Source organism: Paenibacillus sp. (assembly GCF_031177825.1).
GTDB lineage: Bacteria > Bacillota > Bacilli > Paenibacillales > YIM-B00363 > Paenibacillus_AE.
Genome location: NZ_JAPSKE010000003.1, coordinates 115,343 through 346,028, shown reverse-complemented (window position 1 = coordinate 346,028; position 230,686 = coordinate 115,343). Strand labels below are relative to the sequence as shown.

187 protein-coding genes, 4 pseudogenes, 1 riboswitch and 1 other annotated feature (2 of these 193 cut by a window edge) are annotated in these 230,686 nt (G+C 59.0%); of the genes and pseudogenes, 59 read left to right on the top strand and 132 right to left on the bottom strand.

The window, feature by feature from the left end; genetic code table 11:
- Together RIN49_RS05685 and RIN49_RS05680 are read right to left on the bottom strand one after the other, a co-directional pair.
- Positions 1–405: the beginning of a copper resistance CopC/CopD family protein gene (locus tag RIN49_RS05685; RefSeq protein WP_309119188.1), read on the bottom strand. The gene continues 1,314 nt to the left of window position 1, outside the view; 405 of the gene's 1,719 nt are visible here — the first part of the coding sequence; the start codon lies at positions 403–405; its stop codon lies beyond the left edge, outside the window.
- Positions 406–479: 74 nt separating this feature from the next.
- The gene (locus RIN49_RS05680) at positions 480–893 is read right to left on the bottom strand and encodes a DUF2203 domain-containing protein (RefSeq protein WP_309119187.1); all 414 of its coding nucleotides are present in this window, start codon (positions 891–893) and stop codon (positions 480–482) included.
- Positions 894–995: 102 nt separating this feature from the next.
- Here RIN49_RS05680 and RIN49_RS05675 point away from each other — a divergent pair, with 102 nt between their 5' ends.
- Positions 996–1,901, top strand: coding sequence for a PhzF family phenazine biosynthesis protein (locus RIN49_RS05675; RefSeq protein WP_309119186.1), 906 nt, complete (start codon positions 996–998; stop codon positions 1,899–1,901).
- A gap of 19 nt (positions 1,902–1,920) precedes the next feature.
- Here the strand turns inward: RIN49_RS05675 and RIN49_RS05670 are convergent, their stop codons facing one another.
- From RIN49_RS05670 to RIN49_RS05660, 3 genes are read right to left on the bottom strand one after another with little or no spacing between them, the layout of a single operon-like run.
- Positions 1,921–4,809 (bottom strand): ATP-binding protein, encoded by a 2,889-nt coding sequence (locus tag RIN49_RS05670; RefSeq protein WP_309119185.1) that lies wholly within the window; start codon positions 4,807–4,809, stop codon positions 1,921–1,923.
- A gap of 3 nt (positions 4,810–4,812) precedes the next feature.
- Positions 4,813–5,187, bottom strand: a complete 375-nt coding sequence (locus RIN49_RS05665) for a response regulator transcription factor (protein WP_309119184.1) — start codon at positions 5,185–5,187, stop codon at positions 4,813–4,815.
- A gap of 34 nt (positions 5,188–5,221) precedes the next feature.
- A complete protein-coding gene (locus tag RIN49_RS05660; RefSeq protein WP_309119183.1) occupies positions 5,222–5,950 on the bottom strand; it encodes a glycerophosphodiester phosphodiesterase in 729 nt (242 codons plus the stop codon).
- Positions 5,951–6,099: 149 nt separating this feature from the next.
- Between RIN49_RS05660 and RIN49_RS05655 the strand changes: the two genes are divergently transcribed.
- Entirely contained in the window at positions 6,100–6,897 is a 798-nt protein-coding gene (locus RIN49_RS05655; RefSeq protein ID WP_309119182.1) for a protein-glutamine gamma-glutamyltransferase, read from the top strand.
- 59 nt (positions 6,898–6,956) lie between these two features.
- Here RIN49_RS05655 and RIN49_RS05650 read toward each other — a convergent pair whose 3' ends face one another.
- On the bottom strand, positions 6,957–7,178 hold the full coding sequence (locus RIN49_RS05650) for a small acid-soluble spore protein Tlp (RefSeq protein WP_309119181.1): 222 nt from the start codon (positions 7,176–7,178) through the stop codon (positions 6,957–6,959).
- Positions 7,179–7,326: 148 nt separating this feature from the next.
- Between RIN49_RS05650 and RIN49_RS05645 the strand changes: the two genes are divergently transcribed.
- The 3 genes from RIN49_RS05645 (at position 7,327) to RIN49_RS05635 (ending at position 9,408) form a co-directional block, all read left to right on the top strand.
- Complete coding sequence (locus RIN49_RS05645) at positions 7,327–7,881, top strand: glutathione peroxidase (protein ID WP_309119180.1); 555 nt, start codon at positions 7,327–7,329, stop codon at positions 7,879–7,881.
- Between the two features lie 139 nt (positions 7,882–8,020).
- A complete protein-coding gene (locus tag RIN49_RS05640; protein WP_309119179.1) occupies positions 8,021–8,644 on the top strand; it encodes a cupin domain-containing protein in 624 nt (207 codons plus the stop codon).
- A 20-nt stretch (positions 8,645–8,664) separates the two neighbouring features.
- Entirely contained in the window at positions 8,665–9,408 is a 744-nt protein-coding gene (locus RIN49_RS05635) for a class I SAM-dependent methyltransferase (protein ID WP_309119178.1), read from the top strand.
- A 59-nt stretch (positions 9,409–9,467) separates the two neighbouring features.
- Here RIN49_RS05635 and RIN49_RS05630 read toward each other — a convergent pair whose 3' ends face one another.
- The 18 genes and pseudogenes from RIN49_RS05630 to RIN49_RS05545 form a co-directional block, all read right to left on the bottom strand.
- A complete protein-coding gene (locus RIN49_RS05630; RefSeq protein WP_138195037.1) occupies positions 9,468–9,563 on the bottom strand; it encodes a sporulation protein YjcZ in 96 nt (31 codons plus the stop codon).
- Positions 9,564–9,715: 152 nt separating this feature from the next.
- Positions 9,716–10,204 (bottom strand): annotated as a pseudogene (locus tag RIN49_RS05625) (malic enzyme-like NAD(P)-binding protein); the annotation flags it as partial.
- A complete protein-coding gene (locus RIN49_RS05620; protein ID WP_309119177.1) occupies positions 10,179–10,511 on the bottom strand; it encodes a hypothetical protein in 333 nt (110 codons plus the stop codon). The gene RIN49_RS05620 and the pseudogene RIN49_RS05625, both read right to left, overlap by 26 nt.
- Positions 10,512–11,094: 583 nt before the next feature.
- Positions 11,095–13,764, bottom strand: a complete 2,670-nt coding sequence (gene ppdK / locus RIN49_RS05615) for a pyruvate, phosphate dikinase (RefSeq protein ID WP_309119176.1) — start codon at positions 13,762–13,764, stop codon at positions 11,095–11,097.
- Between the two features lie 30 nt (positions 13,765–13,794).
- Positions 13,795–13,977: a GapA-binding peptide SR1P gene (locus RIN49_RS05610; RefSeq protein WP_309119175.1), complete on the bottom strand. Its 183-nt coding sequence runs from the start codon at positions 13,975–13,977 to the stop codon at positions 13,795–13,797.
- A 5-nt stretch (positions 13,978–13,982) separates the two neighbouring features.
- Positions 13,983–15,005, bottom strand: coding sequence for a type I glyceraldehyde-3-phosphate dehydrogenase (locus tag RIN49_RS05605; RefSeq protein ID WP_309119174.1), 1,023 nt, complete (start codon positions 15,003–15,005; stop codon positions 13,983–13,985).
- 194 nt (positions 15,006–15,199) lie between these two features.
- Entirely contained in the window at positions 15,200–15,880 is a 681-nt protein-coding gene (locus tag RIN49_RS05600; RefSeq protein ID WP_309119173.1) for a helix-turn-helix transcriptional regulator, read from the bottom strand.
- A gap of 26 nt (positions 15,881–15,906) precedes the next feature.
- The gene (glpX, locus tag RIN49_RS05595; RefSeq protein ID WP_309119172.1) at positions 15,907–16,896 is read right to left on the bottom strand and encodes a class II fructose-bisphosphatase; all 990 of its coding nucleotides are present in this window, start codon (positions 16,894–16,896) and stop codon (positions 15,907–15,909) included.
- A gap of 12 nt (positions 16,897–16,908) precedes the next feature.
- A complete protein-coding gene (locus RIN49_RS05590; RefSeq protein WP_309119171.1) occupies positions 16,909–17,709 on the bottom strand; it encodes a pyruvate, water dikinase regulatory protein in 801 nt (266 codons plus the stop codon).
- A gap of 359 nt (positions 17,710–18,068) precedes the next feature.
- Positions 18,069–20,333, bottom strand: a complete 2,265-nt coding sequence (locus tag RIN49_RS05585; RefSeq protein ID WP_309119170.1) for a glycoside hydrolase family 3 protein — start codon at positions 20,331–20,333, stop codon at positions 18,069–18,071.
- A 105-nt stretch (positions 20,334–20,438) separates the two neighbouring features.
- A pseudogene (locus RIN49_RS05580) lies at positions 20,439–20,618 on the bottom strand (fibronectin type III-like domain-contianing protein); the annotation flags it as partial.
- 148 nt (positions 20,619–20,766) lie between these two features.
- Positions 20,767–22,302, bottom strand: coding sequence for a sulfatase (locus RIN49_RS05575; protein WP_309119169.1), 1,536 nt, complete (start codon positions 22,300–22,302; stop codon positions 20,767–20,769).
- 20 nt (positions 22,303–22,322) lie between these two features.
- Complete coding sequence (locus tag RIN49_RS05570; protein WP_309119168.1) at positions 22,323–23,090, bottom strand: MgtC/SapB family protein; 768 nt, start codon at positions 23,088–23,090, stop codon at positions 22,323–22,325.
- 85 nt (positions 23,091–23,175) lie between these two features.
- Positions 23,176–24,726, bottom strand: coding sequence for an ABC transporter substrate-binding protein (locus tag RIN49_RS05565; RefSeq protein WP_309119167.1), 1,551 nt, complete (start codon positions 24,724–24,726; stop codon positions 23,176–23,178).
- 57 nt (positions 24,727–24,783) lie between these two features.
- Entirely contained in the window at positions 24,784–25,671 is an 888-nt protein-coding gene (locus RIN49_RS05560) for a carbohydrate ABC transporter permease (RefSeq protein WP_375295211.1), read from the bottom strand.
- 15 nt (positions 25,672–25,686) lie between these two features.
- The gene (locus RIN49_RS05555; protein WP_309119233.1) at positions 25,687–26,559 is read right to left on the bottom strand and encodes an ABC transporter permease; all 873 of its coding nucleotides are present in this window, start codon (positions 26,557–26,559) and stop codon (positions 25,687–25,689) included.
- A gap of 260 nt (positions 26,560–26,819) precedes the next feature.
- Positions 26,820–28,448, bottom strand: a complete 1,629-nt coding sequence (locus RIN49_RS05550) for a response regulator (protein WP_309119166.1) — start codon at positions 28,446–28,448, stop codon at positions 26,820–26,822.
- A gap of 14 nt (positions 28,449–28,462) precedes the next feature.
- A complete protein-coding gene (locus tag RIN49_RS05545) occupies positions 28,463–30,190 on the bottom strand; it encodes a sensor histidine kinase (protein WP_309119165.1) in 1,728 nt (575 codons plus the stop codon).
- Positions 30,191–30,368: 178 nt separating this feature from the next.
- On the opposite strand from RIN49_RS05545, the gene RIN49_RS05540 reads away from it, so the two are divergent.
- The 5 genes from RIN49_RS05540 to RIN49_RS05520 are packed head-to-tail and all read left to right on the top strand — an operon-like array spanning position 30,369 to position 36,166.
- Positions 30,369–31,373 (top strand): LacI family DNA-binding transcriptional regulator, encoded by a 1,005-nt coding sequence (locus RIN49_RS05540; RefSeq protein WP_309119164.1) that lies wholly within the window; start codon positions 30,369–30,371, stop codon positions 31,371–31,373.
- Positions 31,374–31,403: 30 nt separating this feature from the next.
- Positions 31,404–32,495: an ABC transporter substrate-binding protein gene (locus tag RIN49_RS05535; protein ID WP_309119163.1), complete on the top strand. Its 1,092-nt coding sequence runs from the start codon at positions 31,404–31,406 to the stop codon at positions 32,493–32,495.
- A gap of 4 nt (positions 32,496–32,499) precedes the next feature.
- On the top strand, positions 32,500–34,263 hold the full coding sequence (locus tag RIN49_RS05530; protein WP_309119162.1) for an ABC transporter permease: 1,764 nt from the start codon (positions 32,500–32,502) through the stop codon (positions 34,261–34,263).
- Positions 34,264–34,265: 2 nt separating this feature from the next.
- On the top strand, positions 34,266–35,360 hold the full coding sequence (locus RIN49_RS05525) for an ABC transporter ATP-binding protein (RefSeq protein ID WP_309119161.1): 1,095 nt from the start codon (positions 34,266–34,268) through the stop codon (positions 35,358–35,360).
- Entirely contained in the window at positions 35,360–36,166 is an 807-nt protein-coding gene (locus RIN49_RS05520) for an inositol monophosphatase family protein (RefSeq protein ID WP_309119160.1), read from the top strand. Before RIN49_RS05525 ends, RIN49_RS05520 begins: the two co-directional genes overlap by 1 nt.
- Before the next feature lie 121 nt (positions 36,167–36,287).
- On the opposite strand, the gene RIN49_RS05515 is transcribed toward RIN49_RS05520, so the two are convergent.
- The 6 genes from RIN49_RS05515 to RIN49_RS05490 all read right to left on the bottom strand — a co-directional run bounded on the left by RIN49_RS05515 (position 36,288) and on the right by RIN49_RS05490 (position 42,069).
- Positions 36,288–37,079: a nucleotidyltransferase domain-containing protein gene (locus RIN49_RS05515; RefSeq protein ID WP_309119159.1), complete on the bottom strand. Its 792-nt coding sequence runs from the start codon at positions 37,077–37,079 to the stop codon at positions 36,288–36,290.
- A 153-nt stretch (positions 37,080–37,232) separates the two neighbouring features.
- Entirely contained in the window at positions 37,233–37,829 is a 597-nt protein-coding gene (locus RIN49_RS05510; protein ID WP_309119158.1) for a sulfite oxidase-like oxidoreductase, read from the bottom strand.
- Positions 37,830–37,923: 94 nt separating this feature from the next.
- Positions 37,924–38,940 carry an aldo/keto reductase gene (locus RIN49_RS05505; RefSeq protein ID WP_309119157.1) on the bottom strand — a complete coding sequence of 339 codons (1,017 nt, stop codon included), beginning with the start codon at positions 38,938–38,940 and terminating at the stop codon, positions 37,924–37,926.
- A gap of 193 nt (positions 38,941–39,133) precedes the next feature.
- Positions 39,134–40,684 carry an anti-sigma factor domain-containing protein gene (locus RIN49_RS05500; protein WP_309119156.1) on the bottom strand — a complete coding sequence of 517 codons (1,551 nt, stop codon included), beginning with the start codon at positions 40,682–40,684 and terminating at the stop codon, positions 39,134–39,136.
- Positions 40,672–41,508, bottom strand: a complete 837-nt coding sequence (sigI, locus tag RIN49_RS05495) for an RNA polymerase sigma-I factor (RefSeq protein WP_309119155.1) — start codon at positions 41,506–41,508, stop codon at positions 40,672–40,674. Before sigI ends, RIN49_RS05500 begins: the two co-directional genes overlap by 13 nt.
- A 132-nt stretch (positions 41,509–41,640) precedes the next feature.
- On the bottom strand, positions 41,641–42,069 hold the full coding sequence (locus tag RIN49_RS05490; protein ID WP_309119154.1) for a hypothetical protein: 429 nt from the start codon (positions 42,067–42,069) through the stop codon (positions 41,641–41,643).
- A gap of 211 nt (positions 42,070–42,280) precedes the next feature.
- Here RIN49_RS05490 and RIN49_RS05485 point away from each other — a divergent pair, with 211 nt between their 5' ends.
- A complete protein-coding gene (locus tag RIN49_RS05485; RefSeq protein WP_309119153.1) occupies positions 42,281–42,505 on the top strand; it encodes a hypothetical protein in 225 nt (74 codons plus the stop codon).
- 113 nt (positions 42,506–42,618) lie between these two features.
- Positions 42,619–44,580, top strand: coding sequence for a glycoside hydrolase family 15 protein (locus tag RIN49_RS05480; RefSeq protein WP_309119152.1), 1,962 nt, complete (start codon positions 42,619–42,621; stop codon positions 44,578–44,580).
- A gap of 89 nt (positions 44,581–44,669) precedes the next feature.
- Here RIN49_RS05480 and RIN49_RS05475 read toward each other — a convergent pair whose 3' ends face one another.
- The 7 genes from RIN49_RS05475 to RIN49_RS05445 all read right to left on the bottom strand — a co-directional run bounded on the left by RIN49_RS05475 (position 44,670) and on the right by RIN49_RS05445 (position 52,124).
- Positions 44,670–46,505, bottom strand: coding sequence for a cation:proton antiporter domain-containing protein (locus RIN49_RS05475; RefSeq protein ID WP_309119151.1), 1,836 nt, complete (start codon positions 46,503–46,505; stop codon positions 44,670–44,672).
- Between the two features lie 79 nt (positions 46,506–46,584).
- Positions 46,585–46,965, bottom strand: a complete 381-nt coding sequence (gcvH, locus tag RIN49_RS05470) for a glycine cleavage system protein GcvH (protein ID WP_309119150.1) — start codon at positions 46,963–46,965, stop codon at positions 46,585–46,587.
- A gap of 14 nt (positions 46,966–46,979) precedes the next feature.
- Positions 46,980–47,447 carry a redoxin family protein gene (locus RIN49_RS05465; protein ID WP_309119149.1) on the bottom strand — a complete coding sequence of 156 codons (468 nt, stop codon included), beginning with the start codon at positions 47,445–47,447 and terminating at the stop codon, positions 46,980–46,982.
- Positions 47,448–47,527: 80 nt separating this feature from the next.
- A complete protein-coding gene (locus tag RIN49_RS05460) occupies positions 47,528–48,466 on the bottom strand; it encodes a hypothetical protein (protein ID WP_309119148.1) in 939 nt (312 codons plus the stop codon).
- Positions 48,467–48,643: 177 nt separating this feature from the next.
- Positions 48,644–50,257 carry an extracellular solute-binding protein gene (locus RIN49_RS05455; RefSeq protein WP_309119147.1) on the bottom strand — a complete coding sequence of 538 codons (1,614 nt, stop codon included), beginning with the start codon at positions 50,255–50,257 and terminating at the stop codon, positions 48,644–48,646.
- A gap of 32 nt (positions 50,258–50,289) precedes the next feature.
- Complete coding sequence (locus tag RIN49_RS05450) at positions 50,290–51,159, bottom strand: carbohydrate ABC transporter permease (RefSeq protein WP_309119146.1); 870 nt, start codon at positions 51,157–51,159, stop codon at positions 50,290–50,292.
- 17 nt (positions 51,160–51,176) lie between these two features.
- A complete protein-coding gene (locus RIN49_RS05445) occupies positions 51,177–52,124 on the bottom strand; it encodes an ABC transporter permease (protein WP_309119145.1) in 948 nt (315 codons plus the stop codon).
- A gap of 290 nt (positions 52,125–52,414) precedes the next feature.
- Here RIN49_RS05445 and RIN49_RS05440 point away from each other — a divergent pair, with 290 nt between their 5' ends.
- The gene (locus RIN49_RS05440) at positions 52,415–53,668 is read left to right on the top strand and encodes a DegT/DnrJ/EryC1/StrS family aminotransferase (protein ID WP_309119144.1); all 1,254 of its coding nucleotides are present in this window, start codon (positions 52,415–52,417) and stop codon (positions 53,666–53,668) included.
- 87 nt (positions 53,669–53,755) lie between these two features.
- On the opposite strand, the gene RIN49_RS05435 is transcribed toward RIN49_RS05440, so the two are convergent.
- From RIN49_RS05435 to RIN49_RS05330, 22 genes are all read right to left on the bottom strand, one after another.
- Positions 53,756–56,059, bottom strand: a complete 2,304-nt coding sequence (locus RIN49_RS05435; RefSeq protein WP_309119143.1) for a helix-turn-helix domain-containing protein — start codon at positions 56,057–56,059, stop codon at positions 53,756–53,758.
- A complete protein-coding gene (locus RIN49_RS05430; RefSeq protein ID WP_309119142.1) occupies positions 56,060–56,974 on the bottom strand; it encodes an AraC family transcriptional regulator in 915 nt (304 codons plus the stop codon).
- Between the two features lie 273 nt (positions 56,975–57,247).
- The gene (locus RIN49_RS05425) at positions 57,248–57,796 is read right to left on the bottom strand and encodes a peroxiredoxin (RefSeq protein WP_138195017.1); all 549 of its coding nucleotides are present in this window, start codon (positions 57,794–57,796) and stop codon (positions 57,248–57,250) included.
- 257 nt (positions 57,797–58,053) lie between these two features.
- Positions 58,054–59,133, bottom strand: coding sequence for a 3-isopropylmalate dehydrogenase (leuB, locus tag RIN49_RS05420; RefSeq protein ID WP_309119141.1), 1,080 nt, complete (start codon positions 59,131–59,133; stop codon positions 58,054–58,056).
- A 251-nt stretch (positions 59,134–59,384) separates the two neighbouring features.
- The gene (locus RIN49_RS05415; protein ID WP_309119140.1) at positions 59,385–62,057 is read right to left on the bottom strand and encodes a glycoside hydrolase family 38 N-terminal domain-containing protein; all 2,673 of its coding nucleotides are present in this window, start codon (positions 62,055–62,057) and stop codon (positions 59,385–59,387) included.
- Between the two features lie 44 nt (positions 62,058–62,101).
- Positions 62,102–63,568: a serine hydrolase domain-containing protein gene (locus RIN49_RS05410; protein ID WP_309119139.1), complete on the bottom strand. Its 1,467-nt coding sequence runs from the start codon at positions 63,566–63,568 to the stop codon at positions 62,102–62,104.
- A 40-nt stretch (positions 63,569–63,608) separates the two neighbouring features.
- Positions 63,609–64,751: a hypothetical protein gene (locus RIN49_RS05405; RefSeq protein WP_309119138.1), complete on the bottom strand. Its 1,143-nt coding sequence runs from the start codon at positions 64,749–64,751 to the stop codon at positions 63,609–63,611.
- Positions 64,748–67,405 carry a glycoside hydrolase family 2 protein gene (locus tag RIN49_RS05400; RefSeq protein WP_309119137.1) on the bottom strand — a complete coding sequence of 886 codons (2,658 nt, stop codon included), beginning with the start codon at positions 67,403–67,405 and terminating at the stop codon, positions 64,748–64,750. Before RIN49_RS05400 ends, RIN49_RS05405 begins: the two co-directional genes overlap by 4 nt.
- A 34-nt stretch (positions 67,406–67,439) precedes the next feature.
- The gene (locus tag RIN49_RS05395; RefSeq protein WP_309119136.1) at positions 67,440–68,258 is read right to left on the bottom strand and encodes a carbohydrate ABC transporter permease; all 819 of its coding nucleotides are present in this window, start codon (positions 68,256–68,258) and stop codon (positions 67,440–67,442) included.
- The gene (locus tag RIN49_RS05390; protein ID WP_309119135.1) at positions 68,255–69,142 is read right to left on the bottom strand and encodes a carbohydrate ABC transporter permease; all 888 of its coding nucleotides are present in this window, start codon (positions 69,140–69,142) and stop codon (positions 68,255–68,257) included. The genes RIN49_RS05395 and RIN49_RS05390 overlap by 4 nt, the downstream gene beginning before the upstream one ends.
- A gap of 73 nt (positions 69,143–69,215) precedes the next feature.
- On the bottom strand, positions 69,216–70,529 hold the full coding sequence (locus RIN49_RS05385) for an ABC transporter substrate-binding protein (RefSeq protein ID WP_309119134.1): 1,314 nt from the start codon (positions 70,527–70,529) through the stop codon (positions 69,216–69,218).
- Positions 70,530–70,585: 56 nt separating this feature from the next.
- Positions 70,586–72,580 (bottom strand): carbohydrate binding domain-containing protein, encoded by a 1,995-nt coding sequence (locus RIN49_RS05380; protein WP_309119133.1) that lies wholly within the window; start codon positions 72,578–72,580, stop codon positions 70,586–70,588.
- A gap of 264 nt (positions 72,581–72,844) precedes the next feature.
- On the bottom strand, positions 72,845–73,876 hold the full coding sequence (locus RIN49_RS05375) for a substrate-binding domain-containing protein (protein WP_309119132.1): 1,032 nt from the start codon (positions 73,874–73,876) through the stop codon (positions 72,845–72,847).
- Positions 73,877–74,045: 169 nt separating this feature from the next.
- Positions 74,046–77,039: a PA14 domain-containing protein gene (locus tag RIN49_RS05370; protein WP_309119131.1), complete on the bottom strand. Its 2,994-nt coding sequence runs from the start codon at positions 77,037–77,039 to the stop codon at positions 74,046–74,048.
- A gap of 125 nt (positions 77,040–77,164) precedes the next feature.
- The gene (locus RIN49_RS05365; protein ID WP_309119130.1) at positions 77,165–77,395 is read right to left on the bottom strand and encodes a hypothetical protein; all 231 of its coding nucleotides are present in this window, start codon (positions 77,393–77,395) and stop codon (positions 77,165–77,167) included.
- 360 nt (positions 77,396–77,755) lie between these two features.
- Complete coding sequence (locus RIN49_RS05360) at positions 77,756–78,151, bottom strand: hypothetical protein (protein WP_309119129.1); 396 nt, start codon at positions 78,149–78,151, stop codon at positions 77,756–77,758.
- A 96-nt stretch (positions 78,152–78,247) separates the two neighbouring features.
- Complete coding sequence (gene araA, locus RIN49_RS05355; RefSeq protein WP_309119128.1) at positions 78,248–79,726, bottom strand: L-arabinose isomerase; 1,479 nt, start codon at positions 79,724–79,726, stop codon at positions 78,248–78,250.
- A 27-nt stretch (positions 79,727–79,753) separates the two neighbouring features.
- On the bottom strand, positions 79,754–81,352 hold the full coding sequence (locus RIN49_RS05350; protein WP_309119127.1) for a xylulokinase: 1,599 nt from the start codon (positions 81,350–81,352) through the stop codon (positions 79,754–79,756).
- A gap of 18 nt (positions 81,353–81,370) precedes the next feature.
- Positions 81,371–82,060, bottom strand: a complete 690-nt coding sequence (araD, locus tag RIN49_RS05345; RefSeq protein ID WP_309119232.1) for an L-ribulose-5-phosphate 4-epimerase — start codon at positions 82,058–82,060, stop codon at positions 81,371–81,373.
- Positions 82,061–82,153: 93 nt separating this feature from the next.
- Positions 82,154–83,251: a GntR family transcriptional regulator gene (locus RIN49_RS05340; RefSeq protein WP_309119126.1), complete on the bottom strand. Its 1,098-nt coding sequence runs from the start codon at positions 83,249–83,251 to the stop codon at positions 82,154–82,156.
- 215 nt (positions 83,252–83,466) lie between these two features.
- Positions 83,467–85,164, bottom strand: coding sequence for a hypothetical protein (locus RIN49_RS05335; RefSeq protein ID WP_309119125.1), 1,698 nt, complete (start codon positions 85,162–85,164; stop codon positions 83,467–83,469).
- Positions 85,165–85,178: 14 nt separating this feature from the next.
- Positions 85,179–86,222 (bottom strand): glycoside hydrolase family 88/105 protein, encoded by a 1,044-nt coding sequence (locus RIN49_RS05330; protein WP_309119124.1) that lies wholly within the window; start codon positions 86,220–86,222, stop codon positions 85,179–85,181.
- Positions 86,223–86,377: 155 nt separating this feature from the next.
- Here RIN49_RS05330 and RIN49_RS05325 point away from each other — a divergent pair, with 155 nt between their 5' ends.
- Positions 86,378–87,343: an AraC family transcriptional regulator gene (locus RIN49_RS05325; protein WP_309119123.1), complete on the top strand. Its 966-nt coding sequence runs from the start codon at positions 86,378–86,380 to the stop codon at positions 87,341–87,343.
- Positions 87,344–87,411: 68 nt separating this feature from the next.
- Here the strand turns inward: RIN49_RS05325 and RIN49_RS05320 are convergent, their stop codons facing one another.
- The 16 genes from RIN49_RS05320 to RIN49_RS05245 all read right to left on the bottom strand — a co-directional run bounded on the left by RIN49_RS05320 (position 87,412) and on the right by RIN49_RS05245 (position 111,529).
- Positions 87,412–92,778, bottom strand: a complete 5,367-nt coding sequence (locus RIN49_RS05320) for a CBM96 family carbohydrate-binding protein (protein ID WP_309119122.1) — start codon at positions 92,776–92,778, stop codon at positions 87,412–87,414.
- A 127-nt stretch (positions 92,779–92,905) separates the two neighbouring features.
- On the bottom strand, positions 92,906–94,600 hold the full coding sequence (locus tag RIN49_RS05315; protein WP_309119121.1) for an extracellular solute-binding protein: 1,695 nt from the start codon (positions 94,598–94,600) through the stop codon (positions 92,906–92,908).
- Positions 94,601–94,744: 144 nt separating this feature from the next.
- On the bottom strand, positions 94,745–95,614 hold the full coding sequence (locus RIN49_RS05310; protein ID WP_309119120.1) for a carbohydrate ABC transporter permease: 870 nt from the start codon (positions 95,612–95,614) through the stop codon (positions 94,745–94,747).
- Positions 95,615–95,626: 12 nt separating this feature from the next.
- Positions 95,627–96,508 carry an ABC transporter permease gene (locus RIN49_RS05305; protein WP_309119231.1) on the bottom strand — a complete coding sequence of 294 codons (882 nt, stop codon included), beginning with the start codon at positions 96,506–96,508 and terminating at the stop codon, positions 95,627–95,629.
- A gap of 251 nt (positions 96,509–96,759) precedes the next feature.
- The gene (locus tag RIN49_RS05300) at positions 96,760–98,298 is read right to left on the bottom strand and encodes a response regulator transcription factor (protein WP_309119119.1); all 1,539 of its coding nucleotides are present in this window, start codon (positions 98,296–98,298) and stop codon (positions 96,760–96,762) included.
- The gene (locus RIN49_RS05295; protein WP_309119118.1) at positions 98,295–100,079 is read right to left on the bottom strand and encodes a sensor histidine kinase; all 1,785 of its coding nucleotides are present in this window, start codon (positions 100,077–100,079) and stop codon (positions 98,295–98,297) included. The genes RIN49_RS05300 and RIN49_RS05295 overlap by 4 nt, the downstream gene beginning before the upstream one ends.
- 334 nt (positions 100,080–100,413) lie before the next feature.
- Positions 100,414–102,075 (bottom strand): 2-isopropylmalate synthase, encoded by a 1,662-nt coding sequence (locus RIN49_RS05290; protein WP_309119117.1) that lies wholly within the window; start codon positions 102,073–102,075, stop codon positions 100,414–100,416.
- Between the two features lie 66 nt (positions 102,076–102,141).
- Positions 102,142–102,401: a binding site (T-box leader), on the bottom strand.
- A 52-nt stretch (positions 102,402–102,453) separates the two neighbouring features.
- On the bottom strand, positions 102,454–103,446 hold the full coding sequence (gene ilvC, locus RIN49_RS05285) for a ketol-acid reductoisomerase (RefSeq protein WP_309119116.1): 993 nt from the start codon (positions 103,444–103,446) through the stop codon (positions 102,454–102,456).
- A gap of 259 nt (positions 103,447–103,705) precedes the next feature.
- Positions 103,706–104,188 (bottom strand): acetolactate synthase small subunit, encoded by a 483-nt coding sequence (gene ilvN / locus RIN49_RS05280; RefSeq protein WP_309119115.1) that lies wholly within the window; start codon positions 104,186–104,188, stop codon positions 103,706–103,708.
- The gene (ilvB, locus tag RIN49_RS05275) at positions 104,185–105,903 is read right to left on the bottom strand and encodes a biosynthetic-type acetolactate synthase large subunit (protein WP_309119230.1); all 1,719 of its coding nucleotides are present in this window, start codon (positions 105,901–105,903) and stop codon (positions 104,185–104,187) included. The genes ilvN and ilvB overlap by 4 nt, the downstream gene beginning before the upstream one ends.
- 509 nt (positions 105,904–106,412) lie before the next feature.
- The gene (locus RIN49_RS05270) at positions 106,413–106,670 is read right to left on the bottom strand and encodes a hypothetical protein (protein WP_309119114.1); all 258 of its coding nucleotides are present in this window, start codon (positions 106,668–106,670) and stop codon (positions 106,413–106,415) included.
- A 771-nt stretch (positions 106,671–107,441) separates the two neighbouring features.
- Positions 107,442–107,801 carry a 50S ribosomal protein L20 gene (gene rplT / locus RIN49_RS05265; protein WP_138195009.1) on the bottom strand — a complete coding sequence of 120 codons (360 nt, stop codon included), beginning with the start codon at positions 107,799–107,801 and terminating at the stop codon, positions 107,442–107,444.
- Between the two features lie 36 nt (positions 107,802–107,837).
- On the bottom strand, positions 107,838–108,038 hold the full coding sequence (gene rpmI, locus RIN49_RS05260; protein WP_138195008.1) for a 50S ribosomal protein L35: 201 nt from the start codon (positions 108,036–108,038) through the stop codon (positions 107,838–107,840).
- Positions 108,039–108,065: 27 nt separating this feature from the next.
- Complete coding sequence (gene infC, locus RIN49_RS05255) at positions 108,066–108,617, bottom strand: translation initiation factor IF-3 (protein ID WP_238392499.1); 552 nt, start codon at positions 108,615–108,617, stop codon at positions 108,066–108,068.
- Between the two features lie 189 nt (positions 108,618–108,806).
- Positions 108,807–110,039 (bottom strand): glycosyltransferase family 2 protein, encoded by a 1,233-nt coding sequence (locus RIN49_RS05250; RefSeq protein ID WP_309119113.1) that lies wholly within the window; start codon positions 110,037–110,039, stop codon positions 108,807–108,809.
- A gap of 335 nt (positions 110,040–110,374) precedes the next feature.
- On the bottom strand, positions 110,375–111,529 hold the full coding sequence (locus RIN49_RS05245) for a glycosyltransferase family 4 protein (protein ID WP_309119112.1): 1,155 nt from the start codon (positions 111,527–111,529) through the stop codon (positions 110,375–110,377).
- A gap of 222 nt (positions 111,530–111,751) precedes the next feature.
- Between RIN49_RS05245 and RIN49_RS05240 the strand changes: the two genes are divergently transcribed.
- The 4 genes from RIN49_RS05240 to RIN49_RS05225 all read left to right on the top strand — a co-directional run bounded on the left by RIN49_RS05240 (position 111,752) and on the right by RIN49_RS05225 (position 115,757).
- The gene (locus RIN49_RS05240; protein ID WP_309119111.1) at positions 111,752–112,279 is read left to right on the top strand and encodes a phosphatase PAP2 family protein; all 528 of its coding nucleotides are present in this window, start codon (positions 111,752–111,754) and stop codon (positions 112,277–112,279) included.
- 109 nt (positions 112,280–112,388) lie between these two features.
- Complete coding sequence (locus RIN49_RS05235; RefSeq protein WP_309119110.1) at positions 112,389–113,510, top strand: MGDG synthase family glycosyltransferase; 1,122 nt, start codon at positions 112,389–112,391, stop codon at positions 113,508–113,510.
- Between the two features lie 243 nt (positions 113,511–113,753).
- Positions 113,754–115,322: a methyl-accepting chemotaxis protein gene (locus tag RIN49_RS05230; protein WP_309119109.1), complete on the top strand. Its 1,569-nt coding sequence runs from the start codon at positions 113,754–113,756 to the stop codon at positions 115,320–115,322.
- Positions 115,323–115,337: 15 nt separating this feature from the next.
- Positions 115,338–115,757: a chemotaxis protein CheW gene (locus RIN49_RS05225; RefSeq protein WP_309119108.1), complete on the top strand. Its 420-nt coding sequence runs from the start codon at positions 115,338–115,340 to the stop codon at positions 115,755–115,757.
- Between the two features lie 40 nt (positions 115,758–115,797).
- Here the strand turns inward: RIN49_RS05225 and trmB are convergent, their stop codons facing one another.
- Both trmB and RIN49_RS05215 read right to left on the bottom strand, forming a co-directional pair.
- Positions 115,798–116,526, bottom strand: a complete 729-nt coding sequence (gene trmB, locus RIN49_RS05220) for a tRNA (guanosine(46)-N7)-methyltransferase TrmB (protein WP_309119107.1) — start codon at positions 116,524–116,526, stop codon at positions 115,798–115,800.
- 169 nt (positions 116,527–116,695) lie between these two features.
- A complete protein-coding gene (locus RIN49_RS05215) occupies positions 116,696–116,866 on the bottom strand; it encodes a hypothetical protein (protein ID WP_309119106.1) in 171 nt (56 codons plus the stop codon).
- A 360-nt stretch (positions 116,867–117,226) separates the two neighbouring features.
- Here RIN49_RS05215 and mnmL point away from each other — a divergent pair, with 360 nt between their 5' ends.
- The 4 genes from mnmL (at position 117,227) to RIN49_RS05195 (ending at position 122,115) form a co-directional block, all read left to right on the top strand.
- Positions 117,227–118,195: a tRNA modification radical SAM protein MnmL/YtqA gene (gene mnmL / locus RIN49_RS05210; protein ID WP_309119105.1), complete on the top strand. Its 969-nt coding sequence runs from the start codon at positions 117,227–117,229 to the stop codon at positions 118,193–118,195.
- A 7-nt stretch (positions 118,196–118,202) separates the two neighbouring features.
- A complete protein-coding gene (gene mnmM, locus RIN49_RS05205) occupies positions 118,203–118,781 on the top strand; it encodes a tRNA 5-(aminomethyl)-2-thiouridylate-methyltransferase MnmM (RefSeq protein ID WP_309119104.1) in 579 nt (192 codons plus the stop codon).
- A 39-nt stretch (positions 118,782–118,820) separates the two neighbouring features.
- Entirely contained in the window at positions 118,821–119,798 is a 978-nt protein-coding gene (locus RIN49_RS05200) for a type I phosphomannose isomerase catalytic subunit (RefSeq protein ID WP_309119103.1), read from the top strand.
- A gap of 190 nt (positions 119,799–119,988) precedes the next feature.
- A complete protein-coding gene (locus RIN49_RS05195) occupies positions 119,989–122,115 on the top strand; it encodes a catalase (protein ID WP_309119102.1) in 2,127 nt (708 codons plus the stop codon).
- Positions 122,116–122,194: 79 nt separating this feature from the next.
- Here the strand turns inward: RIN49_RS05195 and RIN49_RS05190 are convergent, their stop codons facing one another.
- The 16 genes from RIN49_RS05190 to RIN49_RS05115 form a co-directional block, all read right to left on the bottom strand.
- Entirely contained in the window at positions 122,195–123,520 is a 1,326-nt protein-coding gene (locus RIN49_RS05190; protein WP_309119101.1) for an FAD-dependent oxidoreductase, read from the bottom strand.
- A 15-nt stretch (positions 123,521–123,535) separates the two neighbouring features.
- On the bottom strand, positions 123,536–125,095 hold the full coding sequence (locus RIN49_RS05185; protein ID WP_309119100.1) for an extracellular solute-binding protein: 1,560 nt from the start codon (positions 125,093–125,095) through the stop codon (positions 123,536–123,538).
- A 33-nt stretch (positions 125,096–125,128) separates the two neighbouring features.
- Positions 125,129–125,989: a carbohydrate ABC transporter permease gene (locus tag RIN49_RS05180; RefSeq protein ID WP_309119099.1), complete on the bottom strand. Its 861-nt coding sequence runs from the start codon at positions 125,987–125,989 to the stop codon at positions 125,129–125,131.
- Positions 125,983–126,891, bottom strand: a complete 909-nt coding sequence (locus tag RIN49_RS05175) for an ABC transporter permease (RefSeq protein WP_309119098.1) — start codon at positions 126,889–126,891, stop codon at positions 125,983–125,985. The genes RIN49_RS05180 and RIN49_RS05175 overlap by 7 nt, the downstream gene beginning before the upstream one ends.
- An 85-nt stretch (positions 126,892–126,976) precedes the next feature.
- Entirely contained in the window at positions 126,977–128,731 is a 1,755-nt protein-coding gene (locus tag RIN49_RS05170; RefSeq protein ID WP_309119097.1) for a sensor histidine kinase, read from the bottom strand.
- On the bottom strand, positions 128,728–130,293 hold the full coding sequence (locus tag RIN49_RS05165; RefSeq protein WP_309119096.1) for a response regulator: 1,566 nt from the start codon (positions 130,291–130,293) through the stop codon (positions 128,728–128,730). The genes RIN49_RS05170 and RIN49_RS05165 overlap by 4 nt, the downstream gene beginning before the upstream one ends.
- 135 nt (positions 130,294–130,428) lie before the next feature.
- A complete protein-coding gene (locus tag RIN49_RS05160) occupies positions 130,429–132,207 on the bottom strand; it encodes a B12-binding domain-containing radical SAM protein (RefSeq protein WP_309119095.1) in 1,779 nt (592 codons plus the stop codon).
- Positions 132,208–132,288: 81 nt separating this feature from the next.
- Positions 132,289–133,497, bottom strand: coding sequence for an MFS transporter (locus RIN49_RS05155; protein ID WP_309119094.1), 1,209 nt, complete (start codon positions 133,495–133,497; stop codon positions 132,289–132,291).
- A gap of 589 nt (positions 133,498–134,086) precedes the next feature.
- On the bottom strand, positions 134,087–134,329 hold the full coding sequence (locus tag RIN49_RS05150) for a YuzB family protein (RefSeq protein ID WP_309119093.1): 243 nt from the start codon (positions 134,327–134,329) through the stop codon (positions 134,087–134,089).
- The gene (locus RIN49_RS05145) at positions 134,326–135,261 is read right to left on the bottom strand and encodes an FTR1 family iron permease (RefSeq protein ID WP_309119092.1); all 936 of its coding nucleotides are present in this window, start codon (positions 135,259–135,261) and stop codon (positions 134,326–134,328) included. The genes RIN49_RS05150 and RIN49_RS05145 overlap by 4 nt, the downstream gene beginning before the upstream one ends.
- A 35-nt stretch (positions 135,262–135,296) precedes the next feature.
- Positions 135,297–136,793 carry a copper amine oxidase N-terminal domain-containing protein gene (locus RIN49_RS05140; RefSeq protein WP_309119091.1) on the bottom strand — a complete coding sequence of 499 codons (1,497 nt, stop codon included), beginning with the start codon at positions 136,791–136,793 and terminating at the stop codon, positions 135,297–135,299.
- Positions 136,794–136,829: 36 nt separating this feature from the next.
- Positions 136,830–137,897: a hypothetical protein gene (locus tag RIN49_RS05135; protein ID WP_309119090.1), complete on the bottom strand. Its 1,068-nt coding sequence runs from the start codon at positions 137,895–137,897 to the stop codon at positions 136,830–136,832.
- 430 nt (positions 137,898–138,327) lie between these two features.
- On the bottom strand, positions 138,328–139,830 hold the full coding sequence (locus RIN49_RS05130; RefSeq protein WP_309119089.1) for a nucleoporin-interacting protein: 1,503 nt from the start codon (positions 139,828–139,830) through the stop codon (positions 138,328–138,330).
- Entirely contained in the window at positions 139,827–140,543 is a 717-nt protein-coding gene (locus RIN49_RS05125; RefSeq protein ID WP_309119088.1) for a glycosyltransferase family 2 protein, read from the bottom strand. Before RIN49_RS05125 ends, RIN49_RS05130 begins: the two co-directional genes overlap by 4 nt.
- Positions 140,540–142,042, bottom strand: coding sequence for an alkaline phosphatase family protein (locus tag RIN49_RS05120; protein WP_309119229.1), 1,503 nt, complete (start codon positions 142,040–142,042; stop codon positions 140,540–140,542). The genes RIN49_RS05125 and RIN49_RS05120 overlap by 4 nt, the downstream gene beginning before the upstream one ends.
- Positions 142,039–143,007 carry a lysylphosphatidylglycerol synthase domain-containing protein gene (locus RIN49_RS05115; RefSeq protein ID WP_309119087.1) on the bottom strand — a complete coding sequence of 323 codons (969 nt, stop codon included), beginning with the start codon at positions 143,005–143,007 and terminating at the stop codon, positions 142,039–142,041. Before RIN49_RS05115 ends, RIN49_RS05120 begins: the two co-directional genes overlap by 4 nt.
- Positions 143,008–143,288: 281 nt before the next feature.
- On the opposite strand from RIN49_RS05115, the gene RIN49_RS05110 reads away from it, so the two are divergent.
- Together RIN49_RS05110 and RIN49_RS05105 are read left to right on the top strand one after the other, a co-directional pair.
- The gene (locus RIN49_RS05110) at positions 143,289–147,632 is read left to right on the top strand and encodes a DEAD/DEAH box helicase (RefSeq protein WP_309119086.1); all 4,344 of its coding nucleotides are present in this window, start codon (positions 143,289–143,291) and stop codon (positions 147,630–147,632) included.
- A 107-nt stretch (positions 147,633–147,739) separates the two neighbouring features.
- On the top strand, positions 147,740–148,564 hold the full coding sequence (locus RIN49_RS05105; protein ID WP_309119085.1) for a prohibitin family protein: 825 nt from the start codon (positions 147,740–147,742) through the stop codon (positions 148,562–148,564).
- Between the two features lie 84 nt (positions 148,565–148,648).
- On the opposite strand, the gene RIN49_RS05100 is transcribed toward RIN49_RS05105, so the two are convergent.
- Positions 148,649–149,743, bottom strand: a complete 1,095-nt coding sequence (locus tag RIN49_RS05100; protein ID WP_309119084.1) for an ABC transporter permease — start codon at positions 149,741–149,743, stop codon at positions 148,649–148,651.
- Positions 149,740–150,687, bottom strand: a complete 948-nt coding sequence (locus RIN49_RS05095) for an ABC transporter ATP-binding protein (RefSeq protein ID WP_309119083.1) — start codon at positions 150,685–150,687, stop codon at positions 149,740–149,742. Before RIN49_RS05095 ends, RIN49_RS05100 begins: the two co-directional genes overlap by 4 nt.
- 178 nt (positions 150,688–150,865) lie before the next feature.
- Between RIN49_RS05095 and rlmD the strand changes: the two genes are divergently transcribed.
- The 3 genes from rlmD to RIN49_RS05080 all read left to right on the top strand — a co-directional run bounded on the left by rlmD (position 150,866) and on the right by RIN49_RS05080 (position 154,591).
- Positions 150,866–152,446, top strand: coding sequence for a 23S rRNA (uracil(1939)-C(5))-methyltransferase RlmD (rlmD, locus tag RIN49_RS05090; protein ID WP_309119082.1), 1,581 nt, complete (start codon positions 150,866–150,868; stop codon positions 152,444–152,446).
- Positions 152,447–152,658: 212 nt separating this feature from the next.
- Entirely contained in the window at positions 152,659–153,126 is a 468-nt protein-coding gene (locus tag RIN49_RS05085; protein WP_309119081.1) for a PH domain-containing protein, read from the top strand.
- Positions 153,113–154,591: a PH domain-containing protein gene (locus RIN49_RS05080; protein WP_309119080.1), complete on the top strand. Its 1,479-nt coding sequence runs from the start codon at positions 153,113–153,115 to the stop codon at positions 154,589–154,591. Before RIN49_RS05085 ends, RIN49_RS05080 begins: the two co-directional genes overlap by 14 nt.
- An 86-nt stretch (positions 154,592–154,677) precedes the next feature.
- Here the strand turns inward: RIN49_RS05080 and RIN49_RS05075 are convergent, their stop codons facing one another.
- Entirely contained in the window at positions 154,678–154,977 is a 300-nt protein-coding gene (locus tag RIN49_RS05075) for a TFIIB-type zinc ribbon-containing protein (RefSeq protein ID WP_309119079.1), read from the bottom strand.
- Positions 154,978–155,399: 422 nt separating this feature from the next.
- Between RIN49_RS05075 and RIN49_RS05065 the strand changes: the two genes are divergently transcribed.
- From RIN49_RS05065 to RIN49_RS05040, 6 genes are all read left to right on the top strand, one after another.
- On the top strand, positions 155,400–156,023 hold the full coding sequence (locus tag RIN49_RS05065) for a GyrI-like domain-containing protein (protein WP_309119078.1): 624 nt from the start codon (positions 155,400–155,402) through the stop codon (positions 156,021–156,023).
- A gap of 79 nt (positions 156,024–156,102) precedes the next feature.
- On the top strand, positions 156,103–156,870 hold the full coding sequence (locus RIN49_RS05060; protein WP_309119077.1) for a hypothetical protein: 768 nt from the start codon (positions 156,103–156,105) through the stop codon (positions 156,868–156,870).
- A gap of 18 nt (positions 156,871–156,888) precedes the next feature.
- Positions 156,889–157,341, top strand: coding sequence for a hypothetical protein (locus RIN49_RS05055; RefSeq protein ID WP_309119076.1), 453 nt, complete (start codon positions 156,889–156,891; stop codon positions 157,339–157,341).
- A gap of 170 nt (positions 157,342–157,511) precedes the next feature.
- Positions 157,512–158,738, top strand: a complete 1,227-nt coding sequence (locus RIN49_RS05050) for a DUF2157 domain-containing protein (protein ID WP_309119075.1) — start codon at positions 157,512–157,514, stop codon at positions 158,736–158,738.
- Positions 158,735–159,241 (top strand): GDYXXLXY domain-containing protein, encoded by a 507-nt coding sequence (locus tag RIN49_RS05045; RefSeq protein ID WP_309119074.1) that lies wholly within the window; start codon positions 158,735–158,737, stop codon positions 159,239–159,241. Before RIN49_RS05050 ends, RIN49_RS05045 begins: the two co-directional genes overlap by 4 nt.
- Before the next feature lie 86 nt (positions 159,242–159,327).
- Positions 159,328–159,504: a hypothetical protein gene (locus RIN49_RS05040; RefSeq protein WP_309119073.1), complete on the top strand. Its 177-nt coding sequence runs from the start codon at positions 159,328–159,330 to the stop codon at positions 159,502–159,504.
- Between the two features lie 61 nt (positions 159,505–159,565).
- Here RIN49_RS05040 and bcp read toward each other — a convergent pair whose 3' ends face one another.
- From bcp to RIN49_RS05020, 4 genes are read right to left on the bottom strand one after another with little or no spacing between them, the layout of a single operon-like run.
- Positions 159,566–160,063, bottom strand: a complete 498-nt coding sequence (bcp, locus tag RIN49_RS05035) for a thioredoxin-dependent thiol peroxidase (RefSeq protein WP_309119072.1) — start codon at positions 160,061–160,063, stop codon at positions 159,566–159,568.
- Entirely contained in the window at positions 160,060–160,845 is a 786-nt protein-coding gene (locus RIN49_RS05030; protein WP_309119071.1) for an ABC transporter permease, read from the bottom strand. The genes bcp and RIN49_RS05030 overlap by 4 nt, the downstream gene beginning before the upstream one ends.
- Before the next feature lie 5 nt (positions 160,846–160,850).
- Complete coding sequence (locus RIN49_RS05025) at positions 160,851–161,645, bottom strand: ABC transporter permease (protein WP_309119070.1); 795 nt, start codon at positions 161,643–161,645, stop codon at positions 160,851–160,853.
- Entirely contained in the window at positions 161,642–162,661 is a 1,020-nt protein-coding gene (locus RIN49_RS05020) for an ABC transporter ATP-binding protein (protein WP_309119069.1), read from the bottom strand. The genes RIN49_RS05025 and RIN49_RS05020 overlap by 4 nt, the downstream gene beginning before the upstream one ends.
- 186 nt (positions 162,662–162,847) lie before the next feature.
- Between RIN49_RS05020 and RIN49_RS05015 the strand changes: the two genes are divergently transcribed.
- From RIN49_RS05015 to RIN49_RS05005, 3 genes are all read left to right on the top strand, one after another.
- On the top strand, positions 162,848–163,891 hold the full coding sequence (locus tag RIN49_RS05015; RefSeq protein ID WP_309119068.1) for an LCP family protein: 1,044 nt from the start codon (positions 162,848–162,850) through the stop codon (positions 163,889–163,891).
- A 278-nt stretch (positions 163,892–164,169) separates the two neighbouring features.
- The gene (locus tag RIN49_RS05010) at positions 164,170–165,486 is read left to right on the top strand and encodes a glutamate-1-semialdehyde 2,1-aminomutase (protein ID WP_309119067.1); all 1,317 of its coding nucleotides are present in this window, start codon (positions 164,170–164,172) and stop codon (positions 165,484–165,486) included.
- A gap of 477 nt (positions 165,487–165,963) precedes the next feature.
- Complete coding sequence (locus tag RIN49_RS05005) at positions 165,964–170,496, top strand: glutamate synthase-related protein (RefSeq protein WP_309119066.1); 4,533 nt, start codon at positions 165,964–165,966, stop codon at positions 170,494–170,496.
- Between the two features lie 82 nt (positions 170,497–170,578).
- Here RIN49_RS05005 and RIN49_RS05000 read toward each other — a convergent pair whose 3' ends face one another.
- The gene (locus tag RIN49_RS05000) at positions 170,579–171,064 is read right to left on the bottom strand and encodes a hypothetical protein (protein ID WP_309119065.1); all 486 of its coding nucleotides are present in this window, start codon (positions 171,062–171,064) and stop codon (positions 170,579–170,581) included.
- Positions 171,065–171,222: 158 nt separating this feature from the next.
- Here RIN49_RS05000 and RIN49_RS04995 point away from each other — a divergent pair, with 158 nt between their 5' ends.
- Positions 171,223–172,170, top strand: coding sequence for an SPL family radical SAM protein (locus tag RIN49_RS04995; protein ID WP_309119064.1), 948 nt, complete (start codon positions 171,223–171,225; stop codon positions 172,168–172,170).
- Positions 172,171–172,181: 11 nt separating this feature from the next.
- Here the strand turns inward: RIN49_RS04995 and RIN49_RS04990 are convergent, their stop codons facing one another.
- Both RIN49_RS04990 and RIN49_RS04985 read right to left on the bottom strand, forming a co-directional pair.
- Positions 172,182–172,634, bottom strand: coding sequence for a DUF441 domain-containing protein (locus tag RIN49_RS04990; protein WP_309119063.1), 453 nt, complete (start codon positions 172,632–172,634; stop codon positions 172,182–172,184).
- 137 nt (positions 172,635–172,771) lie between these two features.
- Positions 172,772–173,797 (bottom strand): ABC transporter substrate-binding protein, encoded by a 1,026-nt coding sequence (locus RIN49_RS04985; protein ID WP_309119062.1) that lies wholly within the window; start codon positions 173,795–173,797, stop codon positions 172,772–172,774.
- 189 nt (positions 173,798–173,986) lie between these two features.
- Here RIN49_RS04985 and RIN49_RS04980 point away from each other — a divergent pair, with 189 nt between their 5' ends.
- From RIN49_RS04980 to nagA, 7 genes are all read left to right on the top strand, one after another.
- Entirely contained in the window at positions 173,987–174,976 is a 990-nt protein-coding gene (locus tag RIN49_RS04980; RefSeq protein ID WP_309119061.1) for a FecCD family ABC transporter permease, read from the top strand.
- Entirely contained in the window at positions 174,966–176,003 is a 1,038-nt protein-coding gene (locus RIN49_RS04975; protein ID WP_309119060.1) for a FecCD family ABC transporter permease, read from the top strand. Before RIN49_RS04980 ends, RIN49_RS04975 begins: the two co-directional genes overlap by 11 nt.
- Complete coding sequence (locus RIN49_RS04970; RefSeq protein ID WP_309119059.1) at positions 176,000–176,878, top strand: ABC transporter ATP-binding protein; 879 nt, start codon at positions 176,000–176,002, stop codon at positions 176,876–176,878. Before RIN49_RS04975 ends, RIN49_RS04970 begins: the two co-directional genes overlap by 4 nt.
- Positions 176,868–177,587: an IucA/IucC family C-terminal-domain containing protein gene (locus RIN49_RS04965; RefSeq protein WP_309119058.1), complete on the top strand. Its 720-nt coding sequence runs from the start codon at positions 176,868–176,870 to the stop codon at positions 177,585–177,587. The genes RIN49_RS04970 and RIN49_RS04965 overlap by 11 nt, the downstream gene beginning before the upstream one ends.
- Before the next feature lie 187 nt (positions 177,588–177,774).
- Positions 177,775–178,635 (top strand): MurR/RpiR family transcriptional regulator, encoded by an 861-nt coding sequence (locus RIN49_RS04960; RefSeq protein WP_309119057.1) that lies wholly within the window; start codon positions 177,775–177,777, stop codon positions 178,633–178,635.
- Positions 178,636–178,642: 7 nt separating this feature from the next.
- Positions 178,643–179,371 (top strand): glucosamine-6-phosphate deaminase, encoded by a 729-nt coding sequence (gene nagB, locus RIN49_RS04955; protein WP_309119056.1) that lies wholly within the window; start codon positions 178,643–178,645, stop codon positions 179,369–179,371.
- Positions 179,368–180,507, top strand: a complete 1,140-nt coding sequence (gene nagA, locus RIN49_RS04950) for an N-acetylglucosamine-6-phosphate deacetylase (protein ID WP_309119055.1) — start codon at positions 179,368–179,370, stop codon at positions 180,505–180,507. Before nagB ends, nagA begins: the two co-directional genes overlap by 4 nt.
- Positions 180,508–181,069: 562 nt before the next feature.
- Here nagA and hisJ read toward each other — a convergent pair.
- Positions 181,070–181,894, bottom strand: coding sequence for a histidinol-phosphatase HisJ (gene hisJ / locus RIN49_RS04945; protein ID WP_309119054.1), 825 nt, complete (start codon positions 181,892–181,894; stop codon positions 181,070–181,072).
- 136 nt (positions 181,895–182,030) lie between these two features.
- On the opposite strand from hisJ, the gene RIN49_RS04940 reads away from it, so the two are divergent.
- The gene (locus tag RIN49_RS04940; RefSeq protein WP_309119053.1) at positions 182,031–182,303 is read left to right on the top strand and encodes a YkgJ family cysteine cluster protein; all 273 of its coding nucleotides are present in this window, start codon (positions 182,031–182,033) and stop codon (positions 182,301–182,303) included.
- A gap of 10 nt (positions 182,304–182,313) precedes the next feature.
- Here the strand turns inward: RIN49_RS04940 and RIN49_RS04935 are convergent, their stop codons facing one another.
- The 4 genes from RIN49_RS04935 to RIN49_RS04920 all read right to left on the bottom strand — a co-directional run bounded on the left by RIN49_RS04935 (position 182,314) and on the right by RIN49_RS04920 (position 185,780).
- Positions 182,314–183,651, bottom strand: coding sequence for an ATP-binding protein (locus RIN49_RS04935; RefSeq protein WP_309119052.1), 1,338 nt, complete (start codon positions 183,649–183,651; stop codon positions 182,314–182,316).
- Between the two features lie 132 nt (positions 183,652–183,783).
- Entirely contained in the window at positions 183,784–184,323 is a 540-nt protein-coding gene (locus RIN49_RS04930) for a DinB family protein (protein ID WP_309119051.1), read from the bottom strand.
- A gap of 5 nt (positions 184,324–184,328) precedes the next feature.
- The gene (locus RIN49_RS04925; RefSeq protein WP_309119050.1) at positions 184,329–184,727 is read right to left on the bottom strand and encodes a VOC family protein; all 399 of its coding nucleotides are present in this window, start codon (positions 184,725–184,727) and stop codon (positions 184,329–184,331) included.
- Between the two features lie 60 nt (positions 184,728–184,787).
- Positions 184,788–185,780 carry a helix-turn-helix transcriptional regulator gene (locus RIN49_RS04920; protein WP_309119049.1) on the bottom strand — a complete coding sequence of 331 codons (993 nt, stop codon included), beginning with the start codon at positions 185,778–185,780 and terminating at the stop codon, positions 184,788–184,790.
- A gap of 125 nt (positions 185,781–185,905) precedes the next feature.
- On the opposite strand from RIN49_RS04920, the gene RIN49_RS04915 reads away from it, so the two are divergent.
- Together RIN49_RS04915 and RIN49_RS04910 are read left to right on the top strand one after the other, a co-directional pair.
- Positions 185,906–186,232 carry an antibiotic biosynthesis monooxygenase family protein gene (locus tag RIN49_RS04915; protein ID WP_309119048.1) on the top strand — a complete coding sequence of 109 codons (327 nt, stop codon included), beginning with the start codon at positions 185,906–185,908 and terminating at the stop codon, positions 186,230–186,232.
- Positions 186,229–187,260: a phosphotransferase gene (locus RIN49_RS04910; protein WP_309119047.1), complete on the top strand. Its 1,032-nt coding sequence runs from the start codon at positions 186,229–186,231 to the stop codon at positions 187,258–187,260. The genes RIN49_RS04915 and RIN49_RS04910 overlap by 4 nt, the downstream gene beginning before the upstream one ends.
- A gap of 105 nt (positions 187,261–187,365) precedes the next feature.
- Here the strand turns inward: RIN49_RS04910 and RIN49_RS04905 are convergent, their stop codons facing one another.
- The 3 genes from RIN49_RS04905 to RIN49_RS04895 all read right to left on the bottom strand — a co-directional run bounded on the left by RIN49_RS04905 (position 187,366) and on the right by RIN49_RS04895 (position 190,700).
- Complete coding sequence (locus RIN49_RS04905) at positions 187,366–188,418, bottom strand: methyl-accepting chemotaxis protein (protein ID WP_309119046.1); 1,053 nt, start codon at positions 188,416–188,418, stop codon at positions 187,366–187,368.
- Positions 188,419–188,439: 21 nt separating this feature from the next.
- Complete coding sequence (locus RIN49_RS04900) at positions 188,440–189,027, bottom strand: hypothetical protein (protein WP_309119045.1); 588 nt, start codon at positions 189,025–189,027, stop codon at positions 188,440–188,442.
- Between the two features lie 269 nt (positions 189,028–189,296).
- The gene (locus RIN49_RS04895; RefSeq protein ID WP_309119044.1) at positions 189,297–190,700 is read right to left on the bottom strand and encodes an MATE family efflux transporter; all 1,404 of its coding nucleotides are present in this window, start codon (positions 190,698–190,700) and stop codon (positions 189,297–189,299) included.
- Positions 190,701–190,844: 144 nt separating this feature from the next.
- Between RIN49_RS04895 and RIN49_RS04890 the strand changes: the two genes are divergently transcribed.
- On the top strand, positions 190,845–191,507 hold the full coding sequence (locus RIN49_RS04890) for an NAD(P)H-dependent oxidoreductase (RefSeq protein ID WP_309119043.1): 663 nt from the start codon (positions 190,845–190,847) through the stop codon (positions 191,505–191,507).
- A 46-nt stretch (positions 191,508–191,553) separates the two neighbouring features.
- Here the strand turns inward: RIN49_RS04890 and RIN49_RS04885 are convergent, their stop codons facing one another.
- Genes RIN49_RS04885 through RIN49_RS04875 form a run of 3 tightly spaced genes read right to left on the bottom strand, consistent with a single transcriptional unit; the run spans position 191,554 to position 194,097 of the window.
- Complete coding sequence (locus RIN49_RS04885) at positions 191,554–192,420, bottom strand: pirin family protein (RefSeq protein WP_309119042.1); 867 nt, start codon at positions 192,418–192,420, stop codon at positions 191,554–191,556.
- Positions 192,421–192,436: 16 nt separating this feature from the next.
- On the bottom strand, positions 192,437–193,648 hold the full coding sequence (locus tag RIN49_RS04880; protein WP_309119041.1) for an MFS transporter: 1,212 nt from the start codon (positions 193,646–193,648) through the stop codon (positions 192,437–192,439).
- Positions 193,649–193,656: 8 nt separating this feature from the next.
- Positions 193,657–194,097, bottom strand: a complete 441-nt coding sequence (locus RIN49_RS04875) for a MarR family winged helix-turn-helix transcriptional regulator (protein WP_309119040.1) — start codon at positions 194,095–194,097, stop codon at positions 193,657–193,659.
- Positions 194,098–194,319: 222 nt separating this feature from the next.
- A riboswitch (PreQ1 riboswitch) is annotated at positions 194,320–194,363 on the top strand.
- Between the two features lie 117 nt (positions 194,364–194,480).
- On the opposite strand from RIN49_RS04875, the gene queF reads away from it, so the two are divergent.
- The 5 genes from queF (at position 194,481) to RIN49_RS04850 (ending at position 199,234) form a co-directional block, all read left to right on the top strand.
- Positions 194,481–194,981 carry a preQ(1) synthase gene (queF, locus tag RIN49_RS04870; protein ID WP_309119039.1) on the top strand — a complete coding sequence of 167 codons (501 nt, stop codon included), beginning with the start codon at positions 194,481–194,483 and terminating at the stop codon, positions 194,979–194,981.
- Complete coding sequence (locus tag RIN49_RS04865; protein ID WP_309119038.1) at positions 194,978–195,517, top strand: VUT family protein; 540 nt, start codon at positions 194,978–194,980, stop codon at positions 195,515–195,517. Before queF ends, RIN49_RS04865 begins: the two co-directional genes overlap by 4 nt.
- A gap of 86 nt (positions 195,518–195,603) precedes the next feature.
- Positions 195,604–197,418, top strand: coding sequence for an ABC transporter ATP-binding protein (locus tag RIN49_RS04860; RefSeq protein ID WP_309119037.1), 1,815 nt, complete (start codon positions 195,604–195,606; stop codon positions 197,416–197,418).
- Positions 197,419–197,421: 3 nt separating this feature from the next.
- Positions 197,422–198,099, top strand: coding sequence for a response regulator transcription factor (locus tag RIN49_RS04855; protein ID WP_309119036.1), 678 nt, complete (start codon positions 197,422–197,424; stop codon positions 198,097–198,099).
- Positions 198,092–199,234 carry a sensor histidine kinase gene (locus RIN49_RS04850; protein ID WP_309119035.1) on the top strand — a complete coding sequence of 381 codons (1,143 nt, stop codon included), beginning with the start codon at positions 198,092–198,094 and terminating at the stop codon, positions 199,232–199,234. The genes RIN49_RS04855 and RIN49_RS04850 overlap by 8 nt, the downstream gene beginning before the upstream one ends.
- 117 nt (positions 199,235–199,351) lie before the next feature.
- Here the strand turns inward: RIN49_RS04850 and RIN49_RS04845 are convergent, their stop codons facing one another.
- A complete protein-coding gene (locus RIN49_RS04845; RefSeq protein ID WP_309119034.1) occupies positions 199,352–199,825 on the bottom strand; it encodes a DUF2243 domain-containing protein in 474 nt (157 codons plus the stop codon).
- A 63-nt stretch (positions 199,826–199,888) separates the two neighbouring features.
- Positions 199,889–201,106 carry an aminotransferase-like domain-containing protein gene (locus RIN49_RS04840; protein ID WP_309119033.1) on the bottom strand — a complete coding sequence of 406 codons (1,218 nt, stop codon included), beginning with the start codon at positions 201,104–201,106 and terminating at the stop codon, positions 199,889–199,891.
- A 130-nt stretch (positions 201,107–201,236) separates the two neighbouring features.
- Here RIN49_RS04840 and pdxR point away from each other — a divergent pair, with 130 nt between their 5' ends.
- Complete coding sequence (gene pdxR / locus RIN49_RS04835; RefSeq protein WP_309119032.1) at positions 201,237–202,724, top strand: MocR-like pyridoxine biosynthesis transcription factor PdxR; 1,488 nt, start codon at positions 201,237–201,239, stop codon at positions 202,722–202,724.
- A gap of 17 nt (positions 202,725–202,741) precedes the next feature.
- Here pdxR and RIN49_RS04830 read toward each other — a convergent pair whose 3' ends face one another.
- Positions 202,742–203,188: a DUF6376 family protein gene (locus RIN49_RS04830; RefSeq protein ID WP_309119031.1), complete on the bottom strand. Its 447-nt coding sequence runs from the start codon at positions 203,186–203,188 to the stop codon at positions 202,742–202,744.
- Between the two features lie 274 nt (positions 203,189–203,462).
- Between RIN49_RS04830 and RIN49_RS04825 the strand changes: the two are divergent.
- Positions 203,463–204,092: pseudogene (locus tag RIN49_RS04825) on the top strand (TerC family protein); the annotation flags it as partial.
- Here RIN49_RS04825 and bioD read toward each other — a convergent pair.
- On the bottom strand, positions 204,028–204,753 hold the full coding sequence (bioD, locus tag RIN49_RS04820; RefSeq protein WP_309119030.1) for a dethiobiotin synthase: 726 nt from the start codon (positions 204,751–204,753) through the stop codon (positions 204,028–204,030). The pseudogene RIN49_RS04825 and the gene bioD sit on opposite strands and share 65 nt — an antisense overlap.
- A 406-nt stretch (positions 204,754–205,159) precedes the next feature.
- On the opposite strand from bioD, the gene RIN49_RS04815 reads away from it, so the two are divergent.
- Together RIN49_RS04815 and RIN49_RS04810 are read left to right on the top strand one after the other, a co-directional pair.
- A complete protein-coding gene (locus RIN49_RS04815; protein ID WP_309119029.1) occupies positions 205,160–205,357 on the top strand; it encodes a chemotaxis protein CheB in 198 nt (65 codons plus the stop codon).
- Positions 205,354–206,433: pseudogene (locus RIN49_RS04810) on the top strand (CheR family methyltransferase); the annotation flags it as partial. The gene RIN49_RS04815 and the pseudogene RIN49_RS04810, both read left to right, overlap by 4 nt.
- Positions 206,434–206,466: 33 nt before the next feature.
- On the opposite strand, the gene RIN49_RS04805 reads toward RIN49_RS04810, so the two are convergent.
- Positions 206,467–206,784 (bottom strand): hypothetical protein, encoded by a 318-nt coding sequence (locus tag RIN49_RS04805; protein ID WP_309119028.1) that lies wholly within the window; start codon positions 206,782–206,784, stop codon positions 206,467–206,469.
- A 1-nt stretch (position 206,785) separates the two neighbouring features.
- Here RIN49_RS04805 and RIN49_RS04800 point away from each other — a divergent pair, with 1 nt between their 5' ends.
- Positions 206,786–208,063: a PAS domain-containing protein gene (locus RIN49_RS04800; protein WP_309119228.1), complete on the top strand. Its 1,278-nt coding sequence runs from the start codon at positions 206,786–206,788 to the stop codon at positions 208,061–208,063.
- A 24-nt stretch (positions 208,064–208,087) separates the two neighbouring features.
- Here RIN49_RS04800 and RIN49_RS04795 read toward each other — a convergent pair whose 3' ends face one another.
- The 13 genes from RIN49_RS04795 to RIN49_RS04735 all read right to left on the bottom strand — a co-directional run bounded on the left by RIN49_RS04795 (position 208,088) and on the right by RIN49_RS04735 (position 230,176).
- Complete coding sequence (locus RIN49_RS04795; protein ID WP_309119027.1) at positions 208,088–210,547, bottom strand: alpha-L-rhamnosidase-related protein; 2,460 nt, start codon at positions 210,545–210,547, stop codon at positions 208,088–208,090.
- Positions 210,548–210,570: 23 nt separating this feature from the next.
- Positions 210,571–211,704 carry a glycoside hydrolase family 88 protein gene (locus tag RIN49_RS04790; protein WP_309119026.1) on the bottom strand — a complete coding sequence of 378 codons (1,134 nt, stop codon included), beginning with the start codon at positions 211,702–211,704 and terminating at the stop codon, positions 210,571–210,573.
- Between the two features lie 60 nt (positions 211,705–211,764).
- Entirely contained in the window at positions 211,765–214,917 is a 3,153-nt protein-coding gene (locus RIN49_RS04785) for an alpha-mannosidase (RefSeq protein WP_309119025.1), read from the bottom strand.
- A gap of 232 nt (positions 214,918–215,149) precedes the next feature.
- Positions 215,150–216,775 (bottom strand): extracellular solute-binding protein, encoded by a 1,626-nt coding sequence (locus tag RIN49_RS04780; RefSeq protein WP_309119024.1) that lies wholly within the window; start codon positions 216,773–216,775, stop codon positions 215,150–215,152.
- A gap of 125 nt (positions 216,776–216,900) precedes the next feature.
- Entirely contained in the window at positions 216,901–217,776 is an 876-nt protein-coding gene (locus RIN49_RS04775; RefSeq protein WP_309119023.1) for a carbohydrate ABC transporter permease, read from the bottom strand.
- Positions 217,777–217,786: 10 nt separating this feature from the next.
- Positions 217,787–218,695, bottom strand: coding sequence for an ABC transporter permease (locus tag RIN49_RS04770; RefSeq protein ID WP_309119022.1), 909 nt, complete (start codon positions 218,693–218,695; stop codon positions 217,787–217,789).
- 245 nt (positions 218,696–218,940) lie between these two features.
- On the bottom strand, positions 218,941–221,208 hold the full coding sequence (locus tag RIN49_RS04765) for a helix-turn-helix domain-containing protein (RefSeq protein WP_309119021.1): 2,268 nt from the start codon (positions 221,206–221,208) through the stop codon (positions 218,941–218,943).
- Between the two features lie 88 nt (positions 221,209–221,296).
- A complete protein-coding gene (locus RIN49_RS04760; protein WP_309119020.1) occupies positions 221,297–224,602 on the bottom strand; it encodes a CBM96 family carbohydrate-binding protein in 3,306 nt (1,101 codons plus the stop codon).
- 291 nt (positions 224,603–224,893) lie between these two features.
- Positions 224,894–225,733 carry an inositol monophosphatase family protein gene (locus RIN49_RS04755; RefSeq protein WP_309119019.1) on the bottom strand — a complete coding sequence of 280 codons (840 nt, stop codon included), beginning with the start codon at positions 225,731–225,733 and terminating at the stop codon, positions 224,894–224,896.
- 148 nt (positions 225,734–225,881) lie between these two features.
- Entirely contained in the window at positions 225,882–226,652 is a 771-nt protein-coding gene (gene fabI / locus RIN49_RS04750) for an enoyl-ACP reductase FabI (protein ID WP_309119018.1), read from the bottom strand.
- Between the two features lie 123 nt (positions 226,653–226,775).
- On the bottom strand, positions 226,776–227,849 hold the full coding sequence (gene uvsE / locus RIN49_RS04745) for a UV DNA damage repair endonuclease UvsE (protein ID WP_309119017.1): 1,074 nt from the start codon (positions 227,847–227,849) through the stop codon (positions 226,776–226,778).
- 121 nt (positions 227,850–227,970) lie between these two features.
- The gene (locus tag RIN49_RS04740; protein WP_309119016.1) at positions 227,971–229,164 is read right to left on the bottom strand and encodes a D-alanine--D-alanine ligase family protein; all 1,194 of its coding nucleotides are present in this window, start codon (positions 229,162–229,164) and stop codon (positions 227,971–227,973) included.
- A 31-nt stretch (positions 229,165–229,195) separates the two neighbouring features.
- Positions 229,196–230,176, bottom strand: coding sequence for an amidase domain-containing protein (locus tag RIN49_RS04735; RefSeq protein ID WP_309119015.1), 981 nt, complete (start codon positions 230,174–230,176; stop codon positions 229,196–229,198).
- Between the two features lie 230 nt (positions 230,177–230,406).
- Here RIN49_RS04735 and acnA point away from each other — a divergent pair, with 230 nt between their 5' ends.
- On the top strand, positions 230,407–230,686 hold the 5' portion of the coding sequence (gene acnA / locus RIN49_RS04730) for an aconitate hydratase AcnA (RefSeq protein WP_309119014.1). 2,426 nt of this gene lie beyond the right edge of the window; the window shows 280 of its 2,706 coding nt (coding positions 1–280); it begins with the start codon at positions 230,407–230,409; its stop codon lies beyond the right edge, outside the window.

The following is a 230,686-nucleotide window of genomic DNA, read 5'->3' as shown; positions in this document are numbered from 1 at the left end:
CTGCTGCGCGTCAGGTTGCTGGGCGTCGGGCGCCGGCGTAACGGCCGGCTCCTGGACGGGCTCGGGCGCCGCGACCTCGAACGCGAAGCCGCCTTCGATCGGATGCCCGTCCGCCGAGATGACCCGGAACGCGACGTCGTACGTCCCGTTCGGGAGCGGCGGCAGCGCCGCCATCAGCGACTTCCCGCCGCTGTCCAGCGCCGGAGGCTCCAGCGGCACCGCCGCCCCGTCCGGTCCGGTCAACGCGACCGAATGCAGCGTCGCCGTCGCCTCCAGCTTGCCGCTGAACGTCAGATGCAGCATCTCGGGCGGCGTCTCCAGCGTCTCGCCGTCCGCGGGCGAGGAGCCGGACAACGACGTGTGCGCATAAGCCGTCCCCCCGGCTCCGCCCAACGCGGAAGCCACTACGATCCATATAAGCGCCGCGAACCAGATCCGGCGAAACCAGCCTTCGCCTCGACGCCCGCCGCCGATTCCGTCTATTCCAATCCTTCGGGAATCGGACGCCGACCGCGAAAGCCGTCGTCCCGTCCGTGATAAAATTCGATGCGTTCCTCTCCTTGTCTCCAACAAAGCAATACCTCTTCTCCATTGATCCTAGCGGGGAAGTCGACCAGACCGTGATCCACGTCCTTCAGCTCGGCGCCCTTGAGCCGAATGCTGTCGGACAACGTCTTCGCCTCCATTTGCAAAAACTCCATGCTCGCTTCCATCTGAAACAAATCGTCTTCCGGCGGCTCCTTCGAAGCTTGCTCATGGGTAATACGCATCTCGCGCAGCTTCAATGCGATCTCCACGAACTCGCGCTTCGTCTTCTGCAAGCGTTCGATGTCTTCGCGAATAAAGGGGAGAAGCTCGTTCGCTTCACGCGGAGTGAAAAACCGTCTGTTCATCGTTTCCACGCTCCTTTGTTCCATTGTACACGATGACTGGGTTATAATGCGATGAACACTGCCAATCCTACACAACTCCATCGGGGAAAAGGGGTCTTCGCCATGACGTTCACCGTGCCATATTATATCGTAGACGTATTCGCCGAATCGAAATACGCCGGAAACCAACTCGCCGTCTTCCTCGACGCGGACGGGCTGACTTCCGAAGAGATGCAGCGCATCGCGAAGGAAGTCAACTTCTCCGAGACGACCTTCGTCGCGAACGCCCCCGAGGCCGACGGCTCGTACCGCGTCCGCATCTTCACGCCCGAGTCGGAGCTGCCGTTCGCCGGCCATCCGACCCTGGGAACGGCGTACGTCCTGCAGCGCATCCGCAGCCGCGAGCCGATTGCCGCGCTGACGCTGCGGCTCGGCGTAGGTCCGATCGACGTCGCGCTCGAGTACGGAGACGACGCCTCCGAAGCGCCGAATCGGCTCTGGATGCGCCAGCTCCAACCGACGTTCGGCGCGAAAGTCCCCCATACGCGAATCGCCGACGTCCTGGGCGTGGACGCCGGCGATATCGAAGACTCGCTGCCTGTGCAAGAAGTGTCTACGGGACTCTCGTCCCTCATCGTGCCGCTTCGTTCGCTGAACGCGCTCCGCTCCGCTCGCCCGAACCGGGACAAGCAGCTCGAACTCGCGCAAGCGCTCGAGTCGAAGGCCATTCTAGCGTTCGCGAGGGAAGCCGTCGAGCCCGGACACGACTTGCATGTCCGCGTGTTCGTCGAGACGCTGGGCATCCCGGAGGACCCGGCGACCGGGAGCGCGAACGGCGCGCTGATCGGGTACTTGCTGCGCCACGGGCTGTACGGCGACGCGTTCGAGCTCCACGCCGAGCAAGGGTACGCCGTCGGTCGCCCGTCCCTCCTGTCGCTGCGCGGAACCAAGAAGAGCGACGGCGCCTACGACATCGTCGTCGGCGGCCGCTGCTTCCTGATCGCCCGCGGCGAATGGTTCGCGGGGTAACGCTAACGCTCCCTCTCGCTTACAGCGGCTCTCCGTCGAGCGCCTGCTTCGCCACCTGCAGCAGCCGTTCCACCGTGAACGGCTTGCGCAAGTAGCGCATCCTCGGCGTCTCGCGGAAGCCTTGCGGCGGATCGAGCACCGTCGTCAAGACGATCGGGACGTCCTGCGCCGCCGGCGCCTCCCGGATTTCCGCGAGGAAGTCCCAGCCGGATTGCCGGCCGCCGAGCTGCACGTCGACGATGCACAGCGCCGGGCGCGCATCGGCGCTCGAACGCCGCAGGGCGAGCGCCGCCGCCTCCGCAGTCGCGAACGGCCGAATCGACAGCCCCAGCTTCTCGAACGCGACGGCGATGAGGCCCGACGCGTTCGCGTCGTCCTCGACGACGACGACGCTGCCCGTCACGGACGGCACCTCGTACAGCGGCAGCGACACCGTGAACGTGCTGCCCGCCCCCAGCTCCGAGACGAAGCTCAGCGCTCCGTCGTGCGCCTCCGCGATCTCCTTCACGACCGACAAGCCAAGACCCGTGCCGCCGATCTGCCGTCGATCCGAATTGTCGACCCGGTAAAACTTCGTGAACAGCTTCGGCTTCGCTTCCTCCGGAATGCCGAGCCCGAAGTCGGTCACGTCGATCACGCACCGGTCCCCTTCGGTTCGCACCCGTACGACGATCCGATCCTGTCCCGGCGAATATTTCATCGCGTTGCTGATCAAATTGTGCATCACTTGCGTCAGCCGGTCGGCGTCCCCGACGACGTAAGGCGCGTCCGTCTCGAGCCGCAGCTCGATCCGATGCGGCCACTGTCCCTTCCAGCCTTCGACCAGCTCTCGAATCCAAGGCTCCACCGCGACCGGCATCAGGCGATACGTCTGCTTCCCGGACTCCATGCGCTGCAAATCCAGGAAGTCTCCGATCAAGTGGGACAACCGCTGCGACTCCTTGTATACCGTCTCCAAGTACTTCCGCTGCTTCTCCTTCGCCACTTCGCGGTGGAGCAAAATTTCCATGAAACCCATAATGCTCGACAGCGGCGTCCGCAGCTCGTGCGAGACGATGCTGACGAATTCATTCTTCGCTTCGTCCGCCTTCTCTTCTTCCGTCCGGTCGCGGAAGACGAGCAGCAGCTGCCGCTTCGACGCGCCGGACGCCAAGACGTTCGCATGCAGCTCGAAGTGCCGCAGCGCCGAGTCTTCGTCCCGCCGGAACGAGAAGCGCGCGTGGAGCTCTTCCGCCGCGCCCTCCTGCAGCGCCGTCAGCTTCCGGGGCAAGCCCGTCAGCGTGCCGTCGCTGCCCCGCTCCAGCCGCTCGCAGAACTGGGCGACCGCGGCGCCGCGATTCGCCGCCATGCCGAAGAACGCTTCGGCCGTCGGATTCGCGAAACGAATGATGCCGTAATCGCACATGATCAAGCCTTCGTGGATCGACTGCACGATCCCCTCGACGAGGTCGCGCTGCGAACGAAGACGCTGTTGTTCGTGCTCCAGCTCGACGTTGAGCGTCTCCAGCTCCGCCGCTTGGCGCCGCCGATCTTCGTTCAGCAGCTGCGCATGGAACGCGATGGAGAACTGCTTCGCGACGCCGGCGATCACGCGAAGATACGCCGGCTCGGCCGACTTGCTTCCGTACCCCGTGAGGAGCAGGAAGCCGATCGGGGCGAGCTCGTCGTCGAGCAGCGGGCAGTAATGATCCACGGCTTCTTCATAGCATCGATGCAGTCCCCGTTCGTCCCCGGCGACCGGGCGGCGCTGCGTCAGGATCTTACGCTCTTTGAAGACGCGGTCCGCGGGACCGTACAACCGCCCTTGCCCGTCCTCCAGGTCCGCGCGCGTCGCCGGGTAACCGACGGCATACAGCAACCGCGCGTCGCTTCCCCCCGCCGGCCGGTGCACGACGAGCGCCGCGTCCAGTCCGAGCGCGTTCAGCATGGCCGAGACGCCGGCTTCGAGGAACGTCTCCATCTCCGTGAAGCCCGTAAGCCGCTCCTGATAGCGGGTTAACAGCTCCAGATCCCGCTCTCGCTCCGTCAGCTGGCGCAGCGTCCGCTCTTGCTCTTCCTGCTGCGCCGTAATTTCTTCGTTCTGGGCCTCCAGCTCGTCCCGCTGCGCGGCGAGCTCCGCGTTGCTCTGCTCCAGCTCGTCTTGGCGCCGCTCGAGCTCGCCGGTCATAAAGTTGAAGCCGCGGTACACCGCGCCGATCTCGTCGTCCCGGTAATCCTCCGGGAGGCGGGCGGGGACGCCGCGGCCCAATTGTTCGAAGGATCGGCCTAGGACGGAAAGCGGCTGGACGACGGAGGTTTGGAAGAAGCGGTGAAGCGACGCGGCGACCCATCCGAACATGACCACCGCGAAAACCAGGACGCCCCAGATCAACCGCTCGGACACCCGGCGGCTCTCCTCCAGCAAGCCGCGGAGCTCCTTCTCCTTCTCGGAGCGGAGCTCCCCGATCAAGGCGTCGATGCGGTCGATCACCGGCGTCGTCCGCTCCCGCGACAACGCCGACAGCGCCACCGCGTCTCCTGCGGCCTTATATCCGACAGCCTCGTCGATCAAGCCGTCGTACTCCCGCCAGAGCGTCGCGATCTCATCCGCCGCCGCCGCATCGGGAGCCGCCGTCGCCAGCCGATTCTCGAATCGAACGCGCTCCAACTCCACGTCCTGCAGGAAGCCGGTATTGCCGTAAGCGATATACCCTCGCACGTTCATCACGACGCGGTCGAATTGCACCTGAAGCTCCTCGAGCGCCTGCTGCTCGCCGAAGCCGGCCTCGATCTCCCGCCCGGTGCGCCGCAGCTCGCCGCCGGCGATCGTCCCTAACGCAACGACGCACGCGATCAGCGCGAACACCGTTCCATAGATGCGTCGATTCGCACGGCGGCCGAGCTTGTCCTTCCCCTTCAGCCAATCCACAGGCTACCGCGCCCCGCCCGCGAGGCGATCGACGAGCTCGAGCAGCTGCAGCGGGCTGAACGGCTTGATCATGTATTCGGTCGCGCCTGCGGCGATCGCTTGATCCTTATCCTTCTGCTGCGCCTTCGCCGTAAGGAGAATGACCGGTTTATCCCGGTTGTCCCCGTCGGTTCGACGCAGCCATTCGCACACTTCGACGCCGGTCAGCTCCGGCATCATGTAATCCAAGATGACGACGTCGAACGACTCGGATTGCAGGAGACGCACCGCTTCCCGCCCGTCCTCCGCCTCTTTCACACCGTAGCCTTCTTCGGCCAACGTCTCCGTAATTAGGAAGCGAAGCGCGGGTTCATCGTCCGCCAGCATGATTTTCGTCAAGGCCTCGTGCTCCTTCCGTTCATCGAAGGCAACGTTAGATGCCGAGCGCTTCGCGCGCCCGATCCGGACGGTTCGTGCAGATGGCGATGGAGGAATCGAGCGCCGCGACGGCGCGAATCCGTTCGACGTCGTCGATCGTCCAGGCGAACAGCCCGATGCCGAGCTCCTTCGTCTCCTTCACGAGCTCCGGCGTAATGTAGGGGTACGCGATCGACAGCACGTCCGCGCCGGTCGCCTCGAACTGGTATTTCATTGCGATCGGACGGCCGCCTACAAGGAGTCCCGTCCGAATGTCCGGGGCGATCGACTTCGCCTCCAACATCACCAGATGATCGAACGACGTGAAGTAGACGTCTTTCTCCATCCCGGCTTCCCGGATGACCTTCACCGCGGCCTCCGCCAATCCGGGGTACATATGACCCGCCGTCTTGAGCTCGATGTTCACCGTCCCGCGCCCTTTAGCGAACGCCAACGCCTCCGCCAGCGTCGGAATCGGCTCGCCTCGGAACGCGTCGCCGAACCAACTCCCCGCGTCGAGCGCCTTCAGCTCCGCCAGCGTCTTGTCCTTCACGAGCCCGGTTCCGTTCGTCGTCCGCTGCAGCGTGAAGTCGTGAATGACGACCGGCACGCCGTCCTTCGACAGCTGTACGTCAAGCTCCAATCCGGCTACGTACGGGGCGTCGAGCGCCTTCCGGAACGCGGCCAACGTATTTTCCGGCGCCTCGGCGGACCAGCCCCGATGCGCAATAATTTCGTTCTTCATGTTCTCTCCTCCTAACGTCTCTCTGCATGATATGTTTCGATGCGATGATTTCGAATTCCTCTCTATTATACCGGGTTTTGCAGGAAAAGGGGGCGCATCTCCCGTTTCGCGGAATAAGATGTGGGTAACCACGCGGAATGAGGTGAAATATGATTCATATATTGCAATCCGACGGCAGCTCGCTGCCCGGCGTCTCGGAGACGCGGCTCGCGCTCCTGACGCTTTTGGCCACTCGGACGAACGGCGCTTATCCGAGCGTACGAGACCTCGACTTCGAGCTGCGGATGCGCGAGGCGACGCTCGAAGCGGCCCGGGCGCTGAACGTCAGCGGCGTCGGGTTCGAGACGTTCGAGCATTCGCGCTGCAACGAGGACTATTGGCGGAGGGAGCCGAACGGCGCTTTCCGGCTGCGGAGCGATCGGAAACCGTCGGAGGCGCTGCGCGACATTTACGACAACGGTCCGGTGTACGGGTTCGAGTGCGCGACGGCGATCGTGATCGTCTTCTATAAAGCGGCGCTCGACATGATCGGCGGCGCGGCGTACGACCGGCTGTTCGCGAATACGCTGCTGTTCCACTGGAACGTCGACCGGGACCTCGGGCTCACGACGATTCCTTCCACGCGATTCGTCCCCGGCGATTGCTTGTACTTCGACAACCCGGACGTCGATCCGGCGACGATGCAATGGCAGGGCGAGAACGTCATCTACATGGGCGGCGACTCCTACTACGGACATGGAATCGGCATTCGCTCCGCCGACGCGATCGTCGCCAAGCTGAACGAGCATCGCAGGCCCGGGGCGTTCCGTTCGGCGTTCCTGCTGCCGCAGACGACGCGGCCTACCTATATGAAGCTGGCGCCGTACGCGCAGCATCCGTCTCCCTCGCCCGGTTCGCCCGGCTTGCCGTTCCGAGCCCGCATCGGCGCGGGGGCATACTGGTTCTGAAGCGAACGTAAAAAAAGAAGGGGGCGCGCAGCCCCCTTCCTCGTTTTCCGATGGACTCGTTACTTCTCTACCCGCCGTTCTTCCTTGATTTCCCCTTCGAGCGCCTCGATGTTCGAGCGGCGACGCTCGTTCTTCGCACGGATCGCCGAGGCTTCCCCCGGGGACAGCTCGTCCGCGTGCTCCTGTAAATACTCCTGCGCTTCGTTCAACTTCTCGATCGTGTTTTTCGCGTGCTTGTTCAGTCTGTCGACGTTCTCGGTTCGGCTATCGGGTCTCGCCATGGGTGACGACTCCTTTGTTCGGAAATTGGTGGTACTCGAGAAGAATCCCTCATGTCGCCTTGTTTTATGCGATTGAAACGCGCGAATGTGAATTGAAAATTCGTTCCGATGACCTTATGATTTCAAATACATTCGAGGAGGTCATCCCATGAGCATCTATCATTATGCGGCGACGAAGATGGACGGAACGCCGACGTCGTTGGAAGAATACAAGGGGAAGACGGTGCTGATCGTCAACGTCGCCAGCCGTTGCGGGTTTACGTTTCAGTATGCGGACCTGCAGCGCTTGTATGAACGCTACAACGATCGAGGCTTCGAAATTTTAGGCTTCCCCTGCAATCAGTTCGCCGACCAAGAGCCCGGGACGGACGAAGAGGTCCATACGTTCTGCACGTTAAATTACAACGTTACGTTCCCGATGTTTCGGAAGGTGAAGGTTCGCGACGAAGGCGCGCATCCGCTGTTTACGTATTTGGCCGGGTCCAAGCCGTTCGAAGGCTTCAATATGTCTCATTCGGTAGCGAAAATATTGACGATGCTCATTCACGAGCGTCATCCGGAATATATGATCGGCGATTCGATCAAGTGGAATTTCACGAAGTTTCTGATCGATCCGCAAGGTAACGTAGTGAAGCGATTCGAAGCGACGACGGATCCGCTCGACATGGAAACGGAAATCGAAGCCTTGCTGCGCAACGAATAGATGCAGCGAAAGGGGGCGACCGGCACGTTCGGTCGGCCTCTTTTTTATCCGCGCTTCGAAATATGTACCGAACGAGATTCTAGCGCATAAGATGCCCATGTATTGCGAATAGCTTACGGAACGAGGCGAAGGAAGGATCATGACCGATTCGATAAATTATGCATCTCCGTCCGCTCAATTCACGTTTGACGTGAACGACAGCCCATTGTTTAAGAAGAACGACGACAACCTCATTAACGTTTTAGGCGTCCAACAATTAAACACATTGGATAACGTGTCTCTCTTGGACATCTATTTGAGTACCGGTAACGTCGTAGAGCCTCACTATCATCAGAACGCCGCCGAGTTAGTCTACTGCATTTCAGGTGCGGCAGCGGTCTCCATGCTGAACCCGTTCACCAAGCAAATCCTCACTTACTCGATTGCCCCCGGCCAAGTAGCTAACGTTCCGCAAGCTTGGTGGCATTATGAAACCGCAACGGCCGACGACACCCATCTGTTAGCCATCTTCAACGCGCCGACGCCCGAGGCGATTTTAGGATCGGATCTTTTGAAGTTCACGCCCGCGAATGTTATGGCGCACACGTACTGTATCGACGAAAAGACATGGAAAGCAGCCGTCGAACCGGTGAAGCCGTCGACGTATATCGGACCCTACGCGGATTGTAAACCTAATGAATATGCGCCCCGGCAGACTCATCCGCAACACCGACGCTATCCTTCCCCTCCGCGACGCTCGCCATATCGGGGTCATCGTTCTTAAGGAAGGAGGTTCGATACGCCATGGAGTACCTAGAGATGTTGGCGAGGTTAGGGATCGGCGACGCCCATCCCGGAGGTTTCGCGGAAACCGTGAAGCAGTTGAGATCGTACCCGCTTCCCGCCGGTTCCAAGGTGCTGGAAGTCGGTTGCGGCACGGGGAGAACGGCTTGTTACGCGGCCGCGCAAGGTCATCGAGTCACAGGAATAGACATCCGTCCGGATATGATCGCGAAGGCGAAAGCTCGAGCCGAACAAGAAAAGCTTCCGGTCGAATTTAGGATCGGCGACGCGACGGCTCTCCCGTTCCCCGACCGATCGTTCGACGTCGTCCTCGTCGAATCCGTCTCGATCTTTACCGATACCGCCCAAGCCCTGCGGGAGTATTATCGGGTCTTGCGGGGAGGGGGGCGATTATTCGACAGAGAGATGGTCCGTCGAAGCTCCATGCCGCCGGAAGCCCACGATGCGATCGCTCGATTTTATGGAATATCGAAGCTTTGGGATACCGAGGATTGGACCGCCGAAGTACGGAACGCGGGGTTTCGCCCTTTTCATATCGACGGCCCTTTCCCGTTCCCGACAGGAATCGTACAGCAATCGAATCACCGGGATGAACACCAACAAGTCGACGCGGGCTCCCTATTCGACGTCGACTTATGGGAAGTTACCAACAAATACAATGCAATCATGGGGGAATCCGCCGAACACTTGGGGTACATTCTCCTCGTCGGATCGAAAGAAACGGTTGCCCCGGCTGCGCAATAACCCCCGATCACGCGAACAAGAGCCCTTCGGCTCTTGTTCGTAGGCTTCTTCAGCTGTAGTTAGACGAAGTAACCTGCCGACAGGATAATGACCAAAAGAATATAGAGGACCAAAATCGCTCCAGTCGAGGTGAATCCACCGCATACTCCGCTCATTGACTTCCCCTCCTTTCTTCAGACCATACATATTACACGCCAAGGCCCGAATTCGCTTGGACGATCGCCTAGACGGATACAAGGAGGAGGAAGCCAAGAAATTCGGAGACGCTTTCACCTCCGGGAACGGCTTTTCGTTTATCCTCCATTTCTCAAAACTCGGGCGGGATCCGTCTTGCGACATCCGTACGAATGGCCGCCTCGATGACGGCTTTCCGCACTTCGGTTACGACGCTCTCGTTGAAGATGCTAGGGATGATGTACTGCTCGCTAAGTTCCTCTTCCTTAATTACGGAAGCGATCGCTTTCGCGGCCGCTAACTTCATTTCCTCGTTAATCCTTGTCGCGCGGCAATCCAACGCTCCGCGAAAGATGCCCGGGAACGCCAATACGTTATTAATTTGATTCGGGTAGTCGCTGCGACCGGTTGCGAAGACGCGTACGGTGTTCATGGCGAACTCGGGGTTCACTTCCGGGTTCGGGTTGGCCATGGCGAACACGACGGCGTCCGGAGCCATCTTCTCCAGATCCGTTGCATCCAGCACATCCGCCCTCGAGACGCCAATGAATACGTCCGCACCCGAAATAAGCTCTTTCAAATCCCCTTTTTCTTCTTCAACTTGATCTTGTTCGGAAAGCCAATTCTATCGCCTTATTTTGCGTGAAGCCGTCGAAATGCGTTTGAAGCTTTGCCGTCGCCTCTTGTTTCTCCGCTTCCGAACCGTGAATCATGGTCTCGATCAGAGGAATATCCGTCCGCAACAAGGCGTTCGCGGTCACATGAATGGCTTCGAGCTCGGATACATATTGTCTTTTTTCCCGAAGGTAACTCACCGTGACGAAAGTCGCGCATAAGAAAACAATAATGAGAAACATGGTTAAGGTTGCATTCGCGACGATGCTTCTCGATGTTTGCGAAATCCGTTGCGTCAGCCGTTTTCGTAACATAGCGCATTCCCCTTATGCAATATTAGATGTCCAGACGTCATACACTACGTTCCCAAGCCTCTTTAACTACATTTATGATAAGGTCTCGTCTAACCCTAGAGTCAACGGATCCACCGAAAAAAAGCCCTGGAAATGATATATCTATCACTTCTAGGGCTCTTGGATCGGTATTTGGATTTCATAATAAGCTTCATCGTATCGATCGGTAATCGATATGTCGATCTGCATGATCCGAACGGCGTCGCCGATAATCACGTAGCCATTCGCGTCGCAATAATGAAGTAACTTTTGAAACTGCGGGAGCATCTTCTCGATGACCAGTCCTCCATAACCATTAGCTTTCGCGTCGTTCCCCTAACCTCTTCTTTCTCCGCAAGAATGAATAATTGGGATTCATAAGCCATTTCTCCTATACTCAGCTTATTTTTCACAGAAAAATAATTCGTCGGCACCGTTGTTTCCTATTATAATGCCTTCCGATCACGAATTGTCTACGGGAAAGCGAAAAACAACAGGAGCCGCTTCCATGGCCCCTGTTGTATCTATGAATCTACCCTCCCATCGAGAGTCTTGCCCTATGCGATTAAGCGTGTACCGGTTCGACTCGCTTCTCGCCTCCCGTCAGCAGCGCGGCTTGCGCCGCCGCAATCCGAGCATACGGGACGCGGAACGGCGAGCAGCTCACGTAGTCGAGACCCACGCGGTGGCAATACAGAATCGATCGGCGTTCCCCGCCATGCTCCCCGCAGACGCCAGCCTTCAAGGTAGGTCTCGTGCTTTTTCCCTTCAGGACCGCCATCTCGATCAGCTGGCCGACGCCGCTTTCGTCCAGCGTTTCGAACGGATTCTCCGGCAAGATGCCTTGATCGATATACTTGTTAAGAAACTTCCCCTCCGCGTCGTCCCGGCTGTACCCGAAAGTCATCTGCGTGAGGTCGTTCGTCCCGAAGGAAAAGAATTCCGCATGTACCGCGATATCTCCCGCGACAAGCGCCGCTCTAGGAACTTCGATCATCGTCCCTTTCTTATAGCGGCAGAGTGCTCTATCCTCCCCAAGCGTCCGTTCCGCGATCGAGTCGATCCGTTCTGCCATGCCTTTCAGCTCGTTGGGGTGTCCCACCAATGGAATCATAATCTCCGGTTTCACCCGGATTCCGCGCTGCAAGCAAGCCTTGGCCGCCAGAAAAATCGCGCTCAGCTGCATATCGTAGATTTCCGGGAACATCAGTCCCAAGCGGCACCCGCGAAGACCGAGCATCGGATTCGATTCGCACATCGCCCTTACTTTGACGATCAATCGATCCATCGTCGCCAAGGCGCTCTCCGCCGCTCCGTTAGCCGACAATTGCCGCCGCTCCCCAAGCAGCTGCTCCAAGTCCGGCAGAAATTCATGCAGAGGCGGATCAAGCAGACGAACGGTAACCGGCAGTCCGTCCATCGCTTCGAATATGCCTTCGAAATCCGACTGTTGCATGGGCAATATGGTATCGAGATGCGCTTGGCGCTCCGTCGAGCATTCCGCTAAGATCATATCTCGAAATACCGCAAGCCTGGATCCCGACATAAACATATGCTCCGTTCGGCACAGCCCGATGCCCTCGGCGCCGAAGTGACGGGCGATCGCCGCATCATGCGGATTATCCGCGTTCGCGTAGATCTTCATGGTACGGATGCCGTCTGCGGTACGCAGCAGCTCCGCCAGTTCTTCCGTCATCTCCGGTTCCCGAATGTCCGCCTTGCCGAGGATGACCCTTCCCGTCGCCCCGTCGATTGAAATCCACTCCCCCTCCCGCACGACAACGGCGCCGATGCGAATCGCGCGGGCCTCCAGATCGACCGTGACCGATTCGCAACCGCACACGCACGGTTTCCCCATGCCTCGGGCGACGACGGCCGCATGCGATGTCATCCCGCCTCGACTCGTCAGCACGCCTTCGGAAGCGATCACGCCATGAATGTCCTCCGGCGTTGTCTCCTGCGTGACGAGAATGACGCGTCGGCCGTCCGCTCTCCATTGAACGGATCGGTCCGCATCCAATACGACAACCCCCGTCGCGGCGCCCGGCGAGGCCGGCAAGCCTGTCGCCGCTACGACCATATCGCTCGATTCGCGGATGCTCGGGTGAAGCAACCGATCCAGATGCATAGGTTCAATGCGTTGAACCGCTTCTTCGCCGGATAACAGTCCCTCATTCATGAGGTCGACCGCAATCTTCACGGCGGCTTGCGCGGTTCGCTTCCCGTTACGGGTTTGCAGCACGTACAGCTCGCCTTGTTCGACCGTGAATTCAATATCCTGCATATCTTTATAATGCCGTTCAAGCCGATTCGCGACATCGCGCAGTCGTTCGTGTACATCGGGAAGGTCACCGGCAAGCTCCTCGATGCGCTTGGGCGTCCGTACGCCTGCGACAACGTCTTCCCCTTGCGCGTTCAGCAAATATTCGCCGTACAACGCTTGTTCGCCCGTCGAAGGGTTCCGGCTGAACAATACGCCGGTACCGCTGCCTTCCCCCAAATTTCCGAATACCATCGCTTGCACGTTGACCGCCGTGCCCTGATCGTCCGGAATGCCGTAAGCTTTCCGATACACCTTCGCCCTAGCGTTGTTCCAGCTTGCGAAGACCGCCTTGACGGCTTGCTCCAATTGTTCCCGAACGTCTTGAGGGAATGCGGCCCCCGTCCTCTCCAAGACAAGGCGTTTATATTGCTCGATAACAGCGGTCCAGGCTTCGTGCGTTACGTCTTGATCCTTCTCTGCGCCGCGCATCTCTTTCTCTTTCTTTACGATTTTCTCGAAGTCGTTCGTCGGGATGCCCAGGACGACGTTCCCATACATTTGGATGAATCTTCGGTAGCTGTCCGAAGCGAAGGCCGCGTTGCCCGTCTGCCTTGCCAGCCCTTGCACCGATTCGTCATTGAGGCCCAAATTCAGAATGGTATCCATCATTCCGGGCATCGACGTCACGGAACCGGAACGGACGGACACGAGCAAAGGCCGCTCCGCGTGACCGAACTTCATCCCCTTGCGCTCTTCCAGGTGCGCGAGCGCCGCAACGATCTCGTCGAACAGTCCGTCGGGCATCCGCATCCCCCCTTCATAGAAGCTCCTGCACGCTTCCGTCGTGACGGTAAACCCTGGCGGGATGGGAAGGCCAAGCTTCGTCATCTCCGCCAAATTGGCGCCTTTGCCCCCCAATAAGGTTTTCATCGTTCTGTCGCCTTCATGAAAATGCACAATCCAGTTCCCCATGACCGTATGCTCCTCGCCGTCGTTATTCGCTTACGCTCCAAGAACCCCCGCGTCGTCGCCGGATTCCATCCGTTCTCCGCATTGCTCTCGTTCGCAAACGCTGTAGTACACGATAGCCCGTTCCGTATCCAACGTTCCGATCGTTTCTCCGCAGCGCTTGCATAGGATCGTGCCCAAATGATTCCTTCCCGTCTCCACGATGTTCCGTTCCATTTTTTTCACCCCGATATAACTGTTGATGGAAGAGCGATCGACTCCGTCATGTCGACAACGCGGCAAGAATAGCCCCATTCGTTGTCGTACCATGCTAGGATTTTAGCCTGATTCCCATAAACCGCGAGCGCCAATCCGTCGATAACGGCGGAACGGGAATCCCCGACGAAATCGACGGAGACAAGGGGCTCGTCGACGAATCCGAGCACATCGCCGCACGCGGATTGTCTTGCAAGAAGCACCCTGCGAAGCTGATCGACGTCGGTCGAACGCTTCAGCGTAACGGTCATATCCGCTATCGAAACATTCGGGGTCGGAACCCTTATCGATAACCCATGAACCGAATCCGCCAAATGAGGCAGCACGTTAGTTAACGCCTTCCCGATGCCGGTCGTCGTAGGCACGATCGATTGCGTGCACGCGCGAGCGCGACGCAGATCGGAATGGGGGTTGTCGAGATGACGTTGGTCGTTCGTATACGCGTGAACGGCGGTAATCCACCCATCGACGACCCCGTACGCCCGATCCAACGCGTGCAGTACCGGCGCTACGCAGTTCGTCGTGCAAGACGCCGTAGACACGAGGCGATGACGCGCGCGATCGAAGTCCTCCTCGTTAACGCCCTTGACGATGGTAATATCCATCCCTTTGCCAGGCGCCGTTACGACCACGTACTCGGCGCCGGCCGATAGATGCTTGCCGGCACCTTCGGCATCGTTGAACTGTCCGGTCGATTCAATGACCGTAGACACCCCGGAGGAAGACCAAGGGATCCGCGTCGGGTCTCTTTCGCATAACACTTCGATCGCCCTTCCATTCGCGAGCAAACGGCCGCCTTCCGCTTTGAGGGACGCATCCAACTTGCCGTGAATGCTGTCGTAACGAAGCAAATGAGCAATCGTTTCCGCCGGATACAGCGAATTGACCGCTTCGACCCGCAGCCCTGTCGTTCGCTCTCGCTCGAGCAATCGCCGAAGCGTCAGCCTCCCGATCCTCCCCAAACCGTTAATTCCAATGCCGCCCCCCATAAAGAAACATCACACTCCATTCCGCATTTATGATTATATATAACATAACGCTCCACTATATACAACGTATTAATACACTATATTTTCATTTAATACGTACTATTTGTGAAATTTTTTAGCAAAATAAAAGAGCCTCAAACGGTTTCGTTTTGGGCTCTCTCTCCTTATATGAACATAAAAATAGGCGAAAGGTTCTAACCCTTCGCCAGCATTTCCAAGAACAACTTTGTGATATGCGTTTTTGTGATTCGTCCTACGACCTGTTGCTTCGCGGCGGATCCCCCATCCCCCGCTGCGGCGGTAACAGGAAGGCTATCGATTTCGTGTTGAATCATTTTACGTGCCGCGTCCACGACCGGATCCTCCGGCGCGACGGTAACGATTTTGGGTTGTCGGGTCATTACAAGACTAACCGGCATTTGATGGAGCGGCTGACTTCCCAGCGTTACTTTCAGAAAGTCTTTGCGAGAAACCATTCCTTCAAGAAGGCCGTCCTGATCCACCACGATTAAAGTACCTACATCTTCAAGAAACAAAGTAAGAATGGCGTCGTGTACCGTCGTCGTGCTTCTCACGACTACCGGAACCCCATGTACGTCCTTTACTTTGAATTCGCGAATCCGTTGTAACGCAACGTGTTCCTCATTAGACAATTTCCCTGGAAAGTAACCGACTTTCGGTTTTGCGTCGATGATTCCGACCATCACCAACACGCTTAAGTCGGAGCGTATCGTCGGTTTGGTTACACCTAGCCGTTCGGCGATCTGGTCCCCGGTAATCGGTGCGTTGCGAAGGACGATATTCGCAATCTCCATTTGGCGAGCCGAAAGTTCGATAACAACCGCCCCTCCTGTTTGATTTCCTTTACCCGGCATTAAGTAAACTCGATTATAACATAATGCTAGGATAATCCAAAAATAGGCGACCGGGCCTGAAGAACCGGTTTCTTCGTTAAATCATGGAGGGAGCGGACGTACCGAATCGTTCGGGTTTGCGCGCGCATGACGACCGACTGCGTCTCCGCTCGCTGATTTGCGAAATACCGAACCCCGCCTAATATTTCGCCGGGCGTTACCCCCGTCGCCGCGAATATCACGTCGTCGTTCCCGACCATATCCCCCATCGCGAGAACCTTATACGGATCTTTCAACCCCATCCGAATGCAACGTTCGTATTCTTCTTCGTTGGCAGGCATAAGCCGCCCTTGCAATTCTCCGTCCAAACAACGCAAAGCCGCAGCTGCGAGCACCCCCTCCGGCGCCCCGCCGGATCCGACGTAGAGATCGATTCCGGCTTCCTCGAAAGCTGGCGCGATGGCGCCGGCGACATCGCCGTCCGATAAAAACTTGATGCGTACGCCTGAGTTTCGCAAGATATTAATTTGCTTTTCATGTCTGGCGCGATCCAAAATCATCACCGTCAAATCCGAGATCGGTTTCCCTAGTTGCTCCGCGGCGATTCGTAGATTTTCCTCAAGGGGAAGCTCGATGCTTAGTTTCCCTTTCAATAAAGGCCCTACTGCAAGTTTTTCCATATACATATCAGGGGCGTGCAACAGATTCCCTTTACTCGCAATCGCGATGACCGACAGAGCGTTGTTTAAACCTCTCGCAACGATCTCGGTTCCTTCCAGCGGATCCACTGCGACATCCACTTCCGGACCTTGCCTATTGCCAACGGCTTCCCCGATATACAGCATCGGCGCTTCGTCCATTTCCCCTTCGCCGATGACGACAGTTCCTCGTATCGAGACGGAATCGAACATGGCTCTCATCGCCGACGTTGCCGCCCCGTCCGCGCCGTCCTTGTCCCCGCGCCCCATCCAAGGCGCGCTAGCTAACGCCGCAAGCTCGGTTACTCGAACGATCTCTAATGCAAGCTCCCGCTCCACACCGCTTGCCCCCTATTCCATCCTATTCAATATCATGCCGGCCGTCTCCTCGATCGCCTTATTCGTTACATCGATGACAGAGCAACCTAATGCACTCATCAAGCGATTCGCATAGTGTATTTCTTCTACGATTCGAGCCATAGAAGCATAAGGCGCGCTTTGGGATAAACCGATTGATTTCAACCGTTCGCTCCGTACCTTCATCATAGATTCGGCAGCCATCGTTAATCCCACGATTCGATGCTTCGAAATCTCGTACAATTCCGAAGGGGCCTTCACTTCGGGGACCAAAGGCAGGTTGGCGACTTTGCATCCTTTGTGAGCCAAGAAGATGCTCAGCGGCGTCTTCGATGTGCGGGACACGCCGATCAACACGATGTCGGCTTCCAATATGCCGCGCGTATCTTTCCCGTCATCGTAATTCACGGCGAACTCCACCGCTTCCACTCTTCGGAAGTAATCCTCGTCCAATCGATGCAATAACCCCGGGACCGAAAGCGGACGGTTATTGAACGTATCGACGAAAGCTTGCATCATAGGGCCCATAACGTCTACCGCCCGAACGGAGAGGGCGATCGCCTCCGCTTTCATGGCCTCGCGCAATTCCGGCTGCACAAGCGTGTAAGCGATAAAAGCTTGTTTGTATAAAGCCTCTTGAACGGCTTCCTTAATCTGCTCTTCTGTTGCGATGTGACTAATCCTCTTAATACGAACCTGTTCCATCTCGAATTGACGCAGCGTTGCGCGCACGACACTCTCCGCCGTCTCCCCGATGGAATCGGAACAAACCAATACCCATTTTTCCTCTTTCATTCGCCCAAACGTCAACCCCCTAAAGATGCTGTGGTTATACTATCCTCGCTAAGAAACTCGTATTCATTATTTGTATCACACATATGAGCGATAGCCAATATATAATACTCACGATAAATTGAAATAGGACACACCATTTTAACGATATGGATGAATATTGATAGGAGGATTTATCTTAAGATGCAACCGGGGCGAAATCCAATCTTTCAAGAATCGTTCATAGGAAATGGCGGGGAAAAGGATTCAGCCCCTTATCCCGGGGGCGACGGGGTCCTCGGCGACGCAAGGACGGTGTTTTTTTTAACGTAAACGATGTGGTTATTGTAAGTAAACTTACTCAGGAACGGTTTCATGACGGATTAACGAGGCTCCTCGCGGTACCTCTTCCTTCTGCCGTCATCGATCGCGCCGCCCCAGTTCAGCCCAAATCCGAAATCATACGCGTTCCCTTGCGCATCGATATGAACGGCCATATCGTGCGGTACATCCTCGAACTGCTCTTCCACGGTCTTCATATCGGCAGGCAACTGGGTCGGCAACAGGGCTGAAGGCTCGGCGGCGCCCGTTGCGATGTCTAGGAGCGCCTGAACCTGTGCGCCGAAGTTAACGAGTATCGCACTTGCCTCGCGCTCGAATTCGGCGACGACGGTCGGATTGCCGAGCGTCAAAGATACGATGACCGGTTTTCCCTCGAGCAGCCGCTTCGTCTCCAATACCATTGCCAAATCCGACGCGTTCGTAACGGTCACCGTCTTCCCTCGATACGTGCGGTTCAGCACGTCCCGAGGATCGCCCGCAATGCTGGTTTCTCGCGCATGTTCGGCCGTATATGGTCGGTATTGCAGACTGATCGGCACGTACCCGTTCCCGCCGGCCTCCACGTCCGCTTCACTGTATCCGTACGTCGTATGCGGGCTTTCGATAAAGACAAGTCCCGCGTCGGCGTCTTCCGGACGATCTACGACTTCGAAATAACGGCCGACGAGTTCGAGGTTTACCGGGTAAGCGTCCACCTCCGGCGTCGGGAACCCGAACCAGTTGAAGCCCGCAGGACGGTAACGCTTAGGGATATACACCTTCGTTCGTTGCGTTAGCGGCAGAACTCCGCCCTCGTTCTTCAGCAACACGATCGATTTCAGCTGCGCCTCGTATCCCGCTCGCATGTATTCGGAGCATCCCACGATGGCGGCGGACTTCTCGGGAATTAAATACGGATTCTCGAACAAGCCGACCCGGAACAGATTTCGCAACAGTCGAACTGCCGATTCTTCAAAGCGACGGCGCATGAACGCTTCGCCATGTTCCTCGACGCCGATGCGGTACGCTTCGAGTATCGGTCCCGCTTCGTTGTTACCCCCGAATTGGTCGACGCCCGCCATCAGCAGCTTGTAATGGCGCTCCGCAACGGAAAGTCCCTCTTCCACTCCCCAGCTTCGACCGCCCGGAAAGAGCTTCGCGATCTCCGCGGGCGGATGATCCGTGATCCCCCAGTCCGTGCATACGACGCCGTCGTATCCATAGGTTCCCCGAAGCAAATCGTTAATTAAAAAAGAGCTATAGGAATTGCCGACGTTTTCCCCATATTTCGAGTCCTGATTATAGGAAATCGTATAGTACGGCATGACGGCGGATGCTTGACCGGTCGGACCAGCCAGCCGAAATGCACCTTCGACGAACGGAATCAAATGCATTTTGAAGTTGTTTCCCGGATAAACCGCGAATTTCCCATAGCCGAAATGCGCGTCTCTCCCCCCTTCGCCCGAGCCGCCGCCCGGCCAATGCTTCGCCATGGCGTTTACGCTGTCGATGCCCCATCCATCGCGGATTTCCGCTTCGCCGGAGGACGTCTGAAACCCGTCGACGTAAGCGCGCGCCATGTCAGCGGCAAGGCGCGGATCGTCGCCGAACGTCATGCCGAACCGGTTCCATCGCGGATCGGTCGCGATATCGATTTGCGGAGATAGCGCAGTCGCGATCCCCAGTGCGCGATATTCCTTCGCCGCGATTTCGCCGAACCCTCTTATGATTTCCGGGTCGAACGTTGCCGCGAGCCCCAACGCTTCCGGCCACATCGAAATGGAGCCGCCGGCACCGGCGTTGAACTCCTTCGACGCGTCCGCGCTATGCCGGGGATCGGAGCTGTTATTCGCGGGGATGCCTAAGTCGGTACTCTCTGCCAGTTGCTGCAGCTTGTTGTTCCACCGGGCCGCTGTCTCGGCGCTCTCCAACGCCGTTAACAGTACGTGACGCACGTGATCCTTCGTGAGGAATTCGATCTGCTGATCGCTCAATTCGTCCGGGGACGCTCCGCTCTCCTCGAATGGCTTTCCGCCATAAGTCGCCGGGAACCATCCTAAGCTTCCCGGGATTGCTTGGTGGCTGCTATACAGCATCAAACCCGCGATTTGCTCAATGCTCATCTTCGAGGCCAAGTCTTTCGCGCGTTCATCCGATGGCAATCGCCAATCCTCGTAAGGGTCGATCTTCCCGTCTTTATTTAAGTCCTTGAATGCTAAGCCGTTCTGATAAATGATCCGGACGCCTGAGCTCCTGGATAACCCTAAAGTGGGTCCCCCTTCATTACCGACGAAATGAATATCGACCGCTTTCACGTTTAAACTCAATTCCCCTACGCCTCCCTAGGATAACCAAGGCCGCAGAACGATCTTCGGCGGTCTCGTTCACGATTACCGTTTCAACTCTTGCAGCAATTCCAACGCTACGTTATCGAACGTTATTGTCTGTTTTTCTCCCGGATTCAGTTCCATTTTGGCAAAGCCTTTCAGCTTCTTCGCCGGCCGAATGACCGAACTCTCCTGATCCTTGACGTACAGCTGAACGATTTCCTTTCCCGCTACGTTGCCCGCATTTTTTACTTTCACCCGAACGGTCAACGTATCCGTATCGGTCCCACGGGCACGCTGTCGAATAGTCCGAATGGTCGGTTCAAAGTCTAATCCGGAGCACATCCCGGCTTTTTCCTCTAAAGTCATCTGCGCAACGATGTCGCTTAGGTTTTTCTCCATTCCGCATGGCCCCCAAACCATAAACTTCTGTTCAGCGCGTAAAGCCCATTCTATGAAATAGCTCCGGCGGCGCTTGCAGCTCCGAGAGGGCCGTGTGCAGCAAATCCCTCATCCTTCCAAGCAATTCAGGCGACTTATCGATCCGATTGTCCTCCTGCCGCGGATCGTTCTCCACATCATACAGCTCCGTGGCAAAGCCGCCCCTCATATATTTCTTGAACTCCGGCGGAATCTTCACTTCATATTTCCATACCGTTGCATCCGTATAAGGCAGAAACTTCCCGCTTTCTACTTCATCCGGAACATATCCGGGTAGAAAAAACGCCGCCGGATTCATATACATGGTCGAATAATTAAATACGGGTACATCGTCTTCCGGGGCAACATGGTACGTATGTTTTCCGTCGGTAATGTTAACGGCTTGACCGAAATATCCGTAAAGCGCCCAATCTCTTACTTTCTCTCTTTGTCCGAGGAGGATCGGGAGCAAGCTGCGGCTATGCACCTTATGCGAAATATCAATATTCATTGCATCCAGTATGGTGGAATAGAAATCTATCGTCGCAGTCAACGCAGAAACTCGACCGCCGTTATGAGCCCCTTTCGGATGCCAGATCAAAAGCGGGATATTCGCCAGCACGTTATAAGTATTACAGAACGGTTTGCCGATCAAATTCTTATCGCCTAAATAATGCCCGTGATCGGATGTAATGATCACCATCGTACGGTCCCACAAGCCGTGTTCATCCAGTTTATCGAATACTTTCCCCAACCATTTGTCCACCAAAGACATTTTTGCCGCATACTGAGATCTGATAAACGATATTTGCCTATCGCTTAACGCGGTGTGCCCCGTGTCCGTTCTCCCGGAATGCGCCCACATCGGCAAATCCGGGTCGTGGATATCCTCTTCCGTATACCTCTCCGCATAATGGTCCGGGTTGTGAAACGGCTCATGTACGTCAAAGCTGTCAACGACAAGCATGAATTTCTCGTGGGAATGGTTTTGCTCCAACCAATCCGCGGCACTCGTAAATACTTTCGGCGCGAAAAAATCCTCTTCCTTCGAAAAGCCTCTGACGTTCCTGGCGTAAGCCGACCGGTCGAACGGCCCCGATTGATTTGGGTTGTAATTGATTTTCCTTAGAAATCCTTGATCCGCTTCTCCAAGAGGTCCCGTCTTCCAAGGATCCAGCTCATGGCCGCGGACGAGGTCGAATCCGCGGTAGTCATCATAATATCCGTGACTGTAGCCTTGGAAAAAATGAAACTGGTCGCTGATGAATTGAGTGACGTACCCATTCCGGCTCGCAGCGCGGGCAATAGGTACGTCATAAGGCTCCACCGGTCCCCATCCGCGCCATAAAAACTCTTGAATCCCGGTGTACATTTCCCTGCGGGCCGGCATACATGGCAAGCTACCGCAATAATGCCTGTCAAACACAGCGGACTTTGCCGCAAAGCGATCCAAATTCGGCGTCTTTACATCGATATCGACCGACTGTCCATAGGCGTTAAGAAAATGTTTGTTCAAGCTGTCGATTGTAATCATAATGACATTCGTCAATGTCGATTCCTCCTAAGACATCATAATGAAGCGGAAGATCCCGTAGATGCGTAGGCTTGAGATTCTCTTGGTATCTTTGGCGTCTCGAAGGAAAGGATCCCTTCTATCTTTGCTAATGCATCGATTGCCTCTATCAATCGCTTGGGGTTCGGTTTATTCAGTACTACCCTAATCATGCAAACCGCCTCGTCAAGTTTCCCTTCCATTTCGCTTTCGAAGGATACATTTGCGATCTGCAAACCATAAAGATCAAAGACTTCGGTAATCTTCCCGACTGCGCTTGAGCCGCGCGCCACTTTCATTTTCACTTCGTTATGATTCCGCCTTCTATGCATCCGTTTTTCTACTTTATTTAACAAAAACAGGATGATCAATACGAGTACCGTGATCAACGTTGCGCCGTAATAAAATCCGGCCCCCGCGCATAAGCCGATCGCCGCAACGACCCAAATCGATGCCGCCGTCGTAAGACCGGAGATGTTGACGCCCGTGCGAATGATTGCGCCGGCACCTAGGAAACCGATTCCCGAAACGACTTGCGCCGCAAGGCGTGCCGGGTCCATCCGAACATTGTATTCATCGGCAAAATCGCTAAAGCCATAGATTGACAAGAGCATGATCGCAGCGGAGCCCACGCAAACCAGAAGATGTGTTCGAAATCCGGCGGCATGGTGATTCCATTCTCGTTCGATACCGATTAAACCGCCTAAAAGCAGCGCGACGACAACGCGAAGCGTCAAATCGAGGTAAGAGATTTGCCAAACACCGGCGGTTTCGATGATGTTCAATTCGTCTTCACTTCCCGTAATGAATCACAATGTAAGGAAAAGAGGGGCAATAACGTCGGTTACGACGATGGCCCCTGCCTTTCTTCTACTTCTGCGCTCCCGCCCAGGCGTTAAGCTGCTTTTGCTTCTCTTCTATCACCTTATCGATTCCGGATGCCTTTAACCGAGAGATGAATTCTGGCAATGTTCTTTCCGGATCCAGCGTTCCCGTCTCCAAACCGATTTTGAATTGTTCGATGACATTCGTAACGGCTCCCACTTCTGTTCTTACGGGCGTTGCGTCGAACGTAAAGCCCAGCGCCTTGGATTTTTTCGCATTCTTATTGAATCGATCCGTTTGTACCCAGATGTCCGGCAGTTGGGTCGGCCAGACATAGTTGAGGAACTGATTGCCGAACATAAAGCTGCTGTTGTTCATGTTATATCCGACGCTTTTTACATCCACGCCTTCCGGATAATCGATGACGCTGTCGGAAACCTTCACATAATGCTCGCCTTCGATCCCCCAGTTGAGCAGATTCACGATTTCTTTATCCGTATAAAGCAAATCCATGAACATCATCGCTCTTTCCGGATCCTCGCTGCCTCTTGGAATCGAGTGCATAAAATTCGTAACGTGGGACGTTGCGGACATGGCATCCGTAAGCGGAACCGCCACCATCTCCATGCCCGTTCTGATGCTTTGGGACTCCGCCGAGCCGACCTTGATCACGTTGAAGAAGGAGAATGCCCGGTTCGCCTTGACTACATCATAAGGTTGCTCTGTGGACGTGGCGGCATCCTTCGAAAAATATCCCGCCCGATACCATTCGTGCATCTTGTCCAGCAGCTCTGCATATTGGGGAAGCTCGTACAAATTTTCAACCTTAAATTCGGCACTATCTTCTTGAAGGATACCCATCCGGTCTTGCAACGGATCATAGAAGGCTAGCATATCAACCGGCGTTGCGGTCGTCATCGTTGCGATCGGAATCAAGGACGGTTCGTTGTCCTTGATCGTCTCGAACACAGCATCCAAATCGTCGATCGTTCGTATTTGATTCACATCGATCTTGTATTTGTCCAATAAATCTTTCCGCATGAGAATGCCGCCTTGCGTAGCCATATCCTTGTTCGTCGGGATCGCATACTGAATGCCGTTGATCTTGCCTGCGTTCAAGTAAGCGGGATCCAGCAACCCCGTTATTCCAGGGCCGTGCTCTGCAAGCAATTCATCAAGAGGAAGAAGATGACCGCTTGCGGCCTGGGTCGTGTAACCTAATAAGGAGGAGGTCGAGATCAAGTCGATTTTCTCGTTGCTTGCAAGCATGAGGTTGACTTGCTGAGCCCAGGCACCGAAGCTGATCGGTTGCAGCTTTACCGTAGCATTGATTTTTTCCTTCGTGATCTTGCTGATTTCCTCCGCAACCCGCGGTATATCCGCAGACTCATTCCCGATGATTACCATATTGATTTCATACGGCTTTAATTCCGGTTTTGCCGGCTGTTCGGCGGTTGGTTCCTTCGTGCCCGCTCCGGCCGGCGCTTCTCCTGCATTCCCCGGCTGACTTCCTCCCGAAGTGCATCCAACGGCAAACAGCGAAATGGCTATGACCGGCGCAAGCCCCCATAAGAACTTCTTTCCTGGTTGATTCATGGACAATCCCCCCGCATTGTAATTTTATGCAAAACCGGCGAAACGCCGGGGAAAGCTTTATCCTTTTACTGCCCCGACGGTGAGACCCTTTACAAAAAAACCTTGAAAAAAAGGGTAAATGACCAAGATGGGGATGACGCCGATGACCGCGATGGCCAGCCGAATCGTCTCTGTAGGAATACCCGCCGTCAGATCGCCCTGCGCTGCTCCGAAGTCCAAACTCGCTAAATATTGAACATCCAGCAAAATCCGATTGAGCAGGTTTTGTACGCTATACAACTTACTGTCGGTCAGAAAGATGAGCCCATTGAACCAATCGTTCCAATAGTTGATCGTCTGGAACAGGCCGATCGTCGCGAGAATCGGAAGCGACAGCGGAAGCACGATTTTAACGAATATCCTCAATTCCCCTGCCCCATCGATTTTCCCCGACTCAATCACTTCATTCGGAATCGTGGTTTGGAAGAAGGTCCTCATAATAATGACGTAAAAGGCGTTGGTCAGCAGGAGCGGGAAGATTAACGCCCAAATCGTATTCTTCAGGTCGAACAACTGCGTGTACACCAGATACAGCGGCACCAGCCCGCCGTTAAACAACATGGTGAAAAAAATAAAGAACGTCACCGCGTTACGCATCGGCAGATCCCTCCTCGATAACGGATAGGCGAGCAGCGAAGTAATCGCCAAGCTTATCGATGTGCCGATCAAGGTTACAAGAATCGTGATTCCATATGCCCTTGCGATCCTGGAAGCGTCATTCCATAAATACGAGTAGGCTTCAAAGCTGAGTTCCTTAGGAATGAACGAGTATCCATCCTGGATAATGGAAGCCTGCGACGTTAAAGACGATGATACAAGCAATAGAAAAGGAAGAATACAAAGAATCGCAAGCAAGGCCATCATCACGTTTATTACCAATTGGTACGAACGTTCCTTCGTTTTCAAATCAATTCCCCCCGATTAGAATAAAGCGTTGTCCTTGTTGATTTTCCTTGTAATATAGTTTGCCGCAATGACAAGGAGGAAACCTACGACCGACTGGTATACGCCGGCAGCCGAAGACATCGCAATGTCGCCCAAGGTAATCAGCGCGCGGAACACGTAAGTGTCGATCACGTTCGTAGTATCCAGCAACGCTCCCGAATCCAACGGCACTTGATAAAACAACCCGAAGTCGGAGTAGAAGATACGTCCGATTTGCAACAACGTCATAATCATAATGACCGGCGCGATCAATGGAACCGTAATGCTCCGAATTTGTTGCCATTTGCTCGCCCCGTCGATCGTCGCGGCTTCATAATATTCTTTGTCAATACCGACGATGGCCGCCAAGTATACGACGCATAAATAACCCGCCGTCTTCCATATGTTTACTATTGGCAAGATGAACAGCCAATATTTCGCTTCGCTGTACCAAAAAAGATCCTCCATGCCCAACATCGGAAGAAGCGTTCTGTTCACGAATCCGGTCTCCATGCTTAACATTGCATATACCAAATAACCGACAATAACCATAGAGATCAGGTACGGAAGCAATATGAAGCTCTGATACAACCGCTTCAGAATCTGATTTCGCACTTCATTCAAGATAATTGCCGAAGCAAGGGCGGCTACTAGATTAAGAATAATGAATGAGCTGTTATACAAAAGCGTGTTCCTTGTAATGATCCACGCGTCTCTCGTTTTGAATAAATATTCGAAGTTTTTGAACCCTGCCCAATCGCTTCCCAAGATCCCCTTCGCAAAATTAACATCCTTGAAGGCGATCACAATCCCGAACATCGGCAGGTAATTATTGAGCGCAAAATAAAGCAGCCCGGGTACCATCATCATGAACAGCACACTATATTTTCGATAACTCTTCAGTTTGTCACCTATCGATATTCGTCTCGCCGCTCCCGCTTTTCCCACTCCCATAACTCCCCTCGTTTAAAGTATCGCCTCTGTTGTTAAGTTTAATAGTATAAAACTCTACTACCCTCATCTATCGCAAACCCGACCTGTTATTGAAAAAATCCGGACCATAACGCAAAGAGGCTGCTCATAAGCGGATGAATATCATCGGCTAATGAGACAGCCCCTCTTCATTGACATTATCGTTCCGCGTTCTTTGCGCGATAATCCTGGGGAGTCAACCCAAACTGAATTCTGAACATCTTGGAGAAATAGGAGAAGCTGCTGAAGCCTACGGAAGCGGCAACCTTACCGATGGAAACTTGGGATTTCGACAGCAGCTGCGCCGCCAACTTCATTCGTTCCTCAAGGATATAGTCATTGATTGACATTCCCGTCCTTTTCTTAAACAATCTCGCCAGATAATCGGGATTTAGATAGACGCTATTGGAAATATCCTTACGCGACAACGATTGTTCCAAGTTCTCGGCAATGTAATGCTTCACCTTATCGATAATGGTCTGCCCTTCTTCTACTTCCCGAATATACTTTGCCGCTTGATCCACCACACGGCTAACCCATTCCATGAGGTGCACGACCGAACGAGTAGCGGCCACCGCTTCTTCAGGCGCTAACAATGGGTCAGAGGATATTTGATGCGCCTTTAGCCCCTTTAATCGAAGCGTGTAATACATCATTTGCGTAAAATCTTGATAAAAATGCTGGAGAAGCTTGGCGCCCATTCCTTTGTTCCGTTTTAACGACCCGAGGTACGCCTCTACATCGGAAAGCAGCTTGTCCTGCTCTCCTTGCTTCAGCAGCTCGGCCCAAACGTTCAGCCGTGTATCGTGAATGCCCGAGTGATCGCCCGTCGCAGTTTCCTCATAGTGATCCTTGATAAGAAACTCGCAGTTCATCGTTGAAACATTATTCTTATGAAATGCGGATAAGGATTCAATTTTGTTGACCATTTGATGGATGTAAACAGGATTTCCAATATAACAAGAAAGATCGCAATGAAAATAATCGTTACAAAATTGAATATATAATCGGCATTGTTCCCTTAAGTCTGTTTCGCCGGCGGTCCCGGCTACCGCGCACGGCAATATGGCTAACAGCTGGCCTCTGTTCCATTGAATCATCTGTCCGCCCTCATAATACTTGAGAAAACTATGCTCGGCTGCGTTGCGCAGAGCATACTCCATGATCTTCTCTTCCCTTAACGTCAATCCTTGACGCCACCGATGAACGCCGATGAAAATCGGCAGAAAGCGCATATCATCCGTATATGGAATCCTTTGATTTTCTAAAACGTTTCGAATTTGTTCCCTATTGGAGGATATCGTTCGGTGTAACAGGTCCAGCCAAAACCGCTCGACGATTAACGGATGGTGCGTTTTCCATAATTGATAGTAGTGCTTGTAATTCAAAATGAAATCATCTTGCTCTCTCTGTTTTTTGATATTGTCTAACGCTTTCTGAACGACGGCTTCCAATTCCGAATATCGAACAGGCTTTAGCAAATAGTCCAGGCTTCCCAATTGAACCGCTTGTTTGGCATATTCAAAGTCGGAATGACATGTCAAAAAAATCGACTCCTTCGAAGGGTAATGCTCCCTTACCCAGCGTAACAGCTCGATCCCGCTCTCCTCGGGCATCTCAATATCGCAAATCATGAGATCGATCGGAAACTTGCCCCATATTTCCTTGGCTTGGCGCACATTATAGGCCGTATGAATCGAGGTGACCTGAAACCGGTCCCAATTCACCCCGGATTGAACACCTTGCACCGCATGATATTCATCGTCCACGATAAGCACCTGATACATGTATATCCCCCATTTTACAATTCGGCTGCGATCGGTAAGCGTATTCGTACGGCGGCCCCTTGTTCCATCCCATTCATAAAGGTAATTCCCGCATTCCCGTTAGGGTACAGCAACCGCAATCTGCGTCTCATGTTCCATATGCCGATATGGTGACCTTGACCCGTTTCTAGATCGATACCTTGTTGCAGCTTGATAAGGACTTCCGCCGGAAACCCTTTCCCCGTATCCTCAATTTGAATCAGCATAAAGCTTAGATTCTCCGGGTCGGCGCAAACTTGAACTGCAATATGCAGCGCATGGTCCATCGAGACAGCGTGTTTCATCGCATTTTCCACAAAGGTTTGACAAACAAGCGGCGGAACCATCCCTTTCAACAGCTCATCCTGGACCAATAGTTCGAAGGTTAGCTTCCCCGGAAATCTCATTTCCTGAATCCGCAAATAATTGCGCGTATGCTCGATTTCATCCTTAAGCGGTACGAAGGTCAGGTTACTCCGAAACATGTAGCGGAAGTACCCTACCAAGCTTAGGGTCATCTCCTGAATCAATTCAAAATTTTTGACCTGCGCAAGTTGATAAATGATATTGAACGAATTCAAGAAAAAATGGGGGTTGATTTGCAGTTGCAGATGTTTCAGTTCTGCTCGCTGATGGTTCAACTGCTCTTCATAGACGCTGATTTTTAACGCTTTGATTTGCGACACCATATGATTAAATGATTCATTCACGATTGCAAATTCGTCGGAGGTTGCCTTGGGCTCGATTCGAGTCTCCCAGTCCCCCGATTTGATTTTTCTCATCGCGGTAACGACACGTCTCATAGGAACAAGTACCGTTTGCCTTAAAAATATATAAACGATCGGTAACACGATAATCGTTCCGATGATAATCATATAGGCGATTCTTCGAAGATAAGGAATATTCTCGAGGATCTGTCTCTCATGAATCACCGCGATCATCGTAAAATTACCCAAGCGTGAGTCCGCGCTCACAGTTATAAATTCGGAGTTAGCCCCCGTCATGTTGTAAGCGCCTTCAACTATCTTCAACTCAATTTTATTTTCGGTAAGGAAGGGATCCGTTTCCACAGGCACTCCATCTTGATTCACCGCCACGATTTTCCCCTTCTCTCCCAGGTGGATCGCATCGAAGGGAACCATAAGCTTATCCATATTAAACAAGGCGCCTACATACACATTCCCATACTTTAAGAGTCGGTAGAGCGAAGGCTCCGCGCGATCGTTATACAGAAACCATCGATCCTCATGTATCGAATCGTTGCTGTTGAAGATGGATAAAATTTCGCTTTTTAATACATGCTGATCTTTGGAAGACAATGGGTGGTTTTCCGCTGTAACCAAATCCTTATTTTTCTCGGAGTAGATAAAGATCATGTCTGCCTTCTCATAATTGACGACATCCTTAGAAAGCTTAATGAACAGTCTTATTCTTGCCATGTTGTATAAGGTGGGATCGTCGACCTCGGGTCGATCCAAAATGAGAAGATCCTGCTCTTGCGCAATCAAGCTGTATAAATATTTATCTACATCCTCAAGATTTTTGTCGACCACTCCCGTATATAAGCTCAGCAAGTTTTTGTTCGAGTAAGCGACCTGGTTCCGAATGACCTCTATGGTATAGACGTTGTAGTAAACTAGCAAAGTAATAAGCGGTAAGACAAGAATGACAAATACGGATAGTATTTTTTGCTGCAACGACGAGAACAGCTTCAGATCGTCCACCCCTTTTCACGTATTCTAAGTGAATGGATATCGATCAGCAATGGGAAAATAAACGAATGTATTTCAAAAAAAGGTTATTGTCAACGCTTTCAGAGGTGTGTATTATAAGGATTAACCCATTTTGGTAACGTTACCGGAAACGTTACCAGGATAAAATTCTAGAATAGGGTGAAACATAGTGGCCACTATTAAGGACGTAGCAAAATATTTGGGCGTATCCGTTTCGACAGTTTCGCGCGCGCTTAACAACCATCCTGATATTCGCGAAGAAACAAAGAAACAAGTCCAGGAAGCGATGGAAACGTTAAACTATACGCCGAATGCGCTTGCGCGAAGCATGATTCACAAGAAAACGTTCACGATCGGACTAATGATTCCCGATATTGCCGATTCGTTTTTCTCCGGCAACGCTAGCGGGGTGGAAGAAGCGATGGCGAAGAGCGGACATAGCGTCGTATATGTAAGCACTTCCCGCGACCCTGAGAAGGAGAAACGGTTTTTAAGCAGCGCGGTAGAACGAAGATGGGACGGATTGATCGTCACGCCCGACAATATGGATGAACGCTTTATCGACATGCTTCAAAAGCTGGAAATCCCTGTTGTATTTCTACGTCGGAAACCGCCGAAGGAACTTAAGTTCCCTTTCGTTGATGCCAACCACTACGACGGGGCTGCTCAACTGACGGAACATCTAATCGGTCTTGGCCATAGGAATATCGGCTTTATTCAATTGCCGTCGCAAATCGGGGCAGAACGTTTCGAAGGATACTTAGATACCATGCGCAAACATGGCCTCCTTCCTCTCCCCAGTCTTATTGCCAAGGGTGGACGTACCTTTGCGGACGGTCGCAGAGCGATGGAATCCTTATATGCCGCCAACTTGGGTCTTACCGCAGTGTTTGCCGGAAATGATTTGTTAGGGATCGGAGCCTTAGAGTGGTTGGCTATTCATGAGATTCCTGTACCCGACCGAATTTCCGTCGTCGGCTTCGATAATCGGGATTATTCCAACCTGCATTGGATCCAATTAACGACCATGGAACAACCGATTATAGAAATGGGGCGAAAAGCTGCCGAATTGCTTCTTCAAATGATCTCGAATAAAGAAAAATACGCGGATTCCGTGCTTATGGAAACACGTATGATCACGCGAAAGACGACCAAATCGGTAAGCGAAGTTTGAATATCGACGATCCTATAAGGAGGATTACCCATGTCTCATTACTTGTCTCAATACTTTCGTAAACCCATGATATTTTTATTTGCCCTTTCACTGCTTATCGTAGCTGGTTGCGGCACCGATCGTACGAACGGCACTGAATCTTCTGCCGTAGGGCCGGATGAGAAGAAGGTGGAGAAGTCCGGCAAACTAACCGTATATACTGCCCTGATCGAGGATGAAGCAGCGTTCCTTCTTGGCGAATTCGAGAAAGCATCCGGAGTGGACGTGAATTTCATTCGTCTGTCTGCAGGGGAAATCTTGGCACGCCTGCAGGCGGAAAAGAACAACCCGCAAGCAAGCGTTTGGCTCGGGGGCTCCTCCGACACATTCATAGCCGCATCGAATCAAGAATTGCTTGAAAAGTATACTGCGGCAGGGATCGATATGATCCCCAAAGAGTATAACGATCCTACAGGCCATTGGACTCCTGTAACCGTAGGGGCGATTGCGTTTGTTTCCAATTCCGACTGGTTGGCAAGCCATAATATGGCCCCCCCGGCGAGCTGGGAAGATCTCAAAAAACCTGAATTCAAGGACCAAATTGCTATGGCGCATCCGGCTACTTCCGGAACGTCCTTTACTACCCTCTCTACTGTAGTTCAATTACTTGGCGAGGAAGAGGCTTACAGTTATCTTAAGGAAATGAATCATAACATCCGGCAATATACGAAGTCCGGCTCCGCTCCGGTTCGAATGGCCGGTCTTGGGGAAGTCGCTGTGGGCATCGCATTTACCCAAGACATCCTTCAAGCGAAGAGTCAAGGATACAAGCTTACCATGTCCTTCCCTTCCGAAGGAACCGGGTTTGAAGTGAGCGCAGCCGCTTTGATTAAAGGGGCGCCTGCCAATGAACTGGAGAACGCGAAGAAGTTCATGGATTGGGTGATTTCGAAGGACGCGCAGAACCTGCTGAAAGAGTCATATCGCTTGCCGGTGCATCCTGCAGCCGATACGCCGGAAGGCGCAGTAAAATTGAGCGAAATTACACTGATTGAATATGACGCAGAGTGGGCCGGTGAACGCCGGAAGGATTTAATTTCAAGATTCGAAACCCAAATCAAAGGAAAAGAAGACGTAAAATAACTTTTTGAAGACGACATCGTTGAATGGGGCTGCTCGCCGCAGCCCCTACTACAGAAAGGGGACTATTATGGTCAACTCGAAGACCACTGATCCCGGTTCAAAGACAAACCCGTATAAGTTGCATTTGGCAATGCTGTGGAAGGAACCTTGGTTGTTCTTGCTCGTTGCCGCGATTCTGCTATCCTTGTTCATTTTTGCGGTGTACCCAATTTATCAGGTGATCAAGGTTACTGTCGTCGATGAAGGGCGATTCAGCCTTGCGGTCATCGGTCAATCGTTGCAAAGCAGCTACTTCCTATCTTCCTTTTGGAACAGTGTGCAACTAGGGATCATCGCCGCTCTTCTAGCCACTTTGCTTGGCTTCGTGTTCGCTTTCGCCATTGCGCGGACCGGCATGAAAGGGAAGAAGTTTTTCCATCTGATTGCAATGCTTCCGATCATATCTCCACCGTTCGTCATTGCATTGGGTGTTATCTTGTTATTCGGAAGGACCGGACTCATTACAAACCGTGTTTTTGGATTGGACAATGTAGATGTATACGGTTTGCCTAGTTTGATTTTCATCCAAACACTGGCATTTTTTCCAATCGCTTACCTCAATTTAAGAGGGGTTCTTGAATCGATCGACTCTTCCGTAGAAGATGCTGCGTTGAATTTAGGAGCTACCCGTTGGCATGTGTTCCGATCGATCACATTCCCGTTAGCGGTTCCGGGAATTTTAAGCGCAATGCTGTTAGTATTTATTAAGTCTATAGAGGATTTCGGTAATCCCATGGTCTTGGGCGGCGATTATAATACCTTAGCGGTCCAAGCCTATCTCCAAATCACAGGGATGTACGACCTCCGGTCCGGCGCATTTCTAGCCATTGCCCTCCTGCTGCCTTCGTTGACGGCGTTTTTCATCCAAAAATATTGGGTGAGCAAAAAATCGTATGTCACTGTAACCGGAAAGCCTTCCAATCTTACCATTCGGTTAACAGACAAAATGATCGTTTGGCCGTTATTCGCTTTCTGCGGGCTCATCACCGTTGTTGTTCTCGTATTTTACATCATGGTTGGATACGTCGCTTTGATCCATTTATGGGGTGTCGATTATTCCATAACACTGAATAATTTCAGATATATATTCACTTTAGGCTTCGACACCGTCAGAAACTCATTAATTTTGTCCGTGATTTCCACCCCGATCACCGCCCTGCTCGGAATGGTGATTGCGTTCTTACTCATTCGCAAGAAGTTCCCAGGAAAAAAGTTGATGGAAGTCGGCTCAATGCTTACCTTTGCCGTTCCGGGAACGGTCATCGGGATTGGATACATTTTGTCCTTCAACGACTATCCCTTGTTGTTAACAGGTACTTCGGCCATTATCATACTCGCTTTAACGTTCCGCAATTTACAAGTCGGCATTGAAGCAGGAACGAATAGCCTTAGACAAGTTGATCCTTCGATCGAGGAAGCTTCAGCCGTCTTAGGGGCGAATAGCTTTACGACGTTTTGGAAAATTTCGCTGCCGATGATGAAGTCCGCTTTATTTTCCGGTCTTGTATACTCCTTTGTGCGATCGATGACTTCCGTTAGCGCTATTATTTTCCTCATATCCGTCAATTGGAACTTAATGACGATCTCCATACTGTCTCAGATCGAAGCTAGCCGTCTCGGCGTGGCTGCAGCATATTGCGTCATTCTCATATTCATCGTCCTAATCGCTTTAGGGATACTTCAATTCATGGTCAATCAACTAGGTTCGACAAAAAGGAGGACGCCGTAAGCATGTCACACGTAAAATTTGATCAAGTCGATAAGAAATTCCCCTCCCATTCGGGGAAAGAAGACATATATGCCGTTAAGAAAATAACGCTGGATATCGAACCCGGACAGCTTGTTACCCTGCTCGGTCCTTCCGGTTGCGGGAAAACCACGACGTTACGGATGCTTGCCGGGTTTGAAACGCCAAGCTCCGGGCATATTTATATCGGCGACAAAGAAATAACGAATACGCCTCCGAATAAACGCGATGTGGGCATGGTATTTCAAAGCTATGCCTTATTTCCCCATCTAACCGTCTATGACAATGTCGCATATGGTTTAAAGCTAAAAAACATCAAGGCGCAGGACCTCGGTCGGCGGGTACGCGAAGTGTTGTCTTTAATGCAGTTGGAGCCGATGCAGGACCGCTTGCCGTCCGCTCTTTCCGGCGGACAACAGCAGCGAGTCGCTTTGGCTCGAGCGGTTGTTACTGAACCTAAAGTGTTGTTGTTTGATGAACCGTTATCCAACCTTGACGCGAAGCTGCGCGAATTTATGCGAGATGAATTAAGAAAAATTCAGCAGCGTCTAGGAATTACCAGTTTATATGTAACTCATGACCAGTCTGAAGCCATGGCGATATCGGACAAGGTTGTCATTATGAATAAGGCTGAAATTCAGCAAGTCGGCTCCCCTACTGAGATCTATTCTAAACCCGCGAATCATTTTGTTGCCGATTTTATGGGGAAGGCGAATTTCGTGAAGGCAGAGATACGACAAGTCGAGGATCAGTCCGTAACGCTTCTGATTTTGAACCAAGCCATCCAAGTCGCCAGAGATTCTTCTCTTCACTTCCGCACAGGAACTCAAGTGGATTGCATTGTTCGCCCCGAGTTTTGGCGTTACGATCCGAACGGGTTGTTCCTGGCAACCGTTACGAGGGTGACTTACTTGGGATCTTTCGCCGAGTATGAAATATCGCTCGGCGACCAAACGGCAACGTTTGTTGACTACGAACATCATGCCAACGGCATTTTCTCGGTTGGATCCCACATCAAATTGCGGCTGCAATCTGAGTTTATACGCTTGCTCCCTCCCCGGATGGAGGTATCCGCTTAATGGGAAATACCGACTACCTAGAGCAGGCATTAGACATTGCGCTTACAGCGGGAACGATGATTAAGTCGAGAATCAGCGATGGAAGTCTTATTTTTCAAAAATCGTCTGCTTACGATCTAGTAACAGAAGTGGATCAAGCTGCTGAACATCTAATAAGAAATCATCTGTACGAGAAATTCCCAACCCATAGGGTATTAGGTGAAGAAGGAGGGGTTTCTTGCGAACAACCCTTAGATATTCAATCGGAACCATACCTATGGGTCGTTGACCCGATTGACGGAACGAACAATTTTATTAACGGGTTACCGGGATATACCGTATCCATTGCCCTGATCAGATATGGAGTAATTCAGCTCGGCGTCGTATATGATCCGACGATTCAGGAGATGTTTTGGGCGGTTCTGGGGAAGGGCGCCTTCTTGAATGGACGTCGGATTCAAGTTTCACCCGTGCAATCCCTCGACGACAGCATTATCGGTACCGGATTTCCGTCGAATATCGCGTCGGATCGTCCCCATATGCTCAATCAAGTCCAAAACATTCGCGATTGTTGCCGTAACATTAGAATCTACGGTTCAGCCGCCTTGCAGTTAGCCTATGTAGCTTCGGGACGATTAAACGCTACTTGGGACCTTTCTCTGCAACTGTGGGATATCGCCGCCGGCGCTTTAATTGTTCAGGAGTCCGGAGGTGTGGTATCCGAAGTAGACGGACGGGACTTCCACTTATCGACACGAAACATACTTGCGTCCAATAAAGAGCTACACAGCCTATTAGTGAAGAAACTTAACCACTCGGACGGGTAAACATTGGGGCTATCTTTCATGGCGTACAGTTACGCAGTTAGATAGCCCCTTGTCCGGTTTATTATTTTACATCCGCATCTTAAGCTTCCACGCCCTTCACCGCGCCTTATAGTCGCTTGGCTCATAAGGATCGGGATGCGAAGATGCCGTCAAGGTACTCGACAGAAACGCGTTCAGCTTCTTTTTTCGGAACAATCTTCTGTGCGTCACGGAGACGTTGATAAAGATTAATCGTATTTTTAAGCGCGCGGTAGCAGCTTTCGAAGCTATGAATCGGGATCGTACCTTTTAGTTCCTCTACTACTTCGGCAGCGGTATATGTTTCTAGCTTTCTGACTCCTCGCGGGAGATGACCGTAGCGAATGAGTGCCAGTGGGCCCAATACGGCGTTCCGCATAAAGGTGATCAGATCGATCACTTCGAACAACTCGCCCCTCCCTAATTTTACGGCACCGTAATGCACCCACACCCAGAATCGGTCCTCCATCCATTGCGGATCGGGGTAAGGGAAAGATGGAGTCGACTCGCTTAGTATCGTTGTAATGTCGGAACCTCGTTCCCAGAGGATCAATGGATTCTCAATTCGGGATCTAAATTCCTCCGGTTGTATGAATTTAAGATCGACATGAAGCGGGGCTGGGCCATATAAACAAATGATCAGCCGGGGTTCGCCGACATGCTCGCCTGTAAACGCTGAAAGAAGGTTGCCCATCCCCTCCGCGATTCGAAGGCGTTGGTTCATGATCTCATGGCGGGACTCCGAACGATAAACGATGATTAGATCTAGATCGCTATATTCATCCATCGTTCCGTACATCATGGAACCACCCGCTAGTAGACCTATGAATCGTTGATCTTGGCTGACGTACCTAATTGCCTGCTCAATGAATTGTTCATGGACAGGTAACTTCATGCCGAACACTCCTTAGATTATGACCCATAAAATGGGTATTACTACAGAATAACCGTTTGCGTGAATTTATGTCAATCTCATTCCGTCCCGGACTCGAAGCGCCGCTTTCCTTCAATCGGTACAAAATAAAAAAGAAGGGGTTTCCCCCTTCCTTCAATCGAAGTCGTATCTTTGCTCTTTCCACGGGTCGCCATACATATGATACCCGTTGCGCTCCCAGAAGCCCGGCTTATCCTTCGTCATAAACTCGATGCCGCGCAGCCACTTGGCGCTCTTCCAGAAGTACAAGTGCGGGACGACCATGCGGACCGGATATCCGTGCTCCGGCGTCAGCTCCGCCCCGTTGTGCTTCAGGCCGAAGAACGTCGTCTCCCGAAGGAAATCCTCGATCGGCAAGTTCGTCGTCCAACCATGCTCCGCATGCAGCATCACGTACTTCGCTTCCGGCTTGATCTTCACGCGGCCGATCACTTCTCCTACGGCCACGCCTTCCCAGACGTTGTCGAGCTTCGACCACGTCGTGACGCAGTGGATGTCGTTGCCGAACTCGCGGCGCGGCAACGCCATGAATTCGTCGTACGACAGCCGAAGCTCCTCCTCGACCAAGCCGAAGACGCGGAGGTTCCATTCCGTTCTAACATCCTTATATCGCGCCACGTCCCCATGATGCAGCACCGGGAAACCGGTCGTCAGCGTCTGCCCCGGGGGAACGCGGTCGCTCGTCGGGACATCCGTCTTCTTGAAAAACATACCCTTCGACCTCCGTATCCATCGTGCTCCCATTATAGCAAACCCTCCCGTCGTCTCCAAACGCGAGGGCGACGAAGCGCGAATCCGCGTTCTCCTATGCCAACGTGGCCGCGGTTTCCTGAATCGTCCGCTGCATCGGCAGATGGTACGGGCACTTCTCCTCGCACAGCGGCTTCTCCCGGCACGGCTCGTAGTCGGCGCAGGAGACGATCTTGCTCTTGTGCTTCTCGTAGAACGCCTGTCCTTTCGACAGCAGCCCCAGTTCCCGACGGACGACGCTGGAGATCATCATGTCGGGGATCGGAATTTCGAGCGGGCAGGAGCAGTAGTTGCAGCGGCGGCAATTGTGCGTGGATAAGTTCGCCGCCATCGACTCCAGCTCCCGCTTCTCCTCCGCCTCGACCTCGCGCTCGAGGGCGGCCAGATTTTCCTTCACCTCGTCGACGCTTACCATGCCGGATATCATCGTATGGACGTCCTGGCTGTAGGTGTAGCGGAACGCCTTCTCGACCGGCTGCACGAAACCGCCGGATAACGGCTTCATCGCCGTCTTCGCCATGCCGAGCCGGTTCATGACCGGAATGAGTTCGTCGAGCGCGAACGGCTGCACGAGGCTCAAGTGGAACAACACCTGGTCGAATTGGCCCGGCGCGATCCACTTCGCGAGCAAGTCCGGGCGATGGCCGGAGATGCCGATGAAGCGAACCTTGCCTTCCCGCTGCGCTTCGAGCGCCGCGCGGTAGGAGCCGTTCTCCCCCATAGCCTTCTGGAACTCCTGCACCGTATTCACATAATGAATTTGGAGCAGGTCGACGTAGTCGGTCTTCATCCGCTTCAGGCTGCGATCGATCTCTTCTTTCGCCTTCTCGTACTCGCGTTGGGCGGTCTTCGTCGCGAGGAAATATTCGCTCCGGCGATGGCTGATGCTGTCGCCGATAATCTCTTCGCTGTTCCGATACCCCGCCGCGGTATCGATATACGTAATGCCCCGATCCAGGGCGTAATTCAATGCGTCGCGCGCCTGCTCGAACGGCACGCCGGGCAAATTCATCGCGCCGAAGCCGAGAGCGGAGACGGTATGACCGGTTCTGCCGAACACGTGATATCGCAAGCCTCTCAAATCCTTCCGCTGTAAGGTTGATCGAACAGATGAATCGGAATCTCGGATCCCTTCCCGATGCGGCTGTCGTCGCCGCTATGCAGCGCGTTCGCCAGCGCTCGGACGGAAGAAGCCGCTTCGGCCGCCTCCGTGCGAATCGATACTATTTTATCACAGGGCAAAGGCCCCGGCGATGCCGGAGCCCTTATTTTTCCTTATCTTTTTCGTTCTTTTCTTTGGATTCGACCTTTTCGTTCTCCTTGTTTTTCGCTTTGTCTTTCTCTTGGTCTTTCTCTTTGTTTATTTGTTGATTGTTATCTTTGTCCTTGTCCTTTTCGTTCGGACGCGCCGAGACGGACCCGTCGTCGCGACGCGGTCCGTCCTCGTCTTTCTCTCTTTCGTTCCGATCGTCGTCGTCCCGGTCGCGCCTGTCATCCTTCTTCCGGCCGTCTTCGCGGTCGTCTCGATCGTCGTCGTCTTCCTCGTTGCCGCCGTCCCAATCTCCCCAATTTCCCCAATCGAAATCGAATTCAAGGTCGATCTTCGGATTGCGGCCGTCGTCGGCGGCTTTCCCGTTGCCTGGACCGCCGGCATTTCCGGCGTTTGCATTCCCGGCATTTCCATTCCCGGCATTCCCGGCGTTTCCGGCATTTCCTTTGTTCCCGGCGTTCCCGGTGCTCCCGCCGTTACCGGCGGCGCTGCCGTTTCCTTTCCCGTTGCCGTTCCCGTTTTCTTTCCCGTTGCCCGAATTTCCGTCGTCGCCGCGATCGTCGTCCTTCTCGTCGTCATCGTCTTGCTCCGACGCCTTGATCTGTGACTTCATTTGCTTCAGCAGCTCCTTCATCGTCTCCTTCGTCCACGTCGGATCCGCGTCGAGCAGCTTCTTATCCGCGTATTGCTTCGCCACGTCGTGGATCGACGACTTCTGCAGCTCCTCGGCGGTCACCTGCACGCCGTTCGCCTGCGCCTTCAGAAGGAACGCCATCTTGCCCGCCGACAAACCGGACTCCTTCGCCTCCTCGAGCACTTCCTTCGGCGCGGACCATACCGTTACGCGATACGCCTCCGCGGTTTCCGCATGGTGCTCCTGGATGACGCGGTCCACTTCGCTCTTCGCGCGAGCCTGCAGTTCCTCTTCCTTCACCGGCGCCGTTTCGTCGACGACGACGCTCGTAATGACGATGTCCGCCTCCGTTCTCGCGCTCAGAAGCTTCGTCTCCGCCGCCTCCATCACCTGCGCGACGGCCGTCTCCAGCGTCAGGCCGACGAGCTCGAGTCCGTCCAGCAGCTCCGTCGCATCCTCGTTCCGTCCGCTCGCCTTCACGACCGTCCCCGCCGCGTCGAGGCCGAGTTCGACGCTCGGATTGATGTCGATCGAGACGTACGCGACAAGCATCGGCGCCGGCGGCGGGTCGTTCGCCGGCGGCGTCGCGTCCGTAGATCCGGGACCGACCGACGGCGTCTCCGTCACAGCGATCTTGTTCAAATCGTCCGGTTCCGTCGCGACCGGCGGCCCGCCTCCCGGCAGCGCCGAGAAGAGGAACATGGCGAAGATCAGCGCGGCGGCAGCCGTCGACGACAAGGCGTACCACGCCCTGCGCGGCAGTCCCCTCCGGGCGGCGGGGAGCGGTATCTCTTCCCCGACGGCGAACGTTCGTCCGCGCTTCGCCAAGCGAACGAATGCGCCGGAATCCGTCAATACGACCGCATGACGCTCCCCGACTTCCATGACGACGCCCTTTTTCAATCTTCCCACCCCTTGTTCTCGCCGCGATGCGCCGCAGCCCCGGCTCCGCTCGAAACCGATGCGGACGGCGCTACGAAGGATTGCAAATGCGGATAATTTCCTAAATGAATCAAAGCGACGGCAATAATATATTTCCGTCCCCGTTCCAACGTCTTCCGAGACACATCGACACGTTCCGACAATTCTTTCAGAGGCAGCGACTTCTTGTTCGTCAATGGCCCGTACAAGGCTGAATCCCGGCTGATGAGCGCCCCGATGCCGATCAGCGAACGCCGGGTGTCTTCATGCTTCGGGCTGCCGTCGACGAGATCGCCGAACGTGATGCCGTAGTCGGCGAGCTCCCGGTTCAGCGTCTCGATCTCGAGCTTGCGCTCCTCGTTTTCCCGATCCAGCTTGTATCGATCCACGGAGGCGTCGACCTCGATCGGATCGTACGTCTCCCCCTCGTCGTCTTCCATGAGGAAGGCGCTCTGGGGAATGTGAGACGCGTGACGCTGCTCCTTGCGCACGTAGTCGGTCAACCGCCTGCGGATGACCGTCTCCGCGAAGCTGAGGAACGCGCGGCCCGCCTGCGGGTCGAACGCGTCGATCGCTTCGTTGAACGCCGAGAGCGCGATGCTGTATTCGTCGTCGGATTCGGGGTGTATGTAGCGTTTGCAGAAGCGTGACGCGGTCTTGGCCACGTACGGCTGATACCGAGCGATGACGTCGCCCCGAAGCGCTTCGTCTCCCGCGCGGATCGCGGCCACCTCGTCTTCGATCGGCGCGCCCGCGGACGACGTTTTCGTCTTGTCGGTGCGCTTCAACCACTTCTGGATGAGCAGCAAGATCACCCGGTTCACCTCGGTTCCTAATCTATTCGATGCGGCTTCGAGCTTTGTGGGGGTACTCCCGATTGGAAAAAGAAAAGAAGCGCCCCATTCATGAGACGCTTCTCCCCCCCGCTTTGTTTCGCTGGGTTCGCATTATCGATAGCCGCCCGTCGTCTTCTTCCTGCGCAATTTATCTCTTCGGCCGCTCATGACGCGCAGCCGATTCTTCAACTGATATTCCCATTCGACGTCGTCGAGGCCCTTGGCGATGCGAAGCAGGTCGAGCGCCATATCGATCTGGTTCGTAACGAGCGCGAGCGGATCCTCGTGCTCCTGATTGACGCAGTTTTCGAACAACGCGTCGTGCAGCGGAGCGTCCGAATAATCTTCGAAGTCCACTTCGGATGCGCCGTCTCCTTGCGCGTATTCGGCCAGGATTTCGTATTCGTCCTCGACGAGATAATGCACCTCGATCCGGTGACATACCGGACAAAACAGTATCGGAACGTTATGAATCTGCGTCCGAAGGTGGCGGATGCTGCCCTTCGTGCCGATCATGCTCGCGCCGCAGCAAAAGCTCATCTTGATCCCTCCCGGTACGTTTCGTTTCGGATATCTTCTTCTTATTCGAGTTCGACTCGTACAATTCCTTTTTCCCGAAGACAAGCACTTTTTAACAGAAAACCCGCATCGGTCCAAGCCTTGCGGACCTGCGGAACGTTCTATTCCATACTATTAACGCATATCATAAAAAGCTACCATCATCTTCCCGCGAGAAAGGGGTTCGGTACTAATGGCGCATGTCGTCCCGCTGGAACATAAGCAGATCGCCTACGTGTCTTACGATCCGGAGGAACGTTCCCTTGTCGTCGCCTATCACCGCGGCGCATCCATCCGTCATCTCTCGATCGATTGGGAGCAATTCCAACGCGTCCTGGACGCGAGCAACAAGGTCGACGAGCTGATCAAGCTGCTGCCCCGCATGTCGGTCGAGCCGCCCCGGATCGGATCGCAATGAATCGAGGCGACGGAAACCGATGACGAATCTGATGCGTAATCGACCGTTTCCGGTTATACTGTATGAAAATATAAGCTTCATATAGAGAATCGAAGACGATAGGAAGTGGTAGCGTGCCAAGGCATCTCGTAACGGGAAACGGCAAAATGCTCATCAACCTGGATCGGAACGGCTACATTCGCGATTTGTATTATCCTTATGTCGGACAATTGAATCATGTGAGCGGTTATCACTGCCGCGTCGGCGTTTGGGCCGGGGGCGAGTTCGCGTGGCTCGCGGACGACGAATGGCGGCGCACGCTCGATTACGAGGAAGATTCCCTCGTCACTTGCGTCACCGCGACCCATCCGAGACTCGGGCTGACGCTCACGATCAACGACGGCGTCCACCAACGCGAGGACATCTTCATTCGACGCTTCGCCGTCAGGAACGACACCGAGCACGAACGGGAAGTCCGCCTCTTCTTCCACCAGGATCTCGTCATTAACGAAACCGAAGTCGGCGATACCGCCGCCTACTACCCCGCGAACAACACCGTCTTTCACTACAAGCGCGACCACTACTTCATGTTCAACGGTTCGACCGGTCAAGAAGGCATCTATCAATATACTACAGGCGTCAAGCGATTTCATCAAGCCGAGGGCACCTGGAAAGACGCGGAAGACGGCCATCTGATGGGCAACCCGATCGCGCAAGGCTCCGTCGACAGCACGATCTCGTTCCGCCTGTTCGTCCAGCCGTCTTCCACGCACACGATGTATTACTGGATGACCGCGGGTCATACGCTCGACGAGGTGAAGAAGCTCAATGCCTACGTTCGGGAGAGCGGCCCCGGCAACTTGCTCGATCGGACGAAAATTTACTGGCAGCGCTGGGTCAACAAGCAGGAGCGCGACTTCGGGGATTTGCGCGACGACGTCGTCGCCATGTATAAACAAAGCTTGCTTACGGTGCGCACGCAGATCGACGAGCGCGGCGCCATCATCGCGGCGAACGACACCGACATTCTCAATTACAACCGGGACCATTACAGCTACATGTGGCCGCGCGACGGCGCGTTGGTCGCTTACGCGATGTCGATGGCCGGCTATCAAGGCATGGTCGTCCCGTTTTTTCACTTCTGCGCCCAGGCGATCACGGACGAAGGGTATTTGCATCATAAGTACAATCCGGACGGCACCGTCGGGTCCTCTTGGCATCCGTACGTACATAACGGGCAACAGCAGCTCCCGATCCAGGAAGACGAGACGGCCCTGGTATTGTTCGCGCTGTGGGCCGACTTCGCGAAGCACGGGGACATCGAGCTGCCGCAGTCGCTGTACCCGAGCTTGATCCGCAAGGCCGCCCGATTTCTATATTCCTACGTCGATCCCGAGCTGCAGCTGCCGAAGCCCAGCTACGATCTGTGGGAGGAACGGTACGGCATCTATACGTTCACGGCGTCCGCCGTCTACGGCGGTATGGTCGCGGCGGCGAACTTCGCCCGCTTGTTCGGCGACGACGCGCGCTGCAGCCGGTATGAGCAGGCCGCGGAGCGCATCAAGAACGGCATTCTGACCCATCTCTGGGACGAGGAAGCCGGCCGCTTCGCCCGCGGACTGCAGCAGCAGGACGGCAGGTGGGTTCGCGATATGACGCTCGAGAGCAGCATCTACGGCATCTTCGAGTTCGGCGTACTGCCGGCGTCGGACGAACGCGTCGTCCGCACGATGCGGCAAATCAAGGAAGGGCTGTCGATCAAGACGGAAGTCGGCGGCATCGCGAGATATTATCAGGACTACTACTTCCAGATGTCCTCCGATCTCGACGTCGTGCCGGGCAATCCGTGGATCATCTGTACGCTTTGGATGGCCGAGTTCGAGATCGAGACGGCGGAGTCGCTCGCCGACCTCGAGTCGCCGCGGCGCACGATCGAATGGGTGGTCGACCATGCGATGGAGAGCGGCGTGCTGTCCGAACAGGTCGATCCGTTCGACGGCAGCCCGATCTCGGTCGCGCCGCTCACCTGGTCGCATGCGACGTTCGTGCTGACGGTGCTGAAGTATATGGAACGGTATCAAAAGTTGAAGGCATAAATGGTTTCCGACGCGAAAGCCTTGCCCCGCGAACGATTGACGTCGCGAAGCAAGGCTTTCGTCTTTTTCCATATCCGTTTCGGTTCGGCTTACGCCATCTCCCGTTTCACCGCGGCGATCTCTTCGACGTCTCCGCTGACGAGAAGCCGGTCGCCGAGCTTGATTTCCGTATTGCCGTGCGGCACGACGAACGAATCGCCGCGGAAGATGCGCATGACGAGCACGTCGCCGAGGAACGGTAAACTGCGCAGCGCCATGCCGTCGTACGCCGGGTTGCGCAGCTCCGCCTCTTGGATCGAGTCGTCGTGCTGCGTAATGAGCTTCACCGCGCTCGGATGCTCGATGACGGCCTTCAGCAGCGTACGGGTCGCATACAGCGACGAGAGGAGCTGCACGTCGGGCGGGATCTCGCCACCGGTTACGTCCAGCCGGTCGGGTTCCTCCACCCGGGCGATGATCCGCGCCGTCCCCCGCTCCTTCGCTTCGCGAGCGAGCGACAAATTCACGTCGTCGTCGGCCGTCGCGAACACGATGACGTCCTGATCGAACAAGCCGGCCGCGGCCAGCGCCTCGGGCTCGAGCTTGTCCACCTCGCGAAGGGGGAATCGGCTCGACTTCGGCTCCCTCGCCGCCTCCTCCGCCGAAGCGGCGCTATAGAGCCGAACGTCGTACTGCTCCCGCTCCAGATCGAGCGACACCGGCAGCGTAATATGGTTCGCGCCGACGATGCCGATGGACAGCCGCTTCGGCGTCGCCTTCGGGAAAAACCGCGAGAACAGAATCGGCGAAATAAAGCACGACAAAATCGCGACGAGGATGAGCGCGCCCCGCAGCTGCTCGTCGATGATGCCGAACTTGACGCCCACCTCCACCGCGGCGACGACGAGGCTCAGATTCGCCGACAGCAATACCCCGGCCCCGATCGCCTCCCGCCAAGCGTACCATCGCCGCAGCAGCAGCGAAGGCAGCATCTTCGCGACGTAGAAGCACGCCAGTAGCACGGGAATCAGCGTCAGGACGCTCGGCTCCCGCAGGAGCGCTCCGAGCTCCAGATCCGCGCCGACCATCACGAAGAAGATCGGGATCAGGAAGCCGTAGCCGAACGTCTCCAGCTTATGCACGAAGTCCTTCTTGGGCAGCATGAGCGAGACGATCGCGCCTGCGAGGAAGGAGCCTAAAATCACTTCGACGCCGAGCGTCTCGGACAACACCACGAAGAACAAGATCAGCGCGAATACCGCTCTCGTGCCGATCTGGATCGTACCCGCCTTGATCGCTTCGGATACTTTCCGGTTTAACGTCCGGCGGATGAGACGATAAGCGACGTACGCCGCCGCGAAAAACAACACGAGCTGCAGCATGACGTACAAATCCTGCGATCGCAAACTGATGTAGAATGCCAATAGAATCATCGCGGTAAAGTCGAGCACGACGGTGATGAACAGGATGACTTGTCCGATCCGGCTTTCGATCAAGCGCTTCTCTTTCAGCACCGGGACGACGACGCCAAGCGAGATGGCCGCCATCACGATAGCGAAGAAGAACGGCTCCTCGATCAGCCCCGCGCCTTGGAGCCCGAAGGCCAGTCCCACCGCCAGCAGCAGCGCCCCCGCCGAGACGGCGAGGCCCACCTTCATGACGTTAGGCCCGCTCGTCTTCGCGCCGGACTTCGAGGAGAGCAGCGAGAAATCCAGCTCCAGCCCGCTTAGAAACATAAGGTAAATCAAGCCCAAGGAAGAAAGCATCTCTAGGTACGGATCTTCCGCGACCCAATTCAGCCCGCTCTTGCCGATCGCGATGCCGACGATGATTTCCGCCACGACGACCGGCAGAAACCGCAGCCTGAAGCGATGCAGCAGCACCGGTACGAGAAACGCGACGCCGACGACGATCATCAGCGACGTTAGCGACGTGCCATGTTCCATTCTTTCATCGATCCCTCCGTTCTCTCTCGGAAACGCGAACCGGGTGAGCTTTCGAGCCCACCCGGCCGCCTGTGCCCCGTTATACCCCGTAGGTTTCTATGTACTTCTCCGGCGTCCACAGCTTGTCGAGCTCGGTCGGGTCCGACATCTCCACGACGACCATCCAGCCGCCCTCGTAAGGCGCTTCGTTGATGCGCTCCGGCGCGTCGTTCAGCTCCTCGTTCACCGCCACGACCTTGCCGCTGACCGGCGCATACAGCTCCGACACCGTCTTTACGGATTCGACGCTGCCGAACGGGTCGCCGAACTTGATCGTGTCCCCTACCTTCGGCAGTTCCACGAAGACGATGTCGCCGAGCTCCCCTTGCGCGAAGTCGGTGATGCCGACGGTCGCGCGGTTCTCCTCCACCTTCACCCATTCATGCTCTTCGCTGTACTTGCGGTTCTCGGGTACGTTCACGTGTACCAATCCTCCTATTCGGATTCCTTCGTCGACAAGAGCTTGCGGATCCGCTGCTCCAACAAGCCGAGCCCTCGCTCGCCGGTTTGGTAATGGCGCAGGCGGCCTGCTCGGTCGAACACATAATACGCCGGCACGCATTCGTTCCGGAACGCCGCCGCCGCCGCCCGATCGCCGTCGAGCAGCACCGGATGCGAGATAGCGTACCGAACGATACGCTCGGCCGCCGCCCCGACATCCTCGTCCTCCGCCGTGCGGGGCACATGGACGCCGATCGTCTGCAGCCCGGCTCCGTCGGGTCCGCCGTATGTCCGATGCCATTCGTTCACCAGCGGCAGTCCTTCCCGGCACGTCTTGCAGCTCGCCGCCCAGAAGTGAACGAGCGTCGGCTTGCCCGTCAGCTGCGCCTTCGTCCGCTCGCCGTTCACCCACGCGCCCTTGCTGGGGAAGTCCGGCAATAATTCGCGCCATCTTATGGGCATTATGGTATCATTCCTCCGCATATTAGTCTACGTTCGCGCCCGCCCCGCCATACCCTCAGCCGCGCGATCGACCCGGCTCGTTACGCGTTCTCGATCAACGCCGATCTCCGACGGCGCAGCGTCTGCAGCTCCGCCTCCGCTTTCCGCCATTCGCTCTCGACCTCGGCCACGATGCGGGCGATTCGCGCGCGCTTGCTCGACACCTGCGTCAGCGAATCGGTAATGCGGCCCTGCACGATCCAATCCGTAATGAACCCGTCGAAAAAGTAATCCGCGAACGTCAACATCTCCCCGACGTCGATCTGAATCGAGACGTCGCGCTGCACGTCCGCCAGCTCGGTCTGGAATCGACGCAAGGCGCTTTGCGCGTGGTGGATCGCGGATCGCGCCTCGTCGATGCGGCCGTGCTTCACCGCCGTCGAGATCAGACCTCCGCCGAGCATGTCGTACGTGCCCCAGTTTTTCGCCGAACCAAGCCGATCTTCAGCGCGGTCCAGGGCGTTCATCACGGCCCGGCCGGCGGACACCGCCTCGCTCAGCTCCTTCACGTTCGCTTGCGCTTCCGCCTCGCGGTCGGTCAACTCCTGCAGCTCGGCCGCCAAGCCGGGATGCGAGGCGAGGATCAGCCGCCTCTTCTCCTCCAGCGCCGCCTGGATATCGCTTTCGATGAAGCGAACCTCGCCGAGCCGCCGCTTCGCTTCGTCCAGCTCCGCCTCCAATTCGGCGACCGTTTCCGCCGCCTCGTCGAGCTTGAGCTTCGCTTGAAGAACTTCGGTTTCTTCCTGGGTCAGCTTCTCGTCCCGTTTGCCTATAAGCGCGTAAAATAATGCCCCTAAGCTGAGGCCGGTCAACCGGTCCACGTCCTTCTGCTCGGCGCGCAGCTGCTCTTCCCATTGCCCGCGCTCATGGCGCTTGCGCTCGAGCTCTTTCGCCAGCTCCTGCTCCTGTCGCTCCCAGGCGGCCTTCTGTCTAGCCTTGCCCTTCAATTCCGCCAACCGGTCGTTCCGTTCTTGAAACATGCGGCACGCCCTCCTTTAGGTTTACTAACAATACGGGTCGGGGGCTTGATTTGTTCCTGTTCTGCGAAAACAAAATCGAGTAGGCCCATGCGTAATTGCATGGGCCTCTCACAGTACCCCGGCCGAAAAAGAGGGATGAAGCGGAGAGTGCTATCCGCTTCATCCCTTCCCACCCGGTCATTGTTTCGCTTTAATCCCTTCATTAATTTCTTTAATGTAGTCCGCTCCTCCGCGGTCCTTCCATTCCTGAACCATCTGATCCCATTCCGATACGGGGCGGTGGCCGGAAATCATCTTCGTAATTTCTCCGTTGAGGTAATTGGTAAGCTCTAACCCATGTTGCGCCCAGGTCTCGGAATAAATACCCCTGCTCGGATCAGCGTACGGCGTTTTATTATGATCTACTTCCATCGCTTCGATCTTGCTGATAAACTCCTGCATGCGCGGATCCTTGTACACCATCTTGGAATACTGGTTCGCTTCATTGTTCGGAGCCCACGGCCTCCATTCCTCCCGCGCGAACATGTAGCCGACGGGCGCAATGCTCTCCGCGCCTTCCCGGACGACCGCCCTGCCGTCCGTCATGTCGTATCCGTTCCCTTCCCCGCCCATCAGCCAGTCAAAATGTTCGTTGTCGGGCGTTCTGTCCTTCGGATCGAAGAAAGTACGGCCATAATCCAGAATGGTCAAGATCTTCTTCACCTTTGCAGGATCGTCCGCCAGCTTGGAGGACAAGGTCGTCAAGCCGAAGTAGCCTTGGTTCAGCAGCGAGCCTTGCGAGCCGTCCGGGGCGACGAAATAAGGGATCGACGTGACCACGGCGTCAGGATTTACCTCAAGTAAGCCCATATAGTAGCTTTCCTCCATGCCGTTCGGAATGCCGATGAAGATGCCCGCTTTCCCGGAATAGAATTCTTGGTTGGCCTGCGCCCAATTCAGCACGGCAAAATCCTTCGTCACCGCCCCTTCGGAATAAGCCTTGGAGAGGGTCTCTACGACTTCCCTGCGTCCCGGTCCGACCGTCCCCGGAATATAGTTGCCGTCTTGATCTTTATGGTACCAACCGCTGGACCAGTAAGCGCCGGCCGAAAATTCGGGCGAATTTTTCTCCGCCATGGCAAAGCCGTACGTATCGTTCTTGCCGTTCCCGTCCGGATCGTTATGGGTGAAGGCGATGGCTGCCTCCAGCAGCTCTTGATAGCTGGTCGGCACCCTCAAGCCAAGACGATCGAGCCAGTCTTGGCGAATCGTAATACTTTGCATGTACGTCGGGGAATACATCGGTATGCTGTAAATTTTTCCGTCTACGCGAAACTGGTTCCATACGGCATCCGGCACAAGCTTGAAGGTTTCGTATTGCTGGATGTAATCGTCAAGCGGCAGGAAGGCGCCTTCCCTCGCCCATTTGATGTAATTGGCGTCGGCGCTCTGGATATGTACGACATCCGGCATATCGCCGGAAGCCATGACAACCGACAGCTTCGTATTAAAGTCCGAGGCGAGGATAAACTGGGATTGGATGTTCGCTGCAAACTGATCTCGAATCGCCTGCACGCCCGGGCTTTCCGGCTCCGGAAACCTGACGTAGGAATAGCTCATAAAGCTGATGTCGTGCATCCTTTCCGCTGACGGCTGATCCGACGGTGACGGCGTCGTCGTAGTCGGAGTGGAAGAAGACGAGGGTGCCGGCGGTTCGCTGCTCCCATGGTTAGAGGTGCAGCCGGCGATCGGTACGGCTATGGCGCTGATCAGGATGAGATAACGTATGACGGAAGATTTTCGCAAAAACATTGAAATCGGAACCTCCCTTAATTTTGATGTTCTTATCCTTTCACCGATCCCAGCATCACCCCCTTTGCGAAATGCTTCTGCAGGAAAGGATACACGACAAGAATCGGAACGGTAGCTAGCAGGATTGCCGCCATCTGGATCGTTTCGGCCGGCGGCGCCTCTACGAAACCCTGCTGTTCCAGCAGTGCCGTATTATCGTTCACAATGACGATTTGTCGCAGCAGCACTTGGATCGGCCAATTCGACGGATTGTTAATATAGAGCAGGCCGCTGAAGTAGGAATTCCAGTGCGCGACGGCATAGAACAAACCGAATGTCGCCAGCGCTGGCTTGGACAACGGCAGGATGACGCGGGTGAAGACCGTTATCGGATTCGCGCCGTCCATCGTCGCCGCTTCCGTCAACTCCTCGGGAAGGTTGCGGAAGAATTGCCGCATGACAATCATGTTCCACGGACTGACCAGCACCGGAATGATCAATGACCAGAGCGAGTCGATCAGCCCAGTTTCTTTTACGATCAAATACGTTGGAATAATGCCGGGGGAAAATAAAAAGGTGAACAGCACCATGAAAATCATCGTTCTCTGGCCGAAGAAAGGACGCGACAGCCCGTACGCCATCGTTGTCGTGAACAACAGATTCAATAAAGTTCCTGCTGCCGTAATAAACAAGGAAACGAAGACGGAGCGGATAAATCGGTTGTTTCCTAGGATATATTGGTAGGCATCCGTCACCCACGTTTTCGGCCAGAGCAAAAAGTCATGTTCCAAATAATCCCTCATCGACGAAAAGGATACGGAGAAAATATACAGAAACGGAAAGAACATCATCCCCGCAATCCATATAAGCAATACGATGTTTACAGTATCCAATAAACGGTCCGACGTAGATCGGTACAGCACGGTGTTCCCTCCTCCTTTTAATAAATGCCGTCTTCCCCGAACTTCTTCGCCAGCCGATTGGCGGCGATGACAAGAATCAGGCCCACGACCGACTTAAACAATCCAACGGCGGTGGCGAAGCTGAAATCCGACTGCTCAATCCCCTTATAGTAGACGTATGTATCCAAAACATTGCCGACATCCATCACATAGGGATTCAGCATCAGAAATACCTGCTCGAAGCCGTTGTCCAATACGCTCCCAAGCCGCAGAATCAACAGGATCACGACCGTGCTGCGAATGGCCGGCAGGGTAATATGCCAAATTCTGCGAAGCCTCCCGGCTCCGTCCGCCACCGCCGCTTCATACAGTTCAGGATTAACGCCGGCAAGCGCGGCGAGAAAGATAATCGTGCTCCAGCCGGTTTCTTTCCATATCACCTCAAGCACGAGCAGCGGCTTAAACAATCCCGGCATTTGCAGAAACGGGATGGATTCGATCCCGAACCATAAACCTAGTAGATTATTGACCAAGCCTTCCCCGCGCAGAAAAATCGTAACGACGCCGACAACAACGACCCACGAGAGGAAATGAGGAAGGTAAACAACCGATTGAATGATTCGCTTTACCCATTCCAAGCGTACTTCGTTCAGCATTAAGGCGAGCAGAATCGGGGCAGGAAACGCGAACGCGATTTGCAGAAACGATAACACAAGCGTATTTACCAGCACTTGAACGACTTCCGGATTATCGAATATTCGCTCGAAATGCTTCAAACCCACCCAAGGACTGTTCTGAAACCCCCGAAATACACTGTAGTCTTTGAAGGCGATGACGGAGCCGAGCAGGGGGAGATATTTATAGATCAGAAAGTACAATAGCCCCGGCAGCACAAACAAATACATGTATCTGCTCTTCCATACCTTCTTACGGATCCGAATCCATCGGTTAGGCTGTACAGTTGGGCTTACGGCCGGCTTCAGCATGAGGCTGTCTCCTCCTTTCCCCCAACAATAAAGCGGATTCCAACAAATCGAAAGGCTCTATTTTTGCAATATATGTTATCAATAATAACACTTAATACATTACAGGAATGATACATGTACGCAAAAATTGATACTCATACACCGGTAGTTCGAACATATCCGACATGTTTAATAACATAAATATAACGCAGGAACAGGTCAATTTTTGACTGCATTGCTTCAACGGATGGCGAGATCTTTGTTCCATCGATAGATATGATGAACGTAGATGGTTAAAGGAGTGATGCGATATGGAACAGGGGAAGCTTGCGCTCATGGGCGGCGACAAAACCAAAACAACTCCCTATGGCACGGGAAAAAGGTTCGGAGAAGAAGAATTAAAAGAACTATCCGAGGCCTTGGAGCAAAATACCCTCTTTTATCACCACGGCCGGAAGGTGAAGCAATTCCTTCAGGATTTCAATGAGATCTACTGCGTGACCTACAGCGTCGCCGTCTCCTCCGGCACGGCTGCCATTCATACGGCGCTGGGCGCAGCGGGTATCAGCGTCGGGGATGAAGTCATCACCTCGCCGATTACCGATCAAGGGACCTTAATCGGCATTTTGTATCAGAATGCAATCCCGGTATTCGCCGATCTGGAAGCAGATACCTATAATATGTCGCCCGCTTCGATCGAATCCAAAATCACTTCAAGGACCAAGGCGATCGTCGTCGTTCATCTAGCCGGCAATCCTTGCGATATGGACCCGATCATGGACATCGCCCGATGGCACGGCCTGAAGGTGATCGAGGACTGCGCGCAATCCTATCTAACCTACTATAAGGGGCGGTTGGCCGGGACGATCGGCGACTTCGGCTGCTTCAGCACCAACGACTTCAAGCATATCTCCACCGGCGATGGCGGCATGGTGACCGTCAATTCCGGGGACGAGGAGTTGTATTTGCGTACCCATGCGTTCGCGGACAAAAATTTCCGGCGGTTCGGCACGGACGTCGTCGTGAAGGACCTGCACGGACTCGCGCCGAATTATCGGATGACCGAGCTCCAAGGCGCTGTCGGGATCGCCCAGCTAAAGAGGCTGAAATGGGTTTGCGAGCAGCGTGGCCGGTATGGCGAGAGCATCAGCGCCGGCATTCGCGATCTCCCCGGCATGATTCCGCATCGCGTAACGGACGGCGCCCGCTCTTCTTTCTGGTTCTACATGTTTAGGGTAGATGAATCGGTGCTCGGCGTCTCGCGCGACGAGTTCTCGAAAGCGTTGGCCGCCGAAGGCATTCCAAACCAGGCGGGCTATATTCCGCGGGCGATGTACCTGCAGCCGATGTTTCTGAAGAAAGAAGCTTACCTGGGAAGCCGCTTTCCTTTCGATTTGTCCGATATCGAGTACAAACCGGGAGATTGTCCGGAGGCGGAGAACATTTTGGAGACGGCCGTCAGGCTGCAGGTCTCGGAATTTTTCACCGAGCAAGATGCGGAAGAAACCGCCCGCGCCATCCGAAAGGTTGCCTTATATTACGCGGCTAAGGCGGCGAATCCATGATCATCGATGCGCATAACCACTATAAATCCCGCTAACAAAGATCCCCCCGCCAAATTGATATTGGAGAGGGGATCTTTCCGGTTCGATTCAGCTGTTGCGGTGCATGCTCCGGTAATTACCGGGAGGCATACCGGTAATTTGTTTAAATACGCGCGAGAAATTTTGCGTCGTCGTATAACGCAGCCGCTCCGTAATTTCTTTAATCGATTGATCGGTATGAACCAGCCACTCCTTCGCTTTTTCCATTCGATAACGAATCAAATATTCCACAAAGTTGATTTGCTTATATTCCTTAAATAATCGGCTTAATTGAAACGACGAACAGCCGAAATGATCGGCAATCTGCTGAAGCGACAAATCCTTTTCGAAATGCTCGTGAATATAGGCGATGACCTGCTCGATCAGCATATGCCGCTTGTCTGCATCGCTTGATTCCCCGGTAGCCGTCTGACGAAGGCGTTGATGAATGACAGGAAACAGACGGCCCACGAACCAGTCTTTCGCCTCATGGAGATCCCGGGCCGCGTAAAGCGACCGGTACAGGTCGTCATCCAACCAGGCGTTAAGGTCATAGCCTTTGCGGCGGATGGCCTCTTCGATATCCCCTAGCAAGAACACAAGCATGCCGATCATGCTTTCGGAGGTGACAAAATAGCGTGAAGCCTCATCCGTCATTTTTACGAAATACTCGCCGGCTAGCTCGGCTTGATTGTTCGTAATGCTGGCTACGATGGCCTTCTGGCTTTGGATAAACGACTGGGTATATTCGTGGATGGACGCCGGATGCTCAACGCTTTCCGAAGTGAGCGTGATGCCATGCCCGAGTAAAGGCCGATTGCGAAGCAGCTGGAGCGCCTGCTCATAAGCATGGGGAATGTCGGTTATGGAAGGAATCCCTTCGCTAACGGCCGCCGTGATCGAAACGTTGAAATGCCCGCTCACTTTACAACGAATCATATCGCATAGCTCGACCATTCTTTCGCGCGGATCCCCGTCCTCCCCATAGGCGCCGAAGAGGATGACAACCTGACCGGGCACAGGAATGACGGCCTCGCAGCTCTCCATTTCCCTGCTAATTTCCTCGACTAATCTGGAGAACGCGTAGGTAACCAACGTCCGGTCTTTGGCCTGAAAGCTCCGTCGATAAACGATCGGGTCGTCGATTTTCAAAACGCACACATAATAACAGTTTCCCTGCAATGATATCGAATACGGATCCGCTATAGCATCGTATTCCCGCTCGCTCATGTCGCCTCTAAGCAGCTTCAGCAGCGCATTGTCTTTCAGATTCGGCAGCTGCTCGTTCCACCGATCCTCCAAACGGGTGTTGTTGTGAACCATGTTATCTATATAATCGCCGAGGAGCTTCAAGTCCCCTTTCCCGCGGTCTCCGACCGAAAGCCGGGCAAACAGCATGTGAATCGGACGGTACAGCTTTCTTGATCCGAGCAAAGCAATCAGCATCCACAGAAGGATGATGCAGCAGACGATCAACCCGGTCAAAAGTCGAATTTGATCCGATTTGGCCGTTGTTTCCTTCAGCGGCGTTACAGCTATATAAGCCCAATGGTTGTACGACGATTGCTGCAAGGAAAGATGATGCTCCTCCCCGTTCAGGCGGTAAATCGTTGTTCCCGGATTTTTCCAGTAATGATACAGATCGCTTGCCTGCGGCAGCTGTGTGCCGATCTCTTCCAGGTTAGAGCTGATCGCGATCCTTCCTTCGCCGTCAATGGCCACAAGCTCGCGACCGGCACCCAAATTTGCCGAATGGAAAGCCTCGTAGATGAGCGAAAGCTTGATATGAAGGACCACTCGTCCGATCGGCCGGACGCTCGTGTCGGAGCTAACCGGACGCATGATCAGATATTCATTTTGCCCGGCATAGGTATTCGGAGGAATGATGAATGATCCGGCGGTGTTAACCATTTCGGTCTTGAGCAGTTCCGCATAAGGAAAATCGGACAGCTTCAGCACGCCGTGTTGACTTGAATAAACCTGGCCGTATTTCTCATAAATCAGAGACAGGTTCGAAATCGACCCGTTGTAGCTGCGGTAGAGGCGAACGCTTTCCAGCATCTCGAGCGTGGCCTCCAGCGTTTCCAGCTTTTCCATGGAGATGCCCCGCTCCATCGATCTAGCGATGGCCGGGTCATTGGCCAGCTGCAGAGATAACGTATCCAAACCGACTAATATGTTATCGATTTGGCGCTGAACCTGCCGTAGAATGATCTGGTGGTTACGGTCGGTTTCCTCCTGAATGCTTTTCCCGGAGAGGTATGCCGAGACAATCCCCAGCATGATTACCGGTACCGTGCTAATAAACAGGGAGAATAGCATCAGTTTTCGCTTAAAGGTCCAATGACGCAGGAACCGAAACCGCTCCCTCATTCATTTCACTCCCTCCACAGGCTTTATATGTGACGCTTTGCGATATTCGCTTGGCGTCTGTCCATAGATCTCCCGAAATACACGGGAAAAGGTGCGGAGCGAATCGAAGCCGACGGAGACTGCAATATCGGTAACGGACATTGTCGTAGCGGAGAGCAGGCTCGCGGCGTTATTCGTTCGAAGCAAATGAACATAATCCATAAAGCTGTATCCTAAATGCCGTTTAAACGAACGGCTAAGGTGGGAAGCGCTCATGTGAAATCGCTCCGCCAGCTGCCGCAGGGTGAACGGTTCATGGTAATGAACGCGGATGTATCCGAGAATGGTCCAGAACGTCGTCTGGATCAATCTGTCATTGCGATCAGCGGCAGAGATCCGTTCTTGAATCTGTCTCCCGTCCCCGCAAGCCGCTCTCATAAACAGCAGCAGCGCTTCCGTCAGCTTCGCCCGAATCAACAGCGGCTGACCGATGGCTGCGGGACCTTGAAGCTCTTCCTTCATATGTTCGAACAGCATTCGTATACGGTTGATTTGTTCGGGGCCGATATCCGCCCAGGAAGAAATCGTCGTGCCGACCTGCAGCAGCATGGCGAACAGCTCGGCGTCCTCCGCGGCACGGGAAAACAGATCGAGATTGAACATGCAGCAATATTTGCGAATCGGCGCGATTGACGTGGAGTGAATTTGGTGGATATGATGCGGGAGAAGAAAGGTGGCGGTCCCTTGGCGTAAGCGATGGCTGATTCCGTTGACGGTTTCGACGCCGTCCCCATCCGTCACGAAAGCCAGCTCGACAAATTCATGGTGATGAAGCGGTGTTCGGATCACTTCGTTTTGGGTCAGGCTGATGTGAAAGTCTTCATCGATCCGCCTGAGATGATGCGGCGCTTCCTGATATATCGGAGATATACGCATGTATCTTCCCCTCTCGACCCATGATCACCGGGAACCACAAATATGGAAGAATCTTCTTTCCAGTGAGTATATCATAAAGAATTAATAAAAAGGTCAGGCTATGTGATTCTTATGCTTATATTCTCCTGATATATACGCAAAGCCCCGCTCATGGATCGCCATGAACGGGGCTGCAGTTCTGATTCGCGATGACGTTCCTCGCGATGCGCCGCCAAACGCAATAAACTCCGACAGCGATGATGCCGTCGGAGTTCGGGATTCGAACGTTGCTTCTTATTGTGCCGTAAGGTGCTTCTGACCCGGCTTCCAGTTCGCTGCGCACAATCCGCCGGATTGGAGCGCTTGAAGGATGCGAAGCGTCTCTTCTACGCTGCGGCCGACATTGTCGTCCGTAACGACTTGGTACTTCACGACGCCTTCCGGATCGATGATGAACAGGCCGCGAAGCGCGATGCCTTCTTCTTCGTTCAGGACGCCATACGCTTCTGCAACCGACTTATGAATGTCGGACGCCAGCGGGTAGCTCAGCTCGCCGAGACCGTTCTGGTCGCGCGGCGTGTTGATCCATGCGCGGTGGGAATGCTTGCTGTCCGTGCTCGCGCCGAGGATTTCGCAATCGTAGTCTCTGAACTCCGCAGCCGCGTCGCTAAGAGCCGTAATTTCCGTCGGGCATACGAACGTGAAGTCGAGCGGATAGAAGAAAAATACGAGCCACTTGCCCTTATAGTCGGACAAGGAAACTTTGCCGAACTCTTTGCCGTTGCCGAGGGCCGTCTCCATTGTAAAATCCGGCGCCTTCTTGCCTACCAAACGTTCTGCCATGGGGATTCCTCCTACCGATGATTTTATTTAGCCGAGCTTGTCTAAACTCACAAAAATTATCTTATCACCGGCGGAAATTGAAGTCAATGTATAGCGATTATTAAATTAGAATGATGATAATCATGATCCGACTTGTTCGCCAATGAGCGGCCTAATCCTCCTTCTGGCTCCGAAAAGCTCCCCCTTCCGCCCCATGCGAACGCAAAAAAACCGACCGGGCGCGGCGGCCCAATCGGTTCCGTTCTTGCGAGTATGCCTTACTTCGCGATCGCGGCGGCGATAAGATCGCCCATCGCGACCGTGCCGATCGCCTTCGACTTGTCGACGGCGATGTCGCCCGTGCGGTGTCCCGCGTCGAGCACCGATTTCACGGCGGCTTCGATCGCGCTCGCCGCGTCCTCGTAGCCGAACGTCAGGCGGAACATGAGCGCCACGGAAAGAATCGTCGCGATCGGGTTCGCGATGCCTTGGCCGGCGATGTCCGGCGCGGAGCCGTGCACCGGCTCGTACAAGCCGAAGCTGCCTTCGCCCATCGACGCCGAGGACAGCATGCCGATCGAACCCGTCAGCATCGCCGCTTCGTCGGACAGAATGTCGCCGAACATGTTCTCGGTCACGATGACGTCGAAGCTCGTCGGACGGCGAAGCAGCTGCATCGCGCAGTTGTCGACGAGCACGTGCTCGAGCTCGACTTCCGGGTAGTCCGCAGCGATGCGGATGACCGTCTCGCGCCACAGGCGGGACGACTCGAGGACGTTCGCCTTGTCGACGGAGGCAAGCTTCTTGCCGCGCTTCATCGCGATCTCGAACGCTTGACGCGCGATGCGCTCGACTTCCGGCACGCTGTAGACGCAAGTGTCGACCGCTTCTTGGCCGTTCGGACCTTCGCGGCGGAACTTCTCGCCGAAGTAGATGCCGCCCGTCAGCTCGCGCACGACGATGAGGTCGGTGCCGCGAAGCACTTCCTCCTTAATCGTCGACGCTTCGATCAGGCAATCGAACACGAACGCCGGGCGCAGGTTCGAGAACAAGCCGAGCGCCTTGCGAATGCCGAGCAGCCCCGTCTCCGGACGCAGTTCCTTCGGATTGTTGTCCCACTTTGGACCGCCGACGGCGCCGAGCAGCACCGCGTCGGCGTTCTTGCACAGCTGCAGCGTGTCGTCCGGGAGCGGCGTGCCGCGCTCGTCGATGGCGACGCCGCCGAACAAGCCGTGCTCGAATTCGAACTTGTAACCGAATACTTCTTCCGTCTTGCGAATGACTTTGATCGCTTCCGCAACGACCTCCGGGCCGATGCCGTCGCCGGCGATGACCGCAATTTTCTTCGTCTCAGCCATGATTACGATTCCTCGTTTCTATTTGAAATATATATAGTTCGGTTGTAACATACTTCCGCTTATTTGTGAAGAATATGAATCCTATCGTCGCTATAGGTTTCACCTATTCGGCGCTGCGGCAAATTTCGGATCGCGCGTCTTGCGCTCTTCCGACGGAAACGCGCGTCGCTTCCCGGACCGCAGCTGGCGCCGCCAGACAGTATAGGAAGAACGTAGAAAACCAGGTCCCAGCGGGACCCGGTTCTCTTTGTTCAAAATGCGAAACGCAGCGTCATCGTCTTCCAGGCCGGCAGCTCTAGGGCCGCCTCGCGTTCCCCGTGCGGCGCCGGATGCAGCGGCTCTTCGTTCAAGTCGACCGCTTCGGCGCGGCGAATCGCGCGAAGGCTCCGCAGCGTGCCGGTCGCCGGTCGATCCGACATATTGTACAGCCGCACGATCGCGTCGCCGGTCCGGCCGTCGGCCGGACGCTTCAGCACGCTCATGCACAGATGCTTCCCGTCGAGGACGAACAAGCTCTCGGGTTCCGCCGGCGTATACGACTCGTCCACGCCGTACACAACGTGTTCCGTGCCCGCTTGCAGCGATTCCTGCAAGCGGATCAAGTCGGCATAGTCATCCTCCGGACGAAGCGGGACGAGCCGGTAACGAAAGTCGAGCTTGCCGAGCAGCTGTCCGCCCGCCTCGCCGTTCGTCATGACCGTTCTGCCGAACGAGCGGAACAGCGTGACGAACAGCGCCCCTTCCTCGTCCTCCGGCGCGGCGCACTCGTGCAGCCCGTACGCCGAGACGAACGCGAATCCGGACCCGTCGGCCGCGCGAACGCCGACGATGCCGCCCATCTGCTTCTCGAGCGCGTCGCGCTCCTTCCAGTTTTCCGTGGCGAGATCGAACCCCCGCTTCCGCTCGACGAACGCGAACGGTTGATTGACGAAATACGAAGAAGAGCGAATGCCTGTCGGCAGCTTGAGCCGCAGGCGGTGATCGGCGGCGGCGTTGTCGACGACCGTCCGGACGTCGACGTGCCGCGCCCCTTTCGACAGACTGACATACGTGTCGATGACGAGCTCGACCTCGTCGTCGGCCCGTCGGATGCCGCGCTTGCGCTCGTCGATCGCCCGCGGCACGCGCATGCGCCGGCACACCCGGAACGTCGTACGGACCGGCCCGTCCTCGACCTTCTCGATCGCGCAGGGCGTGCCTGCGCTCGAGACGACCCGATCCTCCGCTGGATTGACGTGGTACCACCCGTCGCCGATTTCTCCGTCGTCGAGATAGTCGAGCAGCCGATCGTAGACGACGCCGGTCGCCTTGTCCGTCAGCGCGATCGTCCCGTTCTCCCGGACCGCGAGGCGGACGAAGTCGTTCTCCGTCTCGCGCTCGTGCTTGGACAGGGCGTTCAAGTACCGCGTCGCCCCCTTGCGCGGAACGATCTTGTATTCGACTCCGCCCATTGCGGGCATGTCGGCTTCGAATGAAATCGTATACAGATCGACGAAATCGCAAGCTTGTCGATGCCGCCGCTGCAGCCGATTCCGGTCGATCCGGACGATGCCGTACGGCAGCTCGTTCCCGAACCGGTCGACGAGGATGAAGCTGTTCTTAAGCTCGTACCCGAACGGCTCCTGGAAGCGCTGCGGGTAATCGAGGGGGAAGTCCACGTCGACCGTGACGACTTCCTTGCGCGGGAACGGAAGCGGGTTCCAAAGCAGCAACGCTCTCGTCGAAGAATTTGGCGCCGTACCGCGCCGCTCGCGCTCGAACCGCTTCCATTCGTCGACGACGAGCCGTCCGAGCAGCTTCGCCTGATCGAAGCGATACGTCATGTCTTTGTGCACCTGATCGATCGAGCAGCCCCCGATCGAGTCGTGGGCGTGATTCTGGAGCAAATAGCGATAGGCTTTTTCCACGTACTCCGGCTGCACCCGGCGCCCATGCGATTCGAGGTATACCGACAGCGGCTCCGTCCATTTCTCGAGCAGGGTCTGGCAGATATCGTTTTCCCGCTTCAACGGATACCGACTGGACAGCACATGGGGGATGACGTGGATGTATCCGCCCTCGTTTTTGCCCGGCTCGTAAATTTCCCCGCATTTGACGGGCATTCGATCCCGGTACGGCTCGAGCTGCCGTCCCATCTCCTCGAGGTTGACGTGGCGCACCTCCGCGTCCGGATAAAGCTCCTCGATCCGCTGCATATATTGGACTGACTCCGGATGGATCGGCTCATGGTCGATGCCGTCCATCGCGACGCCGATCGGGATATCGGAGCGGCCGAACTCTTCGTCGATCGCCTCCCGGATGCGCCGATCGAGTTCTTCCGGATGGTTCGGCACGTCGACCTGAGGCCAGCCGGACAGCTTCACCCAAAACGAGCCGTACCCGTCCCGGTCCTGCAGCTTGTACGTAATGCATTCGCTGCCGTCCGGAGCCGCCCAGCGGAAATGGGCGGGGCAGTCGTGTTCGTTCGTGCCCCGGCCGAGCGCCGCGTACCGGATGCCGAAGCCGTTGAACAGCTGCGGCATCTGGGCGATGTGGCCGAACACGTCGCACACGTACCCGTATTTCCACGGCCGGCCTCCCCACCGCTCCGCCAGCCGATGCCCGACCATCAGATTGCGGATCAAACTTTCGCCCGACAGTAACAATTCGTCCGGCATGACGTACCACGGTCCGACGACGAGGCGGCCGTCCCGGATCAGCTTGGCGAGCCGTTCCCGCTTGTCCGGTTCGATCTCGATGTAATCCTCCAAAAGAATCGTTTGCCCGTCCAGATGGAAGACGCGGAAGTCGTCTTCGGCTTCTAGCGTTTCGATCGCTTCGTTTAACATGTCGACGAGTCGATAGCGAAAGCCCTGGAACGGTTCATACCATTCGCGGTCCCAATGCGTATGCGAAAAATAATAAATCGTCCGTTTCTTCTCCATCATGCGTCCCTCCCGCTTGTCGGTTCATTGCAACTCTCGCATTCTCAGCATGCGCCTTCCGGCGCGCGCAAGACGCGCGTTCCCGCCAGCGAAGGAAAGAAGAGCGATGTCGAGATGATCGTCTCCCCGACGTTCCGAACCGCGGACCAGACGACGCGGTCGCCTTCGAAGCGGCACGTCGCCTCGTCGACGAACGGCGTCCGGGTCCAGCAGATCGTCATGGCGAAGGCGCCGTCCGGCCGCCACCCTCCACGAGCCCATACCGGCTCGGCGAAGCCGCCTCGCTCGATGCGGCTCTCGAGCCACTCGCCGTAACCGCATCGGAGCACGATCGGCTCGCCGCCTCCCGTCAACGCGATCATCGCGCGGTCGTCGATAAAGCGGAACGCCGCGTGCCGCAATCCGAACCCGTTGTCCTCCAGCTCGTAGACGTTCCCGGATACGCGGCGAGCCGTTGCCGAGTCGGCATCCCCCGCGACGGCGGGAATCGCCAGTTCGGCCTGCCGACGGAGCAGCGCCGCATATGCGGCGTCATCCTCCGCCGCGTCTTCTTGCAGTCCCGGCAACAACCTAGTCCAGACGAGAGAAAGAATGCCCTGCATGTCGCCCGTCCCCGCGGTGATCGCCAGAACGGCGTCGAACGGCTCCAGGACGACGCAAAACTGCCCGAAAGCGCCGTCCCCCCGATACGCGCCGTGGCGGCAACGCCAAAACTGGAAACCGTAGCCCTGATGCCAATCGTTCGCGGCGTCGTCGCCGTTCGAGATGAGATCGGCGGTCGCTTCGCGGACCCACGCTTCGGAAAGCAGCCTCCGCCCGCCCCACATGCCTCGCTGCAAGTACAGCTGTCCGAACTTGGCGATCTGCTCGGTCGTCGCTCGCATGCCCCATCCACCGACCTCGACGCCGTCGGGACAAGTCTCCCATAGGACGCCCTCGATGCCGAGCGGCCCGAACAGGCGAGGCGTCAAATACTCGATCAGCGACTGTCCGGTCGCTTTGCGCAGAATGGCGGACAGCATGTACGTGGCGCCGCTGTTGTATACGAACTGGACGCCCGGCGGGTAGGCGAGCGGCGTCTCGAGGAAGGCACGCGCCCAATCGCCGCTTCGGCGGCGCAGCAGCGTTTCCAACGTGTCCTGGGCGTGGCCGGAAGACATCGTGAGCAGATGTCGAATCCGCATCTCGTTTACATAAGGAAGTGAGGCAGCGTCCGACGCTTCCGGGAAATAGGACGCTACGATGTCTTCCGTCGACAACAGCCCTTCCTCCGCGGCGATGCCGATCGCGGTCGCCGTGAAGCTTTTGCTTAACGAATTCAGAATGTGCGGCTCCCCGGGCCCGTACGGGGCCCACCAGCCTTCCGAGACGACTCGCCCTCGCCGCAGCAACATGAAGCTGTGCAGCTCGAGCTTCTCTCGTTCGACGGCGTCGAGGAACGCCAAGACGGCCGAGGGCGATACCCCCTCCGCTTCCGGCCGGCTTCTCGGCAGCCTTTTCGTATTTTGCATGTTCGCTACGCACCTCTCTCGAGTATGCTGAATCGTCCCTTTACTTTGCCGTCTGCCCCGGACGTTTCTCCATCCGGCTCCGAAGCTCCTCGTAAGCCGGCGACTTCGTCCCGTCCGGGCGAATCAGCCAATACCCCATGACCGAGTAGTTCGACGGCCGATCCGCATACGATTGCCTCGCTTCGTTGCAATATAGCTGCCAGTAAACGGCGTACCTGACGCCCCAAGCGATCGCCGCGTCGACGACCTGCCGGACGTGCAGCTGCTGGAGTTCCGCGCCAAGACCGTTCTCCGGCAAGCCGAACTCCCCGATATAAATGTTGTTCGCCCCGAAGACGCCGCTGTCCGGCGCCTTCGATCGCAAGTAGTCGAGGTTGGCGGCGAGCGCCGCCGGGTCGACCGGCACCCCCGCGTCGTAGATCGAATACGAGTACAAATCCATCCGCGTATGCGGCAGGACGTCGTTCGTCACCGTGACGGCCCCGTCCCGGGCTTTCGATACCCAATTCACTTCGGCCGCGCCGTACACCGCCACGTCCGAATCGCCGGACAGCTCGGCCCGGGCGCGTTCGATCCCGTCCTGGCGCGCATGGAGCCAGTCGATCATGCCGCGGACGCTCGCCGCGTCCGGGTTTTCGCCGATCGCGTTATCGCCTTCCCAGTTTTGGAGCACGAACGTTTTGCCCGTCCCCCGATACGTCGTCATCAAGTGTTTGGCGAATGAAAAAAACTCCTCGCGCACCCGCACGCGTTCTTCGTCCGACAAGCCGTCCTGCCAATAGGTATCCGGAAATTCGTAAGCTTCCAATATATAGGTGTGAAAATCTTTGCGAAAGACGGCGTCGTAATACGGAGTTTGCGCCAGCTCGACCATACTGCCGGCGGCCGGCCACGGCGCCGCCCCGTTGTAGTTCGGATAATCCTCCGCATAGCGAGGCGTAAACCACAGCTTGACGACGCGGCTGCCCAGCTCCGCGACGGCGTCCGCCCCTTCGTTCAGGAAGTCTTGCGAGTCGGAAAAGTGGTACAGCCCGTGCACATGCGATACGCCGACGATGTCCGCGTACCTCCTGCGGTCGTCCGACCCCGTCGGCAGCGGCAGCAGCCCCGAGCCGACGGCGGCGATCGCCGCGGCAACCGCCGCGACGGCCGCAAGACCGCCATAGACGAGCCGCCCGTTCATCGCGCCGGCTCCGACGCCGACACCGTCCCCTCGGACGAAGCCGACGTTCCGGCCGCATCGCCGAAGCGCCGGATGACGACGGACGGCGGCGCGTCCTCGGGTCGGACGGCCGAGAACGCCTCTTCTTTCGCGAACAGACCGCCGGTCCGCCTAGCAATGCAGCGGACGACGATGTCCTTCGTCTCGCCCGGGAACAACATCTCGTAAGCGCCTTCCGCCTCGAGCCAATACCGATCCGACGTCTCCTCCGGATAGACGTAGAAGGCGACATGCCGGCCGCGGTTCGTCACCCGATACGTCCGCTCCCACAGGCGGATGCCCGACGGCTCTTCCCGTTCCCGCCACGCGCCGAGCGCGGCCGCCTCGACGTCGGGCGAGAGCGTGAGCGCCCCCGCCAGCGCGCGCTCCGTCTCCGTCGAAAACGTATAGACGTTCTCGAACATCGCGCGCCCGTCGGCGTCGAGCAGCTGCAGCCGGACGAAGAACAGCCCTTGCTCGTACGCGCCGACGGTAAAGTCCAGATCGCCCAGCGTTTCGCTCCGGTACGCAGGCGCGACGCCTTCGAAGCGCCGATCGTCCACCGGCTGCCCCGCCGCGTTCAGCACCGTCGCCCGAACGACGATCGGCCGCTCCTCGCCGCTGCCGGAGACGACGATGCGTCCGGCGAACGACTCCCCGGGCGCGAAGCGCAGCCGGCGGTAATCGAGCGACGCATGCACCGGCGCGAACGCCTTGCGCACCCAATAGTAAGCCATCTTCGCTTCGCCGTAATAATCGACCAAGCTCGTGCACGATACGTTCGGCCAAGGCTCGTTCATTTGCCAGATGATGCTGCCGCTGTTCCGGAACGCGCGCCGACGGTTCGCCTCCACGATAAACCGGAGCCCGTCGGCCTGCAACCACTGGCTGCACTGGACGAATGTCTCCACCTCGTCGAGCGGGCCGAACCACTCCTCGTCCCGCGACTTCGTGTCCCACCACTCCCCGCCGTGATGCCGCCAGACGAGCGACTCCCGGCTCGACAAGGGTCTCAAGTGCGGCTCGGTCAGAAATTTGCGCAAGCTCTTCGCCGGACTGGCGCCGTCGACGCCGAATTCGCTGTGGAACAAACTGTCCGATTCGCCGTACAGCTCATAGTGCTCCGGGTCCCCCAGATGCTTCCAGTTCCCGTGCACGTCGTGGCTGACGCCCTTCTCGCGAGTGACCATCTCGACAGGCCCTGAAGCCGACGTCGGCAAAAACAAGCGTCGGGAGTCGTGCGCGGCGACCAAATCGCGCAGCATCGCCAAATTTTCGTCCTCGTACGTGCTCGGCGTGTTCGGCCCGCTCATCAATTCGTTGCCGCCGCTCCAGACGGTCAGCGACACATGGTTGCGGCGCTCCTTCAGAGCGGCTTCGGCCGTACGTCCCAGCAGCGCGAGAAATTCCGGTATTTTGCTCGGCTCGTTGTCCACGCCCGAGCTCGACTGGATGAATTCCTGCCAAATCATGATCCCGTAACGGTCGCACAGGTCGTAGAACGTCTCCTTCTCGATCAAGCCGCCTCCCCACACGCGCACCATGTTGACGCGAGCCGACCGCATGAGCCGCACGAGCCACTCGTACCGTTCGGGGGTGACGTTGCCGTACATCAAATCGAGCGGCGTCAGATTGACGCCCTTGATATAAATCTTCTTTCCATTCACGACGAACGTATAAGGAAGCGAATCGTCCGGGCTGTCCTCGTTGCGTGCATACTCCAGCTTACGGATGCCGACCTTCAGCTCCCGTTCGTCGAACGGCAGGCCGTCCCGCAGCGCCTGCAGTTTCAGCCGGTACAACGGCTGCGCGCCGTATCCGTTCGGATGCCATAGCTCCGCGTCGTCCACCGCCAGGCGGCAGCGACATTCGAGGCTGCCGTCCGCCGGCACGTCTTGACGGAGAACGACCTTCCCTCGCGGATCGGCGCATTCGACGCGAACGACGATGCCTTCCGCTCCGACCCCGTCCTCACGATCGGCGCGAAGCGCCGCGCGCACGTCGATGATGCCCTGGCCGCCGTTCGTATCCGTATGCACCGCAATCTCGTCGATGGAGACGTCCTCGCACACTCGCAAGTACACGTCGTCCCATAGGCCGATGTTCACCATGCGGGTGGAGAAGTCCCATTTGTAACTGAATCGGCTTTTCTGCGTCCGAGTCAGCGACGTCTTTCCGATCTGTCCCATCTCGTCGGGCGCATGCTCGAACAGAACGCCCAGCTCCAGCGTCTCGTGTTCCCGCGCCATCGCCGTAATGTCGAACGCGGCGGGATGGAACATCCCTTCGTGCTCTCCGATCTTGACGTTGTTCAAGTACACCGACGCGCGGTAATCCAGTCCGCGGAAGACGAGCTCCAGCTTCGCGCCGAGCCGTTCCAGGCGCGGAAGCCGCGTCCGGTACAGCCACCATCGGTTTTCCACCCATTCGCAAGCGATGCTGTTCCGGTCGATATGCGGATGCTCGATATGGCCAGCGCGGTACAAGTCATGATGCACGCCGCCCGGGACCGTCGCAGGAATCCAGTCGATCACGCCTTGCAGCGGGGCGCCCGTCTCCATGCTGTTGCCGAGCAGCGGCACCCACGGATGAAACCCGGTCACCGTCCATTCGGCGTCGTGTAGCGAGATTCGCATCGTTCTCCACCCCAATCTGTTCTCTCTGAACTCTTTATCCTTTTAGCGCGCCGCTCGTAATGCCGGAAATGATGAACCGCTGCAAAAATACGAAAGCGACGATCAGCGGAAATGCGACCATAATGATGCCTGCGGCCAAAATCGTCCAGTTCGTGCTGTATTGGCCGAAAAACAAGTACAAGCCGGCCGTCAGCGGCCTCATCTCTTTGTACGTCAGGAACAGGAACGGCGAGATGAAGTCGTTCCACGTACCGATGGCGATCAGCATGCCGACCGTGAAGGCGGCCGGTTTGATCAGGGCGAACACGATCGTGAAAATATACCGGAGATAGCCGCAGCCGTCGATGGCGGCCGCCTCGTCCATTTCTTTCGGTACGCTCTTGATGAAGCCCGTCAAAATAAAAATCGAAATCGACAGGGACGACCCGATCTTCAACAGAATGAAGCCGGGATACGAGTTCATGAAGCCCAAATATTGCATGACGTACAGCAGCGGTACGAGGCCGACCGGTAAAAACAACGACGACAGAAACAGGAGGTAGAAAAAATTGGCCCCCTTCATATGATTTCTGGCGATCGGATAGGCGGCCATCGTGGCGATGACGCACGTGCCCACGGCGACCAATACGGTAAACAGCACGCTGTTTTTAAAATAAATTTCCATGTCCGCCTGCACCCAAGCGAGCCGAAAATTTTCCCACTGCAGGGATTGCGTCAGCGTGAGCGGCGTCCGCAAAAATTCGGTGTTCGACTTCAAGGCGACGTTGAGCACGAGCAGCATCGGGCCCAGCATTCCGAGCGCGACCAGCATCAGGACCGCGTTCGCCCACAGATGATTTTTGTTTATTTTCATAGCTCCGTCTCCCTGCGCCGCATGAAATATTGAGCGATCAGGACGACGACGAAGACGATGGCGAAGTGGATCATCGACAGCGCCGCGACGAAGCCTTGGCTGTCTCCGCCGAAAATCGTGTTGAAAATGTACATGCTGAGCGTCGAAGTCGATTTGCCCGGACCGCCGTTCGTGAGCACCTTGATAATGTCGAATAAGCCCAGCGTCCCGATCAGACAAATCAGCACGTTAATGGTGATGGCCGCTTGAATGAGCGGAATCGTAATGTAACGAAGCATGCCCCAGTTGCTCGCCCCGTCGATGCGCGCCGCTTCGTACAGCTCTCCCGGAATGTTTTGCAGCCCCGCCAAATAAATGATCATGCCGTAGCCGACGTTCATCCACATCGTGACGAATATGACGAGGTACAACGCGATATCCGGATCGCCGAGCAGCGCCGAGTTGCGGTCGAACTGCTGGAGCAGCAAATTGACGGGACCCGACATCGGATCGAAAACCAGCGTCCAGACGAGGCCGACGACGACGACGCCCAAGATGTTCGGCAGGAAGATGACGGCGCGGTAAAAATTGCGCAGTCGCAGCTTCGCGTTGACGAGCACCGCCAGCAAGATGCCTGCGACGTTCTGCAGCACGGTGATGCTGATCGAGAAAATGAACGTCACCCGGATCGCGTCCGTCAAATATTTCTGATCCGAACCGAACGCCCGCGCGTAGTTGTCGAGCCCGACCCAGCGGATCGGCAGGCGGATGTTGCCGGTAAAATCCGTGAACGACAGCACGACGTTGCCGACGGCCGGAACGAGAACGAACAAGGCGTAGAGCGCCAGCGCCGGGAGCAGCACCAGATAGGGCCACAACCGCGAAAAACGACTTTTAAATACCATGCCGATCCCCCCTTGCCGATCGAGAGGCTACGTCGGGCGGCTCTCGATCGACCTTGTGGTTACGCTGTCGCGTTTATTTCCAGTTCGGTTTCGACTGGATGAAATCTTTTTGCATGTTTGCGGCGGCTTCCTCCGGCGCAATCTTGCCGAAGATGAGCTCCATCGCGTAGAAGGTGTGTTGGTACGCCGCCCCCGGCATGAACGTGTTCTCCCAGAGCGACTGCTGCTTCTCCATCAGCTTGTCGACCTCGTTGATGATCGGCGATTCCGTGACGACGTCCTTCATGACCGGCAGCATGCGCACCATGTTCGTGTATTGCTGATAATTATCTTTTTGCGTCAGGAACTCCAGGTACTTCATCGCGGCGTCCACGTTCTCGGAATCTTTGTTCACGTACCAGCCGAAGCCGTATTTGGTCGCCGCCGTCCCGTTATCCTCGGGTTTGTTGCCGCCCGGCAGCAGGAAGACGCCGGTTTCGAAAGACGGAGACGCGTCTTCGATTTGCGCGAGGCTCCACGAACCGTCGATCATCATCGCGGCCTTGCCTTGGGCGAACAAGCCAGGAGCCTGGCCGTAGTCGAGTCCCGTCGCGTTCGGCTGGAAGTAGCCGCTCAGCTGCTGCAGTTTCGCGAACACTTCGACCCAACGCGGATCGTTAAAGCCGGTTTCTTCCGTCTTCAGCTTTTCGTAAAAATCCTGATTCGTTCCGCCCGGACGAACCAAGCTCTTCTCCAGTTCGCCGATGATCATGTTGACCGGCCATTGGTCCTTGCCGCCGAAGATGATCGGATCGATGCCCTTCGCCTTGAGCGCTTCGCACACGGCGATGAATTCGTCCCACGTCGTCGGCACCGCCAGTCCGTGCTCCTCGAACATCTGCTTGTTATAGAACGTCACCATCGCGGTCGTGTTCATCGGCAGGAAATATTGCGCGCCTTCGTACTGACCCGCCTTCAGCGCGTCGGGGTAGAAGTTGCCGAGGAACGGCTGGTCCTTCAGATCGTACATGATCGCCCGCAGGTCGGGATCCTTCAACTCGACCTCGCCGCCGCTGGCGAACAAGTCCAGGTCGCCGGTCGTTAGCCGCGCCGTCCGCAGCTGCGCGTAATCCTTCGTCGGCACGGCGTCGTATCGGAGGCGGATGTTCGGGTACGCTTCCTGAAATTTCTTATTGATTTCGTCGTAGAATGCAGTATCCTCCACGCGGAAGTTGATGACGTTCAGCTCCACGACTTCGTCCTTCCCGGACGTCTGGGGCGCGGCGTCGGTTCCGGTCCCGGCTTCGGTTTCGTTCCCGCTCGAGGCGGAGCATGCCGACAGGACGAGGCTGAGCGCCGCCATGCACGCGACCGTCCATTTCCAAGATTTCCACGATACAGCTTTCATCGGCCAATCCCCCATTTGTAATCGAATTGTTTCCACCGCGAATTTCTTAGCGTTTCTTATTCGCTCTTGAACAACTTCACGTCGTCCATCATCGCCCACTCAAAGCCGCCGCCCCCCGCGGAATGCAGGCCGATCGTCGCCTGCCCGTTCGCGACGACGATGCCGTCGATCCAGACGAACGTCCAGTCCGGCGAAGCGCCGACCGGCGACGACAAGACGGTGGAAGTACCGTCAAAATCTTTCGCCAAAAACCGGACCTGCTGCGCGCCGCCGTTCGACTTCACCCACGCCGTCGCCGTATAAACACCGTCGTCCAATCCGGTCGCCGTCTGGTACGTAAACACCTCGTACTGCGTGCTGTCCTTCCAATGAGTCAAATGGTAGCTCCCGGCATGCGAACCGCCCGTTTCCGAATAATTCGCATCGGCATCGCCGTTCGGCGCCCACGTGCTCCACCCCGCCGGCGTCTGCGTTGCGGCGCCGTCGGCTTCGAAGCCGGGGTTCGTCAGCGCGTTCGACCGGTACAGTCCGGCAAAGTAATGCCATGTGCCGGCATAAGCGCCGGAAGGGCGGATCAGCCAGTATCCGTTCAGGTCGGCGTCCGCGAACGGCCGGTGCGGTCGCTGGTTAATCACGACCTGGCTGATTTGCGGCGAGTAGACGTCCGCATCGTCGTCTAGGACGATTTTCAAATAGGTATACCCGTCCGGAAGCAACTCCGCCGAGCCGACCGAAGCCTTGTGCCAGACGTGGATGCCGTCGGTGTTGACCGGACGCGACACGCCGATGACGGCGGGAATCCAGTTCACGTTATCGGCGGAGTAGTAGACGGCCACTTTGTCGTGCAAGCTCGATCCTGTGTAATAAAAGCTGATGCCGAAGCTGTGGATCCCGCCCTGCGTCTTGTACGTCATATGCTCCGGCGTATCCGACGTTCGCTTTAGCCGCGAGGCGTCGCCTTCGAAGTACGGCGTCGGCGAAGACGCATCGAGCGTCCAATTCGCGCTGCGGTCGTATATTTTGCTGTAATCGTTCAGCATGTCTTTCACCTGGCTCAGTCCGGCCAAGTCCTCGTTGCTGTACAACTGCCAGTAGAACATGTACGGGACGCCCCACGCCAACGCCGCGTCCACGTTCGTGTGCACCGCTCGAACCGTATCCGCTTCGGTCGTCCAGTTTTCCGCGCGGCCGAATTCGCCGACGAAGACGTTCTTGTCTCCGTGCCCGTATCGAGCGTCGTCCGGCGCCTTCGCGGCGATGTCGTCCAGGTTTGCGGCCAGCTGCTCGCCGTCGAAGTACACCTCGTAGTTCGAGTACGAGTACAAGTCGCAGTAAGTGTACGGGACGACGACGTCCAGCAGTCGGGGCTCCCCGAAGACGATCGACACGCGGTTGATTTCGAAGGCGCCCATCACGCGCACGCCGTGCTCCCCGACTTCGTCGCGCGCCTGAATGATGCCGTCCTGCCGGGCGTTGATCCAATCGATCATCCCTTGGGCCGCCGTCGTCGAGTATCCCGGACCGCCGTACTTCATCTGATTATCGCCTTCCCAGTTTTGAAGAATGAACGTCTTCCCGGTCCCCTCGTACGTCTCCAGCAAATACTTCGCAAGCTCGTAAAACTCCGCCTGAATGGCATCCCGATCCGCGGAACTTACCCCGTAATGCCAGTCGCCGCTGTCATGGAATTCGTAAGCTTCCAAGGCGATGACGTCGAACTTGGCGAAAGCCTCCTCGTAGTACGGCGTCGCCGCCAGCTCCGCGAGGCCCCATACCGTCGGCCAGCTGGAGTTGAGGTAATAGTCGAGCTTGTAATTGGGCGTCAGCCACAGCTTTACGGCGTCGGCGCCCAGATCGGCAATCACGTCCGTCCCTTCCGTCAACACGTCCTCCGTACCGTCGAAGGCATACTGGGAGTTGACCGTCGTTATGCCGACTTGATTCGGGTAGTCGAGTGAAGCGCTTACATAATGCGGCCGGTACGCAATGACGGCACTTACGATCAGTAACGCGCCGAGCAGCGTCGACGCAATGCTTCTTCTGCTATGCATCCGCTCTCATGCCCCCCTCGATCCTAACGTCGCTCGTTTCAACTGTTTCCGACACTGCTTCAACTTTTCGGCATCTCCCTGCCTCGAGCCTCCTCCCCCGAAACTCCGTTATTCACGCTTCACCTTAAATATATCGGATACAAACAGTTAATTCAACCTATTTATTGAAATTTGTTTCCGTTTTTAATGAAACTTTTAATGAAAATGAATGTAAGAAAAGTCTTGTTCGCCAACGCACGTTGGGACAAGACTTCCTTCTTTTTATTATAAACTTCTCACCGATTCCCGTTCGATGATTTCCGTCGTGATCCGAACATGCTCCGCGCGAAAATCGGTCTGCTGCATTCTTCGGAACAGCATCTCCGCCGATCGGGTGCCCATCGTCTCTTTGCAGGCGTCTATGGATGTCAAAGCAGGAGTCACCCACTGGCACTTCTGCACGTTGTCGAAGCCGATCAACGAGACGTCCTGCGGGCAGCTCAGCCCGACCCGCTCCAGCGACTGCATCACTTCGAACGCAACGGGGTCGTTGCCGCAGACGAGCCCCGTCAATCCCGTCTCGCGGATGCGCTCGATGTCCGCATCGCCTAAGGAATACGGGATGATGCTGTCCCCGCGGGCGTCCGTGAACGAAACCGCTTCGATCTCGACCTCGCGCTCCGTCTTGAAATCTTTCACGGCGTCTAGAAACCCTGCGTGACGCGCCGCGAAGCTCGACGCGTACGAGACGTCGCCGACGAATCCGATGCGCCGGTGGTTTCGATCCAGCAAATACTTGGTGGCGTCGTAACCGCCTAGATTGTTTTCCGCCAGCACGTGATCCAGCTTCATCTGCACGAAGTGAGGCACGTCGACGAGCACGACCGGAATGCCCGTCACCTGAATCGCGAGAATATACGCCAGCGGAACGGCGCCGAGGACGAGCGCGCCGTCCACCTTCCGGTCCGTGACGCAGCTCGGCAGCCCTTCGCTCGTCGCGACGTTCGGGTCGATGCCCGATAAGATCATGCTGAACGACTTCTCGCTGAGCGCTTTCTCGATCCCGTGCAAGATCCGTCCCCAATATTCGAAGTCTTTCAGGTCGCTTCTCGGCACGACGACGGCGACGTTGCCCGTGCGTGAAGCGGAGATGGACAGCGCCGACGAGTTGATCATGTATCCCATATTCATGGCCGTAAGCCGGACTTTCTCTTTCGTCTCTTCGTTCACGCCTTTCTGGTTGGCAAGCGCTTTCGAGACGAGCGATTTGGAAATTTGCAATTGATCCGCGATCATCTGCAGCGTTACTTTCTTCATGCGGCAGCTCCCCATAACGTAGTTACGGGTATCATAGCACCCAAGGAAACAAAATTCAACATGTTTCATAAACTAGTGTAAATGGGAGAGAAGGAAAACAAGCCGCATCCATAGGGATGCGGCTTGCGGGATGGGACTCGCGCGAAGTCGATTCTTTTCTAACCTGCCGTTACCGATCGATCGACAGCCGGGACAGCTGCGTTCCCCACTCGTCCGTACCGCCGGATAACTCCACTTTCAAGTATCGGTGGTCCGCCGGGATCGCCGATTGCGGCAGATACGTCGCTCTGTACCAACCGTCGGCCGTCGGCGCGACCGACGAAGGCGAAGACGGGATTTCGGTCCAGGCCGTCTGGTCGCTCGATGTATAGAACTTTACGGTCGCCGGCTGTACGAAGTAGTACATTCGGGCTTCGAACCCGCCGATCGTGCCGACGTCGTAGATCAGATGCTCCGTCGACAGCCCCGTCCGCGTCGCGCGCGCGGCGTCGCCGTCGAAGTACGAAGCCGCGCCGGCATCGTCCAGCCGCCAGCCCGCGGATTGGCTCACCGTCGCCGTCCAGTCGTTCAGGTCGTCGACGAGGTCCGACGGCGCGTACAGCTTGACGTTCGCGATCTGCGGCGAATACCCGGACGGATCGTTCTTCAATTCGATCTTCAAGTAGTTCGCGCCCTGCGGCATCGGCGACATCGGCTCGAAGTACGTCCGGTACCAACCGTTGCCGATCGCGTCCGACGTCATCGTCGGCTTGACGGCGATCGGATCGAAGGCGACCCCGTCCGGCGACGCATAGAAGGCGACCTGTCCCGCCGGATACGGATTGCCGTACGAATGAACTTTGACTAGGAAGCCTTCGAGATCGAACGCGCGATACACGAGATGCTCCGTCGTGTTGCCGATCCGCTTCGCCCGGCTCGTATCGCGCTCGGCCCATTCGGGAGCGACGGCGTCGATTTCAAGCCCCGGCGTGCGGCTGTCCACGGACGTCCAGCCGGCCAACGGGTCCGTGACGACGTTCGACGCGTAGCGAATCAGCACGCGGCCGAGCTGCGGCGTCCACACCTGCTGCGCGTCCGTCGGAAACCGTATTTTTAAGTATCGGCTCCCCTCGGGCACGTCATGAAGCTCGTATTGCATTTTGCGCCAGACGAAATTTTTAAATGGATTTTTCAACGGCGTCACTTGCGTGAACGTCTGGCCGTCGTTCGAGACGAAAAACTGGAATTCGCCGATAACGTCCCCGGTATAGAAGAACGCGTCAGCCATGATATGCTCGATGTCGCCCGTCGTCTTGTACACGATCGTTTCGTTCGTCTTGGTCGTCTGCGCCAATCGGGAAGCGTCGCCCAAAAATTGCTCCGGCTGCGAGCCGTCCAACGTCAAATTGTCGGATTTGGCGTGCAGCCGGCCGTAATCGTCGAAGTTGTCGATCATCGTCGTCGTCCGGCCGGCGTGAACGCCCGGCTCCATCTGCGGGATCGACAGCGACGTCCCTCTCCCCATTACGCTGGATACGGCGACGCCGTTCGCGTCGGCGACGTAAGCGAACCAATCGGCGTTCGCCGAAGGCACGACGGCTTCGAACGCGTCCGCACCGACCGCGGTCGCGTTCACGCCGACCCACTGTCGTTCGGTCCATGCCTCCCCGTCGGGGGATGCGCTGTAGTACACTTTCGTCTCCGTAAGCGCCGTCGACGCCGTTACGTCGAACGTCACTTTGACGCCCGCGCCCTCCGGCGCGGCTCCGGTCGCCTGCGCCTTCGGCAGCGGCGGCCCCGATCCTTTCAGATGATAATCGAAAAATTGCGGCGACGAATCTCCCCCGCACATCGCCACCGTATGGTCGGCGTTCGGGCACCAGAGCAAGTTCTTGTCGCTGCCGATCAACGCGAATTGAGCCATCAACTGCGGCGGCCAGAAGGCAAAGTCGTTCGTATTGTAATATCCGAAATAGTGAGCGGTCATCCCGCCGATGCGGCGAGCCGGGTCCAAATACCGGAACATGGCGGTGACGCCCGCCGGATCGGCGTATTGATAGTCGTCTCCGAAAATAGTGCCGCGGTCGAAGAAGCCGCCCCCGAATACCGGGAATACCGCCTTCACCTGAGGGCCGGCCAACGAAGCGACCGCCGTCGCCATATAGGAGCCCCAGGAATATCCCTTGACGCCGATATTGGCGGGATCGACCTCCGGCAGCGAGCGGAGCAGGTACAGCGCCTGCAAACTTGCGAGCTGCCCGTCGAACAGCGTATGCAGCGACATGTTCGTCCCGAAATACTGCCGCGTCTGCCAGTCGCCCGTGGAGCGCGTCGTCGCCGGGTCCGCGATGGACGGAATGTCGATCGTCAGCGCGACGTACCCGCGGGCTGCCCAGTCGGACGCCTCCGCCGTCATGGCGGCGCCGCCTCCCCCGTGCAGGACGAGAATGCCGGGATATGTTCCCGCGGCGGCAGGGGACGCGATGGACGCATACACGAGGGTGTCGACGCCGTTTACCGTTCGCGACTTAAATTTCAGCTCCCGGATACGAATGCCGCCGTTCGTCTGGTCGCCGATCGTCTGAACGATCGTTGGAGCGACGCCCGTCAAATAGCCTTGGAACGGATCCGCGGCGTCCATCTCCGCGGAAGGAACGAATAGCGCCGTAGAGGGAACCGTCTGCTTCGCCAGCTCGTCGCCCGACCAAAGCAGCCGCATGACCGAGCCTCCCGCGCTATAGGCGTATTCGATTCGAATGGCATACGTCGAATCCGCCGAGAGGGCGATCGTGTTGCTGTCCTCCGCAAGGGCATGATCGTTCCCATGGTCGATCAGCAGCGTCTCGTTCACCCATAACCGCACGCGGCCGACCGACTCGGTATAAAACGTATACATACCGGTAAACGGCGCTTTCACGCGGCCTTCCCATCGAACCGAGTACGTGTCCGGATCGACGGAAGGCGCCGGCGACCCGGCGCCCCAGGCGAAGTCGACCGCCGCGTCCGTTCGGGTCGTCGCCAAATCCGTAAAGCCGATATCGTTATAGTATTGCGCTTGCAACCCGTTCGCGGCCGCTTCCGCCGCGGGGAGCGGCAAGCTCGTCCAAAACATGGCCGCGATCGCGAACCAAATCGTCGCTTTCCTCTTCAAGACACCCCATTCGCTTCGAATACGTACCTTCAAGCCGAACACCTTCCCTCTTCAAAAGATTGGCGTTTCGTACCGCCGGAAGCAAGCGCTTCCATTGCTTTCAGCGATATTATATATGTCGAACTCAAGGGAGGTCAATTGATTTATTGAAATTTGTTTCATTGTTTCATGAAACTTTTATCTCGGAATACGTTTTCCGAACCCAAAACAAAAAGACCGCCCGGCGTGAAGCGACCCCATAAAGTTAGACCTCTTTTCCCCTGATGTATCGAGCTGTCCGGGTCGGCGTCGTCCCCTTCCGGCGATACGTGGTAGATCGCGGCTCCGGCGACGACGGGTTCCACCGTCTCCGCGCTTGCAGGCGTCACAGGCAACAGCCCGGCCAGCAAAGCTAACCACCCTTTCGAAATATACGGAGCCCAAAACAAAAAAAGTGCAAGAACTGCACTTTTGCCGCCTCCGAAGGTATTCGATTCGCATTATTATGAACCTGAGGACTTCAAGCCAGCGCTCCGCCGGCGAAGCCCGAGTATTCGTCTAGAAACCACTCGGCCGCCTTCAGCATATGAACCGATATTTTATTTTCCGTAAAGGAAAAGGACATTTTAGTCGTACCTAAATCGATTCCAAAGTCGAACCGATGCAAACCCGATTCATTTTCGTATTCCCAACGTCCTTCTTCGCCTTCGAATAGGAACCGCATCCGAGGGATGTTCATTGGGTTTTCGTGTAACCGGTACCACTTCCCGTTATTTCTCGACATAGGAAGAGGTCAGGCTGCCCTGTTGCGGAATGAGGTTTAGGCTGTCGAGCTTGATTTCAAGCGCCTTCCCTGCGGCATCGTCGGCAGGCAGCGGTCGGTCTTGGATTTTCGCCAAGAGTTCTTCCCGGAACACATTCCTCAGTAGAATCCGTGCGATGTGCCCCATCATTTGGGTGTCCGAGTTACAGGCAAACGCCAACTCTCTCTCCGGATAAACGAGGGCGAATTGAGATCCCATGCCGCGGAAGGAGAACCCGTTATCTTCCTCGCACCAGATTTGGTAGCCATAGCCGACATCCCCGGTCAGCGAGTTATCGATTTGCTTCGAAGTGGCCGCGCGGATATACGCCTCCGAAATTTCGAATTCCGCTTGAATCATCATATCGTTAATCATTCTTTGGCTGTTCATCGGGAGCGGAAAAAGCCCGCGACGCGAGCGTTAGTCGCGTAGCGGGCTTGGATTGCGGTTCAGGATTCCTTAGTTCTTCCAGGCCGTTTGGCTTAACCGAAGTTGGTTCGGAAAGCTGACCCGATCCGTCCGTTCATCGATCGTGACGGCCTCGATCCCGCACATCTCTGCAAAGTCCAGCATTTGCTCCGTCGTCACCTCGTACGAGAACCCGGTATGGTGAGCGCCGCCCGCCAGAATCCACGCTTCGACGCCATCCTTCAGGTTCGGCAGCACTTGCCACAGCACCCTTGCCACCGGAAGCTTCGGCATCGCTTCGGTCGCTTCTACGGCATTGACTTTGTTGACCAGCAATCGGAACCGGTTCCCCATATCGATGATGCTTGCATTGATCGCCGAACCGCCGCGGCCGTCGAATACGATGCGCGCCGGGTCCGCCTTCCCGCCGATGCCGAGCGGATGAACCTCGATCCGAGGCTTGTCGGCCGCGATTGTCGGGCAAATCTCCAGCATGTGGGCGCCCAACACCAGCTCGTTGCCTTCTTCCAGATGGTAGGTGTAATCCTCCATGAACGAAGTGCCCTTGCCGCCGGCCATGATCTTCATCAGTCGCACGAGCGCCGCCGTCTTCCAATCTCCCTCGCCTGCAAAGCCGTAACCTTCCGCCATGAGCCGCTGCGCCGCCAAGCCGGGCAATTGCTCCAGACCGTGCAGATCCTCGAACGTCGTGGTGAACGCCGTGAACCCGCCCTCTTCCAGGAAGCTTCGGATCGCCAGCTCAAGCCTCGCTTGATAATCGATCGCCTGCCGTTTTTCTACTGTATCCGCCACTAAGGTATAATGCTCTTCATATTCAGCCATCAGCCGATCCACCGCCTCTTGCGACACGGCGTTCACGCGTTGCGCCAAATCGCCGACGCCATAGGTGTTCACGGACCAGCCGAACTTGATTTCCGCTTCTACCTTGTCGCCTTCCGTCACTGCAACCTGTCTCATGTTGTCGCCGAAACGAGCCACCTTTAAGGTCTTGCTCTCGCAGAAGGCGACAGCCGTCCTTTGCCAGCTGGCGATTTGCTTGCGTACCTCGCCGTTCTGCCAATGGCCGAACACGACTTTGCGGGAACGCCCCATCCGCGTGCCGATAAAGCCATGCTCGCGGTCGCCGTGCGCCGCTTGGTTCGTGTTCATGAAATCCATATCGATCGTACTCCACGGGATTTCGCGGTTATACTGCGTCGCGAAGTGCAGATGCGGCTTGTTCAACTGCGACAAACCGCCAATCCACATTTTGGAAGGCGAGAAAGTATGCATCCAGGTGATGACGCCGGCGCACCGTTCGTCGCTATTGGCCCGAATCAAGGTACTCCGGATTTCTTCCGGCGTCGTTAAAAGGGACTTGAACACAATCTTATAAGTAACGGACGGGTCCTGATTCAGCCCTTCGACCATCTCCAAGGAGTGAGCCTCTACCTCCTTCAGCGTTTCAGGTCCGTACAGATGTTGGCTCCCGGTCAAAAACCAAAATTCATAAGGTTTAACGTTAAGCACGTCACATACCCCTTCCATGAATAATTTTTATTGTAAATAATCGACCGCCGCTCTTTCGATGGCCAATCCTTTGATGTAGCGCTGCATAAACACTTCGAATCCTTCCACGTCCTTAGGGTCGGGGGAGACGGACGTTCCTGCTTTTCCGGCGAATACTTTGCGGTCTAGGTACTCATCCAAGCTTTCGTCGTCCGACTTCCGGATGAGATAGGAGGCAAGCAACGCGATCCCCCATGCGCCTCCCTCGCCTGCCGTCTCCATCACGGAAACCGGAACGTTGAGCGCGCCGGCCATGATCTTCTGGCCTACGCCCGCCGTCTTGAACAAGCCGCCGTGGCCTAAGATTTCATCCAACTTCACGGCTTCTTGCTTGAGCAGAATATCCATGCCGATCTTCAAGGCGCCGAGCGCCGTGTAGAGATGGACGCGCATAAAGTTCGCCAGATTGAAGTTGCTGTCCGAAGACCGCACGAACAAGGGTCGCCCTTCTTCGAAATGGGTCATGTGTTCGCCGGACAAATACCCGTAAGCGAGCAGTCCGCCGCAATCCGCGTCGCCTTGGAGCGCCAGATTAAATAAGGTTCCATACAGCCGATCCGCATCGAAGGAAAGCCCCATCGCCTTGGTAAATTCGTCGAACAATCCGACCCAGGCGTTCAAGTCCGAGGAGCAGTTATTGGAATGCGCCATCGCGACCAGACTTCCGGCAGGCGTGGTGACAAGGTCGATCTCTTCATACGCCTTGGATAATTCCTTCTCGAGGACAACCATGGCGAACACGGAGGTTCCGGCGGATATGTTGCCGGTGCGCTTCGCTACGCTATTGGTCGCGACCATTCCGGTTCCTGCATCGCCTTCCGGGGGGCAAAGCGGAATGCCGGCCTGCAGCTCCCCGCTCACATCCAGCAGCTTAGCGCCCTCTTCCGTGAGCGCGCCGGCGCTTTCCCCCGCAACCAGAACGGAAGGGAGGATCTCCTCCAGCTTCCATGGAAGGTTCCTAGAGGCAACCAAATCATTGAATTGATCGATCATTTCGGCGTTGTATTTCTTCGTATGAATATCGATCGGGAATACGCCGGACGCTTCGCCGACGCCCAGCACCTTTTGCCCCGTCAACTTCCAATGAATATACCCTGCTAACGTCGTCTGGAAATGAATCCGGGAGACGTGCTCCTCTCGGTTCAAAATGGCTTGATACAGATGCGCGATGCTCCAGCGCTGGGGAATATGGAAGCGAAACAACTCGCTTAGTTCTTTGGAGGCTTGCTCCGTAATATTGTTTCTCCACGTTCGGAAAGGAACGAGCAGCGCTCCGGCTTCGTCGAACGCCATATAGCCGTGCATCATGCCGCTGAATCCGATCGCTCCGACGGTGCGTAAGGCGACTCCGTATTTGGACTTCACGTCGTCAGCCATCTTACGGTAGCTATTTTGCAAGCCCTTCCAAATATCTTCTAAGCTGTACGTCCAAATCTGATTGACATAGCTGTTCTCCCAATCATGGCTGCCCGAAGCGATCGGGGTATGGTCTTTTCCGATCAGGACGGCTTTAATGCGGGTAGAACCGAATTCGATGCCAAGTACGGTACCGCCGCTCTCGATATCATGCTTCACGTCGTGACTCATGCGCATCCCTCGCTTCATTTATTTTTGACCGTAATACGCATTGGCGCCGTGCTTCCGCAGGAAATGCTTGTCGAGCAGCGACTGGTCCATCGGCCCGATCCCCGGATTCAGGGCGTAGGTGTGGAGCGCCATCTTGGCGACTTCCTCCAACACGACGGCATTATGTACGGCCTCGTGAGGATCCTTGCCCCAGTTGAACGGAGCATGGCTGTTCACAAGCACGCTAGGCACTTGCGACGGATCGCGGTCTTTGAACGTCTCCACGATCACATGGCCGGTTTCCAGCTCGTACGCGCTCTCGATCTCCTCGCGAGTCATCGCGCGGGTCACGGGAATCTCGCCGTAGAAGTAGTCCGCATGGGTCGTGCCCAACGCCGGAATCGCTCTTCCCGCCTGCGCCCACGCCGTTGCCCAAGGCGAATGGGTATGTACGACGCCGCCGATCGACGGGAACGCTTTATATAGCACGAGGTGCGTCGGCGTATCCGAGGACGGTTTCAGATGGCCCTCCACCTTCTTCCCGTCGAGATCGACGACGACCAGATCCTCCGCCTTCAGCTTGTCATACGGCACTCCGCTCGGCTTGATAACAACCAGGCCGCTTTCCCGGTCGATTCCGCTGACATTCCCCCAAGTGAATGTTACGAGACCATGCTTGGGCAAATCCAGATTCGCTTCCAGCACCTCTTGCTTTAACCGTTCCAGCACATCGATCATCCTTTCGCTCATTGCCTGTTTCCCATTATAAACTTGTACGGACATTTTATCTAGAACCATTTGGCGAAAATGATCTACATGTATCTACATCCTTCGCGTCGATTCCCTAACGATCAGCTCAGGCTTATACCGTTTCGATTCCGGAACCGTCGCACCGCCGCTCTCGATCATCTCGAACAGCATGCTAGCCGCGTCCTCCCCCATCTTCGCCTTGGGATGGGCCAGCGTCGTTAGCTTGACTTCCGATGCCGTTGCAAGCGATGAATCGTCGAAGCCGACAACCGATACATCCTGAGGAACGGTCAATCCCGCCTTCCGTACAGCCTCGAGAAGCTGCAAGGCCAGCTCGTCGTTATAGCAAACCAAGGCTGTCGGGCGTTCCCCATCCGGTCGGCCCAGAAGCCTCGCCGCGTCCTCGATCGGCTTGCTCGCCTTCTCCTCCGTTCGATAAGCGACGACGAAGTCGGGATGAAGCGAACACCCCGCCTTCTGATGGGCCCGCAGGAACCCCTTCAAACGCAGAACGCCTTGGAGATCGTCGGATTTGAAGAAGCCGGCGATCCGGCGGTGTCCAAGCTGAAGCAAATGAAGGGCGGCTGCGTACCCTCCTTCTTCATCGTCAATGACTAAAGAAGGACAGCTGATCTCGGGATAGCTGGCGTTAATCATGACATAGGGGATCCGTTGGTTGTTAAGAGCCAGGAAATAAGCAAGGTTCGGGTTCCCCTCCGCGCTCTTGGTCGGCTCGATGATCAATCCGCTAAGCGGCTGGCTTACAAGCATGGAAAGACTCTCCCGTTCCCTTCCCTTGTCGTTATCCGTGCTGGTCAGCATCAATCGGTAGCCTCTGGCGCGAACCGCCGCCTCCACCCCCCGCACGATATGAGGGAAGATGTAATTGGAGATGTACGTCGTCACTAAGCCGATCGACCGCGCTTCCCTACCGCGCTCGATTCGGCTAGACTCCGAGACGAAGGTCCCCTTCCCCTGGATCCGGTACAGTCTCCCCTCCCGCTCCAACTCGCCAAGCGTTTGTCTCACCGTTTGGCGGCTGAACCCGAACCGCTCGGCCATTTCATTCTCGGAAGGCACCTGATCGTTCGGCCCAAGCTTCCCCGTTTCGAGCCAATTCAGGATCTCTTTCTTGAGCCGGGCGTACTTCGGGAGTGACTTCTCTTTCATGCGCTCGCCCCCTCGTCCAATTGTCTGTATGTATTACTATATCACTCCTTGTAGTTGTATGTACATTATTAAAACCTGATAATCAACGACCTTTATCATAGGCGGCTGCTTACCCCTCACATTCGTTCTCGATACAGGAAAAACTCCTTAGGTTTCCAGATGGAATCTAAGGAGTTTTTCTCAAGTCCGAGCATTTCTCTTGCCTTACTCTACCCTTACACGTCCCTCGGCCTGACGCGGACCGCCGTCTCCAGCTCCGCTTCATTAGAGTGGGCGGTGGCGCGGACTCGGTTTTCCTCTGAAGCAACCTTGATGTCCCACGGCTCCAGCGGGCTGCCGATCGAGACGGCGAATAACAGCGCCGCCTTTCGAATGCGATGAAAATCCAACGTGCGAGCCGGCCCCGAATGGATCACGCAGTCCGCACACCACAGGCCGTCCTGCCGGGACAGCTCCCAGCGAAGCTGCGTCGGCCGGTCGTCCGTTTCATCCTGAAATTCGCCGTACAGGAGACGAAACGACGAGACAAGTCCGTTCACGGAAAGCTCGACCCGGTCCGGCTCCGCCAGCGTGCACGCCACGCCTTCAAGAAACCCGCCGATTTCGAAGCGCACCCGGAAGTCTTCCGCTTCGAACACGCCGCTCTTTTTGTCGAGCATCGGATGCGTGTCTCCCCCGTGAGTAAAAAACTCGATGCCGGCCAGGGCCGTCCCTTCGTGCTGCTGGCTGACCAGCAATCCGGAAGAATAGTCGTAGCCGTTCTTGAGCACGCGTAGAGCGACATATACCGCCTGACCCTTATTGTCCATATAGGAGACAATCCCGCGGGTTTGGTTCCAGAAGATCTCCTTCGAGAACGTCCCGAGCGTGTACTGCGGCGTTATATAGGAGGTCGCCCATTTTTCATGGCCGGTGTCCTCGTTGCGCGACGTGACGCGGCGGATCGTTTCCGCTTTTGACTCCCGGAACCTGTGCAGGTATTTGTCGGGACAGCGGATGCCGCTCCTATACCATTCCGGCGAATAGTAAAGCTCCTCCCACGGACGGTAATAGGCCGCCCCGTCGGTCGCCAGCTGCAGGAACGCCTCTGTATCCGGCTTCAGCAGCGTTCGATAGCTGCGACTGTGAGGACCCGCCCACTGTTTCGTCGAGGCATGGTAATGCTCGGATACCATCCCCCAGGCCAAGTCGAGCATGTCCTCGCAAATCTCCTTTACCCACGCCTGTTTCGTTTCCCCGCGCAGCTTGGAAAGCTCCAGGATCGTAATCGGCGCATAAGCCGGGCTGTTGTATTCCATAAAAGTCTTAAGGCGTCCGGTGAATGCCTGGAATCGTTCCATCCGCTTGATGCCGTAATCGAGATAATCCTTACGGGCGTATACTTCTCCCGCGATGACCGTAACGAATGACCCCATGATGGCGATATTGGTATACCACGGACCCACATCCCGCTTGATAATGGCGTTGCAGGCATGAAACACGGCCTGCCGGATCTCTTCCTGCAGGTCCTGCGGCAAGCGGCTTTTGTGCCTCGTTACCGCCTGGAGGAGCAGCTTTCCGATGAAATCGGCCCAGTTCCAGTCCGGAGGCGACATTTGGGTGAGCGGCTCCTCGTAAAACCAGGGCCAAATGCCGTAGGTGTCGTGTTCCGGGTCGGTGTCCTGAAGCGCGAGAATCGACCGGATGACGTCCAACGCCCGCTTCTCGTATTCCGGAAGTCCGGAGTCCAGCAGAGAGACCGCATAAATCATATTCGGGTATGTGGTATGGGCGTAGTCTATGTTCTTCAAAGTGGTGTGGTAGCCCGGGCTGCTGAAGGGCACGCGCAGCAGCTTGATTTCATGGTTATAATCGGCATCCTGTTCCCGGATCTTCTTCAGAAGCAAGTCGTAATGGATCGTCGTCGTTCCCAAAAGATATATCCTCCTTATAAATATTCAGCGAGCAGCATTAGCACCATCCCTTGACCGTACAGCGTAGGATGGCAGGAAATCTGCTGGTATGCTTCGATCGTTTCCATGACGGGCGTCCCTCCGGACACGCCGGCCACGATTCCGTCCGCCCCGATCTTCGCGAGCACCGCTTCCGTCGTTCGGTCCGCCGCCGACTTGCATGCGGGGTCAAGCAGCCCTTCGCGAATCCCGATCAGAAGGCCGCAAGCGACGCCGGCGCTGCCCGACGTTTCCCGATAAAAGTCCGCCCGGTCCATCACCGTCGGCCATAATCCGTCCTCCCGCTGAAAACGAACGAGCCCTTCCATCAGCTTCCGGTATCGGTCCCCGATCTCCTCCGGAATGCTCGTAAGACCCTTCAGCTCCCGCAGAATCATAGGCGTGCCGACCGCAATCCATGCGTTCGCCCGCGTCCAGCGCGCCGCCGACATATGGTTTCCCGCGATGCAATTCCAGCCGTGATACAGCACGCCGGTTTCCGGATCCTGAAGCAGCCGCAGATGGAGGAGCAGCTGGGTGACGGCCTCGTCCGCATAGTCCTTCCGCGAGGTGAGTCCGGCAAGCCGGGCCAGGAAAAGCACCGCCATAAAGATGGTATCCGCCCAAACCTGCTCGGGGAAGCTTGCCTTTTCCGTTACGGTGTGCTCGAAGGCTCCTTCACGCGTGCGCGGCGCCTCCTTCAGCATCCAGTCGCCGATTCGCTCCGCGGTTTCCAGGTAGGAGGCTTCCGAGGTTCGCCGATACAGCTCCGGATAAATGGCGTAGGGCGCCATCGAGTTGATGACCTTTACGGCGGCCGATTTTTCCTGATTGCGGTCGACCCAATCCTTAAGATACTCTACTATTTCCTTCTGTCCGGACTTTTCAAAATAAGACAATATCGCAATGACTCCGACGCCGGGCACCCAATCCCAGTAATGGATGTTCATGCCCCAGTTCCCTGCGTGATCCTTCCTCATCTGTTCGTACACGCGCTCCGCGGATTCTTTGATATTCCGGGTGAAACTTGCGTTTGGCATCTTGGCGTTCCCCTTCGATCGAATTCGTTTTCTCCCTTCACTATACAAGTGAACCGGGAACGCGGCTTGGGGAATCCTCAACAATCATTGGGGAATCGTCTACTTTTTTTTGGTATAATGGGATAAAAGCTTTCGTTTCTTGAAGGAGGCCGGAAATGGAGCGGGAACCCGGGAATCAGAATCCGCCGCGCTATCAGGTCGATACCCTCACGAATACCATGCTGGCACAGTTTCCTGTGCATTGCGCCTTCCGCGATACGAGGCTGGGGCAGCCCATTCTTCACTCCCACCGGGGGTATGAGCTTTATTTGTGCGTTCAGGGCTCGGGACGCTTCCTGGCCGGGGACCGGGTGCATAGCCTGGCGCCGGGAACGCTCGTGATCGTCAGACCCATGGCGCTGCATTTATCCAAACCGGACAACAAGTTCGCGTTCCACCGCTTTATTCTTTCCGTGGACGAAGCTTACCTCGCGGAGTGGTGCCGCCGGGATGATCGACTGGCCCGCTGCGCATCCGAATGCTTCCCTGCGGAGGAGTCCGCGGTTCTGCACCTAAGCGCCCGACAGGCCGGTAAGCTGCAGAATACGTTATATGAGCTTGAAAAGGAACTCCGCCACAAGGAGCCCTTCTACGAGCTGTCGGCCAACAGCCTGCTCCTACAAGCCTTCGTCGAGATTGCCCGTTATGCCCGACGGTCCAATGAGGCCCGTCCCGAAGAAGGCTCCCCTGCCGCGGTGATCGAGCAGATTCTCAGCCATATCGCCGAACATTACCAGGAGGATCTGCACATGGACCGGATTGCGGCCCGCTTCAAGCTGTCGCGCTCCTACCTGTATCGGATTTTTAAGCAGCATACCGGCTGCGCTTTGAACGAATTTCTGATCGCGTTCCGCATTAATAAAGCGAAAGCGATGCTTATGCATACGAAGCTGCCCGTTATCGAAATCGCGGCCCGTTCAGGCTTTAACGACATCTCCCATTTCTGCCATACCTTCAAAAAGCTCGTCCACACGACGCCCAGCGGCTTTCGAACCCTGCATGCATCCCCGAAGCCGGCAGAGAAAGCCCCAGCCGATGCGGCAGAGAAGCGTCAAGAAGCCCGCTCGGCGGAAATGGATTAGCGCCGGAACCGTAAAGCAGCCCCGCCGTCCGGCGGGGCTGCTGATTGTTGGGTGCATGTCGGCCGCCTCTACCGGCCTGCGTTGGTACTAACACTGCCGGTAACATCGGTGTTCAGAAACTCGAGCGGAGCGCCTGCGGCTTCGACTCCGTTCCACAATTGGACGGAAACGATCGGGTCCGGTCCTTCGGCGAGGCCGAGCATGAGACGAACGGTGTAGTCCGAGCCGTTCATTCGAAGCTTTCCTTGTGCATAAGCCCGGTTTTCCGTCACGACGGTCCAATCCATGGCGGCTACGGAAACATCTATGCCCTTGGGCTGCACATACAGCCGCCACTTGTCGTCTCCTCCCCCTCCCAGCTTGACGTCAAGGTGCAGCTTCTCCCCAGCGCTTCCGAGCACGCTGTCCGCCGGCAGCTTCACAAAGCCGCTTACGTGGATTGTACCGAAAGCGGGTCCCTGTACCGCCGCGTCCGTACCGGCCTCCGCCGGCGTGTAGGAGCCGTTATCGAGCAGTTCCGCACGAATGTCGTACAAGCCGGCCGGCAGATTCACGCCGATCGAAGCGGTGCCCTGGACGTCCGTCGAGATCGCCTGCTCCAGCTCCGGCAGCGCGAGCGGCGTTTTCGCGCCGTCCGCGCCGATCGCCTGTACCGTGAAACGTACCGGAAGCCCGTCGACCCGGCCCAGGCTTCCATCTTGCTCCTGGTTCACCTGCGCCGCCAGCAGCAGTCCGCCGTCCTCCGCCGCTAGACGGCCGCCCGCATAAACCAGCGAAGCGTTCTCCCTGCTTACCGTCAAGCCGGCGCTTCCGTCCGCCCCGCGCAGGAACCTGTCGTCATTCTGCGCATAGACAGCGGTAATCCCGTACGGCCCGTAGGTCGCTTCCGTGACGCTAAGACCTACCGTGTAAGCCGCCGCCGCGATGCCTTGGCTGTCCGTCTGCGCCGTGCCGACCGTCTCCCCGTTCACCCGGAAGGCGACGGTTTCGCCTGCGATCCCGGCTCCGTCGCGGCCTACGAGTCTCGCCTGCAGCTGCACGTTGTCGCTGTAGACGCCGGAGGCCGGGTCCACCGTCAATGTCGTGCTGCCGTATACGGTAAACCGAACTTCTTGTTCCGCCGTATTGCCCGCTTTGTCGACGGCCGTCGCCTTCAGAACATGCGTGCCGGGAGCCGTTACCGCCGTGCCGGCCGTCCACTCCGCGCCGTCCAGCGTAACCGTCAGCTTCTCGATGCCGCTGCCTTCGTCTTCCGCCGATACCGCCGGAAGCACCGCGTCGGAATAATCCCCGCCTTCCGCGACGCCGCCGACCGTGATGACCGGAGCATCGGCATCGGCCGCTCCCGTCAATACGGCATTGCCCCAGAGACCGCGGTCGGCGTTGTTCCTGCTGGTGCCGTTCCAGATGAATTGGCGGCTCCGGTTATTGCCGTCCTCGCTGTCTCCGAGGCCGAAGTCGAATAAGATTTCTCTTCCCTGCTCGGCCTGAACATGTACGGCGCTCCAGGGGATCGCCGCATCCAGCGTGTAGCCTTCGCCGTCATCCCAGCGCGACACCTTCATGTCGATCGGCAGCTGCCGGCTGGTATTAAACCAGTGCCAGTAGTTCGTTCCGTTCACGATCGCCGAGGACATAATGATCTGGCGGTCTTTGACCAGCAGGTCGCCTCTCGTTTCGAGCTCCTCCGGCCCGAAAAACATTTCAATCGCATCGCCTCTCCAGACATTGGAATTTTGGAAATTGTTTTTCATCGGGGTCGGATCGTTCACATTCACGGTTACGTACAGATTCGTTGCGTCCCAGCCGAAATAATAATCTGCGCTGACATTCTCCCCGCCGCTTCCTCCGACCCGGTCCGCTGCGGTCAGGGTGACTTTCTCGACATCGCCGCCGAACCCGTTCAGCACGCCGTCGACCGGAATCGGCTGCCGGACGTAAGGAATGTTGATCCTGCGGTCGTCCGCTCCCCCGCCCGTCGTATCGCCGGGGAATTCGTGCTTGAACGGTGCCTGCTGGCCGAGAAGCACGGGATAAATGCGGTTGTGCGTCTGCATCAAGCCGTCGATGAATGTGTAATACGGACGGTCGGCTACATTCAGCAGTCCTGTGTTGTATTTCTCCCCGCCGTTCGTGCCTTCCCACCATCTTGCCGTCGGAGCCTGGTCGACATAGTCGAACCAGTGAGCGCCCACGACATACCCGAGGGAAGCCGCCCCTTCGACGTAATTCCGATACCGGAGCTGGCGCTCGTTCTGGTTAGCGGCCGAGCCCGGAACGATCGGGTTCAGTCCCTGCTCCGCCGTACCGAAGCTGTATTCGCTGAGCAGGATCGGCTTGCCGCCCGATGTGGCGTGAACCTCGTTCATCATGGCGACATCCAGGTTTTTGGTGTAATGATTCAAAGAGATGACGTCCAAATATTTGCCGGATGCTTCAGCAAGCGCCCGTCTGATTTTCGTGTTGGAAATGGACAAGGTCAGCCAGCGGTCGCCGAGCAGGAGGTGATTCGGGTCGTATTTCTTGAACGCCCGGGCAACGGTTCCGTAGAACGCATCCAGATAGAGCGCCATAAAATTATCGATATCCTGAACCGCCTCGTCCGTATCCACGAACAATTCCGCATCGTTCATCGCTTCGAAGCTGGCGAAGGATGCCTCCCAGCTCGCATTGAAGGCCTCGATCGTCCCGTATTTTTCCTCAAGCATTTGCACGAGCCTGCGCTTCATCGCCACCTGGCTGCCCTTTAGCTTCGGCAGGGTCGTCGCGATTTTGTGGTAATGGTATTCGTTATCGATGAAGTAGCCGATCAGCAGCGGATCATCCTTTTTGGGAGGAAGGGCTCTTGAAAAGACGTCGTCGATCTTCGCTTCCGCATCGTCCGCAAAAATGTCGAACACTTTCAGATCCGTGATTTTCGCCCACTCCATGCTGCTCAGAGGAAGCATCAGCGTATACGGGAGATTGTTTTCTGCCGCATACTGGTTGTTGCCCCAGGCGCCGGCGCTGTTAAAACCCCATTTCTTGATCCGCTCGGTCGCCAGCGCGAAAAATTCCCGTGAGTTCGGCATTTTTCCGAATTTCTTGTACAGGTTTGCCATGTAGAAGGAGAAGTTATCCTTCGAATTCAGGAAGGCCGGCTTGTAAACGCCCTCGTACGGCGGCAGCCATTCGTAAATTTGTTCCCGTCCCGTCACTTTGGTGAAGGTTTCATTGTTCGTGATCCCGTTCATCCCCAGGCTGAAGTAAACGGAACCCTGCGGCGATACCATGACCTTGCGGCCGTTTACTTCCTGGATGCTGAAGAAACCTTTGGCGTCCAGGCCGTATGTCGTCTTGCTGTCCTTTAGACCGCCCAGCTCGTCGAAATCCGCCGGAATTTGCAGGCTCCCGTAATACGCTTCATCCTTGACGGCGTCCGCGCGCAGTTCCGCTTCGTCGGTTACTTTCTCGGGGAAATCGGCGGCGATGATTTGACCGAACCGGTCCACCACCAGATCCGCTTTAGCATAATAAGTGTAGGCGCTGAGCGGACTACGCTGCATGCCGGCCTTTTCCGCATACGTTTCCAGAACGGTGTATTGGGTCAAGGCGACAGGACCCGTATAGAGCTTGAATTCGGCATCGCCGTTTTCTTTGTAATAGATTTGCGCCCCCTCCGTCGGGGAAGTCAGCGTCACCTGCAGCGGCTCGTTGCCGATCAGGCCGTCCGGCGGGCTCGCCTGCACGGCAGCCGTATTCTGGTTCAGCACGACGTTGGACAGCTGCGGGATCCAGGATTTTTCGGCGCCACGGAATACGATCTTTAAATAACGCGTGTCGTCCGGCACATCGAAAGACTCGTATCCGAATTTCTGCCAGTTCGATACGGCGGCGCCTTCCTTATAGATCGTCGGAATGACCTCCGTAAAATCCGTCCCGTTCGCCGAAGCGAAGAACTGGTGGTGATGGACCGGAGCGGAGAGGTGAAAGTAGCTCGCCGCAGAGAAGGAACGAATTTCGTACGCTGTCTTGTAAAGGATAAAACCGTCGCTTACGGTGTTGCGCGTCAGACGCTTCGGATCGCCGCCGAAGTAATGCGAATCCGCACCCTCGACGCGCATGTTCGAACGCTGGAAAATTTGGTTGAAGTCGTTCAGTTCGTCGGTCAGCCCGACAGGCACGGAAGCGTCGCCCGGGTTCGCGATCAGGAACGGGGCATCGGCCGCCGCTTCCTTGCTGTTCACCTGCGTCAGGCCGTCGCTGGCGTTGACGACCGCAAAGGCGATCGTATCGGCTCCCTGCCACTTTTGCTCGCGGACATACTTGGTTACGTCGAACTGGATCCAGCCTTGCGGGTCGTAGGGGAGAATCACTTCATCCAAGAACCCGCTGGCAGGAGGAGGCGTCGGCAGCGGCTTATTGCTGAACGTCAGCGCGCTTTCCGTCCAGCCGGCGCCGACCGGAAACACCCGCAGCTTGGCGGGAACGTTCGCCGGGTCGGACGCCCGGGCCGAGACGTTCAAATAAACGGAGTCGATCTGCTCCCCGAGAGAGGAGACGTCGAACTTCAAGTAGGCTTCGCGGTTGTTAAGACTCTTTAAGATCATCGAGGCGGCCGAGCCGTAGTTGACGGCCGGCTGCGACTTGTCGACATGCGCGTCCTCCAGCGCGGGCAGGAGCAGCGAATCCGGATTCTTTGCGACGTAGCGGAACGTCGACACATGGCTGACCGGCGCGCCGCCGCCAGGCAGGTAGGAAGCCGCTCTCAGCAGCGTCTCTCCGGTGATTTCAAGCGGGACGGTATACGCCTGACGGGTAGCCGATACGCGAGGGTCGCTGCCGTCCGTCGTGTAATACATTCCGGCTTCCGCCGTCGGCGTCGCCAGCGTGACCTGCGTCCCGCTGTCCACCAAGCCCGGGGCGGGCGAGGCGCCGACGGACGCCGGGCCGTTCAGGACAACCCTGCCGATCAAGGGCGAGTTGGCGATCAGCCCTCCCGTATACTGGATCTTCAGGTAGCGGGCATCCGCGGGAAGCGTAAGCAATTCATACACGAGCAAATGGAGATAACCGCCAGCGTCGTACATCTCGGGCGTCACTCTCGTATAGGTCACCCCGTCGGCCGATACGGCAAAGATCGGATGGGAATACGGCTTGGCATTCGGATTGTAATACCCGTATACCTCGAACGACTGCAGAGGGGCGTCCGACTTGTATACGATCGATTCCCCGCTCGCCGACGAACGTCTCACCCTGCTGCCGTCGGCCGGGTCCGTGGATGTCTGAATCGTTAAGGTAGACGAATGCGAGAACGTAAGGCTCCAATCGTTCAGGTCGTCGACCAAGTAAGCCGGAGTCTCCCCCTCGGCCGCATGCGCGAGAGAAACCGGAAGGAACGCCGTCGCCAGCATGGACCATAACAGCAGCCACGCGATACCCTTTCGAACCTTCATTATTAACCTCCTTACAATAGATAGGGTTCAAACATTGTAAGCGTTTACGTTCAAGTCCCTGAATACGCTGTAAGATCGGCAGGGACGGCACGCTTTCCCGCGAGACGTCCCTGCCGAAGCTCTCGATCTATTCCTTCGCAGCTTGCTGCTGTTTCATGACCTCGATAATGTCTTTTGCCAGGAATGCGTTTTCGCTTTCGGTGGCATACCAGTTTTTGAACCAGTCTTCAATTTTCTTCCCGTCGCCTTTGTTCCAAGCTTCCTGCATTTCCTGGATGGTTTTCTCAGGCGTGGAAGCCGCGCCGTCGATGATGCCCTTTTTCAGCATGTCGTCCACTTGCTTCGTCAGCGGGTTGGAGATGGTCTCCAAATCCTTCGGCAGGGACGGCATGTGCTCCGGATGCGTAATATCGACATAAGGCTTGCTCGCATCCATGTAAATTTGCTTTGCCTTCAGGTAGATCTCATAGCCTTCCTTTTGGATCGGGTCGTTCAGGTTGAACGAGTTGTCCAGCTTGCCGCATTTCGGGTCGAGCACCATGCTGCTCATCATCTGCATGTCGCCGTTCCAGGAGATTTCGTTTTTCTTTTTCTCCGCGTCGATCACTTCCGGACATCCGTTGGCGCCAAGCTTCCAGTGCGTGCCCTCGATACCGTGTCTCAGCGTATTGCGGGTTTCCGGCTTGAGCAGGAAATCGATGTATTTCACGACGGCTTCCGGATATTTTGCTTTGGCGTTAATCATGGCGACCGCTTGAACCGGGTTTTGCAGCGCGGGAATGAACTGGCCCGCCGGACTCTTCGGATACGGGATCGGCTGTACGGCAGCGGTCGGCACGTTCTTCTTCAGGGAGGCAAGCTCCGTCGTGGCGAAGTTCGGCCAGCTCGACGGCTGGATCGGATAGATGCCGATTTTGCCGTTGATGAAGTCCTGCTTCGCTTTCGCCCCGTTGTTGTCGTTCAGGAAATCCTTATCCACGATTCCCTCGTCGAACAGCTTTTTCTTAAAGGCAAGAGACTCTTGGAAGTTCGCCCAGTTGTACTCCAGCTGACCGTTCTTCACGCCCCAGCGGGTCGCCTGGAAAATTTGGTCGACCACATGACCGGACTGGTGGCTGATCGCGATGCCGTACGTGTCCTTCTCGCCGTTGCCGTCCGGATCCTGCTCGGCGAACGCCTTCGCTACCGCATACAGCTCTTCGGTCGTCTGAGGCACTTGCAGATTCAGCTTTTTCAGCCAGTCTTCACGGATAAAGAGCGCATGGACCGGTACCACTTCGGACATTCTGGCGAATTCGTAAAGCTTGCCGTCCGCTTTCGTGCCGACTTTCTTCAGCTGCGGGTACTGCTTCAGCATTTCCTTATAGGTGGCGCTGTGCTCCTCGATCAGTTCGTCCAGCGGCATAATCAGCTTCTGGTCGATGAGCGGCTGCTTAATGTGCGGAGCATATTCGAAAATCAAATCCGGCGCGCTTCCCGAGGCGAAGAGAACGTTCAGCTTTTGCTGCGACTCAAAGCGCGGGATGGCGACGAATTTCAGGTTGGCCGGGCCGTTCTCGCTCAGCCATTTCGTCCAGCGGTTGTCTTCGATCGTTCCTTCCGCGGCCGGAACGTTGCCGCGGTCATACACGCTTACGGATATATCTCTTCTGACTTCCGGCTCCTTCGAAGCTTCGGGAGCGGCGGAAGCTCCCGGTTCCTTCGAAGCTGCAGGAGCGGTGGAATCCCCCGGTTCCTTGGCTCCTTGCGAACAGCCGGCCAGTACGATCGTTGCAGCCGCAACGACGGCCGCGCTCCCTATCAACCATTTTTTGTTATTCATTCGGTTACCCCTCTCATGGTTCGTACATTCGGTTAAGCAAACCCTCGGCAATTCTCCGTTTCGTTATCCGCGTCGCTTTTCGAGCGCTTTCCTATCGGAATGATTCTCCAAAGCCCGGCATCACTCCTTTACAGAGTAAACGAATCAACCTTTTACCGATCCGAGCAGCGCCCCCTTGACGAAATACTTTTGCAGGAAAGGATAAACGATGAGCATCGGAACGGTAAGAATCATAATACCTGCCGCTTTTACACCCTCCGGCGTGATTTCCGCCGCCGAATCGGATGTGATGACCTCCTGGATCAACGTTTGCGACCGGATCATATTCTGGATCAGCACCGTAAGGTTGTACTTGTCGGTCTCGTTGATATAAATCAGGACGCCGACGAAAGCGTTCCAATATCCGACCGCGTTGAACAACGTGAGCGTCGCGAGCACGGGAAGGGAAAGGGGAAGCATGATGGAGCCGAGAAGCCTCCACTCTCCGCAGCCGTCGATCCGGGCCGCATCCTCCAGCTCCTCCGGCAGGTTGAGAAAGAATGTGCGCAGGATCAGCAGGTTATATACGTTGATCAGGCCCGGAAGCCAAAGCGCCCAGTACGTATTGATGATGCCGAGTTCCTTGAACACAAGGTAGTTGGCAATCGTTCCGCCGCCGAACATCATGGTGAACAGGAACGCCAGCAGGAAAACCTTTTTACCGAGGAAGTACTTCTTGGACAGCGGGTACGCGGTTAGGATCGTGACGACCATCGCCATTGCCGTTCCGACCACCGTGATGACCACGCTGTTTTGAAACGCGTCGAAAATGCGCGATCCGCGGAAAAGCGTCCCGTATGACTCCATCGTCCACCCAATCGGCAGGAAAGCGACGTCTCCCGATAAAACGGAGTGGCTGTCGCTCAGCGACAACGCGACGATATGAATGAGCGGAAGAACGCAGCTGAGCCCGATCAGCGTCAGCACCAAGTAATTGCAAGCATAAAACACCTTATCGCCGAATGAATCTTTCATGATGCGTCCTCCTTACCATAATCCCTGGTTACATCTACGGGCAAAGAAGTTTGCCATAAGGACCAGGACGAGCCCTACCAAATTCTCGAACAATCCCATGGCCGACGTCAGGCTGTACTGCCCGCGCTGGATCCCGACCTGATAGATATACAGAGAGATTACGTTCGCGACTTCCATGACCCCCGCATTCTGCAGGTTGTAAATCGGATCGAAGCCTACATCCATCACCTTGCCTACCTGAAGGATCAAAAGAAGCACGATGGTGGTGCTGATCCCGGGGATCGTGACATGGCGGATTTGCTTCCACTTATTGGCCCCGTCGATGCTCGCAGCCTCGTACAGGCTTGGGTCGACGGCCGTGAGGGCCGCCAGGTAGATGATCGCCGCGAAGCCGGTTTCCTTCCAGATGCCCGAGCCGAAGAAGATCGCCAGCCAGGACAGCGGCTGATACAAGAAGGGGTACGGTTCCGCAACGGCGCTGAGCCATTTGTTGATGGTGCCGCCTTCAATCGCGAATAGTGAAAGCACGATGCCGCCGACGATCACCCAGGAGAAAAAGTGCGGCATATACACAAAGGTCTGTACCACGCGCTTGAACCACAGCTTTCGGACTTCATTGAGCATGATCGCCAGGATAATCGGCATCGGAAACCCGACCGCGATTCCGATGACACTGATCATCAACGTATTCCGGATGATCTGCTCGGTTTGCGACTGGTTGAACAGAAGTTCAAAATTTTTCATGCCGACCCAGGGGCTGTTCATAATGCCGTCGAACAGGTTGTAATCTTTGAAGGCGATTACGATGCCGCCCATCGGGAGGTATTTGAAAATAATGAGAACCAGCAACCCGGGTAAAAACATGATATACAGGGGCAGATTCTGCTTGAACATCTTGACGATGTCGCTTCTCGTTCGCCTCGCACGCTTCGGTTTCCCGTCCGATATCGTCAGGCTGGGGTTCACACCCACGCCAACCACTCCTTTTGCATGTTGATCTGTCTCTTGCTGACTCTATCTTACGAGATCGGCCGGATCGCGACCTTGAATATCCGGTTCAAAACCTGTAATTTCTTGTCCTTTGCAAAATAGCAAAAAACCGATGGGCGGTTTCCCATCGGTTACGTCCTAACCGGAAGTTCCGGTCAGTTTTTCTTCTTTTTGCGGTAGTCGCTGGGCGACATGCGGTGGACCATCCGGAAGACGTTGGTAAAATAATTGGGATCGTCATATCCGACCGCAGCGGCGATTTCAAATACCTTCATGTCGGTATTGACAAGCAGGAGCTCCGCCTTCTGCATGCGAATCTTGGTCAGATACGCGCTGAAATTGTCGCCCGTTACCTTTTTGAACAGCTTGCTGAAGTACGTCGGGCTGATGTGAAGATGCTCGGCTACTTCCGTTAGCGTGCAGGCTTCCCTATAGTGCTTATCGATATATTCGAGGGTCCTGTCGATCAGGTTGTCGTTCTTGCCGGCTTTCCATTCCTCGTAACGGGCCAAAAACCCATCGGCCGCCGACCTGATCCAAGCGCCGGTTTCCTGGACGGACTGCAGGGCCTGCAGGTTCCCGATCCGTTCCCCGAAGCCCCCCGTTTCCTCCGGCGCATCCAACTGGCGCTTGGCCGTGGCATGCATCGCGAACGTCAGCGCGAGCGCCTCCATCTTCGCTTCGGCAAGAGGAAGCTGCCGAAGGCGTTCTACCATGTCCGAGAGCACCCGCTCCAGGTTTTCCACCTGTCCGAGAAGAATAGCTCCGGTCAACTGGGCTTCCAGCTCCTTGGAGCGGGCCCGGCTCTCCATTCGTTCCGCCGGAGCGGCGTCCCATTCCCACTGCGGTCCGTAAGCGGAACGGGCCTTCAGATACCTCTCATAATTGGCGGGAGGATCCTCGGCCGAGGTGATCGTCCCGCAGGCAATGACGGTCAGGCTAATGCCGATGTAATCCAGCAACGCCTCTCTGCACTGACGACCGAATTCCTCCGCATCGGTCCCGGCTTCCAGGAACAGCGAGAACCGGTCGAACTCGAGCGATACGAACGCGCCTTTCCGATCGTCGCGAGCCATCATCTCCGAGATGATGTTGTAAAGCGCAAACTGCAGGAGCCCGAGGTCCTTTTCCCGGTACTGTCGGTTTTTCGGAAAATAATCGTCCACCGCGACGAGCAGCATCTGCCTGCCGATCACCTGCTCCCGCGCGAGGCGCTCCTCCGCGGAAAGCATCGGAAGCCGGAGCGTCAGCGCACGCAGCAGCGCTTCCTCCTTCAGCTTGCGGTCCGCTTCCCGTTCCTCCTGCTGGCGGAGCACTCCCTTCAAGCGTTCGTACGCCTTCTTCAGCACCTCAAGCAGCGTCTGTTCATTGCACGGCTTCAGCAAAAAATCGACGACTCCGTAGCGGATCGCGGCCTGGGCGTACTGGAAATCCTCATAACCCGTCAAGATAATGACCTCGACCTGCGCCTCTGTCCTGTGCAGATGCTCGGCTAGCCGGATGCCATCCATGCCCGGCATGCGGATGTCCGTCAGCACGAGGTTTGGCTGCGTCGCTTGGATCCATTCCAATGCCTCTTCACCGTTCTCGGCTTCTCCGACAACCGTCCAGCCGATTGTCTGATCCTCGATCATTTTGCGAAGACCTTTGCGGAAATACACCTGGTCCTCCACCAACAAAAGCTTTCCGTTCACGCCCCCTTCTCCTCCTTACTATCCTCTTGTGGATAGGGCAAATACAAATGCATCGTCGTTCCATCGTTCGGCGCGCTCGTAATCTCGACCCGGTACGGCTCCCCGTGGACCAGCTTAATGCGTCGAATGACGCTTCGAATCCCGAGCGACTCCCTTTCTCCGCCTGGAGAGGCGGAGAAGATCTCTTCGATCTGCGCGTTGTCCATGCCTTTGCCGTTATCCGCGATCTCGATTTTCAAATATTGGTCCAGTCGATACGCGCGGATGACCAGCTTTTTGGAGGAGGACCGGTTCCGAAAGGCATGCACGAACGCATTTTCCACAAGAGGCTGCAGCAAAAGACGCTGTACGTCGCAGTGCAGCACATCGTCGTCGGCCAGAATTTCGGCTTCGAATCCGTTTTCCACGAAAGCGTTTTGGATGATCAGGTAATTCTGAATCTGCTCGAGTTCCTCTTCAAGGGTCGTCCGTTTTTTTATCCGCTCCAACGAATATTTAAGGAGACCCGAGAGCGAGGAAACGAGATTGGCGGTGTCGAGATCGTTCTGCAGGTAGAGCTTCCAGTAGAGACCGTTCAGCGTATTGTACAAAAAGTGGGGGTTGAGCTGGGCCTGGAGCGCCTTCAACTCCGCTTCGCGTTCGCTGATCTGGCTCAGATACACCTCTTTGATAAGCGAGTTAACGTTGGACGCCATCGCGTTGAAGCTGTCCGCCAAAAAACCGAGCTCATCTTGCGACCGGGTTTCGATCCGGGTGTCGAAGTTCCCTTCCCGCACCTTCCTCATCGCTAGAACCAACTCTCCCAGCGGTCGCAGAAGGCGTGAGCTGAGCAGCACGATCAGGAGCCCGCTCAGGAAAATGCTTAGGAGCCCAGACATAAGGTTGAGATTGAGAATGGACTGGCCCTTTTGAAAAATTTCGGACAAGGACGTCCGGCTTACGAGCGTAAAGTTGTTGTTGGGGGAATAATTGCTCGTATAAAAAAAGGATTCTCCCCCGCGCGTTTCGATCCCATAGTTTTTCAAAGAAAAGAGCCGCTCGGCCTCGCCCGGAGTAAGCTTCTCGTCGTCCGTGTACAGCAGCTTTTCCTTCTGGTCGTACAAGTAAACGCTGCCTTCCTCCCCGCTGCCGATTTCCCGAAAGGTTTTCGTTATGAATTCCTCGTCGATGACCATAACCAGCATGCCGTACATGCCGAGACTGTTGTTCCGCATCCAACGGGAAGCAAGGAACACGTTGCGAAATCCGCTCGGTTCGATCCGGCTTGGAAGCGATTTGCGCATCCAGATGATTTCACCGCTGGAGTCCTCCACCACCCTCCGAATTTCCCCGAACGTTCGGAGGTCCAGCGGATCCACGGTTTCCTTCATAAGGGCGTGATAGTAATTGACGCCGTCCATATCGTACAGGTATAGGGAAAGCAGCTGCGGCGCATCGAACTTGACCTGACGAAGCTCGGTTTTGAGCACCTCTTCGTCAAGAAAGCGCTCCGCCGGGCCGACCTCCTTGAACTGCGAGAATTTCCCGATGATCTGCTCCACCGTAGGGTTGAAGACGATATAATTGGAAATCCGGTACAACTCTTGGATCCGAAGCTCAAGCTGGGTCATGGCTTGTTCGTTCGCTTTTACGTATTGGCCGCTTACCTCTTCCTCGAATAAATGGATATGCGCCTGGTAAGAGAGAACGCCGGTCAATCCGAAGGTAAACAGGATAATCGCCGAAATGCCGACGAGCAGCTTGGTTTTAAACCTCGCTCTCGCCAACCACCGTTTCCGCAAAAGAAGACCTCCGTTCTCGGGCGAAACTTCCCGTCTGAGACTTTCCCTATTAAATTCTACATACATGAACACTCTCCTCCAAAACAAGAAAAGCCCCGGACCGGTTTCCCGCCGGGCTTTCAGATGCTCACAGAAATTTTGGTTATAAACGAAATGTTATCGGAAACGAAGAAGACGACGCACTAACAAAACAAACTTCCAGGCTTTTAGCTACACTTTTTTGGCCTTCAAGGAGCGCTGTGAACTTAACCAAGAAAAAAACTGCACCTCCAATGTTAGATGAGTGTCTAACGATTGGGGTGCAGTTCCATTCCGCCGAACGGGTTTATCCTCTTTACGTACGCTTCATATTGTTGACGGCGCTGAACAGCGCCTTGACGGACGAGGTCATGATGTCCGCGTCCACGCCGGAGCCCCAGTGCACGGTTCCGTTCGCGTCGGTAATGCCGATATACGAGATCGCTTGCGAGCCGGAGCCGATTTCCAAGGCATGTTCCTTATAGATCAAGTTGGAAAACGAAATGCCCGCATTCGCCTGCAGCGCATTGCTGATCGCGTCCAGTCTTCCGTTGCCGTTGCCCTCGAGCGACTGCTCGACGCCGTCGATCCGGACCTTCACGATCGTCCGGTAGTCGTCGCTCTCTTCGAACCGGTACCGGACGAAGGAGATCGGCTCGTTCACGTTGACGAAAGACTCCTGGAAGATCGCGAAAATTTCGTCCGCGACCAACTCCTTCTGCAGCTTGTCGGAGACGTCCTTCACGCGGTAGCCGAGGCTTTCCCGCATGCCTTGCGGCAGGTCGAGGCCGTATTTCTGCTGCAGAATGTACGCGACGCCGCCCTTGCCGGATTGGCTGTTGATGCGGATGATGTCGCCTTCGTATTCCCGGCCGATGTCGAGCGGGTCGATCGGCAGGTACGGCACGCTCCAATGCGGCGGGTTCTGGTCCTCGCGCCACTTCATGCCCTTCGCGATCGCGTCTTGGTGCGAGCCGGAGAACGCCGTGAACACGAGCTCGCCGCCGTACGGATGGCGCTCGCCGACGCGCATTCTCGTGAGGCGCTCGTAGACCTTCAAGATCTCGGGCAAGTTGTGGAAGTTCAGCTTCGGATCGACGCCGTGCGAGTACAGGTTTAACGCGAGCGTCACGATGTCGACGTTGCCCGTGCGCTCGCCGTTGCCGAACAGCGTCCCTTCGACTCGCTGTCCCCCGGCGAGGATGCCGAATTCCGCGTCGGAGACGCCCGTGCCTCGGTCGTTGTGCGGGTGGAGCGACAGGATGACATTTTCCCGGTAGTGCAGATTCTCGCTCATGTATTCGATCTGGCTCGCATACACGTGCGGCATGGACATCTGCACCGTGGACGGCAGGTTGATGATCACCTTATTGTCCGGCGTCGGACGCCAGACGTCGAGCACCGCGTTGCAAATCTCGAGCGCGAATTCGACCTCCGTGCCCGTGAAGCTTTCCGGCGAATATTGGAACTGGAAGTTGCCCTCGGTCTCCGCCGCGCACTCCTGGAATAGCTTCGCGCCGGCCACGGCGATGTCGACGATCTCCTGCTTCGACTTGCGGAACACCTGCTCCCGCTGCGCGAGCGACGTCGAATTGTACAAGTGGACGACCGCGCTCTTCGCGCCCTTGAGCGATTCGAACGTCTTCCGAATGATATGCTCTCGGGACTGGGTCAACACCTGAATGGTGACGTCGTCCGGGATCAGGTTTTGTTCGATCAGCGTTCGCAGGAACGTGAATTCCGTCTCGGACGCGGCCGGGAACCCGACTTCGATTTCTTTGAACCCGATATCCACGAGCATCTGGAAGTACTCCAGCTTCTCCTCCAGATTCATCGGCACGATGAGGGCCTGGTTGCCGTCCCGAAGGTCGACGCTGCACCAGATCGGCGCTTCGGTAATATACTCTTTCTGCGTCCACTTCAGACTTTGCCGGGGAGGCATAAAATACCCTCTGGCGTACTTCTCCACGTTTTTCATTGTTTCACCCTTCCTTCTCCGTTTCGCGATTGACAGACAACAAAAAGAGTCTTCCGTCTCCTCTTACAAGGAGACGAAAGACTCAGCATCTTACGCGGTACCACTCCGGTTCATATCCGTGCGGATATGCGCTTAGCGGATCAGGACGAAGTTGTCCTGCATCCTCCTGTATGTAACGGTCAGGGTTCCGGCTCCTCCTACTACGAACGATACGGTTCAGGGAGCAACTCCAAGGCGAGTTCGGACGATTCCCGCGGCTGCTTCGCACCGGCCAGCAGCTCTCTGAGCGCAAGAAGCGTCTTACTGTTCCTCTTCAACGTTTTTCGCTATGAGCTTATTCCTTCATTGTACTCCACGCGATGCGGCGATTCAAGCCTATTACTTCTTGATCCAAGCCATCATTTCGCGAAGCTGGCCGCCGACCACTTCGATCGGATGAGCGGCTTCGTTGCGGCGCGTCGCCGTCATGAACGCCTTGTTGGATTGGTTCTCGAGGATGAAGTCGCGAGCGAAACGGCCCGTCTGAATGTCTTCGAGGACGCGCTTCATCTCTTTCTTCGTCTCTTCCGTCACGATGCGAGGACCCGTCACGTAGTCGCCGTACTCGGCCGTGTTGGAGATCGAGTCGCGCATCGTCGCGAGGCCGCCTTCATAGATGAGGTCGACGATCAGCTTCAGCTCGTGCAAGCACTCGAAATACGCCATCTCCGGCGCGTAGCCCGCTTCCGTCAGCGTCTCGAAGCCGGCTTTGATCAGCGCGGATACGCCGCCGCAAAGGACCGCTTGCTCGCCGAACAGGTCGGTTTCCGTCTCTTCCTTGAAGGACGTCTCGATGACCCCTGCGCGCGTGCAGCCGATGCCGCGAGCGTACGCGATGCCGATGTCGAACGCCTTGCCCGTCGCGTTCTGGTGGATCGCGATGAGGCCCGGTACGCCGAAGCCTTCGACGAAGACGCGGCGCACGAGGTGACCCGGCGACTTCGGAGCGACGAGCAGCACGTCGATGTCGCTGCGCGGGTTGATTTGGCCGTAGTGTACGTTGAAGCCGTGAGCGAACAACAGCGTCGCGCCGCTCTTGATGTGCGGAGCGATTTCTTCGTTATATACTTTCGCTTGCGTTTCGTCCGGCATCAGGATCATGATGACGTCCGCTTGCGCAGCCGCCTCGGACACTTCGAGCACCTTGAAGCCGTCGTTTTCCGCTTTCGTCCACGACTTGCCGCGGCGAAGGCCGATGATAACGTTCACGCCGCTGTCGCGGAGGTTTTGGGAATGCGCGTGGCCTTGGGAGCCGTAACCGATGACCGCTACCGTCTTGCCGCTGAGTACGCTTAAGTCTGCATCTTTGTCGTAGTACAATGTTACTGCCATTTCGTATGATTCCTCCTTGGAATATATAGCTGCTTTTATTATTGAAGGACCTTGTTTAAGGGTCGATTTCAACGCATGGGTTCGAATCCTGGCTCGAAAAGGCGGAACGCCGTCCGTGACGGCGAGGGCTTACGCTCCGCGAGTCATCGCCGTTACGTCCGTGACGGCGAGGGCTTACGCTCCGCGAGTCATCGCCGTTACGTCCGTGACGGTTTACGCTCCGCGAGTCATCGCCGTTACGTCCGGTGACGGCGAGGACTTACGCTCCGCGAGTCATCGCCGTCACGCCGGTGCGCGTCAGCTGCAAAATGCCGTACGGCTTCATCAGCTCGACCATCGCGTCGATCTTCTCGGTGTCGCCGACGACCTGCACGATGACCGTCGACGGCGAGATGTCTACGACGCTGGCGCGGAACGTATCGACGACCGCGAACAGCTCCGGCCGCGCGCCCGGCTCGGCGCTGACCTTGATCAGCGCGAGCTCGCGGGAAATCATCGGGTTGGCGCTAAGGTCGATGACCTTGATTACGTCGATCAGCTTGTATAGCTGCTTCTGGATTTGCTCGAGCGTCCCGTCGTCGCCGGTCGTCACGATAATCATCCGGGAGAGCCCCGGCTCTTCCGAGGTTCCCACCGTGATGCTCTCGATATTGAAACCGCGGCGGCCGAATAGTCCCGAGACGCGCTGGAGCACGCCCGGCTGGTCGTTGACGAGGACGGCGATCGTATGCTTCTTCGTCATTCCGCATCCCCCATAATCATTTCGCTGATGGACGTGCCTGCCTGCACCATCGGATACACGTTCTCGTCGCGTCGTACGACGAATTCGACGAGCACCGGTCCCGGCGTATTCATCGCTTCCTGCCAAGCCGCTTCCGCTTCTTCCTTGTTCGAAGCGCGGAGCCCCTTCACGCCGTACGCTTCGGCCAGCTTCACGAAGTCCGGGCTGCCGGCGAGGTCGATGTGGCTGAACCGTTGGCCGTGGATGATCTCCTGCCATTGGCGAACCATGCCGAGCACCTGGTTGTTGAGGACGGCGATCTTGACCGGAATGTTGTGAATCGCGCAAATCGCGAGCTCCTGCGAACACATCTGCATGCCGCCGTCGCCGTTGATCGATACGACCGTCGCGTCCGGATTCGCCACCTGGACCCCGATCGCGGACGGGAAGCCGAAGCCCATCGTCCCGAGCCCGCCGGACGAAATCCACCGGCGCGGATGGTTGAAGCGGTAATATTGCGCCGCCCACATCTGATGCTGGCCGACGTCGGTCGTCACGAACGCGTCGCCGTTCGTCTGGCGGTGGATCATCTCGACGACCCACTGCGGCTTCAGCTCTTCTTCCGAATCCTTATAGGACAGCGGATGTTCCGTCTTCCACTCGTTCACTTGCTTAATCCATGCTTCCGACTTCGCCGGCTTCGCCTTCTGGTTGGCGAGCTCGAGCACCATCTTGACGTCGCCTACGCAAGGGATCGCCGTCGGTACCGTCTTTCCGATCTCCGCCGGGTCGACGTCGATGTGCGCGATCTTCGCCTTCGGCGCGAACGCGGACACCTTCATCGTCACGCGGTCGTCGAACCGGGCGCCGATGCCGATGAGCAGGTCGCAGTTTTGCAGTGCCGTGTTCGCCGTCCATGTGCCGTGCATGCCCGGCATGCCCATCCACAGGTCGTTGCCGCTCGGGAAGCCCCCGAGGCCGAGCAGCGTCGTCGTTACCGGAATTCTCGTCTTCTGCGCGAACTCGAGCAGTTCTTCGTGCGCCCCGGCGTAGACGACTCCGCCGCCGGCCAAAATGACCGGCCGTTCGGCTTCTTCGATCGCCTGCAGCAGCTTGTTGACTTGCCCCTTATTCGGCATGACCGTCGGATTGTATCCGCGGATACCGACTTCCTCCGGGTATCGAAACTCCGTCAGATGCGAGGAGACGTCCTTCGGGATGTCGATAAGAACCGGTCCCTTGCGTCCCGTGTTGGCGATATGGAACGCTTCGCGGATCGTCTTCGCTAAATCCTTGACGTCGCGTACGAGATAGCTGTGCTTCGTGATCGGCATCGTAATGCCCGTGATGTCGGCTTCTTGGAACGCGTCCGTACCGATGAACGTCGTAGCGACGTTGCCCGTAATGACGACGAGCGGCACGGAATCCATGTACGCCGTCGCGATCCCCGTCACCAGGTTCGTCGCTCCCGGACCCGACGTCGCGATGCAGACGCCAACCTTGCCCGTGGATCGCGCATAACCGTCGGCCGCGTGAATCGCGCCTTGCTCGTGGCGAGTGAGCAGATGTTTAAAGTCGGGATTCCCGTGCATTGCGTCGTAGATATACAACACGGCGCCGCCCGGGTAACCGAAGACGCACTCCACGCCTTCCAGCAGCAAGGAGCGAAGTAGAATTTCAGAGCCAGAGATTACGTCGGGCTTAAGCAGTCGGGTGCGCAGTTCTTCACTATCCAGCTTCGCGGCACTGAGTTGTTGTACGCTCACATGAGACCCTCCATTCATGTACGAGAAAATTAAGAATAAAAAAACCCTTCCGTCCCTGGCGCCGCATGACGCGGTGCAACAAAGGGACGAAAGGGGTTATCTTTCGCGGTACCACCCAAAATTCGCTGTAGCCTTACGGCATCAGCCTCTAGCAGATACGCGGACATGGCCGGGGCGTCGACTCTCCCCTGCGCGATCCTGCGCGCCTGCGGCACGATAACGTGTGCCAACCCGATTCCTCCTAGTAAGCGCGAATTCGCGTTGAAGCGGTAAAGTCGCACGGTTCAGAAGAACAGCTCCGAGGTGAGCTCGCATATACGGGAGTTATGGCGAAGGTTGCAGCTAATCCTTCCGCTCTCTGAACATAAGAGCCCGTAAAGCTTCGTCCTCTTCACAGCCGATCGATGTATCAAATACAGTGTGTTCATTTTGCTTAAAGATTATTATAGGGTTGCGTGAATTATGCGTCAAGTTTTAATTTACCGAATCCGAATTTCGAACGGTTCGCGGACGTAAGACGGATAGTTGGAAATGCGGAACGTCAGCGGCTGCGCGTATGCTTCGTCCGGGATTTGGAAGGATACGGACTGGCCTCCGGTCTCCCCGTCGTCTCCGTAGACATGGCCGTTCCCTATCACGTATCGGCGCCCGGAGCCGTCTTCGAATGCCCCTTCCACGACGGAATACAGCATATTGTCCGCCTCGTCCACGCCGCGAAGAAGAAAGCGCAGCTCCAACCACTCGCCCCGATCCGTCGCTTGCTCCAGCGAGATGCGATGAAGGAAAAGATTTGCTTCGAGTTCGCCGCATCCAACTCGGCCTCGACCGCGATGCGCATCGGGTACGCGATCGCGCGCTTGAACGTCACTCGCTGGCCTTCCGGCTTCAATCGAACTACTCATTAGACTGCCGACTGCGGCAAACGGTTTTGACTTGCCAATTGGGGACTCGTATGGCGCGCCGCCCCGACTTTTGTGGAACTCCGCCACATCCGCCGCTCCCCCGCCGACCGGCTAGACAATTTACTCCCCAATTGGGGACCCGTTCCCCAATTTTCATGGCGCGCCGCCCCGACTTTTGTGGAACTCCGCCACATCCGCCGCTCCCCCGCCGACCGCCTAGACAATTTACTCCTCTCAATTGGGGACCCGTTCCCCAATTTTCATGGCGCGCCGCCCCGACTTTTGAGGAACCCCGCCACATCCGCCGCTCCCCCGCCGACCGCCGAGACAATTTACTCCTCAATTGGGGACCCGTTCCCCAATTTTCATGGCGCGTCGCCCCGACTTTTGAGGAACCCCGCCACATCCGCCGCTCCCCCGCCGACCGCCGAGACAATTTACTCCCCAAATTCCCGTTCAATCGCCGAATTCGGGGCCATCCCCCCCAAATCAGCGGAAGCTTTTCCCGTTCGCACGAAAAAACCGCCGCCCGCCCTGAGGAAAGCGCTCGATTCATCTCGAGCACGATCCGCGAGGCGGACGGCGGTTCTATGACGACGCGCGAATTTACGCGTTGATCTTCTCTTTCGCTTTGCCGGCGAGCGCGTTGAACGCGTTCAGATCGTTCACGGCGAGGTCGGCGAGCATCTTGCGGTTGACCGTAATGCCGGCGAGCTTCAGGCCGTGCATCATGCGGCTGTAGGACAAGCCGTTCGTGCGAGCCGCGGCGTTGATCCGGACGATCCAAAGCTTGCGGAAGTTGCGCTTCGTCTGACGACGGTCGCGGTATGCGTAAAGCAAGGACTTCATCACTTGCTCGTGAGCTTTCTTAAACAGGCGGTGCTTCGCACCGAAATAACCTTTGGCAAGCTTGATGAATTTCTTATGGCGACGACGAGTCACGAACCCGCCTTTAACTCTTGTCATGGAAATACCCTCCTATATATGGTCGTGCGAAGATGATTATTTAAGGTTGAGCAATTGCTGCTTCAGACGCGCGTAGTCGCCCGTGTGCATGAGCGGCTGCGTGTTCAATACGCGCTTCTGGCGCGGGCTCTTGCCGGAGAGCAAGTGGTTCTTATGCGCTTTGTAACGCTTCACTTTGCCCGTGCCCGTAATTTTGAAACGGTCTTTCAAGCTGCTGTGCGTCTTCATTTTAGGCATGACAGGTGTTCCTCCTAGAAATTATGGTTAGGTCGTCTTGTTGGGGGCCAAAATCATGATCATGCTTCGGCCCTCGAGCTTCGGACGGCGTTCTTGCACGGCGATGTCCTGCACTTCGGCGGCTACGCGCTCGAGCACCTTCTGACCGACGCTGGCGTGCATGATTTCGCGTCCGCGGAATCGAATGCTGCACTTCACTTTATCTTGGTCGTTAATGAACTTGACGACGTTGCGAAGCTTGGTCTGGTAGTCGTGCTCGTCGATCGTGGCGCTGAAGCGAACTTCCTTCAGTTCGACGACCTTCTGGTTCTTGCGGTTTTCTTTCTCTTTCTTCTGTTGCTCGTACCGGAACTTCCCGTAGTCCATAATCCGGCATACCGGCGGCTTCGCCGTCGGAGCGACGTTCACCAGGTCGAGATTCGCGTCGACGGCCATCTGCATCGCTTCGCGGAACGACACGATGCCGATCTGCTCGCCTTCCGCGCCGACGAGACGGACTTCCCGGGCGCGAATTTCTTCGTTAATCTGATGATCCTTGCTAATGGTATGCCACCTCCAAAAAATGGTCGATCCAAGCAAACAAAAAACGCGGCGCACGGTGGGAAACCACCAGTGCCCGCGTCTACCGACGAACTTTATGGCGCATATGTACGCGCTGCTCGTTAGCGGCGAACCAGCCGATCGAAAATCGGTCAGGTGAGAAGCGGGCGCTCCTTCTTTTGCTCACTCGAGATCCTAATATAACACAAGGCGCCCGCCTCAGTCAAACTAAAATTTCTGAACGTCGTCGAGCCGCAAGACGCGCGTATGCTTCGTATGGCTCCAGCTCTTGTTGTTTTGCGTGAAGAACGCGTGGAACGTGATCGGATACCACGACAGCAGGAACAACGGGAACAGGAGGAGCGAGAGGTACATTTTCCAGGACTTGACCTTCTCGAGCGCCAGCGCCAGCGGGAACTGCATGTAGACGACGATCAAGCCCACCGTGCCGAGCCAGATCGGAACGAAATCGTACACCGAGATGAACGTCGGCTTGCCCGGCATGATTTGATCGAACCACAGGACGACGGTGAAAATAAGCGACACGAGCACGTTGTACACGCTGACGGAGTAGAGCGCCGTATCGATCTTCGTCCACTTCCGTTCCTTGATGCCTTGCCACAGCAGCGGGAGGAAGTAGCGGCGGGCGACGTCGAAGTGCCCTTGCATCCAGCGCAGACGTTGGCGGGCGGACGCTTGGAACGTCAGCGGCTTCTCGTCGTACACCTTCGCGTCGTAGTTGAACGTCGGGTAGACGCCGCGCTGCACGCAGCGCATCGTGAACTCGAGATCCTCGACGAGCGACGTCGCGCCCCAGCCCATCTCCTTCAGCAGCTTGGACTCGAAGCACATGCCGGTGCCGCCGAGGAAGTTCGCCATGCCGAGCGCGCGGCGCGGCATCTGCCACAGCCGGTTGCAGAACCAATACGTCACGCCGTAGGCGGCGGTGATCCAAGAGTCGGCCGGATTTTTCGTATCCAGGTAAGCCTGTACGACGCGCGAGCCGTTGCACAGGTCGTTGTTCATCTCGCGTAAGTACTGCGGGCTGACGAGGTTATCGGCGTCGAACATGACGACGGCGTCGTACTGCCGCTCCATGCTCCACAGCTCCTTCAGCATCCATTCGATCGCGAAGCCTTTGCCGCGCAGCGCGTTGTTGTGCCGCTCCATGGCGATCGCGCCGTGCGCGCGGACCACGTCCGCCGTGCCGTCCGTGCAGTTGTCGCAGATGACGAAGATGTCGTACATCTCGCGCGGGTAATCGAGCGTCTTCAAGTTTTCGATCAGCGCCCCGACGACTTGCTCCTCGTTATGCGCGGCCACGAGCACCGCGAACGTCTTCTGCGGCGCGTGCACCTTGCGTTCCTTCTTGATTTTCAATCCCCAGAACGACAAGACCAACTGATAAAGCCCCACTGCGAACAATCCGATTTGCACGACGAGAACGATTGCGTTCATCATGCTGCCCCCTTTTTCTCTCTTATACGGTACTTGTTACCAGACGACGAAAGTCGGCTGAAGGTTTCGTTCGAATCGAACTCGATTCTGGAACATGGCAAATCGCTTCCTGATTTTGCGTCAGAACGGCTAGGAAGTCAAAAACCGTCAGCGGCGAAATCCGGCGATTCTCCCGCGGAAAACGGGATTGTCGCACGCTTCGGCACCGACGGTTCATTCATTATTTCACGTTATGTTGTTATTTTACCGTTTTTCGCGATTTTTATGACAAAAAGATTACCGTTTGTTACAGAAATGTTACAAAAGACCCGGCGAAACCTTTCTTTTTCCCAAGTCGTCTATACAAGAAGCGCTTCTCGGGACGTATGAACCACGTCGCGGTACGAGTTCAACAAAGTTTGGAAAATGCGATCCCACGACTGTTCCCTCGCGTAAGCGAGCCCCTTCGCGCCAAGCCGCTCGCGGAGCGCCGCGTCCCGACGCAGCGTCGACAGCGCGGCCGCGAAGGCGGCGGCGTCCCGCGGCGGGCACAGCCAGCCCGTGTCGCCGTGCCGCACGTTGTCGGCGACGCCGCCGGCCCGCGCCCCGACGACGGGCGTCCCGGACGCCATCGCCTCCAGCACGACGTTGCCGAACGTCTCCGTCGCCGACGGAAACAGGAATACGTCCGAGGCGGCGTACAGCTCGGCGAGACGACGCCCTTCGACGAAGCCGAGCAGCTTGATCCGTTCGCCGGGGACGATCGACTCGGCCAGCTCGCGATAGAGCGGACCGTCGCCCGCGACGACGAGTTCGAGACCCGCGCGTTCGTCCTCCGGCAGCGACCGGTACGCTTCGAACAGAATGTCTACGCTCTTCTCTGCGGCGAGACGTCCTACATACAACGCGACGAAGGACGACGGATCGATTCCGAACGAGCGGAGCGCCGCATCGCGGTCGACGCCCGGACCGAACTGATCCGCTGCGATGCCTCGGCCCCAGATTTCCATCTCCGGGAAGCCGTAGGGCGCCAGATGCTCTTTCGCCGATCGCGAAGGCACGTAAACTTTCAGGCAATCCGCGTAAAACCACGACATATATTTCATAAGAACGGGTTCCATCCATTGGAGCTTGTAGTAGGACAAGTATTGGTCGAAGTGCGTGTGATAGGAGCCGACGAGCGGGATGCCGCGCTTCCGGGCGTAGTGGCTGCCGTAGAAGCCTATGTTGAACGGGGTCGCGACATGCACGATCGTCGGATCGAAATCGCGCAGCGCCTTCTTCATCTGGATCGGATTCGGCAGCGCGAACTTGCACTCCGGGTACAGCAGGAACGGGACGCTGAACAATCGTTCCACCGACGATCTAGCCGCGGAGAAACGCTCTTCCGCCGTCGGGGCGAACACCTTGCAGGCGACGCCTTGCGACTCGAGGTACGCCGCCCATCTTCCGAGCGTCTTCGCAACCCCGTTCACTTCCGGTACGTACGTATCGGTAAACAATGCGACTCTCATGGCTCTGCCCTCCCATGCGGCCGCCGGCCGCCGATAATTGCTTCTATAGTATATTCGGCATCTATTAACGGAACGTCATCCGGAAGTTAAATTCGGTTCCGGGCAATATTTCACATTCCCCTGATACCGCGTTAACAATAGCATTTTACAATAATGGCTGTAGCCATTATACCGACATTTCTAGTACAATAAGAACAGACAATAGAGGAGGATCCGCATACAATGACCCGTATCGTCACTTGGCTGAAGACTCACGACCAGCGCATGTTCTTCCTCGTCAATCGGAGATTCAATCACGCGCTGCTTGGGATGCTGCTTAGCCGAATTACGCATCTCGGGGGCGCGCGCGCGACGATTCTCGCGACGCTCGGCATCTGGTGGCTGGCTCCGAAGCCCGTCTCGACGGTCGGCCTGCAAGCTTTCATCGCCTTGGCGCTCAGTCATATTCCGGTCGCCGTCGTAAAGAAGCTGTACCCGCGGCTCCGTCCGTACCTCGCCCTCCCGGACGCGATCGCCTGCAAGAACCCGCTGAAGGATCACTCGTTTCCGTCCGGACATACGACGGCGATCTTCTCCGTCATCGCCCCCTTCGTCATCGCCTTCAATTGGATCGGCTTCATACTGATCCCGTTCGCGATGATCGTCGGCATGTCCCGCATGTATCTCGGTCTGCATTATCCTTCCGACGTCGCCGCCGGCTGCGTCATCGGCTGCATTACGGCTTCCTGCACGGTTGCTTTTATCGGGTAATGTCGTTATTCTTTGCATCATAAGGTTAAATCATATACAGTTGTACCAGGTATTTCCGATACGTTATCACAAGTGTTGAGAGGCGCCCATTAAGGTCAGGTGAACTTCCTTGCAACGAAAGAAGAGGGTATTGATCCTTTCGGAGGGATTCGGAGCCGGGCACACGCAGGCGGCCCATGCGCTGGCCGTCAGCATCAAACGAATGTCTCCCAACGTGCAGACGCGGGTGCTCGAGCTCGGGTCGTTTCTGCATCCGACGATTTTCCCGATGATATTTAACGCATATAAGAAGACGATCAATTCCCAGCCGAAGCTGTACGGCATGGTGTATCGGTCTCAGTATAAGAAGAAGATCGGCCGGCTGTCCCAGCTCGCGCTGCATCGCATCTTTTACGCCCAGACCGCGCACATCATCCGGACGCTGAAGCCGAACGCGATCGTGTGCACGCACCCTTTTCCCAACATCGTCGTATCGAGGCTGAAGCGTTCCGCCGGATTGGACGTGCCGCTGTGCACCGTCATCACCGACTACGACGCCCATGGCACATGGGTATCGGCGGAGACGAACCGGTACCTCGTCTCGACGCCGGAGGTCAAGAACAAGCTGATCGCCCGGGGCATTCCGAGCCGCATCATCCGGGTCACCGGCATCCCGGTGCATCCGAACTTCTGGGAGCATCAGGATAAGGACGAGATCCGCGCCGAATTCGGCCTCAAGCCGATGCCGACCGTGCTCGTGATGGGCGGCGGATGGGGACTCGTGAATCAAGAGGAGCTGCTTAAATACATGGTCGCATGGCGCGACCGGATCCAATTCATCTTCGTGCTCGGCAACAACCGCAAAGCGCTCGACGAGATGTCGGAGGATCCGGCGTTCCAGCACGAAAACATCAAGCTGCTCGGCTTTACGCGCGACGTCGACAAGCTGATGGAAATTTCCGATCTGCTCATTACGAAGCCCGGCGGCATGACGTGCACCGAGGCGTTGGCGAAGGGGCTGCCGATGCTGTTTCACGAGGCGATTCCGGGACAAGAAGAGGAGAACGCCCAATATTTCACGAGCAACGGCTTCGGCGAGCAGCTGAAGTCGGTCGAGACGATCGACTATTGGTTCAACCGGCTCGTCATGCAGTACGACGAAGTGCTGCAGCGGCGCCGCATGGTGACGCAGATGCTGAAACAGACGAATCCGGAGGATTGCTCGAAGGCGATCTTGCAGATGGTGAATTGAAGTCTTGAAAACTATAGAACCCCCTGTCGGGGCCTCCCTCTCAAGCGGACGATCTGCTTGCGCGGGAGGCCTCTTCGTTATGCGTTCGTTTCCCCCGGCCTATCGTTTACCATACAAATCTTAGCAGCGTCAATGGGATTTGAAACGGCTATTTAAGCGTTTACACAAAAGACCTCGTCCCCATAGACTACAACTGAACAACCCATTGCATCATTAGAAAACCTGCTGAAAGGGAGACATGCGATGAAGATTTCTACGCTGCTCAAGACGATGGGGATTGTGTTTTTGCTGTTAGGAGGATCTCTCTCGTTTTCCGTGTGGCAACTTCAATCCGACTATTCGGACGTACGGGATGCCGTGAGCCGCCAGGGAGAATTCAAACAGCTCGGGATCGACTTGGCGGACGCGTCCGACTATTTAACCAACGAAGCAAGAAATTTCGTACAGTTCGGGGAACGGAAGCATTACGATAACTACTGGCGAGAAGTCAACGAGACGAAAACCCGGGATCGGGTCGTCGAACGATTGAAGGAGCTCGGGTCCCCTATCGAAGAATTGGAGCTGATCGAAGAGGCCAAGCGCCGCTCCGACTCGCTCGTCCAGACGGAGGATGCCGCGATCGCGGCTGCGGAGGCCGGCAACTTCGACGAAGCCCGCAAGCTCATGTTCAGCGAACAGTACGATGCCGATAAGAAAATGATTATGGAGCCTATTAGCGAATTCCAGAACGTAATGAATACACGAGCGGAGTTGGAAACCGAAACGGCGCAAAGCGGTTTCTACTTCATGCTGTACGTCATGATCGGTTTGATCGTCGTCGTGTCCTTCGTGATGGCCGGCTCTATCTGGTTGTTATTCGCGAGGCTCCGCCCGTTGAAGACGATCGCTCGGACGATGGGCGAGCTGGCGAATAACGAGGGGGACTTGACGCTGCGCCTGCCGGATACCGGCAAGGACGAAATCGGGCAGCTGGCGAAATCGTTCAACTCGATGCTCTCCAGCTATCAAGCCATCATCCGCAATATCATAGATTCTTCCCGCGAGGTATCGGGAGCGTCTCAGGAAATCTCCGCTTCGACCGAGGAAATCGCCAGCGGCAGTCATGAGCAATCCGCGGCCGCGCTACAAATTAACGAGCTGTTTAAAGAGCTCAACGCCAGCATGGAGACGATCGCGTCCAATACGGAACATGCGGCGGAAATCGCCGGGAAGACGTCCGAAATCGCCCGGGAGGGCGGAATGATCATCCAGAAAACTTCCGACGGGATGAACGAGCTTTGCCGGCAGATCAACATTCTGGAGAGCGACTCGGACAAGATCGGGGAAATCGTGGAGGTCATCGACGAGATCGCGGACCAGACGAACCTGCTGGCGCTGAACGCGGCCATCGAGGCGGCTCGGGCGGGCGACCACGGACGCGGCTTCGCGGTCGTCGCCGACGAGGTCCGAAAGCTCGCGGAGCGGAGCAGCGACGCGACGAAGGAAATCGCCGGCATCATCCGCAATATGCAAAATAATATGAAGCAGAGCGTCAAGGCTACGGAGCAGACAGCCGCGTATACCGAACAGAGCGGCCAAGCGTTCGGTTCCATCGTCGGGATGGTCGAGAATACTTCCGCTAGAGTACTAGAGATCGCCGCAGCCGCCGAGGAGCAAACCGCCCAATCGAGCAATATTCTAAGCGCCATCGAGACGATCGCGGCTGCGAGCGAGGAGGCGGCGGCCGCTTCCCAAGAAGTCGCCGACGCTTCCCAATCGCTTTCCAAGCTATCGGAATCGTTGTCGGAATCGGTTTCCTCGTTCAAGGTGTAGAGGAGGGCTTCCGGTATGCAAACGGAAACGGAACAATTCGTGGAACTCCGAATCGGCGACGAGAAGTACGCGATAACGATATATAAAATCAAGGAAATCATTCGAATTCCGAGAATCACTTATGTGCCCGGCGCCGGTTCGCAGTTCAAGGGCATTATCAACCTAAGAGGCGACGTGCTGCCCGTTATCGATCTCGGCGAGACGCTCGGCACGCGGTGCGACCCCGAACAGAAGCGCGCCCGCATCATCGTCATCCAAGACGAGGGCGAGTCGTTGCTCGGGGTCATCGTGGACGAAGTGATCAAGGTCACTCGGTATCGGGAGCTTCGACCCCTTCCGGTTTCGGCGAAGGGGGCGAACTCCCGATTATCCGGGATCGGCGTCGCCGAACAGGGTATGGTTGGCATACTCGATATCGACAAGTTTATCTCGTAACCGACTGACGCATAGGGCTTAGCAAGGCGCCTGCTAAGTCCTATGCTTTCTTCGCGGACGTTAGTTCCCTGCGCCTTGCGACGGCACGTTCCCCCACGATCACTTCGACGCGGTGAATGTTCACGCCCTGACCCGAGAATTTCGTCTCGTATTCCGTCATGACGTTGTTCGGCGCCGGACCTTGCGCATGCAGGTCGAGCGAGATGTTGCGCATCATCAGCTCCATCTCGGCGAACGAATTGAGCGAGAATTCGAACAGCGACCGCGAATCGGTCTTGAAATGGATTTCGCCGTCCTCGTTCAAGATGTCGATGTACTTGGTCAAGAAATTCGCGTGCGTCAGACGGCGATTCGCATGGCGCGTCTTCGGCCACGGGTCGCTGAAGTTGAGGTAGATGCGCTCGATCTCGTTCGGCGCGAACATCTCCTCGATCCCTTCGATATTGCCGAGCGCCAGCCTGAGGTTGTTCGGCGCCTCCGCGCCGCCATGCTCCGCCGACCACGCTTCGCGCGTCTCCTCGGCTTTCTCGCTGCCCTTGCGGATCAGCTCGTCGTACATATCGATCCCGATGAAATTCCATTCGGGATGCTGCAGGCTCATCAGGCTGATGAACCGGCCCTTGCCCATGCCGAGCTCCACGTGAATCGGGCGGTCGTTGCCGAACACCTCGATCCAACGCCCCTTGTATTGCTTCGGCTGCAGGACGACGCGTTCTTCCAACGTCTGCAGCAGTTCTTTCGTTCCGGTTCTTCTACGTAAACGCGTCATTCTGTGTCGTTCCCCTTTACTTTCATGCCATGCGTCAATGCGCTTCCCCTATTGTGCCCAATTCGGGGCGGGCTTGTAAAGCGCCATTGCGACGCAAGTCGTCCTCACGAAAAAGAGCCCTCCCGCCCCGCGGGAAAGCTCTTCGATATGCGTGCATTCGCTAGTTCGACTATTGCTTCAGCATCTTGCTCTCGACGGTTTCTTTCAGCTTCTTGCGAGCGCTCGGGAGGAGCTCCGGCTGTTCGTTGAACTTGATGCCCGTGAGCGCGATCGCTTCCTTCACCGTCAACTCGACCACGATCTTCTCCTCGCCATGAGGAACCGCTACTTCGTGCGCCATGTCGATCACCTCGTCTATGCAAATTTTCGGAAGGTAAGATCAGTGTGCCCTTCCCGCACAAACCCCAAACAACACGGCAGTGATACAAGGATTTTCCTTGCTGCGACACACTTGTAATATAACATAATATGTTAGATATGTCAAGTTGAAAGCGCTGTCTCCAGTGGAAAACGGGCTTGTCTCGACTCCGTATTATCTTGGCGATTCACTCTCGAAACGTACGGTTTTTAAAGGGATTCTGGTCGGAAAATACGCACTGTCGATCTTTCCCCGGCCGATTTCGGTCCAGTTTCCTCCTTCGCTCAATTGCGGTACAATAGAAGGACGCAAAATTTTTTTTACGAATCGAGATGGTTTCGAATGACGCGCTTGAGCGACGCCCCTCTTCTCTGGGGGGACAAGCGGTTTCATACATGGAATACCGAAATGCGGGAGCAGTTCGGCGAGAAGGTATTCAAGGTGATGCTCGACGCCGGCTTCACGTGCCCGAACCGGGACGGCACCATCGCTACGGGCGGCTGTACGTTCTGCAGCGCCCGCGGATCCGGCGACTTCGCCGGCAGCCGGCGCGACGACCTCGTCGTGCAGTTCGAGAAGGTGCGCGACCGCCAGCACGCGAAGTGGCCGAACGCGAAGTATATCGGCTACTTCCAGGCGTACACGAATACGTACGCGCCGGTGAGCGAGCTGCGCGAGTACTACGAAGCGATCCTCGAGCTGCCGGGGGTCGTGGGGCTGTCGATCGCGACGCGCCCGGACTGCTTGCCGGACGACGTCATCGACTACTTGGCGGAGCTGAACGAGCGGACGTACTTGTGGCTCGAGATGGGGCTGCAGACGGTGCACGAGTCGACGTCGACGCTCATCAATCGGGCGCACGACACCGAGACGTATTCGCGCGCGGTGGAGAAGCTGCGCGCCCGCGGCATTCGCGTGTGCGCGCACGTTATTTACGGCTTGCCGCAGGAGACGCACGAGATGATGCTCGAGACTGGCGAGGCGGTCGCCCGCATGGACGTACAGGGGATTAAGATCCATCTGCTTCACCTCATGCGCAAGACGCCGATGGTGAAGCAGTACGAGGCCGGGCTGCTGCGTTTCCTCGAACGGGACGAGTACGTCGGCCTCGTCGTCGATACGCTCGAGCGTCTGCCGCCGGAGATGATCGTGCACCGGGTGACCGGCGACGCGCCGCGCGACCTGCTGATCGGGCCGATGTGGAGCCTGCGCAAGTGGGAAGTGCTGAACGCGATCGACGCCGAGCTCGTCCGGCGCGATACGTGGCAGGGCAAGCTGTGGCGGCCCGCGGCCGCGGGGATCAGGGGGTAAGCGCGGAGTGGGCTTTCTTTCGATCCTGTCGTTCGCTCACGCCTTGGTTCGGGAGCGCGTGCGGCCCGGGGACATCGCGGTCGACGCGACGATGGGCAACGGGCACGACACGCTGTTTCTGGCGGGCCTCGTGGGCGACGGCGGGCGCGTAATCGCGTTCGACGTGCAGGAGGCCGCGCTGGCGAACACCCGCGAGCGGTTGGCGGCGGCCGGCGTGCCGGCTTCGCGGTGCTCGCTGCTGCTGCGCGACCACGCGGAGCTGGCCGAGGCGCTGCCCGCCGAAGCGCACGGCCGCGTCGCCGCCGTCCTGTTCAACCTCGGCTACCTGCCCGGCGGCGATCACAGCGTCGTGACGACGCCCGCGTCGACGCTGCAGGCGCTGGACGCGGGGCTCGCGTCGCTGCGGCCCGGCGGCGTCCTATGCGCCGTCGTGTACCCGGGCCACGCGGGCGGCGCCGAGGAGGCCGGCGCCGTCGAGGCATGGGCGGCGGGCGTTCCGCAGGAGCGGTTTCAGGCGATGACGTATCGGTTCGTCAATCAACGCAGCGCGCCGCCGTACGTGGTGGCCGTGGAGAAACGGAACTAAAGCATTCGCACTTATAGGGGAGATAGGGGAGATGATTTCGTGGTAACGCCATATCCATTGAAGTTTGTACCGGAATTTAAGGAACGCGTCTGGGGCGCGCGGGAGTTGGAGCGATTCGGCTTCGACCTGCCGCCGGGCAATATCGGCGAAGGCTGGATGATCGGGGAGCACCCGAACGGCACGACTCTAGTCGCGGACGGTCCGCTTGCGGGCGTACGTCTCGACGAGCTTCGCGAGCGGTTCGGCGCGGAGTGGCTCGGAACGCGCGGGGTGTCGGCGAAGACGGGGCGCTTCCCGCTGCTGATCAAGCTGCTCGACTGCAGCGACGACCTGTCGGTGCAAGTGCATCCGAACGACGAGTACGAGCGCCTCGGCGCGGGCGAGCTGGGCAAGACGGAGATGTGGTACGTGCTCGACGCGAAGCCGGGAGCGAAAATCATTTACGGGATGAAGGACGGCGTCGACCGGGAGTCGCTCGCGAAGGCGATCGCGGAGGACCGAATCATGGATTGCCTGCACGAGGTGGAGGCGAAGCCGGGCGACACGTTCTACATTCCTGCGGGAACCGTGCATGCGCTCGGGGCGGGCGTCCTCGTGGCGGAGATTCAGCAGAACTCCGACACGACCTACCGCCTGTACGACTATAACCGTCCGGGACTGGACGGCAAGCCGCGCGAGCTCCATATCGAGGATTCGCTGAACGTCATCGCGTACGACGGCGCCGGCGCCTCGTACGGCAAGACCGAGCTCGCGCAAGACAACGCGTGGCTGCCGCTCGCCGCCTCCCCTTACTTCACGGTGGAGAAGGGCCGGGTCGGCGGCGAGTGGGCGCTGTCCACGTCCGCGGCAAGCTTTCAGATTCTGATCGCCTGCGAAGGCGAAGGCGCCATCCGCTGGGCCGACGGCGAGACGGCGGCCTTGAAGCCGGGCGACTGCTTCCTCCTCCCGGCCAACCTCGGCGCATATACGCTTACCGGCGCCGTCACTGTGCTCCGCAGCTACGTGCCTCAGCCGTAAGCAACATCGCCCTCCCGGGAACCGGGAGGGCTTTTATTTTGCCCTGCCATATCTCTTCCGCGACGCGCTCCCCGCGACGATCTGCTCCCTCCTTGCGCTCTCTATGCCAAGGAGGGAGCAATAAACGAAAGTTTACTCCAGGCTTGCGCGGGGTATAAAAGGGGTAAGTAGGTAAATGTCAGGAGGTTTCATGTTGGAACAGAATCGCCCGCCTAGCGAAACGGCAAAGCAGGATCAGTTGAACGAGTATACGGTTGATCATACGAATCAACCGCTGACGACGAATCAAGGGGTCAAGGTGACCGATACGAATGATTCTTTGAAAGCCGGCGGACGCGGTCCGACCTTGATGGAGGATTTCCACTTTCGCGAGAAAATGACGCACTTCGACCATGAGCGGATTCCCGAGCGCGTCGTCCACGCCCGCGGCTTCGGCGTGCACGGCGTCTTCCAGGTATACAAGCCCCTGACGGAATATACCTCGGCTAAGTTCCTGCAAGATCCTTCGACGCGAACTCCCGTCTTCGTCAGGTTTTCGACGGTCGTCGGCTCTCGCGGTTCGGCCGATACAGTGCGGGACGTTCGAGGGTTTTCCACCAAGTTTTACACCGAAGAAGGCAACTACGACCTCGTCGCCAACAATATGCCTGTATTCTTCATTCAAGACGCCATCAAATTCCCGGATATGGTGCATTCCATCAAGCCGGAGCCGCATAATGAAATTCCGCAGGCCTCCGCGGCGCATGATACGTTTTGGGATTTCGTCGTGAGCAATACGGAAACCGCTCATATGATCATGTGGCTCCTCTCGGACCGGGGCATCCCGAGAAGCTTCCGGATGATGGAGGGCTTCGGGGTCCACACGTTCCGACTCGTCAATGCGCAAGGGAAAGCCACCTTCGTGAAATTCCATTGGAAGCCCATGCTCGGCGTACATTCACTCGTCTGGGACGAGGCGCAGAAGCTGGCCGGGAAGGATCCGGACGTGCATCGCCGCGACCTGTACGATGCCGTCAACATGGGGGATTTCCCCGAATTCGAGCTCGGCATGCAATTCTTGGACGAGGCTGACGAATTCAAGTTCGACTTCGACATTTTGGACCCGACCAAGATTTGGCCCGAAGAGACGATTCCTGTAGTGAAGGTCGGCAAGATGACCTTGAATCGCAATGTGGAGAACTTCTTCGCCGAAACCGAGCAAGTGGCGTTCCACCCTGGGCATGTCGTGCCCGGCATCGACTTCACGAACGATCCGCTGCTCCAGGGACGGTTATTTTCTTATACGGATACGCAATTAATCCGACTGGGCGGCCCGAACTTCCACGAGATTCCGATCAACCGGCCGGTGGCGCCAGTACACAACAATCAACGCGACGGATATCATCGCATGACGATCGACCGGGGCGTTACCAGTTATTCGCCGAACTCGATACAGGGGAACTCGCCATTCCCGGCACCTGACGGGTACAAGCACTACGCGGAAAAGGTGGAGGGCAAAAAGGTTCGTGCGCGCAGCGAAAGCTTCAACGACCATTTCAGCCAAGCCAGACTGTTCTGGAACAGCATGTCGGCGATCGAGCAGGAACATATCGTCAAGGCATTCCATTTCGAGGTGGGCAGCGTGATGAGCAAGGAGATCCGGCAACGCGTCGTCGACATGTTCAACCGGGTAGACAACGGCCTGGCGGTGAAGATCGCCGAGGGGGTCGGGGCGACGCCGCCCGCTGCGTCCCCGGAGCAGGCGCAGACTACGGCATCTTCTCCCGCGTTAAGCCAGATAAACACCGTGAAGACGGCGCGGACCCGTAAGGCGGCGATCGTGCTCGATCATGGGTTCAGCCATAACGAAGTGACGCAGATGCTCAATGCGTTGAACGACGCAGGCGTGAGAGCGGACGTCGTCGCCAAGCGATTGGGGATGTATACGAGCGCGGAAGGTCCGCAGATCGAAACGAACAAGCATTTCTTGAATACCGCCTCCGTCTACTATGATGCCGTCTACATTCCGGGCGGTCGGGAAAGCGTCGACGCCCTACAAGGCTATGGCGACGCGCTCCACTTCGTAAACGAAGCTTTCAAGCATGCCAAGACCGTCGGCGCGTCCAACGAAGGCGTCGATCTGCTGGCGGCCTCCCAGATCGTCGGAACGACGCTGGCCGGAATCGACACCCAAGGGCAGCTGTTCAACGAGATGGGAACGATCTCCGTCCGCAACGCAACGGATCTTGCCGCTTTCGGCACCGCATTCGCGGATGCCATGGCGCAGCACCGCCACTGGGAACGCGAGATGCTGCTGGTCGGCCAAGTGCCGGGGTAAACCCGAATTTCATCCGAATGACGGAAATCGCCGCACACTCCATGATCTGGGAGGATGCGGCGATTTCTTTGCGTATAAGTTACCTTGACGGATCCGGAGCCGGACGCGGGACGATCGCGCCGTGCCGCTCGAGCAGCGCGCGCACCGCTGCTGCATCGATCCGGCGGACGGACACGTCCCCTTGCGCCGCAAGCGCGGCGGCGGCGCCCGCCGCCTGGCCGGTGGCCATGCAAGAAGCCTGGACGCGATAGGCCGAGCTAGCCTCCTGATCGCCGGAGATGCAACGGCCGGCCGCAAGCAGACGATCGCTGCCTCTCGGAATAAGCGCGGATAACGGGATCGTCGGATAGACGCCTTCGGACAAGGGCCGAATATCCGTCGTGTTGTCGCCATGGCGATGCACGTCGATCGGATAGAAGCTGTAACAGACGGCATCCTGCCAAACCTGCCCGCTTACATAATCCTTATGCGTGATCCTGCGTTCCCCCACGATCCGCCTCGTCTCCCGGATGCCGCACTCGTTGGCTACATAGCCGACCTGCAGCCTCTCGCACCCGGGCACGCGCCGCAAGAAGCGGTAGATCCGCATCAACGCTTGCCGAGCCTGCACTTCGGCCTTCGAACGAGAAGCCGAATCGGCTCCGTCGATCCCGGTCACATGCATGAAGTTGCCGCCGCCGGCGCGCAGCTCCTTCAGGAACGGAATCGTGCCGCTCGCGCTCGTGTGATCCGTCCGAAGCAGCGCGCCTTCCGCCAGCGCTTCCTCGTACAGCCGTAGCAGCCGCTCTTGATCGACATCCTCCCACCGATACCCGGACAGCTCGTAGATCAGCGTTCCGGGCTGAGGATGCTTCTCGCTCTCCAGCGCGTACCCCATCAAATGGGCGATATTGGCATCGCCGGTCGCATCGATGACTTGCTTCGCGCGAATGAAGCTTAGACCCGTCTTCCCGGCGATCGCGATCAGCACGCGATCGTCCGCGATCTCCAGCGCAGCCGGCATCTCGTGGAACCTCAAGTCGACCCCCGCCGCCGCGCAAGTTTCGTCTAGAATCGCGCTGTACAAAAACCGATTCACGAGAATTTGATGCTCCCAATGCCGATGACCGTAAGGAACGGAGAAGTCGGGCAGGACGGCGCCGCCGCGGCGGGCCGTCTCCTCGACGATCTCCCAACCGATCCCGGCGATCACTTGCTTGCCCCAGGCGTGAAACAGACCGGGGAAATTGACGGATGCGACGACGGTCGTTCCTCCAAGGATGCCGTTCTTCTCGATCAAAGCGGTCTTCGCCCCGGCTCTGCCCGACTGAATCGCCGCCATGCAACCGGCGGAGCCGCCGCCGAATACGACGACGTCGTACTCGGCGGCGATGTCGATGTCGCGTTGGAAAGTCAACGCCGCCATTCAAGATCGCCTCCTTTATTTAATGAACCCAAGATCCTTCAACGCTTTATCCGCTTCCGAGATATACTTATCGAGCTGGAACGTGTCCTTCAACGTCTGGAGGAACGCATCCATCTCCGCGATCGGGCGTTTCCCGTGAATAAATTTAATCATTTCTTCTTCCTCGAACTTCGACTTATCCGCCGGATTGACCCCTTCCGGCGTCGACGCGAAATTCGTGTAAACGCTAATATAAGGCAGCTGGTTCGTAAACGCGAAGTACGGCTCCAAATCCCCGAATTTCGTCCGCAAATATTCCATTTCGATGCGTCCTGTAATTTGGTGGATGCTCGCATGGCCCATCTCCGTAACCATTTCCTCAATAATATCGATTTTGCCGTCGACGACCTTATAATTCCGGTCTTGAATGCCATAGTTTACAAGAGTCTGGCCTTCGCCGCCGGAGACGTAATTAATGTACTCCAGCACTTTCGCGACCTTCTCCGGTTGGCTTTCCAGCGATTTCGGAATCACCAAGCGCAGGTTCGTCCCGCCCTCGTCGTAGAAGTCCGCAAACTTCCCGCCCGGTCCGGTCATCGCATCCAATTGCGTCCATACCTGGTCGGGATTAATCGCGTTCATCTTCTCCACCATATCCGGGCGCTTGATATGAGCCCAGTGCGCATACACGATGCCCGCTTGCCCCTTGAACGCTTTCTCTTGGTGCATCAGACCGTTGTTGGTCAAAAATTCCGGATCGATCAGCTTCTCCTCGATCATTCCCTTAATAAACTCCACCGCCTGCGCGGTCTCCGGCAGCGCCGTCGAATAGACGACCTGATTGTCGCGAATCATCATTTGTCCGGGCGCCGCCACGCCGAATGCGGCGAAGATCGGGCTGAGCGTGCCGTTAAAGCCGTTGCCGGTGATGCCGAGCGTATCGTGCTTGCCGTTGCCGTCCGGATCCCGTTCGACGAACGCCTTCGCAACCGCTTTCAATTCGTCAAGCGTCGTCGGCTTCTCCAATCCGAGTTGATCCAGCCAGTCCTGCCTGACCCAATACGTCGTCTGCACCGGAATCAAAGGACGATACGGAATCGCGTACTGCTTCCCGTCCACGACGCCCTTCTTCATGTGCGACTCCGTGAACCCGTTCTCCGGCGTCAGATGGTTCATGTCCTTCAGGTAAGGAGTTAAGTCCAGCAGCATCCCTTGCTTCGCGAACTGCTCCATCTGCACCTTGTTGACGCCGAACACGTCGGGCGGGGTTCCCCCGGCGATCTTCACGTTCAATTGCTGCGCGTATTCCGTCGGCGCCGTATTATACTTCAAATCCATATGAAGCGCTTTATTTAACTCGGGGAGAATAATGTCTTGATCCGGCGCCGGCAGCGCCGGGCCTTCGCGGAACAGGTTAATGACCATCGGCTCTTTCGTCGCTTCGCTCTCCTCCTTCGACGTCTCGCCGGACTTCGCCGGCGGCTGCTGCTCCGAAGTCGGTTCCTCTCCCGTCCCCGACGAGCCGCCGCCGCAAGCCGCGAGCAGCATCGTCGTCAAGAGCGTAAGCGTCATGATGCCTGCCGTTCTTTTCTTCATCTTTACTAACCCCTCTCCATGGATATGAGTATGTTAACCTTTTACCGACCCGAGCAGAGCGCCCTGAGTGAAATATTTTTGGATAAAAGGATAAACAACGATGATCGGCAGCGTGGATAATACGACCGCGGCCATCTGCAGCGACTCCGTCGGAACGATGCGTTCGAAGTCGAGCTCCGGCAGCTCCGTCTGGTTCAACATACCCCGGAGGATAACCTGAAGCGGATGCTTAGCGTTGTCGGAGACGTAGATGATCGCCGCGAAAAATTCGTTCCAATGCCCGACGGCGTAAAACAAACCGACGGTCGCCATAATCGGCATGGACAGCGGAAGCACGATTTGCCACAGAATCCGAAGCTCGCTCGCGCCGTCGATTTTGGCCGCTTCGTCCAGGCTCTCCGGTAAATTTTCGAAAAACGTCTTCATGATCAACAAGTAAAACGTCGCCACCGTGCTTGGAATGATCATCGCCCACACCGAATTGATCAGCCCGGTCTCCTTCACGATGAGGTACGTCGGGATCGTGCCCCCGCTGAACAGCATCGTAAACACGACAAGCATCAGGATCGGATTGCGCAGCGGCATGTTCTTCTTGCTGAGCGGATATGCCATAAGCGACGTTACGATCAAGTTCACCAGCGTACCGACGACCGTGATGAACAGCGTCACCTGATACGCTCTCGGAATCGTGCTGTCCTGCAGGAAGGTGCGGTACGTCTCGAAGTTGATCTTGGTCGGGAAGATGGCGAACCCGCCGTTCTTCAGCACCTCCGAATAAGGGGTCAGCGAGACCGAGACGACATATAAGATCGGGAAGACGACGCAGAGGGCGAGGAGCGTAAGAATCGCGTAGACGATCGTCATGTAGGCCTTTTCCTTCGCGTCGGTTACCATATGCCCTCTCCCCATCTCTGCGCGATCTTGTTGGCGACGAGCACCAAGCCGAGCCCGATCACCGATTTAAACAATCCGATGGATGCGGCCAAGCTGAAATTCAACTGCTCGATCCCGGTCCGGAACACGTACGTATCGAGAATGTCCGCGACGGCGTACACTTGTACGTTATACATGATATAGATCTGATCGAATCCGGCCTCCAAGATGTGTCCCAGCTTAATGATCAGCAGCAGGATAATCACGTTCCGAATGCCCGGCAGCGTGATGTGCCAGATGTTGCGCAGCCGGCCGGCGCCGTCGACGCGCGCCGCTTCGTACAACGAAGGATCGATTCCCGCGATGGCGGCTAAGTAAATGATCGCGTTCCAGCCGAACTCCTTCCAGATTTCCGAACCGACCAACAGACTCCGGAACCAGTCGGTGGACGTGAGGAACGGAATCGCTTGCCCCCCGTTGTCCTTCAGCCATGCATTGACCAGCCCCGTCGACTCCGACAAGAAGATGAGCAAGATGCCGTAAATAATGACCCAGGACAGGAAGTGAGGCAAATACGTGATCGTCTGCACGACCCGCTTGAAGGCCTGATTGCGGACCTCGTTCAACAGGATGGCGAAGAGAATCCCCGGGGCGATGCCCCACACCATCTTGTAAACGGAAATGAGAAGCGTATTCATTAGAATGCTTTCGAAATACGGCGAATCGTAAAAATACTTAAAGTGCTTATACCAAGGATCGGCCCAAGGGCTGTCGATAATGCCCAGCATCATATTGAAATCCTTGAAAGCGATCAGCGTACCGTACATCGGCGCATATTTGTAAATCGCATAATACACAAGACCGGGCAGCAGCATGAGGTACAAATAGCGGTAGTTCCACATCAGCCGGAATCGTCGAGTCATCGCGCGTAACCTCCCTATGAGTAAAGAATACCCCGCCCAACGCCGTCGTTGAACAGGGTATCCATATCGGAAACATAGGGGAATGTTACTGTATCGGTTGGCGGATCGTTACGCGGAGACCGCCGCTTTCGTTCCGTTCAAAGGCAAGCCCGTACTCGGGACCGAAGTGCGCCTTCAATCGCTTGGATACATTGCTTAAGCCGATTCCGCCCAGCTGCCGGACGGAAGGATCGACGTCCATCCGCCGCAACGCCTCCAGCTCGTCGTCGCTGCAGCCGGGACCGTTGTCCTCCACGCGGCAGTAGACGTCGCCGTCTTCCGAATACATCGAGATCATGATTTTCCCTTGCCCGCGCTCCATCTTCTTCATGCCGTGCTTTACGCAATTTTCCACGATCGGCTGAATGGAAAGCTTCATGTACGGTAAGCTCCAGAGGTCGGGCTGCACATGAAACATCGAATGGAAGCCCCCGTTATTCCGAAGCTGCTCGATAGTCAAATAACACTTCACCTGTTCGACCTCGCGCTCCACGGTCGTAATTTCATCGCCGTCGTTCAGGCTGAAGCGCAGCAGGTTCGCCAGCAGGGTCGCCATTTCCGCGATCGAACGTTCTCCGGCGACCTCCGCCTTCCACTTAATGGAGTCCAACGTGTTGTAAAGCAGGTGAGGGTTGATTTGGTGCATGAGCATCTGGATTTCCAACCTCCGCTTCATGCCTTCCGACGCCTTGGTCTGCTCCAACAGCTCCTGCATGCCTCGAATCATCCCGTTGTAGCCGGCTACAAGCTGCCCGATCTCATCCCTTCGGGTGACGAACGACTGACAATACTCCAAGATCCCGAGATTTAATTTCTTCATATGGCCCACCAGAACCCGAATCGGTACGGTAAAGCTGTTTGTGATGAAAACGAGGAGGACGCCGATCAATAGCAAGCTGCCTGCCACGATGATCCAGATCGACTGCCTGAGCTGGTGAATCGGTCCCCTGACGTCCGACAGCGGGATCGTCGCGGTCATCTTCCAATCGTTATTCCCGATCCCGATCGAAGCCGCGTAATACGCTTCATCTCCGCCCGTCACGACCCGAAACTCCTTCCGTCCCGACGACAAGATATCCTCCGTCCAATCGACCTGGTCCGCCTCAGCCCGATCCGGGTGTAACAGGTCGTTGTTTTGACTGTCGAACAGACTGACCTGATGGTTCGGATAACGATCCAGGACGAGAATGCGATCCGCGATTTGCCGGCTCGGTACCCGAATCGACATCACCCCGATCACGTCGAAGGGAAGGTTCAACGATCGAATCGGACGAATGAAATAGAAATCGGACCGAAGCTCCGAAAAGACGGTGCGGGTTTCGTTCAGCCAAAACCCCGAACCTTCGTAGGTCAAGGCTCTCTCCATCCATCCGTTGTCCGCCGACGGCGAATTCGCCTTCAGCAGGTCATAATTCCGAAATCTTTCGGCGTCCGCAGGGTAGACGCTTACATAATATCCGTTTACATTCGATAGTTCATAGAGGATCGGTCCGATCTCGCCGATGTATTCGAAGTCTTCCACCCCGCCCGACTTCGTCGAAAGCAGCAATTCCTGAAGCTTCTCGGAAGTGTAGATTTGCACGGAGTGCTGTTCGACTTCTTCGAATATTTCCTGAATTCGATTCTCGTTATAACTCAGATTGTCGGCTAGGAACGAGGCCGACATGGTTTCGATTTGTCCGCTGGATAGGCTAAAGGTCCAATACCCGACGATAACCAACGGAATGTAGAACGTGACGATTAAAAGCAGGAAGAGTTTGCGGAACAACGTAGAATCGAGGAGAAATCGTCCTTTTCTCATTTCCCGGCTCGAAACTCCTTCGGCGTTTGCCCTACGCGCTTCTTGAAGAGTTGTCCGAAATGCTGCAAATCCGTATAGCCGACGGCCTCGGAGATTTCGTATACTTTCAGGTTCGACTCGCGCAAAAGCCGCTTGGCCTCCTCCATTCGAATCCCCGTCAAGTAATCCGAGAAGGTTTGCTTCGTTTCCCGTTTGAACAGTTGACTTAACCATACGGGATGCGTAGCCAGCTCGGAGGCGATGCTCTGTAGCGTGATGTTTTGCGAATATCCCGATTGGATGCGTTGAAGCGCCTTCACGATGATCGGATTCATGGGCGCGGCGGCGATCTGCTCGGTCAACTGCCCGAAGTAACCGATCATGTGCGCTCTGAGCGCCTCGATAGATTCGCATGCGTCCAGATCGACCCAGAGCTGGATCGAAATTTGCTTCAACGCAATCTTCAGCTTGTCGGCGAGCAAGGAATGGACGTGCACGATCCATTCGATGCATCGCTGCGTCAGCTCTTGTCGTTGATTTGCTCCGGCCGCCACGACGAAGCCGTTCACCACCGCGGTCACCGCCGCGCGTATGCGTTCGCCTTGGTCCAAATAAATATATTCCGCGATTTGATCGTAGTCGTTCTGCGGACGCTCCCCCAGCCCCAACGCTTCGATCTCCGAATAAAATACGCGCTGCCCTTGTTTATCCAGATGAGAGAGCCTTAGGGCTTGTACGGCTTGCTCGTAAGCCTTGGCTACGGCTTGGAAGGAATTCATCCGCAAGCTGACCCCGATGCTGACCTTCAGACGTTGGTACGCGATGAGATTGGAGCCGATCGCTTCGGTCATGGCTAATAGATCTTCGCAGCCCGTGACGATAATCCACTGGTTTCGAACATTGCGGAACACGACGGAAGGCGAATAGTCGCCTAACAAATCCTCCACGATGTTGCCGATGGCAAAGAGCTGCAGGTCCTTCTCCTTCTCCGGAAGCGGGCGCTTGTCGTCTTCCGCCCGGTCCAACGCAATGACGGAGAAGGCGCCTCCCGCCAGCCATTCCAGATCGAAAAACTTCAACCGGTGAACGGTGTGCTCATGGAGCGGTACCGGATTCATGCACAGCCCCAGAAGATATTTGTCGCGCAGCGCCTTCGTCCCCAGCATGGCGTTCGAGTCGGCGTACTGCAGCGCCTTCCCGATTTCCTTCTCCTCCAGAACCATCTCCACAACGCTGCCGATTTTCTGAATAAATTCCTCCCGGGCGAACGGCTTCAGCATGTAATCGATGGCCCCCAACTTCATGCTGCGCTGCGCATACGTAAAATTGCTGTATCCGCTGACGACAATGATCTTAGGATGATAGTCTTTCGCCGAAATTTGCTCCATCAAATCCAGACCGGTCATCTGGGGTAATACGATGTCCGTGACGACGATCTCCGGCCGGTGCAGCTCGATCAGCTCTAACGCCGCCTCCGCCTGCGTCACCGCAAAGACGAGCTCGATCCGGTCGCCCAATTGGGAGACGGCCTCTTTCATTCCGCATAAGATATCCGCCTCATCCTCGATAATGATGACCTTCATACTCCCCGTCCCTCCTTTTTTCCTTCGGCGGCGCCTCCGCGAGGAGGTCGCGTAATGATGTCGATGTTACCATAGCGCGGATTCGCCTGACGATAAGAAATTGGCGCAGCGTTGAAAAGCGCGAAAAAACCGCCGTTACATAACGGCGGCTGCGGACAGCGGGAGAGCATATATTTCTGCGCGGCGTTCGGCTTCGGCGGAGAACCGCGCGATCAGCAGCGATTCGGTTCCCGGGCCGACCCGCACGAGGCCGTCCGCGAGATACGCGGCCAGATCGAACGGCACCCGGTCGATCATGACCTGCTTATGCAGCTCGCGCTCCGACAATCGCAGCGCGGCGAACGCCTCGCCGGCGTCCTCCGGCCGCTCGATCAGCCGTCGCATCCAGGACGCATGCTCGTCCGGCGACAACGCCATGTCCCACCACAGCTTGCGCGGGCGGTACTTGTGCTGACGGAAGAAGTCCAGCTTCATCAGTCCCTCCGCCACGGGCAGCGCGGCGGCCGCCTCCATCGCGACGAACTCGCGCAGACGCGAGAACAGATCCTCGAGCTGATGCCCGATACGCTCCCAACCCCGAGACTCCCAATACGCGCCGAAGCCTTGGAAGAAGTCCCACGCCGACGGGAACGCCTCGTCGATCAAATACCGCACGGACGCGTCCGTTCGATGCGCGTTCCAATATTTTTCGAGCACGTCCTCGGCCTGCTTGATGCGCACGATATCGGCGAACGGCAATACGTCGTTGCCGAGAATCTCGTACGGCGCATGATCCATATAGACGTAGCCGTAATCGGCGGCGCGGGCGCGGACGCCGGTGCCGCGGAGCATTTTCAAGAAACCGAGTTGCAGCTCCTCCGGCCCCAGCGCGAACACGTCGTTGAACGTCTTCCGGAACGACTCGTAATTTTCCTCCGGCAGTCCCGCGATCAAATCCAAGTGCTGGTCGATCTTGCCGCTCTCCTTAATCATCGTCACCGTGCGCGACAGCTTGACGAAGTTCTGCCGGCGCTGAATGATTTCGTTCGTCTCCTCGTTCGTCGACTGCACGCCGATCTCGAAGCGGAACACGCCCGGGGGCGCATGCTCGCTCAGGAAGGCGATGACCTCCGGCCGCATAATGTCCGCCGTAATCTCGAATTGGAACACGCATGACCCGCCGTGGTTGTCGATCAGGAATTGGAAAATGTCCAACGCGTAATCGCGCTTAATATTGAACGTCCGGTCGACGAACTTGATCAGCTTCGCCCCCGACCGGATCAAATGCAGCAAATCCCGCTTCGTCCGCTCGATGTCGAAGTACCGCACGCCGACCTCGATCGACGACAAGCAGAACTGGCACGAAAACGGGCAGCCGCGCGACGTCTCGAAGTACACGACCCGCGTCGGCAGCTGCGGTACGTCGTCCGCGAAATAATGCGGCGACGGCAAGTCGTCCAAAGACGCCTTCGGCCGTCCCGGATTCAAGACGACCGCCCCGTCCCGCCCGCGATAGGCGATGCCGAACACGAAGTGGAACTTCTCCGTCCCGTCCCGCAGCTCCGTCAGCAGATGGTGCAGCGTCTCCTCGCCTTCGCCCATGACGATGAAGTCGACCTCCGGCAACCGCTCCATCCAATATTCCGTGTCGTAAGACACCTCGGGCCCGCCGAGCACGACGCGCACGTCGGGACGAATCTTCTTCAGCATCCGGATAATGCCGATCGTCTCTTCGATATTCCAGATATAACACGAAAACCCGACCACGTCGGGGGCGCGCCGAAACAAATCGGTCACCACGTTCATGGCCGGATCCTTGATCGTATATTCCGCGAGCTCGATGTCGAACTCCTTCTCGCTATAAGCTTTCAAATACCGCAGGGCAAGTGACATATGAATGTACTTCGCATTCAGGGTAGCTAAGACCGTTTTCATTGGGGAAAAGGTTTCGTTCCTTTCGCATGACAGACTCGCTACCATTGTACCAGACCGCCGCCCCCTAGCAAAACGCCGTGGTTATGCCTGCGCGGCGGCTCCGGGGCGGCGGCCGGCGCGGAGGAGCGGCAGCAGCAGCGCCGCGCCGACCAAGAACAGCGCGCCGCCCGCGGCGAACGCCGTCGGCAGCGTCGTCGCGGTCTTGAGCGGTCCCGCGATGCCCATGCCGACGACCATCATGCCGGAAAAGACCGGCGACACGACGCCGCTGACTCGGCCGACGAAGCCCGCCTCCGCGTACCGCATCAGGAGCGTCTGCACGCTCGCGTGGATGAACGGAGCGCCGAACCCGGCGCACGCCTGCAAGGCGAGCGTCAAGCCGACGGAGACGGAGAAGCCCGTGCCGGCCGTGCACAGCGCGCCGAGCGTTAAGCCGAACGTCAGCAGCAGCTGAGGGGGGAACTTCTTCGCGACGCTCATCAGGATCGCGCCGCCGAGGAGCATCGCGATGCCGTTCGCCATGAGCAGCCACTGCAAGAACGTCTTGTCTAAGCCTAGATTGTCGATCGGAACGAACGCCATAAGCGGTTGGGTAAGCCCTGCGGCCAAGCCCGATACCGCGAACACCGCGACGAGCGTCGTCAGCTCCCGGCGGCTGCGCACGTACTTGAGGCCCGCCGCGAGTTCCTGCCGGATACTTCCGGCGGACGACGGGCGGCCGGGCGATGCCGCGTCGCGCGGAAGGCGCGTCAGTACGAGGCCGGAGCCCAGGAATAAGATCGTCGTCAGCGCGAGCGCCGTCTCGATGCCGTACTGCTGGTAGACGACCGTGCCGAGCGCCGGACCGGCGACCGTGAAGATGCCCACCATCGATTGGAACAGCGCCATCACCCCGGGCAGTCGTTCCGGCGGCACCTGGGTTTTGAAAATTTTCATGGCGGAAGGCTGAGAAAATTGCGACAAGCTCGCCGAGACGAACGTGCCGAGCAGGATGGCCTGCCATACGCCGGACGCAAGCGCGGCCAGGACGATCACGACCGACGCGGCGGACAGCAGGTCGCACCCCACCATCGTCCGCTTCGGCCGCCAACGATCGGCGAACGTGCCGCCGATAAGCGCGAACAAGAAGATCGGCCCGAACTCCGCCACCGAGATGAGCGAGACATAGGTCGGGTCGTTATTCGTGACGTCCATGACGTAGAGCAATATCGCGAAGTTGCGGATCCATATGCCGAGCTGCAGCAGCACCCTCGACAGAAGGATCGTATTCACGTAACGATTCGAAAACATATAAACACCTCACAATAATGTTTGCACTGGAGCAAACGTTATTGTAATGGATTAGTCGATTTCGGTCAAACAAATCTTTTCTTAGTTTGTCTATGGACCAACGTACTCGACGTTTATTAAACTCCTTCTCCCTGCCGCCAGGGAACCGTCGCTGTTTCGTACCGCCGCCTCCTGACCCGCTTCGGGTCCGCGTACGCTCCGATCGTTCGCCCAGACCCGATCCGGGTCACCTGCGCGCATCGCATGCCGCTTCCTGACCCGCTTCGGGCCCGCGTACGCTCCGATCGTTCGCCCCGACCCGTTCCGGGTCACCTGCGCGCATCGTATGCCGCCTCCTGACCCGCTTCGGGTCCGCGTACGCTCCGATCGTTCGCCCCGACCCGTTCCGGGTCACCTGCGCGCATCGTATGCCGCTTCCTGACCCGCTTCGGGTCCGCGTACGCTCCGATCGTTCGCCCCGACCCGATCCGGGTCACCTGCGCGCATCGTATGCCGCCTCCTGACCCGGAGCGGGTCGCCGGCGGCGTTCCTGTTGAGAAACGGCAAAAAGAACGCGATCGCCATAGCGGCGACCGCGTTTTTTCCGAAACTATCCGGTTTTCGTCGAGACCAACAGCTTCTTCAGCTCGGCGTACAACGTGTCGGGGTCCTTCTTGCAGAGGAACGCTTCGCCCTTGCCGACCTCCGCGATCGCGCCTTTCTTGCAGGCGCCGCAGCGGCCGAGGCAGTCTTTCTTCTTCCACTTCACCTCGGGGAATTCGCCCTTCAGCGCCTTCACCGCCGATTTCCCGTCGCAGCGCTTCAAGTTTTTGCAGCAGACTTTGACCTTCATGCGCTCACCTTCACGGTTGAATTGTCGAGCGTCTCGACGGCGGCGCTCTCCTTCTTGCGCTGCCGGACGATTAACGCGAATACCAAGAAGTAGTATCCCCAATACGCGAGAAATTCCTCCACCGACGGGTCTTGCGTGTAGCCGAGGAACGCCTTGAAGAAGATGCCGACCTGCCCGTCGATCAACGGCGCGACGCCGTAATCCCGCAAGTAGTGCTCGTAATCCTGCGGATGCTCCGGCATGAGCCAGGTAAGATCGTACAGCGCGCCGATCTGTCCGCCCGGCGTCTTGTACAGCGTGCCGAGCATGCCGACGTCCTGCATGATCCCGACGCCCTGCACGAGCAGCCCCGCGGCGATCAGCACGAGGAACGCGCCCGTAATCTTAAAGAATTTGCCGAGCGGCACCTTGCGGGCGCCTCGGAAGAACGTCCACGCGACGGCGATCGCGACGACGAGCCCGAGCAGCGCGCCCCAGCTTCGGATCGCCTGCTCGATGTCGCCGCCCGAAATCGCCGCGAAGAAGAACACCGTCTCGATGCCCTCCCGCAGCGTAATCAGGTACGCGTGCACCAGCATGTTGATCACGCTGCCGGTCGTCAGGATAGCGGCGACCTTCGATTGCACTTCCCCGCGCATATCGCGCCCTTGCTTCGCCATGAACAAGATCATATGCGTAAGCAGCGCCGATGAAACGAGCAGAATGCCGATCTTGAGGTAAATATGGCTCGCCATCGCCGCGAAGCCGGTCAGCACCACTTGGAACGCCAACGCGACGCCGTAGCTCGAGAGGAGCGCCAGGAAGACGCCGAGCCACACCCACTTATTCCATTTGCTCTCGCCGATGCGCGTCAAGTAGGTGACGATCACACCGATAATCAACAGCGCTTCGAGCGCTTCGCGAAACGTGATGAGGAACGCTTGAAAATCCATGGATCGCCACCCCTTCCTCTATATGTTCCTGAAAATTATTCCGTAATCACGACTTCGCCGTTCGCGTAGAACACATTCTTGCCGAACAGCTCGGCGACCGCGCGAAGCGGAATGAAGCTGCGCCCGTCTTTCGTGACGACCGTCTGGTCGAGCTTCTTGGCCGGATCGACCGTTCCGTTCACGACGACTTCGTCCGAGCCGAGCTTCAGCTCGATCTTCTGTTCGCCCTTCGTCAGCGTCACGACTTGCGTCGCTTCGTCGAAGGCGACCGTCGCGCCGATCGCGTCCGAGATGAAGCGCGTCGGCACGAGCGTACGGTTCGTCTCGGCGTTGACGTAGGAGGCAGCGTCCACCTTTACCGCTTCGCCGTCGATCGTCAGCTCGTTCGAGCCGACCGCGAAGACGACGCCGTCCAGCTGCGCGATGATTTTCAGGTAGGCGACGACATGCGCGTTCGCCGCAGCCCGGTCGTTCGCTTCCACCGCCGCAAGGTATAGCTCCGCATGATCGAGCGCTTCGGCATACGCTTCTTCTCCGAGACGTTCCTTAATCAATACTTCTTCCGCGACGAGGAACATGTTGCCTTCCATCGCGTGCTCGATCGCCGCCTCGTGCTTGCCGTTCGGCAGCTCGTCGGTCAGCACGCGAGTCGCGTAGCCGCCGATCTTGCCGTTGAACATCGCCGCGAACCGCTGCTTCACCTCCGCCTCGTTCAGCTGCGCCGGGTCGCCGCTGCCGAACGCCGCGCGAACCGCGTCCGCGTCCGCCTTGCTGCCGCCGCTGAGCGAGTTGTAGATCGGCGCGAAGAAGAAGAACCCTTCCGTCATCTCGATCGCCGCGGTCGCTTCCGCCGCCGTCGGCGCCGTCTTCGCGTACTTGATCGCCGCGAGGTGGAACACCTTGATCAGCGACTTGTCGAACATTTGGCGGTAAATCTTGTACGTCAGTACGTCGCCTTCTTTCACCGCTTGCTGCAGCCCTTCCACTGCGATCGCGAGCGTGTCGACCGTCATGACGCCGTAGTCTTTATAGTAGTTGTCGCGCTTTTGCGCCGTCGGTTCCAGTACGCTTGCGTACAGCTCGATCGCTTTGTCGAGCGCCGCCGTCGCGGCCGCCTTGTCGCCCTTCTCCAGCGCGGGCAGCGCCTCGTAACGAGTGAGGTTCGTGATAACGCCGTAGAAATACCATTGCAAGCCCTTGTCGATCGCTTGCTTCGCTTGGCCTGCGCTAAGGTCGCCCTTGATCGCCAGGTCGAGCGTCTGCGTGACGAGCGTGTCGATCTCCGCGTTCACGACCTTCACGTCGGCCTGGAACTTCGCTTCGTACTCCGCCTTGACCTTGGCGAGATCGACCGGCGGCGCCGAAGCGTCGGCCGGGAACAACGCGAGAATGCTCTTGTAGGCGTCGCTCAGCGCGACTTGCGCCTTCACGTCCGTCGTCACTTCGAACGACGTCTGGGCCGCGAACGCCGCGGGTACGGAACCGAAAGCGAGCGATGCGGATAACAACAGTGCAATACTTTTCTTCATCATGATTAGCTCCTTTGGACTTATGTATAGGATGATTGCTCAGAATAGCTTCCGTTTCTTCGCGTAGACGATGCCGCCCGCGGCGGCGATCGCCACCGCGCCGATCACCGCGACGCTGACCATCGGGTTCGTGCGGCTCTGCCGTTCCATCGGCGCGTGGCCCGCCGCTTCCGGCTCCGCTGCTGCAGGCTCCGCGGCTGCGGCCGTCGTCTCCGCAGTTTCGGGCGCCGCTTCCTCTTCTGCCGCTGGAGCGTTCTCCGTCTCCGCTTGGGCCTCGGTCGGCGTTGCCTCCGGCTCCGGCTTCGCCTCCTCCGGCGCCGCCGTCGCGGCCGGCGCTTCTTCCTTCGCCGGTTCGGCCTCTGCCTTCGGCTCGGACGCGGCCGGCTTCTGCGCATCGGCAGCCGTCTTCATCGGCTCCGCCGTCTTGGCGGGCTCCGCCGTCTTGGCCGGATCCTCGGTCTTGGCAGGCTCGGCCGGAGTCGGCTTCGCCGGTTCGGCGGCGGTCGGCTGCCCCGCCGCGGCCGCCTGCAGCTTGAAAAGCGGCTTCAGCTTGCTCAAGATGAGGTCCGTCCTCGCCTTGAACGTCTCGGGATCGACGGGCTGTTCGCCGACGCCGAACAACCCGGGGTTGCCGAGCGCGGCCAGCGCCTCTTCGAACGCCGTCCGCACCGCCGCGTCCGTCGCGTCGTCTGCGACGTACGGCTGCAGCACGTCGTAAGTGCCCTTGGCCTTCGCAAGCAACAGCTTGGCGGCCGAATAGTCTTTCACGTCCTTATTCGCGTATTCGAAGCGCCGCGCCAGATTCAGGACGAGCAGCGCTTTGTAATTCGAGAGAAACCTTTCCTTGTCTTCGGCCTTGATGTCGGCCTCGAGCGTCGACGCCACGGACGCGCCGAAGTGCGACTCGATCTCGGGCCGGTGCACTTTATAAATTTCGCCGACCGCCGCCCAATCCGGCGCTCCGGACGGAAGCTTGGCGATCATCTCCTTCATCGCTTCGGCGATGACCTCTTGGCTCGGGTCGCCGTAGGAATAAGCGCCGACCTGCTGCGGGACGAGCAGAAGCAGCGCAACCGCGAGCAGCATGGATCGGATAGAACATTTCATGGCATTCCACGCCCTTCATGATGTGTTGAGGAGTGGTCGTCGTGTGTGAGAATGATTTTCAGTCCCGCCCCATGTGTAATGATAATCACTTTCAATTAGGCTGTCAACGAAAAAAATACATGTCCGGGGAAGGAAAAATCCATGTCCTCCCAAGCCCCTGTCGTTGCTGCGTGGAATTGTGGCGCGGTTCCGCAAATATTGGGGCGGCTTGCCTCGAAAATTGCGGAGCCGATACCCAATTGGCGTAACATTTCATCTCGTCAGCCGGCGGGGATGTGGAATTGTGGCGCGGTTCCCCAAATATAGGAGCGGCGTGCCTCGAAAATTGCGGAGTCGGTACCCAATCGGCGCAACATTTCATCTCGCCAACCCGCGGGGATGTGGAATTGTGGCGTGTAAAAACGAAAAAGAAAGCCCCCGTCGACGACGGTCAATCCGTCGGACGGAGGGCTTTCTCTTCCTCTTTCCACTCGTATAAGGTGATTTCGTGATACACCGGGTCGACGATCGCGTTCGAGACGAACGTGGCCACGGGCGCGAACGCAGACGCGACGTCGACGCCCTGCGCCGCGAAGCCTTCGACGACCTTGCCGGTCACATACGTTCGCCGGTCCGGCCGCGTGAGCCGCTCCTCCTCCGCAAGCGCGAACGTGTACACGCGCTTATGCGGATACGCGGCGCCCAAGTACCCCAGCACGCGCGTCTCCTCCCACGTAAGCAGCTGGAACGGCGCCTCGAGGCGCTCTGAAGCGTACCGGTGCAGCTGGACGACCGCCGGCGTCTCGGCATGCGCGGCGTCCAGCAGCCGCAGACCGGCGAACAGCTGCCCCGCCAACGCGGCGGCCATCGCCGCGGCGAAGACGGCCCGGCGGCCGCGGCAGGCGCGGTGCAGCCCCAGCGCGAGAAGCCACAGCGCCGGCCCGATGAGCGGCAGGATGTGCCGCGGCTTGTCGATGTTCTGGGCGAAGAGCGCCCAGAGGAAGTACGCGGCGCAAGCGGCGGCGAGCCAGCGCAATGCGGCGGCGTCGGGCAACGAGGCGCGACCCTGGCCGCGTCGGCCGGCGACGGCCGCGAGCGCGGCGACGGCGGCCGCAATCAGCGCGACTGCGCTCCAGACGCTGCCGCCGCACACGCCGATCCACAGCCAGTTCCGGAAGACGAGCGTCGCGAAGCGGGACGGCAGCGCCGGGGACGTCTCGGTCGTCGCCGCCCCGCCCCACTCGGCGAAGTGGCCGCGGGCGAACTCGACGCCGAGCGTCAAAAATCCGCCGAGACTCCCCTCGGTCACGACGAGCGCGGCGACCCAGACGAGCTGCGCCGCCGCCACGGCCAGCAGAAACCCGCAGGCACGCAGACGGCTCGAACGCCATTCCCGGACGAACAGCGGCAAGAGCAGCAGCCCGAACGCGGCGTACGACAAGCGGATGCCCATCAGCGCGCCGAACGCCGCGGCCGGCAGCAGGCGCACCGCGAAGCGCGGCGACCGGAAGGCGGCGAGCGCCGCATAGCCGAACCACCACAGCGCGCCGAGCGCGGCCGCCTCGGACATCGGCAGCGCGGCGGCGAGCCCCGCATAGGCGGACGCCTGCAGCAGCGCCGCCGCCGCGGCCGCGGGCCATGCGGGCAGCGCCGCCCTCGCGAGGGCGTACATCGGCCAGACGGCGCTCGCGTACGCCAGCGCGCCGACGCCCGCCAGCGCGGCGACCGCATCGCCCCCGAACCAAGGCCGCAGCGCCATGCCCGCCAATACGAAGAACGGGTACCCGGGGAAGTGCGGCTGCATCGCCAGCAGATCGAACCGGTCGAGCGCGAGCGCGAAGTCGACCGCGTCCCATGAGGAAGCATACGGCGAGGCGTACGCCAGGCGAAGCGCGCACAGCAGCGCCGCGAACGCCGCCGCCCACAAGAACGGGCGCTCCCGGAGCGGCGTCATCGCGGCGCCGCCTTCCGCCGCATCTCGCGCCAGATCGCCGGCAGCACCTTCCGGGCGTACGCTCGGAGCTTGATGAACGATTCTCCCTTCGTTCGCACTTGATACGGGATCGGCACCTCCGCGAGCCGGAATCCCTTCCGCACGAGATTGAGCGTCACGACTTGGGCGTAGTTGTAGTCATGGATAATTTCGGCATGGAGCATCGCTTCTCGGGAAAAGGCGCGCATCCCCGACTGCCCGTCGGTCAGCGTCACGGGACGGCCGACCGCCGCCAGCAGCGCCCGCTGCAGCCACGTGAACGCATAATTGCCGAGCCGTCGATGCCTCTTCATGCCGCGGATCGTGCCGGCGAAGCGCGAGCCGAGCACGTAATCCGCTTCGCCGCGAAGAATCGGCGCCACGAGCGCCGGGATCGACTCCGGCGGATATTCGTTATCGGCGTCGATCATGACGCCTACGTCCGCGCCGAGGCGCGCCGCCTCGGCCAACCCCTCGCGCACGGCGGCGCCGAGCCCGCGGTTGCGCGGCAGGCGCAGCACGAGATCGGCGCCGCAAGCGGACGCGACGGCAGACGTAGCGTCGGTCGAGCCGTCGTCGACGACGAGCGTGGTCACCTTCGCGCCCGCGACGGCGTCGCGCGGGATGCGCGGCAGCACGTCGGGCAATGACTCCGCCTCGTTATAGGCGGGGAGAAACACGACGATGTGCTTCATCGCTTCGACGCCCCTTCGCCGGACGGTTCGTCGCGGAACGTCTCGACGAGCGTCGGACCATGCGAAGAACTCGGGAACGGGCAGCCGAGCAGATGCGTAATCGTGGACGCTAACGATACGAGCGAATGCCGCGCTTCGATGCGACGCCCGCGCGCCACTCCGCGCCCCCAGACGAAAAACGGCACGAACCGTTCCCCTTCGTCCAGATGCCCGTGGCCGCCGATGCCGTCCGCTTGACCGTGATCGGCGCAGACGACGATCACGGCATTTTCCAACTTGCCGCTGGATTCCAGCTCCTTCACGAACGTCTCCGTCAGCTTGTCGACCGCCTCGATCTTCTCGATATAGTCGTCGTAGAACACCCCGCGGGAATGTCCCGTCTGATCCGTGCCGATGAATTGCACCGTCAGGAAGTCCGGATCCTGCTCCCGCACGACCTTCAGCGCGCGCTCGAGAATCGACGGGTCCGCCTCGTCATGCTTCATGACCGCCGTTATGCTCTCTACGTCGTCGCCGAATGCGTCGACGAGATGCGCGATGCCGAGCAGACGGCCTTTCTTGCCGCCGCGCCGCAGCGCGTCGAACACGCTCTCGACCTTCACGCCGTACCGGATGACGAGGTTCGACGCGATGCCGTGCTCGCGCGGGTACGCGCCGGTATGCATCGACGAGAAACAGACGACCGTACGAGCCGGATACACCGTCTCCATCTGCGTATACTCCGTCCCTTCGAGGCGAAGCTTGTCCAGGAACGGCGTGCGCGCTTCGAAGAATCGCTCCTTCCGCATCCCGTCGATGACGATCACGTACACGCGGCGGGCCAGCGGCTCGGTCGGCTCGGGATACCGGTCCTTCGTGAAGTAGTCGTACTCCTTCGGCTTCCAGTCGAACAAGTTCCGGTGCAAGATCCACGCGTACACGCCGACGCCCCCGATAAAGCCCCACGTCATCATTCCGTCGCTCGACGGCGACCATGCCTCGCCGAACCACCGATACGTCCATTCCCATAACGCAAGAATCAGGAGAAACTTCGGGACCTGCTCCTGCGCGTTGCCGCTCGTCGAGTCGCTATGCTTCAGCACGAGCTTCCAGAACCGCGCGAAGTTGTTCCACGGCGTGCCGATGCGCATTCGGTAGTAGAACGTGCCCCAGAAGAAGACAGTGAAGAAGAAGAAGAGTCCCGTCGCGAACAATGCCAGCCCGACGTCGAACGCCGGGTACCCCGGCGGCCACGGCAGCAGCACGTAGACGAGCAGCGGCAGCCATAAGTAGTTTCGTAAATAAAGAGGAAAATCGAAGTACATGTACAGCAGCAGCAGCGGCAGCACGATGATCAGCGAGATCAGGCCGACGAGCGCCTCGTTCGGCCGGGCGAGCCAATCCGCCGCATGGAACAAGAGGAAAACCCCGATCGTGAAAATGGGTAAAAACGACTTCCCCTCGTTCAGGAAGTTCCAGGCGCGGGCGGCCGTCTTTTCGAAGACGCCGACATTGTTCATTCGATCCATGGATCGGTCTCCTTCCGGCGGGCGAACCATTCGCGCCACTCGGGTAATGGAACGGGCAGCAGAAGCATCGTGAGAAGTCCTGCCGCGTAAGAAAAGGCGAATTTATAGCCGTGCGACAACAGGGCGACGGCGAACGCGTCGGAAGCGGACAGCCCGGCTCGCGAGAGCGCGTAGCTCATGGCGCTCTCGTAGCCGCCGATGCCGCCGGGGCCGACGTACGCGGGTCCGCCGGCGATCGTGAAGGCGTTCGCCCACAACGCCTCGAACGGGGCGAGCGCGCCGGGGACGGCGGCGACGGCGGAGGCGACGCCCCAGACGACGGCGGCCTCGAGCGCCCAGCTGGCGAGCACGAGCGCGGCGATGGCCGCTCCGCGGCTCCCGCGGAGCGCCTCGCGGGCGTAGCCGGCCTGCCGACGCGCGGCCGGCCACGGCAGCTTGTGCGCGCGGCGGAGCGCCAGCGCGCCCGCGGCGGCGACGGCGAGCACGGCCGCCGCCGTGACGTAGGCGGGCGTCGCCGCGCCCGCCCCGAGCAGCAGCGGCGCGCCCGCCGCCGCGAAGAGCGCCAGCGCCGCGAGGTCGAGCGCGCGCATCGCCGCGACGCTCTGCAGCGCGAGCGCGCCCGGCACCCCGCCGCGGCGCCACAGCACGCCGACGCGGGCGACATCGCCCGCCTTCACGGGCAGCACGTGGTTCAGCAGCAGGCTATAGATGAGGCCGTGATACAAGAGCGAGACGCGAGGGCGCATCGTCTTCGGCAAGTACAGCCGCCAAGCGACGGCCCGTAAGCCGAACGCGGCGGCGTATGCCGCCGTCATCGCGAGCGGCAGCTCCGGCCTCGCGGACAGGGCCCGCCACGCGTCCGTCAGCAGCATCGGATCGAGGTGGGCCCACAGCAGCCACGCGAACGCCGCGATCCCTGCGGCTTGGAAGATTCGCAATAGAATTCGTATTTTCATATGGACTCATTCTACTGATAACGATTCTCACGGTCAATGCGAAAATAAATGCTTCTATAACAACGCGAAAACCCGCCTTGCGCGAAGGCGGGTTCCATTCATAAAGGTTCTTTCGTTTATTGGATAGCGATGCAACGGAATCGCATGCAGCAGAAGCGAGACGCCGCTCCGATCGAACGCTCCGTCGCCGCCGCGTTCCGACGCGATTTTCTCCGCTCCGCGTGTGGTATAATTGCTTCATCCATATTTCGGAAAACGACGCCCTCCGGGAGGCCCGCCCTATGCTGCAAAAACCCCATCCGCTCGAACGGTTCCACCCCGTCCTGTCCGCCTGGTTCGCCCGCTCGTTCGGCGAACCGACCGACGTCCAGCTCCGCGCCTGGGACGCGATCCAGGGCGGCGGCCCTACGCTGATCGCCGCGCCGACCGGCTCCGGGAAGACGCTCGCCGCGCTGCTGCCCGGACTCGAGCTCGTCGCGCGCGCGAAGAACGGCCCCGAGCCGTCAGCGCCCGGCGTGCGCGTCCTCTACGTGACGCCGCTCAAGGCGCTGAACAACGACATCCACCATCACGTCGTCGGCTTCGCCGCGGAGCTGGACGCGCTCGCGACGGACGCGGGAAGCGGCGCTCCGTGGCGTCCGATTACCGCCGGCGTGCGCACCGGCGACACGCCGCAGAGCACGCGAGCCTCGATGCTGAAGCGGCCGCCGGACGTGCTCGTGACGACGCCGGAGTCGCTGTACCTGCTGCTGCTCGCGGAGAAAAGCCGGGAGATGCTGCGCACGGTCCGGTACGTCGTCGTCGACGAAATCCACGAGCTCGTGCCGAGCAAGCGCGGGGCGCATCTCAGTCTGTCGCTCGAGCGGCTGGCGCGGCTGCTAGAGGACGGCGGCGGCCAGGCGCCGCAGCGCGTCGGCGTCTCCGCGACGCAGAAGCCGCTCGAGACGGCGGCGGCGTTCCTCGCCGGCGCGGACGCGTCCGGCGCATTCCGCAAGGCCGCCGTCGTCGAGAGCGCGATGGACAAGGCGTACGACATCCGCGTCACGGTGCCGGACTACGCCGTCGCGACGCAGGACCGCGAGGCGGTCTGGCAGGCGCTGACGGACCGCGTGAAGCAGCTGATGGGCTCCGCGAAGACGGCGCTCGTCTTCGTTAACAACCGCCGGCTGTCCGAGCGCCTCGTGCTGCGCCTGAACGAGCGGTTCGGGGAAGGCTTCGCCCGCGCGCATCACGGCAGCGTCTCCCGCGAGCGGCGGCTCGAAGCCGAACGGCTGCTGAAGGCCGGCGAGCTGCGCTGCCTCGTCGCGACGTCGTCGCTCGAGCTCGGCATCGACGTCGGTCATATCGAGATCGTCATCCAGATCGACTCGCCGCTGTCGGCCGCTTCGGGCATCCAGCGCATCGGCCGCGCCGGGCACGGCGTCGGCGACACGAGCGTCGGCCGCATCCTCGTGCGCAGCCGCGGCGCGCTGCCCGAGACGGCCGTGCTCGCGCGCCTCGTCCGCGAACGCGACATCGAGCCGATCGCGATGACGGACGCCCCGGTCGACGTGCTCGCGCAGCAGCTGACGGCCGCCGTATCCGCCGCGCCGACGAAGGCCGAGGCGCTGCTGTCGCTCGTCCGCGGGGCGGCGCCCTACCGCGGGCTGCCGGAGGAGACATTTTACAGCGTATTGAACCTGCTCGCGGGATATTACCCGTTCGCGAAGCCCGTGCTCGACTGGAATCGGGACACGGGCGAGCTGACGGCGCGGAGCAACTCGCGCCTCGCCGCCATGACCGGCGCGGGCACGATTCCGTCGAGCGCGAATTACCCGGTCTACCACGGCGAGACGAAGCTGCAGCTCGGGGACCTCGAGGAAGAGTTCGTGCACGAGTCGAGCGTCGGGGACGTGTTCCAGCTCGGCGCCCACGCCTGGATGATCCGCGAGATCAAGCACGACCGCGTCATCGTCGGCGAGACCGCCAATCGCTACAGCGAGGTGCCGTTCTGGCGGGGCGACGCCGGCGGGCGCGGCTTCGCGCTGGGCGAACGCATCGGCGCGTTCGTGCGGGATCTCCTCGATCGCCTCGACAGGCAATCGGACCTGGAGCTCGCCGAATTTCTCGCACGGACGAGCGGCTTCGACGCTCGCGCATCGGAGGAGCTCGTCGATCTCGTCCGCCGGCAGGAGGCGACGTCGCACATGCCGACCGACCGGCGTCTCGTCGTCGAACGATACGAAGACGTGTCCGGACAGACGCATGTCGTCGTGCACAACTATTGGGGGCGGCGCGTCAACCGCGCGTGGCTTCTGGCGCTGCAGCGCATCTGGGACGAGTCCCTTCCGTTCCCGCCGTACGCGAACGCCAAGGATAACGGCATCGAGCTCGTCTTTCGCTCCTGGCAAGCCGACGCGCTGCCGAGGCTGTGGGCGCTGACGCCGGAGACGGCGGAGGCGGCGCTCGCGGAGGCGGTGCCGTCGTCCGCGATGTTCGCCGTGACGTTCCGGCGCATGGCCGAGACGGCGCTGCTGCTCTCCCGCGGTTTCGCGCGCGTGCCGTCATGGCAGAAGCGCATTCGCGCCGAAGAGTTGCTTCAAGCGTCGCTCCCGTTCGCGGAGAAATTCCCGCTGTTCGGCGCGGCGCTCGAGGAATGCCTGCGCGAGCTGGACGTCGCGAGCCTGAAGCGCGCGCTGCGCCGGCTGAACGGCGGCGAGATCGAAGTCGTCTCGGTCGAGAGCGACGCGCCGTCGCCGCTGGCCGTGCAGTTCACGCTCGATTACGTGGCGCAGATGCTGTACGAAGGCGACGCGCCGAGCGAGGAGCTTCGGCGGCAGCTGCAGCAGGTCAGCCGAGACATGGCGGAGCGGTTGTTCGGCGAGGAGCGGACGAAGCTCTCCCTCGATCCGGCTGCGCTCGAAGCCGAAGCGGAGCGCCTCGAAACCGGCGGCCGCCCGGTCGCCGGACCGGAGGACGTGCCGACGCTGTTGAAGCGTCGAGGCGACTTGTCCGCGGCGCAGCTCGAGAAGATCGCCGGACCGGACGCCGCCCGGTGGACGGAGGCGGCCGTCGCGGCGGGCCGCGTCGCGACGGCGCGCGTCGCCGGCGAGACGCGATATATCGCCAGGGACGAGGTCGAGACGTACGCGCGATTCCCCGCCGACCCGGAGGCGGCGGCGTTCGTGCTGCTGCGATACATCGACGGGGTCGTCGGCTTTACGGCGGAGGAGCTCGCGGAACGGTTCGGGCTCGCGCGCGCCGACGCCGACGCCCAGGTCGAACGCTGGGCCGCCGAAGGCCGGATCGAGCCCGCGCCGTTCGAAGTCCCTAGCTCGGGCGTCCCGACGTATTGGAGCAGCCGCAAGGTGGCCGCCCGCCTCGTGCGGCTATCGCTCGCCGCGGTGCGCGGCGGCGCGGCGCCCGTCGAGCCGGCGCGCTGGCAGCGGCTGCTGCTCGCGCGCCACGGCCTCGACCGGCCCGCGGCGGCGGCCGGCGCCGACGCGCTGCGCGCCGCCCTCGCGCCGCTGCAAGGGCTGTTCCTCCCCGCCGCGCAATGGGAGTCGACGATTTTGCCGGCGCGTCTCCCCGGCTACCGCAAGGACGAGCTCGACCTGCTGTGCGCGTCCGGCGAGCTCGTCTGGCTCGGCCGGCGGCGCCCCGGCGAGAAGGAGGGCCGCATCGCCTTCTTCCTCGCCGGGTCGGAGCGCCTGACGGAGGGCGCCTTGACGTTCGGCGACGCTCATCGAGACGCCGAGTCGGCCCACCCCGAGCTGCTCGAGCTGCTCCGACAGCGGGGCGCTTCGTTCCTGACGCGCCTGTCGGCCGACGCCGGCGAACCGCCGTCCGCGCTGCTGCCGAAGCTCGTAGAGCTCGTCTGGGAGGGCCGCGTCGCGAACGATCAATTCGCGCCGATCCGCAACTTCCTGCTCGCGAAGGGCGGGCTCCACCCGAAGCTCGGCTCGGGCCACGGCCGCTGGTACGCGGTCGAGACGCCGTCTCGGGAGCCGAACGAAGAACAGGAGCGCGCCGTCGCCTGGGCGAAGCAGCTGCTGCTCGCGTTCGGCGGCGTCACCTCCACGATCGTGAACGCGTACGCCCCGTTCGGTTGGGACGCCGCCCAACCGCTCTTCAAGCAGCTCGAGGAGTGGGGCGTCGTCGCGCGCGGCTTATTCGTCGAAGGCGTGACGATGCTGCAGTTCATGGAGCGCGAGAGCGTTTCCGCGCTGCGCGGCTGGGAGACGCCGCCTCTCGCGGAAGCGGCCCCGACCGGCGTCGTCGCGCTCGTCAGCGCGGCGGATCCGGTCGTCCCGTACGGCGTCGCGGTTCCTTGGCCGGACATCCCCGGCGCCGACTTCGCCAGGAAGCCCGGCAATTACCTCGTCTTCGCGGACGGCGTCTGGCGGTACTGGCTCGAATCGAACGGCAAGCATATCGTCCGCATGACCGAGCCGGCCGACGAGGCCGCGACGCTGTTCCCGGCGCTGAGGCAGCTCCTGCGCCGCGGCGGGCTGAAGCGCATCCGCATCGAGACGTGGAACGGCCGCAGAGCCGCGGACGCCGAAGACGCCGTCCGGCCGCTGCTCGAGCGCGGCGCCGACCGCGACGGCGGATCCCTCGTCCTATGGCCGAGCAGTCTCGGGTAGAACGTCCCGGACTTCATGCGGAAGACGGACAGTCGCCAATAACTTCTTGCAACGCGGGATCATTCCTTAACGTATGAAAGGATTATATATCTTAAGGAGTGGTCCGTTTGAATCCTGAGAACGTCGTAAGAATGCCGAACCCCAGAAATGTGTCCCGCATCGCGATCGGCGTATTGATCGTGATCGTTCTCGCTATCGTCGGCTTCCGTTCTTTCACGATCGTGGAAGCGGGCCATCGCGGCATCGTGCTTCAGCTCGGCGCGGTGCAGCCGCAAGTGTTGTCGGAGGGCCTGCACTTCGTCGTACCGTTCATTCAGACGGTCGTCCCGGTCGAAGTACGCGTGCAGAAAGCCGAATCGAGCCAAGTATCGGCAAGCCGCGACCTGCAGACGGTGACGACGACGCTCGCCGTGAACTATCACTTGGACGGCGGCACGGTGAACAGCTTGTACCAAAACGTGGGCTTGGAGTATAAAGCCCGTATCGTCGACCCGGCGATCAGCGAGGCGCTCAAGGCCGTGACGGCGCAATATACGGCGGAGGACTTGATCTCCAAGCGTTCCGAAGTAAGCGCCATGGTGAAGGAAGCCCTAACCGCCAAGTTGGGCATGTATAATATGATCCTCGACGAAATTAACATTACCGAATTCAAGTTCTCGGAAGAGTTCGACCGGGCGATCGAGCAGAAGCAAATCGCGGAGCAGCAGGCGTTGAAGTCGAAGCTGGACCTCGAGCGCATCAAGATCGAGAAAGAGCAGGAGATCACCAGAGCCCAGGCGCAAGCCGAAGCGCTGCGGCTGCAGAAGCAAGAAGTAACGCCGGAGCTGATCCAATTGCGTCAGATCGAAGCGCAGCTCAAGGCGATCGAGAAGTGGAACGGTCAGCTGCCGAACGTAACCGGCGGAGCGACGCCGTTCATTAACGTAGACTAACGACGGAACGCGAATAACCGCCCTCCTCCCGAATCGAGCAAGGAACGGGAGAGGGCGGTTTTTTTCACGATTGGATTTTCGGTCTTACTCCCACTTGAACGTCCAGCTCGCGACGGCGAACGCCAAGACGAGCCACCCGCCGAGGATGAGCGTCTCGCTCCAGAGCGCGCCGAGGCCGGCTCCGACGTTCATGACCGACCGCAGCGCGTCGGACAGATGCACGATCGGCAGCGCGTGCACGATCGGCTGCAGGAAATCCGGCATGTTCCGCACCGGGAAGAACACGTTCCCGAGAAACATAAGCGGGAACGAGATGAGCCCGGCGATCGGACCTGCGCTCTCCGGCGTCTTCGCGACGCCCGCGATGATGAAGCCGATCGACATGAAGACGAGCGTGCCGAGCACGATGTAGAACAGCACGAGCGCCCAGGAGCCGCTCACCTTCGTGCCGAAGACGAGCGCGGCGATGAGCAGCACGATGACCGCCTGCAGCCCGTTCAGGATGAGCCGCGCCGTAATTTGCGCCGCGATGAACGTGCGCGCCTTCAAGGTCGTGCTCTGCATGCGCCGCAGCACGCCTCGCTCGCGCCACGAGGAGATCTGGCCGGCGACGCCGTTCAAGTTCGTCGACATGATCATCATCGCGAGAATGCCGGGCACGAGGAAGTCGATGTACCGGAGGCCCAGCGACCGCACCGGCTGCGACGCCACCGCGACCGCCGGCTCGTACCCGGTGATCTCCTTGCTGATGCCGTCGACGACGCCGCTGACGTACTGGACGCCGAGCTGCGCGACGGTCATGTTCTGCTCTTCGTAAAACACGTCGACCGCGGCCGCTTCCCCGCCGGCGGCCATCGCCGCCGCGAAGCCGGCCGGCAGCACGACGACGAGCTGCGTGTCGCCTTGGCGCAGCGCCTCGAGCGCGGCCTCCGGATCCTCGCCCGCCGACAGCCCGAGCGCTTCGACGCCGAGCAGCGCGTCCGCGACGACCGCCGACGCCTCGCTCGCATCCTCGTCCACGACGTATCCGCTTAACGACACGTCGCCGCCGTCGAGCATCGTGCCGAGGCCGATCATCATCAGAATCGGAAAGAACATCGTAAAGAACAACATCTGCCGATTGCGCAGAAACAACGTCAGCTGCGCCTTCGTCAGTTGGACATACGCGTTTCGCTTCATGACTCTCTCAAGCTCCTTCCCGTCATCTGGATGAACACGTCCTCCAGCGTCGCCGTTCGCGTGCTGAGGCCTTCCAGCTGCAGGCCGTGCGCCTCCGCGCCGGACACGAGCGCCGTCAGCGACGCCTGCAGATCGCTCGTGTACAGGACGAAGCCCTCCTGCCGTTCCTCCACGCTCGTCGCCGCGGCGATGCCGCGCAGCCAGCCGCGCGTCCGCTCCTGCCGATCGCCGGGCATCGCGGCGAAATCCGGCACGCGGAATTCGATCGTCTTGTCGGCCGAGAGACCCCGGATCAAGTTCGCCGGCGTGTCGAGCGCGACGACGCGGCCTTGATCCATCAGACAGATGCGATCGCATAGAATGTGCGCTTCGTCCATATAGTGCGTGCTGAGCACGATCGTCTTCCCCTGCTCCTTCAGCCGGAGCACGATGTCCCAGAGCGTCCGCCGCGCCTGCGGATCGAGTCCCGTCGTCGGTTCGTCCAAGAAGACGACGAGCGGGTCGTTCACGAGCGCCAGCGCGACGGCGAGCCGCTGCTTCTGGCCGCCGGAGAGATGCTTGACGCGGCCGGACGCCTTGTCCGTCAAAATCATGCTTGTAAGCAGCGGCTCGACCGGCACCGACTCCTTATAGAAGCTCGCATACATCTCGGTAATTTCCCGCACGGTGAGCAAGTCGAACAGCGACGTCGACTGCAGCTGAACCCCGATGATCGCCTTCACCTTCTCCAGCTGCAACACCGTATCGAAGCCGTTCACGAGCGCGCGCCCGCCGTCGGGCCGCCGGAGCCCTTCGATCATCTCCATCGTCGTCGTCTTGCCGGCGCCGTTCGGCCCGAGCAGTCCGAACACTTCCCCGCGCCTCACTTGGAAACTCACGCCGTTCACCGCCGTGAACGCGCCGTACCGCTTGACGAGACCGTCGGCCTCGATGACATATTCCACCTTTATCCCGCTCCCTCCGCATCCGTTCCCAGCTTTCTACGTAATTATCCTACCTCACGGCTCGATCGTTTACAAAAAATTCCTCCCCCCGTCCGCCGTTGGGACCGAACCGCCGATGTGGTAAAGTGATAGGTACGAACTCATTTCAAGCGAGGAACGAACGGAGAGACAAGTACCTATGGCGAAAACGAACCCCCCGCGCCCACGCCCGCGCCCGGCCTCGGGACCGGCCCCCGTGTCCGCCGCCGACGCGGACAAGCTGAACCCCGGCGATACGGTCGTCGTCACGATCAAGCGGCTCGGCATCAACGGCGAAGGCGTCGGTTATTACAAGAAGAAAGCGATATTCGTGAACGGCGCGCTGCCCGGCGAGGTCGTAAGGGTCCGAGTCGCGAAGGTCGAGCCTAGGCTGCTGTACGGCGAGGCGGTCAAGACGGAGAAGCGCTCCCCCGATCGGGCGAAGCCGTTCTGCGCGTGGTACGACGATTGCGGCGGCTGCTCGCTCCAGCATCTGGCCTACGAAGGACAGCTTCGCGAGAAGGAGTCGCTCGTCCGAGAAGCGTTCGCCCGTTACGCGGGCATCGAGGCGGACGCCCTGCCGCTCGCGCCGATCGTCGGCATGGACGAGCCCCGCGCGTACCGGAACAAGGCGCAGCTCCAGCTCGGGCTCGGCCCGAACCGAGAGGTGCTCGCCGGGCTGTACGCGTCGGGCTCGCGGCGGCTCGTCGACATCGCCGGCTGCCCCGTGCAGCGCACGGCCGTGAACGACGTCATGCAGACGGTCAAGCGCATCGTGCAGTCGCTCGGGCTGCCGCTCGCCGACGCGTCAGGCTACGGCCGCGCCCTGGAGACCGCGCCGGAGGACGGCGAGTTCGCCGTGCGGTCGGGCGGACGGACGGCGGAGCGCAACGCCCGCGGCGGCGCTCGCACGGCCCGGCGCGGCCCGTCCGCGCTGCGCACGGTCGTGGCGCGCGCGGCGGCATCGACCGGCGAGACGCAGCTGACGTTCGTGACGACGGGCGCCGAGCTGCCGAGCGAGCGGGCGCTCGTCGCCGAGCTGCGGCGCGCGCTGCCGAACGTGGTCTCGATCGCGCACAACGTGAACGGCGAAGACACGCCGCTCGTCTTCGGCGAGAAGACGCGCATCGTCTGGGGCGCGGAGCGCATGAAGGAGACGCTCGGCGACCTGACGTTCGAGCTGTCCCCGCGCGCCTTCTTCCAGCTGAACCCGTCGCAGACGGTTCGGCTGTACGAGCGCGCCCGGGCGGCCGCCGCCCTGACCGGCGGCGAAACGGCCGTCGACGCCTATTGCGGCGTCGGCACGATCTCGCTCTGGCTCGCCCGAGCGGCCGGGGAAGTGCGCGGCATCGAGGCCGTGCCCGAAGCCGTAGAGGACGCGCGCCGCAACGCCGCCGCGAACGGCGTCGACAACGCCTCGTTCCACGTCGGCTTGTCGGAGGAGCTGCTGCCGCGCTGGGCCGAGAGCGGGTTCCGCCCCGACGTCGTCGTCGTCGACCCGCCCCGCTCCGGCTGCGATCGCCGGCTGCTCGACGCGCTGCGGCGCGTGCGCCCGAAGCGGATCGTCTACGTCTCGTGCAATCCGTCGACGCTCGCGAAGGACGCCGCGGCGCTGCTCGCGGGCGGCGCGTACCGGCTCGCCTCGGTCGAACCGGTCGATATGTTCCCGCACACCGCGCATGTGGAATGCGTCGTCGCGTTCGACCGCGGCGCCGAGGGGAATCGGCATATATCGCTCTAACGCTTGCCGAATAGAGCCCCGGGTCGATGACCTGGGGCTCCTTTCGTTGATGTCCCGGTTCGGATGTACGAACGCGCGCCGACGGCGTGTATCGCGCGGAACGAGGCGGAACCGTCTCGCACGATCACCGTATTGCGTGTTAGGATGATGCCGGGAACGTTAGAACTTGATTTTGGACCGATCCAGTAGACCAAAGAAGGAGTGCGACCATCTTGAAGACCATCGACCCACGGGCGGTGCAAGCCCGACGAACGGAAGGCTGGATCGCCAGCGCGGCCGATGTGACCGGTCTCGTCATTCTCGGCGCACTGACGGCGAGGTTCGACTGGCCGACCTGGATCCCCGCCGCGGCGGCCGCCTTCTCGGCCCTATTCGTCGGCGTTGAGCTGATCGTCATGCCGAGGCTGCTCTATCGCACTTGGAGGTACAACGTCACGGAGAAAGAGATCGAGTTGCAGCACGGATTATGGGTGAGGAAGCGCTCCTCGATCCCGATGTCGCGAATTCAGCATGTCGACTCGAAGCAGGGACCGATTCAGAAGCGGTACGGATTGTCGACCGTCACGTTCGCCACGGCGGCCGGCAGCCACCGCATTCCGGCGCTGTCCGAGGAAGAAGCCGATCGCGTGCGCAAGCAGATTGCCGAATGGGCAGGGGTAGCCGAGCATGAAGAACGCTGAATCGGTCGGGGAAGCTCCCGCAGGCAAGCGCCTTCACCCCGTGTCGATGCTCTATTTTCTGTTCCGTTCCGGGAAGGAGCTGTCCGGCTTGCTGCCGCTCATTCCCGCCGTCATATGGGGCGCCGACAAGCTGCTCGGCCGATCGATCGAACGAGGGTCGCTCACGGCCTTCGTCGTCGCGGGCGCCGCCATGTTGTTGATTTCCGTAGCCTGGATTCGCTGGCTGCGCTTCCGATACCGAGTAGGGCAGGGCGTTCTGTATATTGAGCAAGGGTTATGGGTTCGTCGGAAAATGTGGATCGCCCAGGATCGCATTCAGTCCCTGGATACGACGGTCGCCGTGTACGATCGCCTCTTCGGCTTGGTCCGGCTGGAGGTGGAGACGGCCGGAGGAGACGAGAACGCCGTACTCAGCTCCATCGCGGCGGCGGAGGCGGCCCGCATTCAGGCCGCGTTGGGCTTAGGCGGCGACGCGGCGTCCGAGGACGCTGAAGAAACCCCTGCCGAGCGCCTTCTTCCGAGCGGCGGCGCTCGGAGCATGCGCTTTTCGCTCCGCCGAACGCTGCTTCTGAGCGTCGCCAGCGGCAAGTTCCTGCTGATCTGGACTGTCGTCGTCGGCGGCGGAGTGCAGCTGTGGGACGAATGGCTGCGGAAAACCGAAATCTGGGACGCGATGTCCGGCCCGTTGTTCGCCGCCGGCCTCCCTCTTGCGATCGGCGCCTTCGCCGCCGCGACGTGGGCGTTCGCCGTCGCGGTCACCTTCCTGCTGACGTACGGGTTCCGGCTCGAGGCGGAAGGCGATACGCTGACGATCGAGCGAGGAGTGCTGGAGAAGAAACGCAGGGTCATCGCGTCTCGGCGCATCCAGGCGGTGCAGGTGACGGAGCACGCCCTGCTTATGCCGTTCCGTATGGCCTCCGTCAGAATCGTGATCGCGGGCGGCTCGGATGACGAGAACAAGACCGTCGACGTCTTCCCGCTCCTTCGCGTCTCGGAGCTGCCGAAATTATTCGAAACGTTCTTGACGGACTACCGCTGGCCGGGATCGTGGAAGCCCGTCGGCAAGAAGGCCTATAACAGTTATGCCTTGTTCCCCGCGCTGCTCGCGTCGCTTGCGGCGGCGGCCGCCATCGTCTGGCTGCCGACCGATTGGCGCTGGTGCGCGCTCCTGCTCCCGCCGGTCGTATGGGCCTTCGGCTTCATGGCATTCCGTCAAGCGGCTTGGTCGCGGGAGGAGGGGCTGCTTGCTCTCCGCAACGGGGCATTTTCCAAAAAGACGGTGTTGATCCCGCGCCCTCGCGTGCAATGGCATCGCCGCTCGCAGACGCCGATGCAAAAAGGGAAGCAGCTCGCTACCCTTAAGGTCGCTATAGCGGCGGGGAAATCCGGAACGGCTTTCTCGCTAAGGCATGCCGACGCCGACGACGTCCGCGCGCTGTCGGATTGGCTATCGAGGAAGAGGTAAGCCGAGAAGCGGCTGACGCCGTTCCCCATAAACCGCGAAGATGGCCCAGAACTCCGTCAATGCGCGGAGCTCTGGGCCATGTTCCGTTAAAACAAATCGTTGAAGATGTCGAGCACCGTGTTTTTCTTCTTGTATTTCGGAGGATAACGATAATCGTCGGAATCGCTCCTTGGCTTCCCTTGCGGATAAGGCGGAATCTGGGGTTGGGGCGGCGGTTCCCGGTGCCATTCGTTGTATTCCTCCCGCACTTCGCGTACCCCGAGCATCAGCTTATCCAACTCTCCCCTGTCGAGCCATACTCCTTTGCAATCCGGGCAAACATCGATGTGCACGCCGTTCTTCTCAACTTCTCTCATCCGTACATCGTTGCATACCGGGCATTTCATGGAATCCGCCTCCATCGCTATTTTATTCACTACCGATGAGTATACCATAATTCCCCAACCACCATGCCCGACGACAATCACGGAGAAGAACAACGGCGTATCCTTCGAGGGCGAGCCCGTGAAAATGGGGTTCGGCACGTTCGTCGCCTTCTTCGACGAATCCGGCAACCGGTTCGGACTGCGCGGGTAACGCCCTCGACCGATGAACGGGAAAACCACCCCCTTATTTGACGTTACGCTGGCGAATTGCCGCGTTTCGGCCGAATGATCAGGAGGTTTTCCCGTTCAACCGTCGACATCCGCCGTCGACGCAGGAGCTTCCCCTTACGGGGCGGCTCCTGTTTCTTATTCCAACCATGACAGCCCCTGTCAGCGATCGAGTGGTATGCTGAACGCAAACCGAATCGGAGGTCGAACCGAACATGACGAAAATAGACTATAAGAAACAAGACAAGTCGTTGTATGTGCCGAAGGAACGTCCGGAGATCGTTCAGGTGCCGCGCATGACGTTCATCGCGATCGAGGGGCAAGGGGATCCGAACGGGGACGAATTCGCGTCGGCGACCGCCGCGCTGTACAGCCTTAGCTACGCCGCGAAGATGTCCTATAAGCGCGAAGCCCCGCCGGCGGGATACTACGAATATACGGTATACCCGCTTGAGGGCGTCTGGGGTCTCGTCGACTTGAATGTGCCGCATACCGTGAAGAGCAACTTGAAGTACAAGCTCATGATTCGCCAGCCCGCGTTTCTCGAGGATGCGCTGTTCGAGCGGCTGCAGCGGGAGACGAGCCGGAAGAAGCCTAACCCCTTTATAACCGAGGCATCCCTCGTCTCGATGGAGGAGGGGTTGTGCTGTCAGATGATGCATATAGGCAGCTACGACGACGAGCCCGCCAGTTTCGAGGCGATGGAGGCGTACTGCCGCGAGCGCGGCTATCGAAGAACGTCGAAGCTCCATCGGGAAATTTACATCTCGGATCCGCGGAAGACGGAGACCTCCCGGAGGAAGACGGTATTGCGAATCCAAGTCGCGCCGGAGGCTTGACATTCGTCGAGGCCTTTGGATAACGATGCCCCTCCTGTAAAACAATAGGATCATATCCGACGACGGGCGGGAAGACGCAATGCAAATCAGAAGCGGCGGCCTCCGAAGGCCGAAGGCAGTCATTTCTCCTTTCAACTCCAATATCATTCAGGTCCATAACCCATATACCGCTTTATGGTGGTCGGCCGCCTTCCCCGGGGCCGGCCACATCTTGCTTGGCAAGGGAATCAAGGGAGTTCTCCTCTTCCTCTGGGAGTTCGCGATCAATACGCAAAGCCACCTGAATCAAGCGATCTACCTCTCGATGACCGGCGAGTTCGACGCGGCGAAGGCGTGCCTCGACATCCGTTGGTTTTTCTTGTACATCGCCATCTACATTTTCGTCATGTGGGACTCGTACCGTCTCGCGACGGAGCTTAATCAGTTTTCCGTATTGGCCGATCGCGCCCGCGTCCCGCTGCCCGCCTTCCGAATGAACAGCTTCGAGATCAATTATTTGATGAAGGCGAGCCCCTGGTTCGGCATCGTCTGGTCGTTGTTCATGCCGGGTCTGGGGCATCTGATTTCGAGAAACCTGGCCTCCGGCTTGTATTTGATGCTGTCGCACATCCTCATCGTCTATAAATCGAACTTCTTGTCGGCAGTATTCTACACGATGACGGGGGAGTTCGCCCTCGCGACGTCGTCGCTCGATCCGCAATGGCTGTTGTATTTGCCTTCCGTCTACGTATTCGCGGCGAGCGACAGCTATTATCGCATTCTGGCGAGCAACCGGATGTTCGAAATCGAGCAGGCCCGTCATTTGAGGAATCGGTACAACCCGCCCGACTTCAAGATGCCCGTCTAATTCGGAGGTGCACGCCCCTTGTACGTCATATCCGTATTCGAACATTCGCTGAAGCTGGAGCTCGCGGTCGCGACGCTGGAGGAAGCCCGCGTAGCCGCCTCGGACATTCTGGCGATCCCGCTGCGGAAACCCGATTCGGGCCTCCCCCTCCCCGTCGACCCGTACAATACGGACGGCTTCAACTTGTTCCCGGTCGCGTGCACCGCCACTATCACGATGCTGCTCGGCACGATCTACGGATTCCTCTTGTATTGGGGACCTATTCTCTGGGGGGGGATCGGGCTCGTCGCGGGCATCGCCCTCGGCATCGTCGTCGAACGCTTCGTGAAGAAGGCGCGGGGGATTCGCAAACACCGCATTCATCGGATGGACGTCGTCCTGCTCGTCAATTGTAACGGCGACGAAGCGAAGCAGGAGCGCGTCGCCCGCATTCTCGCCGATCATCACGCGATCGGGGTGACGAAGCTTTGACCTATGTCCGGGCCCCCCTCGTCGCCGCCGCGCTGATGCCGAAGCGCCTCCGGCCGATCGAGATGTACTCGAACGCGATGCGGCCGAACTTGACGTACATCCGTCGACTTCTCCGTTCGCCTGTGCGAAGATAGGGGTATCTTAGAACGGAAGCGGGAGGAGGAATCGGCATGTCTAAGAAATGGCTCGCCCGCGAAGGCGACCGCTGGGTACGCGAAGAGCTCGTTACTCCGGACCAGCTCGCGCGCATCCGCGCCTTGTACGACGACGGCAGCCCGGAGCGAAGCGTCGGCGTTCTGCCGCTGCTCGGCGGGCTGCTGCTCGGACTCGGCGTGCTCAGCTTCGTGGCCGCGAACTGGCAGGCGCTCGCGAACGAGCTGCGCCAGGCGCAGCTGCTCGCCGTCATGCTGGCGGCTTACGCCGCCGGAGGCCGGCTGATCGCGCGCGGGCGCGAACGGCTCGGCGTCGCGATCGCCAGCGTCGGCTTGTTCGCCTTCGGCGGCGGCATGATTCTCGTGCACCAAATGTTTCACATGGTCATGTACGGCGCGGCGACCCTCGTCGTCTGGTCCGCCGCCGGCGCGGCGCTCGCGTATACGCTACGCAGCCGGTATTTGTACGCCGTCGCGCTCGTCCTTACGTTCGTGGCGCAAGGGTACAGCCTTAGCGCGTTCGGCGGCCGCTTCAGCTGGACGGCGTTCGCCGTATTGGCGCTCGCCCTGCCGTGGTTCGCCCTCCGCCGCCGCGAGTCTCGTTTCGTCCCGGCGCTCTGGTCGATCGGCATCGTCGGGCAGACGCTGCTGCTCGTCCTCGCGATGGAATGGCCGTTCGGCGCGATGTTCGTCCCGATGGCCCTGCTATACGCCGTCGGCGATCTGCTGCGCGGCGATCGCTTGCGCCGCGCGGTCCAATGGCCCGCGCTCGCCGCTGCGTTCCTGTTCGCGCTCGGCATCGTCTTGTTCGCCGGACCGCTCGGCGCGCCGACGCCCCTCGACGCTTGGGTCTATCTGCCGGCGCTGCTGGCGCTGTTCGCCGTCTCGGCGTACGCGAAGCGCCGACGCGGCGACGCCTTGTCGCTGCTCGACTGGCTGCCGTTCGCGCCCTTCCTGTACGCCGCGCCGTCCGCGATGCCCGTCCTGTATCTCGTCGCGGCGTTCGCGTTCGCGCTGTACGCGCTGCTCCGCGGCTACGAGGAGGAATCGCGGCCGCGCATTAACTCCGGCACCGCCGCGTTCCTGCTCGCGACGATGGCCGCCTACTTCAAGCTGACGTGGGCGTTCCTCGACAAATCGCTCTTCTTCTTGCTCGGCGGCGCCCTGCTGCTCACCCTGAGTTGGTTCCTCGGCCGGCGGAAGAAGGTCGTGCTGCGGGAAGCGACGAAGGAGGAGGAGCGATGACGAAATTTCGGTGGTTCGCGATTCTCGTTCTCGCGCAAGCGATCTTCCTGCTCGGCCTCGCCGTCTCCTCCTACGCCGCCGTCTGGTTCGGCAAGGAGGTGCGGCTGCAGACCGTGCCGGTCGATCCGCGAGACATCCTGTACGGCGACTACGTGACGTTGTCGTACAACATCAGCCGGCTGTCTCCGTCGTTATGGCGCGGCGAGGCGCTTCCCGAAGAAGGCGACGCGATCTATGTCGCGGTCGCGCCGAAGGGCGACGTCTTCGCCGCGGTCGCCGCATACCCGAGCCGCGTCGCGGTTCCGCCGGAGCAAGCGTTGATCAAGGGGCTCGTGACGTGGCAATGGGAACAGGAGATCGTCGTCCGATACGGGCTCGAGCGTTACTACGTGCCGGAGGGCGCCGGTCTCGCGCTGGAGGAGCGGGCGGCCGACTTGATCGTCGTCGCGAAGATCGCGCCTTGGGGACGAGCGACGCTGACGGACGTGCTCACGAAAAAATAATTCGGCGCGGGTGTCACATTTTCGAAGATGCGGAATAGGATAAGTGGTGGTAAAGAAACATCGATAAGAAGAGAGGAAGTATACTTATGGTGTTAGTCGTTCATCCCCCGCTCCCGTTCACGCCGCCGTCCGAGCCTTATTCGCCTTATGCGCCTTACGCGCCGATTCCGACGCGTCCCGCTCAGCAGGTGACCGTCCCGACGGACCGCCGTCCGGCGTCTCAGGAAGACGCGCGCCGCGACGCTCCGTCGTTAGACCGATAAATGGCACGACGAAGAAAACGACCGCTCCCGTAGGCTGCAAGCGCCTCGAAGCGGTCGTTTTCTATTGCAGCGCCTCCAAAATGTCGGCGATATGATGCTTCAGCCGCACCTTGCGCCACGCGCGGACGAGCTTGCCCTTCTCGTCGATCAGGAACGTCGAGCGCTCGACGCCCATATATTCGCGCCCGTACAGCTTCTTCAACTGCCAGACGCCGTATTTCTTACATACCTTCAGCGACTCGTCCGACAGCAGCGGGAACGGCAGCGCCTGCTTCTCGGCGAACTTCGCATGCGACTTCGGCGGATCCGGCGACACGCCGACGACGATGGCGCCGAGCTCGGCGAACTTGCCGTGGAAGTCGCGGAACTCGCACGCCTGCTGCGTGCACGTCGGCGTCTGATCCTGCGGGTAGAAATATAAAACGACCTTCTTCCCCTTCTGCTCGCTCAGCTTGAACGTCCCGCCGTCCCCGGTCGGCAGCGTGAAGTCCGGCGCCTTGCGGCCGACGACCGGCAGCTTGATTTCCTTCGCATCGCTCTTGCCCTCGTTTACGCTCATGATCCGGCCCCCCTATATCGCTTGATGCCCGTGTTCCAGACGAACAGCCCGAACCCTAAGAACACGGCGCCGACGACCGGCGTCAGCCAGGCATAGCCGAGCAGGTCGTCCGCCTCCAGGAAGAACGCGGCCGGATAAAATCCGACGAAGGCGAACGGCAGCGCCCACGTCAGGACGAGCTGCAATATCTTGTTGTATATCGTAATCGGATACCGTCCGTAGCTCTGAATGTTGTACATCAGCGGCAGGATTCCCGTCGGCGAATCCGAGTAGAACGAGATCGCGGTTAACGCGATGTAGATGCCGCCGTATACCATGACCGAGCCCGCGACGAGCAGCAGGAAGACGAGCGGGTCGTACCAATCGAGCGAGACGCCGAGCGCCGGCCAGGCGTACGCCATGATCGCGATGCCGATGATCGAGGAGAGCAGGCCCGGCGGGTCGAGATTTTCCAGCATCAGCTGCGCCAGGTTGTGCACCGGACGCGTCAGCACCCGGTCCAGTTCCCCCTTCACGATATATCGCTCCGTAAATCCCCATAAGCCGAAACATGCGGAGAAAATGCCCCACGGCACCATGAAATACCCGTACACGAAGATGATCTGCTCCCGCGTCCAGCCGTCGAGCAGCTGCGTATGCTCGAAGATGACGACGATGAAGACGAGGTTCATCGCCAGAAACAGCAGGTCCGAGAACACCTCCACCCAGAAGTCGGACCGGTATTGCATGCGCGTTTTCAAATAAGTCTTCAGATAGTCCCAGAAAATGCCCGCGGTAAACATCCCTCTTACCCTCCCTGCACGAACAACCGGTTTTTCGCCTTCCGCCACAGCCAGAACATCGGGCCGACGAGAAGCGCGAACCAGATCGCTTGCACGCCGAGCGCGGACAGCGCCTCGGTCCCGGCCGTCCGGCCGGTGAATACGGTCGCAGGCAGGTACGTAATCGCCTGGAACGGCAGCAGCGCGAGCAGCGATTCGGCCCAGCCGGGGAAGAACGACAGCGGAATGATCAATCCGGAGAACAGGTCGACCGCCACGCGCTTCATGCGCATGAGGCCTTCGCTGTTTTCCAGGAAGAACGCTCCTAAACCGATCAAAATATTAATCTGCGTATTAATTAAGAAGCTAAAGAACAGCATGACGAGGAACATGCCCCAGACGCCCGGATCCCGCGGCAGCGACACCGGGAACAAGAGACTCGCGACGATCATGCCCGGGACGGAAAACAGGAACAGGCGGAAGATGCCTTCGCCGAGGCCTTGCATCATCTTCACGACGATGTATTGGTACGGTCGGATGAACTGAATCGCGACGCTGCCGTCGCGGATTTCGTTCGAGATTTCCCGGTCCAGGTTATTGAAATAGAACGCCCGCGCCATCCAGGAGACGGCGATGTACGTCGTCATCTGCGCGATCGTGAAGCCGCCGAGCTCCGGCTTCCCGGCGTAAATCGCCGACCAGACGAAGTAGTACGCGCCGATGTTGATCGCGTAGATCGCGATGCCGCTGTAATAGTTGACGCGGTACGCGAGCATCATGAGGAACCGCATGCGAATGAGCTCGAGATACGCCGGATTCATCGCGCGGCCTCCGCCTTCTCCGAAGAACCGGTCTTGTAGATTTCTCTAACGATTTCGTCGGTATTCGTCTCTTCGATCTTGATGTCGCGAATGTCGACGGCGCCGACGACGCGCGCCAGCGTCTCGGAGACGTTCGCGCCTTGCGGCAGCGCGGCTCTGGCTTCGTAGTCGTTGTCCGTCGACCAGACGACTTCAAGGCCCGCCGTCAGCCGTTCGAGCTCGCTGAGCGGCATCCCCGTCCCGAACCGGAAGACGATCTCCTTGCCCCGGCCCCAAGTTTCCTTCAGCCGCTGCAGGCCGCCGTCGTAGATGATCTTGCCGTCGTCGAGCATGATGACGCGCGAGCAGAGCGCTTCGATGTCCTGCAGATCGTGCGTCGTCAGCAGAATCGTCGTGCCGAACCGCTCGTTCAGCGACTTCAGGAACTCGCGGATTTCGGTCTTCACCACGATGTCGAGGCCGATCGTCGGCTCGTCGAGAAACAAGATCGACGGGTTGTGGAGCAGCGCCGCGGCGATCTCGCAGCGCATGCGCTGGCCGAGCGACAGCTTGCGCACCGGGCGGTTCAGCAGGTCGCCGAGATCCAGACGCTGGATGAGCTCGTCGAGTCTAAGCTTGTAATCGCGCTCGGGCACGCGGTATACCTTGCGCAACAGGTTGAACGACTCGATGACGCCGAGGTCCCACCATAGCTGGCTGCGCTGTCCGAAGACGACGCCGATGCCTTGGACGAACTTCTCGCGGTCCTCGAACGGGACGTAGCCGTTCACGACGATCCGGCCCGAGGTCGGCACGAGAATGCCGGTCAGCATCTTGATCGTCGTCGATTTGCCGGCGCCGTTCTCGCCGATATATCCGCAGATTTCCCCTTGCGGGATTTGGAAGCTGATATCGTTCACCGCGGTCACTTCGCGGTATTCTCGCTGAAACAAGTCGCGAATCGCGCCCTTGAGCCCTTCCCGGCTCTTCTGGACGCGAAACTGCTTGCGCAGTCGTTCGACGTCGATCGCTAGCATAAGTTACGGCTCCTCTTTCCTTTTCCTTGATGCGGTTAATGGTTTATCGCTATAATACTAAGGGCGCGCAACTTTCGCCGCCGTCTCGACGTTATATATTTTTAGTTGGTTCGTCTTGGCAGAACGGCTAAAGCGCGCGGAACTTGATGATAATGATACCATTACCCCGGACGGAGGAAAAGCGACATGACTTGGCTGAAGACCGCCGCCATTACGTTCGTCGTGTTGACGCTCGGCGTCATCGGATATTATGGATATTCCTTTTACATCTTTGCGGACGATCGGGACACCCCCTCCCGGTTCGACATCTTCAAAGACCCGCCGGTATCGTCATTGCCGTCGCCGGAGACGGTGACCGAGGTCGAATACGAAACGCCGAAGTGGGAGGGCACCGACCGTGTGAACGTGCTGCTGCTCGGCGGCGATTCCCGCGGTCTCAAGAAGAACGAGATTCCGCGCTCGGATACGATGATGATCGCGTCGATCGATCCGGTAACGAAGAAGGCGCATCTGTTCTCGCTCCTGCGGGACACGTACGTGCGCATTCCCGGCCACGGGTCGGAGCGGATCAACTCGGCGATCGTCCTCGGCGGGCCGAAGCTTGCGATGCGAACCGCCAGCGAGCTGACCGGCCTCAATATTCAGTATTATGTATATACGGACTTCGAAGGGTTCGTCCACTTGATCGACGAGATCGGCGGCATCGACTTCGAGGTCGAGAAGGACATGCGCTATACATCGCGGGCCGACGGTCCGGAATACGACATCGACCTGAAAGCCGGCATGCAGCATATGGACGGCCGCACGGCGCTGCAATACGTCCGATTCCGGCATGACGCGCTGAGCGACTTCGCCCGGACGGAGCGGCAGCGCAACTTCATGACGGCCGTCGCGCAGAAGCTGCAGACGACGGGGTCGCTGTTCCGGCTGCCGCAAATTTTGGCGGCGATCGATCCGTACATCGAGTCGAACTTAACGGTGGCGGAGATGATCAAGCTCGGCGCGCTCGGCTTCGAGGCGAAGGCGAATCAGGTGGCGGGCGTGCAGCTGCCGCCGTCGAACCTGCTGCGCGAGGAATCGGTCGGCGGCGCGTCGGTGCTGACGGTCGACCCCGACGACCTGCAGGAGTTCATCGCGGAGTCGTTCGCGAAAGCAACGGCGCCGACGGTCCGCGAAGCCGATCCGAAGGACGCCGCGCTCGGCGGGCCGGACGAGGGCAGCGACGGCTAACGCGTGCGTGAAGGGGGCCGTCCCGGGTCGTAGCGACTCGGGGCGGCCCCCTTAGCGTTGCGCGGGCGGCGCGGCGAGGCAAGCGCGATTTCGCGCTTACAGGCGTGGTGACAGCGGTTGGGGCGGGATTCCTCAAAAGTTGGGGCAACGCGCCTCGATGATTGGGGAGGTCCTCCCCGATCCGGACAGTAATTCATCTCGGCGGTTGGTCGGCGTGCGTCGACAGCGCGATCTCGGCGATCTGCATAATTTCCATATTTGAAAGGTGTGCTCTTTCCATGAATCGATCGAATTCCGAAACGCTATATAATGAAGCGTTACAACATATCGTCGGCGGCGTAAACAGTCCGTCGCGCTCGTTCAAGGCGGTCGGCGGGGGGGCCCCCGTCTTTATGAAGCGCGGCCAAGGCGCCTACTTCTGGGACGCGGACGACAATCGCTACATTGACTACCTAGCCGCGTACGGGCCGATCATCCTCGGTCACAGTCACCCGGCCGTCACCGAAGCGATTCACAAAGCGGCGCTGAACGGCGCCCTCTACGGCACGCCGACCGAGCTCGAAATCGAGTTCGCCAAGCAGTTGAAGAAAGCGATTCCTTCATTAAATAAGGTGCGCTTTACGAACTCGGGGACCGAGGCCGTCATGACGACGATCCGGGTGGCGCGCGCGTACACGGGGCGCACGAAAATCATCAAGTTCGCGGGCTGCTACCACGGGCACTCCGACCTCGTGCTCGTCGCGGCCGGTTCCGGTCCGTCGACGCTGGGCGTGCCGGACAGCGCCGGCGTGCCGCAAGGCGTCGCGTCCGAGGTGATCACGGTGCCCTTCAACGACCTGGATAGCCTGAGACTTGCGCTCGAACGCTGGGGCGCCGAGACGGCGGCCGTGCTCGTGGAGCCGATCGTCGGCAACTTCGGCATCGTGGCGCCGGCGCCCGGCTTTCTCGAAGGCGTCCGCCGAATGGCGCACGACGCGGGCGCGCTCGTCATTTACGACGAAGTCATCACCGCGTTCCGCTTCCACTGGGGCGCCGCGTCGACGTTCCTCGAAGGCGCCGGCGCGACCGACGCCGCCGCCATCGAGCCGGACCTCACCGCCCTCGGCAAAATTATCGGCGGCGGCCTCCCCATCGGCGCTTACGGCGGACGCGAGGACATCATGGCGCAGGTCGCGCCGCTCGGTCCCGCGTACCAGGCGGGCACCCACGCCGGCAACCCGATGAGCGTCTCGGCGGGCCTCGCCTGCGTCGTCGAGCTCGCCCGTCCCGGCACGTACGAACGACTCGATGCGCTCGGCCGCAAGCTGCAAGACGGACTGCAAGCCGCGGCGGACGCGCACAGCATGCCGCTGACGATCAACCGGGTGCGCGGTGCGCTGTCCACGCACTTCTGCAGCCACCCCGTCACGAACTACGACGAGGCGCAGGACACGGACGGCGAGACGTTCGGCCGCTTCTTCAAGCTCATGCTGGACGAGGGCGTGCTGCTCGCGCCGTCCAAATACGAGGCGTGGTTTCTCACGACCGCCCATTCCGAAGAAGACGTCGCTGCGACGATCGCAGCGGCGGAGAGAGCATTTTCCAAGTTGAAATAAATCGGCTCGCCCCGGGACCTCTTGGTCGCCGGGGCATTATTGTCTGAATCTGCTTGCTGATATTCTCGTGCGCGAATGGTATAAACAAGAGGAGAGGATATAGCCCGAGCGCAACAATTATCCATTGTTCAAAAAATATGATTATTCACCGTTATAAATATTATTATACATTTTGAAACGCTTTCAGTCTTTTATTCGTCCTTTTCTTTATTGTCGCGTGTAACATTTCATGTTATTCTATATCTACTTTTCAGCCTCTAGCACTGACGCGGGATAACCTGTCATGCCATGTGAGGTTTAGAACGATTTACCGCGTGTTTCGCACTACGTTTTTCGTTATCCCCCCTTTGTATCGTCGATTTTATGCCGCGAAGGTTGAGCGCTTTTTATTCAGCGCAGTTGCATAATTATGCATGCCCGAATCCAATTCCTCAGGAGGTGAGGGTCAGACTACTGACCGCACGCATGAACCAAGCTATGAAGAACGAAGGATTGTTTGAAGGACTGCTGCTCGAAGAGCACGACAGCTGCGGCGTCATCTGCATCATCGAGAAGAACGGACATCCGTCCCGCGACAACATCCAAAAGACGATCGACGCCCTCGTAAAGATGGAGCACCGCTCCGGGTTTATCGACGGGGAAGGCGACGGCTGCGGCATTCTCACGGACATTCCGCGCGCCCTGTGGCAGAGCAAGCTCGAGAAAGCCGGTCTCGACGGCCAGCTCGCATTCGACGACCGCTTCTCCGTCGCGCATATTTTCGTGCCTCGGAAGTTGGATATATCGGCAAGCGACATGCAGAACGGCATGCGCGACTTGTTCGCGAAGTACGGCGTGAAGATCGTATTGGAACAGGAAAACGAAACGAACGGCGCCGTGCTCGGCCCGAACGGCCGCAACGACGAACCGACGTTCTGGCAAGTCGCCGCGATTACGGAGAAGGACGGCGTCAACGTCGCCGATCATCTCTTCGAGCTGCACGTCGAAATCGAAAGCAAATACAACGTGCATGTCGCGTCGCTCAGCAACGTAACGGCCGCTTATAAGGTCATGGGCTCCGCGAGCATTCTGCCGAAATATTTCAAAGACACGCAAGACCCGCTCTTCGCCGCTCAGGCGACGATCGGTCACAACCGCTATTCCACGAATACGCTGTCGAGCTTCTTCCGCGTACAGCCGTTCTCCTTGCTCGGTCACAACGGCGAGATCAATACCGTGAAGAAGATGCGCTACGAAGCCGACATGATCGGCGTTCCGCTCGTCGACGGCGGCTCGGACTCTCAAGACATGAACCGGACGATCGAGACGTTCATTCACCGCCACGGTTTCTCGCACTTCGAGGCCATGGAGCTCGTCTTCCCTCCGATTCATAACGAGATGAAGTCGTTCCGTCCGGAGCTGCAAGATCTTTACGTTTATTATCGCCAAATTTGGGGACATTACGCGCAAGGTCCGGCTGCCATCGTATCCCGTTACAACAACGAGTGCGTATTCAGCGTAGACGCTCTCGGCCTTCGCCCGTTGTGGATGGTCGAAAGCGAAACGTCGCTTTACTTCTCCTCCGAGCAAGGCGTGATCACGGTCAGCGAGATGGTCGCGGACCCGAAGCCGATCGCTCCGGGCGAGAAGATCGGCGTCGTCCTGACGCGCGGCGAACATGTGCAAGTCATTCCGTACGAAGAGCTTCAGACGACCGTACTCGAGCGCGCGAAGCAGCGCGTCGACTTCGCGGGACTTCGCGACCAATTGTTCTATAAGAACGAATTCCCGATCGCTGCTCCGAACGCGGACGTCCAAGTGACGGATGCGCTGTACGCGGCTGCCGGCTGGGATCGCGAAGGCATCCAGATGGTCGAAGCGATGTCGGAAACCGGCGCGGAGCCGATCCGCTCGCTCGGTTACGACGGCCCGCTCGCGGCGCTGAACTGGGAACGGCAAAATATCGCAGACTTCATTAAAGAAAGCGTCGCGGTCGTCACGAACCCGGCGATCGACCGCGACCGCGAGCAGGAGCACTTCTCCACCCGCGTCGTCGTCGGCCCTCGTCCGACGATCTACGGCGAACCGGACGGCCGCCTGCGCGTCGAGCTTCCGGCTCCGCTCGTGCTCGAAGGCTCCAACGGCGTCGGCAGCTTGGAAGCGGTCGGCCAACCTTCGCTCGAATCGCTCGTTGCCGCGTTCGAAGCGTCCAAAGCCGGCTCCGTCGCGACGTTGTCGCTCACGTTCGGCCGCGGAGAATCGCTGAAGGCCGCGCTCGACAAGCTCGCGGACGACGCGATCGCCGCCGTTCGCGGCGGCGCCAGCCTGCTCCTGCTCGACGACGGCGAAGCGAACGGCAACGACCGTCTGTGGATCGACGCGCATCTCGCGGTTTCCCGCGTCGACATCGCGCTGAAGTCCGTGAAGCTCGGCCAAGGCGACAACTTGCGCCGTCAAGCGGCGATCGCGCTTCGCTCCGCTTCGGTCCGCAACCTGCACGACATCGCGGTCGCTTGCGGTCTCGGCGCGGACCTGATTTCCCCGTACGTGTTGTTCGCGACGGCGGCGGCGAAGGAAGGCGCGGCGGCGGCCCAGAAGGTGTTCACTACGCTTCAGAAGGGTCTCGAGAAGGTCATTTCCACGATCGGTACGCACGAGCTTCGCGGGTATACGCGATTCTTCTCGTCGATCGGACTCCACCCGGAAGTCGCGGAAGTGCTCGATATCGTCAACTACCTCGGCAGCGAGAACGCGGGCACGGGCTTCGCGCAGCTCGAAGCGGACGCGGTCGCTCGTTACGAGGACTATAACAACAATCCGAAGGCCAAGGCGGGCAAGAACTTCCGCTTCTTCCAACGGATGTGGAAAGCGCTCGGCGACGCGGCTTCCGGCGCGGCTCCTTACACGGACTACCGCGACAAGCTGCGCGAAGAAGAAGCGAAGAACCCGATCAGCATTCGTCACGTCGCGGACTTCAATTACGAGAAGGCGTTGTCGGACGGCCGCAAGCCGCTCGATCCGAAGGACGTCAATATCGGCGTCGGCGACCACGATCTGCCGATGCTCATCTCCTCCATGTCGTTCGGCTCTCAGAACGAGACGGCGTTCCGCGCATACGCGGAAGCCGGCGAACGTCTAAACATGGTGACGATGAACGGCGAAGGCGGAGAAATCAAGGATATGCTCGGCCGCTACAAGCGGACGCGCGGCGCGCAGGTCGCATCCGGACGATTCGGCGTGAACGTCGAGCTCGCGAACGCGGTGGCGTTCCTCGAGATTAAGATCGGCCAAGGCGCGAAGCCGGGCGAAGGCGGTCACCTGCCGGGCTCCAAAGTAACGGCGAAGATCGCGGCCGCGCGGAACGCGACGATCGGCTCCGACCTGATCTCGCCTTCGAACAACCATGACATCTACTCGATCGAGGATCTCGCGCAGATCATCAGCGAGTTGAAGGAAGCAAGCAACCATAACGCGAAAATCATCGTGAAGGTGCCGGTCGTTCCGGGCATCGGCACGATCGCGGTCGGCGTCGCCAAAGCCGGCGCGGACGTCATCACGCTGTCCGGCTTCGACGGCGGCACCGGCGCGGCGCGCATGCACTCGCTGCAGCACGTCGGCCTGCCGACGGAGATCGGCACGAAGCTCGCGCACGTCGCGTTGATCGAAGCGGGTCTTCGCCATCGCGTCGAGCTGTGGTCCGACGGCGGTCTGAAGTCCGGCGCGGACGTCGTGAAGATGATGATGCTCGGCGCGAACCGCTGCGGCTTCGGCTCCATCTCGATGCAAGCGATCGGCTGCACGACGTGCCGCGGCTGTCACCTCGACACGTGCCACGTCGGCATCGCGACGCAGATCGACTCGATGGAAGAAGCCGAAGAGAAAGGTCTCCGCCGCTTCGTTCCCCGCGTATACGACAACGCGGTCGACGCCCTGGTTCGCTTGTTCTCGGGCATCGGCGAAGAAGTCCGCGACATCGTCGCGGCGCTCGGCTACAAGAACGCGCAAGATCTCGTCGGTCGTTCCGATCTGCTGCAGCAGGTGAACGCGCTCGAGAAGATCGACCTGTCGGCGATCCTTCGTCCGGCTCCGCTGCAATTCATCGCTCCGGCCGCTCAAGAAGCCGCCGTCGCTTCCGCCGAGCCGGTACTCGCGGCCGTAGGCGCGGAAGCGGCGATGTATCCGAGCGCGCTTAGCTTCGAGTCGCCGATCGCGAAGCGTTGGAGCAAAGTCAGCGCCGAGACGCGCATCATCGGTTCGCGCTTCTCCTCGAACCGCGTCCGCGACCGGTTCGACGGCAGCTATGACCAGCTTCCGGGCATTTCGCTCGAGCTGACGGACGGCTCCGTACCGGGTAACGGTCTCGGCGCGTTCAACGCCCGCGGCGTGGACATCACGGTTCACGGCGGCGCGGAAGACGGCGTTGCGAAGATGGCGTTCGGCGGCAAGATCGCGATTCTCAAAGCGCCGAGCAAGCATAAAGCATTCATCAACGGTTCCGTCGGCAAGTCGTTCGCCTACGGCGCGCAGAAGGGCACCTTCATCGTTCAAGGCAACGCAGACTCCCGCGCCTGCATTCGTCTCTCGGGCGCCGACGTCATCTTCGGCGGCGAGCTCGTCGGTCCGATCCGGGACGACATCGGCAATATGGCCGGCCGCGCGAACCTGAAGGGCTTCGCGTTCGAATACATGACGAACGGCCGCGCCGTCGTCATGGGCGATCCGGGTCCTTGGATTTGCGCCGGCATGACGGGCGGCGTCATCTACCAGCGTCTGCAGCCGGAGCTCGGCCTCGACATTGCTGCGATCAATCGCCGCGTCGCCAAAGGTGCGAAGGTCAGCATCACGGCGTTGGGCGACAAGAGCCGCACCGACCTGGAAGAGCTGCTCGGCATCTACCGCTCCGAGCTGGAGAAATCCGGCCAAGCGGAAACCGCGGCGAACATCGCTTCGATGCTCGAGAATCTCGACGCGCACTTCGTCCGGATTTCGCCGGTCACGATGCAAGCCGATCAATCGGTCGCTACGGAATAAATATAACGGCACGCGAACGACAAATCCCCCGGGGCTCGAACTCCCCGGGGGATTTGTCATGTTCCCAAACATCGGCTAACCCTTAATCTTTATCGACGATCCTCCATTCCTCTTCTTCCTTGCTAAGCAAGTAGAACCCGTCCGAATAGACGTCCCCGTCCCCTTCCAGCCACGTTCTCGTCGTTACGATCGCAGATAACTCCTTAGGCGTATGCAGACGAATGCCGACGACTTCGATCTTCTGCACCTTCCTGGAGGGAAAACCCAGATTGCTGTTTTCCGCGAGCAAGCTCATATATCCGTCTTGATCTCCCTCGTTCTGGAACCGGACGGACCGGTTAATCGTCTGGATCAGCTTCAATTCTTCGCCGCCGTACTTGCTCTCGTCCGCATAGATCGCTTCCGCGGGATCGGGCTCCTTCGACTCCGGGATCGGAACGGAATTCGATTCCGGCAAGGACTCGATCTGCGCCTTCGCGGGCAGCACCGGGCGCTCGCCGGGCGCCGCCATGCAGCCCGCGGCGATCGCGCCGATCGCGAGTAACATCCCGATAAGCTTGTATGACATCCCTCCACCTCTTTCCACCGGTTTCCATATCGATTAGACGCTCCAAGGCGAAGCAGGGTTGCACCGTTTTTTTTGCAAACTTGCGTTCGCATTCGAGTCAGGATTGTGATATACTCCATATACGAACACAAGTTCCTATCAGAGCAGGAGCGTATCGTATGACGACCAAACAATTCGAATCCGTCACCGCCAAGCTCGTCCTGAACCGCGTGAAGGTCGAACGCATGCCGTTCGACTGGTCGCTCAACCCATACCGCGGCTGCGCGCACGGCTGCAGCTTCTGTTATGCGCGCGCGTTTCAGACGTTCCTCGGCAAGGAAGCTACCGACGAATTCCAGCATCATATTTTCATTAAGGATAACGCCGCCGAAGCGTTGGAATCCCAGCTCCGCACGTTCGGACGCAGGCACGGCCTGCGCGATTCCGACGTCGGCCCCCGCATCGGTCCCGTCGCCGTCGGCACTGCGACGGACCCGTACCAGCCGATCGAGGCGAAGTCGCGGCAGACGCGCCGCTGCCTGCAAGTGCTGGCGCGCTACCGCGTCCCGACGTCCGTAACGACCCGCTCCCCGCTCGTCCTGCGGGATTTGGACATACTGCGCGACGTCGACGTCACGTCGATCAACATTAGCGTTAACACGCTGGACGCGGCGGTCGCGAGAAAGCTGGAGCCCGCTTCGCCCCACCCGGCCGGGCGAATGCGCGCGGTCCGGGCGCTCGCCGACGCCGGCTTCCCCGTCGGCATCTTCGCCGCCCCGATTCTGCCGCTGCTCACCGACGGCGAAGAGACGCTCGACGCGCTCTTCGCCGAGGCGAAGGCGCGGGGCGCCGGCTTCGCGATGACGTCGCTGCTGCGGCTGTCCCCCGACGTGAAGATGTGGTATTACCATACGCTCGAGACGCATTTCCCGGAGCTGATCCAGCCTTACACCCGGTTATATCAGAACGCCTACGTCGAACGATCGTATGCCGACAAGATGAAGCGGCGCATCGAAGCCGTATCGGCGCGGCACGGTCTTCCCGAGCCGGCTCCCGTCCGTCGCCCCCCGGCCGCAGCGCCGTCGAACGCGAGGCCGCAGCCGGAACAGCTCAGTTTCGCGTTCTAACAGCCTCGCGCTCACTTCGCGCCGAGCAGCAACGAGAGGATGCCTGCGGCGATGAGCGGCCCGACGGGGACCCCGCGGAACAAGGCGACCCCCAGAATCGTCCCCAGCAGCAACCCCGTCACGATCGCGGGTTGCTGCGACATGAGCGTCACGCCTCGGCCGCCGAGATAGGCGACTAACAATCCGACGGCGACCGCGGCCAGCGACTGCCATCGCAGGAGCGACGCAACCGCCGCGCGAAGGTCGAGGCTCCCGCTGGCGATCGGAGCGAGAATGCCGACGGTCAAGATGACGATGCCGGCGGTGAGGCCGTAGTTCTCCAGCCACGGGAACACCTGATGGAGTTTCGTTACGCGTAGCAGGAGCAAGACGACGACGGCGATGGCGACGGTGGAATTGTTGCCGAGAATGCCGAGCGCGGCCAAGACCAGCAGCGCCGCGGACGGCAGATCGACGGACGGCATGGTGCGGATTCTCCTTCCCGTTCGTATCGGATGATGCATAGGATTTCCAATATCGTTGCCGCTAACCGTCCGCGGCGACGCCGAACGCAAAGAAGCGAGCCGAGGATTTCTCCCCGGCTCGCTTCTTGCATTCGAGCTTATTTTACTTCGAAGTACTTATACAGATCGTCGATCATCAGATTCGCCGCGATGACGCCGCCGGCCGTATTCCAGATCGCGTCGCTTACTTTGTACGCCTTGCCCGCTTTCACGACGTCGAGCGTCTGCCACAGCGGATCGTTCAACCAATCTTCTTCGACGGCCGTCGCGCCGCCGTCGCCGAGCTCGTAAGAGAAGTAGAACAGGATGTCCCCGTCCATCTCCTCGATCCGCTCCTTCGTTACGCCGCGGGCCGCGAAATCGTCGATATCCTGCGCCGGCGGACGCGCCAAGCCGATCTGGCTCAGGATGACGCCCGAGAACGTATCCTTCCAATAAATCCGCGTGTCGTTCGCAATGAAGCGCACGATCGACACTTGCGTCGACAGCTTGTCGCCGAGCTTCGTCTTCAGATCCGCGATGCGCGCCTCGTAGTCGCCCATCACTTTCTCGCCTTCGGCCGTCTTGCCGAGCACGTCGGCGTACATCTTGAAGTTGACCTGCCAATCGCCGCGAAGCGTCTCCGCGAACACCGTCGGCGCGATCGCGCTCAGCTCGTCGTAGATTTCTTCATTACGCATCTTGTTGCCGATAATGAGATCCGGCTTCAAGCCGATAATGAGTTCCAGGTTCGGCTGACTTTCTTCCCCGACGTTCACGACGTCCCTCATCTGGTCCTTAATGTGGTCGTACCACGGATCGCCGAGCCACGACTTCGCCGCGCCGACCGGCGTTACGCCGAGCGCGAGCAGCGCTTCCGTGCCTTCGTTCGTCAGGATGACGACGCGCTGCGGATTCGTCGGGATGTCCGTCGTCCCCATCGCGTGCGTAAAGCTGCGAGTGGCCGGCTCCGCCTCCGGCGCTGCCTCGGACGTCGCCGCCCCGTTATCGCTCGTCGTTTCCGTCGGTTCGGACGTCTCCGCCGCGGTCTGCTGCGAGTCCGTTCCGCCGCCGCAGGCGGCCAACCCGAACGCCAAAGCCAACAACGCGATCGACGTGAGCGCTATGTTCGACAGTTTTCTCATAAGTCAATTCCACTCCCCATATGTGTCTGATAATCATTCTCAGCAAGATGACAAACCTCACTATACAAACGATGCGGCAACCTGTCAAGGTATTTTTTGAAAACGATTCTCATCTTCATTGACAGGTGAGAACAGTTCTCATACAATGGGAAAGTAACTTATCCTACCTCATAAGGATTTCAATCACACATGAAGAAACCGTTCGGACTTCTCGCCTGCGTTGTTCTGCTGTTCTGCTTCGCCTTTCTATCGATCGCGTACGGAAGCCGGAGCATCGATCTATACACGGTATGGCAAGCTTTCGCCGCGTTCGACGGCGCGTCCGCCGACCACTTGATCGTGCGCAATACCCGGCTGCCGCGGACGCTCGTCGCGGCCGCGGTCGGCGCGGCGCTCGCCGTCTCCGGCGCCATCATGCAGACGGTCACGCGCAACCCGCTCGCGTCGCCGAGCATCTTCGGCGTCAACAGCGGCGCGGCGCTCTGTATTATCATCGCGATCACCGTCTTCGGCATCGATTCGCAGTCGCTGTTCGTCTGGGCCGCGTTCCTCGGCGCCGCGCTCGCGGCCGGAGCCGCCTACGGACTCGGCACGGTCGGCCGCGGCGGCGGTTCGCCGGTCAACATTACGCTCGCCGGCGCCGCGGTGACCGCCTTCGCGTCGTCGATCACGCAAGGCATCATGCTGGTGAACGGCAGATCGTTCGATCAGATCATCTTCTGGCTCGTCGGCTCCGTCGCGGGCCGAGAGATGCCGATGCTGCTCCCGGTGCTGCCGTTCCTCGCGATCGGAGCGGTCGTCTGCTTCGCGCTCGCCGCCCCGCTCAATACGCTGGCGCTCGGCGAGGACGTCGCTCGCGGTCTCGGGCAGCGCGTCGCAGCGGTGAAGCTCGGCGCTGCCGCGGCCGTCGTCCTGCTCTCGGGCTCGTCGGTCGCCGTGGCGGGACCGATCGCCTTCGTCGGCATCGTCGTGCCGCATCTCGCCCGCTTCGTCGTCGGCCGCGATCACCGATGGCTGCTGCCGTACAGCGCCCTGCTCGGGAGCGTCCTCCTGCTCGGCGCGGACGTGATCGCCCGGTTCGTCGCGATGCCGAACGAATTGCCCGTCGGCGTCGTCACCGCGCTGATCGGCGTACCGTTCTTCGTATGGGTGGCAAGGAGGGACGTTCATGCGAAGTAACCATTACTCGATTCGCACGCGCTTATTCTCGTATTCGATCGAACGCCGCGCCGTCTACTGGACGGTCGTCCTGACGATCGCGCTCTTCGCGCTCGTCTGCGTCAGCGCCGGCATCGGCAGCTTATGGATTTCGCCGCTCGAAGTGCTCCGCGGCGCGTTCGGCTTCGGCGACGACGCGACGCGGACGGTGCTGTATTCGTTCCGTCTGCCCCGCGCCGCCATGTCCGTCTTGGCCGGCGCCTGCCTCGCGGCTTCGGGCGCGCTGCTCCAGAGCGTGTCCCGCAACGCGCTCGCCTCGCCGGACATGATCGGCGTCACGGGCGGGGCGGCCGCCGCGGGGGTCGCGAGCCTCGTCCTGACCGGAGGCGCGATCGGCCTGACCGGCCTGTCCCTCTCCGCGATCGGCGGCGCCGTCGCCGTCGCCGCGTTGTTGTTCGCGCTCGCGTGGAAGGGCGGCGTCTCCCCGCTGCGTCTCGTCTTGATCGGCGTGGCTCTGCAGACCGCCGCGGGGGCGCTCTCATCGTTCATGATCATTCTGAGCCCGACGTATTTGGCGACGCAGGCGTTCACCTGGCTGACCGGGAGCGTATACGGCAGCTCTTGGAACAATGTCGTGTCGCTGCTTCCGTGGGCGGCCGGCTTCGGCCTCGTCGCTTGGATGCTCTCTCGCAAGGCGAACGTGCACGAGCTCGGCGAAGACGTCGCCGCCAGCGTCGGCAGCCGGGTGTCCCGCGAGCGGTCGGCGCTCATCGCCATCAGCGCCGCGCTCGCCGGCGCCGCGGTGTCCCAGGTCGGCGCGATCGGCTTCATCGGCTTGATGGCGCCGCATATGGCCCGCAGGCTCGTCGGTCCGGCGTTCGGCGCCGTCCTGCCGGTATCGGCGTGCATCGGCGCCATGCTGCTGCTGATCGCCGATACGCTCGGCCGGACCGCGTTCCCGCCGAACGACATTCCCGCCGGCGTGTTTACGGCGGCGGTGGGGGCACCCTTTTTCGTATATCTACTTCTAAGGAGGAAGGGCAAATGACGGCCATGGAAGCGAAGGGGCTGACGCTGGCATACGGCGGCGCGCCGATTATCGATCGTCTCGACCTCTTGATCCCGAAAGCGAAGATCACCGTGCTGATCGGCAAGAACGGCTGCGGCAAGTCGACGCTGCTTCGGTCCCTCGCGCGGCTGATGAAGCCCGCCGGGGGCGCCGTCCTCCTGGACGGCAAGGACATCTACGGCTCGCCGACGAAGGACGTGGCGAAGAAGCTCGCGATCCTGCCGCAAGGTCCCGTCGCGCCGGAAGGCCTCACTGTGCTGCAGCTCGTCAAGCAAGGGCGGTACCCGCACCAGACTTGGCTGAAGCAGTGGACGCGGGAGGACGAGACGGTAGTCCGAGAGGCGCTCCAAGCGACCGGCATGACGCCGTTCGCGGACCGCCCCGTAGACGCCTTATCCGGCGGCCAGCGCCAGCGCGCTTGGATCGCCATGACGCTCGCGCAGCAAACCGAGACGATCCTGCTCGACGAGCCGACGACATACCTCGATATGACGCACCAGATCGAAGTGCTGGAGCTGCTCGCCGCCCTCAACGAGCGGGAGCGCCGCACGATCGTGATGGTGCTGCACGATATTAACCTCGCCTGCCGATACGCGCACCACATCGTGGCGGTCGCGGGCGGAGGCGTGTACGCCGAAGGGCCGCCGGAGAAGGTCGTGGGCGAGACGCTCGTCCGCGACGTGTTCGAGATGGACTGCCACATGATTCAAGATCCGGTATACGGCTCCCCGCTCTGCATCCCGCTCGGCTCGCGGGCGCCGTCGCAGCCGCCGTTAGGCGCCGCATCGACCGATGCTTCCGCTCCGGCCCCGACGCCGGCCCAGCAGGAAAAGGAGGCCGCTTATGTCCGTTGATACCCGATTGACGGTGCAAGAGCAGCTCGGCTTCTACACCGAAGAGCCGGAAGGCGTGTCGGACCGGCTGCCCGGTCCGACGCTCGCCTCTCCGGAGCAGGTGAAGTCGCTCGTGGAACGCGTCGCGAGCATGCTCGGCACCGACAAGCCGACGGTCGCCGCGTCGCAGTTCACGAAGTGGTACTGCCGCTCGCTCGTGTCCGTCTTATATGAATTCAGCGTGCTCGGCATCGCGCGCTCCGCCTCGCTTCGGGACGTCACCGTCTTGTTCCCCGGGGATCCGCCGTTCGCCGTCTTGTGCGGCGGCCGCACCGCCAACGTGACGGACGACGCCTCCCGGGAATCGCTGCGGGAGCTGACGGTCATTCGCCTGTTCGCGCACAATTGGAACCTCGTCTTCAAGAGTCTCCACGCGCAAACCGGCATCCGCGAGGATCTGCTCTGGGAGAACGGTTCGATGTACTTGAACCACTTCTATCGTACGTGGATTACCGAAGCCGGGGACGAAGCGCTTCGCGAACGGCTCGAAGACGACTATCTCTACATTCAGAGAGAAGCCCCGCCCGAGCTGTTCGGCGAACTGCAATGCTTCAATCCTTTCGCTTGGACCGGGAAGCCGATCCGGCGCACATGCTGTCTCCGGCATCACCTGCCGGACGGAAACTATTGCAAGGGCTGCCCGGTCTCGCACGCGAAATCGGACGCCTGATCGAATGGCTAACGCCGACGACCGCGACGACCGAACGATTCGGGCGTCGCGGTTTTTGTTTCGTTTCGGCATGTTCCTCTTGCTTCGATGGAAATCCTAGAATATGATAATAAGAAGGAAAATTATTTTCGTCATTTTCCGATTACCGATTAAATTATTTTCATGAACCCACACCGGAGGCGTGCCGATGTCCAACATTCTCTACGCCATCCGCGAGCGGCTCTCCTCCCTTCACCCGAAGGAACGCGCCCTCGCCGAATACATTCTCGAGCATCCGCAAGAAGCGACGCGTTCGGGCATTACCGAATTGGCCGAGCGCGCGGGGGCCAGCACGGCGACGATTACGCGCTTCTGCAAGTCGATGCGGTTCGACGGCTTCCCCGACTTCAAGCTGAAGCTCGCCGAAGAGCTCGCGGCCCCCTCCGAGCAGCAGCCGACGTACCAGGACATCGTCGCCGGCAATTCGCTGCAGCGCATCGTCGCCGCGATGGAGGCCAACCACCTCCGCTCGATCGCGGACACGACGCGTCTGCTCGATTTCGGCGCGCTGGAAGCGGCCGTCGCGGCGCTCGACCGAGCTCGGCGCATCGATCTGTACGGCGTCGCCACGTCCGGCATCGTCGCGCAGGACGCCTATCAGAAGCTGATCCGGATCGGGAAGGAAGCGAACGCCTTCTCCGACCCGCACCTTCAGATCACGTCCGCGTCCAACCTGGGGCCGGGCGACGTCGCGCTGGCCATCTCTTATTCGGGCGCGACGCAGGAGACGCTGGACGCGCTCGTCTGCGCGAAGGCGCAAGGCGCGACGACGATCTCGCTGACGAAGTACGGCGCGAATCCGCTCGCCGACTCGGCGGACATCGCGTTGTTCGCCTCCTCCCTCGAGGAAGGCATGCGACGCGGCGACATGGCTTCGCGTATCGCGCAGCTGCACGTCATCGACATTTTGTTCATCGGACTCGTCAGCTCGCGCTTCGACGCGTACGTCCCGAAGCTGGAGCAGACGTATGTCAATGTAAGGCATTTTCGGAAAACGAAAGGTAGGTAGCTCCCAGATGAACATCCTCACGTTCCCGACGGACGCCGAGCTGAACGAAGCCGGAGCCGGCATTATTACGGGACTCGTCCAGACGAAGCCGAACGCCGTCCTCGGCCTCGCCACCGGCAGCACGCCGATCGGCATCTATAAGGAAATGATCCGCACGTTCCGCAAAAACATGGTCAGCTACAAGCAGGCGACGACGTTCAACCTGGACGAGTACGTCGGGCTGCCGGCCGCCGACCCCCAAAGCTACGCGTATTATATGAGGGAGCATCTCTTCGATCATATCGATGCGTCTCCGGAGCGCACGCATATCCCAAGCGGAACCGCGGCGGACCCGGAAGCGGAATGCAAGCGGTACGACGAGCTGCTTGAATCGTACGGACAGATCGATCTGCAGCTGCTCGGCCTCGGCCATAACGGGCACATCGGCTTTAACGAGCCGGACCACTCGCTCATCCGCGGCACGCACGTCGTGAAGCTCAGCGATCAGACGCGGGACGCGAACGCCCGCTTTTTCGAATCGCCGGAGCGCGTGCCTACGCACGCCATTACGATGGGCGTCGGCACGATTCTGAAGGCGAAGACAATCCTGCTCGTCGTGAAAGGCGCGGACAAAGCCGACATCGTGCACCGCGCGCTGACGGGCGAGATTACGACGGAATGCCCGGCGAGCCTGCTGCAAACCCATCCGCATCTCGTGGTGCTGCTGGACGCGGAAGCGGGGAGGCATTTCCGATGACCTTGGTTCGCGGACATATCGTGACTGACGAAGGCGTCTTGGAAAACGGCACCGTCCGCCTCGACGCCGGACGGATCGTCGAGGTATCCGCGTCTTCCGCCGGCGCCGTCGACGTCGACCTGCAGGGCGGTTGGGTCGTCCCGGGCTTTATCGACCTGCATTGTCACGGCGGGTTCGGCGGCGACTTCATGGACGCGACCATCGAAGCCTACGAGACGATCACCGGCTTCCACGGCCGGCACGGCACGACGACGATGCTGGCGACGACGGTCACGGCGACGAAGCCGGACATCGACGCCGTGCTGCGGGCGACCGCCGCGTACCGGGACGCGGCGTCTCCGCGCGGGGCGCGGCTGCTCGGCGTCCACCTCGAGGGGCCGTTCATCAGCCCGAAGTGGCCCGGCGCGCAAAATCCCGCCCGCATCGTCCCGCCGAACGCGGAGTGGCTTCAGGATTGGGCGACCGCCTATCCGGGGCTTATTAAGCAGCTGACGCTCGCGCCGGAGACGGAAGGGGCGCTCGGCCTGATTCGCGCGCTGCGGGAGCTCGGCATCATCGCCGCGGCGGGCCATACGGACGCGACGTACGACCAGCTCGTCGACGCCGTCGACGCCGGGTTGAACCAGGCCGTGCATACGTTCAACGCTATGACGCCGCTGCATCACCGGAATCCGGGCGTCGTCGGCGCCGTCTTGACGGACGCGCGCATCGTCGCCGAAGTGATCGCGGACGGCGTGCACGTCCACCCGGCCGCCGTGAAGCTGCTGACGCAAACGAAGACGGCCGGCAACCTCGTCTTGATCACCGACGCGATGGCGGCGGCGGGCCTCGGCGACGGCCAATATTCGCTCGGCGGGCTCGACGTCACCGTCCGCGGCGGCGTGGCCCGCTTGACGCATGGCGACAGCCTCGCCGGCAGCACGCTGACGATGATCGAAGCGTTCCGCTTCGTCGTTCGGCGCGTCGGCTTGTCCGTGCCGGAGGCGAGCCGCCTCGCGAGCGCCAACGCGGCGAAGCAGCTCGGTCTCGAGGACGAGCTGGGCGCGATCCGCGCGGGCGCGGCCGCCGACCTCGTGCTGCTGACGCCGGAGCTGGACATCGTCCGCGTCTACCGCGACGGTGCGGAGATCGGGTAAGTCGCTAGCATGCCGTTGCCGCCGAGGGACGAGACGTCCCTAGAGCTGCAGCGGCTTTTTTGTCGTCGCACCGCAGGTTTCGAAACCGTACTGCTGGCTGTAGCGGCAATATTCCGTTGCGCGATGCGGGTCGACCGTTCCGCAGGCTGTATTGGAAATTTTACCGCTACACTGCAGGTTTCGGCCGCCCACGAGCCTCAGCGGCCTTTTTTACGTTCCTCCCCTCTTGCTGCCATCTTCGTTCTTCCACTCGCGGCTCCTTGACTTTCCATGCCATCTGTTTTTGGAGTTATGGGAGTTTGTTGTCGAGGGCGCTACAAAGGCGAAAGTACGCCACTGTGTGCAAGCACAATAGTACGCCTAACCCGCAAACAGTTTTAAGCGCGATTTCGAGCTTATTTCGCCGCCTGAGGCGGTAACCGCCCACTTAACCGCATATGTGCGCTTATTTCACCGCCTGAAGCCCGCCGCTAATTCAATCGAATTCCGCGCGTATGCCGTCACCGAGCGCAACACAACAAAAAACGGGACAGAGCCGCAACCAGCGCCCTGTCCCGTTTTCTTATTCCAACTTCCGCATCGCATCGGCGTACCAATCCCACCCGCTGCCGACCTCGTCCGGCCGATGCGCGTCCGAGCCGAACACGAGCTCGACGCCCCGGGCCGCGCACTCCGCCATAAACCACTCCGGCACGTACGCCTTGCCGCACGTCGGCTTGCGGAAGCCCGCCGTGTTCACGTCGATGCCGACGCCGCACGCGACGAGCCGCGGCAGCAGCCGCTCGAGCCGCGCGCGAACGTGCGCGTCGTCGATCGGCGGCAGCGCCGTCCGGAACTTCTCGATCAAGTTCACGTGGCCGAGCCGCTTGCGCCAACGCCACCCCGCCGCGCTGGCGACGGCCAGCTCGATATGGTCGTAATACGCGTCGACGACCTTCTCCATCGTGCCGTAATACGACAGCAGGTTCGCTTGGAAATCTTCCGGCTTATAATCGATGCACCGCATGCCGCCCCGCCCCGGCAAATAATGCACCGATACGATGACGTCCTCGAGCGCGTCCGCCGCCTCCGCCAACACGTCTTCCGTGAACGGCTCGCTTTCGTACAAATAGTCCATCTCAAGGCCGACCGCCACGTCCAGCCGCCCGTCGAACTCCCGCTTGACCGCGGATGCCTCGGCGAGGTAGGCCGGAAGCTCCGACCGATTCATCGCCAGTTCCAACGTCAACGCCGGATCGTCGATCCACCCGTCCGGCAGCGGCGGATGCTCGGTCACCGTGTACCGCTCGAAGCCGAGCGCGACGGCGCGAGCCGCGTATTCCCGCAGCGGCGAGGCGCTGCCGTGTTTGCAAAACTGCGAATGCGTATGTCCGTCCCACTTGATCATTCCCGATTCCCTCCGAATCCGAATCCAATCCGTACTTCATTCAGCATAGTCTAACAGCAACTTCCGGCACAAGATGCGCGGCGCATATGGTATGATGGTACAACGATATTTCGAAAACGAAAGGAGCCGCACCGCCATGGAATGCCGCATCGGCTGCGCAGCGTGCTGTATCGCCGTCTCGATCTCTTCCCCGATCCCGGGCATGCCGGACGGCAAGCCCGCGGGCGTCCCCTGCGCGCAGCTGACCGCGGATCGGCGCTGCGCCCTGTTCGGGAAGCCCGAGCGTCCCGCCGTGTGCGGCGGCCTTCAGGCGTCGGAAGACATGTGCGGAGCGACCAACGAGGAAGCGTTCGCCTTCCTCGCCGAGCTCGAACGCGCGACGTCCCCCGCCCTCAAGCGTAAAGCGTGACGAGTAACGATCACCGCTCCGCGCCGGCGGCCGGTTCCAAGATGGCGGTAGGCGCCTGCGCCCCTTCCTGCCTGGGTCGTTCCCCTTGCAGCGGCAAGTGCAACAAGACGGTCGTTCCTACTCCGACGGCGCTGCGAAACCGAATGCGACCGCCCATCTCCTCGACAGTCCGGCAGACGACCGACAAGCCGAGCCCGGTCCCCTTCTCCTTCGTCGTCGCGTAGGCGGTGCCGATCCGCTCCAGCTGTCGACCGTCCATCCCGACGCCTTCGTCCTGGATCGTAAGCAGCATCTCGTTCGTCCGATCGTCCCGCTCCATCGAGACGCGCAAGGCGCCGCCCCGGGGCATCGCCTCGATCGCGTTCTTGCACAAGTTGATGACGCATTGACGGAACTTCCCCGGATGCCCATGCACGCAGCAAGCCGGGGCCAGCCGCGTCTCGACGAGAACGGAGTGAATGAGTGCATACGGCCGAATCACGTTCGTAATATGCTCCATCTCCGCGCCGACGTCGAAGTCGGTCTTGTTGTCGTTCGACGGGTCTTGCTTCGCGAACGATAAGTAATCCGTAATCATGTCCTGCGCGCGGTCGAGCTCGTCGAGCGCGAGCGAAATATAATGCTGCCGCTCGCGTTCGGAAGGCGCGCCCGAGCGCAACAGCTGCAGAAATCCTCTCGTAACGGTCAGCGGATTGCGCACCTCGTGCGAGACGCTCGCCGCGAGCTGGCTGACAATGTCGTATTTATCGAGCTTCTCGGTCATGATCCGGCGCTGCTCGCGCTTCTCCGCGTCCTTCCGAATCCAATTTTCGATCAGGGCGGTCATCGTCGCCGTGACGAGCAGCTGAATGAAGAACAGCGGCACGACCCACTCCGACTCTACCATATGGAGGGTTCCGGTCGCGTATAACACTACAGTGCAGAAGAGCCCATACCCCGCGGAAAAGGCTCCCCCCGTCATCGTCTTCCGCATCGCGCTCCATCCCCCGCGCGCGAACAGCTTGGGCGGGATCAGAAACACCGACAAAATGACGAACGCCATGAACGCGCCGTCGCCGCCGATCCCGAGCAGCCGGTACGCTAACGTCGCGGCGGCCAACGGGATGCTGACGACATATCCGAGATACATGTGGGTCAGCAGCAGCGGAATCCAGCGCAAATCGATAAGGAAGTCGGGGGAAACCCGAATCGGGAAGGTCATGCAGGCCATAACGATGCAGACGGAGGATAGGAAAGCGATGACGTTCTTATACTTGAGCAGTGGACGTTCGTCGATTTGCTGAATGAAAAACAAAGGGGCGATCAGAAAGAACGAATTCAACAACAGCATTTGCAACGGTTCGTACATTGGAAGCCCCCTGAACAACCAAATTTTCCCTTTGCTTTCACCAAGTATATCAAATGGGCATTCGCTTTCCTATATAAATATAAAGAAAAATAAAACCGAAGCGCATAAGCGCCTCGGTTTTTGCATCCAAGTCTATCGATTCAAAGCGTACAAATAAAAGATATAGTCCGTAGACGGGCCGGCGAAGCCCGATTGGCGCAGCATCGCGGTCGCATTGCCCCGGTGATACGTGCCGTGGTTGACGACATGCGTCACCAACTCGAAGGCAGTAGCCCGCAGCATGCCGAGATACGGATGCTGTAATTCCCGGTAAACCGACGGATCCCCGATGCCGCGCAGCATCGAGCGGAAGTCGTCGGCCGCCGCATCGAACAGCGCCTCCATCTCCCGAGGCGAAGCCTCGCCGGCTTCCGCGTCCCATGCCGAAATGCGCGCCGCGACCTCCTCGAACGCTAGATCCTGCGCGATCGCGTGCCGCCACGTCCGATCCATCGCGTACATATGTGCGAACGTCGCGCGCAGCGACGGATAACCGCTGTCGGCGTGACGCGTCCAGATGTCCGCCGGAAGCGTCTCCAGATGGCGGAACAGTCGGTCGTTCGCCCATGGGTGGTATTCGTAAAGCTCAAGCAGTCGCTGTATCGACTCATGTTCCGTCCGGCTCGTCGTCATCTCGTTCACGCCCCTTTGCCCAATTTCGTATATAACTCGATCAAGTTGCCGTCCGGATCGCGGAAGTACGCGACGCGCACGCCCCACGACGGACGATCTGCCGGCGCCCGCACCGGCTCGAGCCCTCGCTCGATGAGCAGCGCGTACGCCGCGTCCGCGTCGGCGACCTCGATATTGAGCAGCGCGCCGCCCGCCGCGGTCGACCCGCTCGGCACGTTGTCCGCGCCGACGGCGTCCGCCATCGCCGACCGGCTGGCGAGTTCCAGCCTTACGTCTCCCGTATCGAACAAGGCATATTCTTCGCCTTCCTCGAGCCATGCGACCGGAAACTGCATGATCTCCTTGTAGAAAGCTGCACTCCGGTTGAAATCTTCCGTCAATAATCGAAATTGCTTCAGCTGCATCGGTGGATTGCCTCCTGTCGTATTTCCTCCATCATACCGGAGGGTCACTGACAGTTTCGGTCAGCGACCTGCGAGGTCGCCGCGCATATTTTCGTAATGAGGCCGCAGCCGATCCAACACCGAGAACACGTCCTCGACGAGCGAGAGCGGCTCGACGACCGCGATCGACGTTCCGTACGCGATCAGCGTGTAAGGAACGTAGTGCCGTACCCACTGCGCATCCATCCGGAAGACGGCTTCCTTCCCCGTCCGCTCCGCGAGCGACTGCGAGAACAGCCAGTGCAAGCATACGTCGTCGATCGCGCGAGCCGTCCCGCGCAGCCGGACCGTCACGAACGACTCGTCATCGGGCCCGCCCCCCTCCGGCAGCAGAAACTTCATGAAGAATTCCCTAGCGGAAAAGTCCGCCGGACGAACGAACCCGTCCTCCGTCGTCTCGCACGACTGGATGCGGTCGGTGCGGAAGCTCCGAACGGCTTGCCGCAGCCGGCAATACCCGACGACGTACCATCGGCTCCGCCAGACGACCAAGCCGTACGGATCGACGTCGCGCGTTTCCGTCGGCCCGGCGTACCCCTTGACGTACACGATCCGAATCGTCCGCGAGTCGGCGACGGCCGTCTCGATTCGCTGCAGCATCTCGCCGATGTCCTCCCCTCCGGCGCCTGCGATGACGTCGAGCCCCGCCGCATGCCGCGCGAGCGTCTCCTGCTGCTCTTCGTTCGCATACCGCTTCAGCTTGCCGATGGCCCGATCCAGCGCCTCCCCGAACGGATACCCGTTCTCCCTCGCGAACGCGGCCGCGTGCACGAGCGCCTTCTGCTCCTCGAGGTCGAAGAACAGCGGCGATTCGCGGAACGTCGGCAGCAGCGTATACCCGCCGTTCGGGCCCGCCTCGGCGACGATCGGCACGCCGCTCGCGCACAACGCGTCGATATACCGATAGACCGATCTCACATGAATTTCGAGCGACTCCGCCAGCTGCTTCGCCGTCACGCGCTGCCGCGCGCGAAGCTGCCATAGAATCGACAACATCTTGTCCGCCTTCGACACGGTCTGGCTCCTTCCGGTTCCCTTTTCCAACCAATATATCATACTCTATGAAAACGGTTTGACATTGAGAATGATTATCAATAAAATGAGGACAGCATTCCTCATCTCATCGTTCGGAGGCGCTTATGTATATCGAAATGTTGACGATCGTCGTGCAGGAAGGATACGCCGAGCAAGTCGCCGCGCGCTTTACGGCTCCCGCGGAGGTGGAGAAGGCCGAGGGGTTCCTCGATTTGTCCGTCATGGCGAAGCGGCCGTCGAAGGGCGAACAAGAAGTGATCGTGATGATCCGTTGGGCGTCGGAAGCCCATTGGAAGGCATGGGAGGTCAGCGAGCCGCATCTCGAGGGGCATCGCCGCGAGCGCGAGCGGGGCAAGCCGCCGTTCGTCGTCAGCTCGAGGAGCGCGACGTACGCCGTGCAAGCGACGAAAGGCCCGGCGGGCGCCGAATGAGCCGGGAGGCGGAACGCGCGGTTTCCGAGGCGCTGGAGCGATTTTTCCCTGGGGCGGCTCCGTTCTTCCGGTCGGGCGAGAGCGGCATGAACAACACGACGCGGTTCGTAGAGCTGCACGGGCGCCGGTACGTGCTGCGCGTTTACGAGACGCACCAAGACGTCGACAAGGTGCTGTACGAGCACGCCGTGCTGCTGGCGCTGAACGCTTCGCCGGCGCTCCCGTTCGCCGTGCCCCGCCCGGAGCGGACGCCGGACGACCGCGGCGAGACGATCGTTCGTCTGGCCGACGGCAGACTCGCCGCGCTGTTCGGTTACATCGAGGGCGAGCGGCCCTCGCTCGACCGGCCGGCCGCCCTTCGCGCGTTCGGCCGCGCGGCGGGCGGCTTGAGCGGCGCGCTGGCGAACGTCGGCGTCGCGGCGGCTCCGGCATACCGGCCGTACTACGAGCTCGACGCCGCGCACCCGAGCATCGCGCCGGCGGACGCCGCCCGCTTCTTCGAGGCGCCGCCCGCCGACTTCGCCGACATCGCCGACGCGCTTCGCCGCATCGGCGAGGAGCTCGACGCCGCGCGCCTGGCGCTCCCCGGCTTGCGCGCGCTGCCGCATCAGCTCGTGCACGGCGATCTGAACGCGTCGAACGCGCTCGCCGTCCCGGGCGGCGACGACATCGCCGCCTTGCTCGACTTCGAGTTCGTCACGGTCGACCTGCGGGCGATGGAGCCGGCGGTATGCTTGTCGGACCTGTCGGACGCGGAGAGCGACGAGGACGTCCTCGGGCGCATGTCGGCCTTCGCGGCCGGCTACGCGTCCGTCGCGCGGCTGTCGCCCGAGGAAGCGGACGCGCTTCCGTTGCTGCTGCGGCTGCGGCGGATCGACGTCGCGCTGCACTTCCTCGGCCGCTGGCGGGACGGCGTCGAAGGCCCCGAGCCGCTGCGCCGCGTCGCCGCCGGCTCGGCTCGCGCGCTGGAACGGCTCCGCCGGCTCGAGGCGCCGCTGCGCGACCTGTTCGCGGGGCTGGCCGAATAGTCGGGTCGGAGTTCCCCCGACTGTCCCGCCTCCGCGGCGCTCCCGCCCGCGACGAAGCCGCCGGTGCGAACGCGCCCCGGCGGCTTCCTTTTCCCCCTAAAACCCTTATCGTCCCCGCTGCTCCGTCAGCTTGAACTGCTCCACGACGCTCAGCAGCGACCGCGTGATCGAATCGACGCTCTCCGACGTGCCGCGCACATGCGTCATATCCAGGTTCAAAGCCTGCACGGTGCGCTCCACCTCGGTGGAAATTTTCCGGTTCTCGATGCTGACGGCCGATATTTTATCCATCAGCTCGACCACCTCGTCCACCACCTGCGTCTTTAATGAGTCGTTAGCGTTCGCGCTGCCGAGCAGCTCCGAGGCGGTCGCGACCATCGTCGCGTCTTCGATGACGACCCGCGCTCCTTCCTCCATCGACTCGTTCGCTTCCTTCGCCTTCCGCCCGATCTGTTGCACCGTCTCGTTGATCTTCACGGTCGACCGCTTGGTCAAATCCGCCAGCTTGCGAATCTCTCCCGCGACGACCGCGAAGCCGCGGCCGTGCTCGCCGACGCCGGCCGCCTCGATGGAGGCGTTCAGCGCCAGCAGGTTCGTCTGCGCCGAAATTTCCTCGATCGTCTGCAGCAGCGCGCCGATCTCTTCCGTCGTATCGAGGAACGAACGAATCGTCCGGTTCGACTCCTCCACCTTATGCTGGATGCTCAGCATCTTGTCGCCGATCCGCTCCACCTCGCTGTGCGCCACCGCGATTTGCCCGGACGCCTTCTCCTCGAGCTCCCGCAGCGTGCCGCTCATGTGGCGCGAGACGTCCTTCGCCATGTCGAGATCCTTCAGCTGCAGCCGAATGCCCTGGATCATCGCGTCGATCTTCTCGCTCACGCGCAGCGTCGAACGCTCCGACGAGACGGTCGATTCGTCTAACCGGACCTGGCTCTCCTTCACGTCGCCGGCCGCCCGCTTCACGCGAATCATAATGCCCTCGAGCGAGTCGATCATGTTGTTGATCCACTTCGCGAGCTCCTTCATCTCGTCGTTCGCGAATTCGCCGATGTTCAGCCGCTGCGTCAGATCGCCTTCCCCTTCGGCGTTCATTCGAATGAACCGGTTGATCTTGCGCAGATGCGCGATCGCCGGGTCGGTGCCCTTGCGCTTCACGATCGATAGGCCGATCCAGCCCTAGACAAGGTTCGCCGCCGCATACAGCTCGCCGGGCAGCCACGGGACGAACCGCAGCAGCCAGAACAGCCCGTAATTTAATAGAACCAGTCCGAAAACGAACCAAACCTGCATCCGTTTCACGTTCCAGCTCAATCCCCGAATGCGATACACCTCTTCGAGATCGCCCTCGCACATCATGCCCCAGACGTCGGGGCAATGCGGCAGCTGGAACGTCACCCCTTTGCCGATAACGGGGATATGCCGGTAATCGGAATACGCCGGGAATTCCACCATCAGGTTGTGACCCTTCGCGATCGTGTTCGCCACCCCGGGATGCAGCTCGTTCGTCGCCGGGTCCGTGAAACGCAGCTCCAGCTCCGTGTGGCGCTTGACGCTGACGATGCCGTAGTCCGTGCGGACGCCGTCCTTGAGGTTGGGTCGACCGCCGCGCCGCGACGCAGCCCTGACCCGCTCCGGGTCACCACGCCGCGCCCCGCACGCGCACTTGACCCGCTCCGGGTCACCACGCCGCGCTCCGCACGCGCACCTGACCCGCTTCGGGTCACACGCCGTGCCGCGACGCAGCCCTGACCCGCTTCGGGTCACACGCCGTGCCGCGACGCAGCCCTGACCCGCTTCGGGTCGCCACGCCGCGCTCCGCACGCGCACTTGACCCGCTTCGGGTCACACGCCGTGCCGCGACGCAGCCCTGACCCGCTTCGGGCCGCCACGCCGCGCTCCGCACGCGCACCTGACCCGCTTCGGGTCACACGCCGTGCCGCGACGCAACCCTGACCCGCTTCGGGTCGCCACGCCGCGCTCCGCACGCGCACCTGACCCGCTTCGGGTCAGCCTCCGGCGCTCCCCGCGCCGCGTCAAACCGTCGCGGCTTGCCCCGCCTCCGAAGCGGACGGCGCGACCAGCGCCTTGCCTTCCCACGCCCGGCTCCGCCAGCGGAACCACATCGCGATGCCGCGGATCCACTCGTCCGCCGCGATCGCGAGGAACACGCCGACGAGCCCCAAGCCCGCCTCGAACGTCAAGTAGTAGCCGAGCGGCAGACTGATGCCGACCATCGACACGAAGCCCATGTACACCGTGATTTTCGCATCCCCCGCCGCCCGCAGCGCATTGATCAGAATCAGATTGAAGCAGCGCCCCGGCTCGAGGAGCAGGCTGACGAGGATAACCTGCGAGACGAGCGCGATAATCGCCGCATCGTCGGTGAACAGCCCCGCGATCGATCCCCGTAACGCTACGACGACCGCGCATACGAGCATCGTCACGGCCAACCCCCACTTCAAGCTCCGCCATACCCGGCCGTAGGCGTCTTCCTGACGCCCCGCCCCGACGAGCCGGCCGACGACGATCGCCGTCCCCATGCCGAGCGCCGCGCAGAACAGGAAGATGTACGCCGTAATGTTCGTCGCGTACTGCCGTGACGCCAGCTCCGCCGCGCCGAGGAACGTCACGTAATACAGGAATACCGACTGGCAGGCGTGATACGTCACCTGCTCCAAGCCGGACGGCACGCCGAGCTTCAAGATGCTCGAGAGATACGCTTTCGACATCGTCACGTAGTCGCGGAGGCGTATCCGCACCTCCATGACGCGGTACAGCAGCCAGAAGAACACGAGCACGGCCGCGCCGCGGCTGATGACCGTCGAGATCGCCGCGCCGGCCACGCCGAGCTCCGGCGCGCCCCAATGCCCGAAGATCAGGGCGTAATTCAAGGCGACGTGCAATACGTTCATCCCGAGCGTGACGAACATCGACTCCCGCGTGAAGCCGTATGTGCGGACGAGGCCCGCCATCGTATTGATGAGCGCCTGCAGCACGAGCCATCCGCCGACGATGCCGAGATACGTCTGCGCGTCCGCGAGCACGGCGCCGTGCAGGTTCGCCGCCCGCAGCAGCGGGTCGCCGAACGCCAGGAACGCGGCGCTGACCGCGAGACCGAGCCCTAGATTAAGCGTAATCGCGAGGCCCGCGATCTTCGCGGCTTCCTCCGGTCTCCGGGCGCCGAGGTATTGCGCGACGACGATCGCCGCTCCGTTCGCGACGACCTCCATAATGAGAATCGCGATAAAGACGAACTGATTCGCCACGCCTACCGCCGACACCGCTTCGTCGGACACGGCGCTCAGCATGAGCGTATCCGCGCTCCCCATCATCATGAACAACGAAATCTCAAGAAAAATCGGCCATGTCAGCAAAAATAAGTTCAGGTCCTTCGACCGCCCCGGTCTCCCCGCCGGAGCCTCCGCCGTTCCCGCCATGATGTCATCGACTCTCCTACCCGTTTTCTATATATACAACGACCGTATCCTATCATAATTCCGGCCGAAATTCATGCATCGGAAAATGGGATCCAGATACGTTATAATGGAAATCGTACCTTATCGGATGGAGGAGACAACCAGATGAACAAACAAGACGTATTGGACGCGTTCCGGTTCCGTCACGCCTGCAAGGAATTCGACCCGGAGCGCCGCGTGTCCGACGAGGACTTCGCCTATATACTGGAGACCGGCCGCCTGTCCCCGAGCTCCTTCGGCTTCGAGCCGTGGAAGTTCGTCGTCCTGCAGAACGCCGAGCTGCGCTCCCGTCTGCTTCCCGTAACCTGGGGCGGCCAGAAGAGCATCCCGACGGCGAGCCACCTCCTTCTGCTGCTCACGCGCACGAGGAACAACTTCCTGCCCGACTCGACCTATATCGCTCGGCTGAAGAAGGACATCCAGAAGATGCCCGAAGAGATGTTCCCCGGCTTCCAGGAGCGGCTCCGCGCGTTCTTGACGTCGGACTTCAAGCTGCTCGACAACGAGCGGGCGATGTTCGAATGGGCGAGCCGCCAGACGTATATCGCGCTCGGCAACATGATGACGGCCGCCGCGCTCCAAGAGATCGATTCTTGCCCGATCGAAGGGTTCGACAAGGACGCCGTCGAGGGCATCCTTCGCGAAGCCGGCATTCTGGAAGGGGACGCGTTCGGACTGTCCTGCATGGTCGCTTTCGGCTATCGGGTACGGGAGCCCCGCGAGAAGACGAGACGGTGCGTCGAGGAAGTCGTGCAGTGGGTGAATTAGAAAAAGAGACGCCGGGCGGCCGCCCGGCGTCTCTTCGTACCGCGTATTACGATTTCCTCGGCTTGCCGAACTTCCCCGCGTAGAAATCCTGAATCGCGAGCTTGATGTCGCCGACCGTCGTCATGACGAACGGCCCTTGCTGCACGACCGGCTCGCCGATCGGCCGACCCGCGGCGAGCACCGCCCGAAGCGGCGCGTCGGCGCGAAGGACGAGCTCGCTGCCTTCGGCGTCGGCGTCGTCCGGCGCGCCGAGCCACAGCACCTGATTCGCGGCGCCCGGCGTTTCGTCGACGCCGAAGCGGCCGCTCCCTTCCAACACGTAAAGAAATCCGTTGTAGTCCGCGGGCAGACGCTGCGTCAGCGTCGCCCCCGGCTCCATCGCGATGTCGAGGAACGTGACCGGCACGACGTTCTTCGTCTCGGCCGCGACGTCCCCGGACGCGCCGGAGAATACGCGCACCGTCGCCCCGGATTCCCGACGCGCCGGCATGTTCGCCGCCTTCAAGTCTTGGTAGCGCGGCGCGGTCATTTTCTCCGACTTCGGCAAGTTGAGCCACAGCTGCAAGCTGTGCACCGTCTCGCCCGGCAGCGGATCCTCGGAATGGATGATGCCGCGTCCCGCGGTCATCCACTGCACGTCCCCGGGCTCCAGGATGCCGTACCCGCCGTAGCTGTCCTCGTGCTTCAACCGGCCCTCGATGACGTACGTGACCGTCTCGAACCCGCGATGCGGATGGAAGTCGAACGTTCCCGCCTGGAACCAATCCTCCATCATGAGCAGGAACGGATCGAACTCTCTCCACCGCCCCGGCTCCAGCACGGCGGCCGCCTTCACGTGCGAGCCGCCGCGCGGCTCCGCCACGGCGTCCCATACCGAACGAATGCCGCGCCTTCCGATGCTCCGTCCTTCCATCTGCCTCGCCCTCCTCCTATTCCGCCGTCCGCGGCGACACGCCTCTGCCGCTCGGCCGGTTCACTAACAAATAATATAGCCCGGCCATGACGAGCGAGACAAGGCCGCCGACCAAATACGCCCCGTCGTAGCCGGCCCGCGCGGCGACGACGCCGAGGGCGTACGAGCCCGCGCCGTACCCGGCGTCGAACAGCAGGAAGAACGTGCCGGTCGCGAGGCCCGCCCGATGGCGAGGCGCCGATTGGATGGCGAGCGTCTGCAGGCTCGGCAGCAGCGCGCCGAAGCCGAGGCCGATGACGGCGCCCGAGGCGAGGAAGGCGGTCGGCGTCCTAGCGAAGCTTAAGGCGATCATCCCCGCCGCGAAGAGGAAGATGCCCGGATACACGAGCGCGTTCGCGCCGAACCGGTCGAACCACCGTCCCGTCAGAGGCCGCGTCAGCACGATCATCGCGGCGAACACCGCGAAGAAGTAACTCGCGTACGAGCCGAGACGGAGCTCGACCGCGTATACGGATAAGAACGTCGACAGCGAACCGTACGCGAACGCCAGGAAGGCGCTGGCGACGGCCACCGGCAGCGCCGCCGGCTCGATGTAGCCGCGCCACCCCGAGGCGGTCGAACGCTTTCCCGTCGCAGGCGACTTCCGCTCCGGCAGGCGAAGCGTTAACCCGCACAACAGCGACAGCGCCGAGAACGCGATGCAGATCAGGAACATCGCGTTCAGACTGAAGCGATCCGCGATCGTAAGGCCGACGAACGGCCCGACGACCATCGCGAGGCTCATGAACAAGCTGAAGTAGCCGATGCCTTCTCCCTTGCGGCGGTCGGGGACGAGCTCGGCCGCGACGGCGCCGCCGGCGGTCGCGGCGAGCCCGAAGCCGACGCCGTGCGCGAGCCGCAGCCCGATCAGCGCCCCGAAATGATGCATCGCCGGATACAGCAGCGCGCAGACCGCGAACAGCAGCAGAGAGCCCGCGAACAGCTTCTTCCGATCGTACCGGTCCATCCACTTCCCGGCCAACGGACGAAATAACACCGTCGTGAAGATGAACGCGGTCATGACGAGCCCGACCTGCGTCTCGGCGGCGCCCAGCTTCTGCGTGACGAACAACGGCAGCGTAACGGCGTAAATATAAAACGTCATAAACAGAAAAAAATTGCTGAGGCATACCGCAACGAAGTTGCGGGTCCACAGCGGTGTTCGAATCGGTTCGCTTCCATGCTGCATACTACGTATCAAGTCCTCTCCGATTGTACCTGTTCGCAGGCGCGATGCCATAGATGAGCCAGCGCTTCGCGGAGGGCGGCGACGCGGTCGTCCGGCAGCCCGTCCAGCAGCGCGCCGATCGTCTCCCGCTCCAACGGCGCGAGCTCCGCGGCGAGGCGGTCGCCCTTCTCCGTGCCGTACACGAGGAACGACCGCCGGTCGTCTTCGTTCGGCTTGCGAACGACCAAGCCCTTGCGCTCCAGCTGGTCCAAAATTCTCGTCACGTTCGTCTGATCCTTCTCCGCCCGCGACGCGAGCTCCTTCTGCGTGACGCCGTCCCGCTCCGCAAGACGCTGCAGCACCGAAAACTGTTCGGGCGTAATGCCGTACGCCTCGAAGCGGCTCGCAAGCAGCTGGCTGATTTTCCGCGTCGTTCGGCTCAGCTGGAACCCGATCGATTCATCGAGCATGGCTTGCCCCCCCAATTTAGTTGCTATAGCAATTATATTTGTGGCAATTGAATATGTCAAACCCCGCTCGCTTTCCTCGTTCGAGGGTAATTTCTCCATAAGCACCAACAAAATGTCCCCTCCCCGATGAAAAAACCAGGTTGTCGGAATTGTGATTTTCCCCGCAACCTGCTATAGTCGAACTGGACTTATAACCGAAGAAGAAAATCCGACGCCCCGGCGCCGGGAGAGGTTCGCGAACTCCCTCTATAAAAAACTAAGATAGGTGCAGACGCCGATGAGCTGCGCCCTGCTTCGTTTTTTCCGAAACTAGAGTGCTGTTCCCTGAATCTCGTCTTCTTTTCCGTCCCGGACCCCCAGGAGAAAAGAGAGGAGATTTTTTTATGCCCGCAGGCAGAACGAACGAAGAATTGCAAGACATCACGCTGCTCGGCAGCCAAGGCGTAAAGTACGTGTTCGAGTACGATCCGAAGCTGCTCGAGACGTTCGACAACAAGCACCCGTACCGGGACACGTTCGTCAAATTCAACTGTCCCGAATTCACGAGCCTGTGTCCGATGACCGGCCAGCCGGACTTCGCGACGATGTACATCAGCTACATCCCCGACGTCAAGATGGTCGAGAGCAAGTCGTTGAAGCTGTACCTTTTCAGTTTCCGGAATCATGGGGACTTCCATGAGGATTGCGTCAACATTATTATGAACGACCTGATCGACGCGATGAACCCTCGCTATATCGAGGTGTGGGGCAAGTTTACGCCGCGCGGCGGCATCTCGATCGATCCGTACTGCAACTACGGACGCCCCGGCACGAAGTACGAAGCGATGGCCGAGCAGCGAATGCTGAACCATGACCTGTATCCGGAGAAGGTGGACAACCGATGAAGCCGTTCGTCCTGCTCGCCTACCTCGCCGCCATCGTCGCCGCGAACGTCGTCACGGCGTCGTTCGCCCCGATCCCGATCGGCGCCCTGCTCGTCCCGGCCGGGTCGTTCCTGATCGGCGCCACCTTCATTCTGCGCGACTTCGTGCAGCGCGCGTTCGGCCGCGGCCGGACGTACGCCGCGATTCTGGCCGCGCTCGCGCTGTCCGCGGCGACGTCGTACGCGCTCGGCGACACGCTCTGGATCGTCTTCGCGTCCGCCGTCACGTTCCTCGTCTCCGAGACGCTCGATACGGAGACGTACACTCGCCTGAGATTGCCCATGGCGTCGCGCGTCTTCTTCAGCGGCCTCGTCGGCGGCTTCGTCGACAGCGCGCTGTTCGTCGTCATCGGCCTCTCGCCGATCGGGGCGGGCTTCCTGCCGTGGGAGGCGGTCGGGTTCGCGATCGCCGGCCAAATTCTCGTGAAGACCGCTATGCAAGCGCTCGGCGCGGCGGTCATCGCCTTCACGCCGCTCGCCGGCGAAACCGAAAGATAAGGATCCGCGTTCGTTCATACGGAATTCATATTCATCGGGTATGATGCATTCATTCCGCACGGTTTCGCTAAGAAAGGAAGATTCGAATGACATCCGTACCGCATTCCAAGAACGAACGCACCGGCTGGGGCCCCTTCCTCCGGCTCGTGCGAGACACGAAGCCGAATAAGTGGCTGATCGGCTTCGCCCTGCTGCTCAGCGTCTTCAACACGCTGGCGGGGCTCGTCATCCCGCTGCTGACGAAGGAGCTGGTCGACGGCTTCTCGATGTCGCAGCTGTCTCCGCTGCAAATCGTCGGCATCGCCGGCGCGTTCCTCGTGCAGGCGGCCGCCGGCGGCCTCGCGGCCTACTTGCTCGGCCGCGCCGGGCAAGCCGTCGTCGCCTCCATTCGCGAGCGGCTGTGGCGGAAGCTGCTGGCGCTGCCCGTCTCCTATTTCGACGACAACCGCTCGGGGGAGACGGTCAGCCGCATGACGAACGATACGACGGTCGTCCGCACGCTCATCAGCGACCACCTCATCAACTCCGCGACCGGCCTCATCGCCATCGTCGGCTCCGTCGCGCTCATGCTCGCGCTCGATTGGCGCATGACGATCGTGCTGCTGGCCGCCGTACCGATCACGATGCTCGTGATGATGCCTCTCGGGCGGAAGATGCATCAGATTTCCAAAGGGCTGCAGAACGAGACGGCTCGATTCAGCGGCATGCTGAACCAGGTCGTCTCGGAAATCCGGCTCGTGAAGCTGTCGGGCGCCGAGTCGTCGGAGTTCGAGAACGGCCGGGAAGGCATCGGCGGTCTGTACCGCTTCGGCCTTCGCGAGACGCGCGTCGCCGCGACGATCGGACCGCTCATGGGCGTCGTTATGATGGCGATGCTCGTCACGATCGTCGGCTACGGCGGCGCCCGCGTCTCGAACGGCGACCTGTCGGCCGGCGATCTCGTCGCCTTCATCCTGTATCTCGTGCAGATCGTTATGCCCGTAGGCCAGATCACGCAATTTTTCGCCCAGCTGCAGAAAGCTCGCGGCGCGACCGAACGCATCGTCGAGACGCTGCAGGAGAGGGAAGAAGATTTCGATCGCGGCCGGGAGCCGGCGGACGCCGATCTGGCGAAGCCGATTCGTCTCGATCGCGTCTCCTTCGCGTACCAGCCGGACGCGCCCGTGCTGAAGGGCGTCGACATCGAGATCGCGCCGGGACGCGTCACCGCGATCGTCGGACCGAGCGGCAGCGGCAAGACGACGCTGTTCGCCTTGCTAGAGCGGTTTTATTCGCCGACGGACGGCGTCGTCCGGCTCGGCGACGAGCCGCTGGAAGCCTTCTCCCTGCACGGGTGGAGAAGCCGCATCGGCTATGTCTCGCAGGAGAGCCCCGTCGTGGACGGGACGATTCGCCATAATATCGCGTACGGCCTCGACCGCCCGGTTTCCGAGGAGGAGCTGCGGGAAGCGGCCCGGATGGCGTACGCGGACCAATTCATCGACGAGCTGGAGCGCGGCTACGACACCGAGGTCGGCGAGCGCGGCGTGCGTCTCTCCGGCGGCCAGCGGCAGCGGATCGGCATCGCGCGGGCGCTGCTTCGGAATCCGGCCATCCTCATGCTGGACGAAGCGACGTCGAGCCTCGACAGCAATTCGGAAAAGAACGTCCAACTCGCCCTCGACGGCTTGATGAAAGACCGGACGACCGTCGTCATCGCCCATCGCTTGTCGACCGTGCTGCGCGCGGACCGCATCGTCTTCCTCGAACGCGGCGTCGTCACCGGCGTCGGGCGCCACGAGGAGTTGCTCGCTTCGCATGCGTTGTACCGCGAGTTCGCGGAGCGCCAGCTCGGACTGGAGCCTGCGGCGCCCGAAGCGCCGACGCGCGAGCTCGAATCCGTCGCCCGGAAGGAGCGCTGATCGATGTCCCGCATCTTGATCGTCGACGACGACCCCCATATCCGAGAACTGGTCCGCTTGTTTCTGCATCGCGACGGCTTCGATACGACGGAAGCGGCGGACGGCGTCGAGGCGCTGGAGCGGCTCGCGACCGCGGGCGCCGCGCTGGCCGTCGTCGACGTCATGATGCCGCGCATGGACGGCTGGGCGCTGTGCCGGGAGCTTCGAGAATCGTACGACATTCCGGTGCTGCTGCTGACCGCCAAGGGCGAGACGCCCGACAAGCTTCGCGGCTTCGACCTCGGGGCGGACGACTATCTCGTCAAGCCGTTCGACCCCGCCGAGCTGGTCGCCCGGGTCAAGGCGCTGCTCAAGCGGTATCGCGTCGCCGCTTCGCAAACCGTCGACCTCGGCGGGTTGACGCTCGACCGGCGGGCGTTCGAGGTCGTCTCCGGGTCGAGGCGGTCGACGCTGCCGCTGAAGGAGTTCGAGCTGTTGTTCCTGCTCGCGAGCGATCCCGGGACGACCTTCTCTCGAGACAAGCTGATCGAACGCATCTGGGGGTACGATTACGAGGGAGACGAGCGCACCGTGGACGTTCATATCAAGCGGCTGCGGGAACGCTTCCCCGAAGACCGCGTTCCGTTCCGCATCGTTACGATCCGCGGCCTCGGGTATCGGTTGGAGGTCAAGCATGAGTAAGCGGACGAAAAGGAAGCTGTTCGCCGCCTTGGCGACGATCGCGCTGTTCGCGACGCTTGCGGCTTGCGGCGCAGGCTCGTACTTCCTGCTTCGCTGGATTTACGGCTGGACCGGACCGATCGCGACGCCTTGGTTGAATGCGATCGTTCATTTTCTGACCGGATTTTTCTTGTTCGGGACGCTCATGTCCGCGATCAGATTCGCGTTCCGTCATGGCCGCGATCGGCCGTTCCTGCAGATGGTCGAAGCGATACGCCGTATCGCCCGGGGCGACTTCGGCGTCCGGCTGCCGGCGGAGCTCGCGGAGGCGTATCCGGGCAACCCGTTCGTGCAATTGGCCCGCTCCATCAACGACATGGCGAAGGAACTCGACGAAACGGAGCGGATGCGCCGCCGATTCATCTCCGACGTGTCGCACGAAATTCAGTCGCCGCTGACGTCCATTCGCGGCTTCGCGCGGGCGCTGCGGCGCGACGTCGCCGGCCGCGAGGAGGCGATGCGGTATTTGGACGTCATCGAAGCGGAGAGCGAGCGGCTGTCGCGGCTTAGCGAGAACCTGCTGAAACTCGCCTCGCTCGAATCCGACGTCCATCCGTTCGAGCCGAAGGCGTATCGGCTCGACCGTCAGCTGCGGTCGGTCGTGCTCGCCTGCGAGCCCCAATGGAGAGAGAAGCGCATCGAAATGAGCGCGGACCTGCCGGAGGCGACGGTCGTCGCGGACGAAGACTTGATAAGTCAGGTTTGGATCAATCTGATCGGCAACGCCGTGAAATTCACCCCTTCGGGGGGGCGCGTCCGAATATCGGCGACTTGGGTCGGCGCGGGCGACGATACGGCCGTACGCGTCTCCGTCGCCGACTCCGGACCGGGCATCCCGGCCGCGGAACGGGAGCTCGTCTTCGATCGGTTCTACAAAATCGACAAAGCCCGCCTCCCCGGCGTACCGGGAAGCGGGCTCGGGCTTGCGATCGTGAAGCGAATCGTCGAGATGCACGGCGGGACCGTCGCCGTCGCCGATGCCGTTCCGATCATCGGCGGCGGAAGATCGGCCGCGGACGAGGATCGGCTCCCCGGCGCCGAATTGATCGCGACGATCCCGGCGTCCGCCCTTCGGCGCGACCGCTCCGGCGAATAAGGAGTCCGCTCCTTCGATTTACGACGATCGGATCCCGCGCGTGAAAATAAAAAAGAACGCCCTCCTCGGTCAGGAGAGCGTGCCGCTTGCGTATCTAGTTAAGGAAGACGGCTACCTTTATCTCGCCATGTCGGACGAACGCCCTTCGGCGCGGCCGCCCTGTCGAAGATAGAGCCCGTACGCGAAAATCAGCGCGCTTACGGCGAGATAGGCGAGATCGTACAGCAGCTCGTACGGATCGCCTTGTTTGACGTGGTGCAGCTGCAACAGATGATGATTGACGATGCCTTCGACGACGTTAAAGCCGCCGGCTCCTAGCAGCGCTCCGCTCACTAGCAGGCGCTTCCCTCTCGCGAGTCCGCCCGGGTGTCCGGCGCGCCATAACATCACCGCGGATACGGCCAACGCGACGACCGTGAACGCGTGGAATACCCCGTCGCTTACGATTTGCCCGTGCCGATGCGTATGCATATAGACGCTGTGCCATTGCAGCAGCTGATGAAAGACGATCCCGTCGAACGCGCCCGCGAGTCCGATCCCCAGTAAAATCCCGCCGTAATCTAGCAGCTTCAGTTTCTCCCCCGCCGTCACATCATACCGCCTCCGCCATTGTTTTCTACCATTCTTGCCTTTCTAGCGGAGGTTTATACGAATCTATGAATAAACTTCTACGGAGTATCGTTCGATCGCGCGGGAAAGTCGGGCGAGCGCCTCCGGTACGAGCGCCGGCGGCGTATGCGTGAAGTTCAGGCGCAGCGTATTGCGCGCCGGCGCGCCGGCATAGAACGGTTCGCCCGGCACGAAGGCGACGCCTTCCTCCACCGCCAGCTTCAGCAGATCGGCGGCGACGTACGTCTCCGGCAGCGACGCCCAGAGGAACATGCCGCCCGTCGGACGGTTCCAGCGCAGCCGATCCAGCGGTCCGCCCTGCAAGGCGGCGGCGAACCCTTCCATCCGCTCCCGGTACATGTCGCGGATAAAGCCGATGTGGCCGGCCAGATCCCAGCCGGTGACGAGCTCGAGCAGCGCCAGTTGATCCGCCGCGCTCGAGTGCAGGTCCGACGCCTGCTTCGCCTTCGCCATCATGCGGAGGACGTCGGCCGGTCCGGCGGCGAAACCGGTGCGCAGCGCCGGCGCCACCGTCTTCGAGAACGAGCCGAGGTACAGAACGTTGCCGTCGTCGCCGGAAGCGGACCCGAGCGCGGCGTCGTACTCGTACAGCGATCGGATGCGGTTCGCCGCGTCGAATCGGATGTCCCCGTACGGATCGTCCTCGATGACGAGCGCGCCGTATTTCCGCGCCAGCTCCGCGAGCGCGCGGCGGCGCTCCGGAGACCACGTCTTGCCGACCGGATTCGAGAACGTCGGAATGACGTACACGGCTTTCGGCCGATGCGTCCGCAGCTTCGCTTCGAGATCGTCCGGCAGCATGCCTTCGTCGTCGGAGTCGACCTCCACCGCCCGGCCGTCCGCCAGCGACAGCGCCTGCAGCGCGGCCAGATACGTCGGGCGTTCCACCAGCAGGACGTCGCCCGGATCGATCAAGACGCGGAACGCCAAGTCGATCGCTTGCTGCGAGCCCGTCGTCAGCAGCAGCCGGTCGACCGACGTACCGATTCCCTTACCTGCCAGAAATCCCGTCAACCATTCCCGCAGCGCGGGCACGCCCTCCGTCACGCCGTATTGCATCGCGCTCTTGCCGCGGGCGAATACCCGCTCGTAGGCGTCCCGAATCGCTTCCGTCGGGAACGAATCCTCCGCCGGAAGACCGCCCGCGAACGACACTACCTTCGAGCTTTGCGTCAGCTTCAAAATATCGCGCACCGCGGACGTCTGCGCCCGCTCGATCGTTTTCGAAAACCTTCTTTCCATTGCTCGTTCCCCGCTCTCGACTGTTATAATATTCTTATTAAATTACGACACGAAATGTATAACAGTAAAGATAATACTATAACAGTGCGCGTTATGTCGCTCTGGGATGCTGGGAGAGGACGGTGGAGTCATGCATATCGAATTGAATCGCCGGGCCGGCGTCCCGCTCGCGGAGCAGATCGCCCGCGCCTTCGAGGCCCGCATCGCGTCCGGCTTGCTGTCGCCCGGCGAGAAGCTCCCGTCCGTCCGCGCCCTCGCCCGCCTGCTCGGGGTGAGCCTCGTCACCGCAAGCAAAGGGTACGCCGCGCTCGAGACGAGCGGCGCGATCCGCTGCGTCCAAGGCAAGGGCTGCTTCGTGGCCCGGTCGAAGACGGCTGCGGCCCGCGCGGCGCCGTCGGATCTTCGGGACGAAGACGGCGCCAGGCATGCGGCCGCGGATCCGTTCGCCTGGCAGCACGCCGTGCCCGACTACTTGCCCCGGGCGCAGCTGTGGCACCATTACCAGAACGTCCCCGCAACGCATCAGCTGCATCTGTCCGCCATCCAGCGGGAGCTGCTGCCGTCCCGGGACATCATGAAGCAAATCCGGAGCCTCATGTCGGAGGATCACGCGCTGCTGACGGCGTACGGCTCCTTCCAGGGCGACGACGACCTGCGCGGCGCGATCGCCCGCCTGCTCGGCAAGGCGGGCGTCCGGACGTCCGCCGCGGAGCTGCTCGTCACGAGCGGCGCGCAGCAAGGCATCGACCTCGCCGCGCGCACGTTCGTCGGGCCCGGCGACGTCGTCGTCGTCGAAGCGCCGACGTATAACGGCGCGATCGACGTGTTCGCGAGCCGCGGCGCGCGCATCGTCTCGGTGCCCGTCGACCAAGACGGCATGGACGTCGACCGGCTCGCCCGCGTCTGCGACCGCGCGCGGCCGAAGCTCGTCTACACGGTGCCGACGTACCATAACCCGACCGGCGCGACGATGAGCGCGGCGCGGCGGAAGCGGCTGTACGAGCTCGCGGCGGCGATCGATTGCCTCGTCGTCGAAGACGATCCTTACAGCGATATGCACTTCGATCGTCCGCCCCCGCCCGCGATCAAGTCGTTCGACCGCACCGGCCACATCGTCTACATCAAAAGCTACAGCAAGCTGCTATCGCCCGGGTGCCGCATCGCCGCCGTCGCCGCGTCCGGCACCGTGCTCAGCCGGCTCGTCGCGGCGAAGACCGCCGCCGATCTCGGCAGCCCGCTGCTGACGCAGAAGGCGATCTACGCCTACCTCGCGTCCGATCGGTTCGCCGCGTACGCGCGGTCGATCCGCGCGACGCTGGCGGACCGGTGCGCGCTCGCGGAATCGCTGCTGCGGCGGCACGCCCCGAAGGGCGCGAAGTGGACCTCGCCGCAGGGCGGTCTGCACCTCTGGGTCGCGCTGCCCGACGGCTGCGACGACCGGGAGCTGACGCTCGCGGCGCAGCGGGAAGACATCGCCGTCCTGCCCGGGTCGGTCTGCTACGCGTCGGACGCTTCGCATCGGTACGTTCGCCTTTGCTTCTCCTACATGCCGGAGGAGTCGCTCGCGTTCAGCCTCGCGCGGCTCGGCCGGCTGATGCGGGAGACGCGGGCGACGTAGGCGGAGAAGTCCGCCCGCTACTGCCCGAGCTGCTCGATCTGCTGGAGCAGCCCCGCCATGTTGCGGATCGTCTCGAGCATCGGCGCGTTCGCGAGCTGCTCGAGATCGATGACGTTCTGATCGATCTGCTGCAAGTACCCGTCGATCTGCTCGCGAATCGTATCGTTATATTCCACCAGCTGCGCGTGAACGTCCTCCGCGAAAGCCGGCGCCTGCAGCGCGTTGAACGCCGCGATTTCTTCCTTCATGGACTGGAACTCGGTCTGCAGCCGATCGATCGTCTCCGGATTCGTCAACGCCTGCTCCGCCAGCACCGGCACCTGCTCGGCGAAGCGGTTCGCGTCGTTCACGAAGTCGGTCGCCTCCGTGGCGTAATTCAGCGTCGTATTGACCTGCTCCAGCATCGAGCATCCCGTCGCGAGCAGCGCCGCCAGAAGAACGATGAAAGCGAGTTTTCTTTTCATGAAACATCCCCCTTATCCGATTACTACGTTCCTTATCTATGTATACTGCTTCCGAGCGGATGACGTTTCACGGAACATGTTCCGGGAAGCCCGCATTGACGCGCGGCCTCGCTTTCGCGTGGGAAGCATATGCGCCGCCCCCAAGGGGAGCAGCTCACGCGGCAGCGTCGTCACTTCGGATCGAGATTCGCCTCGGTCCCGGCGTTGTCGGCAACGGATGTCGTTGTCAGCAAGACCTTTGCCTACGTCAGGCGAAGGTCTTTTTTATTTGCAGCAGGTGCAGGCGATCGGCGCGTTGTATTTGCTGTTTATCGCGGCGAATCATTTGTGGCGTAAGAAGGTAACGGCGTCAACCGTTCAGGAGACGAAGAAGCCGGCGAAGACCGGCGGATTCCGGTCGACGGTGATCAAGGTGGAGCTCGCCGACATCGCGTTCGCGGTCGATTCCATTCTCGCGGCCGTCGCGCTCGCCGTCGCGCTGCCGGCGTCTCCGCTGCCCGCCATCGGCGGGATGGACGGCGGCCACTTCCTCGTCATTCTCGCGGGCGGCTTGATCGGTCTCGTGCTGATGCGTTTCGCGGCGAACAATTGCGTTCGGCTGCTGGAGCAACGGCCCGGCCTCGAGAAGGCGGCGTTCCTGATCGTCGGCTGGGTCGGCGTGGAACTTGCGGTATACGCCGCCTCGCATCCGGGCCTCGCGCTGCTGCCGGAGACGTTCGCGAAGAGCGGCGTATGGAAGGGGATCTTCTGGGCGGTGCTTCTCGCCATATTCGCATGGGGCTGGTTCGGCGGCAAGGGCGCCGAGGAGAAGGCCGTCGCCGAGCAAGGGGAACCGCCCCTTACGGCAGCTTGTCCAGGTCGAGCGACGCGGCGGCCACATCCGCCCAACGCTCCCGCCAAGTAGACCAGTCGTCGTCGCTCTCAGGCGCGCCGGGCAGCCACGGCAGCTTGCCGATGACCGGCACGTCGGCGAAGCGCTCGATCATCATCGCGTTCTCTTCCATGATGTCCGCCTGGCCGTCCCGATACCCGTTCAGCACGACGCCGATCGGCTTCAAGCCGGCGCCGCGGGCGTAGGCGACGGTCAGCAGCGTGTGATTGACCGTCCCGATGCCGGGCCGGGCGACGATGAGCACCGGCAGCGCCAGCGCCGCCGCCAGATCGGCGACGACGCCGCGGTCGGTGAGCGGCACCGCGAGTCCGCCCGCGCCGTCGACGACCAGGCGGTCGCAGGCGGCCAGCCGGCCGGTGCCTTCCTCCGCAAGCTGCGCGATGGAGATGCGCGCCCCGATCCGCTGCGCCGCCATCCACGGCACCACTCGATCGGGGAACGCGTAGCTGAACGTCTCGGACTCGGGAATCGCAAGGCCGCTCCCTAAGACGAGCTTCGCGCTGTCGGGCAGCGGCGCCTCGTCTCGCACGCCGGTTTGCACCGGCTTCCATAAACCGACGCGGCCGCCTCCGTTCTCGTCGAGCCGGCGCTGGAGCGCCGCGGCGAGCACCGAAGCGACGTGAGTCATGCCGACGCCCGCGTCCGTTCCCGTAATAAACACGCCATGGTTCATGAGCTCACCGCCTTCTTTCGTACAAACGTTGTTGCCTTCACTATAGCAGGAAACGCTTTCGATGCATATCGTCCGATCCGGCCGGGAATTATTTCTCGACAGGTTCCGACAGGCTTGCGCCGGGTGCGCCCGCCGGAGTCCGGACATAGGCGCCGGTTCGACGGCGTCCGACGGCAGGGGGCCGCGCCGCCCCGACCCTCGACCGAGGATGTCGAAATTCCGCGATTTATTTCATTACTATATATTTCCCTTTCGCTTTCATGGGGGACCTTTTTCGTATAAACTTAAGTTCGTCTGTTCACTTCGAAGGCTAAGGGCCTTCCTAGTATATGCCGAATAATAACAATTCCATAGATGAAGCGCTGTTCGTTGTAGGAATCGGCGCATCGGCAGGCGGCCTGAAGCGTTGCATCTCCTCTTCGATTATATGCGGCCCGATACGGGAGCGGCGTTCGTCATCATTCAACACCTGTCTCCGAACTATAAGAGCTTCATGGCCGAGCTGCTGCAGCCGCATACGAAGATGCCGGTGCATATCGCGGTGCACGACATGACGCTGGAACCTAACAACGTCTATTTGATCCCCCCCCCAATAAAAGCATGACCTTGCAAGACGGCAAGCTCCAGCTGTCCGAGAAGCACGGCGGCCTGCATCTGCCGATCGACATCTTCTTCCACTCGTTAGCCGTCGACCGAGGGCCCCGCGCCGTCGGCGTCATTCTATCCGGCACCGGGAGCGACGGCTCCCGCGGCATCGCTACGATTAAGGAACGCGGCGGCTTCGTGCTGGCGCAGGACGACCGCTCCGCGAAGTTCGACGGCATGCCGAAGAGCGCCATGCTGACCGGCCTCGTCGACAACATCGCGTCGCCGGACGAGATGCATCGGAAGATCGCCGACTTCGTCAGCGGGAACGGGATCCGGCCGGACGCTTGGGAGCAGCCCGGCGGCGACGTGCCGACCGAGGAGCAGCTCGCCGGGCTATTCGACATGCTGAAAAACAAGACGACGATCGACTTCAAGGAATACAAGCTCGCCGGCGTGCTTCGCCGGATCGAACGGCGGATGGCGCTCAATCGGATCGAGGATTTCGACCAATACATCCGGCTGTTGGAGCGCGACGTGAGAGAAATCTCGCTGCTGCACAAGGATTTGCTGATCGGCGTCACGCACTCCTTCCGGGACGCGAAGGCGTTCGACGTCATCTCCGCCAAGGTGATCCCTCAGATCGTCGAACGGAAGCGGAACGAGGATTCGGAGATCCGCGTTTGGGTGGCAGGCTGCTCCACCGGCGAAGAAGCGTATTCCTTGGCCATTCTGTTCCAAGAGCATCTGCAGACGTTCGGCGCGTCGGTGAACGTCAAAATTTTCGCGACGGATCTAGATAAGCAGTCGATCGAGTTCGCGAGCCAAGGCATATATCCGAATGCGATCGCGCAGTCGGTCCCGCCGGAGCTGCTGCGGAAATATTTCGTGCAGCGCCACGACAGTTATACGATTATCGAAGACATTCGGAAGAAGATCATTTTCGCGCCGCATAACATCATCAAAGACCCGCCGTTCATCAACATGGACTTGATCACGTGCCGCAATATGCTCATTTACTTGCAGCCAAAGATGCAACAACGCGTCATTTCCCTGTTTCATTTCGCCCTCAACCCCAGAGCGTATCTGTTTTTGGGACCGAGCGAGACGATCGGCCGTCTAGGTGGACTATTCCAGGTGTTCGACAAGCGATGGAACGTATTTCAGCAAAACGAAGCGCCCGTTGGCAGCTCCTATAACGCCATCGGCATCTCCGATCAATTCAACGAAAATCCCGGCGCGGCGAAGCCGCAAGCCGAATCGAGCCCCACGGTACGCCAGCTGAAGCTGCAGCGCCGGACGGACGATCTGAACACCACGTACCTGGAAGAGCACTTCCCGCCCTCCATCGTCGTGGACGAGCATCTCGACACCGTGCATATGACCGGACGGATCGATCCGTTCATCGCGATGACGAAGGGCAAAACCGAGCCTGAACGTGCACAAGATGTTCCACAGCCACCTGTCCGTGGCGCTCGTGACGGCGCTGCACAAGGTTCGCAAGGAGCGTTCGGAGATCGCGTATCGCCACTTCAAGACGGGGATCCCGGACTTCCCGTCCGTCGACTTGACGATCCGCCCCTTCTCGACGACGAACAAGGCGTACGAGCATCTGCTCATCGTCATCTTCGCGAAGCCGCAGACCGAGCCGGCCGAGACGCTCGGCGAAGACGTGGAGCTTGCAAGCAGCGTGAACCAACGGGTGCTCGACCTCGAGCAGGAGCTGCTTCGCGCGGAAGAGACGCTGCAGATTACGATCGAAGAGCTGGAGACGTCCAACGAAGAACTGCAAGCGACGAACGAGGAGCTCGTGGCCGCGAACGAGGAGCTGCAGAGCGCCAACGAAGAACTGCAGTCGGTGAACGAAGAGCTGCTCACCGTCAACGCGGAATATCAGATGAAAATCCAAGAGATGACCGATCTCAACAACGACATGGACAACTTCCTGAGCAGCACGAGAATCGGCACGATTTTCTTGGACACCGATATGCGCGTCCGGCGCTTCACGCCGGCCGTCACGAAAGAAATTCATCTGCTCGACATCGACATCGGCCGGCCGATCTCTCATATCAAGCATCATTTCGAGTACGACGACTTCCTCGTCGACGCAGAGAAGGTGCTGCAAACCCTCGTCCCGATCGTAAAGGAAGTCCGCAGCCGCTCCGGCCGCTGGTACAGCCTTCGCATTCTGCCGTATCGAACGGCCGACCAATTCGTGCAGGGCACCGTCATTACGTTCGTCGACATCACCGATCTGAAGCTGCTGAACAACGAGCTGAAGATCAAATCGTACGCGATCGACCAAAGTCCGAGCATCGTGCTCATCGCCGACCCGAACGGTTCGATCGAATACGCGAACCCGAAGTTCTTCGAGCAGACGATGCTGACGCGAGAGGATATCATCGGCAAGCCTGAATCGATGCCCAAGGGCGGCAGACTCCATATTAAGACGGAGAACGTCCATGACCACAAGATCCGGATCTTGTTCATCGACGAAGGCATCGGCATTCCGAAGGAGACGCTCGCCCGGCTCGGCGAACCGTTCTATACGACGAAGGAGAAGGGCACCGGCCTCGGCCTCATGATCTGTTACCAAATCATCGAAAACCTGCAGGGCACGCTCCGTTTCGCAAGCGAATTCGGTCTCGGCATCTCGGTCGAAATCGTTTTGCGGCGTACCATCAGCTTGAGCCGAACGACGAATTCAACATCTAGAGGTTTGTAACGAGCTGCAGGCGGTGCAGCTTGTTTATGATTTCCGACTGCTCGCTTTCGCTCGGCATTCCGCCGCGAACGCGGACCCGTTCGGGAGCATCCGGATCGAGCCGTCCGGCAAGACGAGCCGCATGGGACAATCCGCAGGACCCTCGACCCGAATCGTAAAGTCGCCTTGCCCGCTTACCTTCCATTCCACGGAGACTTCTCCCCGCGTCGTAATCACCTTCCCGCGAGCCCATTGCAAGCTTCCGATGCACGGCTCGATCGCAATGATCTCGAAACCGGGTTTCTCCGGGCGCACCCCCAACACCTTCGCCGGAAAATCATGCAGCGGCAGCGCGCTCCAGCCGTGGCATTCGCTTCTTGAGGACGTCGGATCACCCGTCTCGGGCAACGTTACGGGATTCACCTTCAATATCTTCCGCCAATGATCCCATAGTTCAGGATACTCTCCATACATGCCAGCCTTACTCAACGCTTCGGAGACGTAGTACATCATAGACAAAGAAGGAGATGCTTCCTCGAGCCGCGGATCCGCGAACGTTCTCTCGAGCAGTTCCCGCGCCTCGGCCCCTTCGACCGCGCTTGCAAGCACGCACCAAATTTGCGTATGTACGGAATACATCTCGTAGTCCGGCCCGTCGCGAAGCATTCCGCGTTCTTCCGACCAACAAGCCGACAGGACGGCGCGCCTCATTCGGATCGCGCGCTCCCTCATCTCATCCGCCGCATCCGTCCAGCCGCTCCACGCGTACAGCTCCGCGGCCCGCTCCAACGCGGCGATATACATCAGAGTGTGCAATGCGAGCGGACCGAATTTCGACGCTTGCGGCACGCCTCTCTCCCAGCCCGCCCTCCAATCGATATAGTTCCAATACGCATAAGGCATCATGCCGACAAGCCCGGAACCGTCCACCCGACGCTCGTACCAATCCAATACAGCGCCCATCGTATGCCGATATCGCTTGACGACGCTTAGATCGGCGAAGTGTTTATAGTGATCGTGAAGCATTTGGATCCAGTACAAGGAAAATGACGGAATCACTTGCGGCCATGCCGAAGGATATCGGCTCTGCAGCATCCCTGACGGCAGCATCGAGCTGTGATAATCGAAGAGCGCCCGACGGGCCAGCCTGTCGTCATTCGCAAGGTAATAGGTGTATAACGATTCCAAGGCGGTATCCATCGTGTACTGCAGCTGCTCGTAATAGGGACAGTCCTCGTATGTCTCCCCCATACACTTGTGAAGGGTGTTTATGGAAAGTCCCCATAGTCGGTTGAGCTCCGGATCGGAGCATTCGAACTCCGTCTTTACCTGCAGTGGATATTGACGAGACCGGAAGCGGAATCCGTGAAGCAGCATCGGCTCCTCCGCCGTCTCCACTTCGATGCGGACGTAACGAAACACCCGGTACCAGAAGGGCTCATAGCATTCAAGAGCCGCATCCGCTCCTTTCGTCGTCCCCGCACCGGAAACCGAATACACGTCCGGAACGCCGAGCAAGGTGCCCTCGGCGCAATCCCGCATGCCTTTCTTTCGTTGCTGCGAAGTGGAATCCGGGGCTTCATAGCATTCAGCAGACAGAAGGGTGATCCTCCCCCCGTCCCCGCCGCTGACTTCCACTCGCAAATACCCGGTCATCAGATCGCCCGCGTCGACCTCCGCCCATACCCGCCGCCTCGGGCCGATGTGCAACGGTTCCGCCAGGAGGCGATCCGAGGCATTCAACCATGCGTCCAACGCCTCCGCGGAGCATTCCCAGCCTTCTGCCTTCACCGTCCGAGCGAATGTCGCCTCCCGTTCGACAAGCGGCGGAACCGGGCGCTCAGCCAGCGACCATGGACCAAGCTGCCCGAACGGATCCGCCGTTCCGCAGACGACCGCAGCCGGCCGCCAGGCCGTCTCGTCGCAGCTGAGCAGCTGCCAATTCAAGGGGATCGCTTTCCCCTCTACCCGCTCCATACCGCCTATCCACGGGTTAAGGCCGACGATATCGCATCGGTAGCCCTCGTCACGCTTCGTTACCCACCCCGGTTCCGCCCCTGTATGCAGATGCTCCAGCGCGGTACCGCCGGCATCCAATAAGGAACCCTCAAGCCAAAAGCCGCCCGATCCCGATCTCTCGATCGATAACGGCCCGTCATGGCCTATTCGGAACGGCGAAGCGGTCGCGTAATGCAGCACTTTGGCCGACAGCACGTTCCAGCCTGGCCGAAGTCGATGGGACAAGTCGACCGACTCGTAATAATGCGTATGCCGGTCCCCCTTGCACGGGCCTTCGCCGACGGAGTGACCGTTCAAATAGAGTCGATACCGGCTGTCGGCTGAGACGCGGACGATCAAGGTGCATCGCCCAGCCTCGGGAACCTCGAACCTACGGCGAAAATAGACAAGCTCGTGGCTTGACCGGACGGGTTCCGCGTTCTGTCCGAATGCCGTTCCCTCCCAGATCCACTTCGCGATCCAACGCTGCGTATCTTCTTGGTCCATGCCCCGCGCCCCCGCTTCGATCGTCACCAATAGGCCCTTGTCATGCCTGACAGCCTCGCGACCGACTCGGCGAAATAATAGTCCGCGAACGGGAAGGAACAATCCAAATCCCCGCCCATCTTTCTCGAGCCGCATGCGTGCAAGATCAAGCCTTGCTCCTCCGGAAGCTCCCGCGAGGAGTAATGATTCCATAAACTCGCGAGCGTGCGCTCCGCGTACCGCTCCAGACGGCTGCGATCCTCGCCTTCCCCCAGATGGCTCGCCAATTCGAGGATGCCGGCTACGGCGATCGTCGCGGCCGACGAATCGCGCGGTTCACCTTCCTTCGAGGGAATCGAGAAATCCCACATCGGAATGCCATCCTCCTCGACCCGCTCCATAAAAGCCTTGGCGGTGCCAAGCGCGATGTCCAGGTATCTTCGGTTTCCGGTGTATCGGTAGGCGTATGCGTAGCCGCCGATCGCCCAAGATTGCCCGCGCGTCCAGCAAGATTCATGGTCATAGCCTTGCGCGGTGCGACCGTATTTCGGTTCCCCGGTGTCGGGTTCGAACACGTAGGTATGGTAAGTCGTGTAATCGGGCCGAATCATCGTCGCTGCGCATGTATCCGCATGCGCCACCGCCGTCTCGCGGAACGCATCGTCCCCCGTCTGTTCCGCCGCCCAAAACAACAGCGGTAAATTATACATGCAATCAATAATGATCCGCCCTCGATTTTCCTCGCTGAACGCTTGCCCGGGCTTCCACACGTTCCAGGCTTGGATAAACTTCCCCTTGGGGTTAAATCGAGCTCTGAGCGCTTTGGCCGAATCCAGAGCGATCTTTCTGGCGTCTACGTTGCCGGTAAGTTTATAATCCGCGATGAACGACAACTGATAAAGAAAGCCGGTATCGTGATCGAGGGTCTCCGGATGCTCGTATAGCCGCTTGATAAAGCGATGGCGCGACGCTCTGGCGACCTCGGCGAATGCGCGGTCGCCGGACATCTCGAAGCAGAGCCAATTGAGCCCCGTCCAGAACCCCCCGACCCAAAACCCGTCCTCGGCGAAGGAATAGCGTCCGTTCTGAGTAGATACCGGAAGACGGTCCCCGAACAAGCGGCCATTGTTCGCCGTCTTATTGATGATGAATGCTCTCATCTCGGAAAGCGGCAGCATGCGAATCCCCTACTTTCATAAAATTTAACGCAACGAGGCGGCGGAGACGATCCCGTTGCCTCATCGGTCGGCGCTTACCCGGAGCAAGATCGTCTTGATCTCGTAGGGCTCTATAAAGAAGCGGACAGGAGCCTCCCGTAGGCAGGAAGGTTCGGAGACTCTTTCCATCAGATCGGTTTCCTGCCAGCCCGCGAGGACGGTATCGCTGCAGAGGGTAACCCACCCTCGCCTTCCCGTGTATTCATGCACTCGTACGAACAGGTCGTCGCCGTCCTCAGCCTTCTTGACCGCATCGATAAACACATGATCGCCATCGACGGACAGCAGCGAAAATCCTTTCGCGGCCGGCTTGCCTTCCAAGAAGGCAAGCGGGTTGTTCAAGTGCCAGGCGGCCTGCATCGTTCCTCCCTGCACCCAGTCCCCTACATGCGGCAGCAGCGCATAGACGAAACGGTGTTCGCCTTGATCGGCATGCGGGTCGGGTACCATAGCGGATTTGATTAACGACAGTCGCAGCACATTGTCCTTGATATCGTAGCCGTATTTACAGTCGTTCAATAGGCTGACCCCGTAGTCTCGTTCCGATAAATCGGCCCATTGATGGCCCACGCTTTCGAAGCGCCCATAATCCCAGCTCGTATTCCAATGCGTCGGGCGCGTCACATTGCCGAATTGAATGTCGAACGTGGCGGCATGGGCATGGATGCTTACCGGGAATGCAACTTTAAGCAGCTGACGCTGTTCGTGCCAGTCCACATGCGTGTCGAAATCGATACGCCGATCGTCGGCATACAAGATCATTCGTTGGCGAATGCGCGAGCTTCCGTACGACCATTCCATGCCGATGACCGCGCGTACCTGCCCTGTCTCTACGACCTGGATGGAGACCGCTTGATCGATCACCCGCATCTTCTCCTGGTAAAAGATGTCGATATCCCATGCCTCGTGCCTTCCCTTGGGTTTGTCCTCGAACACTTGGAGCACATTGCCGGCTTGACCGGGCGCAAGCACATGCCGCCTCGCAATACGGTCGTACAAATTTGCGAGCTGACCGGATTCATTCCACTCCAGCTCGTAGAAGGGCGTCCGGAACCCGTTCGGCAATCGTGCGAAGGGATCAATTCCGGTTGTGCCTTCGTCATTCGCTCGAATCGATCGATGAATCGCCGCAACCCCCATGGACGGGACGTCGACGACCCGAATCGTCCACATCCCGTCATTCCGTTGCGCGGGAAGCGGGTTCCCCTCCCCGTCGCGCCAGACGACGTCTTCCATCCCAGCTTCGACCGGAATGGAGACGAGATCCGTTCTCTCCCAAGGCGCGCTGTTGAAAATCGTGAACGTACCGGCGCTCCTCGCCGTCAAGGCGCGCGCCGACCGAGACCATGCCGCATCGGCCAGCCCGAACGCCTCCGCGTATTCCGCGCGGCAGTCCTCGTACACTTCCCCGATCGAGGAGCCTGGGATAATGTCATGGAATTGATTGCGCAGCAGGATCATCCAGCTCCGATCCAGCTCCTGCTTCGGGTAAGACGCCATGCTTCCTTGCTGCACGCCCGCGAGGACGGATATCCATTCCGTCTCGCGAAGCCGCAGCTCCAGCTTGCGATTCGCCCGTTTGTTATAGGCCTGGCTTGTATACGTTCCGCGATGCAGCTCTAAATACAGCTCTCCGTTCCATGTATGCACGTAACGATCCGTGGACGCGACCGTCTCCTTCAAGCGATCGAAATACGCATCCGCCCTCCCCGGCGTCACGTGCGGCAAGCCCGGCATCGCCTCCAGACGCCGGCGAAGCTCCAGCATCTCCCGGTTCGCGCCTCCGCCCCCGTCGCCGTACCCGTAAGCGAGCAGCAGCTCCCTGTTGATCTCCTTATCGCGATACGCGTCCCAGATGCCTACGACCGACTGCGGAGTCACGGCCCCGTTATACGTATAATAGAAAGCGCCCTCCTCCGCCCCGGGATCCGGCGTCGTAATGAAGTGAGTCAGAATTTCGCTGCCGTCGATCCCTCGCCATAGGAACGTATCATGCGGCATTCGGTTGTATTGATTCCAGCTGATCTTCGTCGTCATAAACGCTTCGATTCCGGACTTCAGCAAAATCTGAGGCAGCGCCCAGCTATAGCCGAATACGTCGGGCAGCCACAAATATCGGCATTCTACGCCGAACTCCTCTCGGAAAAACCGCGTTCCGTACAGCAGCTGCCGCACCAACGATTCTCCGGACACGAGGTTGCAATCCGCCTCGAGCCACATCGCCCCGCCGGCTTCCCATCGGCCTTCGCGAACGCGCTCCCGGATTTGCTCGTATATGTCCGGATAATCGGACTTGATGTAGGCATAAAGCTGCGGCTGCGTCTGAAGAAACACATATTCCGGGTACTGCTCCAGAAGTCGCAATGCCGTGGAAAAGGAACGAGCCGCTTTCTCCCGCGTATGCTTCAGTCGCCACAGCCAAGCCACATCGATATGCGTGTGGCCGATGCATTGCACGTGGACGGCATGATGCTTCGACATCTTCGCAAGCGCTCCGCGGAGGAGCTGCCGGGCTTCCTCGATCGAGGCATAGAAGTCGTCCGAGCCGGGCGCCGACCAATCGATCCGCAGGAACGCGCGGTCGAGCGCCGACAACAGCTCATGGCGTTCCGGCTGCCGTTCGTCCAACACGCGAACCGTATCCAGCAACGCACGCGCCGTAAAATAGAGATCGTCGGTCGCCTCGTCGAGCCAGCAAAGCGAGGCTCTGCGAATCGTATGCTCGATCGGCGCCGCCTTCCCGTACCCGTTCAGGCCCGACCACAACCGGAAATGGAAGACTGCCTTCCCGCCGGTCGGCTCCGCAGGGAGAAACACCTCCTGATGGTACGAATCCACCCCTTGGTACGGCCGCCCGTTCAAGAACAATAAGGACTCGAAGCCGCTGTTCCCCCCGCCGCCCGTCGATCCGAAGTCGAACCGTCCGAGTACCCGCTTCCCTTGCCACTCCGCCGGAATATCGGTTTGATACAAGAGCCATACATATTTGTCCCGGCCGACCCATCGATCTCCGATTTGGATCTCCTGCCATGGTCCGTCCTCTGGCGGGTAGCTCCCCACCGCGCCTACGGGGTCTTCCTTCATCCGCATGTCCGTCGCTTCTTTTTCGCCTCGGTATCGAAATGCCTCCAGTTCATGAATTCGCGCGGCGAGTTTTTCCTTCGTCCATAACATGACGGATCCCCGTCCCTTCACTCGTACAAATGAAAGTCCCCCGGCGGATTGAACCCGCGCCGAGGGCTTTTTGATTTTCATTCAGGGTTACAGCAACGACCCCAGTTCGTCTAGCATCGCCAGAAGCCGAGACTTCAGCGCTGTCGCGCCGAATTTAAGCGGAAGCATCGCCTCTGCGGTAGGATCGGCGTTGCCGGCCGAGTTGGGCAGATCGGAAAGAAATCGTACGCCGTTATTTTACTGCTCGCTCGTACGCCGATTGGTGAATCGCAACCAGCTCGTCGACGCCCAGATCCTTCAGCCGCTGATGGTAAGCGTCGTACCCCTCTTCGACGGATTCCGCGCCGAGCGTCCACTTCTGCACCGTCTCTTCGACGAACGTCTTAATGCCGGGGTAGACGCGGTCGTAAACTTTTTGTTCTTCCGGCGTGAAAATGATTTTCGGGAACTGTTCCATGTAATAGTTGTTGGCGTCGTACATCTCAATCCCCTTGGCCGCGACCGGATTCAGCCATTGCTTCTCGTATTCGAAATCCTGATGGAACCCGAACTGCAGCTGCGCCCCGATTTCCAGCAGCTTGTTGGTTACATTCCCGCTGTCGATCAGCTCTTGCATAAACTTCGGCTTTCCGTCGACCATCGCGTACGTTACGCCCTCGATGCCGAAGTTCTCCAGACGGCGTCCTTCTTCGGTGAACCAGAAATCGAAGTATTTCATCGCGACTTCCGGATTTGCGACCTTGCTGGACAAGCCCCAACCGTTCGTACCGACGTAATCCCGCTTCGTCTCTTCCTTCTTCACGCCGTTCACGTCGGCCGGAGGCGCCATGACTTGAAGGTTGAAACCGGGCACCGTGTCCTTCAGCTTGTCATTGTATGCGGCCGTGCTGCCGAACCAGAAATGAACGGAGCCGCCGAGATTGTCGCCGAACAGCACATCGCGTCCCGATCCCCCGCGCGTAAAAATCTCCTTGTCGATTAACCCTTCCGCATACCACTTGGCGATGTTGGCCATGCCTGTCTTGAAAGCCGGTTCATTCGGACCGTAGTAGACCTTGCCGTCTTTCGCATAAAAGCCGCCCTTGGAGTCCCAATACGGAAGAAGCTCCATGACGCTCCAGAGGCCCGACACGCCGAAGAACGGCACTTCGTCCTTCTCGCCGTTCCCGTTCGGATCCTGCTCCCGGAACGCTTTCAGCACGTTGTAATAATCTTCGATCGTCTCTGGCGCCTTCAAGTCCAGCTTATCGAGCCAATCCTGACGGATAAACCAGCCCTGCGCCGGGTTGCCGTCCGGTACGAACGGAATCCAATACAAATTGCCGTCCGGCGCCGTCGCGAAGGACAGCACCTCAGGGTGCTCGTCGAAAAACTTCTTAAGGTTCGGCGCATGGTCCATGTATTCGTTCAATGGAAGGAAGGCGCCTTCTTGCCCGTAACGGACGAAGTTATCTTTGTTGGTCATGACAATGTCGGAAATTTCTCCGGAGGTCATCATCAGGTTGAACGCTTCTTTGCCGTCGGTCATCGAGGGCGGAATGGTTCCGTTGAGCGTCACATTCGTTAGCTCCGCCGCTCTGACGAACACGGGCCATGTCTTATCGAACGGCTTGCCGCCGTACAGCAGGTGGATGGATAACTCCGCTGGAGTTTCACTTGCTAGGAAGGTAGGCGCCTCGGCTTGAGGGGCATCCGCAGCCGGAGCAGGGGTCTGCGCCTCTTGCTCTTCTTGCTCCGCTGGCTTCGGTTGCTCTGCGGTTTGTTGGCCCTGCTGTCCCGGAGAGCAGGCGGAAGCGAGCAGCGCCAACGCCATGACAAGGCAACCAGTCGTGACGAACCTTTTGTTCTTGAAATCCATTTTGGACCCAACCTTTCTCATCGATAATTAGTAGAGATCATTTTACAGCTTTCCGAATCGTTCGACACTTTTTTCCGCCGGCCATGGCATCCCTCCTTTCGCGGCAGCCCTCAGGTTTAGATCCGTTATTCCTTTAACGAGCCGATCATCATCCCCTGCGCAAAATACTTCTGGATGAAAGGATAGAGAACGACCATCGGAAGGATGGCGACCACGATCGTGGCGTAAATGACCGTCTCTTGCGACACGGATACGGTCTGTACGCCTGTCGTCTGCAGCATCTCCTCGCTGATTTTCATCTCTACGATCAACTTATTGAGCAGAACCTGCAGAGGAATCTTCGACTCGTCGGTTAACAAAATCATCGACCAGAAGTAACCATTCCACCGGCTGATCGCGTAGAACAGCCCGACCGTCGCTAACGCGGGCTTGGACAGGGGCAAGTATACGTTCCATAAGATTTGCCAATCCGAGCCGCCATCCATCTTGGAAGCTTCTTCAAGCTCTTCCGGTATGGACTGGAAGAAGGTTCGCATGATTATGACAAGAAATGTAGAGATCGCAAAGGGAAGGATAATGCCCATCCGTGAATTGAGCAGGCCCATCTCCCGCAGGTTCAAATAGAAGGGGATCATCCCGGCATTAAACATCATCGTGAAGACGATGAATAGACCGAGAAATCTTCTCCCGCGCAGACGCTTCTTCGATAACGGATACGCCCCGGCAATCGACAACGCCATGCTGACCAAGGTTCCGAAGAACGTGTAATAGATCGTATTGGCGTATCCGATCCAGATGCCCCGCTCGCTCAACACCCTCTCATAAGATTCGAAGTTGACGCCTAGCGGAAACAATAGCACTTTCCCGGTCTTTACTGCGTCCGCCGAGCTGATCGAAGCCGATAAAACATATAAGAACGGGTAGATACAAGCGGCTGCCAGCACAGCTAGGATGAAATAGTTACATACGGCAAACCATTTTTCGCCGACCGATTGTGTCATCTTCGTCCACCTACCATAATCCGTTTTGCGTCAGTTTGTTGCTTAATCGGTTGGCGGCGATGATCAGGATGAAACCGACCAACGAGTTAAACAGACCGACGGCTACCGACAAGCCATACTTCATCTCTTGAATCCCGCTTCGATACACATAGGTGCTGATGACGTCCGCCGTTGCGTACGTCGCGGGTTGGTACAGCAAGATGATCGTCTCGTAGCTGACATCGAGCAGGTTCCCGATGGCGAGGATCAGCATGATGGAGACCGTCGGCCAAATGCCCGGAAGCGTAATATGCAGCGTCTGCTTCCACCGATTCGCGCCGTCGATCACAGCCGCTTCGTAAAGCTCCGGATTGACGGCGGACAAGGCGGCCAAGTAGATAATGGCGTTAAAGCCGACATCCTTCCAAATGCCCATGCCGATGAATATCGTCCGGAAATAGTCCGGGTTGACCAAGAAGTACTGCCTCTCCCCTCCGAACAACGCGATGAAGTGGTTCACGATCCCAGTCGTAGGAGCGAGGAAGTTCGTTACGATGCCCGCCACCACGACGACGGAGATAAAGTGCGGCAAATAGGTCAAGGTTTGGACCCAACGTTTAAACACGCGATTGCGCACCTCGTTCAACAGCAGCGCCAGGATAATCGGCGCGGGGAAGGCGAAGATCAGACTGTAAAAGCTGATCATGACGGTGTTGATTAAGGTTCGCGAAAAATAGGGACTGTTAAAGAACAGCTGGAAATTTTCGAATCCTACCCACGGACTGTCCGCAATGCCTCTGAAGACGCTATAGTCTTTAAATGCGATGACGAGCCCGTACATCGGCTTATACAGGAACACGATATACCACAGGACGAACGGGATCAGCATGAAATACAGCCTGCGATCGCGCAACAAATCTTTAATCAACCGACGAAACATTAGGTCCTTATTTGCGGGTAACTGCGATACATTCACTTGATTTCTCCCTCTCTATATTTTGGTTCTCTCTGGCGGCGCTTCACACGCTCAAATTTATGGGAAACGCTTGCAGAAGTATATATACATTCTTTCTACGGATTGCGGTTTATTCACGCCTCCGAAGAAAGCGCAATCATCGCGAAGAAACGCAATTTTAGCGTGCGCAGACAAAAGAAAAAGACGCATTGCGTTCATGCGTCTTCGCGTTATTCTTGATTTTTGGCGTATGCTCCAGGCGAGGTGCCCTCGTACTTTTTGAACATCCTTATGAAGGTGTATACATTGTTGCAACCGACCCTGAACGCCACTTCGTTGACCTTGGCGTTCTTATCGTTTTCAAGAATTTCTTTCGCGACCCGAATCCGATGTTTATTTAAATAATCTTTAAAGTTCTCTTTGGTGTACTGCTTAAACATCGTGCTGACGTAGCCTGGAGAAAGATTGAGATGTTCCGCTACGTCGGCTAACGAAATGTCCTTCGAATAATGCTCGCGGATAAATTCTACCATCCTGTCGGCTTGCGAATGAGCAAGCTGTTCCTTCTCTTCGCTCATGAGCGAAAGCAGCTGATCGAAACAATCGAATACGCGTTGCTTCAGCTCTTCCTTCGTGCTGCATTTCAGAAATTCCTGATATAACGAAATCCCCTTGCCGAGCTGCAATTCGCTAGGCTGCTGCACATGCTGCAAAATTCGATTCACCGTCGTTACGAGTCCCAGCAATAGTTGCTTCATCGCATCGCTATCCGGAGAATCCTCCTTGCCCAAGTTGCGCTCCAAGATATAATCGAGCGCGGACATGGCCGGTTCGCGCTTGCCGCGAACGATATGATCGACGATCTCGCGTTCCTTGTCCATCGGGAAATAATATTGGTCCTTCGAAAGCACGCTTACATCTTCGATCACGAGGAACGGTCGTTGATCGAGAGGAAAGCGCTGCTCCATGATGTACTCGGCTTCTTTCATCGAGTGATGAATGTGCGCGAGGGAAGGCGCGACGGATCCGATCGCCGCGGCCAACCGAACGTTGAACTGCTTTTCCAATTGCACGAACAGAGCGGAGCCGACTTTCCGGAACTCCGGTACATCCGAATGCTTCACGATCATCACAAAGCGCTTATAGTCCCACTCCAACAACTCGTACTCCATATGCTCCTGGAAGGCGGATGCGATCGATTCCATGATTTGAGCGCGAATCAAGGAGATGCCTTCCTCCGAATACGCCTCGACCCATTCGGAATAGTTGACCATCTCGATAAAACAAACGTTCGACCCTTCGTTCGAAATCAGAGTACGGTATTCGGAGGAATCCGGTTGCGTTCCTTCGGCCTGCGCAAGCCCGTTCAACAGGTCGCGCAGCCATTTGACCCTTAGCGGCACCGTGTACTGCTCCAGTGTCTCTCGCAATCTTTCATTGTCGGTACGGATTCGGGAGGCCGTCTCTTGAACGAATTGTAAGTCATCTTTGGTGGGGGATTGCTTCTCATAGCCTCGAAATACAGCGACCAGCTCCCGAATCGGCACATAGGCCCGATTCGTGGCGAAGAACGTAAGCAAAATCCCGGCCGCGGCGAACAGCACATACATCGGCAGCGCTCGCCACAGGATATCGGAAACCCGGTCCCGCACGGAGTTATTCGGTGTGAAGTATACATACTTCCAACTCGGCATCATCGTCGACGACACATAGCGAACTGTATACCCGGATAACGAAAGCTTGGAAAACGATGTGTCGAAAAACCTTGCTTGACCGATTTTTTGCAAAAGGCTTGCATCCAGAAGGCGGTAAAGGCTCGGCTGCGAGGCGTTCAGCGCCACGATCCCGTCCGCTTGTACGATGCCGAAGCTTTCATCCTGCCCGGCTTGCACGACCGGAAGGAAGTATTCGGTTTCGAACGTGAGAAAAAATACGACCGTCGACCCGTTGGTCAGCCGAACCTTCCGAACGATCGTCATAAACGGTTGCTCGGCTTGCTCTTGCCCTTGAAGCAAGATGAGATCGCTGCTAGAGGAAGGCTCCTCCATGAACCGCTCGACCTGTCGGATGTGGTCCTCGGTGAATTCGATCTCCTGGTAGTACCTTTGTTTGTCCGTCGACTGCGCCGTGGTGATCACGATCTTCTCCTGCGGTTTGGTGACGGCCACTCGGAACCCAAATTGGGAAAAGGGAGCCGCATCGCTCCGGATCATCTGATACAATTTCGTTACGTTATAATAGTCGATGGTTGCATTGGCGCCGAATTCCAGCAGCTCGCTGTCGATGGAAAGCTGCGAAATGACATTGTTCGCGACTTGAAGCTTCGTATCCATCCGCTCCTTCGCTTGTTCGAGGAAGGCAACATAAGAATGCTCCAATTGCAGATCGGTAATTTCATTGTCTTTATAAAATAAAAACCCTAAAACGATCAACGTATACGTAAAAATGATAAGGACGAACATGTATAACAGTTTTAGATAAAACCCTCTCTTTACCACCGAAAATGCCCCCCTTCAAACCGACAAACGACGACTGCGAGCCGCGACAAACCATCCTCGCGACTCGCAGCCGGTATATAATGAAAACTTACTGAACCGCGCCTAGTTGTAAGAATGACCCTGTCGCAGCATACACGACGAAGTGATCGAGCTGGGTAACTGCTTGCTGCTCCGTACGGAACAAATAATTGATTCCGACCGTTTGCTGGCTTCCGCCTTCAGGCGTGACGTATACGCTGTACGTGTGCGACACGACGTTAATATCCATAACGACACGATACCTCTTCCCCTTCTCGTAAGGAATGGAAGTAAGCGCGTTGTACGCGGAGCCGTTGCGAGCATCGATGACGCCGCCCGGGCCGAATCGGACTACCGCAGCGGCTTCGCTGTAAGCATCGACGGTTCCCGATCCGAACCCAGCGATTCCGTTCACCGCGTCCGACAACGGAATGATGTCGAATGCAACCTGGAACGTGCCGTTCTTCGGTGCGATCGCTTGATTCTGCCAGGTCGTATTCGCCGTCATATGCGGATCGTCGCTGACGACGAACAACACTTCGCCGGAATTCGAGGACAGCCCGTCATCGTCAAAGACGACGGCCGATAACGTATATATGCCCTCCGCCAGATTCGGAATCGTCATTCCGAATGGCGCCGCCGTGGATTGGCCGATCGACTGTCCATTCAGCGTGTACTCCACCCTGCTTACGGAGCCGTCCGAATCTCTGGCGTTCACGTCGACGACCACATCGCCCCCAATCGGATGCACGCTTCCGACGATCGGGCTGTTGATCGTAACGAGCGGCGCGCTGCCGGAAGGCGTCCCCTGGAATTCATAGGCGCCGATATCGACGGCGCTGCCCGTCGGACGCGGATTGCCCTCTAAATCAAAGGTAAAGCCGACCGGACCGCCGGTATTGATCGCCGGGGAATCGGAACGCAGATGGTAATCCAACTGCGCCGGATTCACGAACCGCGGATCCAGCCCGATAATATCGTTCGGTCCTACATTGGGAGGGACCGGAGCCTGAAAGACAAGGTTGTAATCCATCTCCGCCGTCGCTCCGTCCCGAACGTCATAGCTCGACGTCGTCGAATTCATAATAATATTGTTCCGAATTTTTCCGGTGCCGCCGATGCCGTAGAATACAACACCATTAAAACCGTTCGCCGCTCCCGCGTCAAATACATTGTTTTCGACAATCATATTCGGAATGCCGCCGTTCGTCTTCCCGGCGAGCATCCCCCATGAGGAGTAATTGGAGAAAATATTATTGCGCACCGTCCAATCGGATATGTAGAAGATTCCGCTAGGCGCGTTCGCATCGTTCTCCAGGAGGATGCCTTGCCGGTAGAATCCATGAAATCTGTTGTTTTCAACTAATACGTTCTGTACAGGAATATCCACGTCGTCCCAAGACTGAATCACATCCGAGTGCACGGGCTCGATCTCGCTTGCGATCGTACCGTGGAGGAAATTATCCCGGATGATGACGTTGGAACCGAACACTCGGAACGCGTCGCCGAGCGGCTCGGTGCTGCCGTGCGCGTTGATTCGCTCGATCTCGTTCCGTTCCGCGACGGAATTGTCGCCTAACTCGATGCCGAAGAAGCAATTATAGATGTAGTTGTCGGCGGCATACCCGCTATTGCCGTTCCTGCCGTGCAAGCGGTCGAAATAAATGCCTCGTCCGCGGTAGTTTCGAATGTCCAAGCCTACGACTTCCACGTTCGGCTTCTTCACGAGCACAGCCGTCGCAGTCATAACATCCCCGCCCGGCAAAGCCCCGTCCATGTCGAACCCTTCCAGGCGCACATAGCTGGCATTAACATCGAAAATCCCTTTCACCAAAGCGTTGTCGCCTTCGGCGCGGAACACGATTTTATTCGAAGCCGTACCTGACTTCGTAATCCCAACCGTTTCTTCATAAATTCCGTCTCTTACGAGGATCAGATCCCCGGGCTGGGATGCGCTCGCAGCCGCTCCGATCGTCGTGTAAGCGCCGCCGGCTCCCGTCGGATCTACATACTTGACGTTCCCGCCGCCGTCGGCCGGCGTCGTTGCGCTTACGGCCGCGCTCGCCGTCGAGTCGTTCCCGCTGGCGTCGAAAGCGACGATATGGAACGTATAGGTCGTCGACGGACTTCCCGAGAATACGTATTGCGTGGAAGTCGTCGTGAACACTTCTACCCCGTCGGCGAAAATCGTATAGCCGGCTACGCCCACATTGTCGGCGGATGCTGACCAATTGAGTTCAATAGCGGTGGAAGAAAGCACCGTCGCCGTCAAGTTCGTCGGCGGCGTCGGCGGCTCCGTATCTCCGCCGCCTCCGCCGCCGTTGACGATCAGTTGCGGCGGGTTGGTGGCGTTCTCGCTGCTGTTGAATTTTATTAGGGCTTGCGTATCGTTTTCCAACCGTAGGGTCGCGACTTTATCGCCTGCGAATTGACTCTGGATGAACGAGGTGACGTCGACCTCGTAGAAGGCAGGACCCGTGACGACCGTAGCCGAACCCAATACGGTCGTCGGGGATACCGGCTTGTTCGCCCAAGTGATCGTGCTTTCGCTCCAGCTGTCGTTATCGACCGGATGCACGGTGAGCTGGGTAGGCGAACCTCCGCTAATAATAGAGCCGTACAATCGCAGTTTGGCGTCGACGACCTCCGTCAGCCCGGAAAGATCGAATTTCAAGTACCCGTATCGATCCCGGTCCGGATATTCTTTAATCTCCAAGGTATCCAACGAACCGTAATTTATTGTGTTTTGATATTGATACACGTGTGCATCCTCGGAAGCCGTAATCGTACCCGGCGAAGGAGTCGACTCGGTAACGAGCAGCTGGGGGGGATTGGAAGCGTTCTCGGAACTGTTCAATTGAATGAGCGCTTGGTTGTCGTTTTCCAAACGGAGGGTAACGATTTGGTCCCCAGTCAGTTCGCTCTGGACGAATGCGGTTACATCAATGTCGTAGTATGCAGGACCCGTGACGACGGTGGCGGAGCCGAGAACGGTCGTCGGGGATGCCGGCTTGGTCGCCCAAGTGATCGTGCTCTCGCTCCAACTGTCGTCCTCGACCGGATGCACGGTGAGCTGGGTAGGCGAGCCGCCGCTGATAATGCTGCCGTACACTCTGAGTACGGCCTGATCGGCGCCGGTCAGCGCCGACAGATCGAACTTGATGTATCCGTACCGGTCCCGGTCCGGATATTGTTTCACCTCCAAACTTGTTGCCGAGCCGTAATTCGTGTTGAATTGATACTGGTACACATGCGCGTCTTCCGATGCCGTTATCGCCACCGTCGGATCGGCGCTTACGAAGATCGGCGCGAATGTAAAGCATTGCATCACCATCGATGCCAAGGCTGCCGCTAGAACCATTCGACGTTTTCTCAACAAAGCTGTTCATCCTTTCTTCAAAGTAATAATAAGTGCAATCTTGCTTGCCGAGATGAAACCTCCCTACATTGGAATGTTCGGTGCATGAATCGCTTGAATGTAAGCGCCTTCACATGGACAGATTACAATGTCTATCCAAGGTCGTAAATGTACAATCCTTCGAATGATTGAAAGAATTGCGGAATCCGTAGAAACCGCAACGCCGGATGTTTTGACAATGACGGCATTCCTGATATCCGTAGGGCATACTTCGAATATTGTAAACAAAAAAACACCGGAATCCGGTGTTTACTTTAGAATCTCTATAAGTTCTTCATGGATGCGCCCGTTCGTCGCCGCGACGTCCCGCACGTGCAGCCCGTACGGTTCGCCGCGCATATCGGTCACACGGCCTCCTGCTTCATGGACGAGCAGCATGCCCGCCGCGATGTCCCACGCGTTCAGATTGGCTTCCCAGAAGCCGCTGAGCCGGCCCGCGGCGACATAAGCGAGGTGCAGCGCCGCCGAGCCGGCCGAACGGATGTTTCGCACCTTCGGCGCGACGGCCTCGATTTGCTTCAGCGCCAAGGGAAGCACGCGCTCCCGATCCGTCGGGAAGCCCGTGGCCACGAGGCTGTCTTCGAGCCGCTCCTCCGGCGAGACGCTCATGCGCTTGCCGTGCACGTATGCGCCCTTGCCCTTCTCGGCGACGAACAGCTCGTCGCGCGACGGATCGTACACGACGCCGACGATCACCTCGCCCCGATGGGCGAGCGCGATCGACACCGAGAAGAACGGCAGGCCGTGCACGAAGTTCGTCGTGCCGTCGATCGGATCGACGATCCACACGTATTCTTCGTCCTTCATCGCTTCGAGCGCAAGGCGGGACGCCTCCGCTCCCGGCTCGACGCCTTCTTCCCCGAGAATGGCGTGCGTCGGGAAATACGTGCGGATGATCTTGCGGATCAAGATCTCCGTCCCCTTATCCACTTCGGTCACCAAGTCGTGCATCGACGTCTTCACCTGCACGTTCAGCGATTGGCCGAGCTTGCTCTTCATATATTCCCCCGCCTTGGACGCCATGTTGACGGCGACGGCGGTGAACGATTTCCCGGTGACGGTATAGGTCTCCCGTTCGTAATTGTTCATTCGTCCTCTTCTCTCTCCTCGTAAAAAGCCATGCTTATCCCTATTATACGCCGAAAGCGGTAGATTCGTTTCGTCCTATAGCCCTCTACGATAAAAAGGTTCGCCGCCTGAAAGACGACGAACCGTCCTAGAATGTGGCTTGGCAAGCTTACACGCCGACGATGTTGTAGCCGTTGTCGACGTAGATCACTTCGCCCGTGATGCCGCGGGACAGATGGCTCATGAGGAACATCGCCGTATCGCCCACTTCCGCTTGCTCGGTCGTCCGACGCAGCGGCGCCTTCTCTTCGACCTGCTTCAGAATCGTGTTAAAGCCGCTGATGCCCTTGGCCGCAAGCGTGCGGATCGGACCGGCGGAAATCGCGTTCACGCGAATATTGCTCGGGCCGAGGTCGGCCGCGAGGTAACGGACGCTCGCCTCCAACGCCGCTTTGGCCACGCCCATGACGTTGTAGTTCTTCATCGCGCGCTCCGCGCCGAGATACGTCATCGTCATAATGCTGCCGCCTTCCGTCATCAGCGGATGCATGCGCTGCGCCACCGCCACGAGCGAATACGCGCTTATATCGTGCGCGAGCGCGAAGCCGGCGCGCGACGTGTCGACGTACATGCCCTCGAGCTCCTCCGTCTTCGCGAAGGCGATGCTGTGCACAAGACCGTGCAGCACGCCGCAGCTTTCCTTCACGAGCGCGGCGAGGGTATCGATTTCTTCGTCGACGGTCACGTTGCAAGGCAGCACCGTCGAGCCCGGAATCGTGTCCGCGAGCTTCTTGACGCGTTCTTCGACGCGTTCGTTCTCATATGTAAAGATGAGCCGAGCCCCTTGCCCGGCCAGCGACTGCGCGATCGCCCAAGCGATGCTTCGGTCGTTCGCGACGCCCATGACGAGAATATTTTTGCCGTTCAATAGAGGTTCCATTCCGGTTCGACTCCCTTTCGTGTACAAGCTTATTCCCGACTTCCAACGTAACCCAAGTTCTAGGGAAAAGCAAGAATGAAACGTGTCGAATCTCCGGAATTTTTCGACTTCGTCCGATGCGAATTACAACTCTACCGACGCGCCGTCGATACGCCGGACGCCGGGCTTCGCGACGATGTCCCGAACAAGGCGGAACAAGGCGTCGTCTTTCCGCTTCGCCTCGATCATTACGTCCAGGCGCGGCGTCGTCGGCGCCACGGTTCGCGCGAACGCGTAGAACGCTTCGACGTCGACGTAATCCGCGTGGCCGCGCGGATCGCTGTCGCTCTTCGGGCTCGAGACGTGAATCTTCGGGACGAGCAGCTCGTCCTCCCCGGGCGCTACGGCGACGGCTGCGCCTCCGCTCCCTTCCGGCTCTCCGCCGCCGAAGCCGGCTAACGCCGCGACCGCTCCGCGGGACGCGGCATAGCGTTCCTGTTCCGCGGCCCATGTGCTCTGAATTTCCTCCCACAGCGATTCGATCGTCTCTCCGTCGTTGTTGACCGCGTGGTGATGAATGTCGAGCACCATCGGCGCTCCTACGGCCTTGCAAGCCTCCAGCGTCTCCCGGGCGGTGAACGTCTTGTCGTCGTTCTCGAGCGTGATGCGGCGGCGAAGACGTTCCGGCAGCGCAGCGAATTGACGCACGAACCGTTCGTACGCTTTGGGTTTGTCGCCGTACGTCCCGCCGATATGAATGTTGCACTTATAGCGCTCGTCGAGCCCCATCCGCTCGAGCATGGCGACGTGCCACTCGAGATCTTGGACCGACTTCGCGAGCACGTCTTTGCGCAGGGTGCTTAGCACCGTGAAGTGGTCGGGGTGGAAGCTGAGCCGCATGCCGTTCGCCTTGGCATAGTCGCCAAGGGCGCGGAAGTCCGGCTCGAGCGCGTCGAGCGGGTTCCAACCCTCCAGCATCTCGTGCGTCAAGAGCGGCACGAGCTTGGAGGAGAGGCGGTACAGCTTGATCTGCTCGCCTCGGTTATGTCTTAAGAGCCGCAGCGTATTATGCAAATTTTCGGCGGCGATGCGCTCCAGCTTGCGGACGGCGGCTTCGCGGTCCGCGAGTTTCGCGAACTGCGTCGCCGTCATCGTCTTCGAAGGGGATGCGTTCTTGATGTGGACCGACATCGCCACATAGCCGAAACGGATGATCATGGCTCGGCGCCTCCTTGGTTTCTCGTCGTTCGCGGCGTTTGGGATTAGGGTGCCCGGCCGAAGGCCGAACCAACCGCGAGCGGCGCGCAAAGTAAGGAAGCCGCCCGAAGGCGGCGCGCATCTATTCGTCCGTATCGTACTTCGGGTTCCTTCGCTCCTCCCGCCGTTCGACCGCGAGCCGGATGAGCTCGTCGAGCAGCTCGCGATACGCGAGGCCGCTCTCCTTCCATAGCTTCGGGTACATCGAGAACGACGTCAACCCCGGCAGCGTGTCGATTTCGTTGACGAGCAGCTTCCCGTCGTCGCGCTTCAGGAAGAAGTCGACGTGCGACAAGCCCGAGCCCTCGATCGCTTGGAACGCGCGCACGGCCAGCTCCTGCGCTTCCTGCACGGTCTCGAGCGGCAGGTCCGCCGGAATCGTCATGACGGACTTGCCGTCCGCGTATTTCGCTTTATAGTCCAACGCGCCGGCCGCCGCGACGATCTCCCCCGGGACGGAAGCGCGAGGCGCCTCGTTGCCGAGCACGCTCACTTCGATCTCGCGGGCGTCCACGAACTCCTCCACGATCACCTTCCGATCGTACGAGAACGCCTCGCGAACCGCCTCGATCAGCTCTTCGCGGTTGCGCGCCTTGAATATTCCGGCGGACGCGCCCAGGTTCGCGGGCTTCACGAAGCACGGGTAGCCGAGGGACATCTCGATTTCCATCAGGAAATAGGAGCGGTCCCGCTCCCACTGCTTGCGCGTGAAATAACGGTACACGCATTGCGGCAGCCCCGCGGACGCGAACATCTTCTTCATGGCGACTTTATCCATGCCGACCGCCGTGGCGAGCACGCCCGCGCCGACGTACGGAACGTCCAGCATCTCGAGCAGCCCTTGGACGGCGCCGTCTTCTCCGAGCGTGCCGTGCAGCAGCGGGAACGCGACGTCCACCTTGGGCGCGGCGTAAGCCGCCGAAGGCGCGCCGGAGACGACGACGGGCTTCGACGAAGGGGCCGATGGGGCCGCCTCCGCCGACGGGGGAAGCGCCGGCTGAGGCTCCCCCGAAGACGGAGACCCGAACAGCGCCGCCCACGCCTCCGCGTTCACGCCCGCGGCGCCCCCTTGCTCGAACGTCAACCGCTTCTTATCGTCGACCGGGGCAAGCACTTGCGCGCCCATGCGCCATTCGCCGCTCTTAGTAATATAGAAAGGATACACCTCGTATTTATCGAAATCGATCTCGCCGATGACCGCCTTCGCCGTCGACAGCGAAGCCTCGTGTTCTCCCGATTTCCCCCCGTAAATAATGCCGATTCGAATCTTCTTCATGGAAACCTCCGTCGCGCATGAATTGGCGCGTTCAGAATCGATCTCGAATCCGGAAAAACCGGTATTCGGTCCGATCCGTCCACGCGTAGGAATCCCGGTAATCCCAGTACCGGGCGCGGCTGTTCGTCGTATGCGCGTTCACGAGCGGCATGCCCGAGCCGTCCGCGCCGGTGACGATCGCGCTGTGCTCGAACCGCCCGTCGCCGTCGAAGTCGTAGCAAATCACGTCGCCGATCGAGAGGTCCGCCGGATCGGCGGCCCGGTCCGCCGCCAGTCCCTCGTTCCGCCCCCCCATCAAATACCAATGCAGCGCATGCGCCACGGTCCAGCTATAACTCCAATGCTCGCGGTTGCCGGATCGGCCTCGGTACCACCAGCCCGATTCCCGGCCGGCGGAATAGGTCATGGGCGCCCCGCCGGCATATAGGCACTGTGACACATAATTCGTGCAATCGACGTCGAAGTGAATGAACTGCGGATTCGGTTCGTTCCAATGCCGCTCCGCGTAATCGCGAGCCGCCTCCCGGTCGTAGAGGCTCGCGCGCTCCCACCCTTCCGAATAGGAGCGCACCAACACGCGTTCGTTCAGGAACGGCGCGGTTCGCGCGCCCGGGGCGCCGTCGTCGCCGAATCCGCTCGCGGGGCCGCCGGCGTGGCGTTCTTGCACGATCGGCTCCGCTCGCGACACCGTCCAAGCGCCTTCGTCGGATCGCTGCAGCGTCACCCGCTCCCGATCGACGCGGTCCTCCGCATGCTCGACGCCTCTTGTCCGAACGTACACCGTCCGGCGAAGCTCGAGATCGGCGACGACCTCGCGCTCCCGCTCCCGCTCGCGACGGATGATCAATCGCGTATCGCAACCGAGCGGCTTCGCCCCCCGATCGGCGTACGACGCCGCGAGACGCCGAAGGCGGGCCCGCTCCGCGGGAAGAAGCGTCTCGACGGCGATCGGTTCCGTCTCCCTCGCGTTGGCGGCGCTGACATATTCAAACAATGCGGGCTTCCAAGACATGAAAGGGCCTCCTCCGAGAAAAATTATATGAATGGGGAACCCGAACGCACCATGCTGTACCGATATGTATATGCGTCCGCACGCTTCCGCATGAGGCAAATTTAGCCCTTTACCAACGCGGTCTTTGAAGCTATACTAAATGTAGTTGCAATAATGAAATCGAGTTTCATTCTGTGAAACACAAGGTTTCGTGAACGCATCATCATTCGAGAGAGAGGATGGGGCGCATTATGGCTAAACGCGACCATTACGCGGTACGCAAGACGCTCGCGGTAGGAAGCAACCAGTACCACTACTACTCGCTGAGCGATTTGGAATCGAAGTTCGAGGACGTCTCGAAGCTTCCGTTCTCCATTAAGGTGTTGCTCGAAGCGGCGATCCGCCAATTCGACGGCCGCGCCATCACGGAGGAGCACGTCGCGCAAATCGCGAACTGGGCTTCCAACAAAGACGACAACAAAGAAATCCCGTTCATCCCGTCGCGGATCGTGCTGCAGGACTTCACGGGCG

Coding starts and splice junctions, on each gene's coding strand:
- RIN49_RS05680 (WP_309119187.1), bottom strand. CDS start 893: ATGAACAGACGGTTTTTCACTCCGCGTGAAGCGAACGAGCTTCTCCCC.
- RIN49_RS05675 (WP_309119186.1), top strand. CDS start 996: ATGACGTTCACCGTGCCATATTATATCGTAGACGTATTCGCCGAATCG.
- RIN49_RS05660 (WP_309119183.1), bottom strand. CDS start 5,950: ATGAAGAACGAAATTATTGCGCATCGGGGCTGGTCCGCCGAGGCGCCG.
- RIN49_RS05655 (WP_309119182.1), top strand. CDS start 6,100: ATGATTCATATATTGCAATCCGACGGCAGCTCGCTGCCCGGCGTCTCG.
- RIN49_RS05650 (WP_309119181.1), bottom strand. CDS start 7,178: ATGGCGAGACCCGATAGCCGAACCGAGAACGTCGACAGACTGAACAAG.
- RIN49_RS05645 (WP_309119180.1), top strand. CDS start 7,327: ATGAGCATCTATCATTATGCGGCGACGAAGATGGACGGAACGCCGACG.
- RIN49_RS05640 (WP_309119179.1), top strand. CDS start 8,021: ATGACCGATTCGATAAATTATGCATCTCCGTCCGCTCAATTCACGTTT.
- RIN49_RS05635 (WP_309119178.1), top strand. CDS start 8,665: ATGGAGTACCTAGAGATGTTGGCGAGGTTAGGGATCGGCGACGCCCAT.
- RIN49_RS05630 (WP_138195037.1), bottom strand. CDS start 9,563: ATGAGCGGAGTATGCGGTGGATTCACCTCGACTGGAGCGATTTTGGTC.
- RIN49_RS05620 (WP_309119177.1), bottom strand. CDS start 10,511: ATGTTACGAAAACGGCTGACGCAACGGATTTCGCAAACATCGAGAAGC.
- ppdK (WP_309119176.1), bottom strand. CDS start 13,764: ATGGGGAACTGGATTGTGCATTTTCATGAAGGCGACAGAACGATGAAA.
- RIN49_RS05610 (WP_309119175.1), bottom strand. CDS start 13,977: ATGGAACGGAACATCGTGGAGACGGGAAGGAATCATTTGGGCACGATC.
- RIN49_RS05605 (WP_309119174.1), bottom strand. CDS start 15,005: ATGGGGGGCGGCATTGGAATTAACGGTTTGGGGAGGATCGGGAGGCTG.
- RIN49_RS05600 (WP_309119173.1), bottom strand. CDS start 15,880: ATGCCGGGTAAAGGAAATCAAACAGGAGGGGCGGTTGTTATCGAACTT.
- RIN49_RS05590 (WP_309119171.1), bottom strand. CDS start 17,709: ATGAAAGAGGAAAAATGGGTATTGGTTTGTTCCGATTCCATCGGGGAG.
- RIN49_RS05565 (WP_309119167.1), bottom strand. CDS start 24,726: ATGAATCAACCAGGAAAGAAGTTCTTATGGGGGCTTGCGCCGGTCATA.
- RIN49_RS05555 (WP_309119233.1), bottom strand. CDS start 26,559: ATGATGATGGTACCCGGGCTGCTTTATTTTGCGCTCAATAATTACCTG.
- RIN49_RS05550 (WP_309119166.1), bottom strand. CDS start 28,448: ATGTATCAGGTGCTTATCGTGGACGATGAATATCATGCGGTGCAAGGT.
- RIN49_RS05535 (WP_309119163.1), top strand. CDS start 31,404: ATGTCTCATTACTTGTCTCAATACTTTCGTAAACCCATGATATTTTTA.
- RIN49_RS05525 (WP_309119161.1), top strand. CDS start 34,266: ATGTCACACGTAAAATTTGATCAAGTCGATAAGAAATTCCCCTCCCAT.
- RIN49_RS05520 (WP_309119160.1), top strand. CDS start 35,360: ATGGGAAATACCGACTACCTAGAGCAGGCATTAGACATTGCGCTTACA.
- RIN49_RS05515 (WP_309119159.1), bottom strand. CDS start 37,079: ATGAAGTTACCTGTCCATGAACAATTCATTGAGCAGGCAATTAGGTAC.
- RIN49_RS05510 (WP_309119158.1), bottom strand. CDS start 37,829: ATGTTTTTCAAGAAGACGGATGTCCCGACGAGCGACCGCGTTCCCCCG.
- RIN49_RS05490 (WP_309119154.1), bottom strand. CDS start 42,069: ATGAGCTTTTGCTGCGGCGCGAGCATGATCGGCACGAAGGGCAGCATC.
- RIN49_RS05485 (WP_309119153.1), top strand. CDS start 42,281: ATGGCGCATGTCGTCCCGCTGGAACATAAGCAGATCGCCTACGTGTCT.
- RIN49_RS05475 (WP_309119151.1), bottom strand. CDS start 46,505: ATGGAACATGGCACGTCGCTAACGTCGCTGATGATCGTCGTCGGCGTC.
- RIN49_RS05465 (WP_309119149.1), bottom strand. CDS start 47,447: ATGCCCATAAGATGGCGCGAATTATTGCCGGACTTCCCCAGCAAGGGC.
- RIN49_RS05460 (WP_309119148.1), bottom strand. CDS start 48,466: ATGTTTCAAGAACGGAACGACCGGTTGGCGGAATTGAAGGGCAAGGCT.
- RIN49_RS05455 (WP_309119147.1), bottom strand. CDS start 50,257: ATGTTTTTGCGAAAATCTTCCGTCATACGTTATCTCATCCTGATCAGC.
- RIN49_RS05445 (WP_309119145.1), bottom strand. CDS start 52,124: ATGCTGAAGCCGGCCGTAAGCCCAACTGTACAGCCTAACCGATGGATT.
- RIN49_RS05440 (WP_309119144.1), top strand. CDS start 52,415: ATGGAACAGGGGAAGCTTGCGCTCATGGGCGGCGACAAAACCAAAACA.
- RIN49_RS05435 (WP_309119143.1), bottom strand. CDS start 56,059: ATGAGGGAGCGGTTTCGGTTCCTGCGTCATTGGACCTTTAAGCGAAAA.
- RIN49_RS05430 (WP_309119142.1), bottom strand. CDS start 56,974: ATGCGTATATCTCCGATATATCAGGAAGCGCCGCATCATCTCAGGCGG.
- RIN49_RS05425 (WP_138195017.1), bottom strand. CDS start 57,796: ATGGCAGAACGTTTGGTAGGCAAGAAGGCGCCGGATTTTACAATGGAG.
- leuB (WP_309119141.1), bottom strand. CDS start 59,133: ATGGCTGAGACGAAGAAAATTGCGGTCATCGCCGGCGACGGCATCGGC.
- RIN49_RS05415 (WP_309119140.1), bottom strand. CDS start 62,057: ATGGAGAAGAAACGGACGATTTATTATTTTTCGCATACGCATTGGGAC.
- RIN49_RS05410 (WP_309119139.1), bottom strand. CDS start 63,568: ATGCAAAATACGAAAAGGCTGCCGAGAAGCCGGCCGGAAGCGGAGGGG.
- RIN49_RS05405 (WP_309119138.1), bottom strand. CDS start 64,751: ATGAACGGGCGGCTCGTCTATGGCGGTCTTGCGGCCGTCGCGGCGGTT.
- RIN49_RS05400 (WP_309119137.1), bottom strand. CDS start 67,405: ATGCGAATCTCGCTACACGACGCCGAATGGACGGTGACCGGGTTTCAT.
- RIN49_RS05395 (WP_309119136.1), bottom strand. CDS start 68,258: ATGAAAATAAACAAAAATCATCTGTGGGCGAACGCGGTCCTGATGCTG.
- RIN49_RS05390 (WP_309119135.1), bottom strand. CDS start 69,142: ATGGTATTTAAAAGTCGTTTTTCGCGGTTGTGGCCCTATCTGGTGCTG.
- RIN49_RS05385 (WP_309119134.1), bottom strand. CDS start 70,529: ATGAAAGCTGTATCGTGGAAATCTTGGAAATGGACGGTCGCGTGCATG.
- RIN49_RS05380 (WP_309119133.1), bottom strand. CDS start 72,580: ATGCATAGCAGAAGAAGCATTGCGTCGACGCTGCTCGGCGCGTTACTG.
- RIN49_RS05375 (WP_309119132.1), bottom strand. CDS start 73,876: ATGAAGAAAGTAACGCTGCAGATGATCGCGGATCAATTGCAAATTTCC.
- RIN49_RS05360 (WP_309119129.1), bottom strand. CDS start 78,151: ATGATGATTCAAGCGGAATTCGAAATTTCGGAGGCGTATATCCGCGCG.
- RIN49_RS05350 (WP_309119127.1), bottom strand. CDS start 81,352: ATGAGTCACGACGTGAAGCATGATATCGAGAGCGGCGGTACCGTACTT.
- RIN49_RS05340 (WP_309119126.1), bottom strand. CDS start 83,251: ATGAAAGAGAAGTCACTCCCGAAGTACGCCCGGCTCAAGAAAGAGATC.
- RIN49_RS05330 (WP_309119124.1), bottom strand. CDS start 86,222: ATGCCAAACGCAAGTTTCACCCGGAATATCAAAGAATCCGCGGAGCGC.
- RIN49_RS05325 (WP_309119123.1), top strand. CDS start 86,378: ATGGAGCGGGAACCCGGGAATCAGAATCCGCCGCGCTATCAGGTCGAT.
- RIN49_RS05320 (WP_309119122.1), bottom strand. CDS start 92,778: ATGAAGGTTCGAAAGGGTATCGCGTGGCTGCTGTTATGGTCCATGCTG.
- RIN49_RS05315 (WP_309119121.1), bottom strand. CDS start 94,600: ATGAATAACAAAAAATGGTTGATAGGGAGCGCGGCCGTCGTTGCGGCT.
- RIN49_RS05310 (WP_309119120.1), bottom strand. CDS start 95,614: ATGAAAGATTCATTCGGCGATAAGGTGTTTTATGCTTGCAATTACTTG.
- RIN49_RS05305 (WP_309119231.1), bottom strand. CDS start 96,508: ATGTTCAAGCAGAATCTGCCCCTGTATATCATGTTTTTACCCGGGTTG.
- RIN49_RS05290 (WP_309119117.1), bottom strand. CDS start 102,075: ATGAAAAACGTGGAGAAGTACGCCAGAGGGTATTTTATGCCTCCCCGG.
- ilvC (WP_309119116.1), bottom strand. CDS start 103,446: ATGGCAGTAACATTGTACTACGACAAAGATGCAGACTTAAGCGTACTC.
- ilvN (WP_309119115.1), bottom strand. CDS start 104,188: ATGACGAAGAAGCATACGATCGCCGTCCTCGTCAACGACCAGCCGGGC.
- rplT (WP_138195009.1), bottom strand. CDS start 107,801: ATGACAAGAGTTAAAGGCGGGTTCGTGACTCGTCGTCGCCATAAGAAA.
- rpmI (WP_138195008.1), bottom strand. CDS start 108,038: ATGCCTAAAATGAAGACGCACAGCAGCTTGAAAGACCGTTTCAAAATT.
- RIN49_RS05250 (WP_309119113.1), bottom strand. CDS start 110,039: ATGATGAACGCAATCGTTCTCGTCGTGCAAATCGGATTGTTCGCAGTG.
- RIN49_RS05245 (WP_309119112.1), bottom strand. CDS start 111,529: ATGAGAGTCGCATTGTTTACCGATACGTACGTACCGGAAGTGAACGGG.
- RIN49_RS05240 (WP_309119111.1), top strand. CDS start 111,752: ATGACCCGTATCGTCACTTGGCTGAAGACTCACGACCAGCGCATGTTC.
- RIN49_RS05230 (WP_309119109.1), top strand. CDS start 113,754: ATGAAGATTTCTACGCTGCTCAAGACGATGGGGATTGTGTTTTTGCTG.
- RIN49_RS05225 (WP_309119108.1), top strand. CDS start 115,338: ATGCAAACGGAAACGGAACAATTCGTGGAACTCCGAATCGGCGACGAG.
- trmB (WP_309119107.1), bottom strand. CDS start 116,526: ATGACGCGTTTACGTAGAAGAACCGGAACGAAAGAACTGCTGCAGACG.
- RIN49_RS05215 (WP_309119106.1), bottom strand. CDS start 116,866: ATGGCGCACGAAGTAGCGGTTCCTCATGGCGAGGAGAAGATCGTGGTC.
- mnmL (WP_309119105.1), top strand. CDS start 117,227: ATGACGCGCTTGAGCGACGCCCCTCTTCTCTGGGGGGACAAGCGGTTT.
- RIN49_RS05195 (WP_309119102.1), top strand. CDS start 119,989: ATGTTGGAACAGAATCGCCCGCCTAGCGAAACGGCAAAGCAGGATCAG.
- RIN49_RS05190 (WP_309119101.1), bottom strand. CDS start 123,520: ATGGCGGCGTTGACTTTCCAACGCGACATCGACATCGCCGCCGAGTAC.
- RIN49_RS05185 (WP_309119100.1), bottom strand. CDS start 125,095: ATGAAGAAAAGAACGGCAGGCATCATGACGCTTACGCTCTTGACGACG.
- RIN49_RS05180 (WP_309119099.1), bottom strand. CDS start 125,989: ATGGTAACCGACGCGAAGGAAAAGGCCTACATGACGATCGTCTACGCG.
- RIN49_RS05175 (WP_309119098.1), bottom strand. CDS start 126,891: ATGACTCGACGATTCCGGCTGATGTGGAACTACCGCTATTTGTACCTC.
- RIN49_RS05170 (WP_309119097.1), bottom strand. CDS start 128,731: ATGAGAAAAGGACGATTTCTCCTCGATTCTACGTTGTTCCGCAAACTC.
- RIN49_RS05165 (WP_309119096.1), bottom strand. CDS start 130,293: ATGAAGGTCATCATTATCGAGGATGAGGCGGATATCTTATGCGGAATG.
- RIN49_RS05160 (WP_309119095.1), bottom strand. CDS start 132,207: ATGAAAACGGTCTTAGCTACCCTGAATGCGAAGTACATTCATATGTCA.
- RIN49_RS05155 (WP_309119094.1), bottom strand. CDS start 133,497: ATGTTTTCGAATCGTTACGTGAATACGATCCTTCTGTCGAGGGTGCTG.
- RIN49_RS05150 (WP_309119093.1), bottom strand. CDS start 134,329: ATGAAGGTCAAAGTCTGCTGCAAAAACTTGAAGCGCTGCGACGGGAAA.
- RIN49_RS05145 (WP_309119092.1), bottom strand. CDS start 135,261: ATGGATTTTCAAGCGTTCCTCATCACGTTTCGCGAAGCGCTCGAAGCG.
- RIN49_RS05140 (WP_309119091.1), bottom strand. CDS start 136,793: ATGATGAAGAAAAGTATTGCACTGTTGTTATCCGCATCGCTCGCTTTC.
- RIN49_RS05135 (WP_309119090.1), bottom strand. CDS start 137,897: ATGAAATGTTCTATCCGATCCATGCTGCTCGCGGTTGCGCTGCTTCTG.
- RIN49_RS05130 (WP_309119089.1), bottom strand. CDS start 139,830: ATGACGCCGCTCCGGGAGCGCCCGTTCTTGTGGGCGGCGGCGTTCGCG.
- RIN49_RS05125 (WP_309119088.1), bottom strand. CDS start 140,543: ATGAAGCACATCGTCGTGTTTCTCCCCGCCTATAACGAGGCGGAGTCA.
- RIN49_RS05120 (WP_309119229.1), bottom strand. CDS start 142,042: ATGAACAATGTCGGCGTCTTCGAAAAGACGGCCGCCCGCGCCTGGAAC.
- RIN49_RS05115 (WP_309119087.1), bottom strand. CDS start 143,007: ATGAAAATACGAATTCTATTGCGAATCTTCCAAGCCGCAGGGATCGCG.
- RIN49_RS05110 (WP_309119086.1), top strand. CDS start 143,289: ATGCTGCAAAAACCCCATCCGCTCGAACGGTTCCACCCCGTCCTGTCC.
- RIN49_RS05100 (WP_309119084.1), bottom strand. CDS start 149,743: ATGAAGCGAAACGCGTATGTCCAACTGACGAAGGCGCAGCTGACGTTG.
- rlmD (WP_309119082.1), top strand. CDS start 150,866: ATGGCGAAAACGAACCCCCCGCGCCCACGCCCGCGCCCGGCCTCGGGA.
- RIN49_RS05080 (WP_309119080.1), top strand. CDS start 153,113: ATGAAGAACGCTGAATCGGTCGGGGAAGCTCCCGCAGGCAAGCGCCTT.
- RIN49_RS05075 (WP_309119079.1), bottom strand. CDS start 154,977: ATGAAATGCCCGGTATGCAACGATGTACGGATGAGAGAAGTTGAGAAG.
- RIN49_RS05065 (WP_309119078.1), top strand. CDS start 155,400: ATGACGAAAATAGACTATAAGAAACAAGACAAGTCGTTGTATGTGCCG.
- RIN49_RS05060 (WP_309119077.1), top strand. CDS start 156,103: ATGCAAATCAGAAGCGGCGGCCTCCGAAGGCCGAAGGCAGTCATTTCT.
- RIN49_RS05050 (WP_309119075.1), top strand. CDS start 157,512: ATGTCTAAGAAATGGCTCGCCCGCGAAGGCGACCGCTGGGTACGCGAA.
- RIN49_RS05045 (WP_309119074.1), top strand. CDS start 158,735: ATGACGAAATTTCGGTGGTTCGCGATTCTCGTTCTCGCGCAAGCGATC.
- RIN49_RS05040 (WP_309119073.1), top strand. CDS start 159,328: ATGGTGTTAGTCGTTCATCCCCCGCTCCCGTTCACGCCGCCGTCCGAG.
- bcp (WP_309119072.1), bottom strand. CDS start 160,063: ATGAGCGTAAACGAGGGCAAGAGCGATGCGAAGGAAATCAAGCTGCCG.
- RIN49_RS05030 (WP_309119071.1), bottom strand. CDS start 160,845: ATGTTTACCGCGGGCATTTTCTGGGACTATCTGAAGACTTATTTGAAA.
- RIN49_RS05025 (WP_309119070.1), bottom strand. CDS start 161,645: ATGAATCCGGCGTATCTCGAGCTCATTCGCATGCGGTTCCTCATGATG.
- RIN49_RS05020 (WP_309119069.1), bottom strand. CDS start 162,661: ATGCTAGCGATCGACGTCGAACGACTGCGCAAGCAGTTTCGCGTCCAG.
- RIN49_RS05015 (WP_309119068.1), top strand. CDS start 162,848: ATGACTTGGCTGAAGACCGCCGCCATTACGTTCGTCGTGTTGACGCTC.
- RIN49_RS05010 (WP_309119067.1), top strand. CDS start 164,170: ATGAATCGATCGAATTCCGAAACGCTATATAATGAAGCGTTACAACAT.
- RIN49_RS05005 (WP_309119066.1), top strand. CDS start 165,964: ATGAAGAACGAAGGATTGTTTGAAGGACTGCTGCTCGAAGAGCACGAC.
- RIN49_RS05000 (WP_309119065.1), bottom strand. CDS start 171,064: ATGTCATACAAGCTTATCGGGATGTTACTCGCGATCGGCGCGATCGCC.
- RIN49_RS04995 (WP_309119064.1), top strand. CDS start 171,223: ATGACGACCAAACAATTCGAATCCGTCACCGCCAAGCTCGTCCTGAAC.
- RIN49_RS04990 (WP_309119063.1), bottom strand. CDS start 172,634: ATGCCGTCCGTCGATCTGCCGTCCGCGGCGCTGCTGGTCTTGGCCGCG.
- RIN49_RS04985 (WP_309119062.1), bottom strand. CDS start 173,797: ATGAGAAAACTGTCGAACATAGCGCTCACGTCGATCGCGTTGTTGGCT.
- RIN49_RS04980 (WP_309119061.1), top strand. CDS start 173,987: ATGAAGAAACCGTTCGGACTTCTCGCCTGCGTTGTTCTGCTGTTCTGC.
- RIN49_RS04975 (WP_309119060.1), top strand. CDS start 174,966: ATGCGAAGTAACCATTACTCGATTCGCACGCGCTTATTCTCGTATTCG.
- RIN49_RS04970 (WP_309119059.1), top strand. CDS start 176,000: ATGACGGCCATGGAAGCGAAGGGGCTGACGCTGGCATACGGCGGCGCG.
- RIN49_RS04965 (WP_309119058.1), top strand. CDS start 176,868: ATGTCCGTTGATACCCGATTGACGGTGCAAGAGCAGCTCGGCTTCTAC.
- RIN49_RS04960 (WP_309119057.1), top strand. CDS start 177,775: ATGTCCAACATTCTCTACGCCATCCGCGAGCGGCTCTCCTCCCTTCAC.
- nagB (WP_309119056.1), top strand. CDS start 178,643: ATGAACATCCTCACGTTCCCGACGGACGCCGAGCTGAACGAAGCCGGA.
- nagA (WP_309119055.1), top strand. CDS start 179,368: ATGACCTTGGTTCGCGGACATATCGTGACTGACGAAGGCGTCTTGGAA.
- hisJ (WP_309119054.1), bottom strand. CDS start 181,894: ATGATCAAGTGGGACGGACATACGCATTCGCAGTTTTGCAAACACGGC.
- RIN49_RS04940 (WP_309119053.1), top strand. CDS start 182,031: ATGGAATGCCGCATCGGCTGCGCAGCGTGCTGTATCGCCGTCTCGATC.
- RIN49_RS04935 (WP_309119052.1), bottom strand. CDS start 183,651: ATGTACGAACCGTTGCAAATGCTGTTGTTGAATTCGTTCTTTCTGATC.
- RIN49_RS04930 (WP_309119051.1), bottom strand. CDS start 184,323: ATGACGACGAGCCGGACGGAACATGAGTCGATACAGCGACTGCTTGAG.
- RIN49_RS04925 (WP_309119050.1), bottom strand. CDS start 184,727: ATGCAGCTGAAGCAATTTCGATTATTGACGGAAGATTTCAACCGGAGT.
- RIN49_RS04915 (WP_309119048.1), top strand. CDS start 185,906: ATGTATATCGAAATGTTGACGATCGTCGTGCAGGAAGGATACGCCGAG.
- RIN49_RS04910 (WP_309119047.1), top strand. CDS start 186,229: ATGAGCCGGGAGGCGGAACGCGCGGTTTCCGAGGCGCTGGAGCGATTT.
- RIN49_RS04895 (WP_309119044.1), bottom strand. CDS start 190,700: ATGGCGGGAACGGCGGAGGCTCCGGCGGGGAGACCGGGGCGGTCGAAG.
- RIN49_RS04890 (WP_309119043.1), top strand. CDS start 190,845: ATGAACAAACAAGACGTATTGGACGCGTTCCGGTTCCGTCACGCCTGC.
- RIN49_RS04885 (WP_309119042.1), bottom strand. CDS start 192,420: ATGGAAGGACGGAGCATCGGAAGGCGCGGCATTCGTTCGGTATGGGAC.
- RIN49_RS04880 (WP_309119041.1), bottom strand. CDS start 193,648: ATGCAGCATGGAAGCGAACCGATTCGAACACCGCTGTGGACCCGCAAC.
- RIN49_RS04875 (WP_309119040.1), bottom strand. CDS start 194,097: ATGCTCGATGAATCGATCGGGTTCCAGCTGAGCCGAACGACGCGGAAA.
- queF (WP_309119039.1), top strand. CDS start 194,481: ATGCCCGCAGGCAGAACGAACGAAGAATTGCAAGACATCACGCTGCTC.
- RIN49_RS04865 (WP_309119038.1), top strand. CDS start 194,978: ATGAAGCCGTTCGTCCTGCTCGCCTACCTCGCCGCCATCGTCGCCGCG.
- RIN49_RS04860 (WP_309119037.1), top strand. CDS start 195,604: ATGACATCCGTACCGCATTCCAAGAACGAACGCACCGGCTGGGGCCCC.
- RIN49_RS04855 (WP_309119036.1), top strand. CDS start 197,422: ATGTCCCGCATCTTGATCGTCGACGACGACCCCCATATCCGAGAACTG.
- RIN49_RS04850 (WP_309119035.1), top strand. CDS start 198,092: ATGAGTAAGCGGACGAAAAGGAAGCTGTTCGCCGCCTTGGCGACGATC.
- RIN49_RS04840 (WP_309119033.1), bottom strand. CDS start 201,106: ATGGAAAGAAGGTTTTCGAAAACGATCGAGCGGGCGCAGACGTCCGCG.
- pdxR (WP_309119032.1), top strand. CDS start 201,237: ATGCATATCGAATTGAATCGCCGGGCCGGCGTCCCGCTCGCGGAGCAG.
- RIN49_RS04830 (WP_309119031.1), bottom strand. CDS start 203,188: ATGAAAAGAAAACTCGCTTTCATCGTTCTTCTGGCGGCGCTGCTCGCG.
- bioD (WP_309119030.1), bottom strand. CDS start 204,753: ATGAACCATGGCGTGTTTATTACGGGAACGGACGCGGGCGTCGGCATG.
- RIN49_RS04800 (WP_309119228.1), top strand. CDS start 206,786: ATGTTCCACAGCCACCTGTCCGTGGCGCTCGTGACGGCGCTGCACAAG.
- RIN49_RS04795 (WP_309119027.1), bottom strand. CDS start 210,547: ATGGACCAAGAAGATACGCAGCGTTGGATCGCGAAGTGGATCTGGGAG.
- RIN49_RS04790 (WP_309119026.1), bottom strand. CDS start 211,704: ATGCTGCCGCTTTCCGAGATGAGAGCATTCATCATCAATAAGACGGCG.
- RIN49_RS04785 (WP_309119025.1), bottom strand. CDS start 214,917: ATGTTATGGACGAAGGAAAAACTCGCCGCGCGAATTCATGAACTGGAG.
- RIN49_RS04780 (WP_309119024.1), bottom strand. CDS start 216,775: ATGGATTTCAAGAACAAAAGGTTCGTCACGACTGGTTGCCTTGTCATG.
- RIN49_RS04775 (WP_309119023.1), bottom strand. CDS start 217,776: ATGACACAATCGGTCGGCGAAAAATGGTTTGCCGTATGTAACTATTTC.
- RIN49_RS04770 (WP_309119022.1), bottom strand. CDS start 218,695: ATGTTTCGTCGGTTGATTAAAGATTTGTTGCGCGATCGCAGGCTGTAT.
- RIN49_RS04755 (WP_309119019.1), bottom strand. CDS start 225,733: ATGAACAATTACGAACGGGAGACCTATACCGTCACCGGGAAATCGTTC.
- fabI (WP_309119018.1), bottom strand. CDS start 226,652: ATGGAACCTCTATTGAACGGCAAAAATATTCTCGTCATGGGCGTCGCG.
- uvsE (WP_309119017.1), bottom strand. CDS start 227,849: ATGATCATCCGTTTCGGCTATGTGGCGATGTCGGTCCACATCAAGAAC.
- RIN49_RS04740 (WP_309119016.1), bottom strand. CDS start 229,164: ATGAAGAAGATTCGAATCGGCATTATTTACGGGGGGAAATCGGGAGAA.
- RIN49_RS04735 (WP_309119015.1), bottom strand. CDS start 230,176: ATGTCTTGGAAGCCCGCATTGTTTGAATATGTCAGCGCCGCCAACGCG.